This is a genomic window from Paenibacillus sp. sgz302114, from assembly GCF_056120345.1.
On record NZ_JBVYOI010000005.1, the window covers coordinates 1 to 230,686 of the forward strand.

At 51.5% G+C, this 230,686-nt stretch carries 191 protein-coding genes, 1 rRNA gene, 1 pseudogene and 1 riboswitch (1 of these 194 cut by a window edge); of the genes and pseudogenes, 148 read left to right on the forward strand and 45 right to left on the reverse strand.

Features of this window, described 5'->3' with window-relative positions:
• Positions 1–139, forward strand: a 23S ribosomal RNA gene (locus tag AC0LWF_RS14520); the annotation flags it as partial.
• 533 nt (positions 140–672) lie between these two features.
• Here the strand turns inward: AC0LWF_RS14520 and AC0LWF_RS14525 are convergent.
• Positions 673–913 (reverse strand): annotated as a pseudogene (locus AC0LWF_RS14525) (class I SAM-dependent methyltransferase); the annotation flags it as partial.
• A gap of 244 nt (positions 914–1,157) precedes the next feature.
• Between AC0LWF_RS14525 and AC0LWF_RS14530 the strand changes: the two are divergent.
• Positions 1,158–2,600, forward strand: a complete 1,443-nt coding sequence (locus tag AC0LWF_RS14530) for a hypothetical protein (protein WP_474652261.1) — start codon at positions 1,158–1,160, stop codon at positions 2,598–2,600.
• A complete protein-coding gene (locus AC0LWF_RS14535; RefSeq protein WP_474652622.1) occupies positions 2,588–3,631 on the forward strand; it encodes a Gfo/Idh/MocA family oxidoreductase in 1,044 nt (347 codons plus the stop codon). The genes AC0LWF_RS14530 and AC0LWF_RS14535 overlap by 13 nt, the downstream gene beginning before the upstream one ends.
• A 68-nt stretch (positions 3,632–3,699) precedes the next feature.
• Here the strand turns inward: AC0LWF_RS14535 and AC0LWF_RS14540 are convergent, their stop codons facing one another.
• Positions 3,700–5,955 carry a helix-turn-helix domain-containing protein gene (locus tag AC0LWF_RS14540; protein ID WP_474652262.1) on the reverse strand — a complete coding sequence of 752 codons (2,256 nt, stop codon included), beginning with the start codon at positions 5,953–5,955 and terminating at the stop codon, positions 3,700–3,702.
• Between the two features lie 185 nt (positions 5,956–6,140).
• On the opposite strand from AC0LWF_RS14540, the gene AC0LWF_RS14545 reads away from it, so the two are divergent.
• From AC0LWF_RS14545 to AC0LWF_RS14620, 16 genes are all read left to right on the forward strand, one after another.
• Entirely contained in the window at positions 6,141–7,736 is a 1,596-nt protein-coding gene (locus AC0LWF_RS14545) for an extracellular solute-binding protein (protein ID WP_474652263.1), read from the forward strand.
• Between the two features lie 213 nt (positions 7,737–7,949).
• A complete protein-coding gene (locus AC0LWF_RS14550) occupies positions 7,950–8,849 on the forward strand; it encodes a sugar phosphate isomerase family (RefSeq protein WP_474652264.1) in 900 nt (299 codons plus the stop codon).
• Positions 8,846–9,982 carry a carbohydrate kinase family protein gene (locus AC0LWF_RS14555; RefSeq protein ID WP_474652265.1) on the forward strand — a complete coding sequence of 379 codons (1,137 nt, stop codon included), beginning with the start codon at positions 8,846–8,848 and terminating at the stop codon, positions 9,980–9,982. Before AC0LWF_RS14550 ends, AC0LWF_RS14555 begins: the two co-directional genes overlap by 4 nt.
• Positions 9,972–10,286 (forward strand): hypothetical protein, encoded by a 315-nt coding sequence (locus AC0LWF_RS14560; protein ID WP_474652266.1) that lies wholly within the window; start codon positions 9,972–9,974, stop codon positions 10,284–10,286. Before AC0LWF_RS14555 ends, AC0LWF_RS14560 begins: the two co-directional genes overlap by 11 nt.
• Positions 10,287–11,150, forward strand: coding sequence for a hypothetical protein (locus tag AC0LWF_RS14565; protein WP_474652267.1), 864 nt, complete (start codon positions 10,287–10,289; stop codon positions 11,148–11,150). It abuts the gene before it with no gap.
• A gap of 16 nt (positions 11,151–11,166) precedes the next feature.
• Positions 11,167–14,991, forward strand: a complete 3,825-nt coding sequence (locus AC0LWF_RS14570; RefSeq protein WP_474652268.1) for a beta-galactosidase — start codon at positions 11,167–11,169, stop codon at positions 14,989–14,991.
• A 44-nt stretch (positions 14,992–15,035) separates the two neighbouring features.
• Positions 15,036–17,057, forward strand: a complete 2,022-nt coding sequence (locus AC0LWF_RS14575; RefSeq protein ID WP_474652269.1) for a family 20 glycosylhydrolase — start codon at positions 15,036–15,038, stop codon at positions 17,055–17,057.
• A 200-nt stretch (positions 17,058–17,257) separates the two neighbouring features.
• Complete coding sequence (locus tag AC0LWF_RS14580; protein ID WP_474652270.1) at positions 17,258–18,700, forward strand: hypothetical protein; 1,443 nt, start codon at positions 17,258–17,260, stop codon at positions 18,698–18,700.
• A 181-nt stretch (positions 18,701–18,881) separates the two neighbouring features.
• The gene (locus AC0LWF_RS14585) at positions 18,882–21,014 is read left to right on the forward strand and encodes a right-handed parallel beta-helix repeat-containing protein (protein WP_474652271.1); all 2,133 of its coding nucleotides are present in this window, start codon (positions 18,882–18,884) and stop codon (positions 21,012–21,014) included.
• Positions 21,015–21,086: 72 nt separating this feature from the next.
• Positions 21,087–22,238: a Gfo/Idh/MocA family protein gene (locus AC0LWF_RS14590; protein ID WP_474652272.1), complete on the forward strand. Its 1,152-nt coding sequence runs from the start codon at positions 21,087–21,089 to the stop codon at positions 22,236–22,238.
• Between the two features lie 12 nt (positions 22,239–22,250).
• Positions 22,251–23,426 (forward strand): dihydrodipicolinate synthase family protein, encoded by a 1,176-nt coding sequence (locus AC0LWF_RS14595; RefSeq protein WP_474652273.1) that lies wholly within the window; start codon positions 22,251–22,253, stop codon positions 23,424–23,426.
• 18 nt (positions 23,427–23,444) lie between these two features.
• Complete coding sequence (locus AC0LWF_RS14600) at positions 23,445–24,269, forward strand: sugar phosphate isomerase/epimerase family protein (RefSeq protein WP_474652274.1); 825 nt, start codon at positions 23,445–23,447, stop codon at positions 24,267–24,269.
• A 73-nt stretch (positions 24,270–24,342) separates the two neighbouring features.
• The gene (locus tag AC0LWF_RS14605; RefSeq protein ID WP_474652275.1) at positions 24,343–25,140 is read left to right on the forward strand and encodes a creatininase family protein; all 798 of its coding nucleotides are present in this window, start codon (positions 24,343–24,345) and stop codon (positions 25,138–25,140) included.
• A gap of 28 nt (positions 25,141–25,168) precedes the next feature.
• Positions 25,169–26,353 carry an N-acetylglucosamine-6-phosphate deacetylase gene (gene nagA, locus AC0LWF_RS14610; RefSeq protein ID WP_474652276.1) on the forward strand — a complete coding sequence of 395 codons (1,185 nt, stop codon included), beginning with the start codon at positions 25,169–25,171 and terminating at the stop codon, positions 26,351–26,353.
• Positions 26,346–27,404 (forward strand): ROK family protein, encoded by a 1,059-nt coding sequence (locus AC0LWF_RS14615; RefSeq protein WP_474652277.1) that lies wholly within the window; start codon positions 26,346–26,348, stop codon positions 27,402–27,404. The genes nagA and AC0LWF_RS14615 overlap by 8 nt, the downstream gene beginning before the upstream one ends.
• Positions 27,346–28,380: a zinc-dependent alcohol dehydrogenase gene (locus AC0LWF_RS14620; protein ID WP_474652278.1), complete on the forward strand. Its 1,035-nt coding sequence runs from the start codon at positions 27,346–27,348 to the stop codon at positions 28,378–28,380. Before AC0LWF_RS14615 ends, AC0LWF_RS14620 begins: the two co-directional genes overlap by 59 nt.
• A 234-nt stretch (positions 28,381–28,614) precedes the next feature.
• Here the strand turns inward: AC0LWF_RS14620 and AC0LWF_RS14625 are convergent, their stop codons facing one another.
• Genes AC0LWF_RS14625 through AC0LWF_RS14635 form a run of 3 tightly spaced genes read right to left on the reverse strand, consistent with a single transcriptional unit; the run spans position 28,615 to position 32,432 of the window.
• Positions 28,615–29,571, reverse strand: coding sequence for a 1-phosphofructokinase family hexose kinase (locus AC0LWF_RS14625; RefSeq protein WP_474652279.1), 957 nt, complete (start codon positions 29,569–29,571; stop codon positions 28,615–28,617).
• A 23-nt stretch (positions 29,572–29,594) separates the two neighbouring features.
• Positions 29,595–30,554 carry a carbohydrate kinase family protein gene (locus AC0LWF_RS14630; protein ID WP_474652280.1) on the reverse strand — a complete coding sequence of 320 codons (960 nt, stop codon included), beginning with the start codon at positions 30,552–30,554 and terminating at the stop codon, positions 29,595–29,597.
• Between the two features lie 60 nt (positions 30,555–30,614).
• Positions 30,615–32,432, reverse strand: a complete 1,818-nt coding sequence (locus tag AC0LWF_RS14635; RefSeq protein ID WP_474652281.1) for a DUF4091 domain-containing protein — start codon at positions 32,430–32,432, stop codon at positions 30,615–30,617.
• A gap of 195 nt (positions 32,433–32,627) precedes the next feature.
• Here AC0LWF_RS14635 and AC0LWF_RS14640 point away from each other — a divergent pair, with 195 nt between their 5' ends.
• From AC0LWF_RS14640 to AC0LWF_RS14655, 4 genes are all read left to right on the forward strand, one after another.
• On the forward strand, positions 32,628–33,464 hold the full coding sequence (locus tag AC0LWF_RS14640; protein ID WP_474652282.1) for a sugar phosphate isomerase/epimerase family protein: 837 nt from the start codon (positions 32,628–32,630) through the stop codon (positions 33,462–33,464).
• A gap of 18 nt (positions 33,465–33,482) precedes the next feature.
• Complete coding sequence (locus tag AC0LWF_RS14645; RefSeq protein WP_474652283.1) at positions 33,483–34,454, forward strand: ABC transporter permease; 972 nt, start codon at positions 33,483–33,485, stop codon at positions 34,452–34,454.
• 22 nt (positions 34,455–34,476) lie between these two features.
• A complete protein-coding gene (locus AC0LWF_RS14650; RefSeq protein ID WP_090576630.1) occupies positions 34,477–35,364 on the forward strand; it encodes a carbohydrate ABC transporter permease in 888 nt (295 codons plus the stop codon).
• Between the two features lie 66 nt (positions 35,365–35,430).
• Positions 35,431–37,095 carry an extracellular solute-binding protein gene (locus tag AC0LWF_RS14655; RefSeq protein ID WP_474652284.1) on the forward strand — a complete coding sequence of 555 codons (1,665 nt, stop codon included), beginning with the start codon at positions 35,431–35,433 and terminating at the stop codon, positions 37,093–37,095.
• A 48-nt stretch (positions 37,096–37,143) separates the two neighbouring features.
• Here AC0LWF_RS14655 and AC0LWF_RS14660 read toward each other — a convergent pair whose 3' ends face one another.
• Positions 37,144–37,866 carry an HAD family hydrolase gene (locus AC0LWF_RS14660; protein ID WP_474652285.1) on the reverse strand — a complete coding sequence of 241 codons (723 nt, stop codon included), beginning with the start codon at positions 37,864–37,866 and terminating at the stop codon, positions 37,144–37,146.
• 64 nt (positions 37,867–37,930) lie between these two features.
• Here AC0LWF_RS14660 and AC0LWF_RS14665 point away from each other — a divergent pair, with 64 nt between their 5' ends.
• Complete coding sequence (locus AC0LWF_RS14665; protein WP_474652286.1) at positions 37,931–40,012, forward strand: alpha/beta hydrolase family protein; 2,082 nt, start codon at positions 37,931–37,933, stop codon at positions 40,010–40,012.
• Between the two features lie 469 nt (positions 40,013–40,481).
• Here the strand turns inward: AC0LWF_RS14665 and AC0LWF_RS14670 are convergent, their stop codons facing one another.
• Positions 40,482–42,731 (reverse strand): helix-turn-helix domain-containing protein, encoded by a 2,250-nt coding sequence (locus AC0LWF_RS14670; RefSeq protein ID WP_474652287.1) that lies wholly within the window; start codon positions 42,729–42,731, stop codon positions 40,482–40,484.
• A 198-nt stretch (positions 42,732–42,929) separates the two neighbouring features.
• On the opposite strand from AC0LWF_RS14670, the gene AC0LWF_RS14675 reads away from it, so the two are divergent.
• The 7 genes from AC0LWF_RS14675 (at position 42,930) to AC0LWF_RS14705 (ending at position 50,707) form a co-directional block, all read left to right on the forward strand.
• The gene (locus AC0LWF_RS14675) at positions 42,930–44,108 is read left to right on the forward strand and encodes a GNAT family N-acetyltransferase (RefSeq protein ID WP_474652288.1); all 1,179 of its coding nucleotides are present in this window, start codon (positions 42,930–42,932) and stop codon (positions 44,106–44,108) included.
• Positions 44,057–45,373 carry a Gfo/Idh/MocA family protein gene (locus tag AC0LWF_RS14680; protein WP_474652289.1) on the forward strand — a complete coding sequence of 439 codons (1,317 nt, stop codon included), beginning with the start codon at positions 44,057–44,059 and terminating at the stop codon, positions 45,371–45,373. Before AC0LWF_RS14675 ends, AC0LWF_RS14680 begins: the two co-directional genes overlap by 52 nt.
• Positions 45,374–45,390: 17 nt before the next feature.
• The gene (locus AC0LWF_RS14685; RefSeq protein WP_474652290.1) at positions 45,391–46,134 is read left to right on the forward strand and encodes a glucosamine-6-phosphate deaminase; all 744 of its coding nucleotides are present in this window, start codon (positions 45,391–45,393) and stop codon (positions 46,132–46,134) included.
• Position 46,135: 1 nt separating this feature from the next.
• Positions 46,136–47,533, forward strand: a complete 1,398-nt coding sequence (locus tag AC0LWF_RS14690) for an N-acetylglucosamine-6-phosphate deacetylase (protein ID WP_474652291.1) — start codon at positions 46,136–46,138, stop codon at positions 47,531–47,533.
• Positions 47,534–47,634: 101 nt separating this feature from the next.
• Complete coding sequence (locus tag AC0LWF_RS14695; RefSeq protein ID WP_474652292.1) at positions 47,635–48,513, forward strand: sugar phosphate isomerase/epimerase family protein; 879 nt, start codon at positions 47,635–47,637, stop codon at positions 48,511–48,513.
• Positions 48,514–48,520: 7 nt separating this feature from the next.
• Positions 48,521–49,576: a Gfo/Idh/MocA family protein gene (locus tag AC0LWF_RS14700; protein WP_474652293.1), complete on the forward strand. Its 1,056-nt coding sequence runs from the start codon at positions 48,521–48,523 to the stop codon at positions 49,574–49,576.
• Positions 49,577–49,603: 27 nt separating this feature from the next.
• On the forward strand, positions 49,604–50,707 hold the full coding sequence (locus tag AC0LWF_RS14705) for a Gfo/Idh/MocA family protein (RefSeq protein WP_474652294.1): 1,104 nt from the start codon (positions 49,604–49,606) through the stop codon (positions 50,705–50,707).
• A gap of 369 nt (positions 50,708–51,076) precedes the next feature.
• Here AC0LWF_RS14705 and AC0LWF_RS14710 read toward each other — a convergent pair whose 3' ends face one another.
• Entirely contained in the window at positions 51,077–52,129 is a 1,053-nt protein-coding gene (locus AC0LWF_RS14710) for a LacI family DNA-binding transcriptional regulator (protein ID WP_474652295.1), read from the reverse strand.
• A 191-nt stretch (positions 52,130–52,320) separates the two neighbouring features.
• Here AC0LWF_RS14710 and rpiB point away from each other — a divergent pair, with 191 nt between their 5' ends.
• Both rpiB and AC0LWF_RS14720 read left to right on the forward strand, forming a co-directional pair.
• Positions 52,321–52,785 (forward strand): ribose 5-phosphate isomerase B, encoded by a 465-nt coding sequence (gene rpiB, locus AC0LWF_RS14715; protein ID WP_474652296.1) that lies wholly within the window; start codon positions 52,321–52,323, stop codon positions 52,783–52,785.
• A gap of 45 nt (positions 52,786–52,830) precedes the next feature.
• The gene (locus AC0LWF_RS14720) at positions 52,831–53,310 is read left to right on the forward strand and encodes a helix-turn-helix transcriptional regulator (protein WP_474652297.1); all 480 of its coding nucleotides are present in this window, start codon (positions 52,831–52,833) and stop codon (positions 53,308–53,310) included.
• Positions 53,311–53,337: 27 nt separating this feature from the next.
• On the opposite strand, the gene AC0LWF_RS14725 is transcribed toward AC0LWF_RS14720, so the two are convergent.
• Positions 53,338–54,276, reverse strand: a complete 939-nt coding sequence (locus tag AC0LWF_RS14725) for a nucleoside hydrolase (protein ID WP_474652298.1) — start codon at positions 54,274–54,276, stop codon at positions 53,338–53,340.
• Between the two features lie 168 nt (positions 54,277–54,444).
• Between AC0LWF_RS14725 and AC0LWF_RS14730 the strand changes: the two genes are divergently transcribed.
• The 4 genes from AC0LWF_RS14730 (at position 54,445) to yunB (ending at position 60,213) form a co-directional block, all read left to right on the forward strand.
• Positions 54,445–55,512, forward strand: coding sequence for an ADP-ribosylglycohydrolase family protein (locus AC0LWF_RS14730; RefSeq protein ID WP_474652299.1), 1,068 nt, complete (start codon positions 54,445–54,447; stop codon positions 55,510–55,512).
• Positions 55,513–55,574: 62 nt separating this feature from the next.
• Complete coding sequence (locus AC0LWF_RS14735) at positions 55,575–56,630, forward strand: ADP-ribosylglycohydrolase family protein (protein ID WP_474652300.1); 1,056 nt, start codon at positions 55,575–55,577, stop codon at positions 56,628–56,630.
• Positions 56,631–56,984: 354 nt separating this feature from the next.
• Positions 56,985–59,264 carry an ATP-dependent helicase gene (locus AC0LWF_RS14740; RefSeq protein WP_474652301.1) on the forward strand — a complete coding sequence of 760 codons (2,280 nt, stop codon included), beginning with the start codon at positions 56,985–56,987 and terminating at the stop codon, positions 59,262–59,264.
• 76 nt (positions 59,265–59,340) lie between these two features.
• Positions 59,341–60,213: a sporulation protein YunB gene (gene yunB, locus AC0LWF_RS14745; protein ID WP_474652302.1), complete on the forward strand. Its 873-nt coding sequence runs from the start codon at positions 59,341–59,343 to the stop codon at positions 60,211–60,213.
• Positions 60,214–60,276: 63 nt separating this feature from the next.
• On the opposite strand, the gene AC0LWF_RS14750 is transcribed toward yunB, so the two are convergent.
• Positions 60,277–61,389: a M23 family metallopeptidase gene (locus tag AC0LWF_RS14750; protein ID WP_474652303.1), complete on the reverse strand. Its 1,113-nt coding sequence runs from the start codon at positions 61,387–61,389 to the stop codon at positions 60,277–60,279.
• 150 nt (positions 61,390–61,539) lie between these two features.
• Between AC0LWF_RS14750 and lipA the strand changes: the two genes are divergently transcribed.
• The 3 genes from lipA (at position 61,540) to AC0LWF_RS14765 (ending at position 63,795) form a co-directional block, all read left to right on the forward strand.
• On the forward strand, positions 61,540–62,442 hold the full coding sequence (lipA, locus tag AC0LWF_RS14755) for a lipoyl synthase (protein ID WP_474652304.1): 903 nt from the start codon (positions 61,540–61,542) through the stop codon (positions 62,440–62,442).
• 19 nt (positions 62,443–62,461) lie between these two features.
• A complete protein-coding gene (locus AC0LWF_RS14760; protein ID WP_474652305.1) occupies positions 62,462–63,394 on the forward strand; it encodes a YutD family protein in 933 nt (310 codons plus the stop codon).
• A gap of 230 nt (positions 63,395–63,624) precedes the next feature.
• A complete protein-coding gene (locus AC0LWF_RS14765; protein WP_474652306.1) occupies positions 63,625–63,795 on the forward strand; it encodes a hypothetical protein in 171 nt (56 codons plus the stop codon).
• Positions 63,796–63,818: 23 nt separating this feature from the next.
• Here the strand turns inward: AC0LWF_RS14765 and AC0LWF_RS14770 are convergent, their stop codons facing one another.
• The 3 genes from AC0LWF_RS14770 to ylbJ form a co-directional block, all read right to left on the reverse strand.
• Positions 63,819–65,558, reverse strand: a complete 1,740-nt coding sequence (locus AC0LWF_RS14770) for an ABC transporter ATP-binding protein (RefSeq protein WP_474652307.1) — start codon at positions 65,556–65,558, stop codon at positions 63,819–63,821.
• On the reverse strand, positions 65,559–66,356 hold the full coding sequence (locus AC0LWF_RS14775) for an NAD kinase (protein WP_474652308.1): 798 nt from the start codon (positions 66,354–66,356) through the stop codon (positions 65,559–65,561).
• Between the two features lie 123 nt (positions 66,357–66,479).
• Complete coding sequence (gene ylbJ, locus AC0LWF_RS14780; protein ID WP_474652623.1) at positions 66,480–67,553, reverse strand: sporulation integral membrane protein YlbJ; 1,074 nt, start codon at positions 67,551–67,553, stop codon at positions 66,480–66,482.
• A 691-nt stretch (positions 67,554–68,244) separates the two neighbouring features.
• Here ylbJ and AC0LWF_RS14785 point away from each other — a divergent pair.
• Together AC0LWF_RS14785 and AC0LWF_RS14790 are read left to right on the forward strand one after the other, a co-directional pair.
• Complete coding sequence (locus AC0LWF_RS14785; RefSeq protein ID WP_474652309.1) at positions 68,245–68,622, forward strand: globin domain-containing protein; 378 nt, start codon at positions 68,245–68,247, stop codon at positions 68,620–68,622.
• A gap of 61 nt (positions 68,623–68,683) precedes the next feature.
• Positions 68,684–69,382 (forward strand): DUF2225 domain-containing protein, encoded by a 699-nt coding sequence (locus tag AC0LWF_RS14790; protein ID WP_474652310.1) that lies wholly within the window; start codon positions 68,684–68,686, stop codon positions 69,380–69,382.
• A 56-nt stretch (positions 69,383–69,438) separates the two neighbouring features.
• On the opposite strand, the gene AC0LWF_RS14795 is transcribed toward AC0LWF_RS14790, so the two are convergent.
• Together AC0LWF_RS14795 and AC0LWF_RS14800 are read right to left on the reverse strand one after the other, a co-directional pair.
• A complete protein-coding gene (locus AC0LWF_RS14795; RefSeq protein ID WP_474652311.1) occupies positions 69,439–69,675 on the reverse strand; it encodes a hypothetical protein in 237 nt (78 codons plus the stop codon).
• Complete coding sequence (locus tag AC0LWF_RS14800; RefSeq protein ID WP_474652312.1) at positions 69,672–69,842, reverse strand: YycC family protein; 171 nt, start codon at positions 69,840–69,842, stop codon at positions 69,672–69,674. Before AC0LWF_RS14800 ends, AC0LWF_RS14795 begins: the two co-directional genes overlap by 4 nt.
• A 167-nt stretch (positions 69,843–70,009) precedes the next feature.
• Between AC0LWF_RS14800 and AC0LWF_RS14805 the strand changes: the two genes are divergently transcribed.
• Positions 70,010–71,821 (forward strand): M3 family oligoendopeptidase, encoded by a 1,812-nt coding sequence (locus AC0LWF_RS14805; protein ID WP_474652313.1) that lies wholly within the window; start codon positions 70,010–70,012, stop codon positions 71,819–71,821.
• 161 nt (positions 71,822–71,982) lie between these two features.
• Positions 71,983–72,471, forward strand: coding sequence for a nucleoside-diphosphate kinase (gene ndk, locus AC0LWF_RS14810; RefSeq protein WP_474652624.1), 489 nt, complete (start codon positions 71,983–71,985; stop codon positions 72,469–72,471).
• 91 nt (positions 72,472–72,562) lie between these two features.
• On the opposite strand, the gene AC0LWF_RS14815 is transcribed toward ndk, so the two are convergent.
• Complete coding sequence (locus tag AC0LWF_RS14815) at positions 72,563–73,195, reverse strand: nitroreductase family protein (RefSeq protein ID WP_474652314.1); 633 nt, start codon at positions 73,193–73,195, stop codon at positions 72,563–72,565.
• A gap of 314 nt (positions 73,196–73,509) precedes the next feature.
• Between AC0LWF_RS14815 and AC0LWF_RS14820 the strand changes: the two genes are divergently transcribed.
• The 14 genes from AC0LWF_RS14820 (at position 73,510) to AC0LWF_RS14885 (ending at position 90,132) form a co-directional block, all read left to right on the forward strand.
• Positions 73,510–74,661, forward strand: a complete 1,152-nt coding sequence (locus AC0LWF_RS14820; protein WP_474652315.1) for a hypothetical protein — start codon at positions 73,510–73,512, stop codon at positions 74,659–74,661.
• Positions 74,609–75,847 carry a TadA family conjugal transfer-associated ATPase gene (locus AC0LWF_RS14825; RefSeq protein WP_474652316.1) on the forward strand — a complete coding sequence of 413 codons (1,239 nt, stop codon included), beginning with the start codon at positions 74,609–74,611 and terminating at the stop codon, positions 75,845–75,847. The genes AC0LWF_RS14820 and AC0LWF_RS14825 overlap by 53 nt, the downstream gene beginning before the upstream one ends.
• Positions 75,848–75,861: 14 nt before the next feature.
• Complete coding sequence (locus AC0LWF_RS14830; RefSeq protein ID WP_474652317.1) at positions 75,862–76,698, forward strand: type II secretion system F family protein; 837 nt, start codon at positions 75,862–75,864, stop codon at positions 76,696–76,698.
• A gap of 26 nt (positions 76,699–76,724) precedes the next feature.
• Positions 76,725–77,597: a type II secretion system F family protein gene (locus AC0LWF_RS14835; protein ID WP_474652318.1), complete on the forward strand. Its 873-nt coding sequence runs from the start codon at positions 76,725–76,727 to the stop codon at positions 77,595–77,597.
• Between the two features lie 24 nt (positions 77,598–77,621).
• A complete protein-coding gene (locus tag AC0LWF_RS14840; protein ID WP_474652319.1) occupies positions 77,622–77,810 on the forward strand; it encodes a Flp1 family type IVb pilin in 189 nt (62 codons plus the stop codon).
• 61 nt (positions 77,811–77,871) lie between these two features.
• Positions 77,872–78,501 (forward strand): hypothetical protein, encoded by a 630-nt coding sequence (locus tag AC0LWF_RS14845; protein ID WP_474652320.1) that lies wholly within the window; start codon positions 77,872–77,874, stop codon positions 78,499–78,501.
• Between the two features lie 32 nt (positions 78,502–78,533).
• On the forward strand, positions 78,534–80,732 hold the full coding sequence (locus AC0LWF_RS14850; protein WP_474652321.1) for a hypothetical protein: 2,199 nt from the start codon (positions 78,534–78,536) through the stop codon (positions 80,730–80,732).
• Positions 80,695–81,708, forward strand: coding sequence for a TadE/TadG family type IV pilus assembly protein (locus AC0LWF_RS14855; protein WP_474652322.1), 1,014 nt, complete (start codon positions 80,695–80,697; stop codon positions 81,706–81,708). The genes AC0LWF_RS14850 and AC0LWF_RS14855 overlap by 38 nt, the downstream gene beginning before the upstream one ends.
• An 18-nt stretch (positions 81,709–81,726) precedes the next feature.
• Positions 81,727–82,212 carry an A24 family peptidase gene (locus AC0LWF_RS14860; RefSeq protein ID WP_474652323.1) on the forward strand — a complete coding sequence of 162 codons (486 nt, stop codon included), beginning with the start codon at positions 81,727–81,729 and terminating at the stop codon, positions 82,210–82,212.
• Between the two features lie 27 nt (positions 82,213–82,239).
• Positions 82,240–83,856: a DUF6382 and FHA domain-containing protein gene (locus tag AC0LWF_RS14865; RefSeq protein WP_474652625.1), complete on the forward strand. Its 1,617-nt coding sequence runs from the start codon at positions 82,240–82,242 to the stop codon at positions 83,854–83,856.
• A gap of 133 nt (positions 83,857–83,989) precedes the next feature.
• On the forward strand, positions 83,990–86,194 hold the full coding sequence (locus AC0LWF_RS14870; RefSeq protein WP_474652324.1) for a helix-turn-helix domain-containing protein: 2,205 nt from the start codon (positions 83,990–83,992) through the stop codon (positions 86,192–86,194).
• 251 nt (positions 86,195–86,445) lie between these two features.
• Positions 86,446–87,426: an ABC transporter permease gene (locus tag AC0LWF_RS14875; RefSeq protein WP_474652325.1), complete on the forward strand. Its 981-nt coding sequence runs from the start codon at positions 86,446–86,448 to the stop codon at positions 87,424–87,426.
• Positions 87,427–87,438: 12 nt separating this feature from the next.
• On the forward strand, positions 87,439–88,338 hold the full coding sequence (locus AC0LWF_RS14880; protein WP_474652326.1) for a carbohydrate ABC transporter permease: 900 nt from the start codon (positions 87,439–87,441) through the stop codon (positions 88,336–88,338).
• 114 nt (positions 88,339–88,452) lie between these two features.
• Entirely contained in the window at positions 88,453–90,132 is a 1,680-nt protein-coding gene (locus AC0LWF_RS14885) for an extracellular solute-binding protein (RefSeq protein WP_474652626.1), read from the forward strand.
• Positions 90,133–90,212: 80 nt separating this feature from the next.
• Here AC0LWF_RS14885 and AC0LWF_RS14890 read toward each other — a convergent pair whose 3' ends face one another.
• A complete protein-coding gene (locus AC0LWF_RS14890) occupies positions 90,213–91,118 on the reverse strand; it encodes a TIGR01777 family oxidoreductase (RefSeq protein WP_474652327.1) in 906 nt (301 codons plus the stop codon).
• 70 nt (positions 91,119–91,188) lie between these two features.
• Positions 91,189–91,620 (reverse strand): DUF2621 family protein, encoded by a 432-nt coding sequence (locus AC0LWF_RS14895; protein WP_474652328.1) that lies wholly within the window; start codon positions 91,618–91,620, stop codon positions 91,189–91,191.
• A gap of 322 nt (positions 91,621–91,942) precedes the next feature.
• On the opposite strand from AC0LWF_RS14895, the gene AC0LWF_RS14900 reads away from it, so the two are divergent.
• The 4 genes from AC0LWF_RS14900 (at position 91,943) to ppnP (ending at position 96,740) form a co-directional block, all read left to right on the forward strand.
• Positions 91,943–93,070 (forward strand): deoxyribonuclease IV, encoded by a 1,128-nt coding sequence (locus AC0LWF_RS14900; protein WP_474652329.1) that lies wholly within the window; start codon positions 91,943–91,945, stop codon positions 93,068–93,070.
• Between the two features lie 49 nt (positions 93,071–93,119).
• Positions 93,120–94,019 (forward strand): formyltetrahydrofolate deformylase, encoded by a 900-nt coding sequence (purU, locus tag AC0LWF_RS14905; RefSeq protein ID WP_474652330.1) that lies wholly within the window; start codon positions 93,120–93,122, stop codon positions 94,017–94,019.
• A gap of 234 nt (positions 94,020–94,253) precedes the next feature.
• Positions 94,254–96,269 (forward strand): transketolase, encoded by a 2,016-nt coding sequence (gene tkt / locus AC0LWF_RS14910; protein WP_474652331.1) that lies wholly within the window; start codon positions 94,254–94,256, stop codon positions 96,267–96,269.
• A 153-nt stretch (positions 96,270–96,422) separates the two neighbouring features.
• Complete coding sequence (gene ppnP, locus AC0LWF_RS14915; RefSeq protein WP_090576498.1) at positions 96,423–96,740, forward strand: pyrimidine/purine nucleoside phosphorylase; 318 nt, start codon at positions 96,423–96,425, stop codon at positions 96,738–96,740.
• A 75-nt stretch (positions 96,741–96,815) separates the two neighbouring features.
• On the opposite strand, the gene AC0LWF_RS14920 is transcribed toward ppnP, so the two are convergent.
• Positions 96,816–98,138, reverse strand: a complete 1,323-nt coding sequence (locus tag AC0LWF_RS14920) for an NAD(P)-binding domain-containing protein (RefSeq protein WP_474652332.1) — start codon at positions 98,136–98,138, stop codon at positions 96,816–96,818.
• A 144-nt stretch (positions 98,139–98,282) separates the two neighbouring features.
• On the opposite strand from AC0LWF_RS14920, the gene AC0LWF_RS14925 reads away from it, so the two are divergent.
• The 6 genes from AC0LWF_RS14925 to AC0LWF_RS14950 all read left to right on the forward strand — a co-directional run bounded on the left by AC0LWF_RS14925 (position 98,283) and on the right by AC0LWF_RS14950 (position 104,300).
• On the forward strand, positions 98,283–99,632 hold the full coding sequence (locus AC0LWF_RS14925) for a glucose-6-phosphate isomerase (RefSeq protein WP_474652333.1): 1,350 nt from the start codon (positions 98,283–98,285) through the stop codon (positions 99,630–99,632).
• A gap of 9 nt (positions 99,633–99,641) precedes the next feature.
• Complete coding sequence (locus AC0LWF_RS14930) at positions 99,642–100,274, forward strand: YigZ family protein (protein ID WP_474652334.1); 633 nt, start codon at positions 99,642–99,644, stop codon at positions 100,272–100,274.
• Positions 100,275–100,497: 223 nt separating this feature from the next.
• Positions 100,498–101,301 (forward strand): sulfate ABC transporter permease subunit CysT, encoded by an 804-nt coding sequence (cysT, locus tag AC0LWF_RS14935; protein WP_474652627.1) that lies wholly within the window; start codon positions 100,498–100,500, stop codon positions 101,299–101,301.
• A complete protein-coding gene (locus tag AC0LWF_RS14940) occupies positions 101,298–102,095 on the forward strand; it encodes a sulfate ABC transporter permease subunit (RefSeq protein WP_474652335.1) in 798 nt (265 codons plus the stop codon). Before cysT ends, AC0LWF_RS14940 begins: the two co-directional genes overlap by 4 nt.
• A 3-nt stretch (positions 102,096–102,098) precedes the next feature.
• Positions 102,099–103,163: a sulfate/molybdate ABC transporter ATP-binding protein gene (locus AC0LWF_RS14945; RefSeq protein WP_474652336.1), complete on the forward strand. Its 1,065-nt coding sequence runs from the start codon at positions 102,099–102,101 to the stop codon at positions 103,161–103,163.
• Between the two features lie 78 nt (positions 103,164–103,241).
• Entirely contained in the window at positions 103,242–104,300 is a 1,059-nt protein-coding gene (locus tag AC0LWF_RS14950) for a sulfate ABC transporter substrate-binding protein (protein ID WP_474652337.1), read from the forward strand.
• Between the two features lie 1,084 nt (positions 104,301–105,384).
• On the opposite strand, the gene AC0LWF_RS14955 is transcribed toward AC0LWF_RS14950, so the two are convergent.
• Positions 105,385–106,527, reverse strand: coding sequence for a stalk domain-containing protein (locus AC0LWF_RS14955; protein ID WP_474652338.1), 1,143 nt, complete (start codon positions 106,525–106,527; stop codon positions 105,385–105,387).
• Between the two features lie 231 nt (positions 106,528–106,758).
• On the opposite strand from AC0LWF_RS14955, the gene AC0LWF_RS14960 reads away from it, so the two are divergent.
• Positions 106,759–107,865, forward strand: coding sequence for a YeiH family protein (locus tag AC0LWF_RS14960; protein WP_474652339.1), 1,107 nt, complete (start codon positions 106,759–106,761; stop codon positions 107,863–107,865).
• A gap of 44 nt (positions 107,866–107,909) precedes the next feature.
• Here AC0LWF_RS14960 and AC0LWF_RS14965 read toward each other — a convergent pair whose 3' ends face one another.
• Both AC0LWF_RS14965 and AC0LWF_RS14970 read right to left on the reverse strand, forming a co-directional pair.
• Positions 107,910–108,716, reverse strand: coding sequence for a Cof-type HAD-IIB family hydrolase (locus AC0LWF_RS14965; RefSeq protein WP_474652340.1), 807 nt, complete (start codon positions 108,714–108,716; stop codon positions 107,910–107,912).
• A gap of 41 nt (positions 108,717–108,757) precedes the next feature.
• The gene (locus AC0LWF_RS14970; protein WP_474652341.1) at positions 108,758–109,669 is read right to left on the reverse strand and encodes a helix-turn-helix transcriptional regulator; all 912 of its coding nucleotides are present in this window, start codon (positions 109,667–109,669) and stop codon (positions 108,758–108,760) included.
• Positions 109,670–109,763: 94 nt separating this feature from the next.
• Here AC0LWF_RS14970 and AC0LWF_RS14975 point away from each other — a divergent pair, with 94 nt between their 5' ends.
• The 3 genes from AC0LWF_RS14975 to AC0LWF_RS14985 all read left to right on the forward strand — a co-directional run bounded on the left by AC0LWF_RS14975 (position 109,764) and on the right by AC0LWF_RS14985 (position 113,849).
• Positions 109,764–110,702: an aldo/keto reductase gene (locus tag AC0LWF_RS14975; protein ID WP_474652342.1), complete on the forward strand. Its 939-nt coding sequence runs from the start codon at positions 109,764–109,766 to the stop codon at positions 110,700–110,702.
• A gap of 135 nt (positions 110,703–110,837) precedes the next feature.
• Positions 110,838–112,262 (forward strand): S41 family peptidase, encoded by a 1,425-nt coding sequence (locus AC0LWF_RS14980; protein WP_474652343.1) that lies wholly within the window; start codon positions 110,838–110,840, stop codon positions 112,260–112,262.
• A gap of 87 nt (positions 112,263–112,349) precedes the next feature.
• On the forward strand, positions 112,350–113,849 hold the full coding sequence (locus AC0LWF_RS14985; protein WP_474652344.1) for an IMP dehydrogenase: 1,500 nt from the start codon (positions 112,350–112,352) through the stop codon (positions 113,847–113,849).
• A 66-nt stretch (positions 113,850–113,915) separates the two neighbouring features.
• On the opposite strand, the gene AC0LWF_RS14990 is transcribed toward AC0LWF_RS14985, so the two are convergent.
• From AC0LWF_RS14990 to AC0LWF_RS15010, 5 genes are all read right to left on the reverse strand, one after another.
• Positions 113,916–114,251, reverse strand: a complete 336-nt coding sequence (locus tag AC0LWF_RS14990; protein WP_474652345.1) for an antibiotic biosynthesis monooxygenase family protein — start codon at positions 114,249–114,251, stop codon at positions 113,916–113,918.
• 28 nt (positions 114,252–114,279) lie between these two features.
• Positions 114,280–114,894, reverse strand: a complete 615-nt coding sequence (locus AC0LWF_RS14995) for a DUF2087 domain-containing protein (RefSeq protein ID WP_474652628.1) — start codon at positions 114,892–114,894, stop codon at positions 114,280–114,282.
• Positions 114,895–115,711: 817 nt separating this feature from the next.
• Positions 115,712–116,698, reverse strand: coding sequence for a helix-turn-helix transcriptional regulator (locus tag AC0LWF_RS15000; protein WP_474652346.1), 987 nt, complete (start codon positions 116,696–116,698; stop codon positions 115,712–115,714).
• Between the two features lie 18 nt (positions 116,699–116,716).
• Positions 116,717–117,877: an RluA family pseudouridine synthase gene (locus AC0LWF_RS15005; RefSeq protein ID WP_474652347.1), complete on the reverse strand. Its 1,161-nt coding sequence runs from the start codon at positions 117,875–117,877 to the stop codon at positions 116,717–116,719.
• A 362-nt stretch (positions 117,878–118,239) separates the two neighbouring features.
• Positions 118,240–119,073 carry a phytanoyl-CoA dioxygenase family protein gene (locus AC0LWF_RS15010; RefSeq protein ID WP_090576442.1) on the reverse strand — a complete coding sequence of 278 codons (834 nt, stop codon included), beginning with the start codon at positions 119,071–119,073 and terminating at the stop codon, positions 118,240–118,242.
• Positions 119,074–119,294: 221 nt separating this feature from the next.
• Here AC0LWF_RS15010 and AC0LWF_RS15015 point away from each other — a divergent pair, with 221 nt between their 5' ends.
• From AC0LWF_RS15015 to AC0LWF_RS15040, 6 genes are all read left to right on the forward strand, one after another.
• Entirely contained in the window at positions 119,295–120,188 is an 894-nt protein-coding gene (locus tag AC0LWF_RS15015) for an AraC family transcriptional regulator (RefSeq protein WP_474652348.1), read from the forward strand.
• Positions 120,189–120,302: 114 nt separating this feature from the next.
• Positions 120,303–121,862, forward strand: a complete 1,560-nt coding sequence (locus tag AC0LWF_RS15020; protein ID WP_474652349.1) for a stalk domain-containing protein — start codon at positions 120,303–120,305, stop codon at positions 121,860–121,862.
• Positions 121,863–121,977: 115 nt separating this feature from the next.
• On the forward strand, positions 121,978–123,795 hold the full coding sequence (locus AC0LWF_RS15025; protein ID WP_474652350.1) for a B12-binding domain-containing radical SAM protein: 1,818 nt from the start codon (positions 121,978–121,980) through the stop codon (positions 123,793–123,795).
• A gap of 70 nt (positions 123,796–123,865) precedes the next feature.
• On the forward strand, positions 123,866–124,861 hold the full coding sequence (mgrA, locus tag AC0LWF_RS15030; protein ID WP_474652351.1) for an L-glyceraldehyde 3-phosphate reductase: 996 nt from the start codon (positions 123,866–123,868) through the stop codon (positions 124,859–124,861).
• Between the two features lie 215 nt (positions 124,862–125,076).
• The gene (locus AC0LWF_RS15035) at positions 125,077–126,081 is read left to right on the forward strand and encodes a phosphotransferase (RefSeq protein WP_474652352.1); all 1,005 of its coding nucleotides are present in this window, start codon (positions 125,077–125,079) and stop codon (positions 126,079–126,081) included.
• 49 nt (positions 126,082–126,130) lie between these two features.
• A complete protein-coding gene (locus AC0LWF_RS15040) occupies positions 126,131–126,853 on the forward strand; it encodes a DsbA family oxidoreductase (protein WP_474652629.1) in 723 nt (240 codons plus the stop codon).
• A 216-nt stretch (positions 126,854–127,069) separates the two neighbouring features.
• Here AC0LWF_RS15040 and AC0LWF_RS15045 read toward each other — a convergent pair whose 3' ends face one another.
• Genes AC0LWF_RS15045 through AC0LWF_RS15055 form a run of 3 tightly spaced genes read right to left on the reverse strand, consistent with a single transcriptional unit; the run spans position 127,070 to position 128,567 of the window.
• Positions 127,070–127,441 carry an EamA family transporter gene (locus AC0LWF_RS15045; RefSeq protein ID WP_090576423.1) on the reverse strand — a complete coding sequence of 124 codons (372 nt, stop codon included), beginning with the start codon at positions 127,439–127,441 and terminating at the stop codon, positions 127,070–127,072.
• A complete protein-coding gene (locus AC0LWF_RS15050) occupies positions 127,438–127,800 on the reverse strand; it encodes a DUF2304 domain-containing protein (RefSeq protein WP_474652353.1) in 363 nt (120 codons plus the stop codon). The genes AC0LWF_RS15045 and AC0LWF_RS15050 overlap by 4 nt, the downstream gene beginning before the upstream one ends.
• A 59-nt stretch (positions 127,801–127,859) precedes the next feature.
• Positions 127,860–128,567, reverse strand: coding sequence for a glycosyltransferase family 2 protein (locus AC0LWF_RS15055; RefSeq protein ID WP_474652354.1), 708 nt, complete (start codon positions 128,565–128,567; stop codon positions 127,860–127,862).
• A 271-nt stretch (positions 128,568–128,838) separates the two neighbouring features.
• Here AC0LWF_RS15055 and AC0LWF_RS15060 point away from each other — a divergent pair, with 271 nt between their 5' ends.
• The 12 genes from AC0LWF_RS15060 (at position 128,839) to AC0LWF_RS15115 (ending at position 144,942) form a co-directional block, all read left to right on the forward strand.
• Positions 128,839–130,080, forward strand: coding sequence for a glycosyltransferase family 39 protein (locus AC0LWF_RS15060; RefSeq protein WP_474652355.1), 1,242 nt, complete (start codon positions 128,839–128,841; stop codon positions 130,078–130,080).
• Between the two features lie 110 nt (positions 130,081–130,190).
• Positions 130,191–131,267: a hypothetical protein gene (locus tag AC0LWF_RS15065; protein ID WP_474652356.1), complete on the forward strand. Its 1,077-nt coding sequence runs from the start codon at positions 130,191–130,193 to the stop codon at positions 131,265–131,267.
• A 3-nt stretch (positions 131,268–131,270) separates the two neighbouring features.
• Positions 131,271–132,137, forward strand: a complete 867-nt coding sequence (locus AC0LWF_RS15070; RefSeq protein WP_474652357.1) for a DUF8832 domain-containing protein — start codon at positions 131,271–131,273, stop codon at positions 132,135–132,137.
• Positions 132,138–132,251: 114 nt separating this feature from the next.
• A complete protein-coding gene (locus tag AC0LWF_RS15075; protein WP_474652358.1) occupies positions 132,252–133,190 on the forward strand; it encodes an ArsR/SmtB family transcription factor in 939 nt (312 codons plus the stop codon).
• A gap of 284 nt (positions 133,191–133,474) precedes the next feature.
• The gene (locus tag AC0LWF_RS15080) at positions 133,475–134,887 is read left to right on the forward strand and encodes an ABC transporter substrate-binding protein (protein ID WP_474652359.1); all 1,413 of its coding nucleotides are present in this window, start codon (positions 133,475–133,477) and stop codon (positions 134,885–134,887) included.
• A 75-nt stretch (positions 134,888–134,962) separates the two neighbouring features.
• Entirely contained in the window at positions 134,963–135,838 is an 876-nt protein-coding gene (locus tag AC0LWF_RS15085; protein ID WP_474652360.1) for a carbohydrate ABC transporter permease, read from the forward strand.
• Between the two features lie 12 nt (positions 135,839–135,850).
• The gene (locus tag AC0LWF_RS15090; RefSeq protein WP_474652361.1) at positions 135,851–136,717 is read left to right on the forward strand and encodes a carbohydrate ABC transporter permease; all 867 of its coding nucleotides are present in this window, start codon (positions 135,851–135,853) and stop codon (positions 136,715–136,717) included.
• 15 nt (positions 136,718–136,732) lie between these two features.
• Entirely contained in the window at positions 136,733–137,692 is a 960-nt protein-coding gene (locus AC0LWF_RS15095) for a glycoside hydrolase family 43 protein (protein ID WP_474652362.1), read from the forward strand.
• A gap of 8 nt (positions 137,693–137,700) precedes the next feature.
• The gene (locus tag AC0LWF_RS15100; RefSeq protein ID WP_474652363.1) at positions 137,701–138,783 is read left to right on the forward strand and encodes a glycoside hydrolase family 43 protein; all 1,083 of its coding nucleotides are present in this window, start codon (positions 137,701–137,703) and stop codon (positions 138,781–138,783) included.
• Positions 138,784–138,802: 19 nt separating this feature from the next.
• Positions 138,803–140,806: an AbfB domain-containing protein gene (locus tag AC0LWF_RS15105; RefSeq protein ID WP_474652364.1), complete on the forward strand. Its 2,004-nt coding sequence runs from the start codon at positions 138,803–138,805 to the stop codon at positions 140,804–140,806.
• A 131-nt stretch (positions 140,807–140,937) separates the two neighbouring features.
• Positions 140,938–142,341 carry a glycoside hydrolase family 32 protein gene (locus tag AC0LWF_RS15110; protein ID WP_474652365.1) on the forward strand — a complete coding sequence of 468 codons (1,404 nt, stop codon included), beginning with the start codon at positions 140,938–140,940 and terminating at the stop codon, positions 142,339–142,341.
• 15 nt (positions 142,342–142,356) lie between these two features.
• The gene (locus AC0LWF_RS15115) at positions 142,357–144,942 is read left to right on the forward strand and encodes an alpha-L-rhamnosidase-related protein (RefSeq protein ID WP_474652366.1); all 2,586 of its coding nucleotides are present in this window, start codon (positions 142,357–142,359) and stop codon (positions 144,940–144,942) included.
• Between the two features lie 358 nt (positions 144,943–145,300).
• Here the strand turns inward: AC0LWF_RS15115 and AC0LWF_RS15120 are convergent, their stop codons facing one another.
• From AC0LWF_RS15120 to mnmL, 4 genes are read right to left on the reverse strand one after another with little or no spacing between them, the layout of a single operon-like run.
• On the reverse strand, positions 145,301–146,266 hold the full coding sequence (locus tag AC0LWF_RS15120) for a type I phosphomannose isomerase catalytic subunit (RefSeq protein ID WP_474652367.1): 966 nt from the start codon (positions 146,264–146,266) through the stop codon (positions 145,301–145,303).
• Between the two features lie 35 nt (positions 146,267–146,301).
• Positions 146,302–146,697, reverse strand: coding sequence for a VOC family protein (locus AC0LWF_RS15125; protein ID WP_474652368.1), 396 nt, complete (start codon positions 146,695–146,697; stop codon positions 146,302–146,304).
• A gap of 29 nt (positions 146,698–146,726) precedes the next feature.
• The gene (locus AC0LWF_RS15130; RefSeq protein ID WP_474652369.1) at positions 146,727–147,398 is read right to left on the reverse strand and encodes a tRNA (mnm(5)s(2)U34)-methyltransferase; all 672 of its coding nucleotides are present in this window, start codon (positions 147,396–147,398) and stop codon (positions 146,727–146,729) included.
• A gap of 1 nt (position 147,399) precedes the next feature.
• Positions 147,400–148,368 (reverse strand): tRNA modification radical SAM protein MnmL/YtqA, encoded by a 969-nt coding sequence (gene mnmL, locus AC0LWF_RS15135; RefSeq protein WP_474652370.1) that lies wholly within the window; start codon positions 148,366–148,368, stop codon positions 147,400–147,402.
• 284 nt (positions 148,369–148,652) lie between these two features.
• On the opposite strand from mnmL, the gene AC0LWF_RS15140 reads away from it, so the two are divergent.
• Positions 148,653–148,838 carry a hypothetical protein gene (locus AC0LWF_RS15140; RefSeq protein WP_126019101.1) on the forward strand — a complete coding sequence of 62 codons (186 nt, stop codon included), beginning with the start codon at positions 148,653–148,655 and terminating at the stop codon, positions 148,836–148,838.
• Between the two features lie 162 nt (positions 148,839–149,000).
• Entirely contained in the window at positions 149,001–149,783 is a 783-nt protein-coding gene (gene trmB, locus AC0LWF_RS15145; RefSeq protein WP_474652371.1) for a tRNA (guanosine(46)-N7)-methyltransferase TrmB, read from the forward strand.
• Here the strand turns inward: trmB and AC0LWF_RS15150 are convergent.
• Positions 149,702–150,259: a phosphatase PAP2 family protein gene (locus AC0LWF_RS15150; RefSeq protein WP_474652372.1), complete on the reverse strand. Its 558-nt coding sequence runs from the start codon at positions 150,257–150,259 to the stop codon at positions 149,702–149,704. The genes trmB and AC0LWF_RS15150 overlap by 82 nt on opposite strands.
• A 220-nt stretch (positions 150,260–150,479) precedes the next feature.
• Here AC0LWF_RS15150 and AC0LWF_RS15155 point away from each other — a divergent pair, with 220 nt between their 5' ends.
• The 6 genes from AC0LWF_RS15155 (at position 150,480) to AC0LWF_RS15180 (ending at position 155,318) form a co-directional block, all read left to right on the forward strand.
• Positions 150,480–151,661, forward strand: a complete 1,182-nt coding sequence (locus AC0LWF_RS15155; RefSeq protein WP_474652373.1) for a glycosyltransferase family 4 protein — start codon at positions 150,480–150,482, stop codon at positions 151,659–151,661.
• A gap of 324 nt (positions 151,662–151,985) precedes the next feature.
• The gene (locus AC0LWF_RS15160; RefSeq protein ID WP_474652374.1) at positions 151,986–153,224 is read left to right on the forward strand and encodes a glycosyltransferase family 2 protein; all 1,239 of its coding nucleotides are present in this window, start codon (positions 151,986–151,988) and stop codon (positions 153,222–153,224) included.
• A 240-nt stretch (positions 153,225–153,464) separates the two neighbouring features.
• Positions 153,465–154,016, forward strand: coding sequence for a translation initiation factor IF-3 (gene infC / locus AC0LWF_RS15165; RefSeq protein ID WP_474652630.1), 552 nt, complete (start codon positions 153,465–153,467; stop codon positions 154,014–154,016).
• Between the two features lie 28 nt (positions 154,017–154,044).
• A complete protein-coding gene (gene rpmI / locus AC0LWF_RS15170; RefSeq protein WP_090576365.1) occupies positions 154,045–154,248 on the forward strand; it encodes a 50S ribosomal protein L35 in 204 nt (67 codons plus the stop codon).
• 47 nt (positions 154,249–154,295) lie between these two features.
• The gene (gene rplT, locus AC0LWF_RS15175; protein WP_112880164.1) at positions 154,296–154,655 is read left to right on the forward strand and encodes a 50S ribosomal protein L20; all 360 of its coding nucleotides are present in this window, start codon (positions 154,296–154,298) and stop codon (positions 154,653–154,655) included.
• Between the two features lie 237 nt (positions 154,656–154,892).
• The gene (locus AC0LWF_RS15180; RefSeq protein WP_474652375.1) at positions 154,893–155,318 is read left to right on the forward strand and encodes a hypothetical protein; all 426 of its coding nucleotides are present in this window, start codon (positions 154,893–154,895) and stop codon (positions 155,316–155,318) included.
• Here AC0LWF_RS15180 and AC0LWF_RS15185 read toward each other — a convergent pair.
• Entirely contained in the window at positions 155,315–155,761 is a 447-nt protein-coding gene (locus AC0LWF_RS15185; protein ID WP_474652376.1) for a GNAT family N-acetyltransferase, read from the reverse strand. The genes AC0LWF_RS15180 and AC0LWF_RS15185 overlap by 4 nt on opposite strands.
• Before the next feature lie 592 nt (positions 155,762–156,353).
• On the opposite strand from AC0LWF_RS15185, the gene ilvB reads away from it, so the two are divergent.
• The 19 genes from ilvB (at position 156,354) to AC0LWF_RS15280 (ending at position 177,783) form a co-directional block, all read left to right on the forward strand.
• A complete protein-coding gene (ilvB, locus tag AC0LWF_RS15190; RefSeq protein ID WP_474652377.1) occupies positions 156,354–158,099 on the forward strand; it encodes a biosynthetic-type acetolactate synthase large subunit in 1,746 nt (581 codons plus the stop codon).
• Entirely contained in the window at positions 158,096–158,581 is a 486-nt protein-coding gene (gene ilvN, locus AC0LWF_RS15195; RefSeq protein ID WP_090576348.1) for an acetolactate synthase small subunit, read from the forward strand. Before ilvB ends, ilvN begins: the two co-directional genes overlap by 4 nt.
• 219 nt (positions 158,582–158,800) lie before the next feature.
• The gene (gene ilvC / locus AC0LWF_RS15200) at positions 158,801–159,793 is read left to right on the forward strand and encodes a ketol-acid reductoisomerase (protein ID WP_126019080.1); all 993 of its coding nucleotides are present in this window, start codon (positions 158,801–158,803) and stop codon (positions 159,791–159,793) included.
• 117 nt (positions 159,794–159,910) lie between these two features.
• Positions 159,911–161,455, forward strand: a complete 1,545-nt coding sequence (locus tag AC0LWF_RS15205) for a 2-isopropylmalate synthase (RefSeq protein WP_474652378.1) — start codon at positions 159,911–159,913, stop codon at positions 161,453–161,455.
• Positions 161,456–161,576: 121 nt separating this feature from the next.
• On the forward strand, positions 161,577–162,953 hold the full coding sequence (locus AC0LWF_RS15210; RefSeq protein WP_474652379.1) for a sensor histidine kinase: 1,377 nt from the start codon (positions 161,577–161,579) through the stop codon (positions 162,951–162,953).
• Positions 162,940–163,605: a response regulator gene (locus AC0LWF_RS15215; RefSeq protein WP_474652380.1), complete on the forward strand. Its 666-nt coding sequence runs from the start codon at positions 162,940–162,942 to the stop codon at positions 163,603–163,605. Before AC0LWF_RS15210 ends, AC0LWF_RS15215 begins: the two co-directional genes overlap by 14 nt.
• A 156-nt stretch (positions 163,606–163,761) precedes the next feature.
• Entirely contained in the window at positions 163,762–164,841 is a 1,080-nt protein-coding gene (gene leuB, locus AC0LWF_RS15220; protein WP_474652381.1) for a 3-isopropylmalate dehydrogenase, read from the forward strand.
• Positions 164,842–165,000: 159 nt separating this feature from the next.
• On the forward strand, positions 165,001–165,426 hold the full coding sequence (locus AC0LWF_RS15225; RefSeq protein WP_474652382.1) for a hypothetical protein: 426 nt from the start codon (positions 165,001–165,003) through the stop codon (positions 165,424–165,426).
• A 98-nt stretch (positions 165,427–165,524) separates the two neighbouring features.
• Entirely contained in the window at positions 165,525–166,346 is an 822-nt protein-coding gene (gene sigI / locus AC0LWF_RS15230; RefSeq protein WP_474652383.1) for an RNA polymerase sigma factor SigI, read from the forward strand.
• Positions 166,343–167,971, forward strand: a complete 1,629-nt coding sequence (locus AC0LWF_RS15235) for an anti-sigma factor domain-containing protein (protein WP_474652384.1) — start codon at positions 166,343–166,345, stop codon at positions 167,969–167,971. The genes sigI and AC0LWF_RS15235 overlap by 4 nt, the downstream gene beginning before the upstream one ends.
• A gap of 214 nt (positions 167,972–168,185) precedes the next feature.
• Positions 168,186–168,584 (forward strand): ATP-binding protein, encoded by a 399-nt coding sequence (locus tag AC0LWF_RS15240; RefSeq protein ID WP_474652385.1) that lies wholly within the window; start codon positions 168,186–168,188, stop codon positions 168,582–168,584.
• Positions 168,585–168,596: 12 nt separating this feature from the next.
• Positions 168,597–169,970, forward strand: a complete 1,374-nt coding sequence (locus AC0LWF_RS15245; protein ID WP_474652631.1) for an ATP-binding protein — start codon at positions 168,597–168,599, stop codon at positions 169,968–169,970.
• 140 nt (positions 169,971–170,110) lie between these two features.
• On the forward strand, positions 170,111–171,682 hold the full coding sequence (locus AC0LWF_RS15250; protein WP_474652386.1) for a leucyl aminopeptidase: 1,572 nt from the start codon (positions 170,111–170,113) through the stop codon (positions 171,680–171,682).
• 58 nt (positions 171,683–171,740) lie between these two features.
• The gene (locus AC0LWF_RS15255; protein ID WP_474652387.1) at positions 171,741–173,042 is read left to right on the forward strand and encodes an MFS transporter; all 1,302 of its coding nucleotides are present in this window, start codon (positions 171,741–171,743) and stop codon (positions 173,040–173,042) included.
• Positions 173,043–173,068: 26 nt separating this feature from the next.
• The gene (locus AC0LWF_RS15260; protein WP_474652388.1) at positions 173,069–173,557 is read left to right on the forward strand and encodes a cysteine hydrolase family protein; all 489 of its coding nucleotides are present in this window, start codon (positions 173,069–173,071) and stop codon (positions 173,555–173,557) included.
• A 57-nt stretch (positions 173,558–173,614) separates the two neighbouring features.
• Entirely contained in the window at positions 173,615–174,226 is a 612-nt protein-coding gene (locus AC0LWF_RS15265; RefSeq protein ID WP_474652389.1) for a sulfite oxidase-like oxidoreductase, read from the forward strand.
• A gap of 445 nt (positions 174,227–174,671) precedes the next feature.
• Positions 174,672–176,036: an ABC transporter substrate-binding protein gene (locus tag AC0LWF_RS15270; RefSeq protein WP_474652390.1), complete on the forward strand. Its 1,365-nt coding sequence runs from the start codon at positions 174,672–174,674 to the stop codon at positions 176,034–176,036.
• 143 nt (positions 176,037–176,179) lie between these two features.
• Positions 176,180–176,938, forward strand: a complete 759-nt coding sequence (locus tag AC0LWF_RS15275; protein ID WP_474652391.1) for a carbohydrate ABC transporter permease — start codon at positions 176,180–176,182, stop codon at positions 176,936–176,938.
• 17 nt (positions 176,939–176,955) lie between these two features.
• Positions 176,956–177,783, forward strand: coding sequence for a carbohydrate ABC transporter permease (locus tag AC0LWF_RS15280; RefSeq protein ID WP_474652392.1), 828 nt, complete (start codon positions 176,956–176,958; stop codon positions 177,781–177,783).
• Positions 177,784–177,786: 3 nt separating this feature from the next.
• Here the strand turns inward: AC0LWF_RS15280 and AC0LWF_RS15285 are convergent, their stop codons facing one another.
• On the reverse strand, positions 177,787–178,662 hold the full coding sequence (locus tag AC0LWF_RS15285; protein WP_474652393.1) for a helix-turn-helix domain-containing protein: 876 nt from the start codon (positions 178,660–178,662) through the stop codon (positions 177,787–177,789).
• A gap of 197 nt (positions 178,663–178,859) precedes the next feature.
• Between AC0LWF_RS15285 and AC0LWF_RS15290 the strand changes: the two genes are divergently transcribed.
• A complete protein-coding gene (locus AC0LWF_RS15290) occupies positions 178,860–179,360 on the forward strand; it encodes a hypothetical protein (RefSeq protein WP_474652394.1) in 501 nt (166 codons plus the stop codon).
• On the forward strand, positions 179,260–179,883 hold the full coding sequence (locus AC0LWF_RS15295) for a hypothetical protein (protein ID WP_474652395.1): 624 nt from the start codon (positions 179,260–179,262) through the stop codon (positions 179,881–179,883). The genes AC0LWF_RS15290 and AC0LWF_RS15295 overlap by 101 nt, the downstream gene beginning before the upstream one ends.
• 300 nt (positions 179,884–180,183) lie before the next feature.
• On the opposite strand, the gene AC0LWF_RS15300 is transcribed toward AC0LWF_RS15295, so the two are convergent.
• Entirely contained in the window at positions 180,184–181,170 is a 987-nt protein-coding gene (locus tag AC0LWF_RS15300; RefSeq protein ID WP_474652396.1) for a LacI family DNA-binding transcriptional regulator, read from the reverse strand.
• A gap of 391 nt (positions 181,171–181,561) precedes the next feature.
• On the opposite strand from AC0LWF_RS15300, the gene AC0LWF_RS15305 reads away from it, so the two are divergent.
• From AC0LWF_RS15305 to AC0LWF_RS15335, 7 genes are all read left to right on the forward strand, one after another.
• Positions 181,562–182,866, forward strand: a complete 1,305-nt coding sequence (locus AC0LWF_RS15305; protein ID WP_474652397.1) for an ABC transporter substrate-binding protein — start codon at positions 181,562–181,564, stop codon at positions 182,864–182,866.
• 112 nt (positions 182,867–182,978) lie between these two features.
• On the forward strand, positions 182,979–183,869 hold the full coding sequence (locus AC0LWF_RS15310) for a carbohydrate ABC transporter permease (protein WP_474652398.1): 891 nt from the start codon (positions 182,979–182,981) through the stop codon (positions 183,867–183,869).
• Positions 183,870–183,908: 39 nt separating this feature from the next.
• Positions 183,909–184,799, forward strand: a complete 891-nt coding sequence (locus AC0LWF_RS15315; protein WP_474652399.1) for a carbohydrate ABC transporter permease — start codon at positions 183,909–183,911, stop codon at positions 184,797–184,799.
• Between the two features lie 37 nt (positions 184,800–184,836).
• On the forward strand, positions 184,837–187,449 hold the full coding sequence (locus tag AC0LWF_RS15320) for a GH116 family glycosyl-hydrolase (RefSeq protein ID WP_474652632.1): 2,613 nt from the start codon (positions 184,837–184,839) through the stop codon (positions 187,447–187,449).
• Positions 187,450–187,499: 50 nt separating this feature from the next.
• A complete protein-coding gene (locus AC0LWF_RS15325) occupies positions 187,500–189,965 on the forward strand; it encodes a GH116 family glycosyl-hydrolase (RefSeq protein ID WP_474652400.1) in 2,466 nt (821 codons plus the stop codon).
• Between the two features lie 19 nt (positions 189,966–189,984).
• The gene (locus tag AC0LWF_RS15330; RefSeq protein ID WP_474652401.1) at positions 189,985–190,812 is read left to right on the forward strand and encodes a nucleotidyltransferase domain-containing protein; all 828 of its coding nucleotides are present in this window, start codon (positions 189,985–189,987) and stop codon (positions 190,810–190,812) included.
• Between the two features lie 98 nt (positions 190,813–190,910).
• Positions 190,911–191,462 carry a GrpB family protein gene (locus tag AC0LWF_RS15335; protein ID WP_474652402.1) on the forward strand — a complete coding sequence of 184 codons (552 nt, stop codon included), beginning with the start codon at positions 190,911–190,913 and terminating at the stop codon, positions 191,460–191,462.
• A gap of 23 nt (positions 191,463–191,485) precedes the next feature.
• On the opposite strand, the gene AC0LWF_RS15340 is transcribed toward AC0LWF_RS15335, so the two are convergent.
• Positions 191,486–192,304: an AraC family transcriptional regulator gene (locus AC0LWF_RS15340; protein WP_474652403.1), complete on the reverse strand. Its 819-nt coding sequence runs from the start codon at positions 192,302–192,304 to the stop codon at positions 191,486–191,488.
• A gap of 184 nt (positions 192,305–192,488) precedes the next feature.
• Between AC0LWF_RS15340 and AC0LWF_RS15345 the strand changes: the two genes are divergently transcribed.
• The 16 genes from AC0LWF_RS15345 (at position 192,489) to AC0LWF_RS15420 (ending at position 210,104) form a co-directional block, all read left to right on the forward strand.
• Entirely contained in the window at positions 192,489–193,265 is a 777-nt protein-coding gene (locus tag AC0LWF_RS15345) for a phytanoyl-CoA dioxygenase family protein (protein ID WP_474652404.1), read from the forward strand.
• A 24-nt stretch (positions 193,266–193,289) separates the two neighbouring features.
• Entirely contained in the window at positions 193,290–194,579 is a 1,290-nt protein-coding gene (locus AC0LWF_RS15350; protein WP_474652633.1) for a Gfo/Idh/MocA family protein, read from the forward strand.
• Between the two features lie 33 nt (positions 194,580–194,612).
• Positions 194,613–194,742: riboswitch (SAM riboswitch) on the forward strand.
• Between the two features lie 112 nt (positions 194,743–194,854).
• The gene (locus AC0LWF_RS15355; RefSeq protein ID WP_474652405.1) at positions 194,855–195,298 is read left to right on the forward strand and encodes a hypothetical protein; all 444 of its coding nucleotides are present in this window, start codon (positions 194,855–194,857) and stop codon (positions 195,296–195,298) included.
• A gap of 212 nt (positions 195,299–195,510) precedes the next feature.
• On the forward strand, positions 195,511–196,110 hold the full coding sequence (locus AC0LWF_RS15360; RefSeq protein ID WP_474652406.1) for a glycerol-3-phosphate responsive antiterminator: 600 nt from the start codon (positions 195,511–195,513) through the stop codon (positions 196,108–196,110).
• Positions 196,111–196,233: 123 nt separating this feature from the next.
• Positions 196,234–197,070, forward strand: a complete 837-nt coding sequence (locus AC0LWF_RS15365; protein WP_474652407.1) for an HAD-IIA family hydrolase — start codon at positions 196,234–196,236, stop codon at positions 197,068–197,070.
• 26 nt (positions 197,071–197,096) lie between these two features.
• A complete protein-coding gene (locus AC0LWF_RS15370; RefSeq protein ID WP_474652408.1) occupies positions 197,097–197,807 on the forward strand; it encodes a 2-phosphosulfolactate phosphatase in 711 nt (236 codons plus the stop codon).
• Positions 197,804–199,123: an alkaline phosphatase family protein gene (locus tag AC0LWF_RS15375; protein ID WP_474652409.1), complete on the forward strand. Its 1,320-nt coding sequence runs from the start codon at positions 197,804–197,806 to the stop codon at positions 199,121–199,123. Before AC0LWF_RS15370 ends, AC0LWF_RS15375 begins: the two co-directional genes overlap by 4 nt.
• A gap of 289 nt (positions 199,124–199,412) precedes the next feature.
• The gene (locus AC0LWF_RS15380) at positions 199,413–200,393 is read left to right on the forward strand and encodes a BadF/BadG/BcrA/BcrD ATPase family protein (protein WP_474652410.1); all 981 of its coding nucleotides are present in this window, start codon (positions 199,413–199,415) and stop codon (positions 200,391–200,393) included.
• Between the two features lies 1 nt (position 200,394).
• Complete coding sequence (locus tag AC0LWF_RS15385) at positions 200,395–201,132, forward strand: sugar isomerase domain-containing protein (RefSeq protein WP_474652411.1); 738 nt, start codon at positions 200,395–200,397, stop codon at positions 201,130–201,132.
• The gene (locus AC0LWF_RS15390; RefSeq protein ID WP_474652412.1) at positions 201,129–202,778 is read left to right on the forward strand and encodes a protein O-GlcNAcase; all 1,650 of its coding nucleotides are present in this window, start codon (positions 201,129–201,131) and stop codon (positions 202,776–202,778) included. The genes AC0LWF_RS15385 and AC0LWF_RS15390 overlap by 4 nt, the downstream gene beginning before the upstream one ends.
• A gap of 23 nt (positions 202,779–202,801) precedes the next feature.
• Complete coding sequence (locus AC0LWF_RS15395) at positions 202,802–204,133, forward strand: ABC transporter substrate-binding protein (protein WP_474652413.1); 1,332 nt, start codon at positions 202,802–202,804, stop codon at positions 204,131–204,133.
• A gap of 75 nt (positions 204,134–204,208) precedes the next feature.
• Positions 204,209–205,081 (forward strand): carbohydrate ABC transporter permease, encoded by an 873-nt coding sequence (locus AC0LWF_RS15400; RefSeq protein WP_474652414.1) that lies wholly within the window; start codon positions 204,209–204,211, stop codon positions 205,079–205,081.
• Between the two features lie 32 nt (positions 205,082–205,113).
• Entirely contained in the window at positions 205,114–205,971 is an 858-nt protein-coding gene (locus AC0LWF_RS15405; protein ID WP_474652415.1) for a carbohydrate ABC transporter permease, read from the forward strand.
• Between the two features lie 93 nt (positions 205,972–206,064).
• Positions 206,065–207,279 carry a Gfo/Idh/MocA family protein gene (locus tag AC0LWF_RS15410; RefSeq protein WP_474652416.1) on the forward strand — a complete coding sequence of 405 codons (1,215 nt, stop codon included), beginning with the start codon at positions 206,065–206,067 and terminating at the stop codon, positions 207,277–207,279.
• Positions 207,280–207,290: 11 nt separating this feature from the next.
• The gene (locus AC0LWF_RS15415) at positions 207,291–208,658 is read left to right on the forward strand and encodes a GNAT family N-acetyltransferase (protein WP_474652417.1); all 1,368 of its coding nucleotides are present in this window, start codon (positions 207,291–207,293) and stop codon (positions 208,656–208,658) included.
• A gap of 36 nt (positions 208,659–208,694) precedes the next feature.
• Positions 208,695–210,104, forward strand: coding sequence for a sugar phosphate nucleotidyltransferase (locus AC0LWF_RS15420; RefSeq protein ID WP_474652418.1), 1,410 nt, complete (start codon positions 208,695–208,697; stop codon positions 210,102–210,104).
• A 206-nt stretch (positions 210,105–210,310) separates the two neighbouring features.
• On the opposite strand, the gene AC0LWF_RS15425 is transcribed toward AC0LWF_RS15420, so the two are convergent.
• From AC0LWF_RS15425 to AC0LWF_RS15435, 3 genes are all read right to left on the reverse strand, one after another.
• Entirely contained in the window at positions 210,311–215,020 is a 4,710-nt protein-coding gene (locus AC0LWF_RS15425) for an S-layer homology domain-containing protein (RefSeq protein WP_474652419.1), read from the reverse strand.
• Positions 215,021–215,347: 327 nt separating this feature from the next.
• Positions 215,348–217,144: a sensor histidine kinase gene (locus AC0LWF_RS15430; protein WP_474652420.1), complete on the reverse strand. Its 1,797-nt coding sequence runs from the start codon at positions 217,142–217,144 to the stop codon at positions 215,348–215,350.
• Entirely contained in the window at positions 217,137–217,874 is a 738-nt protein-coding gene (locus AC0LWF_RS15435) for a response regulator transcription factor (RefSeq protein WP_474652421.1), read from the reverse strand. Before AC0LWF_RS15435 ends, AC0LWF_RS15430 begins: the two co-directional genes overlap by 8 nt.
• A gap of 235 nt (positions 217,875–218,109) precedes the next feature.
• Here AC0LWF_RS15435 and AC0LWF_RS15440 point away from each other — a divergent pair, with 235 nt between their 5' ends.
• Entirely contained in the window at positions 218,110–219,453 is a 1,344-nt protein-coding gene (locus AC0LWF_RS15440; protein ID WP_474652422.1) for an ABC transporter substrate-binding protein, read from the forward strand.
• Between the two features lie 94 nt (positions 219,454–219,547).
• Here the strand turns inward: AC0LWF_RS15440 and AC0LWF_RS15445 are convergent, their stop codons facing one another.
• Positions 219,548–222,184 carry a GH92 family glycosyl hydrolase gene (locus tag AC0LWF_RS15445; protein WP_474652423.1) on the reverse strand — a complete coding sequence of 879 codons (2,637 nt, stop codon included), beginning with the start codon at positions 222,182–222,184 and terminating at the stop codon, positions 219,548–219,550.
• Between the two features lie 181 nt (positions 222,185–222,365).
• On the opposite strand from AC0LWF_RS15445, the gene AC0LWF_RS15450 reads away from it, so the two are divergent.
• The gene (locus AC0LWF_RS15450) at positions 222,366–222,911 is read left to right on the forward strand and encodes a hypothetical protein (protein WP_474652424.1); all 546 of its coding nucleotides are present in this window, start codon (positions 222,366–222,368) and stop codon (positions 222,909–222,911) included.
• A gap of 90 nt (positions 222,912–223,001) precedes the next feature.
• Here AC0LWF_RS15450 and AC0LWF_RS15455 read toward each other — a convergent pair whose 3' ends face one another.
• Positions 223,002–223,736 (reverse strand): YheC/YheD family protein, encoded by a 735-nt coding sequence (locus AC0LWF_RS15455; protein WP_474652425.1) that lies wholly within the window; start codon positions 223,734–223,736, stop codon positions 223,002–223,004.
• Between the two features lie 964 nt (positions 223,737–224,700).
• Between AC0LWF_RS15455 and AC0LWF_RS15460 the strand changes: the two genes are divergently transcribed.
• From AC0LWF_RS15460 to AC0LWF_RS15475, 4 genes are all read left to right on the forward strand, one after another.
• Positions 224,701–225,786, forward strand: coding sequence for a helix-turn-helix transcriptional regulator (locus AC0LWF_RS15460; RefSeq protein WP_474652426.1), 1,086 nt, complete (start codon positions 224,701–224,703; stop codon positions 225,784–225,786).
• A 33-nt stretch (positions 225,787–225,819) separates the two neighbouring features.
• Positions 225,820–226,599: an aldo/keto reductase gene (locus AC0LWF_RS15465; protein ID WP_474652427.1), complete on the forward strand. Its 780-nt coding sequence runs from the start codon at positions 225,820–225,822 to the stop codon at positions 226,597–226,599.
• 101 nt (positions 226,600–226,700) lie between these two features.
• On the forward strand, positions 226,701–227,681 hold the full coding sequence (locus AC0LWF_RS15470) for a copper amine oxidase N-terminal domain-containing protein (protein ID WP_474652428.1): 981 nt from the start codon (positions 226,701–226,703) through the stop codon (positions 227,679–227,681).
• Positions 227,678–228,547: an MBL fold metallo-hydrolase gene (locus AC0LWF_RS15475; RefSeq protein WP_474652429.1), complete on the forward strand. Its 870-nt coding sequence runs from the start codon at positions 227,678–227,680 to the stop codon at positions 228,545–228,547. The genes AC0LWF_RS15470 and AC0LWF_RS15475 overlap by 4 nt, the downstream gene beginning before the upstream one ends.
• Before the next feature lie 51 nt (positions 228,548–228,598).
• On the opposite strand, the gene AC0LWF_RS15480 is transcribed toward AC0LWF_RS15475, so the two are convergent.
• On the reverse strand, positions 228,599–230,686 hold the 3' portion of the coding sequence (locus AC0LWF_RS15480) for a glycoside hydrolase family 2 protein (RefSeq protein ID WP_474652430.1). It continues 225 nt past the right edge of the window; the window shows 2,088 of its 2,313 coding nt (coding positions 226–2,313); its start codon lies beyond the right edge, outside the window; its stop codon occupies positions 228,599–228,601.

Sequence of the window (230,686 nt, forward strand, 5' to 3'; positions counted from 1 at the left end):
ATCTAAGCGTGAAGCCCCCCTCAAGATGAGATTTCCCAGTATGTAAGACCCCTGAAAGACGATCAGGTTGATAGGTTCGAGGTGGAAGCGCGGCAACGTGTGCAGCTGACGAATACTAATCGGTCGAGGGCTTATCCTAAATAAGTTAAAATCAGCCAAGGTGAAACATTGAAGCCGAGTAATTTGGCGCAAGATGTTTCATGCCGGAGAATTCTAAGCGCTACATAAGGTGAAACTTATGAATCTTAGAATTTAAGCAAGAAACCTTCGCAAAGGTTCGTATCCAGTTTTCAAGGCGTAATGCGAAACCTTCAGAAACCACTTAACGTGGAATCTGGAGGTTTTTTTGTGCAGTTTACTTTACTGCATGTAATTAATTTCAACAATATGGGACAAGGAGATAACGATCATTCTGTTGTCTTTTAACTTGAAATGAAGATACGCGTCGTCCGTATCGTAATAAGCAATAATGGTCCCTTTCATACTGACAGCTGGGCTAAAGTCCCCATATCGATAGTATATCTCGCAATTCTTGTCCTGTTCTATTATGAAAGGATTCATTGGTTCCACCTACCTTCAACCGAGAATGGCCAAATGAAATAGTTTATGCAACGAATATGATTTTATGTCAATGAACTGAGGGTTAAGGTATTTTCTAGGATGAGATAGGCACTATAGTTTTCTTGCCTTGATTACAAAGGTTAGAGGAAGCATTTTTTCTTTTTTTTGCAAAATCGCTGTTATCGTCACGTGATTGCATAATTTCGTCATCAGATTGCTCAACCACTTTTGAGAACAAGTTCACATAGGTTGATAGTTTACGGTCCGATAATGTTAGCGCACCTACATCAAGCGGTACCGAATACCAAGATTCATCGAAATAACACTTTTTAAAAGCAAGCATATTGTTCTCTATAGAAGCTGTTAGTTGTATAAACAGAGTTCTTGTCCATGTCGATGCCCTCCCCCAATGTATGTATTCCACGTCTATTTTTCTAGTTTAAGAGGTATGGCGTATTCAATGTCATTCTTTTTGTTTTCCAACACGATTCATGCAAATCGATAAAATGATGAATAAGCTTAAATACCGATCATAGCTTTTCGAGCGCCCATCTTCTAAGGTGAAGGTAAACTTTCGCTTAAGGAGTGATGAGGCGGTGCAAACCGAAATCAATGTGGGGCGCCTCTATCAAGGTCCCTTTCAAATCGAGCAGGACAACGGTTGGTACACGATCTACATGACGACGCCATCGCAGGAGCCTGTCCGCAATCCGGGTATGGGACTGATCGCGTACGCTTGGGAAGAGAACGGCCCATCGCTGAAAGCAAAGCATGGCGAGGAGACACTGGAGGAGCATGTGGAAAAGCTCGCTTCGCTTCCTTTCGTCGATGTCCTCTATATTCGCTGCGATTGGCGGGATGTGCAGACGCAGGCAGGCGAGCTTGAGCTGCATCCGATTTGGGACATTACGTTGAATGCGGCTAAGCGTCATGGTCTGCGGGTGGCATTCCGTATCCAGCTGTCGAGCCCGAATATTCAGCCGGATCGGCTTGCTATGCCCGACTATTTGCTTGATGAGGTGCCGCTTGTCAATATCGGCCGGTTCAAGAACCAAGAATTCGATTACTTCGAGCCGCGCTACGACCATCCAGCATTCCAGGCTGCTTTCGCCGACTTGAACGAGCTGCTCGCCGCTCGCTTCGATGGTGACCCGCTCATCGAATTCGTTGATCTGATGATGTACGGCTTCTGGGGAGAGGGGCATACGAATGATCTGCCGAACCCGTTCCCGAACTATGCAATTGCCGAGCATACGTTCATGGCTATGACGAGACAGCAGATCGAGCGCTGGAAGCATACACCTCTTGCGGTCAATACGCAGCCGGATATTAGCCGGACGGGCAATCGAACGGTGAGAGAGTATGCAATGAACGAAGGCTGCTGGGTGCGGACGGACAGCATCATCCTCGATGAGCCGGAGCAGATCGAAGTGATTGCGAATCGGGCGCCGAATACGGCTGCGATAATCGAGGACGGCTATTACCGCCATTTCCGGCTGGAGAAGCTGATCTTCGATAGCGCGAACGTTGGTGTTATCGCGAATTCGATGCTGCATGCGCTCGATATTAGCGGGAACTACTGGGGCTTGTGGACAGAAGCCGAGGCGATTGCGGCGTACAATGAACGATACCCAGAGGGTATTCATACGCTTCATCGCCGGCTTGGCTACAGGCTGCGTCCGGCTTGGATCTGGCAGCGCAAGCGGCATGGAACCGATGAGCTCGTGTTCGCGATGATCAACGACGGTTCCGCTGGCGTCCCTGGGATGCTGTGGCTGGAAGCAAGAGGGCAAGATGGCGGGAAGCTGCGCGGCAAGCTTGCTCCCGGCAGTCCGATCCCAGGCAAAGTGGGCCTCGTGTCGATGACGCTGCCGCCAGATTGGCGGGGGCAGGCGATTCAGCTTGCGATCCAGCTGGAAATAAGGCCAGGCGTGATGAAGCCGCTGAATTGGGCTTGCGCGCAAGCGATTAATGATGACGGCACGCTGACCATACAGCTGAAGTCGCATGAGGATCAGGATTGGCGGTGCGGCGTCTGATGAGCGGGATCGATTACAGAATCGAAGACAGTATCGAAGAAAGTATCAGAGTGGGTGTCATCGGCTGCGGCTGGCACTCAAGGGCGGCGCATGGCCCCAGCTTGAAGCAATATAAGGCGGTGCACCCCGAGCTTCAGCTCGCAGCCTGCTGTGACGTTGACGCAGAAGCGGCAGAGGATTACCGCGCTGACTTTGGCTTCGAACGCACCTACACCAGCTTTGAAGCAATGCTCGCACAGGAGCAGCTGGATGCGGTCTGGGTCCTCGTCCCTGAGCAGCTGACAACAGCTGTCTCGCTCAAGGTCATGGATACAGGGGCAGCATTGCTGCTTGAGAAACCGCCTGGCGTAAATACGGCGGAGGTCATTCAGCTATACGAACAAGCGAAGCTGAAAGACATCAAGCATCGGGTAGCGTTCAATCGGAGGCATGTCCCTCTCGTACTCAAGCTGATGAATAAGCTTCAAGAGCAGGCTGCTCAGGGGAAGCCTATCTACAGCCTGGCGTATGACATGATTCGGGTGAAGCGAAAGGATGCCGACTTCTCTACGACAGCGATCCACGCAATTGATGCGGCAAGATGGATTGCAGGCGCAGATTACGAGAGTCTGCGCTTCCGCTACGACGATCTGTCCACATTAAGCGAAGGGCTCGTGAACATTGCAGCAGAAGGCACATTCCGCAGCGGCATCCGGGTACAACTCAATTGCTACCCCCATTCAGGGATGGCGCGAGAGCTGGTAACGGTGAGAGGAGAGGGCTTCACCTACGAGCTGCATATGCCGCTTATGGAGAACGCCGGCAGCTTCACAGGACTGATCTGCTCGGAGCAGGGACGAAACGAGACGATCGCAGCAGAAGAAGATTGGCAGCTTGCGTTCGGTTTTTACGATGAGAATGCCTCGTTCCTGGACGCACTTCGCGCTGGAGGAAGCAATCTGCTCAGGCTCGAGGGCGATCTTCGCTCTTCCATCCAATCGGTCGAAATTATGGATGCGATTCGAGGACGCGCTGAAGCTTATTATGGCTAGCAACTAATTATCGCAGCAGCAGAAGAGCCGCATGATCCACCGGTGATCCCAGGAACTTGCGGCTCTTCTTAGCTTTCAATGACATATTGCTGCTTACGGAATTCACTCGGCGTAACGCCGCTAATCTTTTTGAACATCCGATTGAATGAATTTATATTCTGGTAGCCGACCTGCAAGGCGACATCTTGAATGCGCAAATCTGCTGCCCGCAGGAGCGACTTGGCAAGCTCGATCCGGTAGTTGTTGATATAGTCGATAAAGTTCGTGCCCGTCTTCATTTTGAAGTAGGTCGACAAGTAGCTGGCTGAGATGCCGAGCTTATCCGAAAGAATATCAAGCGTAATGTCGTGCTGATAATGCTGCTCCGTATAGCTCATCACGAATGCGATAATATTGTCCTTCTCCGCCTTCTTCTCGTGAATGCGGGCGATCACATACAGCAGAAGCGAGGTTAAGTAGGTTTGCAGCTCTTCTATTGTGCAGCAGCATCTAAGTTTGCCGAGGGAAGTAAGGCATCCCTTATATCCCTGCAAATCTAGCTGCATGGAAGAGACCATCTTCGCAGCCAACTGAACGATACTCTCAGCAAAATCGTAACATTGGTTCGCTGTCGCCCCCTTCTTATCCAGCAACCCGAGAACTTTAGTAATGAGGCGAAGAACTCCTTCCTCGTTGCCTGCCGCTAGATTCGCTTGCAGCTCCTGTTCCTGCAATCCACTCATTACAGCTTGATAATCCGGCGGGACATCACCAGCCGTCAAGATTTGGGTGGAACAGCCGAGCTTACGGTATTCCATAATCGCCTGCACTTGCTCATAGGCGCGTGTTAATTCAGCGGAGCTTCGGTATAAGCTGCCAACCCCGATCGTCATAGACCAATAGCGCTGGTCGAGGTCGAAGACCGCCTTTAAGCTAGCAAGGAACGAAGGTGACTCTTCCTGCAATTCATCGCCGATAACGAGTGACAGAATGAGGTCATGCTCAAGCTGTACCGTCTGCGTCTCCACATGCTCCTTCAAGTGAGTGTCCAAATACTCTCGGACGAAGAGGGAAGCCTTTCCCTCATCGGCATCAATCTCCCGGAAGAAACGCGGTGTGAATTGCAACCGGAACAGCAGCAGCCGGTATGGACCTTGAATATGGAAGTCGTAAAATTCCTGATCCTTTACGTTGATGTTCTTGAGTTTGTTCAGGAAGGAGTAGTAGCGAAGCAGCGAGTTTTTGCGGGCGTCGGCGTGATCGATCGTATTGCTTGTCTCCACGAGATGACGGACTTGGTCGTGAATATATTTGAATTCATGAATGCTGCTATCCGCATGGGACGGCGCATTCAGCTGCTGGATGGATTGCATAATGCTTTTGACCGGATTATGGAATCGTTTGGTGAAGAACCAGGCAGCACAGACGCTGACTGCGGCGAACAGAAGGAGCAGAGAAAGCAGAACGGTGTTAATTCGGCTAATCTGCGCAGAAATGAGATTGTTCGGGACGATCTTCATATATTGAATGCCGGTAACAGAGCCTTTCTTGCTGAAATAATAAATGCCGTCCTTTTTCACATTGCTGGTAGCGATTGCTGAGGGTGAAAATGGCAACGATTGCATTTTATCGCTGACGTTATCCGCCGAGAGCTGCAAGCCGCTTTTATCGAACATGAGGAACGGATCTTCGGGAGAATCTTGGAACTCCTTCAGCATGAGGTCCACATCAAGCATGACGATGACTTGGTAATCCGGGAAGAATGCATTGCGGATGACAACGGGCATATATCGACCTTTGGCGGACATCCCGCTTCCGGTTTTCTCATTGAAGTCGGAGGCTGGCAGGATGCTAAGGCCGCCGCTGCCGCTGAATTGCTTCGACCAGAAGGCTGGCGAGTATTCATTGCTCTGATAGAATTTGGAGAATAGCTCGTCCGCACGAACGCCGCGATCACCGGAAATAACAAAATGGCTCTTCTTGAGATAGATCAGAATATTCTGTACCGCAATCTCTTTATGGCTGAGATAGCCGTTAATGGTTCGCATTAAGGCTCGTGCATTCAAATAATCAATGGTGGGACGGTTCAGCGTCTCCAGCTTCTCATCGAGCAGCAGATCCAGACCGATATTGCGGATTTGGTTAAAATGATTCTCGTATTTGTCGCTTGTCTTGTTCATGCTTAATGTATTGTATTTGATCACTTCGTCGGTCGCGTGGTTGGTAATAAAGGTGAAGGAGAAGAAAAAGAAGGCGATGAGCGGCACGAGAATGGCTAGAAAGCTAAGCAGCAGCTGCAGAAACAGGGAGCCCGAGACTCGCCTGAGGCGCTCAGTTTTGGCCATTGTTTTCCTCCGTTTCATCTGGAATACATGAGGTGAATCAATCGTAGCACCAGCCTACCATTTTAGCAAGATAGAAGAAATGTATATGTAAAAAGGTTTTTTTATCAATTGTTGCTAGTTTACGAGAGGTGTCTATACGATAATAGAGTCAAACGCCAGCAGCTGCGAAAGGAGAGTGTGCCACCATGATGAGATGGGCTTCATACCTGCTTGCGGCCTCCATGCTCGCATCCGTTGCGGCTTGCAGCGGTAATAATGCAACTGATCTGCCTAATGCTAGCCATGCAAGCATTAGCGAAAATGAATCCACAGCTTCTGATGCGGTGCCGCGAATCTCCTATATGGACGGCATGTGGGACGCCCAGATTCCTGCGCCGGACGGTGCTGCCGTGCAAGCGATAGATATGAAATTCGGCATCGATTTCAAGCCGCAGTTCTACTATATGCAGGAATATCCAGACAAGCTCGCGGTTACGATGGCAAGCGGGGAGCTGCCGGATATGATCGGTTTGGAAAATCCGGACAGTCGCTTCATCAAATGGGCGAGACAGGGCGCTTTTCTCAAGCTGAATGATCTGATTGCGCATTACCCCACATTGTCCAAAATTCCTCAAAGTGCTTGGAATTCAGTCTCCGTTGATGGGAGCATCTACGCCATTCCGCGCTGGTTCACGAAGAAGTACGGCAAGCGACCGGTTATTCGCAAGGATTGGCTGGACAACCTCGGTCTCAAGATGCCGACCAACTATAAAGAGCTGCTGGATGTGCTTATTGCCTTCACCAAAGATGATCCCGACCGGAACGGCAAGGAGGATACGATTGGCCTTGGCATGTCTTCAGCCGGGACGGGTCTCTTGTATGGGGCTGCTATGGGCGTAGGCTATGACTCGTCCGCGTGGTATTACCGCAACAGCGCGGGTCAGCTTATTCCGGGCACTATTGCGGCAAGCAACAAGGAGCAGGTGCAGTTTCTGGCACAGCTGTACAAGGCTGGAGGGATAGCCAAGGACTGGGCGGTATCGAAAATGAGCGATGTTCGCGATGCGTTCTTTACCGGTCAGATTGGCATGTACTTCGAGCAGCCCTATGATTTTAACGAGAAACGGTTCGCAGGATTAAGACAGCTTCAGCCTTCCGCTGAGCTTACCGTTATTCCGCCATTCGTGCAGGATGACGGGCAGAGCGGTTATCTCTCCAGCGGCAAAGGCATCTACCAAATGATTACGCTGAATGCGGCGCTTTCGCAGAATCCGAAGAAAGCAGACCTCATTCTTGGTATGCTGGACTATATGAGCACATGGATTCCTTGGGAGGATCGGGGGCCGGGCAATGCTGATTTCGACTGGCAGTACGGCGGCGTTGGCAAAGGCTATGAAATGAAGGACGGTATTGCGGTCGAGAAGGCGGATGCGCAGAACTCGCGCCCCAAAAACTATTTGATCGGCCGATACTGGGCGCCAAACGACGAAGCGCTGCAGCCGCAGAACGCGGTTACCGATCCGCTGGCGAAGCAGTTTGTAGCAGATGCCGTGGAGACGCTGGAGCATGTGAAAATGTATAAAAATCCGGTGGATGATATAGAATCGCCATTACGAAATGAGAAGGAGTCGGAGCTTGAGGAAGCTTTTACCGATCATGTGACGCGGATGATTATCGGCGAGGAGTCGCTTACGAATTGGGACGCCGCTGTTGATGAGTATTTGCAAGACGGAGGGCAGGGGATCATTGATGAGGTGAATGCGCTGCTGAAGAAGAACGGGATTGAGCCGGGCTGGGAGTAGGGTCGGGCAGCAGTAATAAACGGTCGAGTTCGTTGGTGCATCTAGCACCGCGAGCTCGGCTTTTTTTGTTGGTCGATTTTCTCAGTGCTTCATCATTTTTCACCTGATGCAACAAATCGTGGAGGAAGTCAAAGAACTGCCGATGTTCACCTTGGGATTGTTCTTCTAAGCTAGGATGGAGGCGGTTAGCGTTGCGTAAGGAGGATGAGGACGATGGGGCAAATTGAAGCAAAAGAATTGTATGAATGGTGCAAAGTGCCGGCATCCGAGCTGAGTGCCCACCCGGAGAGACGGATTCCGCTGCGGATCGTGATCGATTCTGCGGCGATGGGCATGTGCATGGCGAGGGAATTCGCCGACGATATCAAGCTAGCGAATGAGGAAGCTCGGCCGTTTCGCGCAATTGTGCCATGCGGACCGAAGGCGTGGTATGAGCCGTTCGTTCGCATCGTGAATGACGAGCGGATCTCCCTTTCTCGCATGACCGTGTTTCATATGGATGAGTGTCTCGATTGGCAAGGCAGAGAGCTACATCCGGGTGATCCCTACAATTTCAGAGCTTTTATGGAAAAGCATTTTTATGGCGGTATTGATCCTGAGCTTGCGGTTCCCGAGGAACAGCGGTATTTTCCGGTGCCATCGGCTATTGAGCGGATTAAGGATGAGATTGCCGCAGCCCCGATTGATCTGACGCTTGGCGGCTGGGGGCAGGACGGGCACCTCGCTTACAATCAGGCGCGTCGGAATCCCTACAGCGCGATTACGGTAGAGCAGCTGCGCAGCTCGGAGACTCGTGTGCAGGATAACAATGCCGATACGATCATCGCGCTTGCGCAGCGTACATACGGAGGCGCGTATCAGTTCGTGCCGCCGATGTCGATCACGCTTGGAATGAAGGAATGCCTGTCGGCACGCAAGGTGCGAATATATAGCGATACCGGCGCATGGAAACAGACCGCGCTGCGGGTGGCGCTGTTCGCGGAGGCAACAGCGGAGTATCCGATGACGCTGCTGCAATCGCATCCCGACGCTCTCATTACGGCAACGGTGGAGACAGCAACGCATCCGATCTCCGAGCATCCGGAGTGGGCGTTCAATGGGGTGAATGAATGAAAAACATAAACATGAACGCGAATGTACTAAGGCCAGCGAATGGAGCTGCGTACAAATACACGAGACTGATTGGAACAGGCGGGATTGGCTCCGGCATGCTGTTTCAGCTGAAAGATGAGCATACGCTCGGCAGAAATGAAAGCAGGCTAGGCGAGCTGACGGATAGCCGGGATTACTGCAAGCTGCATATCATTTGCCATTATCCGGCTGTGCTGCTTGGGGACGGCGGCCTCTCGGTGTATCCAATCGGCAAGGTTGGCAAAGACGCCGAAGGCTTCGCGCTGATTGCGCAGCTGGAAGATACGGGCATGTCCATTGCCCACGTGGATATAGCGGAAGCTGCGCGGACGCTGTTCAGCGTTTGCTTCCAATATCCCGATCTGTCCGGCGGCAATATCACGACGTCGAACAGCGCGAGCGGGCTGGTGACGGCGCTTGATATCGGGCGCGCCTTGCAGGAGCTGCCGCCAGGAGAAGGCGAGTTGGTGCTGGCAGCGCCGGAAGTGCCGATTGAAGCGCGTATTGCGCTTCTTGCCGAAGGCCGCGCGAGGGGCAGCTTCACTATTGCTTCGGTGCTTGCTGCCGAGGCAGATGCATTCAGGCTGCTTGGCGGCTACGGGCTGACCGACTTGCTCGCGGTCAACCGGGAAGAGGCGTGCCGCATCGCCGGATTGGAAGAAGCTTGCGAGGACGGCGGCACAATTGCCGAGCGCTGCTACAACGTCTTGAAGGCGGAGCAACCGGCGATTCGGCTCATCATGACGGACGGCGCGGATGGCTGTTACAGCTGCGAAGGCGATTGCATCGTCCATACACCTTCGCTGCTGGTCGCGGCCGTCAGCACCGCTGGTGCGGGAGATGCTTTGCTGGGCGGCGTTATTAGCGGATTGTGCTGCGGGCTTCCATTCTTAAAGGATCACTCCGCTGACGCTACCTTCGGCGAGACGCCGCTCTCAAGCGCAGTTGAGCTTGGCGTGCTGCTTGCCGCGCTCTCTGTCGCCTCACCGCATTCGATTCACCCGGATGCGGATGTGAGGCTGCTCGGGAGGTTCGCGAGCGAGAACGACCTCGCGCTTGGCAACGCATTTCGCCGTGTACTGCAAATGGAGGAGGAGAGCGAAGATGGCGTATAAATTACGGCTCGTCCAGCGGTTTCATGCCGCTAGCCGGGCGGAATTTCTGGAGCTGGAGCAGCGGTTCGCAATGCTGGAGCGGGAGATCGCCGCATTCCCGAAGGGCAGAAGGTACATGCCTTACAGCGGCAGGGAGGCGATGAACACGCTCATCTGGGAATGCGAGTTCGACTCGCTCGAAGCGGCGCAGCAGGCTGTCGCTTTCCTCGAACAGGATGCGAGGCATGAGGAGCTGGCTCGCTTGCAGCTGCCGCATTTCCAAGATTCATACACGGAAATTTACAAGCTGCTGGAGGAATCGTGAATGATGAGCAGCCAGCCAATGCCAATGCCAATGCCAATGTCAGTTGAAGAGGTCATACCCGAGCGAAATATTGTTGTGATCTCCCCGCACTATGATGATTTCCTGTTCTTCCTGGGCGGCTATGTCCTAGAGCTTGCAGGGCAGGGGCTGCTGCATACGAAGAGCTTCCGCATCGTGAACGTCTTCTCGCGCAGCAACTACTTGGCGCATACGGGAAGCGGAAATTTTGACGCGAGTCTGGATCGGCAGAAGCTCGCAACGGGTAAACGGCTGCTGGAGGATCTCGGCTGCATCGACGAGCTGCTCGGCTGCTGCAATTACGGTTACGAGCTGCTTGGCGAGAATGAATGCTTCACACGGGGCAAACAGCTGACAGACAGCGAGATGGAATTTCCGCATGGCATGTATGCGGATTTCACCGAGCAGGATCATGAGATCTTCGCACGGATGGTTGCCCGAACGAAGGAGTGGGCAATGCTCCCCGATACGGCTATTGTGTTTCCGTTGGCATTCAAGGAGCATATCGACCATTTCATCGTGCGCGAGGCTGCGGCCCGGGTTGCCGAAGAATTGGGCAGAGAGGCGCGGGCGACGGTTTATTTTCAAGAGGATAAGCCATATGGGGGCATTGCGACGGACGAGGAACTAGCGCGGATCGACGAGTGGGTCGGCAGCCATCCGCTTGAACGGCGAATCTATCGCCATCACCCGGAGGCGGTTGTTCAGCTGGCGTTCAAGCATTATGTCAGCCAGGTGGACGATGTGTATCGCGTCGGCGTAATGAACAGGTCGCATGCGCTGCGCAGCCAGTACGGAACGGCATTCCCATGCGATCAGTTGTACCGCTACCGCTGCGGAAATTGAAGGAGGCGTAATAAGGATGAAATACCAATACGACATTAGGTATGACACCAGTGTTGGCGAAGCATTTCCTGACCGGTTGCTGCCGTTCGCAGGCGGCGGAAGCAAGCTGAAGCTATTCCTCGTGCCAAGCGTCAAGTATGGGCGTGAAATCGTGGAGTTCATCCGCCGCACGGGCGTGCAGTATGAGACGGTGACCATTGACCGGGCTTGGGATCTTAACAAATGGGGATTTGGCGACTTCTATGACATCCGCGCGTCGGTGGACGACCAGCACATCATGTACGACAACCTAGAAAAGGCGCTCACGAGCGATGAACACTACGATGTGCTCGTCATTCCGGGAGTGAACGGCTGGGCGCATTTCACGGCTGCGACGAGAGCCGCTATCGTGCGCAGAGTGGAGAACGGAGCGGGACTTGTGCTCATTCGACCCTTCCATGGGCTGGACAAACCGAAGTCGCCCGAGCTTGAAGCGCTGTCGCCGCTGGTCAATCAGTTCGAGGAAGGGTTCGCCGTCGACAATAACGCAGGCGAAGGTTATCCGAAGGTTAGATTCGACCTGCTGCGCTCGGATAAGTGGGAGACGGCGAAGCCTCACTATGTGACAAGAGGTATCCCGCTTGAGCTGCTGCCTTGCGAAGAGCTGGCTTATTATCCTTATCAGGCAGCCGAAGGGGCAGAGGTGCTGATCGCCACGCAGGCTGGTGAGCCGATTGCCGCCGCTCGGGATTATGGACGCGGCAGAGTTGTCGCTTTCGGCTATTTCCCGCGCGATATACTGCCGCAGCATAGGGACTACACGGGGAAAGAGTCGACGTTCGACGCTGTTATTGATCGGTGGCAAGGCGTGCGGAGCAGCTGCACGTTTGCTTTTCTGGAATCGTTCTATGAGCTTGTGTTTCGCAGCGTGACGTGGGCTGCGCGGCGAGAGCCTAATTGTACGCTGGAGCAGCCGAAGCGAACGGAGCAGGGCTGGCATATTCGCACGTCGGGAGACGTAACATCGGATGAGATCCGCTATACGATTAAGAACGGCTATGACGACTTAGTGGATGTGGGCATATGCGAAAGCGGCGGCTTGCTTGAGCTGGCCGCTGGGAAGCCTGGGCTGGCAGCAGGCGGAGATTTCCGCGTCGAGCTGAGTGCATATGGGACGAAGGGGGAGTTGCTAGACTTCGCCACATACGGCTTCTCGGAACCGCTCGCAGCAAGCATTAGCGAAGCGACGGTCAGCCATCAAACGGCGGCAAGCGGTGAACTCATCGAATCGAGCTTTCAATTGAAAGGCGGACCGGGCTGCCTGACGGTTCAGGTGGTCGACGATTACGGCCAAGTGCTGCAGCAATCGGAGCATGAATTCAGCAGCGACGGCGGTGGCGGGGCCGAAGGCGCAGAAGTGCAAGTGCATGCCGCCCCATATCGGGCGGCATCCTCCAAATCGATGCACATCACCGTGCATGCCGATGTGTATGTCGGCGGCAATCGCATCCAGAGATGGAGCTCCGCTCCAATTGTCATAACGCCGGAGCAGCGCCGCATTGATAATTTCGAAGTATTCACCGCACCGCAAAACCGCGGGCATGGCGATTTTCTCCATCTAGTAGGCGAGCGTTTCCGCGAGCTTGGCATTACGGGGCTCTATCCCGGCAGCGCGAAGACGCTGACGATGTCAGGAGCGGAAGGTCTCGGCATCTACTGGTATCACAGAGCGCCATACGTAGAGCGCAAAGAAAATTACTATCGGACGAAGGACAAACAATACCTTGTACGAGTGCCTTGCTTGAATGACCCTGAGTTCTGGGAGGGGATGGAGCGCAAGATTACGAGCAAGGTGTCGGCGTTTAAACATTTTGGCCCGATTGCCTACTTCGCCAATGACGAAGGCTCGCTAACCTGCTACACCGACGAGCTGGATCTGTGCTTCTGCCCACACTGCATGAGGGAAATGCGGGAATGGTTGAAGCAGGAGTACGGTGGTACGAGCGGCCTTGCGGCGTTGAACCATTCCTGGAACACTTCTTTCAAGATATGGGAAGACGTCTTGCCGTACACGCGGGAGGAAGCGAAGGCAAAAGCAAGCTATGCGCCTTGGGCGGACCATCGCCGATTCATGGAGCATACCTTTGTGGAAGCGTACCGCCGTATTGCAGGTATCGTCCGAAGCGTGGATGATGACGGCGTTATTCGGATGTCTGGCTGCCAGGCATCGACGGCTTACTCCGGCTACGATTATTACCGGCTTCATCAGCATGTGGGCTATTTTGAAGCCTACGGGGTCGGCAATCAGTACGAGTTCCATCGTTCCTTCGCCAAACCCGGAACGATCATCGGCGGCTGGTTCGGCTACGGCGTTGATGGCGTGACCGCGAGCCACAGTGTTTGGCATGCGCTCTATCACGGGCTTACGCTGTGCAACCTGTTCTGGGAGTACAGCTTGATTAATCCTGATTATACGTTTAGCGCAAGTGCGCGGGACTTCAGCGTTCCATTCAAGGAAATTCGCGAAGAGGGCATTGGCAAGCTGCTGCTCCACGCTTCGCAGCGCGACCATTGCGGCATTGCCGTCCATTATTCCATGGCATCCGTTCGCGGAGCAACGATTGTATCGGACAAAACGCGCTTCGAGAAAAATCGCCAAGGGTGGATTCATCTGCTGGAGGATTGCGGTTACCAATACGTGTTTCTCGCTTCGCAGCAGATCGAAGCAGGAGAGCTGCTGGAGCGGGGCTTCAAGCTGCTGGTTCTGCCTTACTCGATTGCGCTCAGCGCGGAAGAAACGGAAGCCATCACGAGGTTTGTTCAGGAAGGCGGCGTCGTCATCGGCGACTTCCAGACCGCCTTGATGGACCGGCATAGCGCCTTGCTCATGCAAGGACAGCTCGATCCGCTGTTTGGAATCGAGCGACTATCGCTGGAAGCGGAGCCGTTCTATATCAACAATGAGTTCGTGCCGAACGCGGACTTCCCGCATTTCAAGCTGAACGGCGAGATACAAGGTGCAAGGTTCGCCGAAATCGGTATCCGTTCTGCGGACGGTCATCCTGCGTTTCGCGATGACTTTATGAGGAAGGTCAGCGCTGTTCATGTTCGAACAGTAGGCGCAGGCAAGACGGTATATTTGAACATCGCGATGACCGACTACGCGGAGCTGCGTGACAAAGGTACGGATGGAGACTCCATACGCTCATTGCTGCGAGAGCTCATCGGCTTGTCGGCTGCCGCGAAGCCGGCCGAGCTGCTGGAGTCTGCCAGCGGAAAGCCAGTCCACGCCGGATACGAGAGCTTCTACTATCGCAGCGGCAGCGCGGCATACGTTGCGGTCATTCGGGGCATGTCCGGCAAGCGGGCGCTCGGTCATGACGGTCTTGCCGTCGGCGCCGGGAAGAAGCAGCATGGAGAGGCGGAGCAGCTGCGATTCGCCTTCACGAAGCAGGCGCATGTGTACGATATCCGCGAGCAGCGCTACGTGGGGCTGACCGATACGGCGGAATTCGAGCTCGCAGAAGGAGATACCAAGTTGTTCGCGCTGCTGCCATGCCGCGTTAGCGATATCAGCTTGTCGTCTCCGATCAGGGAATGGAAACGCGGAGATACGATAAGCCTCAGCATCGGCTTGATAACCGACGAGCCGCAGCCGCAATTCGCAAGCGTCATCCGCTTCCAGCTGACGGACCCGAAAGGCAAGCGGCAATGGCTGTATGACGAGAATCTTGCGCTATCAGGCAATCAGGCGACCCATGAACTCATCATTCCATTCAATGCGCAGACAGGGAAGTGGACCGTTACAGCAAAAGATGCAGCGACGGGAATATCTGCAAGGCTCGAAGTGATAATCGCATAATCAATTCAGGCTCAGGCTCACTCGAAAACGGGAGGAATGCTTCAATGGACGATTTTTTAACGGCACATGCAGCTTGGCAGCAGACAGGAGGCTGGCTGACGAAGGATACGGCTCTCAATTGCGATATTTCATTCATTAGAGGCATCGTGGCAGAGGCCGCTGTGGCACAGTCCCCTGAAGGTGAAACGGCATACCGGGAAGTCGTATTCCGCCTCGGCGTACCGGATTCAATCCGCCAGCTTATCCGCGAGCAGCTAGGGTGCGAGTACACGGAGCAAGAAGAAGGGTATGTCATCCATGCGGAAGGCGTCGCGATTACGGTTTATGCCGAGCAGGAGAGAGGCTTCATGTACGGGGCTGTGACACTAGCGAAGCAGGCTGATCGCAGACAAGGCTTCGTGCCCTCAGGCTTGCTCTATAATGAGCCGACCGTTCCGGTAAGGGGCTTGAAGGTTTATTTGCCGACGGAGGAAGATATCCCTTACTTCAAGCGGTTCGTCGATATGTTGGTCTACTTCAAATACAACACAATCGTCATCGAAGTCGGCGGCGCGATGGAATACAAGAAGCATCCCGAGATAAACGAGGGCTGGGTGCGTTACTGCGAGGAGATGTACGAATACAGCGGCAAGACGATCGTTATCCAAGAGCAAACCTTCAACTGGTACAAAAATTCCATCCATGCCGAGAACGGCGGCGGCCGATATCTGTCGCAGCAGCAGGTTCGGGAGCTGGTGGAATACTGCAAGCAGCGCTATCTGGACGTTATTCCAGAGGTGCCAAGCCACAGCCATTGCGATTACTTGCTCATCAATCATCCTGAGATTAGGGAGCGCCATAACGATCCGTACCCGGATACGTATTGCCCGTCCGACGAGCGTTCCTATGAGCTGCTGTTTGATGTATTCGATGAAGTGCTTGATGTTTTCCAACCACGCACGGTCCATATCGGACATGATGAGCTGTACTCCATTGGGCTATGCGACAAATGCAAAGGCATGCCAGCGGAGCAGCTGTACGCCGATGATATTAACCGCATTTATGCCTATTTGCAGGAGCGAAGCGTGCAAACGATGCTCTGGAGCGAGAAGCTGCTGAACGCGATTACCTCTGATGGCAAAACATACGGCGGAGCGGAACGCCGCATGGTCGACTATTACACAGGAGCCGATTTTGGCGAGACGATTCCTGCAACGTACAATGCAATCGACCTCGTGCCGCGAGATATGCTGATGATGCATTGGTATTGGGGCGTGGAGCGGCATTTTGAACAGCAATATTTCGAGCGGGGCATGCCGGTTGTCTATGGTAACTTCGACGGGCCGTCCTTCGCCGATTGGAGCACGAGACTTCGCCAAAAGCCGCTCGGCGGCATTATCTCGAACTGGAGCGCGCTAAAGGAAGCGAACCTGCAGCGCAATGGCGTGCTTTTCTCCATGGCATACTCGTCCTATCTGTTCTGGCGGGATATCTACGATGACACGATGCATGAAGAGACAGCGAGTCTCGCATTCGAAGAGCTATATCGATACCGCTACAGGGAAGCGCTGCGCCAAGCCAACACCGCTACGGGTACCGCGTATATCGAGGTCGTGCACACAACCGATCATATTCGCGAATACCACCAGTTCATTGACGGCATCTATCTGGATAACGAGGAATATCGAATCGGTGAATATGTGCTGGAGTACGAGGACGGCTCGAAGGCCAGCGTACCGATCACATATGGCTTCAACATCTCGAATAAGGATCGGTTCTGGAACCGGAAGCTGACAAGAGGAACAATCCATACGGCAGCACAGTATGAGATAGATCCAATCTTGAACGAAGCTGCGTTCACGTCTCTGCCAATGCAGCTAGGGGATGAAACCTGCTACAAGTGGCTAATTGAGAACCCGCATCCAGAACGGATGGTAGCCGCAATGAGGCTGCTTGTCGATGGGCCGGTCGGCGGCAACATTTGGGTCAAGGAGATGAAGCTCGTTCCAGACCGTGCGGCCTTGGCGAACGCGAAGCCGAAGGAGCAGATTCGGATTATGGGAGAGGCGAATTTGGCATCGAATTAGTCTGTTTGTTAGAAAGCATGAAAACTGTGAGAGACATAAAAAACCGACGATTGGTTTCTCGTCGGTTTTTTTCTATAGTGGGGTCAATCTAGAGCGGCCGGAGGTGATTCGTTAGGAGGCTTGCATCATGACGTGCGCACCGCTAAAGGGGCGGATATAGCCATGGTGGCGAAGAAAAGGCTAACTAAGGAGGATGAAAAATGCGTAGACAAACGGTTTATGTAGTATTGGCTATGCTGCTTGTACTGGGATTGATTAGCTTCACGCCAAGCGCGGACAAAGCGTATGCAGCAACGCTCTACGAGGTCGGACCTGGCAAGGCATACACCAATATCGGCGATGTACCGTGGGAATCGCTGAACGCTGGCGACCAGGTGAAGATTTATTGGCGCTCCACGCCGTATAAGGAGAAGATCGTCATCTCCCGCATGGGAACAGTGACAGCTCCGATCACGGTCACTGGCGTTCCGAATGCGAGCGGCGTAAGGCCGGTCATCGACGGCAACGGCGCAACGACCCGTGCTGCGCTGGACTTCTGGAACGACAACCGTTCCGTCATTAAGATCGGCGGGGCACGCTTCGCGGGCAGTGCGTCAGATCCGTCCACAGGCAATTTGCCGAAGTACATCACGATTGAGAATTTGGAGATTCGCGGCGCGAAGCTGGGCTACTCCTACACGAACAATGCCGGCACGACGGTAAGCTACTTGAAGGCGGCTTCCCCAATCTTCGTAGAGTACGGCGAGAACTTAACGTTCCGCAACAATATCATTACCGACGGCGGTAACGGCTTGTTCGTTGCAAGCTCGGATGCCGGCGCTTCGCGGAACATTCTCGTTGAAGGCAACTACATTTACGGCAACGGCAACAGCGCCAGCGTTTATGAACATAACATCTACACCGCAGCGATCGGCATCACCTTCCAGTACAACAGACTTGGCGACCTGTGCAGCGGCTGTACGGGCAACAACCTCAAGGACCGCTCATCGGGCACGGTTATCCGGTACAACTGGGTTGAAGGCGGCAATCGCCAGCTCGATCTTGTTGAAGGCGACGATACGACGCTAATTAGCGGTGACGCCAACTATCACAAAACTTTTGTATACGGCAATGTCCTCATTAAGCCAAACGATACGCGCAACCCGCAATTCGTCCACTACGGCGGCGACAACGGCACAACCTCCCTCTATCGCAAAGGAACGCTCTACTTGTACAACAACACCTTTATTTCAAACCGGACCGATAACGCGACTATGATGCGGCTGTCGACGAGCAGCGAGACGGCGGATGTGCGCAACAATGTGTTCTATAAGAGCGTCTCGACTTCTTCGCTTCGCATTATCGACCAGACGGGCACGGCGAATCTGTATAACAACTGGATCAACACCGGCTATGTGAACATTGCAGCAGGCTCCGGCGGCACAGTGACCCACTCCGGCACAATTACCGGCACAGCACCTGGCTTCACTAACTTCTCTACGCTCGACTTGCGTCCGACAACAGGTTCTGCGCTTATCAATGCAGGTACCTCGCTGGCTGCTGGCGCAAGCTCCTATCCGGTAAACATGGAATATGTGAAGCATCAATCATCCGTCGCTCGCGCAGTACACAGCACATTAGATATCGGCGCATTCGAGAATTAACGATTCACATAGGAGAAGAGCCGCACTCTTCGGTTCTTCTCTTATTTTCCGATTCCGGTCCATTTTTTCACAAGTCGAAGAAGAATGAAGGATTGCAAAAGGCTACCGTAGCCGCGAGCATGTCGCTGCTGTACCGTTAGTCTTAAGGCAGACCTTCGATGAATGGGAGGTTCGGGCGAAGATGATCCAAGCACATAGACCGATGAAATCGATTAGATCGAAACAAGCAATCCTCATTCTTATTATGCTTACGATGCTGCTCTCGCTGCTTGCGGCCAGCAGTGTACAGCAGGCCAGTGGCGCTGCCGCGCAATTCAAGCTGAAAGCATTGTTCAATGTCGACACCGAGAGCGGTACATACGAAGCGGGTGGGGCTCATACCTTCACGTTCGACGTGGATTTGAAGGACGGGTTCCAATCGGTCGACATTCCAGTGTCTCTCTTGAAGACGTTAGATGGCGGCAAGCTGAGCAGCATTGCTCTGGTGCCTGCGGAGGCAGCGTTGAACGAGGACGGCGAGATTGTGAACGGATGGCCGGAATCGAAGGATGCGCTCTATGTGGACAAAATGAGCATCGGTAGCATTAAGCTGTTCACGAATGAGGCGGAGCGGCCGTTCCAATTCCTTAATTTTGCAAGCGAGGACGATCTGTACTACACCTACACCATTAACGGGAATGTTGCCAAGAAGTGCGGGGTGTCCGATTCCACATGTATCGCGTATTCTGTGGCCGGCAGTGCAGGTGCATCATGGATGGTCTTTAGCGATCCGATTGATCTGGCGGGCATGGCTGACAAGGACAAGCTGAAGTTCCAGCTCGACCTTAGCAGCGTGAGCTATGACAATTGGGTGCCGGCGACTTCGAAGAAGCAGCCGGGCGTGAATGAAGCGCCGCCTGCTACGGTGGAGATTGGACCGGGCAAGACGTACGAGAACATTAATGATTTTGCCTGGGAAACGTTGAAAGCCGGAGATGTCGTGTACATCTACTATCGTCCTGAGCCTTACAGGGAAAAAATCGGGATATTCGCAGAAGGCACGAAGGAGCAGCCGATTATCATCCACGGCGTTCCGGGACCAGGCGGCGAGCTGCCTAAGATTGACGGCAGCGGAGCGGTGACGCGAGCGCTCAATCCGCTTCCGAATGCAAGCCGTTCGCTTGTACGCATTGGCAAAGACAGCAAGAAGGCGGCGTATGTGACGTTTGAAAATTTTGAAGTGCTGAATGCGCATGCCTCGAAGAAATATGTGAACGCGAGCGGCGTGGGGGCCAGCTATGCAGTCAATGCGGCGGGCGTCTGGATCGATAACGGCGACCATGTGACATTGCGAAACAATACGATTCATGCAAACGGAAACGGCATATTCGGGACATCCTCGATGTATGTATGGGAAGGAGCGCTCATCGACTACACGTCGAAGGATTTGCTCATTCAAGGCAATTCCATCTACGGCAACGGCAACGCAGGTCGTATGTTCGAGCATAACAGCTACATCGCCGCGATCGGCACGGTGTATGAGAACAACCATTATGGCGATTTGCTCGCTGGCTCGCAGGGCTACGGCTTGAAGGATCGCGGCGCAGGCACCGTCGTCCGGTATAACTGGATTGAAGGCGGCCGCAGGCAAATTGCGTTGGATGACGCAGAGGATACGCCGCGCATCGTGTTCGACCCCGCATACAACAGCTCGTTCGTATACGGCAATTTGCTGATTGAGCGTGACCATCTGTTCGATACTTGGGGAGACGACGAAATTATTAACTTCGGCGGCGATAATGTGACGGTTCCAGATCGGCACGGAACGCTGAATTTCTGGAACAACACGGTCGTGACGTACCGACAGCAGCGCGTGTATGGACAAGACGGCGTGCCAGGTCTGAAGGATCCGGGACGCACCGAGCGAACCGTGCTCTTCTATGCGCCGGGCAAGCATGTGGATGCGCGCAATAACGTGTTCCACCATGCCGGCGCGAATCCGGCGCCGCTGGTCGTTACCGATGATGACGGTACGATTGAGCTGCGGAACAACTGGTTTACCGCTGGCTATTACTATGATTTCAATGAGCCTGACCGTGCTCCCGCGAAGAACATTGGAACGTTGACCGGCACAGATCCGGGCTTCATTGATACGACCCTTGGCGTTCAAAATTATAAGTTGAAAGCCGATTCCGCGTTGATCAATGCGGGAGCGGGATTGAACGGCTCATTTGGCGAGCTGCTTCAGAAGCAGTACGTGCTGCATCAGCAAAGCGAGAAGCGGCCGGAGCAAGGAAAGGCCGATATTGGCGCGTTCGAGTATGTGAAGAAGTAGATGGGCATGTCGCCGCTGGCTGGGACGGATTGAGGCTGGCGGCGACATCTAAACATAAGGAGGCTATGTAAGATGACCGTACATACGCTTGGCATTATTATGAATGGCGTGACTGGGCGGATGGGCACGAACCAGCATCTGATCCGCTCGATTCTAGCGATCCGTCAGCAGGGGGGCATTGCGCTTCCGAACGGTGACAGCATTATGCCCGATCCGATCCTTGTAGGCAGGCAGGCGAATAAGCTGCAAGCATTGGCGGAGAAGCATGGTGTTGCAAAGTGGAGCACCGATCTGGATGCTTGCTTGGCGGACCCGAACAATACGATTTATTTTGATTCGCAAACCACCCTTCGGCGGGCGGAGAGCTTGAAGCAAGCAATCGCGGCAGGCAAACATATTTATTGCGAGAAGCCGACTGCCGACAGCTTAAAGGAGTCGCTTGCGCTTGCGAAGCTGGCTCGCGAAGCCGGCGTAAAGAATGGCGTCGTGCAGGATAAGCTGTTTCTGCCTGGATTGATCAAGCTGAAACGTTTGGCGGACTCGGGTTACTTCGGCCGGATTCTGTCCGTGCGCATGGAATTCGGCTACTGGGTGTTCGAAGGGGATTGGCAAGCGGCCCAGCGGCCTTCGTGGAATTACCGCAAACAGGATGGCGGTGGCATCATTGTGGACATGTTCGCGCATTGGCGCTATGTGCTGGATAATCTGTTCGGTGAAGTGAAAGCGGTCTCTTGCCTTGGCGCTACGCATATTCCTGAGCGTGTCGACGAGCAAGGCGAGCGCTACTCCTGCACAGCGGACGATGCGGCTTACGCGACATTCCAGCTCGAAGGAGGCATTATCGTCCAAGCGAATTCCTCCTGGGCGGTGCGTGTCGATCGGGATGATCTGCTAACGATTCAAGTAGACGGCACTGAAGGCAGCGCTGTTGCGGGTTTGCGCGGTTGCAAAGCACAGCACCGCGTCAACACGCCGAAGCCAGTGTGGAATCCTGACATTCCGAATCCTTTTACGTTCACGGAGCAATGGCAGGAAGTCCCGGATAATCAGCTGTTCGAGAACGGCTTTAAGGTACAGTGGGAGCTGTTCTTGAAGCATGTCGTTACAGGATCGCCTTTCCCATGGGATCTGCTTGAAGGTGCAAAAGGAACGCAGATGGCGGAGCTTGGACTGCAATCTTGGGCAGAGCGGCGCTGGGTCGATGTTCCTGTGCTTGAGCTGTAGGAGGTGGACGCGATGATGAGCCAAGTGAATAAGCTGAGGCTGCCTACCGCCGGAGGGGGATTGGCTGACTATACGCTGAGCGGGAGAGCGCCGATTGCAGCTCCCGCCGTTCCGCTGAGAGGGCGCATCGCTTTCTCTGCGGCGCATGTTGTTTGTGATCCGCTTGCTTCTGCGGAGCCGCTGCTCGGCGCTGCTGTTGACTGGCAGGCGACGATGGCGTACCGGCATCATCTATGGTCGCTCGGACTTGCCGTCGCAGAAGCGATGGATACCGCACAGCGCGGGATGGGGCTCGATTGGGTGCGCGCCAAGGAGCTAATCGGCTTGTCGCTGAAGGAGGCCGCATCTGTAGGAGGGCGCATCGCTTGCGGAGCGGGAACCGATCAGTTGGTACCGGGGCCGCAGGTGACCATCGAGCAAGTTATTCGCGCTTACGAGGAGCAGTGCGAATATATCGAGGGCCGCGGCGGGCAAGTCATTCTGATGGCGAGCCGCGCTTTGGCTGCAGCCGCGAAATCGCCGGAGGATTACGAGCGAGTGTATGGGACGATTCTGCGCCAAGTATCGCGGCCGGTCATTCTGCACTGGCTCGGCGATATGTTCGATCCCGCTCTAGCCGGTTATTGGGGCTCAAGCGATACCGCTACGGGGATGTCAGTATGTCTCCGCATTATCGAGGCGAATCGGGATAAAGTCGATGGCATCAAGATTTCTCTCCTCGATGCGGACAAAGAAGTGCAGATGCGCCGCAAGCTTCCGCGCGGCGTGCGAATGTATACGGGCGATGACTTCAATTATCCCGATCTGATTTTCGGCGATGAATACGGCTACAGCGATGCGCTGCTCGGTATCTTCGACGCAATTGCTCCTGTTGCTGCTGCGGCGATTCACGCTCTTGATGAAGGCGACGTGGCGGGGTATCAAGCTTTGTTCGCGCCGACCGTCCCGTTGTCTCGGCATATTTTTCAGCGTCCAACCTATGCGTATAAGACGGGTATCGTATTCATGGCTTATCTCAACGGGCACCAAAATCACTTCCGCATGCTTGGCGCAGCCGAAGGAGCGCGGTCCATCGTGCATCTATCCGAGCTGTTTCAGCTGGCAGATCGGGCTGGACTGCTTGTTCAGCCGGAGCTTGCGGCGCGCCGGATGAAGCGGGTGCTGGCACTCGCAGGCATTGAACAATAAGAGGGGGTGAGGGTTCACATGCAGCAGCTAACAGACCTTAGCAGGCTCAGCTTGAACCAGATTACGACGGATCGGCTGTCTCTGCCCGAAGCGGTGGAGGCTTGCCTTCGCGCAGATGTCCCATGGATTGCGCTGTGGCGTCACAAGCTGGCGCAAATGCCGAGCTTGGCTGGAGCGAGGCGGTTGATCCGCGATTCCGGTTTGCGCGTATCGAGCTTATGCCGAGGCGGCATGTTCCCGGCGGCGACGCCCGGGGAGCGGCGGCAGCGGATGGACGATAACCGCCGCGCAGTGGAGGAAGCGGCGGAGCTCGGCACGGATGTGCTTGTCCTCGTCTGCGGTCCGCCCGCAGGCAAAGACATTGCCGAAGCGCGGCTTATGGTGGATGAAGGCATCGCCGAGCTTGTTCCGTTCGCGGAGTCGCACGGCATCCGGCTCGGCATCGAGCCGCTTCATCCGATGTATGCGGCGGAGCGCTCGGTCATTAACCTTCTCTCGCAGGCGAATGATATCGCGGAGCGGTACCGGCCAGAGCAGGTCGGGGTTGTCGTTGATGTATTCCACGTCTGGTGGGACCCTTCTCTATATGAACAAATTGCTAGAGCTGCCGGAAGAATTGTCGGCTACCATGTGTCGGACTGGATCGTCCCGACGCCTGATCTCTTGATGGGACGCGGCATGATGGGGGATGGCGTCATCGAGCTGCGGCGTATCCGGAAAGCTGTCGAGGCGGCTGGTTATGCGGGCCCGATTGAAGTGGAGATTTTCAACAAGGCGATATGGGAGCTAAGCGGCGAGGAGTCGCTTGAACGGATTAAGAGTAGGTACATGGAGCATGTTTAGCTTTGGATAGAGGCAAATGCTAGGAAGGTTAACGCCAAAGGTAAACACTTGAGTAACGATGGAGGGAACGGCGATGAGGAAGCATTACGATGCAGCTAAGGTGAAGAGTGAGGTTCCGCTTGAACCGATACCTGCGGAGGTGCGTGCGCTCTACTTGCGACCGGGCGAGCTGCTGGCGATTCAGGAGCAGTTCCCGGTTGCGTACCAGCCGGTTGGCACGCTGGAGTGGCATGGCCGGCATAACCCGCTCGGCGTCGATTCTTTGAAGGCCGAGCAGCTATGCTTGGCAGCGGCGAAGCAGACCGGCGGCGTCGTGATGCCTGCGATACATTTTGCAGCGGATGCTTATTGGGATGCGGGCTTCGGCATCGGTTACGGCATGGACGCGACGGCAGGCTACGCGCTTCCAGGCTCGTTCTATTCCATCGATACGCAGCTGTTCGCAGCGCTGCTCGAGAACGTTTGTCGCAATTACTTGAGCCGGGGTTTCCGGCTTGTCGTGCTGATCTCCGGGCACAATCCGTCCATCCAGCAGAATATCATCGACGAAGTATGCTATCGCTGCAAACGTGATGACGGCGGGGAGCCGGTCTGCTTCTCCATGGATTATTTGCTGATGGGGCAAGGCGATCCGCTTCGCGCCAGCGATCACGCCGCAGCAATCGAGACGAGCATGATGCTGTATCTGCATGGCGATAGAGTCAACATGGCAGCGAATGAGGGGCATGACCGCGAGCATCTTGGCGTTGGCGGCGAACGGCCGTATTCGGCGGCTACCGCTGCGGAAGGCGAGCTTCGTTACGAGCGCCAGGTCGCCGGGCTCGTTCGGTTCGCTCAAGAGCGTTATGCGAGGCTGCTGAATTTCGAATAAGCGACTCATGAGGGAGATGGAGTGAGCGATGACGATGGCGAGTGCAAAGGCAGCATGTTACGCAAACGCAGCGATCTATACGCCGGAAGGGATCATTGAAGGCGGTCGGCTTTTGGTTGATGAGAACGGCCGAATTGCGGCAGTTGGCGGCGCGGAGCTGACGGTTCCCGCTGATGTGCCAACCCATGATGCAAGCGGGCAGCTGCTCGTGCCCGGCTTCATCGACGTCCATATTCACGGCGGCAACGGCTTTAGCGTGATGGCTGGGGATCGGGAGCACTTGGATGGCATCAGCCGATTTCATGCGAAGCATGGCACGACATCGTTTCTTGCAACGACGACTACGGCTCCGCTAGAGCGGATTTTGCATGCGCTTGATGCTGCGTCTTCGGTTGCTCTTGGCGGCGGGCTCGGCGGAGCGCAGCTGATTGGCATTCACCTCGAAGGGCCGTATCTCGATGTGCTGCGGCGCGGGGCGCAAAGCGTTGACGATATCCGAAAGCCATCGGTGCAGGAGATTGAGCTGATTATAGAGGCAGCGCGGCAGCAGATTCGATTGGTGACTCTAGCTCCTGAAGTGAGCGGAGGTATGGAGGCTGTCCGTCAGCTGGCGGGACTCGGAATCACGGTGTCTGCTGGACATTCCAACGCTACTTATGAGCAGGTTCGCGAGGCGGTGCGCGCAGGACTACGGCATACGACGCATCATTTTAACGGAATGAGCCCGCTTCATCATCGGGAGCCAGGACTCGCTGGCGCCGGTCTGACACTGAATGAGCTGACCTGTGAGCTGATCTGTGACGGCATTCATGTTCATCCGGCGGTGGTGAAGCTGTTGTTTGATGTTAAAGGGCCGAGCAAAGTGTGCATGATTACCGACGCGGTAACCTGTGCCGGACTTCCGGATGGAGAATACGGCAATGTGACGATGCATGACGGTCAAATCTATCTGAAAGACGGTTCCAGCCTTGCAGGCAGCGCGCTCACCATGGGTCAAGCGCTTCGAAATGCGATTTCTTTTACTGGTCTATCGCTTGCGCAGGTGCTGCCGTCGTTTACACTTGTGCCCGCTAGACAAATCGGGGTATCCGCTGCCAAAGGATCGCTTGAAGCTGGAAAAGATGCGGATTTTGTGCTGCTGGATGCCGATCTGAATGTACAGCAGACCGTCGTTCGCGGCACAACCGTCTATCGGAGGGATTCGGATGAGTGAGCTGCTACCCGCGTTTAAGCAAGCTTATGTCGGAGTCGATATTGGCGGTACGAATACGGTAATCGGTATCTTTGACCGTTCGCGGCGGTTGCTTGGCAAACGCTCTGTGCCGACTCTATTGCCGCATCTGCCGGAGAAGACGGATCATCCGGCGGTCTTCTTCGACCTGCTGCAAGCGGAGATCGAGCGGCTTGCCAAGGAGGTTGATTGCAAGGATGGTCTTGCGCTTTGCGGCATGGGGGTGCCCGGCCGGGTAGATCCGGTTCGCGGCAGGGCGGAGGCAGCCTCGAATATGGGATGGTTCGGCGTACCTTTCGCGGAGCAGATGAGCAGCAGGCTTGGCGTCCCCGTTCACATCGACAATGATGTACGGATCTACGGACTTGGTGAAGTGCTGGCAGGTGCGGGGCGAGGCTACCGGAATGTGCTGTGCTTGACCGTCGGCACGGGAATTGCGGCAGCTACCTTTGTGGATGGGCGGATTGTGCGGGGCGGGGATTATTTTGCCGGGGAGATTGGGCATGATCCGGTTGCTGGGGAATCGGCGTTATGTGTGTGCGGCGAGCGCGGCTGTGTGGAAAGTATCGTGTCGGCGACCGGAATTTCGAGGCTAGCTGCTGAAGCGGTAGCTTCGCTTGGGGAAGGCGGAACGTCGCTCGGTTTGCTAGGGCGCAGGCCGAGTGCATTTGATGTTTATCAGGCGGCCAGCGCGGGAGACGGTGCTTCGCGGGAGATTTTTCGTCATGTTGGGGAAGTGCTTGCTTCAAAGCTGCTGACAGCCGTATGCCTGCTTAATCCGGATGCGGTTATTATTGGCGGCGGCGTTGCGGAGGCCGGTGAGCTCTTGCTCGGTCCGGTCCGGGAGAAAATCAACAGCCGGTACGTGAATTCGAAAAAGCCGGTTGTGCTGAGGGCGGCGCTCGGCGACTCAGCGGGGTTAATTGGCGCGGTTGCGTATGCAGCCCAGTGCGAGAAGGAGGTGGATTGGGGAGATGACGATGCGTCGTATAACGAAACTGCGGTTTCCCGGTCCTTATTCGGTTCACTATGAAGAGAGCGGGTGGCCTGAGCCGTCGCAATTGGGCGAGCGTGACGTTCTGGTTGAGACGCAGTACAGCTTGATCAGTCCGGGAACTGAGCTGGCCTTATATACGGGCACGCATATTGATTTGCCGAATCCGTCCAACCGGTTCGCGAAGTTCCCGTTCCATCCGGGGTACTCGACGGTAGGTGAAGTGGTGGAAGCGGGAGCGGGCAGCGGGTTTACGCGCGGCGACCTTGTCTTCACGGCGGGGCATCATGCGAGCCATGAGGTACTTGAGGCTGCAGATGATTTGGTTGTCCGGCTGCCAGACGGCTTGAGGCCGGAGCTTGCGCTGTTCGGACGAATCGCCGAAATTTCGATGACGTCGGTGCTCTTATCCCGTGTGAAGCAGGGCGATTATGTCGCCGTCCTCGGCATGGGGCTCGTCGGCAACTTAGCCGCACAGTTGTTCGCGCAGCGCGGCGCCATTCCAATCGGCATCGACGTCGTGCCGGAGCGGCTGGAGCTGGCCAAGCAGACAGGCGTTACGCATGTTGTGCTCTCTGGCGGCGATGGTGGGACGGCGGCGCTTCGGGAAGATGTTCATCGCATCGCGGGCGGTAAAGACCCGGACATTGTTGTTGAAGCGAGCGGCGTGCCGGAGCTGGTTATTACGGCGCTGGAGCTGTGTCGGCAGCTCGGTCAAGCGATCCTGCTCGGTTCGACGCGAGGACTCGTGACGCTGAACGTGTACGAGCTCATTCATCGCAAAGGCGTCAGCATGACCGGGGCGCATGCTTCGCTGAAGGGAGTCGAAGGACTGCCGACCTCGGGCGAGCTTTACCAGGAGGTGCTCGGGATGATTCAGAGCGGTGCGCTCTGCGTCGAGCCGTTCATTACGCACCGACTGCCGAGCTCGGAAGCGAAGCGGGCGTATGAGCTGCTGCTTCACCATAAGAACCGCGCGTGCGGCGTGATTTTGGATTGGCAAGTGCGGGAGTAGGTATAAGAGCAGGAGCAGGAGCGGGAGCGGGAGGAGGAGCAGGAATAGAGGGAGGGGATCCTTGCAGGATCCTCTTTATTGATTTCGGCGGATCTCGCCGAATGAAGTCCAGCAGAGTTACATTCCCATTATTCGCCGGATTTCCGCCGAAGAGGTCCATTAGACCAGCTAAAGCCCAAAGACTGCAAACGAAACAAAAGGACAGCCACATTGCCGGTTGTCCTTTTAACAAAACTAAAGTTCGGTCACGACGACACATGACGCCATCGCCTCCGCCGCTTCCCGGTTCACTTCGCCGGTGCCCGGGGACATCGCGTTGACGGTGCCCGCGGCGACCGCGCAGCGCAGCGCATCCGGGACGTCCAGACCGCGCGAGCATGCGACGGTCCAACCGGCGACAAAGGAGTCGCCGCTGCCAACTGCGTTGACGGCGTCTACTGCCGGGGGGACCGCGAGCCACAAGCTGCCGTTCGGCTTAGCCGCGAGGCAGCCATCACGCCCCAATGACACAAGCAACGTCTGCACGCCATAGCTGCCAAGCTCTGCTGCCGCTCGCCGCACTGCCGCATAATCGTGCGGGTCTGCGCCGCACCACTGCCGAAACTCCTCCTCATTTGGCTTCATCGTATGCGGACCGCTTGCAGCACCGAGCTTCAGCGGCTGGCCGCTCGTGTCCAGCACGACAAATGCCCCAGCTTCGCGCGCCTTAGCAACAAGCTGCGCGTAGAAGTCATTGCCAAGCCCGCGAGGCAAGCTGCCGGACAGCGTCAGCCATCGCCCTGGCACACAAAGCTTCTGCCACAATACAAGGAACTGTTCCTTCTCCGCAGCCGAGATTTCCGGTCCTGGCTCAAGCACTTCGGTGGAACTGCCGTCAGTCTCGTCAATCATATTGAGACAGATCCGGCTCTCCTGCGCAATCGGCACCATCTGATGAGGAAGGCTGATCGAATCGAGCTTCCCTCTAATCCAATCCCCGTTGCTGCCGCCAGCAAAACCGACGGCAAGCACATCTGCGCCGAGCGACTGCGCCACTCGAGCCACATTCAACCCTTTGCCTCCAGCGGTTGCATCGACGTGAACGGCGCGGTTGACCGCGCCAAGCTGTAATCCCGGAATAATCAGCCGCTTATCAATAGCAGTGTTCAATGAAACGCAGACGACCATCCCGTCCGATGCTCTCCCACTCATGTCACTCCTATCACTCGCGCCACTCATGCCAGCCGCCGCCCCTCCGGCCAAAACCGCGCCAACGCATCCAAAGTCACCGTGCCAGCCCCGCCGATGGCAAGCGTCGAGAGCGCGCCGCAAGCGTTGGCGTATTCAAGCGCCTCGCGATCCGGCTCGCCTCGCAGCTTCGCAGCGATGAAGCCGGCGTTGAACGAGTCGCCGGCCCCGGTCGTATCGACCGGAACCACCGTGAACGGCTCCCCGTACTCAACTCGCCCATCCGCGAAGATACCAACCGCCCCAGCGCTGCCGCATTTCACAACCACCGCTCCGCGTTCCGCTGGCAGCCGCCCCGGCAGCTCATCAACGGCTCCCACCTCAAACACCTGCAGCGCTTCCTTCTCGCTCGGAATGAACCAATCCGTGTACGCGAGCAGAGCCGTTAGCCGTTCCCGATCCCAATTCTCCGCCGGGTCCCAGCCGGCATCGAACGATGTAGTCAACCCGCAAGCCTTCGCCAGCTGGAACACTTCGAGCCAATGCGGCCGCATTGCGTCTTGCAGGAAGTAAGAGCCGAAATGCACATGCGACGCCTCCCTGAACAGCTCCATCGGAATCACCGCAGGTGTGACCGCACCAATCGAGCCCATATAGGTAAGCAGCGAGCGGTCACTTCCATCGGTCAGCGATAGCGTAACGCCAGTACGTACCGAGCAATCCACCGCAACATGAGTGACATCGACGCCTAACCGCGCTAGCTCCTTCAGGCAGAAGTGCCCGAACTCGTCATCCCCGACGATGGAGACGAAAACTACATCAAGCCCGAGTCCGGCTAAGCCCGCCGCCGCAATCGCGGAAGACGAGCCGAGAGCAAGTCGGAAATCCCGGACGAGCTTCTCGCGGTTCGGCTCCGGCGCGATGTTCGAATCTGCAAAAATCAAATCGACATTCAACTCTCCGATGACGATCACCTTGCTGCCAGATTGCGCTGAATTCGACATCATGTTTACCGCAGCCTCCGTTTCCGTGTCAAAGTTCCGATACTCCATCTATACGATCGCGATTTATTGGCGGTCCCCAGCATTTACCGAAACCGCTGCAATCAGCTCCGCCGCACGTCTCCGGTACTCATCCCACTTGCTGCCGCAGGATGACCAAGACGCTTCCCCTCCTACGACCGTTTCGTGCATGCCGCTAGGCACCGTTTCGCGAGCAATCGCGTCCGCCTCCGCGGCAAAACCGCGCTGTGCCGCCAACCACAAATACTCATAATCCTGGATGCCGCGCCGCAAATTTTTCATCCGGATCGAGCTGATTGGTCCGTCAACCCCGCGATCCTGCTCGCGGAAGAACGGCTCCCGGCCGGGATAGAACAAGAGACCGTCGCCGTTGCCGAAGTGAACGCCGTCGTCGCCGTAATAGGCAGCTTCATCCTTCGCGACATACATGAACGTAACCGCGTAGCTATAAACATTCTGGTTCCAGCGTCCCCGAGGACCTTGATGGTTGTGCCGCCAATGCGTGCCGTGCCAGACGAAGTACCCTTCAATGGCATAACGATACCGCAGCCACGAGTTCACACGCATATCGACCGCTTCCGCTTCCAATATCAACGAACCGTGATAAGGTCGGTATCCGTTATAGAACCACAGCTTGTCACTGCTCGCCCGGCAATACGCCATAGATTCCGGATCGATCTTATGCGCGCACCAGATATCGATCGCATCCTCGATCTCCGGCGTATAGCGCCGCGTCGTTAGCAACGGCAGCCGTTTTCCAGCGCCGGCCGAATGATGCACAATTGCGGCCTGCTCGTCAATCCATTCATATTTTGCCGGGAGCGGCTCGTCGATCAGATAGCAGAAGTAGGAACCCGGCCACTTCAGCGCCTCGAAGTACTCGACCCACTTGTCCGCTTCGCGCTGCATCTCCTCCGGTTCGGTTCCGAGCACTTTAGCGCCATACATGCCGATTGGAAACACGCCTTCACCGACATGCTCACCCGGTCCTTCATAGCCGTTCTCCTTCGTAAAGAAGGAGCCGTTCAAGTAAGGCGCATACTGCTCCAGCGCCTCGGCATTGAACTTCCGGCCGTGAACATCGGAGCCGACGAGATCGAAACGATGGCGATGCGCCATCCGGCGAAACCGATCCCGAATGTCAGGAACCTCAGGGTAGTACTCCGACACGTCGTTCGCGTAGACGAAAGTGACCGAGTGATTCTCGTCCGGCAGCGCAAAATCATAAAGCTGCAGTTCAACCGGCACTACCTGCACCACCGCCCCCTCATCACCATCTCGAACTGTAACCGTCCCCCGATAAATGCCCTCCTTCAGCGCGGCATCTCGCGGAATATAAATATCGATCCAGAACCCTTGATTGGCCCGAGCCGCTACTCGAACAGGTTGACCGCCAAGACGAGGCTTCGCATTGGCAGGAATAAGCGCATCCGGTATCCAGCCGGATCGGTGGAGTGGAGGCGCGGACTCTGCATAGAACCATTGAGGCGCCGTGCTGAGATCGGGAGAGACGTATAAGTAATGCTGCGTAAACACCTCAATCCGCAAGCCGACATTACATGCCCCGTCTCCGCTAAAGGCTGCGTCATTTTCAATGCGGCAATTCTCATGCTCGTCATGGACAAGCCCGGACATCTCCACATAGAGCGAGCTTGCTTCCGCATCTCCAGCCTCGACGATGACTTGGAACGCGACCGTCTCGTTCCTTGCACCGAACAGCCGAATGGTGCTGCCATCCCAGATGCTGTTTTCCATTTTATTCGGATTCGCCAGATCTTCCTTCAGTATCTTCTCGCCATCATTCACAGCCCAAACCGCCAGCGCCAATCGGATCATCTCCTTTGATTTAACCGCTACTGCCATTGTGCGCCTTCGCGAGGCAAAGTGAAATTGTAGCAATTACGTATGGTTCACGAATTTACCGTACAGGTATGGTCAGTTTTTTCAGTTCTTCACGAATTTAACGGACAGCGATAAATAGATGAACGAGTGAAAAATGGTCCAATTTCATTCTCTTACCGTATCCAGTACATTTGAATCAGCAAGAGGCAAGGGGCGATGGCAAGAGTGAAAATGGAGGCGAGCCTGATGAAAGTAGCATTTTCCACACTGGCATGCCCGACCTGGAGCTGGGAGCAGATTTTGCGAGAAGCTTCCGCACTTGGGTATGACGGCATCGAAATACGCGGCATTGAAAATGAGATGATGGTTCACCGGTGTACACCGTTTCTGCAACAGAACATCGAAAAGTCCATGCAGCAGCTGAAGGAGCACGGTCTCGAAATTATTAGTCTCGATACCTCCTGCGTCTTCCACGATCTCGCGAAGTTTGAAGCTTCTATTGAGGAAGGGAAGGCAGCGGTCGACCTCGCGGTAAAGCTCGGCGTTCCTTATATTCGGGTGTTCGGGGATGCGATTCCGGCCGAGATCGCTCGCGAAGAGACGATTGCGCAGGTGGCACGGGGCATACAAGCGGTAAGCCGCTATGCCGAAGATACCGGCGTCACCGTCCTAATGGAGACGCATGGCGATTTCTCCGATTCCCGCGCTTTGCTTGCTGTAATTGAGCAGACCCGCAGCAGAGCATTCGGCGTCCTCTGGGACATAAACAATCCATATAAGTACGGAGAAGGCGAGCCGCTTGAACTAACCTATGAAAGATTAGGACGCTATATTAAGCACACGCATATCAAGGACACTCGCGGTGCGGACATGCATGGACAGACTACGCTGTGCGGTGAAGGCGACGTGCCGATTAAGGAATGTATTCAACTGCTAGCTGATAGAGGTTATGAAGGCTGGCTATCCTTCGAGTGGGAGAAACGCTGGATTCCTTCAATAGAAGAACCGGAAATCGCGCTGTCGCATTTTATTCGCTTTATCCAGAGTCTATAGGCAAAGGAGGGGAGCTGTATGGCTGTCACAACACCAACATCGATGGAAGCCAGCAAGACGGTTAACGTCAAGACGAAAGCGCCGACCAGATCGCTTGCCGCACGATTATACCGGGAGCGATACGGATTTCTGCTTCTGCTTCCGGGCCTTGTGTTCTTCATCTGGTTCCGCTACGTCCCGATGCTTGGCAACATTATCGCTTTCGAGGATTACAGCCCGTTCAGAGGCTTCTTGCACAGTGACTGGGTAGGGTTTAAGCATTTTGCCCGCATCTTCGAGGATGCGGAAGTCATTAGAGTCATCGGGAACACGCTATGGCTCTCCTTGCTGCAAATCGCTTTTGCATTCCCCATACCAATTATTCTCGCGCTTATGCTCAATGAAGTGAAAAATCAGCGAGTGAAGCGGCTCATTCAATCCGTCGTCTATTTGCCTCATTTTCTCTCTTGGGTCGTGGTCATCGGTATTGTGACGATTTTCCTGAAGACGGAGGGGATCGTTAACAAAGGGCTGAGCCTTGCCTTCGGGATGGAATCCATTCAGTTTCTTCAGCAGCCGGGCTGGTTCATGCCGCTCATTGTGCTCGAAGTGATCTGGAAGGAAGCGGGCTGGGGAACGATCATCTTCCTTGCGGCGCTTGCTGGTGTTAATCCGACCCTCTATGAAGCAGCGATTGTGGACGGTGCGAGCCGCTGGCGCCAAATGTGGCATATTACTCTCCCTGCCATTCGGGGCACCATTATTATTCTATTGATTCTACGGCTTGGCAGCGTGCTTGATTCCGGCTTTACGCAAATCTTCCTCATGCTGAACCCGTTCACGATGGACGTCGGCAATGTGCTCGACACCTTCGTATATTTCAAAGGGATCCAGCAGTCGGACTTCAGCTTCGGAACGGCTGTCGGCTTGTTCAAAGGACTTGTCGGCTTGGTGCTCATCGCCTCGGTGAACCGGTTTGCAAAGAAGTTCGGCGAAGAAGGCGTATTCTAATCAGGGAGGAGCTAAGCGAGCTATGCCGATAAAACGCACTGTATCGGATCGGATCACCGACGCAATCAACCTGTTTCTGCTCGTGCTGCTGTCGCTTGTGATGCTGTTTCCGTTCTATTACATTACCGCGGTCTCCTTCTCTTCCTATGAAGAGTTCGTGAATACCGACTTTCTCCTGTTCCCGAAGGTTTGGGTGCTCGACGCATACCGGTTCATCTTCGACTCGAAGGAGTTTATTCGCTCCATCGGCGTCACCGTATTCATTACCGTTGTCGGCTCGATCGTGAGCCTGCTGCTTACTTCCACCATGGCCTTCGCGCTCATTCGCAAGCTGTGGGGACAGCGATTCTATCTCTTCCTCGTCTTGTTCACCTTCATCTTCGGCGCTGGCATGATTCCAACCTATCTGATCGTCAAAGCAACGGGCCTCATCGATTCCTACTGGTCGCTCATCATTCCGGATGCGATCAGCGCCTTCAACTTAATCGTCATGCGGCAGTTCTTCCTGAGCATTCCCGAAGAGCTGCACGAAGCAGCCGTTATCGACGGCGCGAATGATCTGCAAATCTACACGCGAATCATTCTTCCGCTCTCCAAGCCTGCGCTTGCCGCTTTCGGCCTCTTCTATGCGGTCGGGCAGTGGAACACGTATTTCACAGCCATTCTCTATTTGAATGATCCGTCAAAATGGACGGTGCAGGTTATTTTGCGGCAAATCGTCATTCTCGACGATACGACCAATACCCTTGCCAGCGCCGCTCGCGAAGCTGCGAGAAGCGCACATTTGCCTCCACCGGAGACGATCGGCATGGCTGCTATTATTTTGGCGACAATTCCAATTCTGATTGTGTATCCGTTTCTGCAAAAACATTTTGCCAAGGGGGTGATGCTGGGATCGGTAAAGGGTTAAAAAGCAGCATTGTAATCGCGTCCAGATTCGGCAACCATTAGGGTGGACAATAGGGAGGGGCTAAACATGAAAACGAAGCAAATCGTTACACTGTTCGCAGCGCTAAGTCTCGTAACAGGGCTTGCCGGCTGCGGGGGCTCAAACAACAATTCCGAGAACAATACTGCAAGCACGAACTCTACGGCGACGACCGACTCCAGCAACACGGCTACGAATCAGACAGATACGAAAACAAATACGACTTCGAATACGAAGACAGATAATGAAGCGGCAACGACGACAGACAAGAAGCTCGAAATTTCCAGCATTCAAGGCACATGGGCAAGTCCACTTCCAGACCCGAACGGCAATGGCGCGAAAATGATCAATGAAAAGTTTAACGTTGATCTGAAATCGCAGTTCGTGCCGTATGACGAATATGCGAATAAGCTTCCAGTCGTTATGGCGGCCGGCGATTTGCCGGATATGATCGGCATGGAAGGCGTCGATGCCAACTTCGTGAAGTGGGCGAAGCAAGGCGCGTTCCTCCCGCTGAACGACTACATCGACAAGTATGATGCAATCAAGAACATTCCGAAGAGCGTATGGGATGCGGTCACGGTTGACGGCAAAATCTACGCCATTCCGAACTACTTCCCTGCCAAATACGGCAAGAAGCCGATCATCCGCAAAGACTGGCTCGACAATCTCGGCTTAACGATGCCGACGACCTACGACGAGCTGAAGAAGGTAGCGATCGCCTTCGCGAAGGACGATCCGGACAAGAACGGCAAGAACGATACGCTTGGTCTTGGCCTAGCGAAGTCAATCGTGTATGGCGCATGGATGGGAGCGGAGTGGGACAGCGGCTGGTATAACAAGAATGACAAGGGCCAGCTCATTCCGGGCAATATCTCCGAAGGCTTCAAGAAGCAGGTTACACTGCTGCGCGACTTGTACAAAGAAGGTGCTGTCAGCAAAGACTGGGCGGTTACGAAGTCGGCGGACGCTCGCAAAGATTTCTTCGCTGGCAAGATCGGCATCTACTACGAGCAGCCGTATGATATTTCCGAAACGCGCTTCAAGCAGCTGAAAGAAACGAATCCAACGGCGGAGCTCGCAGTCATTCCTCCGTTCGTGCAGGACGACGGACAGCAAGGCTTCACAGGCCTGCCGGGCTATTATGAGTTGCACAGCTTGAACGCGAATTTGAAGGATGATCCGGACAAAATCAATCGTGTTCTGGAAATGATCAACTACTTCATGACGTTCGTTCCAGTCGATCAACGCAACGATCAAAATCCGGAGTTTGACTGGCAAAATGGCGGCGTAGGCAAAGGTTATACGATGGAGAACGGCGTTGCGATCGATATCGACGGCGCGTTCAGCGAAATGCCTCAAACGTACCTGGGTATTCGTTACTGGGCGCCTACGGATGAAGATACACAGCCGGCAATGGTGCTTCAGGATCCGTTCACGAAAGGCTTCGTACAGTCGGCGGTCGATCTGCTGAAGAACACGAAGACGTATCTGGATCCGGTTAACCGTGTTCACTCCGACTTGCTGTATGCGAAAGTATCCGAGCTCGACCAGACGGTTGCTGAGCACACGACCAAGATGATCGTTGGTCAGGAATCAATCGAGGATTGGGATAAGATGGTCCAAGAGTACCTGAGCAAAGGCGGCCAGGATATTATCGACCAGGTTAATCAGCTGCTGGATCAAGATGGTATCGAGGGTGAATGGAAATAGGGAGTAAGGAGGGGGAGAGAGGCGAATGCGACTCTCTCCTTCTTTATCTTATAACCTCTGCGGTAGCAGGATCGCACGCAGCTCTTCTAATTCGCTAATAACCGCTAGAGGCAGCGGGGCTTCGGGGAGTTGCTTGTTTTTGCGATTCAACCAAATCGCGTTCAATCCTTGGCTGATTGGACCTGCGATATCATTCATCCATGAGTCACCGACGACGAGCACCTGATCCGGCGATAAAGATGTCGCCTCGAGCACATGCTGATAGATCCGTGGACTAGGTTTCTCGTGGCCAATTGCTCCGGATATGAAAACATACTCTGGCGGTATGACGTCAATGAGCTCGATTGCATGCAGCTTGGCAAGCTGCCAATCTTTGCTTCCATTTGTCAGAATCCCTAGTTGATAGTGGCTGCTAAGCTCAGTGATGAGCTGGATCGTTCCCGCATCTGGTTTCATATTCTTCTTACTCATGGATTGGTATAGGCTCTCAAAGCTGGATGCCAGCTCTTCATCCGCAATTCTCCCAAGTTGCTCCATGGAACGGATGAAACGCGCTGTGCGGTATTCGTCTAACGTCATTTGGCCGCTGTCCAGTTTCTCAACCATTGCTTGATTAACCTGTTCGAAGACATCGTATAATTCGTTCACATTCATCTCTTTAGTGAAAAAATGATGGCTGAAAACTTCCTTCACACTAATTTCCCAATAGTCGTCAAAATGTAATAGAGTATCATCCAAGTCGAATAGAATGAGCTTGAGATTGCTGAGCATCAAGTTGTTCTCCCTTCCATTTCCATTCTCGTTACTAGTTTATATCAAGACGAAAGGAGATTCTATGCGCAATTACTCCTTGCAAGAAGAACAAGCGAATCGGAGAAGGGAACTGTCCTATATCGAGGATTACCCCGATATCGAACGGTTTCACCAGCATCCATTCCGGAGGTTCTTGGATAAGCGGAATGCGGAATATTTGGTCAAGCGTAAGACGGCGCTTCGTCAGGTGAATGATAAGGCGTCGGCGCTGGCTTATCAAGCGCAGGCTCGCGAGGCATTTCGGGCGTCGGTTGGCCCGCTGCCGGCTGGAAGTGCGAGCGCTTATGTGACGGGGGCTTTGGACTTTGGAAGCTATTTGATCGATAAGGTATGCATCGAGACGATGCCGGGTATCTATGCGACCGGGAGCTTCTATTATCCGAAGGAACGCAGCGGGGGCGATGAATTGCTGCCAGCGCTGCTCTTGCTGTGCGGACACTCGAATGATGGCAAGGCGCATGTGACGTATGTTTCGTTCTGCGTCGAAGCGGTGATGAAAGGCTTCTGCGTGCTGACGTTTGACCCGGTTGGACAGGGAGAGCGTAGAGTAAGGGAAGTGGTGGACGGAGAGAGCAGAAAAGTCGGTGTAGGCAGCGAAGGTAATGAAGGAAGTGGAGGCGGAGAAGGCAGCGAAGGCAATGTAGCTTGGCTGGACCCGGTAGCGGCGCACTGCTTCCTCGACCAGAAGCTGAGTCTGCTTGGCGAGCATCTCGGTGCTTATATGATGCAGGACAACATTGCTGCGCTAACGTATTTGCTGGCAAGACCTGAGGTAGACGCTGCGCGCGTCGGAGTGACCGGCAATTCCGGCGGGGGCACGATGTCGGCTTATATGGGCGCATATGACGACCGGATAAAAGCGGTTGCGCCATGCTGCTATATTACCGGGCTGCGGTCGATGCTGTACCGACTTATGGCGCAGGATGCGGAGCAGTGCTTGCCCGGCTTCATGGCTCGCGGGCTCGATCACAGCGATCTGGTGACGGCGGCTGCTCCGAAGCCTTATCATATCGGCGCTGCGATGTTTGATTTCTTCCCAATTGACGGCGTGCGCGATGCATTCATTGAAGCGAAGAAGCTGTACCGGCTGCTTGACGCGGAAGAGCAATTGGAGCTTCATGTGGTCATGAAAGGGCATGGCTTCTGGAAGGAAATGCGGGAGCAGGTGCTGCTGTTCTTCTGCCGTACGTTTGGGGTTGAATGGGACTCGGGAGAGGCGGTAGATTATGATCGTCTGCCTTCGGAGTCAGAGCTGCGGTGCTTCTCGGCAGATGACGGCGATGCAGCTGGTTCGTTGCTTGAAGTAGTTCGGGAGAGAGTACGGAGCTTGTCTGCAAAGCAGCAGCAGCAGCAGCAGCCGGAGCAGAACGGTGCAGAGGTAAAGGAGCAGTTGTTAGGACTGCTGCAGTTAGGGCATGACGGCGAGCGGAACTACTCGGCGCTAGAGCCGGACAGGAATGGCGGCATTTCGTTCGAATCCGAGGACGGCATGATCATTACGGGGGTCTTTCACCGCTGGAGCTCGTCTGAAGCTGACGTTTCGAGGCGGATTTGGCTTGCCATTGGCGGCATGAAGGAAGCAGAGCTTGAACGGGCGAGAAGCTCCGGCTATGATGCTGTGCTCATCATTCACCCGCGTGGAACTGGGCCGGCAGCAATGGAGCCGGGCTGCACGTTCGGCATGTTTGAGCCGGTGCTGGCGAGCGGCTATAATGCCAGGCTGCTCGGCCAGTCGCTGCAAGGCATGCGAGTGACGGATGCGCTCGCCGCCATCGGCTCTTTGAAGCAGACGCCCGGCTGCGAACGGGCGGAAGTGACATTGTACGGGCAGGAGGAGCATGCCCTCACTGCCCTCTACGCCGCCGTGCTAAGCAGCGGCAGCAGCATACACAGCCTGCGTGTTGACGGGCTGCTTGCCAGCTTCCGAGCGTTCGCGGAAGCTGATCAGCACACGTTCGATGCAGGCATCATCGTCCCAGGGCTGCTGCTTGCCTTCGACATTCCCGATTTGCTCCAGACGCTGCAAGCCGAGCTCAGAGTCGTCGCCGTCGAGAGCTGGCTCGATCCGATGAAGAGACCGGTTGACCCGATTGGAGGGTCATAACAACAAAGCGGCGAAATCGACGTATTCGTCAATTTCGCCGCTGAACCGCTAGCGCGCAAGATAGGGCAAACAATTTATTGTCCGCTCGTATGATGTCCGGCTGCTCTTGCCTAGCGTGCATCCGCGATAATCTGTTCGCTCAATCGCTAGCTGGAATTACACGTTCTATCCAGTTGCCCACTTCGAGCTAACGAATCGTATAGCGCTTATTTAACCGATTTCGGCTCGTTTTATCGGCTAACGAACTGGAGTCACGCTATTGCCCCCAATATGCCACCAAAATGGCGCAAATTCGCGGAATAACGTGACCTGAGTTCGTTAGAATATCAAACCCGCCAAATGTGCTCGAATAACGCCTCCTGAGTTCGTTAGAGGGAGAGCCCACGCCGGGAGAGAGCTCTTAATAGCTCGCTCCGCCAGCTGCACTGCCTAGCACCGCCAGCCGCCCGGCAACCGCCAGCCGCTAGCGTCAAGCCCGCTCCACCTTGCGGAATTCGCTCGGCGTCACGCCTGTAAACTTCTTAAACATCCGATTAAACGAATTAATATTCTGGTAGCCGACTCGGGCGGCGGCGTCTCCGATTTTGACGTCGGAACGGGATAGCAGCTCCTTCGCCCGGCTTACCCGGATCAAATTCACGTAGTCGACGAAGTATGTACCCGTCTTTTCTCTGAAATACGTCGACAGATAGCTGCGTGTAATGTTCAGCTTGTCGGCCATCATATCGAGCGTAATGTCGTGGGCATAGTGCTGCTCCAGATAATCGAACACGAAGCTCGTTATATGATCCTTCTTCTCTTTCTTGCTCTTGATCAGTTCCGTCAGACGCGGCAGCCATTCTTCGAACACGAGCTCCAATTCCTCGAACGTATGGCAGTGCGCGAGGCGGGTTTGCATCGTTTGCAGCAGTTCGGTATCAAGCTGGCTAACGATGAACGCACGTTTGGCTCGGTCTACAATGCAGCTCACAAAGCTCCGCACCTCATGATCGCCTGCTTCTTTCTTCCGCAATGCCGCAAGCTCCCGTTTCACGAACTGAACGATCTGCCCTTCATTGCCGCTGGCCAGGCTCGCATTCAGCTCTTCTTCCTGCGCATGCATCAAATAATAATTTGCCAGTTTGGAATCCGCGGACTCCCATAACACTTGGTTAGCGCTGCCAAATTTGCGGTGCTGCAGCAGCGATTTCACTTGCTCGAACGACACCTTGAAGTCTGCCTGCTGCTCATAGCGAGTGCTTACCGCCATCGTCGAGAAGCAATACGCTTGGTCAAGCTCGAGCACATTTTTGAACCCTTCGAGCGTTTCATCCAAATTCAGTTCAGCGTCGCCGGAGTAAATGACAGACAGCAGCTGATCGCTCTCGAGCTGGAGGGTGAGCGAATCTGGATACTTCTCCGTTAAGATTTTATCAAGATACGCCCTAATGAATAAGGTTGCGCGCTCCTCGTCATCGGATATTTCCTCGAGCAGCTGCGGCCGGAAAGTCAGCTTGAACAACACAACCCGGTACGGTTGGTTGCTCTTGATCAAATCCTTCAGATAGCTCGCATTGTTGCGAATGTTCCTCAGTTGATTGATATAGGCAAAATGGCGCAGCAGTGAGTTCTTCTCTTCGAGGTTCTGAGTGATATCGAAATTGGAATCGAGCAGATGGCGAACCTTATCTTGAATGATGGCGAATTCCTTAATGCTGCTATGCTTCTGCCAAGGGAAGCCGGTCGTTAGCTGCTGAATCGCTTGTACGAGCTGCTTGACCGGACGGTTAAACTGCAGGCTGAACAGGAAGGCGGCCAGTATGCTGATGACAACTGCGAGCGCGAGCAGCAGGACAAAGTTAATATTCCATTTCATCTGCGAGATGGTGTCGTCCGGAATGACGTTGACGTAGGTGAGCCTGCTCGTCTCGCCCTTCTTATAGAAATAATAATTGTTCCCGTGTTTCACAAAGCTGGAGCTGCGATCAAAGGCAGGGAATGTCCCGTCCGCGCCGCCGCTCGAGAAGTAAGGCCGCTGCACATCATCCAAGATATAGAAATCGTTCGTGATGGATTGGTGGAACGCTTGGTACATCTTTCGGGCATCCGCGAGAGCGATGATGAGGACGGAAGGATTCGTTTGGTTTTTGATGACGATTGGAATGAGCTGAGTGCTTACTTTTTTGTTCAAATATTCATACTCGGAAAAGGTAGAAGCGGGCAGTATTCGGGTGACATAGAGATTATCGAATTGTGATTTCCAGAACTCGTAGGAGTAGTCTTTGCTGTTGTAATAGCGCTGGAACATGACGTCTGCGTCGGCGCCTCGGGATTTCTCAATGGTGACGTTGCTCTTCTGGAAGTAGATGATCATATTCTCGAGGTAAAGCGATTGATTGGAGAGGTACATTTGGAGTTCATCAATAAGCTTGCTGCCTGCCGCGTAATCGAAGTTCGGCTTGTCGAGCGCAGCGATCTTGTCGTTCATTGAGAAGGAGAGGATGGAATTTTCGATGAGGCTGATTTTGCCTTCGTAGCTGTCGATCGTATTTTTCAAGTTGAGGTTGTTGTAGGTAATGACTTCTTCTTTGATGTGGCCTCGATAGAAGAAGACGGAATACAGAATGAAAGAGACAAGCAGCGTCACAATTGTGATGTAGCTGATCAGGAGCCAGATGAAGAGGGAAGGTGACTTAATACGGGCAATCGGGAACGCAAGCAGCGATGCAATTCGATTCATGAAAACAACCCTTTCATCTTGGTATGTTTTCAAGCCTGTTTACATTAAGTTTATAGAATAGCGGGCATCAGAACAATGGTCTTATTTTCATAACTTCACTGTTTTTTTGGGTAATGCAAATAAAATGAACCATATCAAATACTGCGTGTATCAGGCACAGCGGCGATTCGCTATAGTGGAGTCATAAGGGGGAGTCACATGATTAGAACGATCAGGCAAGAGGAAATACGGCAATCGCTCGAACTAACTCAGGCAGCCTTCGCTATCCGTTTCTCCGAGAGTGACATTGAGCAGCGTCTTCCCAAGTTGAAAATGGAGCAATATCTCGGCTATTACGTCGACGGGCTTCTCGCTGCGCAGCTGGAAATTCTGCCGCTTGCCATCTACGTGCAAGGGGAGGAAGTCGCAATGGGCGGCATCGCCACTGTGTCTTCTTACCCGGAGCTGCGCAGGCAGGGCATGGTGGGCAAGTTGCTCGTCAGAAGTCTTGCGGAGATGCGAGAGAGCGGGCAGGCCGTTTCCATGCTGAACCCATTCGCGTACGGATTCTACCGCAAGTATGGCTGGGAATATTTTTCCGTGCAGAGCTTGTACACGCTTGAGGTTAGCGCCGCGCCGAAATATCCAGCTGCGCCTGGTGCCGTGAAGCGCCTTCGGGCGGAGGGCTGGATAGAGGCAGGCGCAGTCTACGACAAGTATGCCAAAAGGTATAACGGGATGCTGCGGCGGGACGAGGATTGGTGGCTGAACCATGTTTTTCGGCGCAAGCTGGGCAGCTTGGCGGTTTATTATGCGGCGGGCAGCGGCGAGCCGACAGGGTATATGCTGTATGACATCAAGGACCGGCATATGAATATGCATGAACTTGTCTACCTCGATCAGGAAAGCCGGAACGGCTTGTGGCAGTTCATACGGAACCACGACTCGATCATTTCAAGGCTGAAGTTTACGGCTCCTGCCGATGAACCGTTTCTGTTCGGGATGGCTGAGCCTAAGCTTCAGCATGAGCTGCATTCGAATTTCATGTTCCGTATCGTCGATGTGGCGGCATTCGTGAAGCAGTACCGGTTTGCAGAGGCTGCCTCAGGAAGCGTGCTGCATGTGAATCTTGCAGACGAGCATGCCGAGTGGAATAACGGCTTGTGGGAAATTACAGTCGGCGCGGATGGGAGAGCGGAAGCTGCACTTCTTGCGGGGGAAGCGAGTGCCGGCGGGGCGATCAGTTGCAGCATCCAAACCTTAGGGGCGATCTTGATCGGATGCCGGCGGCCTTCGCAGCTTGCGGATCACGGGCATCTCGAAGGATCGGCGGAGGCAGCAGCAGCTTGGGAGCAGGCAATACCGCGGCGGATATCGTATATGACGGACTTTTTCTAGAGGGGAAGGGGCCGGAAGTGAAAAAGTATGCTTTTGTAGGCGCGGGCAATCGGGGCACTTATATGTATGCGGTGCCGATGAGCCGGGATTATGCGGATACGGCAACAATCGTCGGCGTGTTCGATACGAATGCGAAGCGGGCGGCATTGCTGCAGGCGAGAATCGGCGGAGATGTTCCGGTCTATGAGGATTATGCGGTGATGCTGGATCAGGCGAAGCCCGATGTCGTTATCGTGACGTCAATTGATAGCACGCATCACACGTATATCGTGGCGGCGCTGCTCGCTGGCTGCGACGTCATTACGGAGAAGCCGCTGACGATTGATGAGGACAAGTGCGAGCGAATTCTGGAGGCGGAGCGCCTAACAGGCAAACAGGTGACGGTGACGTTCAACTTGCGGTACATGCCTTTTATGGGGCGGTTGAAGGAACTGGCTGGCGAGAAGATGCTTGGCCACATTACGCATGTGCATTTCGAATGGTTTCTGGATACGAAGCACGGCGCGGATTATTTTCGGAGATGGCATCGACAGAAGCAGAATTCCGGCGGATTGCTCGTCCATAAGTCAACGCACCACTTCGACATTGTGAATTGGGTGCTGGGGGATGAGCCGGTTGAAGTGCAGGCTTTCGGTGCGACGAGGTTTTATGGACCGACTCGGCGAGAGAGAGGCGTTCGCTGTAGCGGTTGTGAGCATGCGTCGAGCTGTGAGTTTTACATCGACATCAGGAAAGGGAATTACCGGCTGCTCTATTCGGATTGCGAGGATGTGGATCAGTACTACCGCGACGCATGCGTGTTTGCGGATGAAATCGACATTGAGGATACCGTTAGCTTGACCGCCCGCTATGCTAGAGGAGCAATGATGAGCTATTCCTTGACGGCTTATGCTCCGTACGAAGGCTTCCGCATGGTGATAACAGGCACTGCCGGACGGTTGGAAGCGGTGTATACGGAAAGTGATGTCGGAGGTATGAGTGCTGGTACGGAATCGGACTCGGGGAAGGGCACGGACACGGGAAAAATGATTAGGTTGTTCGGTCGGCATGGGCTGGTTGTTGATGCTCCGCTGGCGGAAGAGAGCGGCGGACATGGAGGGGGCGACGAGCGGTTGCTTCGTGCGCTGCTTATCGGCGGCGAGGATGATGGTGGCAGGCAGGCGACGAGCCGGGATGGAGCGCTGTCATGCGCAATCGGCTTTGCGGCGAATCGATCGATTCGGGAAGGGCGGCCGGTCCGTATAGCCGAGCTGATAAAACTTTGATGAGGCGGGGGATTGGTGTGGACGTTCAAGTACTGGAAAATGCACAGCTGCTAGGAGAGCAAGCGGCGGCGCACGCAGCGTCGGTTCTGCAAGAGGCGATTAATCGCCAAGGAAAAGCGAGGCTGCTGCTGTCTACGGGCTCGTCCCAGTTTGAATTCTTCAAAGCTTTTGTTGGCCAGAAGCTGGAATGGAGCAAGGTTGAGATGTTTCATCTTGATGAATATGCAGGCATTCAGCCCGATCATCCTGCCAGCTTTCAGGCGTATTTGCTCGAACGGTTCATTCGGCAGGTGGAGCTCGGTAAGTACCATCTTGTCGACGGCACAGGCGATCCCCGTGCGACGATTGCTCAGTTAAATGAAGCGATTCGCGAAGCGCCGATTGACCTTGCCATGATTGGCATCGGGGAGAATGCTCATATTGCGTTCAATGATCCTCCGGCTGATTTTGATACAGAAGAGCCGTACATTGTGGTGGAGCTGGATGACGCCTGCAAAAGGCAACAGGTCGGAGAAGGCTGGTTCGCCGGTCTGGAGGATGTGCCGACGCATGCGATTACGATGAGCGTAAGGCAGATTCTGAAAAGCAAGGTGATACTCTCCTGCGTGCCCCATGCGGTGAAAGCGGAGGCGATAAGGCTGACGTTGTCGAGCGAAATTGCGCCGAATGTACCGTCGACGATGCTGCGCACGCATCCGAACTGGACGCTATATCTGGACCGTGCCTCTGCTGCGCGTACGGAATTGGCGGCTTTAGAGTAACATGCGGAGACGATGGACGGGAAGGCGCTATGACACCGGCGAGCTGGTACATATAGATGCGGAAGACGGAGTCATTGTAGCTGTAGTTGCGGCTGAGGTGGCAGAGAGGGAGCGAGTGGGGACGGGCGCGGGAGCGTTTGAGGAAGAGAGCGAAGGAAAGAGCGAGTGTGAGGGTGCGGGCGAGGGGATAGGCAAAGGCATAGGTGAGAGTCAGAGCCAGAGCCAGAGCCAAAGCCAGAGCCAAAGCCAAAGCCAAAGCCAGAGCCAAAGCCAAAGCCAGAGCCAGAGCCAAAGCCAAAGCCAAAGCCAAAGCGACAGCTTCTGCTGGATCTCTCCGGGCTGGATCGATCTGCAGGTGAACGGCTTCGCCGGCTATGATCTGAACGGCGAGGCGACTACGCCGGAGGATGTACTCGGCGTGGCGAACGCGTTGTCCGCCCTCGGCGTGACGAGCTTCTGCCCGACCGTCATTACGGGCAGCGCGGAGCGGATTCGCCAAGCGGTGCATGCGATTCATGCCGCTTGCGAGCATGATGAATGGCTTGGCGAGGCGATCCCGGGTATCCATCTGGAAGGGCCGTATCTATCGGCCGAAGATGGACCGCGCGGTGCGCATGACAAGGCGCATATTCGTGAGCCGGAATGGGCCGAATTCGCCGCTTGGCAGGAGGCGGCAGGCGGGCGGATCGCGCTGTGTACCATCGCGCCGGAGAAGGAGGGCGCAATGCCGTTCATCCGGCAGCTCCGTGATGCTGGCGTTCGTGTTAGCATCGGCCACACGATGGCGGTGGCGGAAGAGCTGGGGGATGCGGTGGCAGCCGGGGCAACGATGTCCACGCATCTTGGCAATGGGGCGCATCCGGTGCTGTCGCGGCATCCGAACTATATTTGGGAGCAGCTGGCGGACGATGGGCTGACGGCGATGTTTATCGCCGATGGACATCATCTTGGCGCAGCTGCACTGAAAGCGATGATCCGGGCGAAGCAGGGGCGGTTCATCCTCGTGAGCGACAGCGTCAAGTTCGGCGGCATGCCCCCGGGCCGCTATGACAGCGAGATCGGGCAGCAGGTGGAGCTGCTGCCGAGCGGAAGGCTGCAGACGGCAGCCGATCCGCGCATCTTGGCGGGCTCCGCGCAGCCTTTGGTGTGCGGCATCGAGAATGCGATGAAGCTCGCTGGCGTTAGCTTGGCGGAGGCGATCGACGCGGTGACGAAGCGTCCTGCGGAAGCGATGGGATGGCAGGAGCTCGGTCGTCTGGAGCCGGGAGCGAGGGCGAACTTGACGCTTTTTCGCATGGTGGAGGAAGACGGTGGCGTGAGCGGGAGTGGACATGGGAACGGACGGATTCAGGTTAAGCAGACGGTCGTAGGCGGCCGGACGGTTTGGCAAGATGGGTAGGCTTTGTGGTAGAAGTTAGTTGGTGGTGGATTAACGCCCAAGAGTGAGAAAGAGAGTACTCAGGAATCTACATTCTCACATTGGCTGAGAGGAGCTGAATTGTGGAACGAATAATCGATAGATTAGGCGTTATTACGGATGAGGTCTCACCCGACATCATCACTGCGCTGGATTTTGCGGCGGCGAATGGACTGAAGCATATCGAGCTGCGCAGTGTAGACAATCGCAATGTGCTCGCGCTTAGCGATGAGGAAGCGGACACCATTCGTACGGAGGCGCAGAGCCGCGGACTGTTCATCTCTTGTATCGCTTCTCCTGTATTCAAGTGCGCGCTTGATGCATCACGGCAGGTTGCCGAGGGGGACCGGTTTAATCAAGCGGAACGGTCCGTCACTGAGCATTTTGCCATGCTGCAGCGGGCGATGGAGCTTGGGAAACGGCTCGGCACGAACCGGATCCGAATCTTCTCGTTCTGGCGGGAGGAGGAGCCGATTGCACGGTTCGAGTCGGAGATCGTCAGCCATCTGACGCGCGCCGCCAAGCTGGCGGAAGAACGCGGTATGCTGCTTATGCTGGAAAATGAACCATCCTGTAATGGCGGCTTTGCCATAGAGGTTGCCCGTCTCTCCTCTGCCGTGCAGTCCCCCGCGCTTCGCGTATTGTGGGATCCGGGCAATGAGCAGTACGGTAGCAGGCCGAGCTTCCCGGAAGGCTATGCAGCGGTTCGCGAGTTAATTGCGCATGTGCATCTCAAAGACGTTGTGCTCGATGCAGAGGGGAAGCCGCGAGCGGTTCCGATTGGAGCGGGCCTTGTACCGTATGAAGCGCATTTTCAAGCTCTTCGGGAGGATGGCTACAACGGCTTGTTTACGATAGAAACGCACTATATCCCGGATGGCGGCACCGCTTTGGAAGGAACGGCGATGTCTCTGAAAGGTTTGAATAAGCTGCTTGAGCGGCTGCAATCCGAAGTTAGGTGAACGCACCATGAGCGTGAGCGGAGGTGCTGGTTTGCGGCGATTTGGGATCATTGGCTGCGGCACGATTGCGGATTTTCACATCGCTGCGATTCAGGGGCTGGACGGCGCTATGCTGTCCGTCGTATCTAGTCGTGACGGGGTGAAGGCGCAAGCTATTGCCGAACATGAAGGCTGCGCTTGGACGGCGGATTACAAGGAGCTATTACAGCGGGATGACGTCGATATCGTCTGCATCACCAGCTCCAGCGGCAGCCACTATCGTATCGGCAGCGATGCGCTTGAAGCAGGCAAGCATGTAGTGGTTGAGAAGCCGCTGGCAATGCGGGCTGCGGAAGCGGAGGAGCTGTGCCGCCTGGCGGAAGAGCGTGGACTAACGCTGTCCGTCATCTCGCAGCGAAGGTTCGAGCCGCTTCACCGCGAAGTGAAGCGCATCGTGGCGGAGGGGCGGATCGGAAAGCTGCTGCTCGCCGAGGTGGAGGTTCCATTTTACAGAACGCAGCAGTACTATGACAGCGCTCCATGGCGAGGAACGATTGCCGAGGACGGCGGGGCGCTCATGAATCAAGGGATTCATTCGGTTGACCTGCTGCTCTGGCTCGCAGGTGAGGTGCGTACCGTGTATGGTCGGACCGTCATTCAAACTCACGAGATGGAAGCGGAGGATCTTGGCGTTGTTATCGTTCAGTTTAAGAGCGGGGCGCTTGGGACACTAATGGCTTCCACGAGTATCACCCCTGGATTCCCGGCGGCAATCCGCTTATATGGTTCGGAAGGAACAATTAAGCTGTCAGGTTCCAGCATTGAACATTGGTCGGTTCCGGGCTGCGAGGCCCCACCGGTATTCGCTGAGTCTCCTGCCTATGGAGGTGTCTCGGATCCGCGCAGCATCAGCCACCTCTATCATCAGCTGCAGCTAGCGAATGTTATTGAATCTATCAAATCCGGCTGTCAGCCTGCCGTAACCGGCGGTGATGGATTTCGAGCAATTCAACTGATTGAGGCGGTCTACGAGAGTTCGGCTTCGGGCAAAGAAATCCGCATTGAACCGCGTTTCATCCTATAACGGGTACGAGAAGGAGAATGAGAGTGTATGAGCCAAAACATTCTTAAAGTCGGGATTATCGGACAAGGCAGAAGCGGGCGCGATATTCATGGGGCGAATCTGGCTAAGCTGCCGGAGTATTTTCAAATCGTGGCGGTAGCTGACTCGCTCCCCGAGCGTCAACAGCTTGCGGAAAAAGAGTTCGGCTGCAAAGCATACGGAACTTGGCAGGAGATGATCGCTGCCGAGCCACTCGATCTCGTCGTTAATGCTTCTCCGAGCCATCAGCATGTGCCGATTTCCTTGGAGCTGCTGAACCGCGGTTTCCACGTGCTATGCGAGAAGCCGCTTGCCCGCACATCAGCGGAAGTTGACCAGCTGATCGAGGCATCGGAGCGCAGCGGCAAGCTGCTGGCTGTCTTCCAGCAATCCCGCTATATGCCTGCTTATGTGCGCATTCGCGAGGTCATTGCGAGCGGTGTGCTTGGGCGCATTGTGCAGCTGGATTTTACGAGCAGCCGGTTTACGCGCAGATGGGATTGGCAGACGCTTCAAAGCAACAATGGCGGCAGCCTGCTCAATCTCGGTTCGCATGTGCTCGATCAGGCGCTGCAGCTGTTCGGCAACGATATGATGCCGGAGGTGAAATGCATCATGGACCGGGCGAACACATTCGGCGATGCGGAGGACTATGTGAAGCTGGTGCTGCAGGGGGAAGGTCGCCCGACGGTCGATGTGGAAGTGTCCTCCTGTAGTGTGTTCCCGGGCGAGCAGTTCGTCATTCAAGGAACGAACGGCGGCTTGCGCGGCAACAATGAGCGGCTGGAGTGGAGGTACTTCAAGCCGGAGGAAGCACCGGAGCAGCAGCTCACCACGGTGCCGCTTGTCGATAAGAACGGTCTGCCGTCTTACTGCCGCGAGACGCTCACATGGCATTCGGAGAGCTGGAAGCTCGCGCTTGAAGATGGCAAAGATGAGTATGGCTATATGGCGGAGCAGCTTTATCACATGCTGCGCCGCGCAATTCTAGACGGTGCCCCGCTCGAAATAACGCCGCAACAGGTACGCCAGCAGCTCACCGTTATCGAAGAGTGCCGTCGCCAAAATCCGCAAATTTATGCTCCGCAAAGCTCTGCTCCTGTTCGGGGCTAACGTGTGATTTGATGCAAAAAAGCACTCACTCGCAGGCTTGCGGTGGGTGCTTGGTGTCTTCGAAAGAGTATCCCGCAGGGATCTACATTGGTGGAAAAGTAGCAAATCCGGCGAAAGTGTATCCCGTATGGATCTACATTGGTGGAAGAGGTGTACCCAATACCCCACATATGCGGGAAACTAGTTGAAAAGGTGAAAGAAGGGTACTGGGTACTCTACATTCTCCGAAATCAACCCAAACGAGCGCAAGAAGCTGGTTAGCTGGACTACATTCTCCGAAATCCACACAAACGAGCACATGAAGCTGGTTACATCAGCAAAAGTGTATCCCCCAGGGTCCCATATTCACGGGAAGCCACCGATCATTCCTCACTTTTCCCTGCGAGAGGTACTATTCCGGATCACAAGCTCCGGCTTCTTCGGCGTCTCGTGAAGCACTGGCAACCCTTCGATTCGCTGAAGCAGAATGTCGACGATTCGGCCGCTTGACCATGCGATATCGAAGCTGACGCTCGTTAAATTTGGGCGCAGCTTACGGTGGAATTCCGCTGGACCGAATCCGATGACCGACAGATCCTGCGGAACGCGGTAGCCGTAATCGTAGAAATAATTGAGCGCGGCAACCGTTGTCGTCTCATTAGAGATCATCAGCGCCGTCGGCTTCTGCGATTGCAGGAGCGTGTGGATCGCGTCGTAGCTCTCTTCCATTTGGCCTGGGACACGGACAATGTAACTGTCTTGGAACGGAATGCCGTATTCCTCGAACGCCTTCTTCACGCCGGCAATGCGGTCGCTGTTGAAGGAGATCACATTGCCGTTAATGCTGCCCACGATGAACCGGATGTCGGTATGGTTCAGATCAAGCAAATAGTTGGCCGCGATATATCCAGCTTCTATATCGTCGTAGGAGGCATAGTAGTGATCTTCGGGGTTATTCGAATACTTCATATTAAACACATAAGGAATGCCCGCCTCTTCCAGCATCGAAGCAAGCGTCTCGCTCCCGGATGGGCTCAAAATAATAAATCCATCGGCGACCTGACTCTTAATTACATCAAAAAAGGAGTCGGAATCCGCGCTGGCTGATGTAATGATCAGAAGGTTGTAGCCCTCGGCATGTGCTTTCTCCGTCAGCGCTTTGAAGAGCGACTGGAAGCCTGCATTATAAATCAGCTCGCTAATATGCTGTGCACTCACGACAAGTCCGAGGATGCCGCTCTTGCCGGACTTGAACATACGCGCCTTTCGGCTTGGCACATAGCCGAGACTCTGGACGGCATCAAGGACCCGCTGCCGGGTCATCGGCTTGACGAGGCTTGAGCCATTCATTACCCGTGATACGGTGGAGGGCGTCACTTTCGCTCGTTCTGCGACGTCATGTATGGTTGGTTTCTTAATTGCAATTTCCTCCTCGATCGTCATGGCTCATCTATGTAAACGATACCATCTATCAACGATTTTAAAGAATCTTCGTGCAAAATGCTAGCGAGACCGTGCGTAAATTTCAGCTGGAACGGGTTGACAGCCTCAAACGGCTACGCTATGATCGGCTTAAAATGGCAACGTTGCCATTTTTGCATGAACAATTCATTTTCCTTGGGAGGGTTACGCCTATGAAAATTTCTCTTGGCTGCGATCATGCCGGGTTTCAGCTGAAAGCGGCGGTTGCAGAACACCTGAATTCGCTCGGCTGCGAGGTAATTGACCATGGTTGCCATAGCGCGGATGCTGTGGATTTTCCGGATATTGCCCGGCTAGTCTGCCAGTCTGTCCTGAAAGGCGAGGCGGCGCGAGGCATTATGGTGTGCGGAACCGGCGTCGGCGCGAGTATTGCAGCTAACAAGATTCCCGGCATTCGCGCGGCAGTATGCCACGATTATCATTCGGCGCATCAGAGCGTAGAGCATGACGATGTGAACATCATGTGCATCGGAGCGCAGATCGTTGGAGCTTGGCTTGCCAAAGATCTGATTACATCGTTCGTAAAGGCTACTTTCAGCACCGAAGAGCAGTTCCGTAGGAGAGTCGAGAAGCTTGCCGTGCTGGAGCGCGAAGCAGCGCAATACATGAAGTCCTAACGCGCAATCGATCACGATTTACTTGCGAGGAGGCACTGAAACGAGATGCAGATTTTACCCAAATCTATAGACCCAGCCGCTGCAGATCAGAAGGAGCTGGAGGCGCTGCGCAATTCGATCATGTATAGCGTCGTGGAGCGAATGCTCCATAAGCAAGAAGGCTCGATTACGATGTTCTACCAATCTGCACTAGCAACACATATTGTCGAAGAAGCGCTCGCTTATATTGATGTGCATTTCGGGAAGGATTTTGGCCTCGCGCAGGTGACGGATGAGATGCACTGCTCGTCGACCTATCTGAATCGGCTGCTGAAGCAGCATACGGGCCATACCTTCTACAGCCTCCTTACTCAGAAGCGGATTGAGCGTTCGAAGCAGCTGCTGATGATGGACAGCCAGACGGTGCTTGCGATCAGCGGCGAGGTTGGTTATACCAACGTTCACAGCTTCATTCGCGCCTTCAAAAGAAGCGTCGGCGTTACGCCTGGTCAATACCGGGAGAGCAGCATGACCGCCTGTCTCTAATCGCAAGCAGGTGGTCAGGGTCCGATACTAGTATGGCTTGGACAGCTTCTCGAACAAATCTATATAAACATGGGTGCGGTCTATGTCGATCGCTTCTTTGTAGAAATGACGATGATCATCTAAGGAGTAAGTGAAGTTCGGATTAAGAATCGGCGTTCGCCGCACGACCGAAGGCACCCATTCTTCATTCAGCAGCCAGGCAATCGCTGACACATCCCACAGCACTTTGGACCAGCCAGGACGATTGCGGCCGAACCGTTCAAATCTACCGTGGAACAAATCGCTGAAGTAGGTGCCAAGCTTGTTGCGATCACGCAAGCAGGCGTCAATCTCATAGGTCGATGTAAGCAGCTGCGAGGCTACGCTATGGCAAGGCAGGATGACGAGCGGAACGCCGCTGTCGTAAATAATTCGCGATGCGTGGTAATCCTGTGAGACGTTGAAAATATCCTGTGTCGGCCACCAATAGGAGTTCGGCCCAAGCCAGACGACGACGATCTTCTGAATAATTTCGGGGCATTTGGCGATAGCGGAGGCTACATTCGTAATCGCTCCGATTGCGACGACATAGAGTGGTTCCTCATCACCGCTTAATGCAAGCTCTATCATTCGGTCGACAGCTTCACTTGGAACAGGCTCATCCGCGCTGTCCATGAATTGAGCGGATCCCCGGTATACCGGCGGAGCTTGATCGAGCTCCATCAGCTTGTAGATATTGAAGATCTCATTATAGCTTTTCTCCATACCTTCACCTGGGCTTGTCGAGTTCCAGTTGAAGAACGGCGCGGCCGTCACGGCTAGCACCTGAAGCTTCTCCGGCGACAGCAAGGCGTACGCAAGCGCAAACTGATCGTCCACTTCATTGAATGCATCCGTATCCAAAATCATTCTAATTTTGCCCGCAGGATGGACCAGCCGTTTCAACATCATTGCGTCATCCAGACGATACTTCGCATAATCAACCATCGTATCCGTTACACCCTTTCATCTATTCATTCGTAGATTCACACGCTACCCGAATTCATTATAGGCGAGCTATAAACGCCTCGAATATGTTCAACTTTCAAAGTCGGTTTGATTATTGCACCGCTTTCGTTTCTAGCAGACAACCTATTAAGAGGAGCGATCAAGCTAATGAGTGAGCAAGTCACCTTGTTTGACAAGTTTTATGGCTGTATTGCCGGGGTACATATCGGTTCTGCCATGGGCGCACCGGTAGAGGGCTGGGATTTCGAGCGCATTGACGCTGAGTATGGCATTTTGGAAGAGTTGCTGCCTTATGAGCATTTTCACAATGGTTGGGTGCGTGAAGCAGGTACGACCGAGGATGGCGTTGAGCGCCAGAAGCTGATGATCTCTGCCATTATGGAGAAGCAGGACCGTGTAACGGCAGAGGATGTTCGGAAAATGTGGATATCGGGCATTAAGCCTGAATCGGCTGGCATGATCTCCGAGCCGTTCGAAGCGGTGCTGCTGGCGATGGCGAAGAGCGGCATTCCGGCCCGGGACATCGGCAAATATTGCGATTATGCGGGGCTGAACAGCTTCTCCCGTTCCTGCCATCCAATCGGCCTTATTAATGCCGGTGACATCTTTGGCGCTATCGACGATGTGAACGAAGTCGGACAGCTGTATCAGACGATGAACGGACGCGGGCTGAAGTGGGCTATGGTGACCGCAGTTGCCATCGCTTCCGGCACGAAGCCTGGCGCGACGCTCGATAGCGTGCTCGGCGCAATCTATGACCATTGCGATCCGGATGTTGTTGTCAACGAGCTAGACCGCGAGTTGAAGCGGACGGCGTGTATTACGGATTATCGAGAGTTCAGAAGAGCGCTCTATGAATCGTATAACATTAGAGGCATTCCTTATGAGGTCAGCTATGCGAATGAAGTTGTGACGAAAGCGGTATGCATCTTCAATTGGACAAAAGGGAATGTCAGAGACGCGATGGTTGCTGCAGTGAATATGGGTCGCGACACGGACTGCGTAACAGCAGTTGCAGCTGGCATATCCGGAGCGCTGACTGGGATCTCGACTGTTCCTGAAGCTTGGATCAAACAGACCGACTATGCGACAACCTTGCATGTGGTGACGAACTCACAACGGACGATCAAGGAGCATGCTGACGGCTTGTATAAAGCCTATAACACTAGACTGACGCGGCTGAAAGCTTATTCCAATCTGATGGGCGCATTATAAAAGCACGCGAGCGCGAGTGTGTGCGTGTGCGATAAATAGATAAAACCGGGAGCGTGCGAGAAATGAGTGGAAGAGTCAGCTTGAAGGATAAATTTTACGGCTGTATTGCCGGCGCGCAGATCGGCGCGGCGATGGGAGCTCCCGTGCAGGGCTGGAGCTGGCAGGAGATTGCGAGCAAGTATGATGTGCTGGATAAGCTGTTGCCTTATGAGCGTGTCTGGTCACGGCCGGCGGGAACGACGGAGAGCGGCATCGAACGTCAGAAGCTCCTAATTACGGCAATCTGTGAGCGGCAGGACCGCGTTACGGCAGAAGATGTGCGAGCGATATGGAATGCCGACCTGCTTCGAAGCAATGCCGAGAAGGTCATGGAGCCTTTCGACATCGGTTTGCTTGCGCTTGCGAATAACGGCTTGCCTGCGCGTGATTTGGGCAAATATTGCGATTATGCGGGACTGAACAGCTTCGCGGGTTTTTGCCATCCGGTAGGCCTCATTAATGCCGGCGACGTGAAGAACGCGGTACGCGATGCGTTCGAGCTCGGGCAGCTCTATCAAGCTTCGCGAAGCTACGGAGTGAAGTGGTCCGGGGTTACGGCGGCTGCCATTGCTGCCGCAACGAAGCCGGATGCGACAATTGACAGTGTCATTCATGATCTGTATGAGCACTGCAATTACACCGATGTCGGCATGCAGATCGACGGCTACAAGTACGGTTATCTGCGTGATAATGTACTCGAGGAGCTGGATAAAGGCTTGCGTCTAGTTGACGGCTGTACGGATTTCCAGCAATTGCGGGAAGCGTTCGACCGGATGTATCATGGGTGTGGCGTGCCGTACGGCAATAGCTTTGCGAATGAAGTGGTGACCAAAGCAATTTGCATCGTGAAGCTAGTTAATGGCAGTGTCTACGACGCGCTTATCGCAGGGGTCAATATGGGCAGAGACACTGCGAGTGTAACGGCGCTCGCTGCGGGGATCGCAGGTGCTTTGAGCGGTGGAGCATCGTTGCCGGAAGAGCTTGTAACGCAGCTGAATCAAGCTGCGAGCTTGAACAAATTCAGCTGCAGCAATAAGTCGATTGCTGCTCAAGCTGATGGCTTGCACGAGGCGTTCTAGTCGCGGTTGCAGCGGATAAACGGCTTCGTTTCAGAGATGATAGGCTAGCTGCTGGGATAATAGTGGAAGGGCGGACCGTGCGGGTCCGCTCTTTTTTTTGTCGCTCTATAAGCCTTTATTACTGAACGATTGCATATATTTGTTGCGATCTTCGCGAAACTCTTCTGTATATTGCCCCGCAGAACCGTTACGAGAAACTAGGCAAAAAATAACTTAAAATAACTATTGCAGCAGGCGGCGCTCACAAGCGATACTAGTATCATCGTAAAAAATGGGAACGTAGATTCCCTCTTTCTCTCGAGGAAGAAGAGGAATCTCAATCGTTTAATGGAAGAATGGATGGGTTAGATCGTAATGACGAAAGCGACGACAACGAATTTTTTTGAGCGGAAGAAGGCCGAGCTTGGTGTCCAACTGAATGAGATTCAGCGGCAGGCGGTGCTCCATACCGAAGGCGCATTACTGCTGCTCGCATCGCCGGGCTCAGGTAAGACGACGACAATTATTATGCGGATTGGCTACTTGATTGAGGTGAAAGGCGTTCATCCGAGCCGAATCAAGGCAGTTACGTTCAGCAAGGCGTCCGCGCAGGATATGAAGGAGCGGTTCAGCCGGTTCTTCCCGGACCATCCTGCGGGCAGCGTCGATTTCTCGACGATACACAGTCTCGCATTCGAATTGATGCGGGAATTTTTGCGGCGGAATCGGATTACTTTTCAAATTATTGAAGGTTCGGTCGAGGCTGAGAGTGAAAGCGAAGGTTTCGATGAAGATAACCCGCCATTGCATAAGAAGCTGATTCTGCGCGATATCTATAAGCGAATCCACAACGACAACATCACGGAAGAGCAGATGGAGGAGCTAACGACCTACATCAGCTATATTAAGAACAAGCTGATTCCCGAAGAACAGTGGTCATCCGTGAACTGTGATGTCAAGGAAGCGGCTCTTATTATGAAGGAATATGAAGCGTTCAAGCGTTCGCGCAGCGACAAGCTGCTGATTGATTACGACGATATGCTCGTTATCGGCAACCGTGCGCTCGCAGAGAGCAATGAGCTGCTGTGGAAATATCAGAATAAGTACGACTACGTGCTGACGGATGAAAGCCAAGATACGTCGATGGTTCAGCATGCGATTATCGAGAAGCTCGTTAAGCGGCATGGCTGCCTGTGCGTCGTCGCGGATGACGATCAGAGCATCTATACGTGGCGGGCGGCAGAGCCGCAGTATTTGCTTGATTTCAAGAACGTGTACCCGGATGCGGCGATTCTAAAGATGGAGCAGAATTACCGGTCCTCGAAGAACATCGTAGCAATTGCGAACCAGTTCATTAAACGCAACAAGAATCGTTATGACAAGAACATGTTCACCCGCAACAGCAGCAGCAGACCGATTCGGATCAAGAGCCTTGCCGATTACAAACAGCAGGCCAAGTATGTGGCGGAGAAGGTTTCGCGGATTGAAGAGCTGCGCGAGGTGGCGCTGCTGTACCGGAACAATTCGTCCTCGATAACGCTAATGAATGAGTTCGATCGCCGCGGTATTCCATTCTATATGAAGGACGGCGACAACCGTTTCTTTTCTCACTGGATATTGGAGGATATTCTCGGTTTCATGCGGATGGCGTATACGGATAAAAGGCCGGAGCTGCTGGAAAAAATTCATACGAAGATGAGCGGCTATATTTCAAAAACCCAGATGGCGGCGCTGCTCCGCATTCAGAATAATGAGTCGGTATTCGATAACCTCATCAACCATGTACCGGTGCAGGATTACCAGCCGAAGCAGCTGCTGGAATGCAAGGAAACGTTCCAGACGTTGAAGGAGATGCAGCCGCGCCAAGCCATTCGGACGATTCGGAACAAGCTTGGCTATGAACGGGCGCTGGATCGGATGTGCGAACGGCTCGGATTTCGCAAGGAGAGTTTGGTCGGGATTTTGAACACGCTTGAGGATATTGCGGACGGTTTGGAGTCGCTGGAGGATTTTGCGAAGAGATTGAAGTACTTGGAAGCGGTCATGAAAGCGTCGAAGAAGAACAAGAATGCCAATGCCGTCACTTTCTCGACGCTGCACAGCGCGAAGGGGCTAGAGTTCGAGCGGGTGTACATCATTGACCTCATCGAAGGCATCATTCCATCGAGCGAAGATATGAAGAAGGTCGAAGGGGAAGTGTCCGAGCAGATGGAGGAGGCTGTGCGGCTCTTCTATGTTGGCATGACGCGGGCGAAGCAGCAGCTGGAGCTGATCGCATATGGAAAACGTGACGGCGAAGAAGTGAAAGAGTCTGAATTCGTTGCCGCCGTTCGTTATATCCAGGATCCGAGTGCTGAGCCGCCGGTGAAGCAGCATTCTTCAGGCGTTACAACATCGCAGCGCAAGCCGACTGGCTCAGCAGCTTCAGGCAGCGTAACGATTAGCAAGCCAGAGGAGGCTTTCGTTCCGGCGAACCCGAATGCGCTCAAGAGCTTTAAAGGAATAGCGCCTGGCACACAGCTGAAGCATCGCGTATTCGGCAGCGGTGAGCTCATTGCGATTGATGCCGAATCGGTCGATATCCGCTTTACGACCGGCGTGCGCAAGCTTGCAATCAGCGCTTGCTTGCAGCTAGGTTTAATCGAGGTGAACTAGCTTTCTTCTTTTTTGCCTGTTATCCGCATAAGCTTGGAAGGGGACAGCGGACAACTGGTGAGAAGGAGGCGCCCATATGCGCAGATGGGGAAGAAGGGGATGGCGAAGCAGCGGACGCCGGCGCCGATCAGGAAGCAGCGGCAAGAAGATGAGCCGCCGCAAGCTCGTTCTTATTTTGCTGATCATCTTCGGGCTGTTCTTCTTCCAGATGTTTATTTTCGTCGAACGGAATTTACAAGGTCCGCTCATGGCTGTTGCCAAGGTCCGCGTCAAGCAGGTCGCGACACAGGCGATCAATAAGGCGATTACAGAGCAGGTTGCGCATCAATCGTCCGTTGATAAGCTCATTGAGTGGAAGACGAATGCGAGCGGGAAAGTGTCGGGCTTTATGCTGAATTACTCCGAGCACATGCGCATTACGTCCGAAACGATTGATACGGTGCAGACGAAACTGGACCAGATGGGCGACATTCCAGAGAAAATCCCGCTCGGCCAAGCGCTCGGCAGTGCCATTATCGCTTCGTTCGGTCCACGTATCCCGGTCAAATTCGAACCAATCGGTGCTGTGAAGGTCGATCTCGATACGAAGCAAAAGGATGCCGGAATTAATATGATCTTGGTCGAGGTGTATATGCATATCGTTGCGGAGGTATCGATTATTATTCCATTCGATACGCAGCCGGAGCTGGTGGATACGGAAATTCCGATCTCGTACCTGCTCGTCGTTGGCGATGTGCCGATGTACTATTATGATAACAAAGGCAATCCGGTCGGCGATTCCGCACCGAATGCGCCGAATATCTCGCTACCGATGCAAGATGGCAAGAACGGCGTCACCACGACGTCACCAGCAGATAGCGGTACTGGGGCAGACGGATCGGAGCCTGCTTCGTCGTCGAACACGAATATGAATTCAAATGCGAATGCGAGTACGAATACCGGAGAATGACCAGCAGCAAAAAAAGAGCGCTCAGCCTAATGCCTATAGCAGGCCTTGACGAGCGCTCTTTTTTTATGATTTGCGTTTGCGCATTCTGCGACGTTCATCGTTCTCCCATTGTCGGAGCGACGGATAAGGATCGAACGACCACTCGACTAAACCGCGGTCACGGTAGATCCCGTAATGCAGATGCGGCGGGAATTTACCGCTTGTTCCAGGACGTCCATAGCCTGAGCTTCCGACCCAACCGACAACTTGGCCGGGCTTAACGGCGCCGCCCACGAATATCGCCTTGTCATAGCCAGACAGATGCGCATAATAATGATAGTAATTATTGAGATCTCGTATACCAAGCCGCCAGCCTCCATAAGGATTCCAGCCTTTAATCTCAATAATGCCGTAGCAGGTGCTGCGTACAGGAACGCCATGGCCTGCAAAAATATCGGTTCCCTCATGAATACGGTATCCACCCCAACTGCGGCGCGTTCCCCATGTTCCTCTGTAGGAATAGTTATCGCCGATTGGCAGCGGGAATGCATGCTCGAACAGGTTTAGTGTCCCGAAGTTCTGATAGAGGCGGGCAAACTGGCGAATGCGCTGGACCGCTCTCGTATTGTGATAATACTGCCATAATCCGATTGAAAAATCGTCCTCTTCCGTACCGAATCGCATCAAATGATTGGCGACGGAATACAGTAAGTCAGTGTCGTTCGTGCGCACCGCGAGCCCATCGCCGTCTCCATCCTCGCCCAGCCCGCTGAACCAGCGGATCGACATGGGCGATTGGTCGTTGACGTCGGGATTCAGCTCCCCTGCCCATTCGGACTCAGATACGAACACGCTGATGTATTGTCCCAGCTGCTGGCGTGTCTTGGGCCGTGCCTTCGTTATCGTCCGTTCGTACTGGTCGATCGCGGCAAGACGATACCAGGGGATCCGAGTGACGACGCTGATTTCATCATAGAGGATGCGCCTTTTTGCGAAAGATTCGTCTTTGGCATCGGTTTTGTTGGCGCTTGCTCTCATGGCTGTTTGGACTTCCCGAGCTGGGGGAGTTCCCGAAGCGGCGGAAGCGGTATGTTCTTGGACTTGGCCGAAGAACTGCAGGTTAATAACTAGAACGACTGTTATTAAGGATAAACACAAGGATCTCAGAAGTATCGGCCTCCAAGTGCCAACCGGCATGCGGCGGATTAGCGCCTCCGGTTGAATGATCAAATTGGGTGCAATTGGTTCAAGTAATGCTCTTCTGATATGATCTGCAAATCATTGGTTTTTATCCGAAACGTGCTATAATAAGACGCAGAGATTACAGAAAGCAGGTTAACTCCCGTTATGAAGAACGAGAAAGAACGAGTACCTAAGCCGGATTGGCTTCGTATAAGATTGACGACTGACGGCAATTATGCCGAAATTAAAGAGATGATGCGCACGAAGACACTGCATACAGTGTGTGAGGAAGCGCGTTGTCCGAATATTTATGAATGCTGGGCGAACCGTACAGCAACCTTCATGATCCTTGGCGATATTTGCACTCGTGCTTGCCGCTTCTGCGCGGTGAAGACGGGCTTGCCTACAGAGCTTGATCTGCAGGAGCCGGAACGTGTAGCCGAAGCTGCGGAACAGATGGGGCTAAGACATTGCGTCGTAACGTCGGTTGCCCGCGATGATCTGAAGGACGGCGGCGCGATGATCTTCGTAGAAACGATCAAAGCGATCCGTAAGCGGCTTCCGCTCTGCAGCGTAGAAGTGCTAATCCCTGACTTTATGGGCAATTGGGATGCGCTGCAAGCAGTGATGGATGCGAATCCGGACATTTTGAACCATAATATCGAAACGGTCGCCCGCTTATCGAATCGCGTTCGGGCAAAAGCGAAATATGCTCGTTCGATGGAGCTGCTGAAGCGCGCGAAAGAAATGAAACCGGACATTCCGACGAAGTCGAGCATTATGCTTGGCGTTGGCGAGGAATGGGATGAAATTTTGCAGGCGATGGACGATTTGCGTGCTGTGGACTGCAACATTTTGACGCTTGGCCAGTATTTGCAGCCTTCGAAGAACCATCTGCCGATCGCACGCTATGTGCACCCGGATGAGTTCGCGAAGCTGAAAGAAGAGGGCCTGAAACGCGGCTTCAGCCACGTGGAATCAGCGCCGCTCGTTCGCAGCTCGTATCATGCGCATGAGCAGGTTCAATCCGCATCGGCAACGGAAGCCAAATTATCGGCAACCCTTTAAGAAGGAGGGAGAAGCAGACTTGATCCATATCGGCGGCAGAACCTACGAATTAATTCATGAAAATAGAAATGGCTGGAATTTTGAAGCGTTTCGAGAACGATTCAGTGAAGTGCTGGAACGGTACGATTACGTAATTGGTGATTGGGGATATAATCAGCTGCGGCTCAAAGGGTTTTTCCGTGACAACCATCCGAAGGTGACGCGCGAAAGCGCGATCTCCTCGATGGTCGATTATATTAATGAGTACTGCAATTTCGGTTGCGCTTACTTTGTACTGGAGAAGCAGCCAGGCGGCTCTAAGTCCGGTGAAGACGGCGAGTTGAACGACGATCATGACGGCGAAGATTTCGAACTGGTCGAAGGCGCGCTGGATGCTTATGTGTCCGCTTCACGCGCTGTGGCAGCTACTGCGCAATCGAGCGAAGCGCCTGCGAGCGAGCATCAGCAGGTGAAGTTCATGCCGCGCGCTGAGCGCGATCTGCGCCGTGAGCAGCAGCGCAACAGCCACCGCAAGGACGCCGCGAAGGATCCCGAGAAGGAAGGCGGACGCGAGGGACGCAAGCCGTTCGGCGGCAAGGACCGCGGCGGCGATCACGGCGGCCGTTCCGGCCGGAACCAGCAGCAGGATCGTGGCGAGAAGCAGGAGCGTGGCGAGAAGCAGGATCGCGGCGAACGTGGCGAGCGTAATCAAGAGCAACGCGGTGAGCGTGGAGAGCGCAATCAAGAGCAGCGGGGCGAGCGTAATCAAGAGCAACGCGGTGAGCGGAACGCTGAGCGCGGTGGCGGTGGCAATCGTTCGGATCGTCCGGAACGGAACCGCAACAAGCGGCAGCATTTCAACAACAACAAAGCGCCGGTGGCCGCTGCTTCAGAGCAGTCTAACCACGCGCCGCGCGAACGCGGCAATAAAGAGCACAAAGAGCATAAGGACCATGCTCCCAAGCAATCTTAAATATAACGCCGACTCATCTTACGATGAGCCGGCGTTTTTTGTTGTTGCTGGTCGTGGCGCTGAGAGCATCTAGGTAGGGCCATATTGGGCAGCGGAATTGAGAGATCATATTGGATCTCTCAGTCGACTTTCGGCGCGATTCTGATGCTGAGAGATCGTAATTGATCTCTCAGCGCCAAACTTGGCAATCGAGCATTTTACAATTTCGCTGAGAGAGGAAAAAGCCGCTAATGGAGCAGAAGACGGGAGGATCGGTGAGTTCGAGGGTTTGGAGGTTGAAGGGTTTGGAGGTTGAAGGGTTTGAAGGGGGGGAGGTTAAAGGGTTTGGAGGTTCGAAGGTTGAAGGGTTTGGAGGTTGGAGTGTTGCTGAATTGAAGGTTGGCACTGCACAAAAAAACTGAGAGCGACACTTCGCTCTCAGCTCCTATAAGTACTGCACGTTATAAAGTCGTGCATACGATCCATCCTTCGCCATGAGCTCATCATGCTTGCCCTGCTCCACGATTTCGCCATGCGAGACGACGACGATGAGGTCGGCATGGGTGATGGTGGAGAGGCGATGCGCAACGATGAGCGTCGTGCGGTTCTGCGCCAGCTCGGCGAGCGACTCCTGAATCGCATGCTCGGATTCGAGATCGAGCGCCGAGGTCGCCTCATCAAGCACGAGTATCGCCGGGTCCTTCAGGAACACACGGGAGATCGCGATCCGCTGCTTTTGGCCGCCGGATAGCTTCACGCCCCGCTCGCCGATCTCGGTGTCGTAGCCGCTCTGCAGCGACATGATAAAGTCGTGTGCACTCGCTTTTTTCGCAGCCTCAACAATTTGCTCGATAGAAGCATCGGGGTTGCCAAGCATAATATTTTCGCGGACCGATCCGCTGAATAGAATATTGTCCTGCATCACCATCCCGATATGAGAACGCAGACTCTCCTGCGTCACATCGCGAATGGATCTGCCATCAATCGTGATGTCGCCCTCCTGCGTATCGTAGAAGCGGGCTAGCAAGCTGACGAGCGAGGACTTGCCGCCGCCGCTCATGCCGACAAGCGCGACCGTATGGCCTTGCGGGATCTCCAAGTTAATGCCCCGCAGCACCCATTCGCTGTCACTGCTGTATCGGAACGACACATTTTGAAACCGGATGTCACCTTTCACAGCTCTCAGCGCCATTGCATTCGGCGAATCGCTGATTTCCGGCTGCTCACCAAGCAGCTCCATCACACGTTCCAGCGAAGCGGACGCTTGCGTCAGCTCCGTCGAAGAGTTGACGAGTCGGCGCAGAGGCGCATAGAGCCGGTCCAAGTAGCCGTAGAAAGCGACGAATTCGCCAAGCGTCAGCGACTTCTGCACGACAAGGTAGCCGCCGCAGGCAAGCACGAGCAATGGCGCGATCTCCGTTAACGTATTAATAATCGACTGTGTGAGCGCATTCCAGCGAGTCAGCGCAAAGGCACGCTCCAGAAATGTCTGATTCCGCTTGCCGAACTGCTGCTGCTCGTAGCGCTCCAGCGTGAAGCTTTTTACAACTGGTATTCCGTTCACATGCTCGTTCAGATAACCTTGCATCTCAGCCATCGCTTGCGAGCGCGAGCGGGAATAGCCGCGCAGCCGCTTATACAGCTTCTTGACCGCATAGCCGTAGAAAGGCAGAATGGCGATCGATACGAAGGTCAGCAGCACGTTCATGTTAAACATAATAATGAGCGCCAGCACCAGCGTAAACATATCTAGCCAGATGTTCATCAGTCCCGTTTCGACGAGCGATTTGGTCTGTTCGGCGTCGTTCATCATTCTGGAGATGATCTCGCCGGATTTGCGGTTCTGGTAGAAGCGAAGCGACAGATGCTGGAGATGACCGTACAGCTTGTTCCGCAAGTCAAAAAGCACGCGGCTCGTTGTAAGCTGCGCGAAATATTGACGGTAATATTCGATAGGATAGCGGACGACGACGAAGAGAAGAAAGGCAAGCCCGATCGCCTTCATCAGCTTGGATGTCTTCACATCGACAGGCAAGTCAGCCAGCAGCACGTCGTCGATGACATGTTTAATAAAGAGCGGCAGCGTCAGCGGGATCGCAAATTTGATGATGCCAATGATCAATGTCACCAGAATGAGCCATTTGTACGGCGCGACGATCCGCAAATAAGCGCGATAATGATTCATCTATTTCACATCATAGCCAAGAAACGCTTCGCGCACCCGATTCCAGAATGTGAACGGCCGATAGCGGGCAAAGCTCACTTTCCGCGTCGCGACGCTGCACCGGATGGAACGAATATCGTTTCGAGTAATGGTGAGCTGATCGATCGTCAGCTGCAAGCGCTGGTCTTTGCGCGGAATAATATCGCAGTGATGATGCTGCGGCAGCACGAGAGACGAGCCCAGCGTCCGATAGACGCGATTGTTGATCGACGCGATCTCGGCAATCTGCAGCGATTCAATGGACGGATGAATAACGGCGCCGCCTAAGCTTTTGTTATAAGCGGTACTGCCTGATGGCGTGGACACCACGATGCCGTCACCTCGGAACATCTCGAACAGTTCGTCATTCACATCGATCTGTGCGACAAGCATATTGTTGACGCCTTTGAGCGTGAATTCATTCAAACAAGTATAAGTCGAACGTCCCTCGTCCGTCTCAAGCTCGATCTGCGCCAGCGGATAGCGGACAATACGCGGCTCGCATTCGGCCATCATTCGGACAAGCTCCTCGATTTCATCAGCCTTCCAATCGGCGAAGAAGCCGAGATGGCCAGTGTGGATACCAATAAAGGCAACATCATGAATCCGATCTGCATACGTGTGAAAAGCTTTCAGAAGCGTACCGTCGCCACCGATGGAGATTATGGTATCCGGCATTTCATCGTTGCGCGCAAGTCCACGTGCAGCTGCAAGCTCATGGAAACGATCGACAAGCTCCTTCGACAGCTTATCGCCTCTGTCAATGATGACATAGTTCAAACAAACAAGCCCCTTCCGCTCGGGTAGTATTTTTCTTAAGAGTTAATGTAGCTTGTTCCGCCCGAGGACGAATACAGCCGTTTACACTTTGAATCATAGCGGAAAATGATGCCGAATACAACGTTAGACGGCAGGCCCGAGCCAGTCCCAGAGCACATAGATGAGCCCGGTTGCAATGCAGCCGTGAAGGAATCTGGCGATGATAAAAGGTTTGTAGCGCAGGTCTGTGCGGCTAAGCAAGCTGGCAATCTGCGCATGGACGGAGAGGCCGGCCCACGATAGCACGAAGGAGGCAATCGCCGCTTGATGCAGCAGTCCGCTGCTCGTTGCCGTGCCAGCCGAGCGAGCGCCAAGCGTCACCTCGAACAGACCGTTGACGACTGCATCGGATAGTGCAGGAGGCACGCTGATCAAACCAAGCAGCCCACGTACACCTGTAGCGAGCATCTCGATTCCTCCGGCTTGCCGGAGCAGCTCCATTATGACGGAGAAGACGACGACGAGGCCGCCGACGACGATCATGAGCCGCAGCGCTGCTTGCACGGCGTCCTGCAGCAGGGTGCCGAGTGAACGCCCGTCCATCATGCGGGCGGTATGCATCGCCCGAATCGCTTCGGCGAGGCGGCTCTTGCGCCTGCCGCTGCGCTCTTCCGGTTTAGCCTGCGGCGTCGCTGGCGCTTTCCGATCATGAAACCGCATAAGCAGGCCGATGATGAGGCCGCCTCCGTAATGCGCCGCCGCGAGTACCGGTGCGAGCGCGACGTTATGAAAGAAGCCGACCGAGACGGCGCCGATCAAGAAGATCGGATCCGACGTCGTGGTGAAAGCGACGAGGCGTTCGCCTTCCGCGCGATTGATGAGCTTCTGCTCCCAGAGCTGAGCCGTTAGCCTTGCCCCGACGGGGTAGCCTGAGGCATATCCCATCGTAACGACGAAGCCGCCGATGCCGGGAATGCGGAAGAGCGGCCGCATGAGGGGGTCGAGCATTTTGCCGAAGAAATGGACAATGCCAAGCCCAAGGAGCAGCTCCGAGATGACGAAGAAGGGGAAGAGGGCAGGGAACAGCACCTCCCACCAGATAGAAAGCCCGCGAATGGAGGCTCCAAGCGCTTCGCTAGGAAAGCCGATCATGAGCAGCGTCAGGATGATGGCTGACCACGCCGGTATGACCGCAGGTCGCAATAAATAACGAACGATATGCAAACGTAAGTCCCTCCCCATGAGCGAACAAACAGCTCTATTACTGCTATATGTAGGAAGTGGGACAATCATCACTCTTCGTATTGAAAGGCAGGGAAAGCGCCAGATATTGCCCTTATATTACAGCTGTATTACATTTCGAAAACGCTTGCAAAATTGATGTTATTTTGTTGGACGGTATGATACAATTGTCTCACGTCAATAGAACTTGGAGTGATGACAATGAGTATTATTGCAGGCATTCTCGTCTGTGCATTCGTTTATGTCATCCGCGAGTCACTGGTGGCTCCTGGAGAAGAGGATTACGAAAGCTAAACAACTTGCCGCCATCTATTCGAAACATTACTTACACTACAATGCCCTCTTTATGAAGAGGGCATTTTTTTGCACTCTACATATAGGTAAGAAGACTCAGTTGATTAATGGTTATATTGTCACGTTCACCGATTGTCTTATATTTCTCGCTGCCTCTTATTTCATGAAGCGGCTTCCATCGAGAGGCTTGCGCTAACGATTGAACAGCCAGGCAGGAGACAACGGATGTTACAACCTTTTCGGATGTAAAAGTTCATTAGGTAGCTTTTTTTATTTTCCACCCGAAAGCGTAGTTTTAATCCGCATTGCTTTCATGCTAAAATATCTACAGGAACCAATACAAAAGACCTAAAAATTAAGGCGGTTTATGACGATGAATAACTATAGCACTATATATGAGGCTGTCGGAGGGGCTAGGGGCATCGAAGGCATCGTACAGGCCTTTTATCCTAAAGTACAGCAGCACCCGCTGCTGGCACCACTTTTTCCGGCAGATATTATACCCGTGATGGAGAAGCAAACGAAGTTTCTGACGCAATTCTTTGGAGGGCCTTCCTTGTATTCCGATGAATACGGGCATCCGATGATGCGGGGGAGACATTTGCCTTTCCCAATCACCCCTGAACGGGCTGAGGCATGGCTTGGCTGTATGCGCGAAGCGCTCCGTGAGACGGACTTGCCCGAGGCGCTGCAAGAGCTTGTTATCGACCGGTTATCTGGACCTGCGCATCACTTTGTTAATCAACCGTAGACTTAAGGTGCGATTTAGTCGCTACTTAAACCAAACACAAATTTGAGGGAGACGTGAGTATATGGAGCCGCTCTATTTAACATCTATTACATGCATTTGCTGTGAGACGACCTATAAGACATCACGCGTGCGCCCAAGCTTTAAGAAACCGTCGAATCGAGATACGGATTTCTGCTCGCATTACAAAACAGATTTTAATCCTGACTATTATGTCGTTCGCGTCTGTCCTCGTTGCGGCTTCGCTTCTACAGAGAATGGTGCAGAGCGTATGACGGATGTACAAAAGAAGGAATATTACGATACATTCGGCAGCCGCTGGATCCATCGCGATTACGGAGGCAACCGCACGAAGGAGCAGGCGCTGGAATGCTATAAGCTTGCGCTCCTCTGCTGCGGAATCATTAAGGAGAAGGATCGGGTCGTTGCAGGCCTACTTCATCATATTGCTTGGCTGTACCGTTACGAAGGGCTTCAGGAACAGGAGCAGCGTTTCCTGCGGTTTGCGCTTGAAGCTTACATAACCGTCTTCGAGACAGAAGGCGGATCGCTTAACAACGCGAAGCTGATGTATCTGATCGGAGAGCTGCATCGCCGGGTTGGCGAGCCTCGTAAAGCGGTCCAATGGTTCTCGCGAGTCGTGAATGACAAGCGGATTACAGATGCTTCTATGATCCGGGCAAGCCGTGACCAGTGGCAAATGCTGCGCGAGAATAACAATAACGAGCTGTTTGAAGATGAACCAGCTGCAATGAATGCATAAATGAAGAAAGCCGCTCAGGGCGTATGCCCGGGCGGCTTTACTTATTATGCTTCGCGTTATGCTTCGCGCAGATTCGTATCGGTAAGCAGGTAATCCTGGTCCGCATCGACAACCGTCACGCGGCTATGGCAGCAAGGAAACACAAGCAGCTTCTTACGGCCGGAACGAATATGGTCAAGCTCCTTCGGTCGCAGCGGCAGCAGGACGTTATCCTTGTGACAGAACGGGCAGGAAGAGACATATACGTCTTTCATAATGATATCATAAGGCCATGCACGCTCGAACGGGATCACTTATTGGTGTCTCCTTTGGGCTCATCAGCTGCATTTTTATTAGCAAGCTCAGCAATCTTTTGCAGCAAAATATGTTTCGGCATATGCATCAGATGCTCCAGCGGTACACCAAGCTCCTTAGAAAGCTTGATCGCCGTTTCCGGAGACAGCTGTAATGGTTGCGTCATCGTCGTTCCACTCCTTATCTCTAGTATTGGCACTGCTTGCATAAGCAGGGCTTCATGCTTCATAGTATGGGTAATGTATGAGTAGGGGACAATCCTCAAACGGTTATACTTTCAGTTATACACTGACACTGCTAATTTCGCAAATAACGATAACGAGGTGGAAAATAATGGAAACAGCATATCCGCAAGCGTGGGATTTGGAAGTGTTGTATGCAGGCGGCTCGCATTCAGGGGCATTCTTGCAGGAATTAAGCGGCATCGAAGCTGATATTGAGGGGCTGTCGCAGCAACTGACGGAGGCGAAGTCAGAAGGTGCGGGAGCTCCTTCTGTGGAACAGCTGAATAAATGGACGGCTGCCGTGCAGTCCATTCTACTGCGAATTCGCCAGTCGGATTCTTTCGTAAGCTGCTTGCAGGCTCAGCAAATGAAGGATGCGGCTGCGAATGCTCTTGGTGATCGGGTGAAGACGCTGTCGGCGAAGTTCAATGGCGCGCTGACTGCTTTTGACGAGCAACTGCTGAACGCCGATGATGCTGCTTGGACAAGCTGGCTTCAAACATCGGAGTCTGTTGCTCCTGTTGCTTTCGTATTGAATGAGCGGCGTGAAGCGGCGAAGGAGAAGCTGCCTCCAAGCCAGGAGGCTCTTGCTGCGGAGCTTGCGGTCGACGGTTACCATGGCTGGGGCGATTTCTACAATACAATCGTCTCCCGAGTCCGGTTCGAGGTGACGGAGGACGATGGCTCGGGCAATGAAGTGAAGAAGCAGCTGTCCGCAGGTCAGATGAGCAACCGTCTCTCCAACAGTAAACGCGCAGTGCGTGAGGCAGCGTTCGAGGAGTGGGAGCGCGAATGGAATGAGCAGGGCGACTTGTGTGCGGATACGATCAACCGCATCTCGGGCTTCCGTCTGAAGTTATATGAGAAGCGGGGCTGGGGCTCTGTGCTGAAGGAGCCGCTCGCGATTAACCGGATGAGCGAAGCGACGCTCAGCGCGATGTGGGTAGCCGTAACCGAGGGCAAGCCGAAGCTGGTCAAATACTTGGAGCGCAAGGCGGAGCTACTCGGACTGAAGCAGCTTGACTGGCATGACGTAGGCGCACCGCTCGGTTCTTCGCATAAGGTTGTGCCTTACGATGATGCCGCACAAATTATTCTGGAACAATTCCGCGCGTTCAGTCCTGATCTGGCGGATTTCTCCGAGAAGGCATTCCGCGAAGGTTGGATCGAAGCGGAGGATCGTCCCGGCAAAAGGCCTGGAGGCTTCTGCACGGCTTTCCCGAAGAGCGGGCAGACGCGTATTTTCATGACCTATTCAGGTACGGCTTCCAATGTCTCAACGCTGGCGCATGAGCTGGGGCATGCATATCATCAGCATGTCATGAATGATCTGCCGCCGCTGGCGCAGGAGTATGCGATGAACGTGGCGGAGACGGCTTCGACTTTCGCGGAGATGATTGTGTCTGACTCTACGCTCAAGGCTGCGACAGACCGTAGCGAGAAGCTCGCGCTGCTCGACGATAAAATCCATAGCGCTGTTTCGTTCTTCATGGACATCCACTGCCGCTTCTTGTTCGAGACGCGGTTCTACGAGCGCAGGGGGCAAGGAATCGTCACGCATGAAGAGCTAAGCAAGCTGATGGAGGATGCGCAGGAGGAGGCGTTCAGCGGCGTGCTCGGCAAGAAGCACCCGCATTTCTGGGCGTCGAAGCTGCATTTTTATCTAACGGATGTGCCGCTCTATAACTTCCCTTACACGTTCGGATATTTATTCAGCTGTGGCATCTATGCAGTGGCGAAGAAGGAAGGCAGTTCGTTCGCGGACCGTTATGTAGCGTTGCTTCGTGATACAGGGCTTATGACCGTAGAAGATCTGGCGCAGAAACACCTCGGCGTAAGGCTGGATGAGCCCGGCTTTTGGCGTGAAGCAGTTGGGCTGGCTTTGGAGGACGTTGATACGTTCCTCGAGTTGACGAGCTAACCGTATTGTAGGAAGCAGCAAGAATAAGAATAGAATCCCCTGAAAAGTGAAATACTGGCATATAGAAGGAACGGTGCGGCCTGTGTTATAAAGCAGGTGAATGCGCCGTTTTTCTGTCAGCAAGCTTACGTTTTCGAGAAAGGGGATTACAGAACGTGCAAGTGGAACAGACATTTGTAATGGTGAAGCCAGACGGCGTGAAGCGGGGATTAATCGGACCGATCATTACGCGGTTTGAGCAGAAAGGATTTACACTAGCAGCTATTCAGCTGCGGTCGATTGACCGGGCTCTCGCGGAGCGGCACTATGGAGAACTGAAATCGAAGCCGTTCTTCGGTGAGTTGGTCAATTACTTAACATCCGGGCCAGTCTGCGCGATGATATGGCAAGGGGAACATGCGATAGAGAATGCGCGCTCCATCATTGGCAAGACGAATCCGGCGGAAGCAGCGCCTGGCACGATTCGCGGTGATTTTGCCCTCGATATTGCCGGCAATATTGTACATGGCTCGGATTCCCCGGCAAGTGCAGAGCGGGAGATCGGATTATTCTTCGGCAGTGCTGGTGATGATAAGGCAACGACGGTTCTGGATCCGGTACATCTGGTTACTGGGACGGACCTAGAGCATGGCGAACGAACGATTCATTGATAGTATGCCCAAAAATGATGAAAGCCCTCGCGATTCTCATTGCTGAGAACGGAGGGCTTTCGCTGTTGTATGATAAAGAAAAATGTTTAGATTAGAACGTTTCGTTGATAACGAGCTTGTCGAGCGGAAGGCGTGCAGTTGGACGTCCTGGTGCTGCTGCTTCGCCGATTGCGATCATCATAACCGGGATGAAGCGCTCAGGGACGTTCAGTGCTTCTACGAGCTTCGCTTTATCGAAGCCGCCCATTGCGACTGTGTCGTAGCCTTTTGCTTTCGCAGCAAGCATCAATTGCATAGCAGCAAGACCTGCGTTCTTGTTCGCTTCGTCACGAGCTACTTGTTCGAAAGAGTACGCGCCTTCGATTTGGTTCACCATGTTGTCGCGGATTTCTTGCGAAATGTGGCCAGCTGCCAGCATGCCGTCAAAGATTTCGCGGCCAGTAATATTCGCTTGCAGGTCGCCAAGAACGACTACGACTGCGGAAGCGTCAGAAACTTGCTGTTGTCCATAAGCAATTGGAAGAACCAGGTCCTTCTGAGCTTGCTCTTGAACGACGAGGAAACGCCATTGTTGCAGGTTCCAAGACGATGGCGCCGCAGCAGCCAGCTCCAAAATTTCGTTCAATGTTTCTTGCGGAATAACGACATCTCTCTTGTATTGGCGAACCGAGTGGCGCTCGCGAATTACGGTTTCAGTTGAAACCACTGTTTTTGTTTGTGTCATTGTATATCTCCCTCTCCTTGGTGTTGGTTTAATTGTAAAAATAAGTAACTAACTTACTTTTTGGTTTATCACTTACCTTAGTATAGTTCACTTACAAAAGATAAGCAACTTATTTATTTGTGAACTTTTATGGAAAAGCAGCTAAAAACTAGCTCAAAAAACATTTGACGATGCGACAGCTTCTGTGGTAAATTATGGTCAATTATTAAATAGGACTGCTTACGGAAGCACCGTAACTGCGCAGATGATCTGCGTCGTTATGGTGCTTTTTTTGCGTCCATTTCATTCTTGATGCAAGCCGAAGGAGTGTGGAAATGATCAATATGAACAAGAGAAGCCTCATTCTTGCTGCCGTAGATACGGATTATACCGAGCGGCTCGCGGACTATATTCGCCATTCGTCTTTCGGGGAGAGCTGGCAGCTGACTGTGTTTACGAATCCGGCAGCTTTGCTTAGATTTATCCGCGAGGGATACGTTGTAGATTTACTCGCTGCTGATGTAGAACTGTTAGGGGAGCTTGACGGCTTGACGGATGGGCTGCCGATTGCTGCGCTTGTGGATGGAGGCGGCGCTCGGGCGTCGGGATACGCACATGAAATTGTGAGGATCCAACCGTTGCCGCAGCTGCTGCAAGCTCTAACTGCTGCTTTCGCAGCTTATGGCGGTTTGGCTTGTCAGAGTCGGAGCAGTGCCTTGGACGGAGAGAGAGTCGCTGTCGTTGCAGTGTACTCTTCTTCCGGTGGTATCGGGAAGACGACTCTCGCCTTGCAGCTCTGCCAGCAGGCTGTCATCTCGGGAGCGCGTGTCTTCTATCTGAACCTTGAGCAGTGGAACTCGTGGGTGCTGGGGGAGGGAAGTGAGGGCAGCGAGGATATGGCGCAGCTGCTCTATTTGGTTCAAACCGAGCCAGAGCGCGCTGTCACTCAGCTTATTGCGCTGCGAAAGCGGCATGTGGCGTTAGGTGTTGACTATATTGAACCATGCGGGAATGCTGATGAACGGCTCTCACTTACAGCCGAGCATGTAATGAAGCTGATTGAGACGATTAAGGTGACTGGCGATTATGACATGGTAGTCGCTGATTTGGATAGCAGGATGGACTCCATGCATGTTGGCGTGTTTGAAGCTAGTCAGCATGTGATATGGCTAGTCTCGCGGCACCCGGTCAGCATACGGAAAATGGAGCTGGCGAAGGAATATGCCAAGCAGAAATACGGAGATGCATTCCGTCAGCTGAAACATAACGTTCACATCGTGCAGGTTGGGAGCGGAGGCGAGCTTCCTTATGTACTAGAGCTGGCTGAAGGCTATGGCGAGGGCTGGCTGGGGTTAGGAGCTGGTACATCGGCGTATCGAGGGGCGGTTGAAGCACTGATGGTACGGCTCGGGATTTCAGGAGGAGGAGAGCGCCGTGGACGAAGCGACAGTACTGCAGCTAAAGGAGCAAATACGCGGCCAGCTTGAGCTTGGCAGTGCAATGACGGATGAGGCATTCAGGAGCCGGATCGAACGGACGGTGTTCCAGTGGTGCCGGGATCATCCGATGGCGGCAGCGGAGAAAGCGGTGCTCGTTCACCGATTATTTCATGCTTTTCGTGGATTGGATTTGCTTCAACCGCTAATGGATGACCCTTCGATCACGGAAATTATGATCAACGGTCACGAGGAGCTGTTCGTGGAGCGGGATGGTCAGCTCAGCCGGCTGCCTTCGGCATTCGAGAGCAAGGAGCGGCTGGAAGATCTCATTCAAACAGTCGTCGCAGCTGTAAACCGCGTCGTGAATGAATCTTCGCCAATCGTTGATGCGCGGCTGAAGGATGGCTCACGGGTACATATCGTGCTGCCGCCGATTGCGCTGAAAGGGCCGACAATGACAATTCGTAAATTTCCCGAGAAGCCGCTGCTGATGGATGATCTGGTTGCGCGAGAAGCTCTGTCGGTGGAATCAGCTGTTCTGCTTGAGGCGCTGGTTAAGGCTAAATACAACATCTTTATAAGCGGTGGAACAGGCTCAGGCAAAACGACCTTTCTTAACGCATTATCGCAGTTTATCCCTGCGGATGAACGAATCGTAACGATTGAGGATGCGGCAGAGCTGCAAATCCGCTCGGTGCCCAATCTCGTCTCTTTGGAAACACGGAACGCGAATACGGAAGGGAAAGGGGCGATCTCAATGAGAGAACTCATTCGAGCGTCTCTTCGGATGCGACCGAACCGGATTATCGTAGGCGAGGTACGGGGAGGGGAGTGCGTCGACATGCTGCAAGCGATGAACACTGGTCATGATGGCAGCTTATCCACCGGCCATAGTAATAGCGCGAGGGATATGACGGCTCGTTTGGAGACAATGGCACTGAGCGGCGCAGACCTGCCAATTGGAGTCATTCGGAAACAGATCAGCTCGGCTATTGATATTATTGTCCATCTGGCAAGGCTGCGTGACCGTTCACGGAGAGTGACTGAGATATGCGAGGTAACCGGTGTAGCTGGCGGCGAGGTCATGATTGAGCCGATCTACTTGTTCGTTGAAGAGGATGAAATCGAGGGACGAGTAATTGGCGAGCTGAGACGAACTGCTCATCGGTTGCAGCGGAGCTGGAAGCTACGGATGGCGGGGCTGGGGATGGTAGCGGAGCGTGAGGGGGCTTGAAGAGAGCGCTCCAGATGCAGGACCGATGGAACGGTTGGTTGCATTGGCTAGGCTGGCCGGGGGATTCGGTGAATGAGCAAAGCTCGAGGGCAGCAGGCGGAAACGGTAAGCTGCCGCATTATGATCAGTATCATTTGACAAGGCGTGAATTTCATATCGCGGCATGCACCGGCTGCTTGATTGTATTTATAGCAGCGTACTTGTTCTATCATTCGATGATTGCTGCTGCCGCGCTTGCAGTAGCGGGCATTATTGCTCCGCGTTCTCACCGCCAATCGTTGCTTGCTCGGCGAAGACTGCGGTTGTCACTGCAATTTAAAGAAGCGCTATATTCTATCGCTTCCTCACTGGCTGCCGGCAGATCTGTCGAGAATGCTTTCGTCACGGCGCTTACGGACCTGAGGCTGTTATACCCGAACCCGCAAACCGACATTCTTATCGAATTCGAAATTATTGAAGCGCGAATGGCATTCGGCGAGTCGCTTGAGCAGGCTTTGCTTGATTTCAGCAAGCGGGCTTGCATGGACGATATTACGCAATTCGCCGATGTGTTTGCGACATGCAAACGGTCTGGAGGAGATTTGGTTGAAGTGATTCGCCGAACTTCGCAGACGATCGGGGAGAAGCTGGACATTCAGCAGGATATTGCCGTTATGATCGCACAGAAGCGATTCGAATCTCGCATTATGATGGCTGTTCCTTTCGTGTTTCTTGCTTTCATGAGCTTTGCAGCTCCTGATTATATGGCTCCGTTGTATGGCGGGATAGGCTATGTTCTGCTCACAGCGGCACTTCTGCTGCTTGGTCTGTGCTACGCACTCATGATTAAAATAATGAATATTCGCATGTAACAAAGCTTCAGTCTGAGGAGGCCAGGATGGTCCTATCAATCGTAATCGGCAGTGTGCTCTCAGTGGCATGGCTAGCGGCTGTAATTTACTGTGAACGGCAAGGTCATAGAGGCGCAGTTCGGGGCGGGCGTTCCAAAGTTCCGATCGACCGCTTGATTAGAGTTCCGTTCCAATTCATGCTGCAACGGTCGGGTATTCTGGACCGGATGGGACCGCTCACGGCAAGTCTACATAGCAAGCTGTTTATCCTAAATGGCGGCAGCTGGTCCGTCCATTCAACGAATAGCTACATCGCTGGAGTGGCAGCTGCCGGTTACGGCGCAGTTTGTGGAGCGGCTTGGCTGAGCGCTCTGAGCGGTGAGCAAGCGCTGCTGTATATCGGGCTGCTGCTCGGGATCGTCATTCCCGCCGCGAAGTGGAGAGATGCCTCGGGAAAAGTCGAGAAGCGCAGACAGGACATGTTGCTGCTGCTGCCAGAGGTGATGAATAAGCTCATGTTGTTGATTGGAGCAGGTGAGAACATTCAGCGGGCACTTCTGCGCTGTGCGGAACGAGGAGATGAGAAGGCGAATCAACCGCTGCTCGTTGAACTGCGCAAGGTGAATGAAGCGGTGCGTAACGGTGAATCATTCGCAGCAGCGCTGGAGCTGCTCAGCAGGCGATGTGCGGTGCAGGAAGTGTCGTTGTTTACGACGACACTACTGCTCAATTACAAGCGTGGCGGAGATAAACTCGCACTCTCCTTGAAGGAGCTGTCGTACTCCATTTGGGAGAAACGCAAAGCGGTGGCAAGAGTTCGCGGGGAAGAAGCATCGTCGAAGCTGGTTTTCCCATTGGTCGGTATTTTCTTTATTCTGATGGCGCTCGTCGCATCGCCGGCGATTCTATTAATAAGGTAATTCATAAGGAGAAGGAGTGACTGCATGATGAACAATGTAGGCCGAGCAATACAACGATTTTGGAAGGAAGAAGAGGGGATTGGCACGTTAGAGATCGTGCTGATAATTGCGGTCATTATTATTTTGGCGCTGCTGTTTAAGGATTGGATTATAGAATTAATGAAGAGCTTGATGGGCGATGCGGATGATAAAGCGAACGAGATCTTCAATTAGGACGTGTGCTTGGCGGGAGCTTCTAAAGAGGGAGGATGGCGGCTTTACACTGGAGGCGAGCATGGTCTTTCCTGCGATTTTTATAGCGCTTCTTGCGTTGCTGCTGCTCAGCATGTACACCTATCAGCATGTCGTCCTTTACAAGAATGCTTCGCTTGCCGCAGAACGGACGGCTTTTCGCTTTGATAACAGCTACCGAGATGCAGGGAGCGGGATGGGAGCGACAGGTCAATATGACGGATTGTACTGGCGGATGGCAGAGAATGGCGCATTGCAATCGCTGTTTAACAGCGGCGGAAGCGGGGCGAGTGAAGGGGATGAAGTGACTGTGCAGATCGGTCCGTCTGTGAAGCCATCTCGAAATGAGGATTATTCAATCCCGCTAACGGAGCGCAAGCTTAAGTCTGGAGCTGGATACGTGAAGGAGCCTCTTGCTGGTGAAATCTCGGTTAGCGGGTTACTGGAGAAGGAAATCGTTGTGAAGCTTCGTCATCCTATGACCATTCCGATACTGGATCTATTGAAAGGGAGCTCAGAGCCTCAAACGGCGAGCAGTGCGGCTGTTGTGGACCCGATAGAGCTTATCAGAAATGTCGATTTGGTTCGGTATTATGCCGATCGATTTGACGGTTCTGAACATGAAGGCGAGAAAGAACAGGCGAGACAGATTCTAGGTGAGCGCGGTCGGTAAATAACCGATTGAACGAAGCATACAGGAGGGCGGTGGCAGCATTGAAATTGAGCGGTTACTTGGTTGCTCGCTTCTGGAGACGGGCAGATGGCGCAGTTAGCCTTTATTTGATAGTCTCGACTGCTGCGATGATGCTGCTCACTTCCTTGCTTATTGATTTTGCGAGAATCGCTGCTTTTGGGAGGCAGAGCGAGCTTGCTGCACAGTCAGGTATTCGTTCCGCATTGTCCGCCTATGATGCTGGGTTGTATGAACAATATGGCTTATTCGGAACTGGTGGATCTGATCGGGGGGAGCTATTCGATCATGCTGTAGAGCATAATTGGACGGCGGAGACAGCAGGCAGCTTCAGATTGCTGGATATGAAGACGGAAGCATCACATGTGGACAGCTATGAAGTGCTTGGCAATCATGCGGTATTTAAACGGCAGGTGCTGGAGGAGATGAAATACAAGGCACCGATCGACTTTACGCTTGAGATCGCATCGAAGTTTGCTCCGATTGCTGGTGCGATGAAAGAAGCATCAAACTCAGTAGAGCTGTTAGAGCAGGTTCAGCAGCTATATGAGGAGAGGGAGAAGCAGCTTGATGATGTGCTTGCCTTACAGAAACAAGCCGCAGCCGCAGCTTCGGAGCGGTTGCCGACTCTGATCTCATCCACGGGGCCATCCATTGTGAACGGCTACGGGATTTACGTGAGCTGGAGGAACGAGGATGCATCGCTGGAGGAGGGTGAGGAACCATCTCACCAAGCGGAGATAGCTGCTTATGTAAACTATGCCGTGGCTGACTCGACCTCTATTGCATCAAGCGGCAGCAAGGCGCTTAGCCGTCATCGCGAGTATGAGCAGCAAGCACAGGCAGCGCTGCTAATGGCGAAGCAGGATAACGCTTCGATACAGGCGGCGGCTGACAGGCTCAGTGAATCGCAAGCAAGCGGTGGATATGACCGAATACACCTGAATGAGATCGCAGGCCGCGAGTCGACTTCAATGACTTCAGCAGATTTGACTAATCTGCAGCAGACAAGATGTGCTGTCTTGGAACTGGTGCTTGAAGAGGATTGGTTCGAAGCTTATGCGGGGGAACTGGAGAAGCAAACAAGAGCTATACAGCGTGTGAGCGACCAAGCGGCGACATTCAAAGCTGCAGTTAGCTCAGCGCTTGCAGGGCAAGGTTCTTCGTCGTCCATGCAACTAGCACTCCAAAGCTTGCAGCGAGCCTATAAAGATTATGAGCAGCTTTATGGAGCGACAGGCTCGATCATCCAGTCAAGGGAGTCGGAGCGCAAGAAGCGCCAAGCGAGCGACAGGGAGCGGAAAGCAAATGAGGCGGCTTCGAGCAGCAAGCTTGGTGAAGTCAAAGGGCTTCTGGAGCGAATGAAGTCTGCTCCCGAACAAGAGGCAAACAGCAGAGCGTTCCAACAAGTGAAGAAGCGGATGGAAGCCAACTTGAAGTTTAATCAAGCTGCTGCGCAGTCTGAAGTACCAAGCAGTGGGTCGCTTGGAGAGGAAGCCGGCGAGACGGTGAGGCAGTCGATGAGCGCGGTGGGGACGATCTATAGCGGCATGGCAAATCTGCTAGAGGATGTCCGTGATCCGCTCTACATCAACGAGTATGTGGCACATCGGTTCCAAGCCTTTGATCCTAAGCAGATCGCATTGAGTGGTGGTCAGCAGGGGAGATTCTCCCAGGCGCTAACACTGGGAAATCAGGAAGTGGAATATATACTTTATGGTTTTCATGAGCCGGCCTCCAATGTAGCGGCTGCTTACGGCGAACTGTTTGCATTAAGGCTTGCCGTGCGAACGATGGAGGGCTTCATCGAATGCCGTGCTCTTGGACATCCGCTGCTTGTATTCTCCGCTGCGGTTCTGTATGGCATCGAAAAAGCGATGGCAGACATGGCTGCTCTTAGCGAGAAAGGAAGCATCCCGTTGTCCAAATACGCTCCGGCAGAGCTTAGCTATTTGGATTATTTGCGGCTATTTCTCATCCTACATGGCGTCAGCGAGGCACGAATTGCAAGAATTATTGCTGTTATTGAACAGAACACAGACACCGACCTGTCGCGGGTTTCTACGGGATTGACTGGCGAGCTTACGGCATCGGTGAATCTCTGGTTTTTGCCGGGGCTGATGAAGAGCTTCACGGTGAGCGGTATTTTGAACGGAAAGGTGAAAGGGAATCGCTATGAAACGACCCGCACAATCGGTTGGTCCTATGGATAAGCGGCTGAGGTGTGAGAGCGGGAGTATAACGCTGGAAGCCTCGCTGATTATGCCGATTGTGCTTATGGTGTTCATTTTCCTCATCTGCTTCATACGGCTCAGTATGGTACAGATGGCGCTTCATGGCGCCGTTTCACAAACGGCGAGAGAAGCCGCGGCGAACATTCGCCCTGTGGAGCTCGCCATGGAGAAGTTTGTTTCAAGCGATGATGCCGAGGGAGAAGTCGAAGCAGAAGCAGAAGCAGAAGCAGAAGCAGAAGAGGAGAGCTCACAATCTTCGACTCTGGCGGAGCTTCCTGGAATAAGTATGGTTGCAGACAAGTTGGAGAGCTGGCTTCCGCCGCCATCCGGACCGCTTCTTGCGGCTGCGCTGCGCGGAGATTGGAAGCCGGTCCAAGATGCAGCTGCAACAGAGATTGGCCGCTCGATCGTCGAGCCACTGTTGATCCGAGCGGCGGATACGGCAGTGCTCAAACCGGAGCGGCTGCATCTCAGCAAGCTGTCACTGCCGGACTTAAAGAGCAAGCAGGACGCCTACATGCTAATCGAAGCTTCCTACAATTTCAAATTGGGATTTCCATTCACCAAGAAAGCAATCGTGCTCAAGGAGCGGGCGGAGGAGCGGGTATGGGTCAGCGATCGGACTCCGTCTTTATCTGGCAATGCTGGCACCGCGGGACTTGCGGATCCAATCCAAATCGTACTCATTGAGCCAACTCCTGCCCGGCCAGGCAATAAAGCAAGAGTTGTAGTAGAGACGACACCAGGCAGAAGCCTGTCCATCGAAGTGCTCTATAAAAGCGGCAGAAGCGTTGCGAAGCATCTGGGAAATACGATTGCGAGCAACGATGGTATGGCGGAGTGGACTTGGCTTGTTTCGGGCAACACGACACCTGGTGTATGGGAAATCGTTGTTACTTCCAGCGACGGTGGCAAAGCAGCAAGACATTTTGTCGTAGAGAAGAAGACAGATTGAGGAATAGAGGGATGGAGCATGGGAGGCGTACTTGTAAGCACGATGGTTGTTCTGCTCGTTGCCGCTGCTTTCGTAAACGATATAAGGTCGATGCGCATTCCAAATGGATTGACCGCTTCGTTCTTTGGAGCAGGTGTGCTGTATCACTTGATCGCCGAAGGGCTCGCTGGAGCTGGCTATTCCCTTGTTGGCGGGCTGGCAGGTATGCTGCCGCTGCTCGTCTTATATGCGCTGCGCGGAATCGGCGCTGGGGACGTGAAGTTTTTTGCAGCTCTAGGAGCGGTAATTGGCGCGGTGGATGTTCTTTATGTCCTGATGAATTCCATTCTATACGGCGGATTGCTCGGCGCGTTGATGCTTGCTTTCAACAAGACGCCAGGGAGAAAGTTGATGTCAGGCATCGTATCCGTGCTCGTTACGAGCAAGACAGAAGGAACGCGGTTTCCATTCATGATCGCGGTCGTGCCTGGTGTAATAACGGCATGGTATTTCATACCGGCTTAGCAATGATAGGAGGGACAAGCAGTGCTGATGGATGAGTTAAAGATTGATTTTGCTATGAAACGCGGCAATGAATTGATTGTTGATCTCGAATCTGGAATAACGAGAGAGCGGCTCGACCAGCTGGAAATTCAAATGCTGCAGAGTCAGCGAGTTCCAATGCTGCTTCCAGTGGAGTGGATGGATATGGATGGTCAAATTACATTCAGATTTCTATTCGCAGGTAAAAGATTATTACTGCATCGGCTTCAGACGCAGCAATTAACTATGCAGCAATTCTATACGCTGCTGCTCGCTATTGTAGAAACGCTCGACGACTGCCGGCATTACATGCTAAGAGCGGACAATTTCCTGTTGCATGAGCAATACATCTTTATTGGCGACAGCTGGGAAAACATTTCACTTGTGTACGTGCCGCTGCGAGGCGAGCGAATGGTCTCATCGGCAGGGGAAGCTGTACTTGCGATGGCCGTTCGTTTTGTCAGCGTTATTGATCTGCCTGACGGAGCGGGACTTCAGCGCGTGTTCCAGCATTTGCGGGATGAATATGTTTCGTGGTCAAGCCTGAGGCAGACGCTGTTATCGCTGCTTGGCGACGGTTATCGGGCTCAGAGAACCGGAGAGCGAGAGGCGATTGAATTTGAGCCGGTTCACGTGCAGGAGCATCACACTGATGAAGAAGCAGAACGGCGTGAGACTCTCCGTCATCGAACGGCCAACCATGCGAGAGCATCGCGAGCCCCAATGGCAGAAGAGCTTGAGCACGAGCTGCCGATGGCTGATCTGCTACCGGGGTCTGAGATAGAAGAAGCGTCCGTCACGCGAACAAAGTGGATTATTGGAGCGATCTTCGTGCTCGTGAATGGCTTGATTTGGCGCTATCTGTATATGGCGGCACCATCTCGTACAAGTCTGCTCATGAGCTGCGGATTGAGTGTACTGGCGATTGCTATTCTGCTAGTCTTTCGTCAAAAGAAGAACAGTCAAGCAACGGACCATGAAGCAGGCTGGACCCAGCAGGGTACATGGGTGGAGGAAGACAGCTTCACGCCGGACTCTCGGCTTCTCGGCAAGCTGACATCTAAATCGTCGCCAATACAGAAACAAAAAACGCCAGCACTGCGGCATTTGGCTAATATGGAAGAGTCAGCAGTAACAGGCGGCGAAGCTCAGCTATTATCTAAGCGATTGTCTTTCACTAAGCAGGCACTTGAGCTGGAGGATAACGTCGCTAATCAACCGGTTTATCAGCAACCAGCATCTCGTGATGCAACAGTGTTGCTCGGCTCTGGGCAAGGTACTCAAGGTACTGAAGTGGGAGCAGCAAGAGCTGATAACAGTTCGTCATGGCTTGAACGCCAATCAGCTGAAGGGGCGGAGCGGATTAAGCTTGCGCAGCTGCATTTTATTATCGGAAGATTGGCAGAAGGCGTCCAATATGCAGACTCCTCGTATGGTATTTCGAGAGCGCATCTTGAGCTTATCAATAGCAAAGGGAGCTGGTCTGCCAAGGATATGGGCTCCCGCAACGGCAGTACGTTAAATGGGAATACGATGATCCCGTACAAACCATACGAGCTGAGCGACAATGATTTGATTCAGCTTGCAGGCGAGAAGGGCCCAAAATATATTTTTCGAGCAGGGTGATACAATTACTGCCAATAGTTGCATGGACGGTGATTACAGCTGCGAGTATAATGAAATGTAATGAATGCGGTTACATTTTGATTGTCACTCACCATGAATACGCGCAAACTTCCTTTAAAGGAATGATGCTATTTTGAACCGTACATGGCTGCGAAGGATGATATGGTCCTACTTGCCAATCTTCTTTATCATGTTCTCCTTCCTCTTCTTCGTCTTCTTCCAGACGCTCGTTGAGCAAAATAACCGCAATACGAAAGAAGCAAATAAGGTCTTTGCAAGCCAGCTGCTCCAAACGGTCGATGTCAGCTTAAAGTCGCTGGACACGATGATGATTCGTGAACTGGTATCCAGCAATCTGCTAAGCGATTTCTTCCTGGCAAACGGCAATGATAACGTGTTTCTAAACTATCAGGTCGTCAATCGAATGCAGAAAATGCAGCATGAGATGTCGATCATTGATTCCTACTATTTGGTGCGCTACAAAGACGGCATCGTCTTCAGCGGGAAGACAACAAAGATGGATGATTTCGAAGACATCGCGTTCATTCGCAGTCAACAGCTCAGCAAGGAAAGCCATACCTCTACGTGGAGCTCGATTCGTCCATATCATGAACTGGTCGCTCAGAAGCCGAAGAGTGTCATTAGTCTCGTTCACCGCGTTTCGGTTGGCAGCGGCGCGGACGGACTTATTGTTGTGAATGTCAGCACGGCATCGCTTCGCGCGATGATTAAAGAGATGTACAACCCGGAGCAAGCGTTCGTTCAGTTGTATGATCGCAGTAAGCAGCAACTTTTCACGCAAGATGAAGCGAGTGCATCAGGTAAGGTTCTGGCGAGTCAGACGTCTCCATATTCTGGCTGGACGGTTGAGAGCGGTGTTGTGAATGGCAAGGTAGTCGCCTTGATTTCGCATTTATCGAGTATATGGCTCGTGCTGGGATTCATTATTTTCTTAGCTGGCAGTGTCTTCATTGTGTATATTACTCGCAAAAACTATAAGCCGATCGAAGAGCTCGTTTTTCGGATTCAAGATCAATTTGGATCGGGAAAGCCGACGCTGGGAAGGCTGGCGGTGGATGAGTTTACGTTCATCGAAACGGCTATCAACAACTTTGCCGAGCAGACCAAGCTGTTTCGAAAAGAAGCAGAAGCTTCGGCTATCAGCAAGCGAAAGACTCTCTTCATGGAATTGCTGCAGTTCGAGAGAGGCGTGCAGGCGGAAGCTCTTGATCGAGCGGCGCTGCCCCAGCACGATAAGCAGCTGGTATTCGTAATCGAAATTGATCAACCGGAGCAAGTATTCAATCAGTATAAGAGCCGCGACCAGTCTTTATTCAAATTCGTAATCAGCAGCGCAACCCATGAATTGTTCACGCAGCACGGCATTCCGATCTGGCTAGAGTGGACATCCACGCTGCAAATGACAGGCATATTGTTTTTGCCGGATTCCTCGAAAGACGAGGCAGAAGTCATATGCGAACGTATTACCACGTGGATCCATCAGCATTTAGCCTTCACGGTATCAATCGGTCTTGGGGAGACTGCTGCAGCTGCTCAGCTGGCGGGAGTGTCCAATAAACAAGCATTGGAGGCGCTGACTTTCAAGGCAGCCCTTGGCCACAACCGGGTCATCCACTACAGCGACACGCAGCAGGTGGCGACGGTGAAAGCAACCAATACGCATCTGCAGTCGATCCACCGGCTTATCCAGCATTTTCGCCTTCACGAAGAGAACTGGCGGGAGAGCTTCGACGCCATGTTTAGCGGTATGCGAAGCTGCTGCTTGCCGAAGAGTGAGATTGCCGAGCTATGCCGTTATTTTGTCGCACATATGGATCTTCAGCTGTCACAGGCTTCTAAGGATTATTATGATGTTTGGATGTCGGAAGCCTCGGTATCCTTACGCCAAATCATAGATGAGTTCGATACGCTAGACGAGCTGCAAAGTCTCTGCTACGCGACGTTGCAATTGTATGCCGAACAGATGGGGCAATTGTACAGTGGGCGCATGCATCATCAGCTCTTGCAGGAAATTAGAGGCTATATCGGTCGACACTTCTCTAATCCAGAGCTATCACTTGATTATCTGGCAGACAAATTCGGCATAAGCGCCAAATATATCAGTCAGCTGTATAAAGAAGAATTTGGCGAAAATTTTCTTGATTACTTATCGCAGCTGCGGATCTCAGAAGCGAAGAAGCGGCTGCTCGAGCAACCGGATTCGATTCAGGAAGTCGGCGAGCATGTCGGCTATGCGAATGCGGCAACGTTTAGACGCGTCTTTCGCAAGGTTGAAGGCATATCACCCGTCGACTTCCGTAAACGTCATGCGATGTAATGAACGTAAGGATCGTACCTCAAGCAGATTAATCGCTGCTTGGAGGCGGTCTTTTTTTTTGTTTACAGGTTAATTGGAAAGTTGAGCGCTTCGTGGAAAGTTGAGCGATAGACGTCGGAATGCCAGTAATGACGCGGCTTTAGAAAATTGAACTTCAGCTGGATTTATGGTTGTTGCCCGCCGTGTCCTACGTCCATTATCGTTGAAAGCAATCGAGGTCAAAACTTCAAATAAGGGATGTGAGTGAAAGCATGTCTTCAACTTCATCGATAGGAGTAGTCGAAAGGGAGAAATCGGAAGCCCGCGTCAGTGGCAGCTTGCTCCTGCTGAAGGATCGGGGCAGACGCATCAAGCGGCATTGGCAGCTCTATCTGCTCGTTCTTCTCCCGCTTGCGTATTTGGTTATTTTCAAATATATCCCGATGTACGGAGCTCAAATCGCCTTTCGGGAATTCAGCCCGGTACGAGGCATCCTTGGAAGCGAATGGGTCGGTTTAGCTAATTTCAACACGTTCTTTAAGTCGCCGAATTTTTGGATGCTGATTAAGAACACGCTTATCATTAGTACTTACTCGCTGCTCATCGGATTTCCAGCACCGATTATTTTGGCACTTGCGCTCAACGAGGTGCGGAGCATGCGCTTCAAAAGGTTCGTTCAAATGGTTACGTTCGCGCCATACTTCATTTCGACGATTGTCATGGTATCCATGATCATTCTGTTCCTATCTCCCAGACTCGGCTTTATCGATCATATCCTGAGCGCATTTGGCATGGAAGCCATTAACTTCATGGGCGTTCCGAGCTACTTTAGCAGCATCTTCGTGTGGTCGAATATATGGCAAGGCATCGGTTATGGCGCGGTCATCTATTTGGCTGCTCTGTCCGGCATTAATACCGATTTATATGAAGCAGCTAGGGTAGACGGGGCTTCACGCATCCAGAAGGTATGGCATATCGATATTCCCGGCATCATGCCTGCTGCGACGATTTTGCTCATCCTGAACGTTGGACAGATCATGAACGTCGGCTTTGAAAAGATATATTTGATGCAAAATCCGCTTAACACAAGCACTTCGGAGGTTATCTCGACCTACGTGTATAAGATCGGTCTGCTTGGCGCGAACTTCAGCTTTTCTGCTGCAGTCGATTTATTCAATTCGGTCATCAATCTCATTCTGCTGCTCAGCGTCAATTATTTTGCTAGGCGCGTGTCGGAAAGCAGCTTATGGTAGGGGGCGTATAGGGTGGCGCGTACAAACGCAATTCGAGAATCGTTTGGAGATAAGCTGTTTTTGATAGTGGTCTATGCTTTCTTGTCGATTATCCTGCTTGCTGTGCTGTATCCGTTAATCTATATTCTGAGCTCATCCTTTAGCTCGCCTCAAGCGGTAATCAGCGGAAGAGTGTGGCTATTGCCGGTGGACTTTAGCTTAGCTGGCTACAAGGCGATCTTCTCTAACCCGCAAATCATGACGGGGTACGGCAATTCGCTCTTCTATACGGTGTTCGGGGTCATGATCAACGTATGCTTGACCATTATGCTAGCCTACCCGATCTCCAAATCTACCTTCTATGGCCGACATATCATCATGGTCATCCTAGTCATTACGATGATGTTCAGCGGCGGTCTAATTCCATACTATTTGACGGTGAAAAATCTTGGCATTTTGGATACGAGATGGGCCATGCTGCTCCCAGGCGCAATGGCGGTCTGGCAGGTCATTATCGCCCGTACCTTCTTTCAGTCCAGCATTCCGAAGGAGCTAGGGGAAGCCGCGGAGCTCGACGGTTGCACGGACATTGGCTTCTTATGGCGGGTCGTCTTGCCGTTGTCGAAACCGATTCTGGCCGTATTGGTGCTCATGTATGCGGTCGGGCATTGGAATGCCTACTTTGAAGCACTTATTTTCTTGAAGTCACAGGGGCTGTTCCCGCTTCAAATCGTACTGCGTAACATTCTCATTCTTAATTCCATTGACTCCAGCATGATGGTGGACGCCAACAAAATGGCCGCGATGCAAGGTCTGCGTGATTTGCTTAAATTCTCGCTTATCGTAGTTGCTACAGTGCCGATACTCGCAATCTATCCTTTTGTTCAGAAATATTTTGTACAAGGCATTCTGATCGGTTCTCTGAAAGGATAAGCAAGCTTACTCGATTATGGAGGTGAGGAAAGCTCAATTACCTATAACGGATCATGTGCGAGAAGGATGAAGCGTGTTAAGATGAATATCATTGAGGAGGCGTCTGCTTTGAAGATGACAAAAAGTTCGAAAATGCTAGCTTTACTAGTCATGATCGCTTTACTCATCACTGCAACAGCATGCGGAAGCAATGGCGACAATGAAAGCAATACTAGCAATAGCGGCAATACGGGATCAAACAATGGTTCGGGTAATAAGGTAGATACCGGTAAGACCGTCACGCTAAATACATTCATCAGCGTTTCTCCTAAGATCGAGGACATTACTACGAATGAAGTAACGAAGTTTACGGAGAACAAGCTTAATATCAAGTTCAAGTTTGATGCAACGCCAAGCGCCAATGCAGCGGATAAGAAGAAGCTGATTCTGGCGAGCGGTGATTATCCGGCAGTCTTTCTCTCGGGTGACTTCACGCAGGCGGAGCAGATCGACTACGGCAAACAGGGCATTCTAAGACCGCTCAACGATCTAATCGACAAGTATGGCGATGAAATCAAGCGTGCGTTCACGGAGGATAAGGATCTGAAGGATGCGATTACGGCGCCGGACGGCAACATTTATTCTCTTCCGCATATTAATGACTGCTTCCACTGCTGGTATTCGCAGAAGCTATGGATTAACAAGACGTGGCTGGATAAGCTGGGTCTCAAAATGCCGACGACGACGGATGAATATTTCGAAGTGCTGAAAGCATTCAAGACACAGGATCCGAACGGAAACGGCAAAGCAGATGAAATTCCGCTGACCGGCGCATTTAATACGTGGCATGCGATTCCTTCCAATTTCTTAATGAACGGCTTTATATATGATAATGACGAAGACTTCTTCTACTTGAAGGACGGCAAAGTGCAGCTGTCGGCTAATCAGCCGGAGTGGCGCGACGGTCTGACTTACATTAACAAGCTCTTCAGCGAGGGCTTGATCGATAAAGAAGCATTCACGCAAAATATCGACCAAATGGCGCAAGTGGGCAACAAAGAAGGCGACAATATCGTCGGCAGCGTAACGGCTGGTCATATTGGCATGGCCTTCAGCTTGGCAGACGGGCAGACTCGCCATAAGGATTATGTAACAGTACCGCCGCTTAAAGGTCCGGGCGGAGTCGCATATTCCGGCTATTATAAAGCTTACGGTAACGGGCAGTTCGCCATCACGAATAAGGCTTCGGAGGAAGAAGCCATTGCAGCGATCAAAATGGCCGATTACATGTATTCCGAAGAGTATGCCGTCATGAACGAATATGGACTGGAAGGGAACTACTGGGAGAAGGCACCGGAGGGCGAGAAGGATGTTCACGGCAACCCGGCAAAATATAGCCTGAAGCCAAAATATTGGGACTCGACGGAGACGACGTTCAACGATACTTGGGATCAAATGGGCATTACAAGACGGACGCGCGCGATTCGTGAATCTTGGACGGCTCCAGCTGATATGTTCTCCCAACAAGGTTATGAGTTCCGACTCTTCACCGAAACGGCGAATAATTACGAGAACAAGCAGCCGGAAGAGACGTTCCCGCTTACCATCTTCATGGATGAGAACGACGCGAAGGAAACGATTATGCTGCGTACTCAGATCAATGAATATGTTCGCTCCAATATGGCGCAGTTCGTTACAGGCTCCAAGAAGCTGAACGATGCGGAATGGGACAGTTACGTGAAGGGCTTTGATGGCTTGAATCTGACACACTATCTGGACATCTATCAAAAAGCATACGACAGTAAGAAGAAGTAATGAGATAACAACAGCAACAGCCATGCGACAAGGAGAAAGCAACTTATCTCCCTGCTACATGGCTGTTCTTTTGCTTCGAATTAATGTCTTCTAAACAACTGCTCAAAGGCTATCTCGACGGTGGGATAGTCAAAGACGAAGCCATTATCCTGTGCTTTGCGCGGCACAGCTCGTGTGCCTTCCAGCAGCAGCATAGATAGCTCGCCAAGCGCAGCTTTCAGCGGGAATGCGGGAACGGGGAACCAGTGCGGTTTGCCTGCCGCTTTACCGATGGCGCGGCCGAAAGCGTCATTCATGAGCGGCTCTGGAGAGCAAGCATTGACGGGTCCAGTCATATCATCATTATCGAGGCAGAATAGAATGAGGCGAGTCATGTCTACCTCATGAATCCAAGGGACCCACTGCTTGCCGCTGCCCATACGGCCGCCGATGCCAAGCCGGTAAGGAAGCGCCATCTTGGGGAAGGCGCCGCCTTCCATGCCGAGCACAAGTCCGATTCGCAGCTTAACGAGCCGCTCCACTGGAATAAGGTCCGCTGCGGCTTCCCATTTCTCGACAACCGAGGCAAGAAAATCTGCGATGCGTGCCGGGCTCGACTCATCGGCTGCAGCCTCGTCAGGCGCGCTGTTGCCGTAGATGGAGATGCCTGATGCGTTCACGACGACGCGAGGCTTAACATCAACTGCAGCGACGAATTTCTCGATTGCTTTTGCTGCATCGAGCCTCGACTGCAGGATGGCGTGCTTGCCCTCCTTGGTCCATCTGCGACTGATCGACTCGCCTGCCAAATTCACGATGGCATCGACACCTTCGAGCTTCTTAGGGTTGTCTGCAAGCTCTTTCCAGCTCATGTGATGCAGTCCTGGCTTAGCTGACTGGTTGCTGCTCGACCGAGATATGATCCAGACTTCATCGCCCCTTTCAAGAAGCGCCTTCACTACATGACTTCCTACATAACCAGTACCGCCTGTCACAGCAATCTTCATCCGTGTTCTCCTCCTTTGTTTCCACGCAAATAAGCCGCTATGTACAGCAAAAGCCGCCAAGCTGGCGGCTTTATTTATTGAGCAAATGCCGATACGGAGTATAGTCGATCTGTTCCTTCTCAAGGAACGTAATCAAGCTGCGGTAATCCCGTTTCGGTGTTGCTCGAATATATCCTTCAATGCAATGGCTGCGCGACACTTCGTTCGACCCGCCTTCAACTGCTACCTGTGCGATCTTCGCTGCGATAGAATGTCTTGCAATGTCGCGGAACGCGCTTGGAACCGGAGAAACAAGCTGGTCCAAGAAGCTCTTCGCGTCATCTGTCCACATGCCGCGGCTGCGCTCCACCCAATAGTTCTGCCAATCGAGCTTGGACTTACCGTCGCGCATCGGCAGCACTTTAAGAAATTTACGGAACATGAAATAACCGCCGATGGACATAAAGCCAATCATGACGAATGCCCAGAACATAATAAAATACATAAACCAATTCGGTGCCATCTGCTGTCTTCACCTCTGACCGCTACAATAAAATCGCTTTAATTATAAGCTAATTCTTCCCGCGCCCGCAACAAGGGGGCATTTCTTAAACCTAGATTTATTTGAATATTCCTTGTAAAATAGGAAGGACAAGCATTTATGATTCATATAGAATATATAAGTTTCACTCTTATCCATTTCTATATGATCGCCGCAAAGAACCGTTTTGCCTTCATAAGGACGGCAAATTCCGTTTTTGCTTGCGAGATTCATTGTTTTAATGCATGTGATTTTTGCTGAAACTGATAGAGAAGCAAAAAACACTAAAGGAGCGGACTAGTCCATGTTAAAAATCGGTTCACACGTTTCATTTTCTGATAAAGGCTTGCTAACTGCAACGAACGAGGCTGTTTCCTATGGCTCAAACACTTTCATGATTTATACGGGAGCTCCGCAGAATACGCGCCGCAAACCGATTGAAGATTTATATATTCCAGACGGCAAGGTGGCAATGGGCGAGGCAGGCATCGACGAAATCGTCGTTCATGCCCCTTACATTGTTAATCTCGGTTCGTATAAAGACGACACGTTTGAACTGGCGGTTCGCTTCCTGCAAGAGGAAATTCGCCGCACAGACGCGATTGGCGTACGGAATATCGTGCTTCACCCAGGTGCTTACACAGACAAAGACGCTGAGTACGGCATCGCTCGTATCGCGGAAGGTCTGAACGAAGTGCTGAACGGCACGAAAGAGACGAACGTCAACATTGCCCTCGAGACGATGGCGGGCAAAGGCACGGAGATCGGACGCAGCTTCGATGAGATCGCAGCGATCATTGATAAAGTAAGCGCCAATGAGCGCCTTACCGTATGTATGGACACATGCCATATGCATGATGCCGGCTATGATCTCGTCGATGATCTCGACGGCGTGCTGAAGCAGTTCGACAGCATCGTTGGCCTTGACCGTGTAGCCGTCGTCCACGTGAACGACAGCAAGAACCCGCGCGGCGCTGGGAAAGACCGCCATGCACCAATCGGCGCCGGCTGGATCGGTCATGATGCCATCCGTAATATCGTTCATCATGAAGCGCTCAAGGGTCGTCCGTTTATTCTGGAGACGCCTTGGATCGGCCAGAACGACAAGACGCAGCGTCCTATGTACGAAGCGGAAATCGCTTTGCTTCGCGGCGATGCACATACGCGCTTTGGCGGCGAGTTCATGGAGGACGTGGAGCGTCTGCACCACTTCTTCAACAAACAGGACATCAGCCACCGCGACTACGTGCTTGCGGTATGGGACGTGCTGAAGAACGATGCGAAAGCGAAGAAGGCAGATCCTCGCGAGCCGATGGATCGTCTCTATGAACTTGTTGCTGAGCACCGCGTTCTGCCGGAGATTTCTGAAGAAGGAATCAATCAGCGTATTACGGCATGGTTTGCGGGCAAAACATTGCTCGTTAATGCATAAAACAAGCGCACCACCACTTATTCGTCGATGGAAGGAAGACTAACTCTCTATGCAAAATATTCATCAGCCTGGGCAATCCGCACAGCGGCCGGATAAGCGCCATCGTGCGAGAATGCTCATCTCCTGCCCCGACCGTCCGGGAATTGTAGCGGCCGTATCCCATTTCCTTTATGAGCATGGCGCTAACATTGTACAATCCGATCAGTATTCGATGGATCCTGGCGGCGGCATGTTCTTCATCCGTTTTGAATTTGATCTGAACGATCTCGACAAAGAGCTGCCTGTGCTGCAAGAGGACTTTGCGCGCGTAGCAGACCGCTTCGAGATGAAGTGGCTTACGTTCCGCGCAAGCCGCAAGAAGCGCCTTGCCATCTTTGTTTCCAAAGAAGATCACTGCCTGCTGGAGCTGCTCTGGCAGTGGCAGGCAGGTGATCTGGACGCAGAGATTGCGATGGTCATCAGCAACCATGCGGACATGCAGCGCCTTGTCGAGTCATTCGGCATTCCGTTCCATCACATTCCGGTAACGCCTGACACGAAGGCGATCGCGGAGAAGCAGCAGCTTGAAGTTGTATCGGACAAAGCAGATTTGATCGTACTCGCGCGTTATATGCAAATTATTTCGCCGAAGTTCATCGAACAATTCCCGAACCGAATTATTAACATCCATCATTCCTTCTTGCCAGCCTTCGTCGGCGGCAAACCGTATGCGCAAGCGTACAACCGCGGTGTCAAAATCATCGGAGCGACAGCTCACTACGTTACGGAAGAGCTCGACGGCGGCCCGATTATCGAGCAGGACGTACAGCGTGTCAGCCACCGCGACGATGTTGATAACCTGAAGCGGATTGGCCGGACAATTGAACGTGTCGTGCTTGCCCGTGCGGTCAAATGGCATGTGGAAGACCGGCTGCTCGTTCATCAGAACAAGACGGTTGTTTTCAACTAGCATATAGATAATACGGCGTGTCTGCCCGGAGTTGTCCGGCGGGCACGCTATTTTTAATACAGCCAGCTTGATATTGTCGAATTTTAGTACGCTTGCCATTCAAGGATGGAAAAGCCGCATTGGTAATGGTACAATGTTTCAAAGCAAGTAGGGGCTAAACAGCCTATTTTAAAGAGATATTGACATCAAAAGTTATGGAAGCAAGCTTATTCGGATTTAGGAGGAGTTTACGTAATGACAGTTACACAGAAGTCCATCGACCAGCTTTCCATCGACACGATCCGCACGCTTGCGATTGATTCGATCGAGAAAGCCAATTCCGGACACCCGGGCATGCCAATGGGTGCTGCGCCGATGGGGTACCAATTGTTTGCGAAAACAATGAAGCACAATCCGTCCAACCCAACATGGATCAACCGCGACCGTTTCGTTCTATCGGCAGGTCATGGTTCCATGCTGCTGTACAGCCTGCTTCACTTGTCGGGATATGATCTTCCAATCGAAGAGCTGCAAAACTTCCGTCAATGGGGCTCCAAAACACCGGGTCACCCGGAGTTCGGCCACACAGCTGGTGTAGATGCAACGACTGGTCCGCTTGGACAAGGTATTGCAATGGCTGTCGGTATGGCTATGGCTGAAGCTCAGCTTGGCGCGACGTACAATAAACAAGATCTGAACGTGATTGATCACTATACATTTGCGATTTGCGGCGACGGCGACTTGATGGAAGGCGTAGCAAGCGAAGCAGCTTCCCTTGCAGCTCACTTGAAGCTCGGCAAGCTGGTCGTGCTTTATGATTCCAACGACATCTCGCTCGACGGCGAGCTGAGCCTGTCGTTCTCCGAGAACGTACAAGGCCGCTTCGAAGCATACGGCTGGCAAGTGCTGCGCGTAGAAGACGGCAACGATGTGAACGCGCTTGGCCAAGCAGTAGCTGCTGCTCAAGCAGATCTAAGCAGACCGACATTGATTGAAGTGAAAACGACAATCGGCTACGGCAGCCCGAACAAAGGCGGCAAAGGCGGTCACCTTGGTACGCACGGCAGCCCGCTCGGCGCTGACGAAACTGTACTGACGAAGGAATTCTACGGCTGGGAGCACGGGGCATTCACCGTTCCGGCAGAAGTGCGTTCGCACTTTGCAGGGGTGAAAGAGAGCGGCGAGAAAGCAAATGGAGCATGGGATGCACTGTTCGCTTCTTACAAAGCGGCATACCCAGAGCTTGCAGCTCAATTCGAAACGGCAATCAGCGGCAACCTGCCTGAGGGCTGGGACGCGGATCTGCCTGCATACGCACCAACAGACAAAGCGCTGTCGACGCGTGTTGCTTCCGGTAACGCACTGAACGGTCTTGCGAAGAACATTCCGAACCTGATCGGCGGTTCCGCTGACCTTGAGAGCTCCACAATGACTCACCTGAAAGGCTTGCCAGTGTTCAAGCCAGGCAGCTACGAAGGCCGCAATATCTACTTCGGCGTTCGTGAGTTCGCAATGGCTGCAGCAATTAACGGCATGAGCCTGCATGGCGGAGTTAAAGTATATGGCGCAACGTTCTTCGTATTCACAGACTACCTGCGTCCAGCAGTTCGTTTGTCGGCGCTGATGAAGCAGCCGGTCGTATACGTGCTGACGCATGACAGTATCGCTGTCGGCGAAGACGGTCCAACGCATGAGCCGATCGAACAGCTTGCATCCCTGCGTATCATCCCGCAATTGACGGTTCTTCGTCCTGCGGATGCGAACGAAACTTCGGCAGCATGGGCATATGCATTAGCTGATGCGGATCAGCCGGTAGCGCTCGTTCTGACACGTCAAAACCTGCCAATCCTTGAAGGTACGGCTGAGCAAGCACGCGCCGGCATTGCGAAAGGTGCATATGTAGTCTCCGAAGCTGCGAATGGCACGCCGCAAGCACAGCTGATCGCGACTGGCTCCGAAGTACAGCTTGCAGTAGCAGCGCAGAAGGCACTTGCAGCAGAAGGCATCAACGTACGTGTCATCAGCATGCCGAGCTTCGACCTGTTTGAGCGTCAATCCAAAGAATACAAAGATTCGGTTATTCTTCCGGATGTGAAAGCGCGTCTTGCAATCGAAATGGCTTCGCCATTCGGTTGGGAGCGTTATGTTGGCGATCAAGGCGCTGTTCTTGGCATCAATACGTTCGGCGCATCTGCTAAAGGCGACCGTGTCATTGCAGAATACGGCTTCACAGTCGAGAACGTAGTAAGCAAAGTCAAAGGCCTGCTGTAAGAGCTAGACTCGCGCAGCGCCCGGAACCTGTTTCTTCGATTAACAGTGCGGGGTTTTCGCAAGGCAAGCTGCTTCAAGATTCATGATGCAGCTGCTGCAAGCCCCGCTTTTTTTCCACCTAATACCTAATACCTGCTAAGGAGCGAATAACGAATGTCCCAATACGCTAACGTAACAGTAGTCAAGAAAGCAAACGTTTATTTCGATGGTAAGGTAACAAGCCGTACAGTGCTGTTTGAGGATGGAACGAAGAAGACACTCGGCATTATGATGCCGGGTGAATATGAATTCGGTACAGATGTGAAAGAAATCATGGAGATTCTTGCAGGGGATCTGAAAGTATTGCTTCCAGGCGAATCCGAGTGGATCAGCATTTCGGGCGAAGGTGAGTTTACAGTTCCGGCGAACGCGAAGTTCAAGCTTCAAGTAGCGACTGTGACAGACTACGCTTGCTCTTATATTCAGGAATAATACGTATCTAGAAATAAAGAAGGCTGCTCCGCATCATCGCGGGCAGCCTTTTTGCATGCTTGCATTCTTGTTAGATTAGTCAGCAATAATGTGCTGCTTATTGATATAAGCCTCCAGCTGCAGGCGCTGGTACGGAGCAAGTCCAGCAAGCAGACAGCCGTAACGGAACCGGCTTGCCGTCGTTTCGATGCGGATAATGCGCCCGATCATCGGAGGCAGCTCGGAATCTTGCGGGTAATGGACGACCACGAACATGTCCAGCTCAAGCGGAGCCGTTGTCGACAACTGGATGCCATTGTCCGAGATGTCGCAGAGCGTGCTGTCGATGAGCTGACCGGAGAAAGCACCTTCCTGCTCCCATTGGTAAACGGACAGCTTGAGCGGCACATTCAGCGTCAAGCGCTCGCTGCGTCTGCGGTTCGCACCTGCTGCATCTTCAGCCTGTGCCTCTAATACTGCCGCCGTCTGCTCAGTCGCGGAAGCTGCTGCTACCGTATCCTCCACATCGCTGTGGTTCGTAATCCGTCTATTAATCCATTGCTCGTAGTTGTGAGCGAGCGCCGACAGGTCGAGGTCGGCGAGTCCCATCGCATCGCCCATTTGGTAAAGGCTCTTCACCGTTTCGAGAATTGGCGTCGGCGTCTTCAGCTCATCCGAGAGCGTAGATGCAAGGCGCAGGTCTTTCAGCATTAGGCCAAGCGAGAACTGTACGCTGAAATCGCGGTCAAGCAGCTTCGGAGCTTTCAGGTCCGCCATCTTGCTAGCAGCGCCGCCTGCTTGAACGAGCTCCAGGAAGTTCTTCGCGTCGATATCGCCGCTTGCAGCGATTGCCATGCCCTCGAGGAGCGCCGCCACGTTAGCGCCGACAATCGTATTGTGCGCAAGCTTCGCAATCGAGCCGTTGCCGCCTGGACCCATCGGAATGACTTTGCGGCCCATTGTCTCGAGCACATCCTGCACTTTATGAATGACCTCGATATCGCCGCCGACCATGAAGACGAGCGATCCGCTCTCAGCCGCAGGCTTGCTGCCTGTAACCGGAGCATCAAGGAAATCGCCGAACTTAGCTGTAATATCGCGGTGCAGCTGACGGGAGAGCGCAGGCGAAATCGTGCTGCTATCGATAACGATCGCGCCAGGCGCGAGCGAGCCAAGCAGGCCGTTCTCGCCATAATACACTTCACGAATCGAATCGTCGTTGCTGATCATCGTAACGATCACTTCCGACACACGCGCTACGGCAGCTGGCGTTGCCGCTTCGTCTGCGCCAAGTTCAAGGAGCTTGTCCGCTTTGCCGGGCGTACGGTTGTATACAGTAACAGAGTAGCCTTTACGAATTAAGTTAGCAGCCATTGGCTCGCCCATAACGCCGAGACCTATAAAGCCGATTTTGAACATCAAATTCATCTCCTTGGAACCGGAATTTAGCTGTTTTCATTTTATCATAAAATAGAGACGTGTTGTATGGAGCGAACGCAATCCCTTGTTTTTACCTAGCAAATCCTTTATCCTAATGCTAACGAAAAAGGAGGTTTTACCGGAATGAGTAAAGCAGTTCAGTTTGATTACAGCAAAGCGCTGACTTTTATCGGACAGCATGAAATTGACAATTTGGCGGCGCAGGTACGCACTGCACATGATCAGCTTCACAATGGAACAGGTGCAGGCTCAGACTACTTAGGCTGGATTGACTTGCCGAATAGCTACGATAAAGAAGAGTTCTCCCGCATTCAGAAAGCGGCTGCGAAGATCCAGTCGGATTCCGAGGTGCTGATTGTTATCGGCATCGGCGGCTCCTACCTTGGCGCACGCGCTGCTATCGAGATGTTATCGCACTCTTTCTATAACTTGCTCCCAGGCGAGCAGCGCAAGACGCCTCAAGTGCTCTTCGCGGGTAACAATATCAGCTCTACATATGTAACGCATCTGCTTCAATTGCTTGAAGGCCGCGACTGGTCGATCAACGTGATCTCGAAGTCCGGTACAACAACAGAGCCGGCGATCGCGTTCCGCGTATTCCGTGCAGCGCTTGAAGAGAAGTACGGCAAGGCTGAAGCGCGCAAACGGATCTATGCAACGACTGACCGTGAGAAAGGCGCACTGAAGAAGCTTGCATCAGAGGAAGGCTACGAGTCTTTCATTATCCCTGACGATGTAGGCGGCCGTTACTCTGTACTGACAGCGGTTGGCTTGCTGCCAATTGCAGCAGCTGGCATCAACATTGAAGAGATGATGCAGGGCGCAGCAGACGCATCGCAAGCATACAGCAACCCAGAGCTTTCGGAGAACGAAGCTTACCAATATGCTGCAGCGCGTAACGCACTGTACCGCAAAGGCAAAACGACTGAAATTCTCGTAAACTACGAGCCTGCGCTTCACTTCGTATCGGAGTGGTGGAAGCAGCTGTACGGCGAGAGCGAAGGCAAAGACTACAAAGGAATTTTCCCGGCGGCTGTAGATTTCTCGACGGATCTGCACTCCATGGGCCAATTCATTCAAGAAGGCAACCGGAACATCTTCGAAACGGTTATTCAAGTGAACAATGTCGCTGAACAAATTACAATCGCGCATGACGAGAGTGATTTGGACGGGCTGAACTTCCTAACCGGCAAGACGATGGACTTCGTTAATAAGAAAGCGTTCGAAGGTACGCTGCTTGCGCATACAGACGGCCAAGTGCCTAACTTTGTCGTGAACATTGCAGACATGAAGCCGTACACATTCGGCTACCTCGTGTACTTCTTCGAGATCGCATGCGGCATCAGCGGCTACCTGCTTGGCGTGAATCCGTTCGACCAACCGGGCGTTGAAGCGTATAAGAAGAACATGTTTGCGCTGCTTGGCAAGCCTGGCTATGAGAAAGAAAAGGCTGAGCTCGAAGCTCGGTTATAATCGGCTGTCATGCTAGCTAAGTTTAAGACGTTCCGCCAGCAGGCGAGCGGCGAAATTATTATTAAGAAATCCCGGTTCATCGGCTATGGCAAGCCGGTCACGTCGGAAGCGGAAGCGATCGCCTTCATCGAGGAGCTGAAGAAGCAGCACTGGAATGCGAATCATAATTGCTCGGCGTACGTCATTGGCGAGCGGGACGAGATCCAGAAGCAGTCGGATGACGGCGAGCCAAGCGGCACGGCGGGCAAACCGATTCTCGAAGTGATCAAGCACCATGGTCTCAAAAATGTCGTCATCGTCGTAACCCGTTATTTTGGCGGAATTATGCTTGGTGCTGGCGGTCTTATCCGTGCGTACACGGACGGTGCGGTATCGGCCATTGAAGCAGCGGAGACGATCACCAATGTGCTGCACCGGGAGGTCATTGTCGATGTTGACTATACGTGGTATGGCAAGCTCGAGAACGAGTTCCATGCCCGCGGCGTGCGCATCGGCGGGACGGACTTTACGGACCGTGTCATCATTACTTGCTTGCCGGAAGTCGCGGATGCAGAGCGGTTCAGCAATTGGATCACCGATTTGACGCAAGGACAAGCCAAGCTGACGATCGGCGAGGACAACTATTATATCGAGGGCGAGTAGTCCTCGCAATCAGAAACTCCCTAGCGATGATGCTCTAGGGAGTTTCTTTTGCTAGGGAAGCCGCAGCTGATCACAATAATAACAATTGACTAGATCCGCTTCTGTCTGCTACATTTAATACCAAGTAGTTTGATGGGGATTAAAAGTGATTCAAGATTTATGAAAAACGTATCCGCGATTCCTCAAGGAAAGCGTCAGGAGGTAAGTCAGCTTGAATATCATAATGAGCAACCGCTGGTGGAGCTTCGGTTTTCGCAGCACCATTATGCTCTATTTCGTGCTTTTGATCGTACTGCCGATTATTGGGATTTATTCGCAATCGCTTCACTTGGGCTGGACGCCTTTCTGGGAAAGCATTATAGACCCGCTTGCATGGAAAGCGGTGCTGCTTACGATCAAATTGTCTGTCATCGCTGCACTTATTAATGTTGTTCTCGGAACGATGATAGGCTGGGTGCTCATTCGCTACCGATTCCCCGGACGCCGCATCTTGAACAGCCTTGTTGATTTGCCTTTTGCGCTGCCGACCGCAGTCGGCGGCTTGATGATATTGCTGCTGCTAGGGCCGAATAGCTTCGTTGGCAATCTAGCAGATAAGCTCGGATTTGAAATTGTGTTTCATGAGCCGGCGATTATTATCGCCATGGTGTTCGTCACATTCCCCTTCGTCATCCGCGGCGTGCAGCCACTGCTCGAAGAGCTGGATAAATCGGAGGAAGAGGCGTCCTATACGCTAGGCGCTTCGAGGGCAAGAACGTTCTTTCAGGTGATTTTCCCATCTATGCTGCCTGGCATTATTAGCGGCGCAATGCTGGCATTCTCTCGCGCGCTTGCCGAATTCGGCGCTGTCGTGCTCGTTGCGGGCAACATACCAGGCAAGACGCTCATCGCTTCGGTTTATATTTTCGGAGAGATTGAGAGCGATAACGCGCAAGGAGCAGCAGCTGTGTCCGTCCTGCTGCTGACGCTGTCCTTCCTCATACTAGGCGCAGTCAACTATGTGCAGTCGAGGAGGCATGGCAAATGAGAAGGCTGTGGATCACGCTAACTTATGCGGTATTTCTCGTTCTACTGATAGTGCCGCTTGGAAAGATTTTTACCGGCTCATGGGGAGATGGCTGGAGCGGCTTCGCAGATGCGCTTACCCGTCCGGAATCGCTGCATGCGCTTATGATGACCGGCATGATCGTCGTAGTCGTCACCTTGCTCAATACGCTGTTCGGCGTTATGTTAGCGCTCTATCTCGTTCGCGGGACCTGGCTCGGCAGGCGTCTTAAAGCTTTTATGAACAGCATCGTCGATCTGCCGTTCGCGGTATCTCCTGTTATCGGCGGTTTGATGATTGTGCTTATGCTCGGACCGAGCTCGGTGCTTGGTACGTTCTTCGAGGATATCGGATTTAAAGTGGTGTATGCGCTGCCAGGGATGATTCTTGCGACATTGTTCGTTACATTCCCTCTCATGGTGCGCGAAGTAATGCCGGTGCTGCAGGAGATTGGGGCTCAGCAGGAAGAGGCGGCCTCGACGCTCGGCGCGTACTCGTGGTACACGTTCTGGAAAGTAACATGGCCGTCTATCCGTTGGGGCGTCATCTATGGCGTCGTGCTTACGGTTGCGAGATCGCTTGGGGAGTTCGGCGCTGTGCTCGTCGTCTCCGGCAATATTATGAATAAGACGCAGACGGCGACAACGCTCGTCTATCAGGATGTAGAGAATTTCAATGTAGCGGCGGCGAGCAGCGTAGCGCTTGTGCTTGCGGCTTTCTCCGTCGGACTGCTGCTGCTTATGGAATGGGCCAAGAAGAGAAAGGAAGTGCATTAAGCGATGCATATCGAGGTGCGCGGTTTAAATAAACAGTTCGGTGATTTTCATGCGGTTCGCGATGTCAGCTTCGACATTGCCAAAGGACAATTGATCGGCCTACTGGGCCCAAGCGGCGGCGGCAAAACGTCGATTCTCCGCATGCTGGCGGGTCTCGAGTCGCCGACTTCCGGCGATATTGTGTTTCACGGCAAGCGAGTGAATGATCTGCCTCCTCAGGAGCGCGGGATCGGATTTGTTTTTCAGAACTACGCGTTGTTCAAGCATATGACGGTCTACGACAACGTTGCATTCGGACTAAAGGTGAAGAAGGCAGCGAAGGATGTTATTCGTGAGCGAGTCATGTCATTGCTGGAGCTTACGGGGCTAAAAGGCTTCGAGCATCGTTATCCGCACCAGCTCTCTGGCGGACAACGGCAGCGGGTTGCTTTTGCAAGGGCGCTTGCTCCTCAGCCTCAACTGTTGCTGCTTGATGAGCCTTTTGCTGCGATTGATGCGAAGATCCGTACGGAGCTGCGCACTTGGCTGAAAGAAATGATCGAGCGTCTCGGCATTACGTCGATCTTCGTTACGCATGACCAAGACGAAGCGATTGAAGTAGCTGACGAAATTATGATCATTAACAAAGGGCGCCTGGAGCAGAAGGGTACGCCTTGGGATATTTATAAGAGCCCGCAAACTCAGTTCGTGGCGAGCTTCATCGGCGAGTCGACGATTGTGGATCAGGTGGAGCTGCTCAAGGGCTTCGAGGAAGCGGCCAATTGGCCGGGAACAAAAGCGCTTATTCGTCCGGAATATATTGAGATCGGCAAGCGCCACGAGTTCCGTCTCCCTTCGGCAACGGTTCCGGGGACAGTGAAACATCTTCACTTCCGCGGAAGTGAATGGATGGTTGAAGTGGTGGTCGGCGACATTAAGCTGATTACTTATCGTTCCCTGGAGAAGGATGTTTTGCAGCCGGGAGAAGAGATCAACGTACTCATCCACCGTGCATACCTCTTCAACGACGATGACACGTGGATTATGGAGAACAAGCTGAAAGAAGACCCAATGCCGATGCATATCTAATTGCGGCCACAGCCGACTTGATACTTGATAGAAAGCGTTGTGTAAACGATGAAACCTACCCTAACAAAAGGATGGCGCATGGCTGGATTGGCACTTGTCTCAATTGCGCTGCTGCTGACGGCTGCTTGCGGTAATAGTGGTGAGGCCAAGCCGGCAAGCGGCGGAGATGGTACTGCTGCTGCTGCTGCTGTGAAAAAAGGCGATGTCACGCTCGTTATCGGCGCTTATTCGGTCGCGAGAGATGCATTCAGCAAGCTGCTGCCGCAATTTGCGAAGGAATGGAAAGCGAAGACGGGGCAGACGGTTACTTTCCAAGAGTCGTATGAAGCGTCAGGTACGCAGGCACGCGCCATAGCCGGCGGATTCGAAGCGGATATTGCCGCTCTCGCGATGGAGAGCGATATTGATAAAATTGCAAAAGCAGGCTTTATTACGAGCGATTGGCGCTCCGCCCCTAATCGCGGCATGATTACGCGCTCGATTGCAGTCATGGGTACGCGCGAGGGCAATCCGAAGGGCATTCATGACTGGGATGATTTGACCCGCAAAGGCGTGAAGGTGCTTTACCCGAACCCGAAAACATCCGGGGGAGCGCAGTGGGACATTAATGCGATGTACGGCGCGGGGCTGAAGGAGTCTGAAGCGAAGACGGGGAAGAAGGATCCGGCGTATGCGAAAGATTTCCTGAAGCGGATCCACAAGAACGTGGAATCGCTGGACAAAAGCGGCCGTGCCTCGATGGCGGCCTTCGAGTACGGAGTTGGCGATGTCATAGTGACGTATGAGAACGAGCTGCGTTCTCGTATCAAGAGCGGCGTGCCTTATGAGATTGTTGTGCCGAAGTCAACGATTCTCATTGAGAATCCAGCGGCGATTGTCGATAAGAACGTCGACAAGCACGGCACGCGCAAAGTGGCGGAGGCGTTCCTGAGCTATATGTTCACTCCGGAAGCACAACAGGTGTTCGCCGATTACGGCTTCCGTCCGATCGATCCGGCTGTGATGGAGAAGATGAAGGACAGCTATAAAGTACCTGAGGATCTGTTCGATATTAGCTACCTTGGCGGGTGGGATGAAGTTCGCAAAAACCTTTATTCGCCGAAAGGTGTATGGTACCAGGTGCTTGCGGGGATATAGAAGATGGAGTTAGTAAGGTAAGGCATGGTAGGGGCAGGGCAGGGGGGAACCCTTCCCTGTTTTTTTTTTTTTGGATCCATTACGGCGGCCATGGTATTGAAGCAAATACTTTGGACCAATTGGCTGCGACTTTCGGCGTGACGAATGAGTCTTTCGCATGGCTTGTGTACGGTATAGGGTCTCTTCCGGCGATCCACAAACGAGTTCGATAGTTGTCCGAGCGCCAAGCTGCCAACAAACCCCCAGTCTCAGAACCCTCCCGTCCACTGCGCCAATAGCGGATTTTTCCTCTCTCAGCGCCGCGATCACGTTATTTTCTTTAAATTTTTGCTCGGAGAGAGGTTTTTCCCTCTCTCAGCGCGGAATCGCGCGCGAAAAGTAGTCTGCGCGTATCTGAGAGAGCATATACGTGCTCTCGGAGGCAAAATCGTGCAAAAATGAAGCTGAGAGATCATATACGTTCTCTTAGTGCGTAATCGCGCACGAAAGTAGTCTGCGCGGAGCTGAGAGAGCAAATACGATCTCTCGGAGGCAAAATCACGTGAAAATGAAGCTGAGAGAACAAATACGTTCTCTCAGCGCGGAATCGCGCGCGAAAAGTAGTCTGCGCGTATCTGAGAGAGCATATACGTGCTCTCGGAGGCAAAATCACGTGAAAATGAAGCTGAGAGAACAAATACGTTCTCTCGGAGGCAAAATCGCGCGAAAATGAAGCTGAGAGATCATATACGTTCTCTCAGCGCGTAATCGCGCGCGAAAAGTAGTCTGCGCGTATCTGAGAGAGCATATACGTGCTCTCAGCATGGATTCGCGCAGAAAAAGAAGCTGAGAGAACAAATACGTTCTCTCAGTGCGTAATCGCGCGCGAAAAGCGGATTGCGCGGAGCTGAGAGAGCAAATACGATCTCTCGGAGGCGAAATCGCGAGAAAATGAAGCTGAGAGATCATATACGTTCTCTTAGTGCGTAATCGCGCGCGAAAAGCAGTCTGCGCGTATCTGAGAGAGCATATACGTGCTCTCAGAGGCAAAATCGCGCGAAAATGGAGCTGAGAGAACAAATACGTTCTCTCAGCTTCTTTTTTCTTACTTCGCGGCCTCCGCAATCGTAACCGATTCCTGGCCATAAGCCACTTGCGCCTTCAGCACTTGCGAGAAGAACGTGAGCGGCACATAGATCGACTTGTCGTTCACAACCGGCGCGGTGCCGAGCGTGAATGGAGCCATCCGAGCGTAGGTGTAACGGTCTTTGCCGACCTGGAGCGATGTCCACTGTGCGCCTTTTGTAAGCTCCACGCTTTGCGTCTTCGCATTCCAGCCAATTGTGTAGCCAAGCTGCACGGCAATCGGGCGAAGCGACGCCATAGCGACGCCTTGCTTGTTCACATACAGCTTCGCAGCAGCGGCCTTCGTACCATTGACAACGACAGGGAGTGATGCCAGATTGCTTGGCGCTGGGATGTTCACAGCTACCTCAGGCATGCCGACTGCATATGGCGCGATCTCGTACTGCTGAAAGATGAAATAAACCTTATTGTCCTTCACGTAGAAGGCTTGATTATCTGAAATGCCTTTGAACGAATCAGCGAAAATATAGTCTGGATTGGCTGTAATTTCAGCCTTAACTGTTTTATTGATGATTGCTTTATAGTTGCTGCCGAACAGATCCTTCAGCTTGAGCTGGGAAGCGGTTGCCGCGTTGCGTACGTTATAGGTTTGAGCAATTGTAGCGCCGTGAGCACCGCCAGTGAACGTATATGTGAGCACTTTGAATGACAGAATATTGCCCGCTGCCTCGCTGCCGTCCGAGATGAGTTCAAAGCTTACATAAACGGAGTATGGGCGGAATTCGTAGTCTCCTTGCGCCGCAGCGGCGTCATCCTTCGCTTGCTTATGAAGCTCATTCGCAACGGCCATCGCGCGAGCAGTAATATTAGCATTTAGCGCTTGCTGGTATTTTGCATCCTTCATACCGCTAATGAGCGGCAGATGAAGCTCATAATCAAAGACCTCGTCCTTAAAGGTCAGCTTATTCTCCTGAATCTTTACGGCGCCTGAAGCAGGAAGCTGAGCGCTGATCGGTACCGCTGTGACGGTGCCGGTATTGGTCGTTGCAGTTGGTGGGGCTTCATCCGCAAAGGCCAGCGGGGCAGAAACGGCGATGACGAGTGTGCCAAGTGCGCCGAGTGTAAGTTGTTTTAGTGGATGTTTAAAGCGATTGCCGAACATAAGGATCCCTCCGCGTTGTAGGTGTTTACTCTATCATTATAGACGGTTGTTCAACGAGTAAAGTTACAAAAAGGTAACGGGCATCCGCTGCTCACAAGGCTGCGATTAATGAATAACGATAACATAACAATTGTTTATTTATTTTATCATTATGATTGATTTCTCTTATAAGGCAGCGCCACGTATAATGGGAACCATCTTATTCGATCGTCCAGGAGGTGGCAATCCGCTATGGCAGCAATCCAACATACGAATACCGTGAAGCCGCTTGCCTCCGTGCAAGTACATCAAGCACCGTCCGTATCCGCGCTCCAGCAGAGACTGCCCGGTATCGGTTTTACCTTTCTCATTGCCGCAGCAGGGTTCGGCATCTCACGCTTGCCCGGTTTCCACTACGCTGGGCAGATGGCCTGTGCCATTATGCTGGCCGTTCTATACCGGCACTTCTGCGGATATCCGCAGGACACTCTGCGATCCGGTATCACCTTCTCAGGCAAAAGCTTGCTTCGACTCGCTATCATCCTCTATGGGTTGAAATTGAATATTGCGCAGGTATTCCAAGAAGGGCTCGGCCTTCTCGGGCGCGATGCACTGGCTGCGGTCTTCGCGATTGGCTGCACGCTGCTGCTGGCGAAATGGCTCAAGGCCGACATGAAGCTGTCGCTGCTGCTTGGCATCGGCACTGGCATCTGCGGTGCGGCTGCGATTGCCGCCGTATCGCCGATTCTCCAGGCCAAGGAAGAAGAGACCGCGCTCAGCGCAGGGCTAATCGCCCTCATCGGCACGATCTTCGCAGTCGGCTACACGCTGCTGCGGCCAATTCTCGGACTCACTGGGCTGCAATACGGCGTCTGGTCTGGGACCAGCCTGCACGAAATTGCCCATGTCGCGCTGGCAGCAGCGCCGGCGGGGCAAGATGCGCTGGCGCTCGCACTGCTCGCGAAGCTAGGGCGCGTCTTCCTGCTCGTGCCGCTGTGCCTAGTGCTTGTAGCAGTCATGAAGCGCATTCGCAGCGCACGTGCACAAGGCAATAGGCAAGCTGATGCCGCTGGTGCCCAACCAATCGCAATGCCGTGGTTTCTGCTCGGCTTCATGCTCATGAGCCTGCTCGGCAGCAGCGGTTCCGGCCAAGCAATTCTGCAATCCTCGCCTGCTCTGACGAATGGGCTGACGATGTTAACCACATTTTTGCTCACGATGGCGATGGTCGCTCTTGGGCTAAACGTGAACCTGCGGGGAGATGGCCAGCGAGCATCGGTGGTGAAGCCGTTAATCGCAATGCTCGTGACATCGCTGCTGCTCACCTTATGGACATACTTCACCGTTGCGTCATCCTAATCAAAAAGAGCTGCGCCCGCAGGCACAGCTCTCTCCATTACAACTTATACCGTCTCCGGCTGCAAAATAAACTTCTCAATGACATGGCGTACGCCTTCTTCATTGTTTGTTTTCGTAATATACTGCGCGATGTCTTTCAGCTTCTGAACCGCATTGCCCATCGCCACGCCGAGTCCAGCTACCTCGATCATTTCGTGATCGTTCCAGGAATCGCCGATCGCAATGACTTCGTCCATCGTGCAGCCGATGTGCTGCGCCATGAACGAAATCGCATGGCCCTTGGTGCCTTCCTTATGCGTCACTTCGAGGAAGTGCGGCTTAGATTTAGTAATATGCGTGTTCGCGCCAATCAGATCTCTCAAGTCAGCAGCCACTTCGTCGAGGCGAGCAGGGTCGTCGATCATGAGCATTTTGGCAGTCGGACGCTTGATTAGCGATTTGAAATCCGGCTCAACGACGAACGGGAGGTTCGCCAGCTTCGAGTAGTCTCTCGCGTGCTGGTTGTCTTCTCTAACATAAATGATATCGTCGGTATACAGCTGGAGATGGACGTTGTTCTCCTCGCAATAGTTCATCAGCAGCTCCGCCGCATCCTGCGGCACGTAACGCTCGTAGAGCACTTGCTCGTCAAGCAAGGTTTTGACGCTAGAGCCTTGATACGTGATGATCGGAACGTTCAATTCGATCTGATTGGCAATCTTCCGCGCGGAAGGGAACATGCGGCCGGTTGCCAGCGTGACGAAAACGCCTCTCTCCATCGCAGCGATTAGCGCTTCCTTCGTTCCCGGCGTTACCGTACATTCATCCGTCAGCAAGGTGTCGTCAATATCGATAGCAATCAATTTATACATAAGTTCTCCTACTCCTTTATCTCTCTATTTCGTGCCTATTTTCATTGATTGTAGCCCAAATCGGGGGTATGAACAAGCGACTGCATATAAAATTGCTGGCGGTAAGCGGTCGGCGTCATATTCTCGCTTTCCTGAAAACGCTTATTGAAATAGCTGTGGTGCATGTAGCCGGACAATCGCGCAATCTCCTGTACGCTTAAGCTTTGCCGTTCGACGAGCAACTGCTTCGCGCGCTGAATGCGGCACATAGTCACGAACTCCAGAGGCGTTTGGCCTGCCGCGCGGCGAAACCATCGGCAGAAGGCATATCGGTTCGTTCCCGCACGAGCCGCCCATTCGTCGAGATCGAACGGTTCGGTGGCCGCCGCTTGCAGTTCTGGCAGCAGCTTCAGCATACGTTCAATGGCGGATGCGCCAGCGCCCGGTGCGGAAACCGGCTCAGCCTGCTCGATGAACTCGGCGATAATGCCGTACATCAGCATTGAGATACGGCTCGGATGAAGCATTTTATGCTGGTCCATCTCTAGAAGCAGCTCGTCGATCAGACTCTCCAGCACGGAGGATGAGCGTATTCGCCAGCCGATCGAGCGGTGGAAGCCTCGCTCGGTCAGATCGGCGAGGATGCCGCTGCCGTAGAAATGGATCCATTTGAAGTCCCACGGACGTTCTTTATCGGCGTAATACACTTGTTTATCGCCCGGGAAATATAGAAAGGCATCGCCGGCCGTAAGCTCGTAGCGCTGCTGTTCCAGCTCGACATAGCCGACGCCTGCTGTTACGAGATGCAGATTGAATTCCTGCAGCATACCTGCGGCGCGGCGCACCTCATGGCCCTGATAATGCCGGTAGTAGCCGGCGGACTCGGGAAAGCAGTAGAACCGATTATTCCGCTGAAGCGGAAGCGTCAAATGCTGCAGCTGGACCATTGGCGTAATCTCTCCCTGTAGAATCAATATCGTTGTATCCCTATGCAATATATTTCGATTTTTAAAAGCAAAATCCTCTACTATAATGAGCAATATAACGATATGAAGGAGTGCAGAACCGATGAAACGAATTGCCGTAGCAGGCATCGAACAGGGCGTTACCCAGTTGGTGCATGGCTCTATGATGCTGGATAAGAATCGGATGGACTACTCTTCCGGACTGCTTGACGCTTTTATCGCAGTCGGAGGCAACGCGATCGATACGGGACATATTTACGGCGAAAGCTCCGCTCGCGCGATTGGACTATGGATGGAAGCGCGTGGCAATCGCAGCGATATCGTCATCATCGGCAAAGGAGCGCATCCGTACGAGCAATCGCGGATGACGAAAACATGCATTGAAAGCGATTTAGTCGAATCGCTCGATCGGCTCATGACGGATTATATGGATATGTACATGCTTCATCGCGACGATCCGAACGTTAATGTCGGCTATATTTTGGAAGGGCTGAACGAACAGATCGCCGCAGGGCGCTGCCGTTCGATTGGCGCATCCAACTGGAGCGTCGCACGGATTCAGGAAGCCAATGCTTACGCGGCGAAGCATGGCATGACGGGCTTCGCATGCAGCAGCCCGAACCTGGCGCTGGCAAGGCCGAACGAAGCGCGCTGGGCTGGCTGCGTATCGACGACTGCCGAGGACGAAGCTTGGCATGAGAAATCGCAGCTGCCGATTTTCTCCTGGTCATCGCAATCCGGCGGCTTCTTCACGAACCGTTATTCCCCGGAGAACCGTGAGGATGCAGAAATGGTTCGTGTCAATTACAGCGAGGAGAACTGGGAGCGTAAACGCAGAGCGTCGGTGCTGGCCGAGAAGTACGGCGTAACCGCGAATCATATTGCGCTCGCTTATGTGCTGAATCAGCCGTTCCCGGTCGCTGCGATCGTCGGACCGCAGCAGCCGTCCGAGCTGGAAGACAGTCTCAAAGCTTTGCCTGTCATCCTCTCGGATGCGGAACGCGCTTGGCTCAATCTTCAGACGGAGACTATCGCACTCTAGAAGAAGTCAATAACTAAACTTTAATGAAAGGCGTTCCGGCTACACGGGCGCCTTTTTCCTTTGGTACATGAACTTGCGACGGTTGCCTGAATGCGATAGAGTGAGTTACAGGTTCATTTTGGAAGAGGTGTTGGCATGAGTGTTTATGGTGAGCAAGCAGTTAAGCAGCGCCGGAGGATAACGTTAGCCATCGTTCTCGTTATCGCAGTTACGGCAGGGTTTGCAGGAGGAAGAATCAGTATGCTGATTCAGTATCCCGTGATGAAAGAGGCGGCGTTTAAGAACTTATCTTACGCGTACAACGAAATTATGAGTCAATACTTGAACGGCGCAGAAGCGAAGTCGCTTGTAGACGGCGCGGCCGAAGGGATGGTCGCCTCGCTCGGTGATCCGTATTCCGTCTATATGACCGGCGAGAAGGGCGAGCAGTTCGTTCAGTCGTATGAGGATCATTTTGTCGGAATCGGCGTGGAAATTCGTGAAGAAGACGGCGAGTTTATTATTGATAAAATCATTAAAGGAACGCCAGCGGACAAGTCCCAGCTGAAAGCTGGCGATACGTTCGTTACCATTGAGGGCAAGCGGACGAGCGGGATCGAGCTTGCCGGTCTGAAGGCTCTGCTGCAAGGTGAAGAGGGCACGAAGGTGAAGGTCTCCGTCCGACGGGAAGGGACGAACGGGACAATCGATATGACGATACCTCGCGGCGCTGTTCCGATGCTGACCGTAGCTTACGAGATGAAGCAAGGCGGTATTGGCGAGATTACGATCAGCCGTTTCGCAGAGAAGACGGCGGAGGAGTTCGCAGCGGCGATCGAAGCGCTGCAGAAGAAAGGCATGAAGTCGCTGCTGCTTGATCTGCGCGGCAACCCGGGCGGTCTGCTTGATCCGACGATTACAATTGCGAACCGGTTTGTGCCGAAAGGGCAAACAATCGTTCAAGTCGTCTATAAAGACGAGAAGCATGTCATTACCCATACCTCAAGCCAGAAAGAACCGTGGAAGCTGCCGATTGCCATTCTCGTCGATGCACACACGGCAAGCTCCGCAGAGGTGCTGACGGCAGCGCTCAAAGAGGATGCAGGCGCGCAGGTGGTTGGCGAGAAGACTTTTGGCAAAGGCATAGTTCAGAACTTCCGCCAGTTGAAGGATGGCTCCGTGCTGAAGCTAACCGAAGCGCAGTGGCGTACGCCTAAGGGGAGCTGGATTCATAAAAAGGGCATCGATCCAACGGCCTTGGTGGCCGCTCCGGATTATACGATGCTTCCGAGACTGCCGGTTGGCCTCAAGCTGAAAGCCGGCGATTACGGAGATCAAGTGGTAACCGTGCAAAAGATGCTCCAAGTGCTCAGCTACAATGTTGGCACGAGCATTGGTATTTTTAACGCAGATACTGAGAATGCAGTGCGCGCGTTCCAATCGAATGAGAAGCTAGCTGTGACCGGCGTAGTGAACGATAGGACGGCTTACCATATGGTTAGCCGGCTCTCGGATAAATTTAACGTGGATGATCCGCAACGGAACAAAGCGATAACGCTCTTGAATACGGCAATGAAGTAAAAGTAGAAAAAGGTGCATTGCTTGTTTTTATACGCTGTGATATGCTTGTAAAAATTTATCAACGTGAATCGATCGGAGGCGTATGTTTTGGCACACTATTACATGGAACCATCCCGCACCTTTAGTGAATTTCTGCTGGTGCCGAATTTAACGACGAAGGCGTGCAATCCTTCCAACGTCACGCTTAAAACCCCGATTGTCAAATTCAAGAAAGGCGAGAAGCCGGCGTATTCGCTCAATATCCCGTTCTCATCGGCAGTCATGCAGGCCGTATCTGATGATCGGATGGCGGTTGCGCTCGCGCGCAGCGGCGGTATTTCGTTCATCTTCGGCTCCCAGAGTGTAGAGGGCCAAGCGGCAATGGTGCGCAAGGCGAAGAGCTATAAGGCAGGTTTCGTTGTCAGCCGCTCGAACTTGACGCCAAGCCATACGCTAAGTGACGTGCTGGAGCTTAAGGAACGGACAGGCCACTCGACTGTAGCCATTACAAGCGACGGTACAGCGAATGGCAAGCTGCTCGGCATCGTCACAGGCCGTGACTACCGGCTCAGCCGGGATTCGCTCTCGAAGCTGGTAAGTGATTTCATGACGCCGTTCGAGAAGCTCATTTATGGGAAGTCCGGCATTACGCTGTCGGAAGCAAATGACCTCATCTGGGATCATAAGCTGAATTGTCTGCCTGTTGTGGATGCAGCGAATAACCTCGATTATCTCGTATTCCGCAAAGACTATGACGAGCACAAAGAGAATCCGTCTGAGCTGCTCGATTCCAACAAGAGCTACGTCGTTGGCGCGGGTATTAACACGAAGGACTATGAAGAGCGCGTACCGGCGCTTGTTGCGGCAGGAGCAGACGTGCTTGTCATTGATTCTTCGGACGGCTATTCGGAGTGGCAGCAGAGTACGATTCAATATGTGAAATCGAACTTTGATGTGAAGATCGGCGCAGGTAACGTCGTTGACCGCGAAGGCTTCCTTTATCTGGTCGAGGCAGGCGCGGACTTCATCAAAGTAGGCATCGGCGGCGGCTCAATCTGTATTACGCGGGAACAGAAGGGTATCGGCCGCGGACAAGCATCGGCGCTTATCGAAGTTGCGGCTGCGCGTGACGAATACTTCGAACAGACGGGCATTTACGTTCCAATTTGTTCGGACGGCGGTATCGTTCACGATTACCACATCACGCTTGCGCTGGCAATGGGCGCGGACTTCGTTATGATGGGCAGATATTTCGCGCGGTTCGACGAGAGCCCGACGCGGAAGCTGAAGGTGGGCAACAATTTCGTGAAAGAGTTCTGGGGCGAAGGCTCGAACCGTGCGCGAAATTGGGAGCGGTATGACACTGGCGGCAAGGCGGGTCTGATGTTCGAGGAAGGCGTAGACTCCTACGTGCCATACGCGGGAAGCCTGCAAGAGAACCTCGGCAAGACGATCCACAAGATCAAATCGACGATGTGCAACTGCGGCTCGCTGACAATTGCGGAGCTGCAGAAGAATGCCCGCATCACGCTTGTATCGGCGACAAGCATCGTTGAAGGCGGCGCTCATGACGTTATCTTGAAGGAAAACAGCGTTACGAACGAGTAACATATCAAAAAGGGCTGCCCCGATCGGGTTCGAGAGAATCCGGATTGTGGGGCGGCCCTTGTTTGTTTAGAGAAAGTATTGCCGTTCCACGCGGCTAATTCGCACGCCGTATGCCGCATACCAGTCCGTCTGTCCTTTGCGCTGAGCACCGAGATGGAGCGGATTCTCTTTCCAGCTCTTGATCGCTTCGAGTGAATCCCAGTAAGAGACGGTGATGCCGACGCCGCTGCTATCCCGCGCGCTCTCCACGCCGAGGAAGCCCGGTTGACCGCTGGCAAGCTCAACCATGCGATCCGCCATCGCGCCGTAGCCGTTATCGCCATCTGTACGCTCAGAGGTGAAAATGACGGCATAGTAAGGTGGTTCAGGTGTTTTTGCAATACTCGAGGTCGAATGGCTCATTGTGATCGGTGCCTCCATTTCATTTGGCTTAAGATAATGTCTCCCAGCGTTCCCACATTTCAAGCGGATTCCGTTCATAGACCTCTTGTTCACGATACAAGTAAGCGTGCATGATGAATTCCCGGCGAATCGTCGCGAAGTCGGCATGGTACTGCTGAATGAACGCGTTCAGTTCTTTCTCCGTATATTTGCGGCCTTCCTGCAGCTGCTCCGCAAGATGCTCCAGCACGATTCTTTTCTTCTTCAACTGCGCCGGAATATGCTTCAGCTTGCCGTCTGCCGTCATAAAATTGCGCAGGACGGACTGCTTCAGCCGCTCGTTCTTCTCATCCATCGTTTCTAGCTCCTTTGCTTCGGTCGTATTTTCGCTTGGCTTCGCCAGAATAGACTGGAGAGAGCCTTCATATTGCTTCAAAAAATAGCGGTCCAGCGAGAAATAGATCGCGTTCTTGTCGCGCCGTTCATGAATTAAGCTGACAGCACGCAGCTTGGCGGCGTGATGGGTAATCGTAGCGGGAGAGAGGCAGAGCTTCTCTGCTAATGTTTGCCCGGTCAGCTCGCCCTCCGACAGCAGAATCAAAATCCGAACTCGGGTGGGATCAGCCAGTGCCTTGTGGTAATTGACAATTTTGTCGAGCTGCATCATAGCAGAGACCTGCCTTTCATCTCGTTAATCGGACTATAATTTAATGTTTATCTAATTAGATGATAATCAAATTCAGTTCTCGTGTCAAACCCAAAAAAACCGGAGCCTGGGCACCGGTTCTTCTCTATACAGGGCATAGGGCGGAATGATTTATTCAGAGAGAAGGGAGGTGAATGAGTCTCAGAGTCGTAAGTAACAGCGTAATGCTGTGGTCGGCTAGATAAGTGGTGGTGATGGGGAAGAAGAAACAGATCGGGGGCATCGGTGCTTGCAAGAAAACAGTATAATAGGGATCCCGCTTGTCTAAGACAACCGAAATCCCTATCGATACTCACTATTACTATTCAATTGTAACCTGCACTCCATTCACTTCAAACAACTGCCGTTGCTTTACATTTTCGTATTTGTTGTTACCTTACATTTTCGGGTGTTGCTTTGCATTATCGCGATGTAACCTAGCGATCCGAATATATCCGTCGTCTTTGTCCTTAATCATGATCCCGCATGTCCCAGAATCACTAAACCGGATACTCCTTTCCGAATTAATAGGGGACATACTTCGCTAACCTATTTCAATGGACTATCCCCTCTCTGTTAGAACTGGTTTAAGCTGGTTGATCATTAGAGCCCCTCGCTCGTTTGCCGGTTTCCTTGGTTTCCCTCAGTTTGAGTAGCGAGTGCGTCTTGTTTGATCTGACCTTAGTGTACAGGCAATTCGCCTATTAAGTAAATATTCAGAAAAATCAAAATATAGTGAAAACGAGAAGGTTTTACCTTGTTTTCTCTCGTTTTCTCACGCTTCTTTACAATTTCTTCATTTATCGAAATTTGTCGGATCTTGATAATAAACGAGCAGTTTTGTCATTAGCTCGATCAGATGCTCGCGGAGCATTGGCGGCTCCTGTACTTGAATGCGCATACCGTAGCCGAGCAGATGGTGGGGGATATAAGTTAGCAGCGATTTCTCATCCATCATAAAATGTGCCTCATCACTCATGCGCTCAATCAAAGAATCATTGAACAGCCAATGCTCTGTCAGTGCTTCCAATGCGCGCGGGTGTCCTTTAATGACAACACGTACGAGCGGCTCGTCGCTTGTCAGCCATGGCTTCATGTTCTGCCTGAGGTAGTCGCGTGCCGAGAAGTCGACAGGGCGCTCGTAGCGATCATCCGACCCGGTGATTGTCTGAATGCGGTCAACTCGAAAGCTGCGGAGGTCTTCGCGGAGATGGCAGAAGGCAATCATGTACCATTTGCCCCGCCAGTGGATGAGACCGTATGGATTAATGCGGCGCTGCTCAACATCCATACCGAAGCCTTTCTGGTAGGCAATGAGCTGTGTACTGCAGCTTGCGACGGCTTGTTCCAGCTGCTTTAGGAGAGGTTCGATGCTGATGCTTGTGTGTGCTTCTGCGTTTATGACCTCAAAGCCGGATAGATGTCGGTCGAGCTCGCTGCGCTGTTCCTCATTCGTGTAGCGTTTCAGCTTCGTTATGGCTCGCTTGAGCACATCCGTGTAGGGATAACCCGCTTCCTCCGCGAAAAGCGCAGCTTGAACGAGCGCTTTCTGCTCATCGAGGTCGAAGAAAAGCGGGGATTCCTTAAAGTGCTCAAGCAGGCTGTAGCCGCCGTTATGTCCCGCATCGGCGACTATCGGAACGCCGCTCGCGCACAGCGCATCAATGTAGCGATATACGGTGCGGATGTGCATTTCGAGCGCTTCAGCCAGCTGCTTGGCGGTCATGCGTTTATTCGTTTTGAGCAGCCATAGAATGGCCAGCATGTTGTCTGCTTTGGACATGCCCAAGCTGCCTCCTTGTTATTTTCGAGTAAAGCCTTCTTTGAAGGGCTGGAAGAACGCACGCGGAATGTCAGACTCGAAGCGGACCAGCTTGCCGGTTGTCGGATGCACGAATGCAAGCACACGGGCATGCAGGCCAAGGCGGTTCAGCGCTTTGGATCGGGAGCTGTACTTCTTGTCGCCGACGATCGGATGACCGATGTCTTCCATATGCACGCGGATTTGATTCTTTCGTCCGGTTTCGAGAGACACCTCAAGCAGTGAAAAATGGCTGTTTTGCTCCAATACCTTATAATGCGTGACAGCGTGCTGGGCGTCAGGCTGGTTCGAAGTGGAGTACATTTTGAGCGTCTTGCTTTCTTTGAGGTAAGAGGAGATCGTGTCTTCTTGCTTCCTTACTTTACCCTCGACGAGCGCAATGTAGGTGCGTTCCTTGACCGTATCTTGCCATGTCGTCTGCAGCTGCTGCTGTACGCTCTCGCTCTTGGCGAACATCATGACACCTGAAGTATCACGGTCTAGACGGTGAACGACGAAGATACGTCCACTTGGATTGCTGGCACGAACGTGTGCCGTCAGCTGCCGATAGGCGGTGAGCTCGGGCTCCTGATCGGTAGCGATGGACAAGAGGCCGGCTTCTTTAATGACGACGATGACATCGGCATCCTCATAGAGGATCGTGAGACCGATGAGCGGTGGAGTCTCAATAATACGCTCCTTCGACACCGTCACTGTTTGCCCCGGCTGCAGCAAGTAATTGTACACTTTCTGCGGTGTGCCGCTCACGGCAATCTGCCCGCGGCTCAGCATCGCTTTGATTGCGTTGCGTCCTTCGCCCTTCACCTCTTGCAGCAGGAAGGTGAGCAGCTCCATCTGCTCCTGCACTTCATAGCTTTTGCTTGGCGCTGACGCTGCCGGTCGTTGGGTTGGAGCAGGGCGTCGTGCAGACTTGGCGTTGCCTTGCGGCTGAGCTGCGGCTGGTCGCCGGTTGCCCGGACCTGCGGCCGCGGATTTGCCGTATTGACGGGGCGCTTGCGCGGCTGTCCGCTGCGTTTGCCCTTGCGCGCGTCCGCTGCTTTGCTGCGGCTGTGCCGGCGCTGCAGGCACACTCCGCGAAGCGCTTCCCGCACGTGGGGACTGCTGCTGTTTCGGCGGTCTTGCTGAATGTTTCTTATTCATCTATCTACGCTCCTAGTACGATCCGAATTGGTTATCGCATCTACTATACCGAAAGAAGCGATTGCGCACAAATGGCGGGGGCTAAAAACCGCGGAAAATCGCCCGAGAGAGCCTATATGATCTCTCAGCGTCGAAAGAGAAAGACTAACTGGCTTGTGTGGTGGCGCTCATTTTACAATTTCGCTGAGAGAGGATAAAGCCTCTTTCAATGTATGAAATGATGGGAATGGTGATCCGAGAGAGGAAATAGCCTCTATTGGCGCAGGAGACTGGGAGAGGTGGTAGCTGAGAGTCGGGAAGACAGGTACTAGACAAAACAAAAAGCCGCGCATTCCGCGCGGCTCTGAGCACAATCCAACAACCTATACCTGAACCCCTTGCTTCCGGTACACCTCTGGAAAATGATCGCCAACGAGCAGCTCGCCCGGCTTAACGTTGACATACGAGAGCATGACGTGCTCGCCGATCGGCTCGTAGCGAGTGTGGCCCGGCATGTAGTGAACAGCGATGGCGCGGCGCTTCATCTCGGAGCGGTTGTGCGGGCTGCCGTGCCAAGTCAGGCAGTGGTGGTAGCCCACTTGGCCTTTTTTGATCTCGAACGGCACAGCTTCCACGTTCGCGTTGTTCGGCAGCATTTCCGGCTGCTTGTGGAACGGCTTGAACTCCTTCGTGCTGGACAGGTAGCGCTGGTGGTTGCCCCACTTATGGCTGCCGGGCACCATCCACATGCAGCCGTTCTCGATGACGGCATCATCAAGCGCGACCCATGCGCTGACGAGGTCGGCAGGCTGGATGATCGGCCACAGAGGGTGATCCTGATGCCATGCCGTTGGTCCGCCAGTAATCGGCGGTTTATATTGAATTTGATCATGCCAGATGCGCAGCGAGTTGGAATGGCACAGCTGAGCCACTTCTTCGCAGATAGTCGGATGTCCTGCATGCTGCAGGAACCGGTCGCTGGCTAGCCATATATTAACGATTTGGACGACTTTCGCGCTTGCGACCATTTTCATATTGTCATAAGGGGAATCAGAGCCCAGCATATTATGGTTCAGCACAGGCTTCTTCACTGTTTCACCGTTCATTACTTTATCGAGCTCTTCGCGAAGCTCCTCGACTTCGGCGTCGCTCAGTACGACATCACCTTTTAAAAAACCGTTGTTTTCAAACTCTGCAATTTGTGCTTGACTTAGCATAGAAACCATTCCCCCTATAATTAAGTAGATTGCTTGCGAATTGCGTATTGCCCATTGCGTTTTAACGTGTTATCGTTTGTACCTTGCCTTATGCCTTCAACTCCATGTGCTAAGCATAACGTAGATTGTAAGCGGTGTATTTACAGATACGAAACAGGGCTTTGCACTTTTCAAATATCCTGCTTTTTCAAATATCCTGCTAATTGAGGTGGTTCAGCCGTATGCCCCAAGAGCCTCCGTATCCATATCCAGATATCGTGCTAGGCGCCATGGATGACCTGCAGCCGACAGTGAATTTTGCGAGCCATGCGGAAGTGCCTGCCGCTGAGCAGTGGGGGCCGCGCATCATTCCGGACTACCAGTTGTTCTGCTTATTATCCGGCGAGGCCGAAGTGCGCATCGGTCAAGAGCAATACACGCTTCATGCTGGAGATAGCGCGCTGTATGGACCGCATTGTCCGCACAAAATCACAGTCAAGAGCGATGCGGTTTTCATCGGCATTCATTTTGCCTACATCCAGGAGTCGCTGGCGTCAGTTCACCCTGCTTATTCAATAGAAGCATGCAGCGAGGAAGCGCTTCAAGCGAGCACCCGCGCTAGCTACAAGCTTGAGATCGATAACAATGAACGGCTAGAGCTGCCGCCTTTCTTCACGCTGCCCGGTCTCGAGCCGATTCTCATGCGCATCGTCAACGAATATTTGAACGAACAGCCCGGCTTCAGGGTTGTCCTTCGCGCACTCATGACGGAGCTGCTCGCTGCCATTGTCCGCAACCAGCTGACGAAGCGCCCAAGGTCGCTGGAGCAGAGCAAGATTGATCCCGCCTTGTCGGCGATCAACAAACAGCCAGAGAAGAACTGGACCGTGAATGAGCTCGCAGCGCTGTGCGGCTATCACGTGATCTATTTCTCATCGCTTTTTCGAAAATGCACCGGCGAAAGTCCGAAGCAGTATCTCATCTCCGAACGCATCCGCAAAGCCAAATATTACTTGCTGAGCGGCGAGAAGATGGAAGTGATCGCAGAACGCCTCGGCTATGCCAGCGTTCATTACTTTTCGCGTAATTTCAAAGAAGAAACAGGTCTGACTCCTACCGAATTTAAGCAGCAGTAGAGCCCTTTTTCTATTATTTTCTTCACATGCATTTCATAGACAAAGAAGATTGCGAGTGTTACGATTACGAGAGAGAGATGTAAGATTTGGGAGATTATTGGAGGAACCTACAGCGTGAAATGGACAAATAAATGGAAGAGCAACCTATTGCTATCCGTAATATCCGCAGGTCTTATTCTATCACCGTTTATCGGGGCATCTGGCACGGCTTCAGCTGCAACTGCAACGACTAAAGCAACGACTGCGGTCGCAAAAGCTCAATCGACTACATATACAGTCGTCCTGGACGGCAAGAAGCTCGCCCTTAACCCGGCAGCTCAACAGATCAATGGGACAACGTTTGTCCCGATGCGTTCGGTTTTTGGCAGCCTTCAGGCAAGCGTGACATGGGAAGCAACGACGAAGACGATCTTCATTGTGAAAGGTCGTACGACGATCTCTCTACAGCTAGGTTCGAAGAAAGCAGTGCAGAACGGGAAGACGATCACGCTTGCACAGGCTCCGCAGCAGATCGGTGGCGCCACAATGGTCCCGCTTCGTTTCGTAGCGGAGGCGCTTGGTGCAGACGTTCAGCTGGCAGCAAACCGTTCCATTCGTATTACTTCGATTGAAGCGATTACGAAGAAAGCGCAGGAAGCTGCCGAGCAGAAGGAGCAGGAGAAAGCGCCTGTCGTTCTGACAACGAAGCAGATCGTCGCGAAGAATGACAGCAAAGTCGTCATGATTAATACCGATATTGCCCAAGGCAGCGGCGTGGTTGTCGGTGAGAACGAGATCCTCACGAATTACCACGTGATGCAAGGCGCATCGGAAGGCAGTATTACTACATTGAATGGCAAAGATATAGATATTCAGGGCCTTGTTGGCTACGACAAAGTTTCCGATTTAGCTATTATTCAAACAAAGACGCCGATTGGCATTGCTCCAGTTGAGATCGGCTTCTCCGCTTATAAAGGCGACCATGTCGTCGCAATCGGCAGCCCGCTTGGCTTTCAAAATACGGTGTCGGACGGTGTGATCAGCAACATCATCTTTGACTCGGCACAGCTCTACCAGATCAGTGCGCCGATCGACCACGGCAGCTCGGGTGGCGGCTTGTTCAACGATTATGGACAGCTGATCGGCATCACATCGTCCGGTATTGATGCGACGCAAGCGGATCTGAACTTTGCAATCTCATCGCTGAACATTCAGATGCTGCTGTATGATTTGGAAGACAGCCCACCGGCAAAGATCGAGTTTCTGCCGCAGGAGCTGCCCGCTTCGCTTGCAGGCGCTTCGACCGACAAGATTCGCGAGCTGATGGAGGATCAATTCTCTGCTATCCAGACGTCGCAAGGCACGACAGAGCTGAAGCAGTTCGACGTGAAGCGCGATGCGGAAGGCTGGCTCGTTATTAATTCGGTTATTGAGCCTAGCTTCTATATGGTATATGGTGATGAATCGAGTCAGGATTTCCGCCTCTGGGCGATTAATACCGGCTATGAGCTTCGCCGTATGCTTCCGGATGATAAAATCCAGCTGACGGTCTACTACGACCAAGTGTTCAGCTTCGAGCCGCGCGGCTTTGCTGCAGGCGAAGTTACGAATGAGGGCAACGGCAAGTGGCGAGTGCGTTTCCCGGTTATTGAGTTCCAAGGCAAAGAGAAAGTGTTCGTGAAAGTACGCGCGTAAAGACGGAAGAGTAGCTGATTCCCACGTGGGAACGGAGCTGCTCTTCTTTTTTGCCATCAAGTTCGTTACAATATAGGAATGGTTTCTATCTAAGATTGGTGAAGGAATGACGAATATGAAAGTCGTATTGGCGACGCTTAACGCTAAATTTATTCATACCTCGCTTGCTTTGCGCTGCTTGAAGGCGTACAGCGAGAAAGATTTTGATATCGATATTGCAGAATATACGATCAAGGATCCAGCGATGAACATCGTCGCGGATTTGTATGCGAGAAATGCCGATGTGGTCGGCTTCTCCTGTTACATCTGGAACATTGAAGAGACGATCACGGTCATCGACATGCTCCGCAAAATAAAGCCAGGCATCAAAATCGTGCTCGGCGGTCCAGAAGTGAGCTACGACACGCCGTTCTGGCTGGAGCGGCTGCCGCAGGTCGATTATATCGTCGTCGGCGAAGGGGAAGAGACGTTCCACCATCTGCTGACAGAGCTGTCCAGCACATGCAAGTTCCATCTCGTCTTTGGGCTTGCGTACCGCAAGGAGCATCAGGACGGACGAATCGAGATCATAGTGAATCCGCCGCGTCCGAAGCTGGATCTGGCGACATTGCCGTCACCGCATCGGTTCGCGGAGGATGTGCCGCGTCTCGCTAGCCGTGTCGTCTACTTCGAGACGAGCCGAGGCTGCCCGTTCAGCTGCCAGTTCTGTCTCTCCAGCATCGAGGTTGGCGTCCGTTATTTCGATATGGAGCGGACGAAGTCGGATATTCTCTACTTAATTGATGCCGGTGCGAAGCTGATTAAGTTCGTGGACCGGACGTTTAATATTAAGCGTGACTACGCGCTTGAGATCTTCCAGTTCCTTATCGAGAATCATCGCGGCTGCGTATTCCAGTTCGAGATTACGGCGGACATTATGCGCCCAGAGGTGCTGGATTATTTGGCAGAGCATGCGCCTCCTGGCATCTTCCGATTCGAGATTGGCGTGCAATCGACCAATGACTTGACGAACGAAGCGGTGCAACGCCGCCAGAACTTCACGAAGCTGACGCGTACCGTTATGAAGGTCAAGGAGAGCGGCAAGATCGATCAGCATCTGGACTTAATCGCGGGTCTTCCGCATGAGAATTACGACTCCTTCCGCAAGACGTTCAATGACGTGTTCGAGCTTCGCCCTGAAGAGCTGCAGCTTGGCTTTTTGAAGATGCTTCGCGGCACAGGGATGCGTTTGGATGCGGAGAAGCACGGCTATATCTATATGGACCGCGCGCCTTACGAAATTCTTGGCAATGACATCATGCCGTTCTCGGACATCGTGCGCATCAAGCGAGTCGAGGACGTGCTGGAGAAATACTGGAATGCGCACAGGATGGACCATGCGCTGCTCTACCTTGTGGAGCGGGCATTCCCTTCGGCGTTCGATTTCTTCCAGCAGTTCGGCGACTTCTGGGAAGGGCGCGGCTGGCAAAAGATCGGTCATCAGCTGGAGGATCTGTTCTCGCGGCTGTGGTCGTTCCTATCCGAAGAGCATAACCGTATACAAGCCGCAGAAGATGGCAAAGAGTGGACACTCGACGTCGTGCTTGGACTCATGAAGCTCGATTACTTCCTTCAGCATAATTACAAGCCGCGCAAGGTGTGGTGGGACTTCACGATGGACAAGCAGGTACTCGGCAGCTGGATGCAGCGCCTCGCCGAGCGTCCGCAGGATGTATCGGAGCAGTTCGCAGCGCTTGGCCTGACCGAGAAGGAGCTGCAAAAGCATGCGGTTATTGAGCAGCTGCCGTTCAATCTGAAGAAGTACCTCGCAGAAGGCGTAGTGTCGACGGAGGAAGAGACGCTGCTTATCGTCATTTACAGCGGCGGCGGCAAAAGCGATGTGCGAGCGGCACAATTTTATACGCTCCCTCTCATTCCGGCAAGACAAGCTTGAGCAGCCTTGTAAATTGTTGTAAGCTTTAATAGGTTTCCTACAAGTACACTCAATAGAGGAGCGATAGTAGATGGTATATGCGGCAAATAATGAACGTTACGGGTCGATGAAATACAATCGTGTTGGGCGTTCCGGCCTGAAGCTTCCGGCCATTTCCCTAGGACTGTGGCATAATTTCGGCGGCGTGGATACGTATGAGAACGGTCGCGCGATGCTGACGCGGGCTTTCGACCTTGGCATTACGCATTTTGACCTGGCGAACAATTACGGCCCTCCAGCAGGCTCGGCAGAAGAAATGTTCGGCCGGATCATGCAGACGGACTTTAAACCATACCGCGACGAGATGATCATCTCCTCGAAAGCAGGTTATTACATGTGGCCGGGGCCATACGGCGAGTGGGGCTCGCGCAAGTACCTGATCGCAAGCCTTGAGCAAAGCTTGAAACGGATGAACCTCGAGTACGTTGATATTTTCTATTCGCACCGTCCAGACCCGGAGACGCCGCTTGAAGAAACGATGGGCGCGCTCGACCATATGGTTCGCTCCGGCAAGGCGCTCTATGTCGGTATCTCCAGCTACAGCGCTGAGCAATCGGCGGAAGCGATCAAGATAATGAAGCAGCTTGGCACGCCGCTGCTGATTCACCAGCCGAGCTACAACATGTTCGATCGCTGGATCGAGAACGGCCTGCAGGATGTGCTGGAAGAGAACGGCGTAGGCAGCATCGCTTTCTGTCCGCTGGCACAAGGGCTTCTGACGAACAAATATTTGACAGGCAGCATTCCGACGGATTCGCGTGCAGCAAGCAAAACCGGCTTCCTGCAAGAGAGCGCGGTTAACGCTCAGCGAGTGGCGCAGCTGAACAAGCTGAACGCGATTGCGGCAGAACGCGGTCAATCGCTGGCGCAGATGGCGCTTGCATGGGTGCTACGCGGCGGACGCGTGACATCCGCGTTGATCGGCGCAAGCCGTGTCAGCCAGATCGAAGACAACGTGGCGGCGCTGAACAATCTGTCGTTCACAAGCGAAGAGCTAGCAAGCATCGAAGACATCATTCGCGCATAATAAAGAAGCCTTGGAGGGATTGGTCCTCCAAGGCTTTTGTTTTGTTGTATGGGTATGTATCGCTTACGAAACAAGGGCGCCAAAACGTATGGCTAAAAATACAAAGAACTCACTCAACATCATAACATCCGGTTTCGAAACAGTCTATATTTCGTGCGGGTTTTTCGGTATGTTTGTTCTTGCGAGGGAGCAACTAACAAAGGAGTTGTGATGGCATGCAGGAGAGGGAAAGCTGGGACTGCAAGGTTCAGCTGGACGATCTGACAAGTGAGCTGCGGCAGGCGTTTGGAAACGATTATTCGGTGGCAGAAGCTACGAATATGCATGGTGGCGCCCAGAAGATCGTCTATCGCGTACGAACGTCGAATGGGTTTACGCTGATGCTCTATATTTGGGACATCACGAACAATTATTTTCAAGAGGAGATCGAAGAAGCGAGGGCAGAGGGGAATGAGGGGCAGCGCTTTTTTGATGTAGAGCTCTTCCTCCGTAATAATCGCTTCATGCGCGAGCATGGCATAAGGACACCTGCGATCTATGCGATGAACAGATCGCGAGAGCGGTATCCGTTCGATTACGCTTTGGTGGAGTATGTCGGTGGCGGTGATTTACAGCCCTATATGGAGCATCCATCTACAGCGATTCGGGACAAAGTATTCGGCGGCTGCCGAGATCTGCTTGGCAAGCTGCATCAGATTCGCCACACGAGCTGGGGGCAGCTTACGCTCGATGGGAAGCCGGACAGGTGCCGGGCTGCCGACTGCGAAGACGGCATCCATGACAATGCGAAGCGGAATCTCGCATCTCTCACGCAGGAAGCGAAGCTGTCTCAGCAGCAGCAGGGGAAGCTGGACGAGCTGCTCGCCAAAATCCGCGAAAGCATTGTCCCTCGTACCGAATACCGCTTTATCCATAGCGAGCTTGGACCAGATCACATTTTACTGAATGAGCAGCTTGATCCTTATTTGATCGACATCGAAGGGGCGGAGTTTTTCGATCTGGAGCACGAGCACAGCTTCCTGCAATTCCGATTCGCGAACTATGAACACTACTTGGCACGAACGGATCTCGATGAGGTCAGGATGCGGTTCTACAAGCTATGCCTTCATATCTCCTGCGCGGATGGTGGACTGAAGCTGCTGCAGCGCGGATTCCCGAACAGAGCGCTGGCGCACGATATCATGTCTTCCAACCTCTCTCAAACATTGTCTTACCTCTAGGCGAGGTCTATAATGGAGATACAAGAGAGAAGGAGTGAGCTGAAACGTGATGAAAGTTGAAATTTGGTCGGACATTATGTGTCCGTTCTGCTATATTGGCAAACGCCGCTTTGAAGCGGGCCTAGCACAATTTGCCCATCAAGATGAGGTTGAAGTTGTATACCGCAGCTTCCAGCTTGACCCGAATGCTTCGAAGGACCCGGATCACGATGTGTACGGCCTTGTCGCGAGCAAATACGGCGTTAGCCGCGAACAATCCATCCAGATGCACGCGGGTCTTGTGCAGCAGGCGGCGGAGCTTGGCCTCGAGTACAACTTCGAGCACGCCATTCCGGCGAATTCGTTCGATGCGCATCGTCTCATTCATTTTGGGGCGGCGCATGGCAAACGGACGGAAGTGGCGGAGCTGCTGTTCAAGGCTTACTTTACCGATTCGAAGCATATTGCGAAGATGGAGACGCTGAAGGGCATCGCGGCTGATGCCGGTCTTGATCCAGAAGCGCTTGAAGCGGCGCTGAACAGCGGTGCTTACAAGCAGGAAGTGCTTGCAGAGTGTGCGGAAGCAAATCAGCTAGGCGCGAACGGCGTGCCGTTCTTCGTCGTTAATCGTAAATATGCCGTGTCCGGCGCGCAGCAAAGCGATGTGTTCCTCGACGTGCTGAACAAGAGCTGGGAGGAAGAGAAGCCGCTTATTATTCTCGATCCTTCGTCGTCAGGCAAGGATGGTCAAGTGTGCACGGATGATGCTTGCGGCATCGGCGAAGCTGAGTAATGTGGAAAGAGATTAAGTGCAAATATCCACTTAGGCCTGGCTTAATCCCGAGTAATCGTCCATTCAGCCGAAAATAAATGGTTTTTCGCACTTATTAGCGTGCATTCAGAGAAATCGCCCTCACTAAGTGGATATTTCCATTTATTGAGGCTTTCGTTGGAACCACGACCTGCCAGTCATAGCAAAAGCACGGCAATATGCCGTGCTTTTTTCATTTTAAGCATATTTTCCAGACAGACCAATACATGCGACTCCTGCCAGAATGAGCAGGCAGCCGACGATCTTCAGAGCCGACAGAGACTCCCCGAAGAAGTAGTACGCTCCGAAGATCGAGATGATGTATGCGAGGCTTTGAATGGGATAAGCAAGGCTGAGGTCAACGCGGGATACGATGAACAGCCAGAGCACCGTCGCGCAGCCATAGATAAACAAACCGCCGATGATGTAAGGGGAGAAGAGCAGTTCGAGAATGGTACGAATCGACTCGAACGGTTTCTCGCGCTGCATCAGCCCGTATTTCCATAAGAATTGCCCGGTTACGAGCATAAGCGTGTTCGCCAGAATGAGCAGGAAGGAAGACGAGTTCATATGGAGTCACGTCCTTCCACAGACTTCTGCAGCTCGAGCAGCTTCTTCTCCAAGACGGCGAATTCCTGCGTGAGCCTCTTCATCTTCTCCGATTGATTCGATAAGCTCATCGTCTGTCTCACTAAGAGCGCCAGGATGAAAATAATCGTAACGAGGAAGACGAAGGTCGGCATGTACCCAATGCCCAGCCATAGTGCGAACCTGTTGAGCAGCGGGATGCAAGCCGCAGAGAGTACGCCGGCGATGGCAGTGATGAGCCATAGGAAGGCGTAGCGATCCTTCAATTTATGCGTCACCGTGAACGAGATGGTGAGGCCGAGGAAAAATAGCGTAATCAGGATGGCGACAAGCTGATTCATAGATTAGGGAACCTTTTCCTTTCCGTGCGATTCGTATGTATCGTTTTACTTTCTTTCGATTAAGAGAAGCTCTTGCGAATAACCGAGAACATCGTAACCTTCATCATATAGTAGATCGACTTGGACCAGTTAATGGAGGACGAGCCGCCTTGGCGATTTCGCATCTCGACGCTAATTTCTTTCAATTTGAACCCACGCTTGGATAGGCTGACGAGCACTTCAACCTCCGGGTAATCGGTCGGGTACGTACGCGAGAACAGCTCAATCGCTTTACGCCCGACGATGCGAAAGCCGCTAGTTGGATCATAGACGCGAACGCCTGTCAGCAGGCGAATGAGCCAGTAGAAGTATAGAATGCCGGCGCGGCGGGAGAAGCTGCCCCGATAGCTGCTGTGCTCGACGAATCGCGAGCCGATGACCATGTCATAGCCGCTAGACTGGATTTCTTCCACGAGCTTCGCAATGTCGGCAGGACGGTGCTGGCCGTCGGCATCGAGCTGAATCGCATATTTATAGCCGTTCTGGTCGGCATAGCGGTAGCCGCTTTGCATCGAACCGCCGATTCCAAGGTTGACGGCATGCCGGAGCGAGGGGAAGCCTTCCTCACGAATAATATCTGGCGTACGGTCCTTGGAGCCGTCGTCGATGATAATAAAGTCATACGGCGTATGCCGTTGCAGCTCTTGGACTGTCTTCGCTAGCGTATCTTCCTCGTTGTAAGCTGGAATAATGACTAGAATATCACTGCTGCGGTGCTGGAAACTCATAACGTATACCTTCCTTCTTCCTAGCTATCTAGCAGTTAAGCTAGCTTTCATGCATCAGGGTTGCACTTAACATTAGTGAATTTATAAGTTTCACTTTTACAAATTTTTATAATCTCTCCGCGAAACGTAAGCTTTTGCCGAAAGGACGGCGTCAGCCGTTTGCACTTATCCAAATCTTATATAGTATAATAGAAATCGTCGCTTTAATAAAATACCAGTAAATTGGAAAGGGAGTTTTACGGTGTTTTCCTTAACTAACGAGTCATCACGCATGCGAAAGTTTGTATGGATCATGATGGCCGTCGTTTTCCTCGTTCATGTGACCGTCGTGCTGACGCTTGGCGATCACTTCCTGCTCGGCTCCTACGATAAGCGTAACAATGACGATGTCAAATACGTCTATGCTGCGAAGGTGCTGCTGGAGCATCATACGCTGGTTTATAACAGCGGCATGAATCCGACCAACTATATCATGCCTGTGATACCCGTCGTGCTAAGCGGCTTCATGTCGTTTCTAGATCGCGATGCGGCCGTCATGGGTTTCCGCCTGCTGCAATGTCTCATGCAGACCGTGTCGCTGTATCTCATCTTTGCCATCGCTCGCGAGCTGCTTGGCAGGCGCGTCGCAGTTGTTGCCGTTATTCTCGACGCCATCTACGTGCCGAACTTGTTCGCATCAGGTGCGATTCTAACAGAATCGACGTTTAAGCTGCTCTTTTTGTTGCTGATTTGCAGCATCATTCACGCGGTTAAGCGCAAGACGGCGGGCGCTTATGCGATAGCTGGCGTCATGCTCGGCATCGCCTGCTACGTGAAGCCGCAATGTGCGCTGCTGCCCATCTGCTTCCTAGTCATCTGGCTTGTGCAGCGTTACAGCCTGAAGGATATGGTGAAGTATACGGCGATTATCGGCGTATGCAGCATGCTGATGCTGACCCCTTGGTGGATTCGCAATTACTCGGCGTTCCATGAGTTTATTCCTTTTACCAAATCAACTGGCAATCCGATGCTGCTAGGTGCATTGATCGAACGTGCCATGCCGCCAAAAGGGTTCTTCGAGCAATATCCGGAGTACAAGGAGAAGCTGTTCACTGGCAGCGACAGCTCCGAGAAGCTCGCTGCGCAGCGGATCATCAAGTACGGCTTCACGCATGAGCCGGTCGATTATGCATACTGGTTTACGGTAGGCAAATCGATTCAGCTATTCGAGAATCCGTTCTACTCGAAGCCGGTTCCAGGCTTGCCGAGGCCGGCAATCAACGTGGTGCACTGGATTTATGTGCTGCTCGGCTTCAGTGGCATCGTCGTGCTGGGTCTTCAGCGACGCTACAAGTACGTGCTGCCTCTCCTGCTCCCGTTTCTCTATTATTGGTTCATACATCTACCATTTATTACCTTCGGACGCTACGGTTATCCGCTCGTCTGTCTATTAACCATATTTGGCGCTGTCACAATCGTCGCTTTGCTCGAGCGAAGAGGCGTTTGGAAGCAGCGGGAACAAGCCGCCGGTTAACGACCGCGCGGCTTTTTTTCATAAGGCAGTAGTTGAGAAGCGAGTTGGCATAGTACAATGGAGTGTAAGCGCTAACAGGATATGATGCACCTTAATTAGGAGGGACTTTGATGAATGCTTCTGCTGCACCGGTAGCTGTATCAACCGCGTCACGAACAGTCAGAGTGACGACGGGCAAGGATTACTTGACGATTCTATTTGGGATGTGGCTCATCGGCGGTATATTCGTGGATGGGTTTGCTCACAATCACGGGGTTGTGGAGACGTTCTTCACGCCGTGGCATGCCATTCTGTATTCCGGCTTCATGGCATCGGCGCTGTGGATGGCTTGGCTGCTGTATCGCTCGAAGCAAGCGACAGGGGCTCCCTGGGTGAAAGCGGCTCCCGTTGGCTATGGCCTAGGTTTGGTCGGCGTCGCTATTTTCCTACTGGGCGGACTATTCGATATGTATTGGCATATTGTGTTTGGCATTGAGAAGAATCTCGCAGCCTTGCTCAGTCCATCGCATCTGATGCTGCTGATCGGCGGCGTGCTTATCGCATCGAGCCCGTATCGTGCAGGATGGCATAATGAGCGGATGATAAAGCCCGGCTGGGGCGAGTTCGCACCTGCGTTTCTGTCGCTAGTTATTACGACTGGAGCGGTCGGCTTCTTCCTTATGTATGCGTGGATGTTCCGCTATAATTTGCCATCTGCTTCTACTGTTGATTGGTATTTAAGCAGCTTCGGATCAGGGATGATCGTCGAGAACAACGAGGTGCGAGGGGTCTGTTATATCCTCGTCAATACGCTAGTATATATGGTGCCGGTCTTTCTGTTCATGAAACGCTGGACGCTGCCAATTGGCGTCATGACAGCACACTTTACGTTAATTACGGCGCTGATGAACGTACTGGACGGATTTGAGAACTACCAGTCGATTATTATCGCATTCGGAGCGGGCCTGCTCGGCGATGTTTGCTATCGTGTGCTGAAGGCTGATAAGCCTGACCGCGAATGGGCGAGAAGAATCGTCGGCGCTGTGCTGCCGATTGCACTATGGAGCTTCTACTTCGCATGGATGCATATAACGGACGGAATCGGCTGGGAGACAGAGCTGTGGACAGGCGCAATCGTTGAAGCGACGCTGCTGTCACTTGGCGTGCAGCTGCTGGCAGCTCCGCGTCCCTCGGTCAAAGGATCGTAGACGATGGTGATGCTGCGAAAACTAGTTTCTACGGCGGCGACTATGCTGCTCATCGTTCTTGCTTTAAGCAGCTGCGCAGGCAAGCCGATGACCAATGTCGAGATACACCCCCCTTCCAAGGGACTCATCCATTACTTGCAGCAGGATCAGATGGCGAATGTATCGGATCATGGCTATCGAGCGCCGGTTGATACGACAAGTGCCCGCAAGCTGCAAAGCAATGAGGAAGCCTCCATCGAGCTGCAGGTGCTGGACCCTTCCGGGCAGCCGGTTCAACATTTCAAAGAAGATATGACGAAGCTGATGCATCTGATCGTGGTCAGCAGTGATCTATCGACCTTTCAGCATATTCATCCCGATTACGTCGGCAATGGGTGGTTTCATGCGAAGGTGAATTTTCCGCATGGGGGACAATTCCTGCTCATCTCGGAATTTATGCCGGACAGCGCAGGCTTGACCGTATTTAAACAGTGGGTGACGGTAGATGGGGAGAAGGCTGCTTCGAAGAAGCTTGAGCCGGATAAGCAGCTAACGCAAACCGTTGATGGGCTGCAAATCACCTTATCTGCAATGCCGGATGCAGCAGAAGTGCGTGCAGGTGATATGGCGATGCTGAACTTCACGCTGAAGGACGCTGCCACAGGCAAGTTCATTCAACTTGAACCCTATCTCGGCACTGCGGGGCATTGCGTCATTCTCGACGAGAAGGCGAAGCAGTATCTGCACGTCCATGCTACGACGGATATGAGCTCCGCTTCGAACGTCATGTTCCATACACAATTCCCGAAGGCAGGTATCTATAAGCTGTGGGGTCAATTTCAATACAAAGGGAAAGTGATCGTTGCACCGTTCGTTATTGAGGTGAAATAACGCCATGCAGGTTGGAGATGGCGTTGATGAGCTCCAGCACTATACAAAAGCGTAACTTCCAATTAAAATATATATTATAGAATATAAATTATATTATAAAGGGAGGTGCTTTTGATGCTGGAGTTGTCCATCGACGCACCGGACGAGCTGGTGAAGGTCACACATGCCCTATCCTCACATACAAGATTGAAGATTATTAAGCTTCTGCTGGCTCATAACAACATGAATATTAATGAAATCGGCGAGAAGCTGGGAATCCCGGTATCAACGGTTGGCGTTAATATAAAGGTGCTGGAAGAGGCCGGTCTCATCCTAACGGAGATACTGCCTGCAAGCCGAGGCGCGATGAAAGTGTGCAAGCGGAATTTCGATGACGTAAGACTGATTCTGAATCCGATTAAAGGCTATAAGAACAAGACGCAGCTGTATGAGATCGAGATGCCGATCGGTCATTTTGTCGATGTAGATGTGCAGCCGACTTGCGGCATAGCCAATTCGCAATCGATGATTATTACGGAGGACGATCCGTCGAGCTTCTATATTCCAGAATGCAAAACAGCTGAGATTATATGGCTGCGGCAAGGCTGGCTCGAATACCGCTTCCCTCGGTCGATGCCGCGGAACATTGATCTGAGAGCAATTGAGTTCTCGCTGGAGCTCTGCTCAGAAGCTCCGAATTTCAATAATGATTGGCCATCGGATATTACGGTATGGATTAATAACGTGGAGGTCGGTACGTGGACTTCGCCTGGCGATTTCGGTGACCGCAGAGGCAAGAATAATCCCGAATGGTGGCATGACAGCAGCACGCAATATGGACTCTTGAAGACGTTCCGCGTGGACCAGCACCGAAGCACGGTGGACAATACGAGGATATCCAACATCACGCTGCAGGATCTGCAGCTGGACAAGCTCCCGTATATTCGCTTCAAAGTCGGTGTGAAACCGGACGCCGTTAATAAAGGCGGGATGAATTTATTCGGACGTGGATTCGGCAATTACGAGCAAGATATCATCATGAAAGTGCATTATGAGTCGCTCGCAGAAGAGTAAAACATAATAGTTATTATAAAAGGCGCAATAGCGCTTTTTATTTTGTTTTATAAAATAATATTTATGTTTGAAAGCGTTGACAAGAGATGGGAACGAACATATAATTTGATTTGCAACATGAATATTGTTTATTAAAAGAAGGTTTTGGTCATATGGCAAGGGGTTCCCGAGATTGTTAGCCTACTTTGGAGGTGAGAAGCGCAAGTTTCTTCGCAATTGGCAGGATGATCCGATATTTAAAACAAGAAGTTGGTTTTAAATTAACGACAAAGGGGCTAAAAAGAATGAATCAATGGACGAAACGGGTTGGAGCCTTAGCGGCAATGACGGTATTAATCGGCAGTACGGTGGCATGCGGAAGCAGCGACAACAGTGGGAATAACAATACCGCTAATACTAGTAACACATCGACTGCAACGGATAATACGGCATCGGACTCATCCAATACGAATAACAGTGCAAATACGAGCGCAAACCAGCCGGCTGCTGAGCCTGTAAAGATTCGTTTTGCTGGCTGGGGAGATCCTTCCGAGAAGGAAGTGTTCACGAAGCTGCTCAAGAGCTTTGAAGAGAAGAATCCGAACATTAAAGTTGAATATCTACATATCCCGGACGATTACGTCGGCAAGATGAATACGATCCTGGCTGGCGGCGACGCTCCTGACGTCTTCTACGTGCCAGACGGCGACTTCGGCAGATGGGTTAGCCAAGATTTGCTTCTGCCGATCGACGAGTACATGAGCACAAGCAACATCGATACTGCCGACATGTGGGAGTCCTCGCTTCTTCGTTACCGTTATGACGGTGCTGTAACTGGCAAAGGTAATCTGTACGCGCTGCCGAAGGATATCGGCCCGACGGTCCTCTATTATAATAAAGATCTTTTTACAAAGATGGGCGTTCCATTCCCAAGCGCGGAGAACCCTATGACATTCGACGAGCTCCTCGACACGGCGCAGAAGTTGACTGTTAAGAATGGCGATAAAGTAACCCAATACGGTATGGGCCCGATCTGGTGGGAAGGCTTCGTGTTTGGCAACGGCGGCCAGTTCCTCAGCGAAGATAAAAAAGAATTTTTGCTGAATAGCAAGGAAGCTTCGGATGCGCTGCAGTTTGCGGTTGATCTCGCGCACAAACATAACGTGGTACCGGATAGCAGAGCGCTGAAAGCAATGAATGACGGTCAAATGTTCGAAACAGGCAAGCTGGCGATGATGATTCAAGGCCGCTGGATGGTGCCGACTTATCGTAAGCTGAAGTTCGATTGGGACGTTGCGCCACTTCCAGCGAATGGCAAATGGGCAGGCTGGAGCGGTTCTGTAGGTCTAGGTGTTTACAGTAAGACGAAGCAGAAGGATGCAGCCTACAAGCTTGTTGAGTTCTTGGGCGGACCGGAAGGACAGAAGGAACAATCGCTGATGGGCTTTGCAATTCCGAGCTTCAAGTCGATGGCGAATACTGATGTGTTCCTGCAGCCTGGTCAGAAGCCTGAGCACGCAGAAGTGTTCATCAAGGCGGCACAGAACGAAGTTCCAGGTCCATGGACGAACCTGCCGAATGCCAAATGGTGGGATATGCTGAACCAAAACCTTGGACCAATGTGGGAAGGGAAGCGTCCGGCAGCGGATCTCCTGAATGAGCTGAAACCGAAGATTGATGCGGCGATCAAGGAAGGTAATCCGGCGATCTTTAAGTAAAATGATGCAAAAGAGCGTAAGGGGGAGCTCGGCTAGAGCTCCTACTATGCTCTTGAGGTAAGGAGGAGGGTAGATTTGAGCAACAAACGGAAAATGTATTTGTGGGCCTATGCCTTCATCTCTGCCCCTATATTGGGCTTTCTGCTGTTTGCCATGATTCCGATCTGTTTCTCGGTCTATGTCAGCTTTACGAAGTACAGCGGCTACCATGCTCCTGAGCTGACTGGTGCGGACAACTATGCCCGGCTGCTCGCTCGCGATCCGCTCTTCTGGAAGACGCTCAAGAACACCTTGTACTCTGCGCTCTCCATTCCCTTCGGGATGATACTGTCGCTTACGATTGCAATCGCGCTGAATCAGAAGATTGCAGGCATCCGGTTGTTCCGGACCGCTTTCTTCCTGCCAACCATTAGTTCTGTTGTTGCGATGACATTACTGTGGAAGTGGATCTTCAATGCTGATTATGGCCTCCTCAATATCTTCCTCGGCTGGTTCGGCATCACTGGACCTGCATGGCTCAGCAGTGAGGATTGGGCGATGCCGGCGATGATTCTGCAAGGGATATGGTCGGGCCTTGGATTTAATATGGTACTGTACTTGGCGGCGCTTCAAGGAGTTCCGCGAAGCTTGTACGAAGCGGCGGAGATCGATGGCGCGAATGCATGGCAGCGATTCGTAAAAGTGACTATTCCGTGTATTTCGCCTACGACGCTATACATTCTGATTACGTCGATTATCGGAGCGATGCAGGATTTCCCAAGATTCCAAATTATGACCGAAGGCGGACCCAATTACTCGACGACCACGATTGTGTATTACCTATTCCAGAACGCGTTCCGCTACATGGAGATGGGCTATGCATCAGCTATGGCGTGGATGCTCGGCCTCTTGCTGATGGCCATTACGCTTCTTAACTTCTGGTTGTCTCGCCGCTGGGTGCATTACGAATAGGAGGTAAGTTCAATGTCCGATGTTGCAATCGGCGTCAGATCTTCAAAGAAGCGTGCTGCCGAGCAAATGCGGAAAGCTGTTGCTTACCTGTTTTTGCTTGCGGGCTCAGTGGTCATGGCTGTTCCTTTTCTATGGATGCTGTCAACTTCTCTCAAAGAAGAAGGCGCTGTGTTTGAACTGCCGCCGAAGTGGATTCCAACACATATCGAATGGAGCAATTATTCGTTTGTCCTAGGAGAAGCCAATCTCTTGCATGGCTTTATGAATACACTTATTATCGTCATTCCGACGACCTTAATCGGTTTATTTACGAGTGCACTGGCAGCATATGCGTTTGCTAGAATTCAATTTCCGGCTCGTAACACCTTGTTTGTTATGCTGCTTGCGACGATGATGATTCCCGGAGTTGTCACGATGATTCCGACCTTTATTTTGTACAAAAACGTAGGATGGGTGGATAGCTGGCTGCCTCTCATGGTTCCGGGAATGTTCGGCGCGGCTGCGGCGGTGTTCTTCCTCCGCCAATTCTTTATGTCAATTCCTTCTGAGCTTGAAGATGCAGCGATGATGGATGGGCTGAATCCGATTCAAATTTTTATCAAAATCATACTGCCTTTATCGAAGCCTGCTCTGATGGCGCAAGGGATATTCGGGTTCTTAGGCGGCTACAACGATTTTCTTGGACCGTTGATCTACATTAACACTCCGGAGAAATTTACACTTCAGCTCGTACTCGCATCCTTTCAGGGGATGTATACGTCGAATTGGACTTATATTATGGCAGGTTCGATACTCGCATTGATTCCAACGGCGCTGCTGTTCTTCTTTGCACAGCGTTATTTCGTTGAAGGTGTCACTTTGACGGGAATGAAAGGATAGTCAGGAGGGACTAAATTGACACTTACGACGAATAAAACTTTTCGCAATCCGATTATGGAAAGCGGAGCAGATCCGTGGATGTATCGGCATACCGACGGCTGCTACTACTATATGGTGACATGCGGCGATCGGCTGGATTTGTACAGGTCCACAACTATGAGCGGGGTTGCCGGAGCACCGAAGACGACGGTTTGGCTGCCGCCGCAAGAAGGTGCGGGCTGCTGTGACTTATGGGCGCCTGAAATTCATTTCATCGGGGAGAAGTGGTACATCTACTTCACGGCGAGTGACGGAAGCGGGGATGCCGGCCGCAAAATCTATGTGCTCGAGAATGAAAACGACGATCCGACGCTGGGAGAGTGGACCGAGAAAGGCGCGATCAAGACAGCGCTGCCGGGACTTGACGGTACGGTGCTCCAGCATGACGGCAAGCTGTATTTCATGTATGCCGGATATGGCAACTATCCAGATTACGGCTCCGCTATCTATGCGGTTGCAATGGACAATCCATGGACTGTTGCCGGTGCCGAGGTGCTGCTGACGAAACCGGAATACGACTGGGAAAAGCAAGGCGGAATGGCGATTAATGAAGGCCCATGCTTCCTTATCCGTTACGGGAAAGTATTCATGATCTACTCGGCCAGCACGACTTGGTCGGATGATTACGGTTTAGGAATGCTGACGTCGGATGCGGACAGCGACCTTCTTGATCCGGCTTCATGGACGAAGAGCGATCATCCTGTATTCGTCAAATGTGTGGAGAATGGCGTGTATGCACCTGGGCATAACAGCTTCACAGTATCGCCGGACGGCACCGAAGACTGGATCGTCTATCATGCGATTCCGACGTCTGAGGGAGGCATGGAGAACCGTCAGCCGCGGATGCAGAAGTTTAGTTGGACGGCGCAAGGGGAACCGGATTTCGGCAAGCCGGTATCGACGGAGACCGATTGTCCCGTACCAGCCGGTGAATGATTGTGAGCTTGCCAAATGCGTTTTGTAAAAGAAAGAGTACGGTAATTGCCGTTCTCGTGCTTATCCTGGCCGCGTTGTCTTACGCGGCTTGTTTCTTTATTAGTACCGATAAAGGACGGCCGGTCGTGAAGACGGCGTTCACGAATCCCGTCTACAATCATGACGCGCCGGACCCTACAGTCATTAAAGCGGAGGACGGTTATTATTACGCGATTACTACGCAAAGCCAGTATGACGGGAATCTCGTACCGCTGCCGATTCTCCAGTCGAAGGATCTCGTGCATTGGGAGATGAAGGGTACCGTATTCACAATCGATGAAGTGCCGTCTTGGGCGACATTCGATTACATGTGGGCGCCTCATCTGACCTATCACAAAGGGAAGTACTACGTGTACTATTCGACCAAAGTGAATGACGGCGACCCGTTCAAAGGGATGGGCATTGGCGTAGCGGTCGCGGATAACCCGCTTGGACCCTATAAAGATCAAGGCGGTCCGGTTGTCTGGGGCACAGGGTTTGAGAAGATTGACCCGTTCGTGCTGGATGTTGAGGATGGCGAGCGGTACTTGTATTGGGGCTCTGATAAACAGCCGATCTATGCTGCCCAGCTGTCCGAGGACGGACTGAGCGTAGTCGGGGAAGAGAAGGCCGTTATTTACCCCGGGGCGCAAAGCAGAGAAGGCTACGATGCACTAGTCGAAGGACCATGGGTTGTGAAGCGAAACGACTACTATTACATGTTCTACTCCGGCGATTATTGCTGCCAAGATAACAGTGGCCAAGACGCCCATTATGCAGTAATGGCTGCGCGGAGCAAGTCGTGGGCTGGCCCGTTTGAGCCGTTCCCGGACAATCCGGTGCTCGAGAAGAATGACACATTCCTCGCGCCGGGCCATAACGCTGTCATTCAAGATGAGGCAGGAACCGATTGGATGCTGTACCATGCCTACAATCTCAAAGATATTTCCTCTTCAGGGCGCGTGATGATGCTTGATAGGATCGAATGGAAGGACGGATGGCCGGTCATCGCAGGCGGCATGGGGCCAAGCCCGGCGCTGCAGCAGGACGGGCCGGTGACGAATAAACCATAATGCCTTAGGAGGAACAGTAATGAACAAGAGGAAACGATTCTTTCTGGTATCGCTTGCGCTTCTGTTACTGCTTCAATTGTTTGCCATTGCACCTGCGAATGCAGCCGCTTCCGGTTCGGTCGTTTATAGCAATTCTGCGGAGCCTGAGCCTTATTACGCAAGAGCGGCGAAATTGGGCAATGGCAATATCCTGGCTACCTTTACGAGAAAATTCCCTGTCAATACGAGCTGGGTGGGCATGCAGCCGTTCAACTTCTATCAGAGCGCGGACAACGGCAAGAGCTGGTCGTATCTCTCTCAGATCGACCCGAACAGCTACGGCTTGAACCGCGATCAGCAAGCGATGACGACGCTGTATGTGCTGCCGCAGCAGCTTGGCAGCTATCCGGCTGGCACGTTGCTCTTCGCATCGAGCGATTGGGGCGCTAGCGCGACCTACACGATTCATATTTGGCGCAGTACTGACAATGGCGCGACATGGCAATTGCACAGCAATTTGGCTGCGCAAGGCGGCTCCGGCACGCATCATACATGGGAGCCGGAGTTCGCTGTCTCAAGCGATGGTCGTCTGATCTGCTACTATTCCGATGAGCGGCAAGCGGGTTACAACCAGGCCATTGCGCGCGAAATTTCATCGGACGGCGGCGTGACGTGGGGCAACTACAGCATCATCATCGGCGATAGCTCGAACTCTGGCGCAAGGCCAGGCATGCCTCGCGTCGTTCGCCATAAGAACGGCACTTATTATATGTTCTATGAATATTTTGGAGCGCCGCCAGAAGCAGCGGTTCGGTTCAAAACATCCTCAGATGGCATCAACTGGGGAACGCCATCTGGACTTGGGGCTGTTGTTGGCTCCGGTATTTACCGCGCCTCCCAAGCTCCGGAAGTCGCATATGTGGACGACGGCACGACGAATGGCAGATTCTATGCGCGCGGCATGACCGACGTTGTGCCTGATCATAACAAAATGTTCACGAGTTCGGATAACGGCGCCACTTGGCAGCTGATTGATGCGCCGCTCGCTGTGGTGGGCAGCAATCAGAACACGCCTGCCGCTTGGAGCGGAACGCTGCTCCCGCTTGCGAATAACATGCTTCTTGAAATCAATACCGTCAAAGCCGGCAGCATAAACGAAATTCGTTCTAATGTGGCGCAAATGAACGGCGGCTCGTCGATTGTCTCCGGTGCGACATACAAATTCGTCAATCAGAACAACGGGCTCGTCATTGATAACGCAGGCGGAGGCTCTCCTGCGGGAACTCGTCTGATCGAGTATAACGACCTCGGCGCGAATACCCAATGGTTCAAGGTAGATTATCAGAGCAACGGCTTCTTCCGCGTGATGAACCTAAATAACAGTCTCGTTTGGGATGATCCGAACGGCGCGACGACACCGGGCACACAAATCAACCAATGGACGGACAACTTCCTCGATACGCAGCGCTGGAAGTTCACGTACTCGGGCAGCGGAAGCTTCTATACCATCATGAATGAACACAGCGGTCTGATGGTTGATAACGCTGGAGGCGGAGCGCCTGCGGGAACGAAGATTATCCAATATACGGCGAACGGTCTGGATACGCAGCGTTGGAAAGCCGTCCGTGTCGATACCGAAACGCCGATTAATCAGTTCGAGACCTACAACTTCCCAGGCAGCTTCATTCGCCATGAGAGCGGCAGAGGTAAGACGAATGGAAGCCAGTATATCGCGGACGCGCAATGGAAGATCGTGCCGGGGTTGGCGGATTCTACAGCAATATCCATCGAATCCGTCAACTTCCCAGGCCGCTTCTTGCGTCATAAGAATGGCGAAGTGTGGATGGATGTGAACGACGGCACGACGCTCTTCAAGAACGACGCAACGTGGAGGCTTCGCACTGGCTTCGCGAATGGACTCGCAGCGTCGTTCGAATCGTATAACATTGCGGGACAATATATAAGACATATGAACGGACTGTTGTACATTTCTTCCATTACGACGAGTGCGGATCAGCAAGACGCAACGTTCTTTGTCAAATAGTTCTGAGTAGTGCCATGCTGGGCCTCCTGATTGGGAGGCTCTACTTTTTTTATTAGATCGAAGGTATGGCGGAGGACTTCCGCGAACTATGTAAACGAAGCAAACGAAAGTGAACATAAGGAGAGATAACAATGGATCGTTACAAACCGAAGTATCACTTTACACCGCCTCGCAATTGGATGAACGACCCGAACGGGCCTTTTCAGCTGAACGGCGAATATCATTTGTTTTACCAGCATAACCCTGATGCGCCAGAGTGGGGCCAGATTCATTGGGGTCACGCGAAGAGTCTCGATTTGGTGAACTGGGAGCAGCTGCCGATTGCGCTGGCGCCTTCCCGCGATCTCGGAGAGCAGCACTGCTACTCGGGCTGCGCGGTTGTCGATGGACAAGATGTCCGCTTGTTCTATACGAGCATTGGCGAAGGGGAGCGAAATGCGACTAGCGGTGCGCAGCAGTGGACTGTTAAGCGTGACAGCGAAGATTTGCTCTCGTGGCATAAGCCGGAGTTCAACCCTGTGCTCACCAATGAACTTCACGGTGATCTGCAATTTACGGAGTGGCGCGATCCGTACGTTTGGAAAGAGCAGGACGGATGGAAAATGCTCACTGGCGGCATTCATGAGAATAAAGGCGTTGCGCTCATCTATCGCTCCGACAATTTGGAAGAGTGGAGCTTCGAGCGGATTTACTATAAAGGCGAAGAGGGGATTTTTGAATGTCCGCACATTTTCCGTTTCGGAGATAAAGCGGTTCTGTTCTATTCCCCAAGCGCACCCGTGCAATATGTGACTGGCCCGTGGAGCGCTGAAGGACTGACGGAAGTGGAAGGACGCGGAACCGTTGATACTGGCGGATGGGATGGTTATTACGCATCGACGGGCTTCGTTGACGAAGCGGGCCGCCGCATTCTGCTCGGCTGGATGCCGGAGTGCAGGGGAGAAGACTTCCCGCTGCGGCTGGACTGGAACGGGGCGCTGGCGCTGCCGCGGGTTGTCGACCTGAAGCCGTCTGGCCGTATTTCGATGAAACCGGTTCCAGAGCTGGTGTCGCTGCGGGGCGAGCATGTTGCTTTTGCGGATGTGCGAATTGGTGAGGGACAGCCATTCGATACGGGTATATCCTCGACTACCTTCGAAGGTGCGTTTGAAATCAAGAAGCCAGCTGCTGATGCTCCTCAAGTGTTTACAATCTCTGTTCTGGCTTCGCCTGACGGTCGGGAGCATACAGATGTGCGGATTGATTTTGCGGCAGGGACGATTACGTTGGACCGTTCTAACTCGAGCTTGTTCAGCGGAGTACGCAAAGCCGATATGGTATCCGAGCTGAACCTGCAAGAAGGAGAGGAATCGGTGCAGCTGCGTCTGTTCGTCGATCAGTCTGTTGTTGAGCTGTTCGCAGGCGATGAAATCTGTATGACCGCGCGCGTCTATCCTTCCTTGGAAGCTAGCAATCGCATTCATCTGCAATCCAGCGGGGAAGTCGATATCGCAAGCTTGGAGATTTGGGAGATGCGAGCAGCGAACATCAGCTAGACATAGGAGGCCGTGATGGAAACAGCGGAACCAGTAGCTTTGCGCGGACCACAGTTTCATTTTGCAGCGGGGGCTCAAGGCGGGATTGGCGAACTGATCGATTTCTATTATGAGGATAAGCAGGGCCTGTGGTGCTTCGAATACAGCTATGCGGATGGGTCAGGAGCGGGAGCTGCGGTTAGCCGGGATCTCGTTCATTGGCATGAGGCATCTGTGCAGACGATGCGGGAGCGGGCTGGGGGTAAGGATAAACTGGCTTCTCCTTGTCTCGTCGAGCTGCCGATTGTGAACAACCCTAATCTGACAAAATGGCTCCGGCTTCACGAGAATGACACCTACGATATCGGGGAGTGGGACGGCGAGTCTTTCTTTACAGATGGCGAGCCTGCTGCCTTGTGGCATGACGTGGATTCGGGACGGCTGGCTTGTGGGAAGGGGCGCTTCATCCTTGCGGGGCTTGGTCTTGCGAGCAGCGGCCGGCTGCTCGTGCTTGCGGAGCTGAGTCTGCGAAGGACGGCGCAGGGCAGCGTCCAGCTTCATGCTGCGCCTGTTGGCGAACTGCACAACCTGCGTGTATGGCAGCGTGAATGGACGGTCGCTGATCTGAACGAACAGCAACCATTCAACGAAAGCTTGCAGTTTCGCATCGCTCCTGGCGAATGGCCGGATATTCGCATTATGCCTGCGGAGGATGGCGAGCCGGATGCGATTAAGTCCGATCTGCTGGACGTTCAGCTGGATATTAACGCGGCAGCTCAAAGCTATTTGCTCGAGATCGAGCTCTATGGGGTCAAGATTGTTGTGGAGATGAGCGAGAGTGCAGCAACTATTAGCTGCAATGGGACGGCGACAACGTTGGCGAAGCGCGAAGTCAGCCTCAAGCTGCGCTTGTTGCTGGACCAAGCTTTCATGGATATATTCGCAGGCGACGGCGAGGCGGTCCTGTCCATTCCGATAGCGCCAGACTACGAGCAGCAGCGGGATCTCAAGCTGCATTGTCAGAGCGGAACGATACCATCGGTAGCGGTAGATGTGTATGGCCTGCGCAGCACAGAGCCGAGTCCGCCCGAGCGCCTGCTCATCGAAACGGCTCATCCGGCAGAGGACCATGTTATCTATCAATCGGAGAGCTATTCAGTCTACAGCCATCGTGTTGAAGACACCGTTTATGGCGAGCCGCCTGCATACGTGCCTGACCGCAATACCATTCTATCGCCGACCCGTGCCGTCGAAGAGTTCGCGTGGCGCAAGAACTGGGCGAATGATATGACTCGCGTCATTGATCGCGGCAACGTTTGGCATCCGCAGGCTGAGATTGCGATGCTGCCGGATCTCCGCACTGGCCATGCGACGATAGATGCTGCATACCGTCTCGCAGCGGACGTCTTCTATCGGTGCGGCTCACCAGAATTTGCCCGGCCGGGCGAGGAAGGGATGTGGACCGCGGGACAATTCCAAGGTCCGGGGGAAGGCTTCGGTGTCTGGGTGCGGGATACGACGCATATCGCAATACGCTCTGGGAATCTGCTGGACCCGGCAGGAGCTAGGGCATCGCTGCTCTTCACGACGAAGGATGGCTTCGACAATGGCGTGGACGGAACGGCGATGCCGATCGTCGGCATATGGGACTACTATTTGGCGACTGGCGATCTCACTCTCGTTCAGCAAACATGGCCGAATCTGAAGAATCGGATTGCGAAGCTGGAAGAGGGCTTCGATCTAGAGCAAGGCTTGGTCCCGGCTGATCAGTCGACCTCCAATGATGCGTTTCCTGAACCCGAGGCTGGCGGATTCTGCTTGGCGACGGAAACCTATTTCATGGAATCGTTCCGTGCGATGTCGCGCATGGGTGTTCTCATGGGGGAGCCGGAAGAACAGGCAAGGAGCTGGGCGGAGATCGGTGAACGCCTGCTTCAGGGTATTCAGCACCAATATTGGAACGAAGAAGCAGGCTATTTCACCAGCGGGCCGATCGGCAGCGAGAGCTATCGTGAAGGCTACTGGGAATCCGCCGGACAGGAGATGGCGATGTGGCCTAGGTACGGCATCGCCACGCCGGAGCAGCGTCAGCGTATCTTGAATCGGCTGCCAGAGGTGGCGATGAACGAGTTCGGTGTGAACGTCTTCCCTTATCGTGAGGAGACGAATCACTTCGCGGGTGCGGCTTGGGTCGTCTGGACGAGTGGGATGGCTGCGGCTGCGGGGCGTGAGGGGAGACTTGATCTGCTCATGACGCTCATTGCGCAGCAAGTCCGCAATAGTGTAATGACGAAGACGTTCTATGAGGTCATTGAATATAAAACGGGCAAGGCGTGGCGTTGGCCTGGTCAGCTCTGGCATGCCGCTGGCTTCATCTCTTACTTCTATTTTGGAGTCCTTGGAATTGAGTATGACGAACAGGGAATGACGATGAAGCCTGCCGTTCCAGAGACGCTTCGCGATCTCCGGCTAGACAATTTGCGCTATCGGGAGGCTGTGCTCGATATTGCCGTACATGGCTTCGGAACGAAATTCCGGATGACATGCGATGGCGAACAGCTTGATGTCGTTCCGACTAGCTTGAAAGGCAAGCATTTTATTGAATTGTGGTCTGTGGAGTAAAGAAGGACCCCTTCGCATGAATGCGAAGGGGTTCTGTTTTTAAGATGCAATGCCCCTGCCCCGCGCTACCCTCCGCCAACTTTGCGCTAACGAATCGTATAGCGCTTATTTCGCCAATATCGGCTGGTTAAAACGACTAACGAACTGGGGGCACGCCTATTGCTCCGATTCAGCCACTAAAATGGCTCAAATGCGCGGAATAACGTTACTTGAGTTCGTTAGAGGGCCGTATAGCTGGGTGTGCATCGGCTACACATCCAAATCACGAAGGCTTCATTCATGCGAACTGGGGTTTTCTAACTTTAAGTTAAAGCCCCCTCCGCTATTAACGCGAAGAGGGCTCTACTATGTTCACGTATTAAGGCGTTACGCTGCGAAGCACGGTCATATGACCGTCCAGCTCATAGCCGCCGAGGCTGGCAGGAAGCAGGAAGCATTCGCCTGCTTTGACGTCTTGCTTGCCTCCGTCCCAGCTAAGTTGGCCAGTTCCTTCGGCAATAACCAGAATGACGAAGGATTCCGGAGTCGTAGATAGCTTCCACGGTGCGCGAACGACACCTTTATCTACAACGAAGTACGGGGATTCTGCGATGCACAGCCATTCATTGTCGCCGATTGCATCGGTCTTCATGCGGCTTGCGCCCGCGCCTTCATATGCCGTTACGTTGAGAGAATCTTCAACGTGAAGCTCGCGGAGCTTGCCGTCGAGTCCCGGACGGTTATAGTCGAACACGCGGTAAGTGGTGTCGGAGTTCTGCTGAATTTCAGCGACAACAACGCCAGCGCACAGCGCGTGAACCGTTCCGGCTGGTATGTAGAACGCATCGCCGGCTTCGACGGAAACCTCTTGCAGGCAGTCCATCACGCGGCCTTCTTCGATTGCGGAAGCGAGCGCAGCGCGGTCAACGCCATCTTTTAACCCATAGATGATCTTGGCTCCTGGTTCGGCAGCGAGAATGTACCACATTTCGGTTTTGCCAAGCTCGCCCTTCGGCAGCCCTTCGTACGAATCCGTCGGATGCACTTGGATCGACAGATCGTCATTGCAATCCAGCAGCTTGATAAGCAGCGGGAAGCGGCCTTCCTCGGCGTAGCCTTTCGTGCCGAAGTACTCTCGTCCGAATTGCTCGCGAATCTCGTCCAGTCCTAGCCCGGCGAGTGCGCCGTTCATTACTTTCGTTGTGCCGTTCGGGTGGTCGCCGATCATCCAGCCTTCCCCGATTGCGCCGTCCGGCAGCTCTAGGCCGAATTGCTCCAGCGCGCGGCCTCCCCAAATTCGTTCCTTCATCTCAGCTTTAAATTGCAGCGGATAAACTTGCGTCACAGTATATCTCTCCCCACTTCGTAGTTGCCGATATCTTAGGCTTTGCTTGCAGGCTGGAACATTTCAAGGTATTCGCGGTCCGGGCCGTAGAAGAAGAAGTAGCGCGCGCCGTTAGGCAGCGTCGTAATCTCGGTTTCTTTGAGCGGAACGCCAAGGCCTTTGATTCGTTCCAATTCTGCTTCCACATCATCCACTGTAAAAGCAAGATGGTGCGTGCGGCCTTCTTCGGAGAGCTCGCCAGGGTAGCCTTCGATCAGCTCAACTTCGGACTCTTGGCCGTCCGCGCCTGCGAGGAAGCCAAGACGAATAACGCCATTGTTGTGCGTCAGCGTGTACAGATACTTGAGTCCAACCACTTCCGTATAGAATTTAATCGAATCTTCCAAATTGCTAACCATAACGCCAACATGCTCCAATTTACGAACTGCCATGAATAAAGACCTCCTTGGGATAATGGTTTTTACCGCTTCTCAATCGCTAACAAATAAGGTGCTTCTGCTTTCTGCGCCATCCGGTACAGTACGGCCTGCGCAAGGTGCTGCGGCAGCTCGGAAGCGAAGCGGGTAACCGCATCCGCTTCTTCGGCACCGCCAGGATGACCGGGGTAGAGTACGACAGTCAGGATGCCGCCTTTGCGCAGCAGGGTGATCGCGGCAACAAGCGCGGCAATCGTCGCATCTGTTGTTGTGATGATGCTCTGATCAGCTCCAGGCAAGTACCCAAGGTTGAACATAACCGCAGCGACTTTGCCATGAGCATCAGCCGCAACATGCTTGTCCATCTCGGCATGGCTGGCATGCACCAGCTGCAGCTTCGCCATGCGATCCGATTCACGGTTTGGCTCCCGGTTTGCCTCGCGGTTTGCCTCGGGGTTTGCCTCATGATCCGCTTCACGGTCAGCCGTCGGCACATCCGCCTCAGTCTTGCTGTCACCTGACAGTCGCTGCCGCGTACGCTCAAGCGCCTCCGCTTGAATATCGAAGGCGTAGACAGTGCCGCGAGGCCCGACAAGCTCGCATAGAAACTGCGTATCGACGCCGTTGCCGCATGTGGCGTCAATGACGGTATCGCCGCTCGATGCGCGCTCCTTCACCAGCTTATGCGCCATGCTAAGCACGCTGAGAAAGCCCATCTTACTGCGCCTCCCACAACCGGCCTTGCCATGTCTCGCGCCGAGCCAGCTCATGGTCGATGCTGTTAAGCACTTCCCATTTCTTCAGGCTCCACATCGGGCCGATAAGCAGATCACGCGGCGCATCGCCGGTAAGCCTATGCACAATCATCTCCGGCGGCATCAGCTCCAGCGTATCGACGATCAGCTTCACATACTCGTCCTGATCGAGGAACCGGAGCAAGCCTGCTTCGTACTGCTTCACCATCGGCGTCTTGCGCATGAGATGGAGCAGGTGGATCTTGATGCCCTGTACATCCATCGCAGCAACCGCTTTGCCTGTATCCAGCATCATTTCATGCGTCTCTTGCGGCAAGCCATAGATAATATGCGCGCATACTCGAATGCCGCGGGCACGAAGCCGCTTGACGGCATCCTCGTAGCAGGCGGTATCATGCGCACGGTTGATGAGCTCCGACGTCGATTCGTGAATCGTCTGCAGGCCCATCTCTATCCACAAATATGTGCGCTCGTTCAGCTCAGCCAAGTAATCGACGACATCATCCGGCAGGCAATCCGGCCGAGTTGCAATCGACAGGCCGACTACGCCGGGCTGAACGAGAATGGCTTCATAATATTCCCGCAGCTCCTCTACAGGCGCATACGTATTCGTATAAGCCTGGAAATAGCCGATATATTGCGCTTCCGGCCATTTCTGATGCTGCAGGTCTCGTATGGTATTAAACTGGGTCACCAGATCATCCCGCCGACTTCCGGCGAAATCGCCTGAGCCGCGCGCGCTGCAGAACGTGCAGCCGCCTTTTGCGATTGAGCCGTCGCGGTTTGGACAGGTGAACCCGGCATCTAGCATCACTTTAAACACTTTACCGCCGAATTGCTCTCGCATTTCGTAATTCCATGTATGAAACCGTTTGTCGTTCCATAGCCTAGGCGTAGCGGTAACGGCAGTAGTTTCGGTATGAACCTTCATCTTAGTAGCTCCTCTTGCTTGTAGTTCGCGAAATTGACTAAGTACAATCATAACGAAATTCCGAGCAAAACGCCATCTTTAAGGTCTGGACAAGCTGGAAGAAAGGGCGGAAAAAACGCAGATTTATTTGTGAAAAGGGCTTGCTATACCTAACATGAAGTGTTATATTAAAAGAGCGACAGATCAACAAAAACGACAAAATTCAAGCCCTCTTCATAACACTTTTCATGTAAGGTTTATATCTGGAAATTCGTTTTTGAAAAAACCAGTTGAGGTGATGAGGAATGAATAATCAAGTGAAGATCCCTAATGGCGATGAGAAGGTAACTGTTGAACTAACGAGAAAAGAGCTCATGTCGCTTGCCGGCATCCGTTTCTACGATAACCATAAAGTTGAAGTTTCCGCACGTAAGAAGCTGCATGACCTGCTGGAGTCGCAAGAAGGCACTGCACGGCAGCTGTTGAATTAATCCGATATAATTTGAAGCCGAGCGGCGTCCATGGCGCCCTCGGCTTTTTTGTTTTTTCTAGACGATGGCAGGGGCGTACTTTACAAGCAGCACGGAATTCGGGCACAATAAGGACTAGTTAACGCGGTAATTTGCGATCAATACGTGGAGGAATCAATTCATATGCGTCTTAGAGGAAGAAAAGGAATTTTGGAAAGTTTGGAAGCACAGCCGGAGCTTGTCGTTCTGGATGCAGCACCGCATAAGGGCCGCTGGAAGGAATTTTTCGGCAACGACAATCCCATTTATATCGAGCTTGGTATGGGGAAGGGTCGCTTCATCAGCGACATGAGCGTGCGCAATCCGCATATTAACTTTATCGGCGTCGACATGTACGATGAGCTTATCCGCCGCGCCAGCGACAAAGCAAGATTAGCATGGGAAGATAAAGGCGTGGACAGCCCGCCGAACCTTGCGCTGCTGCGAGCGAACATTGAAGGCATTGAGAACATGTTCGCACCAGGCGAAATTCAGCGTATTCACTTGAACTTCAGCGATCCATGGCCGAAGGCTAAGCATGCTCGCAGAAGACTCACGCATCCTCGCTTCGTGGCCAAATATATGGAGATTCTAAACGAGTACGGGGAGATTCATTTTAAGACAGACTCGCAGTCGCTGTTTGAATTCTCGCTGAACAGCTTTGCGGATATGGAGCTTCATATGCGTAACATCGCGCTTCACCTTCACAAAGAAACGCTGCGTGATGACCTCGTGCTGACCGAATATGAATCGAAGTTCGTGGAGCGTGGCAACAACATTCACCGCGTCGAAGTCGTTATCGGCGAGAAAGCCATTGCGGCACATAAAGAAGCGAAGCTCGCTGCTCAGAAGATTGACCAAGAAGCAGATATTAATAATGAAGTAGACGAGCCAAGTATAGCGCCGACAGCGACGTCGGAAGGATAATGCAGCCCGAGATACATGCGCGACCAGCCTACGGAAACGCCTAACAGAATGGCGACCGGCAGCAGAAGCGGAAGCAGCGCTGCATCAACTAGCAGCCATGGCATAAGCCAAGCAAATATAGCCGTTGTGTGACCCGATGGAAAAGAGGAGTCGCATAGCGGCTTTTTGCATGCATTGATGCTTGCGAGCGCTTGGTAGGGGCGCAGCCGGCTAAATTTGCGTTTGACGATTGCGACGGGAATGTGGCTGATTGCGGTAGCGGCGAGGCATTGCCAGCCCGCAGTGCTCCAGGAGCCTGATCCAAGCAGGGCGATCAGCAAAGCAGTCGCGAGCGTAAACGAAGCTCCGCCTATGTGCGTGATCGTACCGAGCCATCTGCTTAACCATACGTTTAGTCCTCGATGCGACGGCCTGCGGTTTGCCCACATTAATAAGCGCTGATCATGTGTAAGGACCCAGAACATCATATTGACCATTCCTTTTCCCTCCCAAGTTGTAATCGGCCCCTCGTCATCCAACGGTTTGGTACCAGTGTAACGGGCAATTGTTTGCGCCATATCAACGGTTTAATAAGCGATTATGAATTCTTAACGATCCCTTCATGAACAATTGATATGGCGGTAATACACCCTCCATATACTGGTAGTATAAGCTGGCTGCGCAAATCGCGGCATAAGCAATTGGAGGCGATTGGATATGCGTCTTGCCTTGTTTACGGACACTTATGCACCCGATGTCAACGGAGTGGCTCGAACACTTGAGAAGTGGGAACATTTCCTAAGGAAGCGCGATATTCCTTGCCTTGTATTTGCCCCGAATCCAGCCGCTGCCGCCCAGCGGGAGTCTTCGCCGTTCGTGGAGCGTTTCATGAGCATGCCCTTCGTCCTCTATCCGGAATGCCGCCTAGCGCTACCGAATCCCATTCATATGCGCCGTGCGCTGGAACAGTTCCAGCCGACCTTGATCCACGTCGCAACGCCGTTCAACATGGGCCTTTGCGGCGTTCACTATGCCCGAAAACACAATATTCCGCTCGTTGCTTCATATCATACACATTTTGACCGTTATTTGGCGTTTTACAATATCCATTGGATGGTTAAGATGTTATGGAGGTACCTTGAATGGTTCCATCAGGACTGCAGGCGCATCTTCGTGCCTTCCGCCTCGACTTTGCATGGTCTTGCAGAGCGCGGCTGGGATGAGGAGCGTCTCACCGTATGGACGCGCGGCATCGAAACGAAGCATTTTCATCCGAACGTTGATCGTGCTGCACTGCTTGCGGAGCAAGAGATTGCAGAGAATCAGTTTGTCGTTCTCTATGTTGGCAGAATGGCCCCGGAGAAAAATGTGGATACAGCCGTAGCTGCTTTCGCAAAGTTCCAGAGCGAAGTGAGTAAAGATGCCGTTTTTGCGCTGGCTGGGGACGGTCCGCAGATGCAGCAGCTGAAGCAGCAGGCGGCGCGCGAGGGTATTAACACGCGGTTTCTCGGCTTTACAAGCATGCCGAAGCTTCAGCAGTGGTATGCAGCAGCAGATGTACTGCTGTTCCCATCGCCAACGGAGACGTTCGGCAACGTCGTGCTCGAGGCAATGGCATGCGGTACACCGGTCATCTGTGCAGACAGCGGCGGTGTCGTCGATACGGTCAATCATGAGTGGAACGGACTGCTCTGCGAGCCGGGTAATGCCGATGCGTTCTGCGAGGCGCTTGAGAGAATCTATCTGGATGAGGAACTGAGAAAAAGGCTGGTCGCAAGAGGTCTGGCACACAGCATGAGACAGTCTTGGGAGGGCATATTCGAAGAATTGCTATCGAGTATGGAACAGGCGGCGCAGCAGCCGGCTGTGAGTTCATCAATTCGTCACATTGGCAGGTGACATGGGCGAAACTTTACTGCTTTCAACAACGTTTATTGAGAGTGAGTGCCTTCGATTAATCGTAAATGTATGAAATACGGGTGAAACGGCAGTAAACAGGCTTTACCTTCCGTTAAAATCCCAATGCAAGCGCTTTTCTCCGATTTCTTGGCGTTTGGAAGGCAATTTCTACTTTTGACAAACAGACGAATTGTGTGGAGAATCATTAAGGTTGCGATATAAATATAAAAATACAAGACGCAGCCGCAGTCACCATGAATAAAGAACGTATAAAGAAACTAGAGAGAAGATAAAAATGGGGTCTCAAGGGGGCAGTACAAGTTAATGTTCAACACGATTATTATTATGTTTCAAGTCTTTTTGGCGTTTGTCGGCGTGTATCAGTTTGTTATTTCCTTGTTCGGTATTGTAAGGAAACGGAAGGAAACGAAGCATGATCCGCAGAAGTCGTTCGCGGTTCTCGTTGCAGCTCACAATGAAGCTCAAGTGGTTGGGGCGCTGATCGAGAATTTGAAGAACCTCGACTACCCGAAAGAGCTTTACGATATCTTTGTTATTTGCGATAACTGCACGGATAATACGGCAGACATTGCACGCAGCATGGGCGTCCATGCGATGGAGCGCAAAAATCCGCATCTGCGCGGTAAAGGCCACGCCATTGAATGGATGCTGAAGGAATTATGGGCGATGCCTCGCCAATACGACGGCATTGTCATGTTTGACGCAGATAACCTGGTCGGCAACGACTTCCTGACGCATATGAACAACGACCTGTGCGAAGGCCGCAAGGTCATCCAAGGTTACTTGGACACGAAGAACCCTACAGATTCATGGGTTACCGCTTCGTATGCGATCACCTACTGGTACTGCAACAGACTGTGGCAGTTGTCCCGCAGAAACTTGAACATGGCGAACTACCTCGGCGGTACGGGCATGTGCTTCGAATCCGAACTGCTTAAGGAAATGGGCTGGGGCGCGACGAGCCTTGTCGAGGACTTGGAGTTCTCGATGCGCTGCGTGAAGCGCGGCATTCATCCTGTTCTGAATTACGATGCGAAAGTATATGATGAGAAGCCGCTAAGCTTCAAGGCTTCGTCCAGACAGCGTCTGCGCTGGATGCAAGGCCATTTCACTGTAGCTCGCAGCTATTTCTTCCCGCTGCTATGGGCGAGTATTAAAGAACGCAGCTTCGTGAAGTTCGACGCGGCTCTGTACTCGATCTCGGTTTACAATACGTTCCTTGGATTTATCGTAACCGCTATGCTCTGGATGGATAACATCATTCCGGCAGACAATATATTTACATCGATTTATTATTACGCGCCATTCTGGCTTGCGCCGATGGCGATCTTCCTGGCGGCGGTTATGTTCCCGCTCGTTATGGCACTTGAAGGCATCAAGTCCGGAAAAATGTATGCGCACCTGTTCTCCATGGTGTTCTTCCAGCTTTCGTGGCTGCCGATCACATGCTACGCATTCTTCACGCAGAACAACAAGCAATGGAGCCATACGCAGCATACGCGCGTGCTTCGATTGGATGAAGTGCAGAGCAAGCAAGTTTAGTCAAAGGGTTGACTACAGTTGTTGCATCATGATATAGTATTTCAGTAACATCTCTTGAACACTTCATAAGATGTGTACGCACAAGCAGAAGCACCCGCTTCTCACCTACTCGGCTAATGGCTGAATGGTATGCGATCGATGATTGTAACTGGCAGCAACATTACGTTGCTTTTGAGAGCCTACGATCTTGGTTAATGGAATGCGGGTCCTATGCGGATCCGCATTTTTTGTTTTTGCTTGATGCTTTGCTTGATTCATAATTTTTGGAGGTGGCAGGTTATTAGCAGGGAACATCAAATCAACGATGAAATTCGGGCCAGAGAAGTGCGCGTCGTCGGTGCAGAAGGCGAGCAGCTTGGTATTAAGCCTTTCCGCGAGGCACTGCAATTGGCAATCGATTTGAACATGGACCTGGTGAACGTTGCACCGACAGCGAAACCGCCGGTGTGCAGAGTCATGGACTATGGCAAATTCCGTTATGAGCAGCAAAAGAAAGATAAAGAAGCTCGCAAGAATCAGAAAATTGTAGACACGAAGGAAGTTTGGTTCCGTGCTAACATTGACGAGAACGACTACCAAACGAAATTCCGGAATGTCGTAAAGTTTCTGGGTGAAGGCGATAAAGTGAAATGTTCTGTTCGTTTCCGCGGACGTGAAATTACACATGCATCCGTCGGTCAGAAGATTCTGGATCGGCTTGCGGCAGAAGTTGCTGATTTGTGCGTTATGGAGCGTGTACCGAAGCTTGAGGGCCGCAGCATGATCATGATTCTAGCACCGAAAGCGACTTAATAATCAATCATTGAGGAGGATCATCCAAATGCCTAAAATGAAAACTCACAGCAGTCTTAAAGACCGCTTCAAAATCACAGGTACTGGTAAAGTAATTCGTTACAAAGCGTACAAGAATCACCTTCTTTCCGGCAAATCGTCCCGTCAGAAGCGTGTATTGAACACTCAACCAAACCTGGCTAAAGGCGATTTCAAACGTCTGCAACAAGGCCTTGCAAACATCAAAGGTTAATTAGATCGATCTAATATCGTATAAATATACTCGGGAGGTTTCTACTCATGGCAAGAGTTAAAGGCGGATTCGTCCGCGCACGTCGTCGTAAAAGAATTTTGAAGCTGGCAAAAGGTTATTTCGGTTCAAAGCATCGCCTGTTTAAAACAGCAAAAGAGCAAGTAATGAAATCCTTGCTTTACGCATACCGTGACCGTCGTCAACACAAACGTGACATCCGCAAACTGTGGATCGTTCGTATCAATGCTGCAGCTCGCCAAAACGGCCTGTCCTACAGCAAATTCATGTACGGTTTGAAGCTTGCGGGCGTTGAAGTAAACCGCAAAATGCTTGCTGACCTTGCAGTGAACGACATCAACTCGTTCAACACTTTTGCAAGCCTTGCAAAACAAAAAGTAAACGCGTAGGCCTACCGCTTACACGTTTCATGATAGAGAGCGCCTTTCTGCTACGCAGAGGGGCGCTCTTTTTTGTTTGTCGTATTGGTTTGTTGTCATAGGGACAACGGTACAAGCGCGAAGAGCTGCTAGCGAATAGAGTATAGGACAACGACATTTACACTCTCGAGACAGATGACAGTAATGGTCAATTGCCGTAGAAGGTCATTGCAGCATGGTAGTCTAAATGTTGAGAGGAGGGATATTATGCAACGTCAACGTCAACGTGTTACGCAGCAGCAATTGCAGCAGCTCGTCGGTAAAACGATCTACGCAGTACGCAAAGACGGCTCTGTCGTAACAGGCAAGCTCGTTCATGCTCACAATAGCAAGCTTCTGATCAGCCCGCTCGATGCTGATAAGAAAGCAGGGACAAGGGCGATCATCCCACTCGTTCTGTTCGATCTGCTCGTTATCGGCTTATTCGCAGGCGGCGGTTGGGGCGGTGGCTGGGGAGGCGGCTGGGGAGGCGGCTGCGGCGGCGGCTGCGGCGGCGGTTACCCTGGAGGAGGGTTTCCAGGCGGCTCAGGCGGATTCCCAGGAGGTTACCCAGGCGGGATAGGCGGTATTGGACCAGGACCCGGTTATGATGGCTCGCAATTTGGCGGCTATAACAATACGCCTTTCTATTAATCCAGGCGCTTGAACATTTCGTAACAGCGAAGATCAGGATAAGCTCGAACAGTCTGAAAGCCCAGCCGCGAATAGAGCCGCTGGGCTCTTGGATTTGAGTAATCGACGAACAAGGTAGCTGAGCTGCAGCCTGCTTTGCGTGCATGTACTTCGGCATTGTTCAATAGCCCTGTACCGAGCTGTCTGCCTCGGTGCTGTGGATGAACGACGAGCATATCGAGCAGCAGCCGGTCGCCGCGTATATAGAAATGGATGAAGCCTTGCGGCAAGCTGGACTTTGATCGGGAACTGACAAGTGTCACGCCATCGCTAAGCCGCCGGGGCAGCTCGCGTATCGTTTGTGCGTCCCGTGGAGAGGCTGTGTGTGAGAGCGGTATGAGTTCGCACTTAATGAGACGGATGATCTCATCGTCATCTATACGAGCGCGTCTGGCTCGAATCATGGGTCGGGAACCTTCTTTCTGGCCTTTAGGATTGTATATTCTATGCGGATGGTGTAAGCCTCGCGATTAGGTGGGATATGCGGGTACATAACTTTTTCAAAGAAGTAGAAGCTAAGTTTTGAAATATCAGAAAGTAATAAATTTTTGTTCACTGTTTTGCTTGACGAATGGTACCCAGACGCATATAATAAGCGATAAGCTAATAATTGAACGGCTATGAAGAGGACGAAGTGTTAAGGGCTCTTTTGCTCCAGAGAGCGTTCGGAATTGCTGAAACCGACGCCAAAACCCCTTTCCAACGAGCTCACCTCGGAGCTGTTTCCCTGAAAAGGATCGCGATGCGAACCGCATTAGGGGAAATCGTAAGGCACACGTTAATGTGCCAAGGTAGAACGAACTCTCGTTCTAACCTTATGAGGTTATGCGCTGTGAGGCGTATAACATATTTGGGTGGTACCACGGAAGCTAAACCTTTCGTCCCTAGGCGATATGCTCGCTCTAGGAACGAAAGGTTTTTTTGTTTTTATAAACTTAAGCTTTTGCCGTCAGAAGTCGGCGACAGCCGTTTACACTTGGAAGGGAGGACGACTTAATGGACGCTCAACATGCAACGTTAAGGTCAAAAGAAGAAATTAAAGAAAACCTGAAGAAACCGGAGGTCATTTCCGGCTCAGAAATTTTGCTTCGCAGCTTGGTGCTGGAGGATGTGGAGTGCGTCTTCGGTTACCCAGGCGGCGCAGTATTGTACATCTACGATGCCATGCACGGATTCTCGGACTTCCACCATCTGCTGACCCGTCACGAGCAAGGCGCCATTCATGCGGCCGACGGCTATGCGCGGGCTAGCGGTAAAGTTGGCGTATGTATAGCAACATCGGGACCGGGAGCTACAAACCTTGTCACAGGGATCGCGACTGCGTTTATGGACTCGGTACCGCTTGTCGTCATTACCGGCAACGTTGCGACTACGCTGATCGGAACGGATGCATTCCAAGAAGCAGACATTACAGGCATCACGATGCCGATTACGAAACATAGCTATCTGGTACGCAAGGCAGCTGATTTGCCGCGCATCATTCACGAGGCGTTCCATATCGCGAACACTGGCCGTAAAGGTCCAGTACTTATTGATATCCCGAAGGACGTTTCGGCTGAGCTCGCTCTGTTCGAGCCATCGACTGAAATTAATATTCGCGGCTACAGCCCGACAGTAACGCCGAATAAGCTGCAAATTGACAAGATGATCAAGGCAATCGCAGAAGCAGAGCGCCCGATCGTATTGGCAGGCGGCGGCGTTGTATACTCCGGAGGCCATGAAGAATTGTACGAATTTATTAAAAAGTCCGGCATTCCGGTAACGACGACATTGCTCGGACTTGGCGCTTTCCCAAGCGGCGAAGACCTGTGGCTCGGCATGCCGGGTATGCACGGCACGTACACATCGAACACAGCCATTCAAGATGCTGACCTTCTGATCAACATTGGCGCACGTTTCGATGACCGCGTAACGGGTAAGCTATCCGGCTTCGCTCCGAAGGCGAAGATCGTACACGTTGATATCGATCCGGCTGAGATTGGCAAGAACGTACCGACAGACATTCCGATTGTCGGCGATGTGAAGACAGTCCTTCAGCTTGCGAACAAAGAAGTGCAGTACGCGGCGAAAGCTGATGCATGGCGTGCTAAGCTGGCAGCCTCCAAAGCGGAGAAGCCGTACAGCTACACGGATTCCGATGAAGAACTGAAGCCGCAATGGGTTATCGAAATGCTGTACGAAGAGTCGAAAGGCGAAGCGATCGTAACGACTGACGTTGGCCAGCACCAAATGTGGGCAGCGCAGTACTACAAGTTCAAGCAGCCGCGCTCATGGGTAACATCCGGCGGCCTTGGTACAATGGGCTTCGGCTTCCCTTCGGCAATCGGTGCTCAGATGGCGAACCCGGAACGTCTCGTTATCTCGATTAACGGCGATGGCGGTATGCAGATGTGCGCGCAAGAGCTTGCGATCTGTGCCATCAACAAAATTCCGGTTAAAGTCGTTATCATTAACAACCAAGTGCTCGGCATGGTTCGCCAATGGCAGGAACTGATCTACGATAACCGTTACAGCCATATCGACCTTTCGGGCAGCCCGGATTTCGTGAAATTGGCTGAAGCTTACGGCGTTCGCGGCTTCCGCGCTTCGAACAAGGAAGATGCTCGCGCTGTATGGCAAGAAGCAATGAATCATGATGGCCCGGCAGTTGTGGAGTTCGTCGTACGCAAGCACGAGAACGTGTATCCGATGGTTACACAAGGCTCCACAATTGATCAAATGTTAATGGGGGATGCGGAATGAAGAGACATACGATAGCAGTACTCGTAAACGACCAGCCAGGCGTCCTCCAACGCGTATCCGGATTGTTCGGACGCCGCGGCTTCAATATTGAGAGCATCACCGTCGGGACAAGCGAGGAAGCCGGCTTGTCCCGGATGGTCATCGTCACAACCGGCGATGACAACACTTTGGAGCAAGTAATAAAGCAGCTGTACAAGCTCATCGACGTTATTAAAGTCGTTGATCTTAGCGCGAATCCGATGGTTGGCCGCGAGCTTGCGCTCATTAAAGTAACGGCTGATCCGACAGCACGCCCAGAGATTCTCGGTGTGGTAGAGACGTTCCGCGCAGCAGTTGTCGATATTGGCACGACTTCGCTGATGGTACAAGTCGTTGGCGATTCCGAGAAGATTGATGCGATGATCGAGCTGCTGAAGCCTTACGGCATTCGCGAGCTTTCTCGCACGGGCGTTACGGCTATGATCCGTGGTAACGCTAGATAACAAGTTCATAGGATAACAGTCAAAGTTAGCAATTCATCAGGCAGCAGGTTATAACAAGAGGGTTCACACCGCTTTTGAGCGGGGGTTAGAGTGAGGGAATGACTCAGGAGCAGGAGCAGATGCAGATGCAGATGCTGTTCGCGCATGAGATTGTCCGCCGCCGCAATCCCTTCTGTAACACCCGCTCAAAAGGGTTAAATTAAAGGAGGCTTCATTTACATGGCAGTTACATTGTACTATGAAAAAGATGCAGACCAAAGCGTTCTGCAAAGCAAAACAATCGCAGTTATCGGTTACGGTAGTCAAGGTCACGCTCAAGCACAAAACTTGCGTGACAGCGGTCTGAAAGTTATCATCGGCCTTCGCCCTGGTAAATCCGCAGAAAAAGCGAAGAACGACGGTTTCGAAGTTCTCGCAGTTAGCGAAGCTGTTAAGCTTGCTGATGTTGTTCAAATCTTGATGCCTGACGAAACACAAGCACGTGTGTACAAAGAAGAAATCGAGCCAAACCTGAAGCAAGGCGCAGCTCTAATGTTCTCCCACGGCTTCAACGTTCACTTTGGTCAAATCAAACCTCGTAAAGATACAGACGTATTGCTCGTAGCTCCTAAGTCCCCGGGCCACATGGTTCGTCGTACTTACGTTGAAGGCTTCGGCGTTCCTGGTCTGATCGCAATCGAGCAAGATGCTACTGGCAACGCGAAAGCAATCGGTCTTGCATATGCAAAAGGTATCGGCTGTACTCGTGCAGGCGTTATCGAAACTTCGTTCAAAGAAGAAACAGAAACAGACTTGTTCGGTGAGCAAGCAGTTCTTTGCGGCGGTGCTACTGCACTCGTTAAAGCAGGTTTCGAAACTTTGGTTGAAGCCGGCTACGCTCCAGAAATGGCATACTTCGAGTGTCTGCATGAGCTGAAGCTCATCGTTGACCTGATGTATGAAGGCGGTCTTGCTACAATGCGCGACTCCATCTCGAACACAGCTGAATATGGTGACTATGTAACTGGTCCTCGTATCGTTACAGACGAGACGAAGAAAGCGATGAAAGCCGTTCTGACTGATATTCAACAAGGTAAATTCGCTCGCGACTTCATCTTGGAGAACCAATCGAACAATGCATTCATGACAGCAACTCGTCGTAACGAAGCTGCTCACCCAATCGAAGTGGTTGGCGGTCAACTTCGTGAATTGATGCACTGGATCAAGAAATAATTCGGAAATAATTGGAAGTATAATACCCGGATAAGCGCCCCGGTCCCTGCGTCTCCCCTTGGAGACGTCAGGGCCGTTTCGCTATCTTCGGAACTCTTGAGTCTCGAGGTGCAGCTAATGCGTAAAATATATATTTTCGATACGACGCTTCGTGACGGTGAGCAATCTCCTGGTGTAAACCTGAATACGAAGGAAAAGCTTGAGATCGCTTACCAGCTGGAGAAGCTGGGCGTTGACCGGATCGAAGCCGGCTTCCCGGCCGCTTCCCCAGGCGATCTGGCAGCGGTGAACGCCGTTGCCCGTGCGGTCAAGAATGCCTCTGTCATCGGCCTGGCGCGTTCCCGCGAGCAGGACATCGATGCAGTAGTTGAAGCACTAAAGGGCGCGCAGGATCCTTGCCTGCATCTGTTCCTCGCGACCAGCCCAATCCACCGCAAGCACAAGCTGCGCATGGAGAAGGATCAAGTGCTGGAAACAGCGGAGCGTGCGATCCGGTATGCGAAGCAATATTTTAGCAAAATCGAATTTTCGGCGGAGGATGCAGGCCGTACTGAGCTTGACTTCTTATGCCAAGTAACGGATATGGCGATTCGCGCAGGTGCGACGGTCGTTAATATTCCGGATACAGTCGGTTATATGAACCCGTCCGAATACGGTCATATCTTCAAGACGCTCAAGGAGCAGGTGCCAGGCATCGAGAAGATCCAGCTAAGCGCGCACTGTCATGACGATCTCGGCATGGCGACAGCGAATGCGCTAGCTGCGATTCTGAACGGCGCCGACCAGATCGAAGGTACGATCAACGGCATCGGCGAGCGTGCTGGCAATACCGCGATCGAGGAAGTGGCGATGGCGCTTGCGACACGCGCAGACTTCTTCGGTGCGACAACGACGCTGAGCCTGGAAGAAATTGCCAAGACAAGCCGTCTTGTCAGCAAGCTGACAGGCATGGTCGTTCCGGGCAACAAGGCAATTGTCGGCGCTAACGCGTTCGCACATGAGTCCGGTATCCATCAGGACGGCATGCTGAAAGAGAAGACGACGTATGAGATCATTTCTCCAGAGACAATCGGTCTTCGCGATTCAAAGCTCGTGCTTGGCAAGCACTCCGGCCGTGCGGCTTTCCGTGAGAAGCTGATCGATCTTGGCTATGAGCTGGACGAAGAAGCAGTGAACACTGCATTCGCGAAGTTCAAGGACCTCGCAGACAAGAAGAAGAACGTCATGGACGAGGACATCCGTGCAATGCTCGAAGAGAAGCTGACGGACACGCCGGAAGTGTATTCGCTTGAGACGATTGAAGTCAGCTATGGCAACAAATCGGTTCCTAGCGCTACGATCCGCGTTCGTACGGCGGAAGGCGAAGTAAAAGAGCAGACAGCAGAAGGCAACGGCTCTGTTGATGCGATTTACAACGCTATCGACGGCTTGACGGCGGAGAATGTCGAGCTCGAGGACTACTCCATCAAGTCCGTCTCACATGGTAAAGATGCGCTTGGCGAAGTGCATGTTGTGCTGAAGCAAGATGATGTATCCGCACAAGGCCGCGGTCTGAGCACGGATATTCTCGAAGCAAGCGCTCGTGCTTACATCGACGCATTGAACCGGTTAATTGAGAAACGGAAGTCTCCGGGCCGCCGTGACAAAATGAGCCTGATCTAGTTTAATAAACCGCTTCGCTCGTCCCTCTAGGGATAGCCGGAGCGGTTTTTTTGCGCTATAGCAGGGTGCGGGGAGCATGGTATAATAATGAAAAATCGTTAACCGGGGGACAACGAGTCAGATGCTATTCGTATGGATCGTACTATGGATCTCTTCGGCGCTGCTTATCGCGGCCAATCGCCGGAATGCCGCCGGACGATGGCTTAGCTTCGTCTCCTTCTGCGGCGGGATGGGGGCGCTCGCATCCGTGCTTGAAGGCTGGATCGTCTCCCTAGTTGCAAGCGGCGGCATCGACTCCGCGGGCGAGCATATGCTGCGCATTATTCAGCGCTGCTGTTCATGGACGAGCTACTACGGCTTGCCGTACGGGTTCCTATGCTTCGGTTCATCGTACAATGCGGAGCTATTGCCGGAACGGCTGTCACGGCGCATGCCGCTGCTTGCTCTGCTGCTTCCGCTCGCGATGCTTGCGCTGCCGATTGCGGAAGACTATCCCGTACACTATAACCTGCTCGCGATATGGGCGGTTCCATACTTCGTGCTTGGCGGCGCACTGCTTCTAGCGAAGAAGCATGTTCATCCCGCGGAACGCAGAGCGCATGGAATTCTGCTCGTGGCAGTGATGCCCGCTATCCTTGCGGCTGTTACGATGAATTATGTGCTGCCGCTGCTGGGACTCTACCGGATGTGGCGGTACAATGTTTATCCGATTGGCTTCGCATTCGTCATCTTCATCGTTGCGCTGTTCAATGTCGGCTTTCTCGGTGTACAGCTGCTCATTGAGCGTCGCCAGCTGAACTACTCGCTGCGGGCGATTACGAGCGGGACGGCGATGCTGAACCATGCGATCAAGAACGATATCGGCAAGATGAAGCTGTTCACGGACAAAATAAAGCGAGAAGCTGGTGCCAACGTTGAGCTGCAAGCGGACATTAACGTCATCAGCGCAGCCGCGTTGCATGTTGAAGCGATGATCCGCAGCGTGCATGAACGAACGCAGGAGCTGCAATTGCAGCTGCAGACAGTGAGCTTGGCGCCGCTTGTGCAGGAGCAGATCGTAGCAATAGAGCAGCAAGCGGCTGCGAAAGGAATCTCGATCACAACACAATATGACGACAATGCGGTTGCGATAGCGGATGCTGCGCAAACGTCCGAAGCGATCCATAATGTGCTGCAGAACGCCATTGACGCGATGCCCGGCGGCGGTCAGTTGAAAGCTGCTGTTATCGCCGGCAAACGTGGAAGCACAATTGAAATTACAGATACAGGCATCGGAATCGAGAAGTCGCAGCTGCGCAAGGTCATTGAGCCGTTCTTCACGACGAAGAGCGGCAAGACGATGAACTTTGGGCTTGGGCTTGCCTACTGCTATCAGCTGATGCATAGGCAGGGCGGCGAGCTGCGGATAAGCAGCGAAGCGGGAGCGGGCACGATTGTGCGGTTCCATTTTCGGGCGGTAGGAAAGAAGGGGGCAAAGAGCTGCGATGGCACACAATGAGGAGTCTCCAATTCGTATCATGCTTATAGAGGATGATCCGGACTGGCGCAGAGGACTGGCTGCTTATCTGAACGGCCAGCCGGATATGCAAGTGATAGGCGAAGCCGATAACGCGGAAGCCGCGCTTGCTATTGCGCCGTCATCAGGAGCGGACATCATTCTGCTCGACATCATGCTCGCTGATAGCCCGGATGGACTGCGGCTTGCTTCCGAGCTGTCCGGCAGCGGCGCACAGATCATTATGCTGACGTCGATGGAGGATCGCGCATTCGTCGTGGAGGCGTTCCGCGCCGGCGCCGTGAATTACTTGGTGAAGTCGGATTTCACCGCGATTCCAGATGCAGTGCGAAGTGCAGCGGCAGACCGCTCCTCGATCGACAGCTCTGCAGCTCGCCTGATGCTAGAGGAATTCCGCCGTCTGAAGAAGCTTGAACGCGAATATGAGACCGATAAGTTTAAGCGGCTGCTGACGCCGTCGGAGGTGCAGCTGCTGAAGATGATTCACGAGGGCAACAGCCAATCGCAAATCGCGGAGAAGTCTTTTCTGTCGCTGCGTACGGTGAAGAACCACGTAAACAATATTTTGCGCAAGATTGGCGGGAAGAGCAGTAAAGATGCTGCACAGCGTGCGAAGGACAACGAGCTGTTCTAACAAGGACGCTCCGTCACCTTTATATGCTCAGCCTATAAAAGTCATAGCTATTATATCTTTGTCATACCAAGGCTTATTATGGTACAACTAAGGAAGACTGAGAATCATAATCAGAGGGTGCAAGCTGGCCCTGAATAAAAGGAGTGTCTTTCGACTATGGCAGACGTTAAAAAAATTGCAGTTATCGCCGGTGACGGTATCGGACCAGAGGTTGTTGGCGAAGCGCTGAAAGTATTGAAGAAAACGGAAGAGCTGTACGGCTACCAATTCGAAACGACCCACGGCCTGTTCGGCGGTATCGCTATCGATGAGAAAGGCACGCCGCTTCCGCAAGAAACGCTTGATATTTGTAAAGCTGCTGACGCTGTTCTGCTCGGCGCTGTAGGCGGACCGAAATGGGATAACAATTCGAAGGAGCTTCGTCCGGAGACGGGCCTTCTCGGAATTCGTAAAGCGCTTGGCTTGTTCTCGAACATTCGCCCTGCGAACGTATTCGACTGCTTGAAGGAAGCTTCCACGCTGAAGCCGGAAGTGCTTGAAGGCACTGACCTGATCGTTGTGCGCGAGCTGACTGGCGGCATCTACTTCGGCGAGAAGTTCCGCCGTCAAGGTGAACACGGTGAAGAAGCGGTAGATACTTGCGTATATAACGTCGTTGAAATTGAGCGCATCGTGCGCCAAGGCTTCGAAATTGCGCGCACACGCCGCAAGAAGCTGGCATCGGTTGATAAAGCGAACGTGCTTGAAACTTCCCGCCTGTGGCGCGAAGTCGTAAACCGGATCGCTCCAGAATATCCGGATGTTGAACTTGAGCACGTGCTCGTTGACAACTGCGCAATGCAGCTGCTCCGCCGTCCTTCAAGCTTCGACGTTATCGTAACGGAGAACATGTTCGGCGACATTATCAGTGACGAAGCAGCAATGCTGACAGGCTCGATCGGTATGTTGTCCTCCGCATCGCTTGGCGAAGGCGCCTTCGGGTTGTACGAGCCGGTACACGGTTCCGCGCCTGATATCGCTGGCCAAGGCATCTCGAACCCGATCGCAACGATTCTGTCGGTTGCTCTTATGTTCCGCCTCACTTTCGGCTACCACGAAGCAGCGCAAGCAATCGAAGATGCAGTTAAATCGGTACTTGACGCTGGTCACCGTACAGGCGACATCGCAGTGGATAAGAGCAAAGCGATTGGCACAAGTGAAATGGGCGATCTGATCGTTGCAGCAATCAAGAAGTAATTTTATATTTAATTAGATCCCGGAGCCGTTACAGGCTCCGGGTTTTTCTATACACTGGAAACAAACGTAAAGCAGGAATTTTGATTTCGAGGAGCGAATAAGTTATACAAAGTTTCAGATCATTTCAAGAAGGGTAATGTACTAAGGAGGGTGACAGGAATGAGCTTTTGCTGTGGAGCTAGCATGATCGGCACGAACGGAACGCTGAAGCATTTTCGCACGCATATTCATAATGTTCCTATTCTTTTTTGCCCCGTTTGTCACCGTGTTGAGATTCATCACATGATTGAGAATGAATATGAAATTTTGGCTGAATATGCCCATGGCGACGGCGCATCTGAAGTCGACTTTATTGAATATGTCGAGCAGGAAGATCAGGAATTGTTCGAGAACTGCGTGAATAACGAGAACGAAGATCCGATGGATGTTGTGACGAACCAAATTGATATGGCGCTGGACCTGCTTTGTTTTGCGAAACAAATCGGAGATGAGAGTTGGGAAGCTGACTTGAAACGCCGGCTCAGCGTATTGAACGGGCGGCGCAATAAGCTGATGCAGCGCAGAACCTCTGAAGGGTATTGTTGATGGATGAAACCGCCTCCTGAAGAAGGAGGCTTTTTTATTATGTCTACCCCCTCAATCAAAATAGACAACACGAAAAATGTAATTGTGAGGTGGAGCGGTTGCTACTGGTACTGTTCAAACGAATTTTCGGCGGTAAGCATGAGAAGACGGCAGTCACCGAAAGCCTACATATTGCTCCAGAGGAAGTTGTGGAGCAAATCAGGCGCGGAGAAGCTTCGCGCAGTGACTTTATCGCGGCATACAAGCCGTATATCGCGAAGGTGACGAGCCGATTTTGCAAGAGATATATCGATCCTGAGCGGGCAGATGAGTTCAGCATTGCACTTGTCGCCTTCAACGAAGCGATCGAGCAATTCAAAGGTCAGGCAGGAAAATCGTTCCTCGGCTTTGCCGAAACGGTCATTCGGCGTAGGCTTATTGACTATATCCGAAAAGAACAAAGGCATCAGAGTACAGTTCCATACAGCGCTTTCGATCAAGATGACGAAGAGGAAATGACGGTTAATCCGATTGAGACGAAAGAAGCGCTTCATCGTTACTCGATCACCCAGGAAACAGAAGCGCGCCGCATGGAAATAGCAGAATACGATGCAAGGCTGAAGCAATTCGATATCTCTTTCATGGAGCTATCAGAACTATCTCCCAAGCATAGCGATTCGAGGCTGCTGCTTATATCGATCAGCCGGCTGCTCGCATCCGATCCGCAGCTGTACGATGTGCTAGAGACGAAGCAGAAGCTGCCGATCAAGGAGCTGTGCGAGATGGCCAGCGTGTCCAGGAAGACGATTGAACGCAATCGAAAGTATATCATCGCACTTGCGTTATTACATAACGGGGATTTTCCGTATTTGCAGCAATACATAGCGCCGCAAGATCAGGCAATGCCGGAAGAGGCCGAAGCAAGGGGGGTGAGAGCATGAGTCGTGGTATTGTGATGGAAACAAGCGCGAATTTTGTCGTCGTTCTAATGCCTGACGGACAGTTTCGCAAAGTAAGAACAACGCGTAAGCCCCAAGTAGGTGAAGAGTTTGCTTTTACTGAGCAGAGGCGTATGCAAAATCCCCGTAAGCTATATAGCGCTAGCGCGGGTGCCGCGGCAATCTTGCTCCTCCTCTTTGTCCCGTTCCTTGTGAACTATTGGGGCAATCAGCATCCGGTTGTCGCGTACTTAACGATGGACGTCAATCCGAGCATCGAGCTTGGCGTGACGAAGGATGAGAAGGTCGAGGAATTGCGGGCGATCAACGATGACGGCGCGGATGTCACGGACGGCCTAGAGTATAAGGGGCTGTCGCTTGAGGAAGTGACCGAGGCGATTATGGATCGCATTAGTGCCGGACCGTATCTGAACAGCGGCGAAGGCGATGTCATTATTACGAGCGTTCTGGTCGATGACAAGAAAGCGCCGGCTGACTATGAGAACGAGGTTACGACGCATATGGACGCAGCTGTTCATAAGTCGCTTGAAAAGACTGAGAAGGGACGCAGCTTGAAGGTAGCCGTAACGAAGATCTCTGCTCCGCCTGAGGTGCGAGATGTTGCGAAGAATGACGGCCTGTCAGCAGGCAAGATGGCGTTCTACTTAATGGCGAAGAAGAAGGGCTACAACATTTCGATTCACCAGCTGAAGACGGAGTCGATCCATCAAGCCGCGAAGTCGATGGGCGGTGTGGCGGCAGTTGTGAATGATGATGCTCCATCGAAGGAGACGGAAGCTGCGAAGAAGCCTGCTGCCGAGGCCGGTGACGATAAGAGCGCGAAGGATTCGAATAAGCCAGCTAAGACTAGCGGCAAACTTGATACATCCAAAACTTCTGGTACTACCGATGCTGATCGAACGGCTGGAGCTGCTTCGAAAGCAGACAAAGAAAAGCAGTGGGAAGCGCAGAAGGAGCAGCTGAAGGAGCTTGTGAAAAAGGAGCAAGAGAAGCGCCAGAAACGCGAGGAAGCGAAGGCTGCTGCGAATAAAGCGGGCGGTAATAACAGCGACAAGGGCAGCGGCAAATATGGCAAAGACCGGGATGACCGCCGCGGCGATGACTGGCGCGATAATCGCAAGAATGATGATAAGAAGGAAGATGGCGGCGAGCAGGCGACTTCCGGTGGTCATTCGGAGAAGAAAGACGATCATCAAGGCGATAGCGGCAAGAAGCAAGAACAAGAGAATAAAGCGCATGAAGGCGGCCAGGAAGATGCAAAAAACACTTCCAATGGTCGCCCTAGTGGCGTTCAAGGCAAGGATTCAAAGCCATCCAGCTCGGGTAAAAATAGTGAAAATAATTGGAATAGAAGCCAAGGTAAGGATAGCAAAGACAGCAAAGGCAGCAGTAGCGGCAAAGGATCCAGTAAGGACAAGGACAGCCAGCAGCAGAGCCAAAGCCAGACGCAAGGGCAGAACGAAGACCGTAATGAAAAAGACAATGGCAGCGATAAAGGTAGTGCAGATAAGAGCGGCGAAAGTAGCAGCGGCAAGGACGATGACAAGAACAGTCAGAGCAGCCGTGGCGATAAAGAAGATCGCAATCATAGCAGTGGCCGAGGATAGAAGGACAATGACCGCAAGGGACGGGACTAACGTCACCGCAGGAAAGGCGCAGGCACTTATTGCCCGCGCCTTTCGCCCTATCACGTCGTCGAGTCAATTCGACAGTATCTTCGGTTGACAGAAATTGCCTATGGTCTCTATGATTATTGTAAGCCATCTCAGACTCGGAACCTGCATGTACAAAGCATTAAGAGGGTGGAGGAGAGAATTGAACGTGGAAATGATGCATATAAGGGAGAAGTCAGACGTTATCTATGCCCGGGAAAGAGGTCGGGATACCGCGAGATCGGTCGGCTTTAATCTTGTCGATCAGACGATTATTGCATACACAATTTCCGAACTTGCGCTCAAGCTCATTTCTTTCGCAGAGAAGGGTCATGTGACCATTCGACAGCTTTGTTATAGCAAAGGTGAACAAGCCAGTGGTATTGAAGTCAGATTATTCGATCATTTTCGCGGGCCTAGTCGGATTCAGCAGCAGTGGTTAGATAAGCTGGATGCAGATCTGGAGCTGACCCATGATCAGCTTCGCGGGACGATGATCACGTTTCGGAAGTGGATTCATTCGGAGGTACGCTACAGCTCACCGAACTGCGCGGCAGGAGAGGAGTAACACATGCAGGCCATGCAAGCCATTCGAAAACGCTACTTCCCGGCGCTCGCAGAATATATGAGAAGCGGAAGTGAAGCCTCCTTGTTTGAGGCGACTGAAATTGGCAAGTTACTCCAAGATATCCACCCGGAAGACATCATCGCGATTCATGAAGAATCCATGCAGAAGCTTGTGGCCAATATGGACTCGGATGAGGCGCTCAGCTTATACAGCCGTTCTTTTATCTTTCTGATTGAGCTCATGGTTGCTTTCCGTTTCCGCTTGCAGCCGGAGCAGACACCCGATCAGAGGTTTAGCGATATGCGCGATATGCTGCTTAGCTCGCATCGTTCCTTTCGTATGGTCAAAAATAAATATGAAAACGTACTCCAGCATATGGACAGCGGCATCGCGATCTTTGACAGCGATGGCATTCTCTCTTTCGTCAATGTGCAGATGGCCAAACTTCTCGACATTCCACGCAAGACGCTGATCGGTTGCAATATTATCGACATGCTATGGCATAGTCAGCTGAACCGCAGCACGAAGCGGATTATTTTGCGAGTATTTAAGGAAGTGCATTTGCGTCGCAGCCGCTACCTGGAGTTTCAGGACGTGAACGGCCGCTTCCTGCTCGTAACCGTCACCTACGGGGATCAGCTGGACGGCGATTATCTGATCAGCGTGAAGGACGTTACGGAATATAAGCAGATTGAGCAGACCGCTTATCAGAATGACAAGCTCGCGATGCTTGGGAAGATCGCGGCGGCAATTGCACATGAGATTCGCAACCCCCTCACATCGATTCGCGGGTTTATCCAGCTGCTCAAGCCACATCTTGCACAGCTCGGCAAAGATGAGTACTCGCGCATCATCCTCACGGAAATTGACCGTGCCAACGATATTATCTATGAATTTCTCAATTCTTCGAAGCCTTCCGCGCCGATGAAGCAGAAGGTGCCGATCCATTCGCTGCTGAAGGAGGTCATCCTGCTCTCAGATAGCGAGGCGTTGCTTAAAGGCTGCCAGATTCATCTGGAATCATATGATGAGGAGCTTGCTATCTCCATTGACGTGAAGCAGGTGAAGCAGGTTATCTTGAATATGGTCCGCAATGCGATCGAGGCCATCGGCGAGCTTGAAAGCGAGCGCAGCGGGCGTATCGACATCGTCACGCGCCGCGACGGGCGTGATGCGGAGATAACAATCCGTGACAATGGCAAAGGCATGGATACGACGACGAAGTCGAAGCTGTTCGATCCGTTCTTCACGACGAAGGCGTCGGGCACTGGACTCGGTTTGTCGGTCAGCTACCGGATCGTCCGAAATCATGGCGGCAAAATCCGCGTTTCGAGCAATCCGGGCGAAGGGACGGAGTTCAATATTTATTTGCCATTAGCGGAGTAAACGATTAGAATCGGGTATGAACCTTGGCTTATGGATAAATGGGCCAAATTGGCTGCAAAGAAATCGGGGAAACCCGGTTTTTTTGTGTTGTCAACGGACAGGAATTCGTAGATGATGGAAATGAAGGAGCGAATGTGAAAATGAGTGTTCAATTCATATATGCGAGCGGGCCGGCAGCCTCCAGTGCTGCTGATGTTACAGTCGTATTCGTAACGAAGGATGAACTGAAATTGCCGGGGGCAGCCGGGCAGAAATGGGCGCACCCGCAGCTGGATGAGGCGCTGCGCCAGCATGCCGTGAAGGAGCTGTTCAGAGGAGAGCCGAAGGAAACGCTCGTCATGCCGACGCTTGGCTTGCTTCCGGAGTCGCATATCCTCTTCGTCGGGATCTCGGCGAAGGAGAAGATGACGACGGATAGCCTGCGCGATGCGGCGGCGGTCGCTGCGAAGGCGGCAACACGCCTTAAGGCAGCAGCGGTGAAGCAGCTGCTTCCGGCGGCAGTGCTTGGCGGTGGTGGCGCTGGTGTTGGCGCAGGCACAGGCACAGGCGCTTCGGCGTTCACGGTCAGCCAAGCGGCGCAAGCGATAACGGAAGGCTATGCGCTCGGACTGTTCGTGCGCAAGACTGCGAAGAAAGCAGATGCGAAGCGGCAGTCGACCGTGGCAACGGTCACATTCACTCCGGTCCAGCCGCTGAAGGCTGCGGGGGCCAAGGATGTGGAGGCGCAGTGGAAAGCCGGCATGCAGCGCGGCGTCGTCTTCGCGGAGTCTGTCATCTATGCGCGCGACATAACGAATTTACCGGGCAACAATCTGACGCCGCAGAAGCTTGCAGAGGAAGCGGAAGCTTTGGCGCAGAAGTACAATCTCGACTATGAGATATTCGATGAGGTTGCCGCTGCGGAGGAAGGCATGGGCGGGCTGCTCGGCGTAGGGCAGGGCAGCATCCATCCGCCGCGAATGGTCGTCATTCATTATGAAGGCGCGCCAGGCGATGACGAGAAATGGGGCTTAATCGGTAAAGGCATCACATTCGATACCGGCGGTATATGCATTAAGCCGAAGCTTGGCATGGAAGAGATGATCTCGGACATGGGCGGTGCGGCGACAGTGCTTGGCGTCGTGCGGATTCTTGGCGAGCTTCGTCCGGCAATGAATGCGGTCATTGTCATCCCGACCGCGGAGAATATGCCGTCGGATCGAGCGTTTAAGCCAGGCGACGTGCTGACAATGATGAACGGCACGACGGTTGAGATTGTGAACACGGACGCGGAAGGCCGCCTCGTGCTGGCCGATGGTCTTACGACGGCGCTTCGCCGCGGCGCGACGAAGCTGATCGATGTCGCGACGCTGACTGGCGCTGTGCTGGTGGCGCTCGGCGATGTCGCCACAGGTTCGGTGACGAACGACGAGCCGCTCCACCAGCAGATCATCGCAGCTTCGCAGCTAACAGGCGAGCGGATCTGGCCGCTGCCAGCCTTCCCTGAATTCCGCAGACAGCTCGACAGCGATGCGGCGGACATGAAGAACGGAGGAAGCCGCTACGGCGCCGCGAGCATTGCCGGCTTGTTCATCGGGGCGTTCACGGAGGAGAAACCGTGGGTCCATCTCGATGTTGCCGGAACCGCATGGCTGGAGCGGGATAAGGTATGGGAAGTGAAAGGCGCTACAGGCGTTATGGTTCGTACGCTAGGTGAATTGTTTACGCAATAAGGCTGCTTGCTTGGCAGTGCATGACATCAGGAGTAACGGGGCGGAGGAGTTTACGTTCATGTCATTTTGGAATCATATCATCTCGGTGTTTAAGCGCAAAGAGCTGTCCGAGCAGCGCCGTGGGCTGCTTACTTCCATTAGGGAAGGGATCCCGGCGGTCATTGTCGCCAATTTGCTTGGCGGTCCGATTCTGACCATCTATATTGTCTATCTAGGCGGGACGGCTTCGGATGTCGGGCTCGTTATGGCTATTCCTGCACTGGCGAATCTGGTGCAGCTCGTTGCTGCTTTCTACATGCAGAGGTTTACAAACCGACGGCTGCTGCTCACGATCTTCGGTTCTCTTCACCGGATATTGTGGGTGGCAACCGGATTGATTCCATTTCTCGTGCCCGAAGAGCTGCGCGTGGGCGTCTTTATCGCCTTGTTCTTCATGTCGTTCATCTCGGCTTCGGCCAGCAGCGTCTTCTGGACGTCGCTTGTCGCTGACATGGTGCCGCCGCAAGTACGGGGCAGATATTTCGGCATTCGCAACACGATTCACTGGGCGGTAGGCAGCATCGTGCTGCTCGTTGGCGGTCAAATTCTGGAGCGTCTAAACGATCAGACAGGCTTCATTCTTCTGTATGCGATTAGTGCAATCTGTGCGATATGGAACGGGATGGAGCTGTGGCGCTACCCGAATCCGCCGTTTCAGAAGTCGGAGGCATCAAGCTCTGCCGCGCTTTTCCTGAAGCCGCTCAAGGATCGGGGATTCATGAAAGCGACGGTATTCATAGCCATTTACATTTTGCTGCAAAATATGGCGATTCCGTTATTTTCCTACGTCATGCTGGAAACACTGCACATTAGCAAATGGATGATCACGGTCATTACCACCGTGCAGATGGTTGTGACGATGTTCAGCTACTATTTTTGGGGGAACCTCAACACGAAATATGATGCGCGGACGCTGCTGCTCTGGGCACTCCCGATTATTGCTGCCTCCTGCGTACTGTGGGCGGGTATCGAGATTATTCCGGTTATTATCGTGCTGCTGCTCGTGAATATTGTACTCGGCTTCGGACTTGGCGGTTATAATTTGCTCGTGTTCAACTTTATTATTGGAGATACACCGAAATCAGATCGGCCGATGTATGTGGCGCTATTCGCAGCTCTGACCGGTGTTACCGGATTTATTGGACCGCTTGTCGGCGGTTGGATTTACAAACAGATTGAAGATAGTCCATACTGGCTGCAGAGCTACGGTATATCCCTATTCGTCGGCGTGGCGCTGCTCGCGCTGGCGCTTGCAATTGGACCGCTCGTACTGCGTGTGGAGCATAATGGATATGTAGAAGAAGAGCAGCTGGAAGGATGACCATTTTGAGGGGAGCGTTCTAAGTTATGAAGATCGGTTTTCTTATTATTGACATGCAGCCCGTCCATTTACAGGAAGCAGACAAGAAGGTCATTGACAGAGCCTGCGAATATAGTAATTATGTTGCGGGGATGCTTCGCTCGAAGGATCATGTCATCATTCATATTCAAGATATTGAAGGGATGGACGAGTCGAATCAGGATGCATTCCAGACGATTCCGGAAATTCCGATTCAGGAGAAAGACCTTGTTGTGACCAAAACGTATTCTAATTCGTTCTGGAACACCGAGCTTGAGGGGATTTTGCGCGAGAGGAACGTTGAGCTGTTGATTATTGCCGGCAACGCTGCGGAGCACTGCGTGCTGTTCACCTATAACGGAGCGAGCGAACGCGGGTTCAAGCCAGTCATTCTGCAGAACGGTATCGTCAGCTCGCATAGCGAGGCTATCACGGCAACGTATCGGGACCGCAATGTAATCTCTCATCCGGTTATTTCGTATTTAGTGAAACAATAAGCGAGGCAGTCGTATACTTGCGCGGCGCAGCTCACAGCGCTGGAAGGAGAAACGAAGATGTTGTTTGGGCCAGATGCACGCAATGACGGTGGAAATACTGGTGACGGAGTCCGTGTTCCGCCGGGGCAGCGGGTGACGGCAGGATTCCCTGTTCTGCATCATGGGGAGGTGCCGTATTACCGAAATATGGGGCTATGGCATTTGCGCTTGTTCGGTCTTGTTGAGGAGGAAGCTGAAATCTCCTACAAGGAGTTCATGCAGCTGCCGCGCCAGCAATTCGGCAACGATATTCACTGCGTCACGACGTGGTCGAAGCTCGATAACGTCTGGGAAGGCGTAGCGGTGGCGACCATTATGGAGCGGGTGAAGCTAAAGCCGGAGGCGAAGTTCGTCATGCTGCACGCCGAGCACGGCTGGTCGACGAACCTGCCGCTCGAAGACTTCTTGCGTGACACGTCGTTCCTCGCGATCAAGCATAATGGGGAGATCCTATCGCCGGAGCACGGCTATCCGGTTCGTATGGTCGTGCCGCATCTCTACTTCTGGAAGAGCGCCAAGTGGCTGCGCGGCATCGAGTTTATGGAGAAGGATAAGGCAGGGTTCTGGGAGCGGAATGGGTACCATATGTACGGGGATCCGTGGGCGGAAGAGCGCTACGATTTTGATTGAAAAAAGACCAATAAGAGTTGAACTTCCAGTCGTCACGTAACAGTGTACTCGTTTGCCAGGTCAACAAATACCTTAATTACATTAGCATTGATGGTCATATGCTTAAAGACTTCAGTAATGAAGTTCTTCTTGGCTGCTTCATCATCAAACTGAAACTATAAGGCATGAATTTGCTTAAGTTGCTGTATGACTTCAATTGGAGTCATGCGGCTTTTTTATTTTCACCCATTTTTTCCAGTTCCAACTTAATAAAAGCTACACGTTGGTCATCGGCTTCAGTGATGCCACTGTCCGCGAAGAATACTGCAAACGCAAGCGCAAGTGATCAAATGGTCAGAATGTACAACTTCTTAAGCATCTATGACATGGCAGCTCTTCTGTTGTTTATTTACAATTTAAGTTGCAAGTATTTTGAATTTAGTAATTTATGGGGGGTCAAGGATCAGTGAAAAAGGCAAGTATGTTGGTATTGTCAGCAGCACTCGTCTTGTTGCCAGCCTGTACATCGACCGAAGGGAATAATTCATCCAAGAATAACAGCGGTCAGCAAGCCAATGAGAATAATAAGGAAGCGGGTACAGCGGGGAATGAAGCCTCTGCAAGCAAGGTAAAGGAACTAACTCTTTTTACTGCCGACACCAACGAGGCGCTCCAGCATGAACTGTACAAACCATTCGAAGAGAAGCATGGGGTCAAAATTAAAATCATTGCGGTTGATAGTAAAAAATATGTCGAAAACTTCATGGCTGCCCACAATGCGAAGCAACCGATCGATGTTGTTGGATTAAACGGCCAGGATGTACGCTTTTTTGCATCAACCGGCATTATTAAAGATGTGACGGACCAAGTCTCGTATGCAGATCGATTCTATCAGTCGGCATTGGCTCCATATCAGTTAAATGGAAAGACCTATGCCATTCCTACCGGTTCCATGGGTACAAGCGGGCTTTACTATAACAAGAAAATATTTGAACAAAACGGGTTGGAACCTCCTAAGACATACGATGATTTGCTCAAAATTTCTGAAAAACTGAAATCGAAGGGAATCAGTGCAATCGGTTTTGGTGGGGCAACAACATATATGTGGCCAATGTGGTTCTTCCAGACGTTCGCCCAAACCAGCGGCAACCAATCGGTCGAACGGACGATAGCGACACTTCGCGGCGAAGCTAAATTTACCGATTCAGACTACGTCGCTGCTATGGAGACGCTGCAAAAATTCGGAAAAGACGGATTGTTCCAGCCAGGCGTAAACGGTGTAGACAGCGCCGGAGGAGTCGCCGTATTCAGCACCGGGAAGTCGGCTATGTTCTATGGCGGCTCTTGGGAATACGGTAACTTTCTGAAGACGGAGAAAGAAAATTCGGATTCGTTCCAAATGGGAATCGTTCCATTCCCTTTGTTCAGCTCAAATGCCGATAAGCCGCAGCAAACAGGTGGCAGCGGACTCGCTCTGGGCATCTATTCGGGGATTGCACCGGAGAAGGAAGAGTTGGCGCTCGAACTGATCGATTATATTTCATCGGATGAAGTTAATAAGCAAGAGTTAGAGAAGACTAACGGTTTGTTCTCTGTCAACAAAAATGTGACGAGCGAGGATACACATCCAGTCGTGAAGGCTTTAACCGAGACCCATCTGCCGCAAACGGTAACCTTCCTGGATTGGTACTGGCCGCCAGAAGTAACGAAGGGATTCCAGGACAATATCCAGGCTGTAGTCGGCGGGCAGAAGGAACCGACCCAAGCACTTAAAGAAATTCAGGGAATATATGACAAGCTTGTCGCAGGCGGATACAAGTTCGATAAATAGGTTGTAAAGGGTGTTGTTATATGCCAACAAAGCTGCGTGGGTTCAGGAGTGGGATCTTTCCGATCCTTCTCCTGCTCCCTGCACTCTTGCTATTCAGCATTTTCACTTTATATCCGGTGATAAACGGGTTCTTTTTTAGTTTCATGAAATGGGACGGTTTCACAACCGGAACGTGGATCGGGTTTAATAATTATGAACAGGCTGTCAAGGATCCAATGTTTTGGCAAGCGTTATCCCATAATGTGATCTACGCTATAACAACCGTCGCAGGAAAAACGGTTATTGGACTACTTTTAGCGATTCTGGTCAACCAGAAATTAAAAGGGTTAACTTTTTACAGAACGGTTATCTTCATTCCAGTTGTCCTTTCGTTTGTAGCCGTTGGACTGCTCTGGTCCTGGATATACAACCCCATATTCGGCTTGTTAAACAATTTCTTAAGCTTGTTTGGTTCCAAACAAATGGTGGCATGGCTTGGCGAAGCTCATCTTGCACTGGGATCCTTGATTACGGTCGATATATGGAAGTGGTCCGGTTACCATATGATCTTGTTCCTAGCGGGTTTGCAGGGCATCTCTAGGGATATGTACGAAGCGGCTGAAGTGGATGGGGCGTCCAAGCTTCAAGTGTTTCTGCGTATTACGATTCCGTTGCTCATTCCTGTAATTATCATCAATACGACGATTGCCTTTATGGGAGGCTTTAACGTGTTCGACCTGGTGTACGCGATGACGGTCGGAGGACCATATCATGCCACTGAAGTCGTTATGACGTATGCCTATGGCATGGCGTTTCAATTCCACCAACTGGGGTACGGAGCAGCCATATCCTACTTGCTGTTTGCGGTCATCATGCTCTTCACACTGCTGCAATTTTATCTGATGAAGAAAGGAACTCATTAACCAGGAGGTGAATCGAATTGAGACGTATCACGCCGTCGCTGGCATCCCACGGAATACTGATCGCATTTACGCTTCTTTCCGGGTATCCGCTTCTATGGATGTTGTTCGGTTCACTGAAAAGTCAGGGCGAGTTTTACACGAACCTATGGTTTTTTCCTAAAAAGTGGGAGTGGAATAATTATTCCGGTGCCTGGAGAACTGCCAAGCTCGGCATAACTTATTCCAATAGCATCATCGTGACCGGAGTCACGCTGCTGCTTATCTTGCTGATCGCCTACTTGTCTGCATACGCGCTTGCACGCTTTGAATTTATTGGAAGCCGTTTCATTATGGTGTTATTTTTGTCTACGCTCATGATTCCTAGCCAGGTGACAATTATACCGCTCTATCAGGTAGAACTGACGCTTGGGATTTACAATACGTATTGGGGATTGATTCTTCCCTATGTAACCGGCGGGTTGCCGTTTGCCATCTTCTTAATGTCGTCCTTTATTCGGGCAATCCCCCGCGAGCTTGACGAATCGGCTGGAATGGATGGCTGTAGTCGACTAGGGATATTGTGGAAAATTATTTTTCCGTTGACGAGACCTGCCATGGCAACGCTAATCATTCTTACGTTCATTGGGGTTTGGAATGAATTCTTCCTTGCGCTGGTTATGATTCAAGACCCGCTGAAGCGCACCTTGCCGGTTGGGATGATGTACTTTAATCAAATATTCGGTATGGCCGATTTTACGCAAATTTTCGCGGCCATGGCTATCGTTATGATCCCCATCATCGTTGTGTATGTAGTGTTCCAAAAGTATTTCGTTTCAGGTCTAACCCAAGGCGCGTTAAAAATGTAGCGGTTACGTTTCCCGTAACTGCTGTCGATAAAGACTCGGACATATGCCGATGCACTTTTTGAATGTTTTGCTGAAATGCTCGACAGAGTCGAAGCCGATTTGTTCGGAAATGTCGGAGATGGTGCTGTAGCCGAATAATAGGAACTTGGCGTGCTCGATCTTGAGCTGGAGGAAGTATTTTGCGGGAGAGACACCATTAATATGCCGAAAGGTCCGTCGGAAATGACTAGGGCTCATGCATGCCCTCTTCGCAAAGACTTCAGTCCTGTACGTTTCCGATATATGGCGCTTCATAAATTCCAGGGTGTCCTGAATCATCTCATAATTGTTGGTGGTTCCGGGTTTCGATTCGTTTCCGCCTGAGAAACGATCTTTCAGTGTGCGAAACATTTCGATAAATAGCTGCGAAAATAAATGCTCGATCATCATTGTGCTATGCTCCCGGCAATCATTCATCTCCTTGACGATGCGGGATACGATCGGCTCTATAGGATAGAAGTGACTCAGTACGATCCGTCTCTGGAGGGAAAGAAAGGCGTTGGCGTATTCTAGCTCCCACGGCCCATGTGACTGCAAACTATCGATGTTAAACCGGGCATAGAATAGCTTCATCGGGTCGTTCGGGTTTGAAAACTGGGCGTGCGGTTCGCCCGGTTTGGCGATGTAGAGAGTACCGGGCTCCAAGTGGATATTGTCGCCGGACGAGAATATATTGACGCCAGAGCCATGTACGACATAATGCAGCTCGAAGAGATCATGATGTCTGTGCGAGTCGATTTTCCATGTAGGATTTTCGGCAACGAAACCGAAGTTGGTTAATCTTACATGACGGTTGTTAAGCGAAACAAGCCGATTAAATACGAATTCAGTTACAGACATGTTTGATTTCCCCTTTCATGTTCATGATCACCGCGAAACGAAAGCTTTTGCGGCTAGAGGGTGATATCAGTCGTATAAGCTTGACAAATTATATTTTAAGGTGTTTCGGAGCGGAAACAATGTTCGTTCTTGGGGGATAAGCTATTAATTCTTGCGGCGAGGCAAGCTCTACCTGATGGATGAAGGGGGTCTTCCAAGTGGCTAATACAGCCAGCATTTGTGAGACGTTTCATAGGGGTGAAGGCATATTCCGCTTAACACCGGTGTTCGTTCCGCGTCGATTCGCACAAGCAGGCAAGCGGCTTAGGCTGCATCCGGACGATTATTACGCACTTGGTGCCAGAAGAGGCTCAATCAAAGAGCGATGGTTTTCCTCGGTCATCCCGGCTATGAACGGACCGCTCGCTCCTGTGGACGAAGGAATGAGCTACGTTGCAGTCAATGACGATGCGAGTAATCGATTCTTGCTTCGCGATGCGGTGCAGGAGCTTGGCGCCGCACTTATCGGCCAGGAGCTGATGGAGCGGTTCGGAACGTGGCCGATGTACTCGAAATTTTTCGATTACGAAACACCGCTGTTTCATCACCTGCACTTAAATGATGCGACTGCTATCGAGAGCATATCGGATCGAGCTTGGAACCGGCTGGTATACACCGCCGGGCGTTGTTCATGCGCCGGGATCGTACTTGACCTATGAGCCGCAATGGAACAGCGATGTGAACTCGGTTCACGAGAATGTCGTGCGGGGCGAAGTATATCCGTATGAGTTCCTCGTTGAGAACTGCCCGGAAGATCGACAGCACGACATTGACTATATCATGAGCTTGATGGATTGGGAGAAGAACATCGATCCGCATTATAAGAAGAATTATTACCGTCCGCCAATCGTGTGCAGCGGCTCCGATGAGAGGCATACGGAAAAATGGATTACTTACGGCAACGAGTATTTCGGAGCGAAGGAACTCACGGTTATGCCAGGGCAAACCGTCGTGATCCAGGATCCTGTTGCCTACGGAACGATCCTGATCCAAGGGCATGGCACGTTTGGTGTCCATGATACAGAAGCCGCTGTCATGCTGCGGTTCGGACAGATGAGCGGTGACGAGTTCTTTGTGAGTGAACAAGCGGCATCACAAGGCGTGACGATTACGAATCGAAGCAAGTGGGAGCCAATGGTGTTTCTGAAGCACTTTGGGCCGAACCATCCTGATATGCCATAGCGTCATGGAGCAACTGGGGTTTGGTATGGGGACGTAAGTTGTATAGTAATCCCAACAATCGTTGCTTTGTATCCACCACGGGGATCCGTGGAATGAAGAGAGATATGATTTTGACTAAAAAAGACCGACTTGGAGTTGAACTCCCAGTCGGCTGCTTTAAGTCGATCTGAAACCCTATATCGTGAATCTATTAAGATGCTGTATGACTTCGACTGGAGTCATGCAGCTCTTTTATTTTCACCCAAAGGTTGTCCAGTTCCGACTTAACATGTTAGCACTCGAACTTTCTCTCTGAAGTGTTTAAAGCGAATCTCCTTCTACGATGGAGTAAGTAACGTTCGTGCGAAGCGGGATGTCGTCTCCCTTGATGTTTACAATTAATAGCTCAGCTGCTTTTCTGCCGATTTCCTCCACTTGAAAATCAATAGTTGTCAGAGCGGGGTCGACGAATCGGAGAACGTCGATATTGTCAAAGCCCATAATGCCGGCCTGATCGGGCACCTTAACCTGATGAGCCTTGAGATGCCGGGAAACTTCAAGGGCATAAATATCGCTGCTGCACAGGATTGCGGTTTTTTCCGATGATCGGGTCACTAGCTGAAGGACGTTGGAGAGGTAGGAACGATCTGAGACGATATCATATTGAAGCTCAGGCATCATGCTGCACATTTCGAGAAATCCTTTGTAGCGCTGCTCCGGGACATAGATATTACTGGTTCCTTTAAACCGCAGCGGGGGAATGACATAAATAATGCGACGGTAGCCTTTATCGGCGATATGTCTGACGGCGGCTTTCGTTGCCTGCTTATCATCGATCCAGACATAAGGAAGTTTGGCGGAGATCCGGTTGCCGATCGAAACAATAGGAATGCCTGCTTTTAACAGAAGGGCTTCGAATTTCGAGCCCATATTGACGGCAGATATGGCAATACCATCAACCTTGCGATTAAGAAGATTGTGAATATACTCGATTTCCAGCTCCTGATCCTTGTTCGTAAGCACAAGATAGGTCAGATAGCCGTGTTTCCTCGCTTCCGCTTCAAAAGAATGGAACAGCTGAGAGAAGATTTGATTGTGAATATCGAATAAGACGATTCCAAGTGTTTTCGTCTCGCCCTTAACAAGGCTCTGAGCCAAAAAATGCGGCCGATAGCCCAAATCATCGGCGACTTTCAAGATTTTGTCTCGTGTTGCAGCACTAATTCCTGGTCGGTTGTTAAGCGCGCGATCAACCGTACCTCGGGTGACTCCACATATTTCTGCGATCTGTTTGCTAGTTACTTGCATGCAAAAGCGACCCCCGGTATGGATCTAATAGACTGCTAAGATGATCGTATTATAAATCGGATAAATGGTCAACGTGCATGTGAACGATATATGAAAATGGAAGATATTACGAGATGTTGAGAGAGAAACTGTCGAAAAGCGCCGTCGAAAAGAAAACGTTTACAATGAAGTGCACGGTTGTTACAATAAAATCGTTCACGTGCACGGTGAAGCGCTGCTGATATCAGCAAAGCAAATGAGACAAGGGTCATTTTTTTTTTGAAGTTTTCCGTTCACGTGAACGGAAAAAGCCATCAAGACGAAGCATGCATAAGGTGGGTCTTACTCGTGTATCAACTGGAATGTTGAAGAGGGATCGCAATCATTATGAATTCGAGGATGGTGTTTGATCGTGAAAAAGACTTTAATGCTTGTCTTTACTCTGATTTTATGCTTTTCATTAGCTGCATGCGGCTCCAACTCCTCTAACTCCTCTAACAGCAGCAGCGGCTCCAAGACAGTCACCAAAGGCTCTAACGACGAAAAGGCGGAATTAACGCTCGTTTGGGGGAAAGGCGACGCTTCCGATGAGCAGCTGAAAACCATTTTGACCGAGTTTAATAAACTATACCCGAACATAAAAGTAAAACGAATTGAAATCCCAAGCAATTCCTGGGGTGACTACTTCAACAAAATCCAAACGATGATTGCCGCAGGCAACCCGCCGGATGTCATCCGTATTGCGATCGAGGGCGTTCAAATGTTCGCCAAGCAGGATTTGCTGCTCCCGTTCGACGATTACATGAATGTTGAGCCTGATGCGATGGACAACTATAACGATCTGCATCCGAAGCTGCAAGCTCCATTTGTTGTGGATGGTAAAACATACGGCTTCACTTGGGACTGGAACAACGTTGTCATGCACTTTAATACCAAAATGCTGAAGGATGCAGGGCTGTCGCTTCCGGACAAAAATTGGACGAAGGACGACTTCCTGTCTTATGCGCAGAAGCTGACAACGGATAAGGATGGCAAGAAAACGTATGGCTTTGCCATTCCGAACTATTACTTCGGCGCATCGGCTTGGTTGTTCAATAACGAAGCGAGCGTGCTTGATGACAAGATGACGACAAGCAAGCTCGACGATCCGAATGCGATTGAAATGATGCAATTCTTCCAGGATCTTATCTACAAGTATAAGGTAGCTCCAGCACCTAATCCGAAGGATGACGCGACCCAAATGCTGATGAACGGCCAAGTCGCTATGATGTCCGCAGGTAAATGGCCATTCTCTACCTATGCGAAGAACAATTTCAAGGACATCGACGTTCAATATTTGCCGACCTTCAAAACGAACAAAGTTATATTCGGCGTAGGCGCATTCCCGGCTCTGAAGACGACGAAGTATCCAGATGCTGCTTACAAGCTGTCTGCATTCCTCGGAGGCACTTTCTCTCAAAAAACAACATTGTCGGATGCTTCGATTCCGACCCGTATATCGGTGATGTCGGAAGTGCTTCCTAAGACGCCAGCGACGAACTGGAAGATCTATGCCGACAGCGCAGATATCTCCAAAGCGGTGGAAGCGCCAATGCAGTATGCCGACATCGAGTCCATCTTCAGCCGTTACATGGGTCTCATTCTTGCGAATCAGATGGATGCCGCTTCGGCGATGAAGAAAGCCAAGGAAGAGATCGATAAAGCACTCAAGAAATAGCTTGCGAAATGTGCAACATGCTGCAGCGAGCCCTCGTGCCCGCTGCAGCTTGCATTCTCATACGGCAAGGACGGCATAGTCGTTACTGCCTGTCTGGAGGAGGTATCCTATAGTGATATCGAAGAAATGGAAAGATACGATCACCGGCTATCTGTTCCTGGCGCCGGCCCTAGCGCTCTTCCTCTTGTTTATAGCCGAGCCTGTGGTTGCATCAATCATCCTCAGCTTTACCAAATACAACGTCATTACGCCCTCCAAGTTCATCGGGCTCGACAATTTCAGGGACTTCTTTGACGATGACAGGCTTGGCACGGTGTACTGGAATACGCTCAAGTTCGTGCTTATTCTTACACCGCTTCATGTCATATTGGGCTTGCTGCTTGCGCTCGCCGTGCAGCGAAAGATCGCTACGGGGTTGAAGTACTTCTACCGAACGGTCTTTTACTTCCCGGTGCTAGCAACTTCCGCTGCTGTTGCGGTGGCATGGTCCTTTATGTTCAACAAGGAGTTTGGGGTGCTCAATTACTTTCTAAGCTTATTCCATATCGAAGGGATCCCGTGGATGCAATCGCCAAGCTGGGTGTTTCTGGCCGTTGCGATTTATAGCTTCTGGAAGTTTATCGGCAATGCGTTTCTATACTACTTTATCGGACTTCAGAACATACCGGAGACGCTTTATGAAGCCGCCGAAATCGATGGGGCGAACAAGGTTCAGCGTTTTTTTGCCATTACGCTTCCCATGCTCTCTCCGATGCTGTTCTTTATTCTTGTCACCACGTTAATCGGAACGACGCAAATTTTCGACGAGCCGTACCTGATTACAGGAGGCGGACCAGGCGACGCTTCTCGTTCGGTCAACATGTATATTTACGAAGTCGCTTTTCAGCGACACGAGATGGGCTATGCTTCTACGGTATCCATTAGTCTGTTCCTGGCGATCCTATCGATCACCGTTCTTCAATTTGCACTCGGCAAAAAGTGGGTATCGTATGATCAAGAATAGTGACGTATTAGGCGTTGCTCCTATGGAGGTGTCGCGATCATGAGCAGTGATGTTCAACTTGCCAGCGTTTACAAGGAGGAGAAGAAGGAAATCCGCATCGGCGTACGGCGCAGAAGCGCTGGAAGCTACATTCTGGATACCTCTCTTCTATTGCTTTCCTTTCTGATGCTCTCGCCGTTTCTATGGATTATTTCCACCTCGCTTAGACTGCCGAAGGATTCGTTCTCATTGCCGCCTGCGATTTTTCCTACTGACTTTAATTTCAATAACTATGCGGAAGTGTTCAACCGTGTTCCGTTTGCGGATTTCATAGGCAATAGTCTCAAAATCTCGCTGCTCATCGTCATCGGTCATATCTTTATATCGAGCATGGCCGCTTTTGCCTTCTCTCGCATCTCGTTTCCGGGCAGAAATCTCATCTTCATTATTTTCCTAGCCGGCCTCATGATTCCCGGTCAGGTGACCATTATCCCGCAGTTCATCCTAATCTCCAGGCTCGGGCTCATCGATACGCACTGGGCGCTTATATTGCCGGCATTAATTAATCCGCTTGGCATCTTCATGATTCGTCAGATGATGATGACGGTATCCAAGGCTTATGACGAAGCTGCTTATATGGACGGGGCAAGCCGAATGTGGGTGTTTCTGAAGGTCATTCTTCCCATGGTTTTCCCGGCGATCGCCGTTACGTCGGTCATGACGTTTATCGCGAACTGGAATGACTTCTTTAGACCGCTTATTTTCTTGAATACGTTTGAGAAAATGACGCTTCCGCTCGGGATGACCGTGCTAACCGGTACATTCGGTTCAGGCAATTTATCGGCGATTCTTGCGGGTGTAACGCTGTCGCTTGTCGTTCCGCTGCTCTTTTATATTTTCGGTCAGAAATATCTTGTCGAAGGCATTACTGCCGGCGGGCTGAAACTGTAGGCTAATCGATCGATTACAGGGAGGAATTCGTTTGAACGTGCAGCTGCTTAATGAACTATACAAAATGGATAAAGACTTTACGTATAAAGGAAGCAAGACGAACCAAATCTCATTCCCGCTTGGCGGGATCGGCTCCGGAAGCATCGGACTTGCTGGCAATGGCCGGCTTATCGATTGGGAAATCTTCAATCGTCCGAACAAGAACAGCTATAACGGCTTCAGTTTCTTTGCCATAAAAGCCGAGCATAACGGTGAAGTGAGAGTCGCGAAGGTGCTTAACGGGGACCTGCACCCGCAATATTCGGGTACGGGGAAGGGGCGTTTTACGGGCTTTGGCTTCGGCGTCGAACGGGAAAGCCTTGCTGGATTCCCCCATTTCAAAGGAACAGAGTTTAAAGGAGAGTACCCATTCGGCGAAATCACCTTTATCGATGATTCAGTGCCGCTCGATGTGAAGCTTACAGCTTTCAATCCGCTCATTCCGCTCAATGATAAGGACTCCTCCATTCCTGCCGCTATATTTACATACAAAGTAACGAATACATCGAATGAACAGCTTGATATTAGTCTTGTTGGCAATCTATCGAACCCGTTTACGAAGAAGCCCCGCAATGAGTTCAGCGATTACGGCGCTTATAAAGGCATTAAGCTGCACTCCACCCATTACAAGCCGGAGGACCGGGAGTTCGGCGATTTGACGCTAAGTACAGATGCCGAGGATGTCAGCTATCAGACCTACTGGTACCGCGGAGATTGGTTCGATAATCTGACGGTATTCTGGAAGGAGTTCGCCGCACCTGGCAAATTTAAAGAGCGCAACTACAATCAACTCGGCGACCAGGCGAAGGTCTCTGCCCATAACGTGAAGGATGTCTGTTTGCTTAGCGCGCACCAATCGCTCGCGCCAGGCGAGAGCGGCGAGTTTCGTTTCATTATTTCGTGGAGCTTCCCGAATTACGTGAATTTCTGGAATCCCGGCACCCATGCAGACGGTACGCCGTGCGATCCGCCAAGCTGGAAGAACTATTACGCTACGTTATTCGAAGACTCGGTACAGTCTGCCGCTTATGTGTGGCAGGAGTTTGATAGACTCTACCGTGAATCGCTGTTGTTCAAGGAGACGCTATTTTCTTCGACGCTCCCGGATTATGTCGTAGATGCGGTAGCCAGCAATATTTCGATTCTGAAATCGCCAACCTGCTTAAGACTGACCGACGGCACTCTATATGGATTTGAAGGCGTGCACGCGGAAGAAGGAAGCTGCGAAGGCACTTGCACGCATGTATGGAACTATGAGCAGGTTACGCCGTTCCTCTTCCCATCGCTGGCCCGTTCGATGATTGACGTGAGATATAAAGCGGCGATGTATGAGAATGGGAAGGTTGCTTTTCGTCTGATGCTTCCGGTCGAGCGCACGATTAAGGATGTATCCGATTGCGCCGGGTCGCATCGCGCGGCAGCCGACGGGCAGATGGGCACGATCATGAGGGTTTACCGCGAGTGGAAAATCTCAGGCGATAGCGAGTGGCTGAAGTCGATTTGGCCTAAAGTGAAAACCTCGCTTGAATACGCCTGGAATCCATCCAATACGGACTGGTGGGACCAAGACTGCGATGGCGTGATGGAGGGCGTGCAGCATCACACGCTTGACGTCGAAATTTATGGGCCGAATTCATATGTGAGCGGACTCTATCAAGGCGCTCTGCGCTGTGCTTCCGAAATGGCCGAAGCGCTGGGCGATGATGCGGGCCAGAAATATATGGCGCTCTACGAGAATGGACGAAAGTGGGTAGATGAGCATCTGTTTAATGGCGAGTTCTATCATCAGCTCGTCAATCTGCAGGATCAGCGTTTCCCGATCGATGAGGAGCTCGGAGAAATCAAATACCAAATCGGCGAAGGCTGTCATATCGACCAAGTGCTCGGACAATGGCATGCGCATATCGTGGGACTTGGCTATATGTATGATCAAGCTAAGGTGAAGAAGGCGTTGGAATCCATTTATCAATATAACTTTATCGAGACGATTCGCGATTATCCAAACGCCTGCAGAATCTATTCGCTTAATGACGAGCAGGGTATCCTGATCTCTTCTTGGCCGAAGGGCAATAGCCCGAAGGTGCCGGTTCCTTATGCGGATGAGATGATGCATGGCTTCGAATATCAAGCGGCATGCCATATGATCTATGAAGGCATGCTGGACGAGGGGCTGCGAGCGGTCAAAGCGATCCGCGACCGTTATGACGGAGAGCGGAGAAACCCGTGGAACGAGCTGGAATGCGGCAGCAATTACGTCAGATCGATGGCTTCCTATTCGTTACTGCTTGCGCTATGCGGCTTTGAATACGACTCGCTGCAAGGGCATATCGGCTTCAGTCCGAAGTTAAACGCCGAGAAGTTCAGCAGCTTCTGGTCGCTAAATCAGGGCTGGGGCAATTTCGAGCATGCGAACGGGTCGATCCGATTGGAAGTGAACTATGGACAGCTGCAGCTGAACAGCTTCAGCAGCGATCTTCTCCAAGGCAAGAAATCGTACGAAGTGTTCGTCAATGGCGATCCGATCCCGGCATCGCGCAGCGGCAATGTGATCCGCTTCAATGAAGGGCAGTCGCTAGCATCCGGCAGCGTGCTCGCCATCGTGCTGCATTAATAGAAGGATAAGCTTAGGCTTGCGACAAATCCATGAAGGAGTGAAGTGTGATGGTTAATGCTTCTCAAACGCTCGCATCGCAATCCTCTCGAACAACCGTTTACCCGGCGGAGGCGACAGAGGCCGCTTTCCTGCTAGGCGGGATCGGTACCGGCAATATCTCCATTGGGAGCAGAGGAGAGTTTAGAGATTGGGAGATTTTTAACAGGCCAGGCAAAGGCGTGCATATGCCGAATACGTACTTCGCGATTTGGGCGAAGACGGAGAGCGGCAGCCCGGTTGCGAAGGTGCTTGAAGCACGCTTGCCGCAGCCGCATAGTCTCTCGCACGGCTATCATCCGATAACAGGAGCCGGTCTTCCACGGATGAAGGGGTCCTCCCTTCGCGGCGAATATCCGATCATGCAGGTCGATTTCGAAGATGACGCTTTGCCGGTACAGGTGTCCTTGGAGGCCTTCACGCCGTTCATTCCGCTGCAAGTGGATGATTCAAGCATTCCAGGCGCTTATTTAACATACCGGGTAACGAATACATCCGATGAACCGGTAGACGTTACGATTGCCGGATCCATTCTCAATCCGATTGGCGGGCTGGAGTACGACAAGTTCGGCAATTTGAACATGAAGAACGCCGGGGACAATTTCAACGAGTTCCGCCAGGAGGGAGATTGCTCGGGTCTTGTTCTCGGGACGAACAAGTTCGCTGCGGATGACCTCCAGTACGGTACGCTTGCCCTCATGACGACGAATCCGCATGTTACCTGCAAGCGAACTTGGCTCCGCGGCGCATGGTATGATTTCTTGCAGGAATTTTGGGACGATTTCGCGGAGGACGGCAGGCTGAATGATCTCGGATACGATACGCCTTCGGAGAGCGGGCGTACGGTTACCGGCTCGATCGGCGCTTACGAGACGCTGGCCCCCGGAGAGACCAAAGCGTTCGCGTTTGTACTCGCATGGCATTTCCCTAACCGGATCAACGGCTGGAATGCGCATATTTGCGTAAAGGAAGAGGGCAGACAGACGACGCAGAATTATTATGCGGGTCAGTTTGACAGCGCATGGGCCGCCGCATCCCATCTTGTAGCGGAGCGAGCGCGGCTTGAGAGTGGTACCAAAGCGTTCCATCAAGCGCTGTTCGGAAGCACGCTCCCCGTTCCGGTGCTTGAAGCCCTGTCGGGCAATATGACGGTGCTGAGAAGCACGACTTGCTTCCGGCTAATCGATGGACGGTTCTATGGCTATGAGGGCTGCTTTGACGACGCCGGCAGCTGTGACGGAACATGCACGCATGTGTGGAACTATGCGCAGACGGTTGCTTTCCTCTTCCCGGAGCTCGAGCGGAATATGAGGCGGACGGAGTTTCTGACTGAAGTGAACGAGAACGGGAAAATGAATTTCCGTGCGTTCCAAATGTTCGATGCGCAGTGGAGCTGGAACGGACAGCCGGCGCCTGCTGCGGCCGACGGTCAGATGGGAACGATCATGCGTGCGTATAGGGAATGGAAGCTAAGCGGCGATGACGATTTTCTTCGGGAGCTGTGGCCTTCCATCAAGAAGACGCTGGACTATGGGCCGGAGCATTGGGATACGGACGGAGACCTTGTATTCGACGGCATCCAGCATAACACCTATGACATCGAGTTCTATGGACCGAATCCGCTGACAGGCATCTTCTTCCTTGGCGCGCTTCGCGCGGCTTCCGAAATGGCGGCTTATTTGGGCGAGGACGAGACGGCAGCTCAATATTCGGACGCATTCGAGAAGAGCTCGAAACGGCTGGATGAGCTGACGTGGGACGGCGAGTACTACGTGCAGCGATTGGATGACGTGAATGCGCATAAGTATCAGCATGGCATTGGTTGTCTGTCCGATCAGCTGCTCGGGCAGCAGCTGGCTCATCTGTACGGACTTGGCTACTTGCTGCCTAAGGAGCGGGTACAAAGCGCGATTCACGCGGTTTTCAAGTATAACTTTAAAACGGATTTCAACGATCACGTCAACTGCCAACGAACCTATACCCTGAACGATGAACAGGGCTTGGTGCTGTGTTCTTGGCCGAATGGCGGCCGTCCGAAGCTTCCTTTCGTCTACTCGGACGAGGTTTGGACAGGAATCGAATACCATGTAGCCACTCATCTCATTTATGAAGGCTTTATTGAAGAGGGGCTTCAGCTTGTAAAGGCGGTGCGGGACCGTCATGACGGCTACCGCCGCAGCCCTTGGAACGAAGTGGAGTGCGGTCATCATTATGCAAGATCGATGTCGAGCTGGGGATTGCTGATTGCGCTGAGCGGCTTTGAATTTGATATGAGCTATGGCGTCATTAAGTTTGCTCCTGTCGTCAATCAAGCCGAATATACCAGCTTCTGGAGCACGGGGCGTGCTTGGGGAACCTATAGCCAGAAGCTGAATGAGCTTACAGGCGAATATGATATCAACGTCGACGTGCTTGCTGGCGATGCCTCGAATATTAGAGTATTGGCTTGCGGCAAGGAATTAATTATTAACGGTTAGAGGTGAGCTTCTGGACACCATGCAGCTTCTTGAAGAAATCGTAAGCCGGCTTCGCTCCGTTCCAGGCATCGAGGGCATCGTCTTAGGCGGTTCGCGCGCTCGGGGAACGCATACCGAGAGCTCGGATATCGATATCGGGATCTATTACGCCCCTGATCATCCAGTGGACACGAATGCATTGGCTGCGGTCGCGGCCGAGCTTGATGATCTCGGTAGAAGCGACATCATCACGCCGATTGGCGAGTGGGGGCCGTGGATTAACGGCGGAGGGTGGCTGAAGATCCGGTCACTGCCTGTTGATTTGCTATATCGGGATTTGGAGCAGGTCAAGACAGTTGTGGAGGACTGCCTGCAAGGGCGCCTGTCCGTTCATTATCAGCCAGGCCATCCGCATGCCTTCTGCAGCGCGATCTATATGGGGGAGGCGGCGATATGCAAGCCGTTATGGGATCCGAATGGACGTGTTCAAGCGTTGAAGGCATTATGCGCGACATACCCTGATGCACTGCGTGATGCGTTCATTGCCAAGTTCATGTGGGAAGCGGATTTCTCGGCCGGTAACGCATGTAAAGGGATTAGCCGAAGCGATGTCTCCTATGTGGCCGGTCATGTGTTTCGCGCCGTGAGCTGCTTAACCCAAGTGTTGTTTGCGATAAACCGGACGTACCTTCTGAATGAGAAAGGAGCGGTGGCTGCATGCGCCGCTTTCCTTTCTACGCCTGAGGGCTTCGAGGAAAGAGTTCGCCGCTGCTATGCGCTGCTATCGCAAGTAAGCAGCCTGGAAGCGGCAGTCGATGAGCTTCAAGCCTTGATCAGCGATACGGAGAGCTTGATCAGCCGCCGCTGATGTTATAAATACGAAGAAAGCCGCTGTTTACACTGTGCCACTAGGCTTGGTGGGAACGGCGGCTTTTTGAATACTTGGTTGGAAGGGGCTGATGCGGGGTGACTAAAGAACAGAACAAGGCCGAAGAAACCGAAGTTAGAGTAGTGCCGTTTGACCCCAATTGGTTCGTTTTATTTACTGAAGAAGCACACAAATTAAGAAGTGCAATTTCTGATATCGTTATTTCTATTGAACACTTCGGCAGCACTTCCGTACATGGGCTGGATGCTAAGCCTATTGTCGATATCCTGGTAGGGACACAATCTGCTGTTAGTCTGAAGGACGTTCATATTGAAGCTCTTGCGCTGTTAAACTATGAATTTTTAGGAGAAGACGGACGAAGGCCTGGTCGATTTTTCTTCCGAAAAAGAGGGGGAAATAACTTTAATGCAAGCTTTGTACCATTTGATGGCGACTTGTGGAGAGATAATTTAGTATTGCGTGATTATTTGCGTACACATCCCGAAGAAGTTTGTCGCTATGCTGCAACTAAGAAAGCTGCGGCACAAGCATCACCCAATAGCTTATTGGGATATCAGAACCATAAGCGCACTTTTGTCGAGGGAATGAAAGAACGCGCGCGAGTGTGGCACAATAATTCTGGTCAATAGATGCCAGCTATTATATGAAGATACTAATTCAACCGTGAATATGTTTGACGATAGGATCGAGGTGAAACGCCGTAATGCTTCTTAAACGTTTTTGAAAAATGGAATTCATCGTAAAAATGAAGCGTAGCTGCAATTTCTTTTACAGATAAATTAGTCGATTCCAATGAAGCTTTGGCAGATGCAAGCTTGAGTTCCAGCATGTATTGGGCAGGGGACTTTCCGGTCATCTCACGAAACTGCGAGAAGAATGCGGTACGAGATAAGCCGCTGTTGTTCGTAATGTAATCTTCACTCCGGAACGGCCCGCCAATGTTGCGATGCATTTGAAACAGGACTCTTCTCATTTCGGGATTGCTAGTCATTATTGTTGTCTGTTCTCCGGCAAATATAAGCAACAGCTCTTGAAGAGCAAGATTGGCAGCGTAATCGTAACCAATAGATTGAATAATGAGGGTATCAATGAGGCGTTCGCATAATCGAATGGCCTCATTTATTTTGGTGGTTGCAATTCGTTGTAGGGTGGGAAGGCCTAAGTGATGGATCATATCAAGCTGGTCAAAATGAAGAAAATAAAACTTCCAGTCATCTTCCGCACATTCATACGAGCAGGGAGTAGCCGCTTTTACAAATAGTAGTGTTCCAGCTGTAAGCTCAATTGTTCCATCCCCTTGTACGAATTTACCTTTTCCTTCTAAGGTAATGAATAACCCAGGTGTGGATAGTCCTTGAGATTGAACGACTTGATAAGCGTTATTCGCCTGTACCTTCCAGATTGACTTGAATTGACATGGTGGCGGGGACGATAACACCGTTAACTGATAAGGGATATTCATATATGTCATCCTATTTTCAAACCCCTTTAATAGATTTGTCTCATGTTTTTGTACGATTATACATGTATTATTTACAGATTTCCATGGTGCTGGAGGTCGGATGATCTTAAAATGAGGCTAATCGGTTTGGAAAGGGGCAAGGAGAATGCAAGTTAAGGTGGGCAGTAGAGAGTTAGAGCTCGGAGGGCCTCATTTGACGGAGTTAAGGAGCTCCAATGATCTTCTTCATGATGTAGAAGCGCTTCGTAAGCGGTTGCAAGAAGACGGGTATTTGTTGTTGCGCGACTTTCATAACCGGGAAGATGTCATGCGTGCTCGCACGAGCATTTTGGAAAAAATGAACCGGATGGGAAAGCTGGAGCGAGACACGCTTCTTGAAGAAGGCATCATGGCCGATGGAAGCAAATCGATATTCATGGGTGGTACGAATGAAGACTTGCCTGAATTGCTCCATGTGCTGAACGGTGAACATGTGATGCGCTTTTTTGACAGACTGCTCGGCGAACAATCGATGACCTACCACTACAAGTGGCTGCGGGCCGTTGGCAAAGGCGATTTCACGGGCGCGCACTACGATATCATCTACATGGGCAGAGGAACTCATAATCTCTATACCGTCTGGTCCCCAATTGGAGATATTAATTATGCGATGGGAGGGCTTGCGATTTGCCTGAACTCTCATAACTTTGAAGATTTGAAGAGCACCTATGGAAAGAAAGACTCTGATCGCGATGGTGTCGGCCATTATACGGACGATCCTCTCGTCATTACGGAGAAATTCGGTGGGAAATGGGCGACGACCGAGTTCCGCGCCGGTGATGTACTTATATTCGGCATGTATCTGATGCACTGTTCGCTCGAGAATACGACTAACCATTATCGGTTGAGCGTTGACACTAGATATCAATCTGCTAGTGATAAAGTAGATGAGCGATGGATAGGCAAGAAGCCAAAGGGTCATTTTGCATAAATAAATACATTGGAGGAGAATAACATCACACAACTTACAGCTGTTTTAATCGGAGCAGGCGCTCGCGGAGTAGGCGCGTACGCTCAATTCGCTCTAGACTACCCTTATGAATTGAAATTCGTTGCGGTAGCCGAACCGGATCAGTATCGCCGTGAGAAGTTTGCACAGGATTATGAGATCCCGGCGGATCAATGCTATGAATCCTGGGAGCAGCTTCTAGAAGAGGATCAACTAGCAGACATTGCGCTTATCTGTACAATGGATAAGATGCATTATGAGCCAACTCTCAAGGCATTGAATAAGAAGTATCACGTACTGCTGGAGAAGCCGATGTCTCCGGACCCGCGAGAGTGCCTGGAGATGGAGCAAGCCGCACGAGATAATAACAGACTGCTCTCGATTTGCCACGTGCTGCGCTATACGCCATTCTGGCGTACTATTAAGCAGCTGCTGCAGGAAGGCCGCATCGGTGAGATCGCCTCCATCCAATTAAATGAAAATGTAGGCTACTGGCACATCGCACACAGCTTTGTGCGTGGCAATTGGAACAACTCGAACACGACAAGTCCGATGATTTTATCGAAATCATGTCACGATATGGATGTCTTGTCCTGGTTAATGGATCAGCCCTGCGTACGCGTAAACTCTTATGGCTCACTCATGCATTTCAATCTTGCGAATGCACCAGAAGGTTCCAGCGAACGTTGTCTCGATTGCAAGGTGGAATCAACTTGTCCATATTCAGCGCCGCGGTTCTATTTAAGCAAGGAGTATATGGGTTGGGCGCGCCACTTCACGCCTGAGCTAACGAAAGAAAATATTGTGAGAGGCTTGCGTGAAACCAATTATGGCCGTTGCGTTTATCGCAGCGATAATAACGTCGTAGACCACCAAGTGGTTGGCATGGAATTCGCGAACGGCGCGACCGCGATGTTTAGCATGTGCGGCTTTACATTTGATCAAGAACGCAGAATTCAAATCATGGGCACGCGAGGCGAGCTGCGCGGAGATGACAATACGATCACTTTGTATGATTTTCTAACGCACCAGAAAACCGAAATTACAATTCCGACACAAACAAGCGGTCATGGCGGTGGGGATGCCGGTATCGTCCGCAGCTTCTTAAACGATGTCCGGAACTACAGCTGTCAAGAGACATTGACATCGGCCTCGGCATCTGTGCGCAGTCATTTGATGGCATTCGCGGCGGAAGTGTCTCGTTTGGAGGGCGGCAAATCTATTGAACTGGAAGCTTTCGCGAGAGAATTATTACAGCGCGATGCGACGAAAGGGGTCGACTTACAGCTTCAGTAGGTGTATTATTGAAATAATTGAATATATGTAACTTTCTTATCAAGAGCAGGTGGAGGGACTAGCCCGATGAAACCCGGCAACCGACAAACCTTTGTTATACAAAGGAATGCACGGTGCTAATTCTTGCGGAAACGCTTTGCAAAGCGAATCTGGCAGATAAGAGTGAGGATATGACTGCGAATGAATGCTAATGACCTTTCTCTTACTTACAGAGAAGGTCATTTTTTTTGTTTTCATGTATGGAATTAACTTCGAAATGGGAGGAAAAGGACAATATGGCGATTATGATTCCTAACAAAGGTTCGGTTAATTTACAGAACTGCAGGATTACCCGGATAGAATGTTTCCGATTTGATCATAAGTTTAGAGAAAAGTTGCAGCTTCGAGAAGAGACGGATATTTCCGGATTAATTGCGATTTCCACAAATACGGGAGTAGTTGGTTTCAGGGAATTTGTGATTTCATCTAAAAGCCTAACGGGAGATTTGACGATGTGGGCAACACTTTTTCAGCGAATAAAAGGTTTGTCCTTGGTTGAAAGCATCAGCTACCCTCAATTAAAGCAAGACACATGGGGTCATGTTAGAGTGGAATTAATTGAATCGGTATTAATGGATATAATCGGAAAAATCAGCCTGGGCTTAAATGATAAAGAGTTTCGAGGAGCTTGGGATCGTGAATACTTATTTAATCATGCGCAAGAATACGTTTCTTTTTAAAACGGCAGTTTTGATAAGTTGCCTCTCATTGCTTTAATTGGTATTCCATTATTCGGTATAGGAGCTTACAAATAATCAAGCCACGATCCTGAAAAATTAATTGCACTTATGAAGCGGATGTAAAATCGGCGATTTCAAATCCGGCATGGATTGACAAGATTCAATTCCTAAGATAGGATTTGGGTGAAATCCTAATAGAAGAGGGCATAGCCATGCAACTATTACATAAGGTTGGAAGAAACCCCATTATAGCGGCTGTCCGAAGACCGGAAGAGCTTGCGGATGCTTTGAGTAGCCCAGTCGATAATGTTTTTTTTATGGGTGGCACCGTAACCGAGCTTGTACAGTCCGTTCGTTTGACGAAGGAGGCAGGCAAGGGAGCCTTTATTCACCTTGATTTGATTAAGGGTTTGTCTAGTACAGACCGTGAGAGCTTAGAATGGATTGCAAAGTATGCGGAAGCGGATGGTGTTATTTCTCCCAAGAGCCACATCATCAAGGAAGCGAAGCGATTCGGATTGTATGGTATTCTTCACCTGTTCATCATTGATACAGCTTCGCTCGAGAATGGTCTGAAGCTATGCCGGCAGATCGATCCTGACGGAATTGAATTGATGCCAGGCGTTATTGATAAAGTAATCCGCACGTTCTCGGAATCGCTGAATGATAAATTGATTATCGCCAGCGGTCTCATTCAAACCTGCGAAGAAGTGAATGCAGCTCTGGACGCAGGGGCGACTTCTTTGTCGGTAAGCAATAAAGAGCTTTGGAATATTACGTTCGACCAATTAAACGAATCCAGTTTACTATAAATTGATGTTCATCTGTTGGAGTGATGACGAAGAGAAAGCTCCCAACAATGAGGCCATGTCCTTACATGTGTCTTTTTGTTGGGAGCTTTTTGATTTTTATTCGATTAAGGAGGTGAGAATTGGATGGGCGTAAGTTTTACGAAGGGAAGCGAGCTGTTTGATCAGGTAAAGGCATTTTTTTTCGATCTGGATGGCTGCGTTTATTTTACGGAAACGCTGGCATCACGCGCTGACATTTTAGTAGAGAGGCTTAAGCAGGAAGGAAAGAAGGTTGGTTTTATTACCAACAATTCGCGGCTTAGAGCTCATGAAGTTAAGGTAAAGCTTCACAATCTGGGCTTAGATATTCCCTCTGAGCATATATTTACGGCTACCGACTATACGGGGCTCTACTTGAAGACGAAGTACGGCAATAAGCGCGTGAAATCCGTTGGCAGTGTTGGGCTGAGTGCCGCGTTAGCAGCAGCTGGACATGATCTGCTGCCACTCGATGCTGAGGAGCAGGCCGATATTGTCGTGGTTGGGCGGGATATTACGTTCTCCTACGCAACGTTGGAGAGAATTGCCAAAGAATTGGACCGCGGAGCTCTTCTTATTGGAGCTAACGCCGATGGCTGCCACCCTGGCAGCAGAGGGGAGCGAATACCGGAAACGGGCGCTCTGATTGCCGCGATCGAAGCGGTATCGGGCGGGAAAGCGGAGTATGTAGGGAAGCCTGAACCGCATTTGTTTCTTTACGGCATGCAAGCATTCGGCTGTAGCGAACGGGAAAGCGTGATGATCGGAGACAATTATGATACCGATATTACCGGTGGGAAACATGCAGGCATGCATACGGTATGGATCAGATCAGAGTATGCCAATACGGCTAGCCTTGCTAATCGTGCTTCTAATGACTGGCCGAAGGCGGATTATGTATATGCCACAATCGGGGAACTGTTGGATGGCCTTAATCTATAAAAATACAGAAAGGGCGTAGAGACCGCATGGATATTCAAATTCTTCACTATGTTGAAGGAGCAAGACAAGCACGTGGTTTGACCGTCATAATCGACGTGTTCCGGGCCTTTTCGGTAGCCTGCTACGTGACAGCGGGCGGAGTTCAGAACCTGCTGCCGGTCGGGAGCATGGATACTGCCTACCAGCTGAAGCAGGAGCATCCGGATTACATTCTGATTGGAGAGCGCGGGGGAGTGATTCAACCAGGCTTTGATTACGGAAACTCGCCGTTCTCCATTCAAGATGTCGACTTCAATGGCCGGACGGTCGTACATACGACTAGCGCGGGAACGCAAGGTATCGTCAACGCCGTGAATGCCGACGAGATTATTACGGGCAGCTTTGTCAACGCACAGGCCATTATTGACTACATTCGTTTGCGGAATCCGCAGCAGGTTTCTCTGGTCTGCATGGGATGGGGGGCTGTGGAAGAGGCCGACGAGGACATCTTGTTTGCGCAATATGTAAAGAACGAATTGGAAGGCAAGCCGAACGACTTCCAAGCGCTTGTCCATTATCTGCAGTTCGAGAGCAGAACAGGTAAATTTCTCGATACGGCAGATGCTTCCGCACCGCCGGAGGACTTTGACTTGTGCTTAAGTCTGAATCGGTTTCCTTTCGTGCTAAAGGCAGAGCCATATGGAGATTCATTGATCAGACTGAGCAAGCAAGGAGTTGTCGAAGGAGTGATCCTATGAGCCGGCGTGTACTCGTCATTGGAACAGACGGACTGCGTCCAGATCATGTGGATTTGATGCGGATGCCGACTTATGCAGCGCTGATCCAGCGAGGGACGTTATTGAATGCCTTCCAGGCTGCCTACCCAACAGAAACACGTGTCAGCATGACTACCTTGACTACAGGTGTGCTGCCTGGCCGCCACGGGGTCATCAGCAATCTGATGGTGGTGCCCGGCTTCGGCGACGACGGGTACCTCCAGACAGGCGACGACGGGGATCTGTTGGCCTATAAAGAGGCGATGCTAGAGCCATTCATTCTGGCTCCGACATTGGGAGACCGGCTGCATGCGCAGGGGTTAAAGCTAGCTGTATCTGCGTCAAGCTCCCCTGGAGCTTCGCTTCTATGGAACTTGAACCATCCGGAGCAAGTGATCAATCCATCATCGACCTATGGAATCGAACAGCTTCGGCAGCTGCATATCAAGCTCGGAGAAGTATGCCCGGAGGAGTCGCACGTGAAGCGGGAACGTGCTCTATGGGCGACGCGGGCGTTAACGGAGGTTCATTTGAAGAACCCCGAGAATCAAGCTATGGTTCTGTGGCTGTCCGAGCCGGACGCCAGCCAACACGACTATGGGCTCGGCTCGCCGGAAAGCCTAGAGGCATTGGAACTTATCGATGCATGTGTAGCAGAGGTGCTTAGAGCAATAGAACGGGAAGGGTTGACGGATGAGCTGGACCTATTCCTGATCAGCGACCACGGCCACTCGACGATTCAAGCTCAGGGCTCGCTGCAGGAGCATGTGCGAAAAGGCTGCGAGGAATTAGGCTTGGCGCAGCAATTCGCTGCAGCGGGCCATTATGTGTATGCCGCTCCCGATGGGACGGAGGAACCTTCGCTGCAGGATACAGCCGCGCTCATTGCTTGGCTGCAAGCGAAGTCGTGGTGCGAGCAGGTGTATGTAAGCTCTCCCGAATATAGGGATCTTCCCGGTGTGCTGCCGCTGGAGCTGCTGCTCGGACCGATTACGCATCGCCGCGCTCCTCTCTTCGCAATTCAGCCGGTATGGTCACACCAGCCGAATGAATACGGCGTGCCGGGGACGACGATGGCACTGACCTCCTCTACGTCCCTTCGCGCAAGCCATGGGACGAACAGCCCCTACGACCGGCATGCTTTCTGCCTCGCCGTCGGGAACAGCTTTCACCAGGGTGCTGTATCGGACATCCCTAGTGGCATCGTGGATATCGCCCCGACAGTTTGCTGGCTGATCGGCCTCCAAGAGGAGAGGAGCTTCGACGGCCGAGTGTTGCGGGAAGCGCTGCGCGATTAAAACAACAGATGATGGATTTGTTCTAGGGCTGTATGGCTTCTTACGGAGTCGTACGGCTCTTTTTATTAGCTGTCACTTGGACTTTACCGTGATTGAAACAGAAGAGATGACATAATTACCAAATTAAGATTGACTATGTCAAAAGGTGATAGATTTCCGTGATGCAGATGCGCATACAAAGATAGGATTTACCATCCTCCCTCAGTACCCCGTCACTTCAACCTGTTCTAAACTGAAGTCGTAACATATGATGCGTAAAGTTACCGGTTTTTTATAGGGGTGTAGTTGCATGTTAAGACAAGAAGTTTTTCTAGGCATTGACGGTGGTGGCACCCATTCGACCGCGATCGCAGTTGATAGGGAGGGAAATGTCTTAGCAAAGGTAATTGGCGAATCGATTAATTATTATGCTTTAGGGATGCAGCGAGCACGCCATCATCTTACGCAAATCATTGAACAGATCATGGAACAAATAAAAATTGATTTTTTTGATAGCGTTTACATCGGAAGCTCAGCGCTCAGCCAGGAAGCGTCACCTTCCATGATCGATGAGTTCACCGGAGGCATCATTAAGAGTAGAAGCGTTTATATGCATAGCGACTCCTATATTGCTTTGCTAGCTATGACGCTCGGCAGACCGGGAATTCTGATCATCAGCGGAACCGGATCGATGGGAATGGCAAAGGGATACACGGATGAACTCCTGACTATTGGGGGATGGGGACATTTACTCGGAGATTATGGAAGCGCCTATCATATCGCAATTGAGGGCATTCAAGCAGCTGTTCTAGCCGAGGATCGAATGGCGAAAGCCACGACATTACAGGAAGCGCTTAAAGGATATTACGCTGTAGGAGATCTTCAGGATCTTATTGATAAATTTTATAATCCTCCAGTAGAAAAGCACATTATTGCCGGTTTTGCTTCCGAGGTTGCGAAATGCGCCGAACAAGGAGATGAAGCTGCTCTGAAGCTAGTGAAGCAGGCCGCTCGCGATCTTGCGGCTCATGCGATCGAGCTTGAGAAACGATTGAACATCCGAGGCGTGCCCATTGGCGCGAGCGGAAGCGTATTTAGAAAAAACAGCACGATTTTCGAAGAATTCAAAGGTCTACTCAAGCGGCATTGTCCGCTATCTACGGTTCAGTTGATCGATTGCCCTCCGGAGTTTGGCGCAATCTTCGCTTGTTTTCACAAAGGGAACATCGTACTTGCGCCATCGATTCAAGAGCGCATGAAATTAACCTACGAAATGCTGAAGGAGGAGTAGAATGAACGCGGGTTTGCATTATATAGACGGCATATTAGAGCTTATCGGAACGTTGAAAGCAAAGGAACAAGACAATCTGAGTCAGGCTGCGAAGCTGATTGCCGATGCGATTGAGTCAGGTCGAACGTTACATGCGTTCGGAACGGGGCATTCCCATATGCTCGCAGAGGAATTGTTCTATCGGGCAGGCGGTCTTGCAAGCGTAAATCCGATATTGGAGGAAGGCTTGATGCTGCACCGAAATGCGGTGCAAAGCACGGATCTGGAGCGGTTGGAAGGGTTAGCTGCAGTGATCTTCAAGCAGCAAGCTGCGTGCTCTGGTGATGTCATCATCATTGCATCGAACTCAGGCAGAAACGCCGTCAATATTGAAATGGCACTAGAAGCCAAGGCTAGCGGCTTAAAGGTCATCGTCATTACGAGCCTCAAGCATGCTGAGGCAGCGTCGTCAAGGCACAGCAGCGGCAAGCGACTACATGAAGTAAGCGATGTCGTCATTGATAACCACGGCTGTATCGGTGATGCCTCGGTTAACATTCCGGGTTTGGGCATCAAAGTAGCTCCAACCTCTACGGTATCAGGAGCATTAATCGTGAATGCGATCGTCGCGGAAGTCGTCAATATCTTGTTGCAGCGCGAAGTAACGCCGGATTTATTCGCCAGCAGCAATATGGACAATGGGGATGAGCATAATCGTCGTCTCATCGATAAGTTTAAAGGAGTGATTCGGAGCTTATGACCACATATCCTTCCATCTCTTCAGTAGGAGAGAACGGCTCGGTAATTCGGGGCTGGTGTGACAGTAACGGGTTTTCGTATCTCGGAGATCAAGGAGGTGAAATTCATATTGCAGCCTCTCATTCAACGGATGCTAGATTTACCTATATCGAGGAAACAAATACGGTATCGGATGAGATTTATCAGTTGGAGGTATCAGGCGAGCCGCCACATTGCGAAGTGAAAATCACGTATTCGAGCGACCGTGGCTTAAGATTCGCTTTGAATGCGCTCGGTCAGATGAACAAGCGAGGAGAATGGCGGCAAGGCGCTAAGTACGATTACCCGCTGTTTGCTATCAGAGGCATCATCGAAGGATTCTATGGGCAACCCTGGAGTCAGGAGCAGCGGCTAAGCATGCTTCGCTTCATTGCTTCGAACAATATGAATACCTACGTGTACGGCCCGAAAGACGACGAGTATCATCGCGAGCGCTGGCAGGAGCTTTACGATAAAGAATCCTACGAAAGACTAGGTGCCGTTTTTTACGAGGCTGCTGCGCTAGGGCTCGACTTTTATTATTCCATTGCTCCAGGGCTCTCCATGCGTTATTCAAGCGAGGAACAATTTGCGTCGCTCGTCCGCAAGGTAAGTCAAATCCATGAGCTCGGCGTGAAGCACTTCTGTCTACTGCTCGATGACATTCCAGAGCATCTTCAACATCAAGAGGATATTGGGCGATTCAGCGATTTAGTTGAAGCACACGTTCAATTGGTCAATCGATTCTATGCGGAAATTATGAAGTGGGATGCTGGAATTCGCCTCGTTGTCTGCCCTACGCAATATTGGGGTAAGGGCAATGAACGTTATATTTCGCAGCTGGGAAGCCGGATACATCCAAGCATCGATCTCTTCTGGACAGGCCGCAATATCTGCTCCCCTGAAATTACGATTAGCGAAGCTGCCGTATTTACGCAAAGCACCCATCGCAAACCGCTTTATTGGGACAACTATCCGGTAAACGATGTGGAAATGACCGATGAGATGCATATCGGCCCGTACAGAGAAAGAGATCGTCATTTGTACCGATTCTCTCGCGGGGTTATCGCTAACGGGATGGAGTATGCCGAAAGCTCCAAAATTTCTTATGCCACGATCGCATCTTACTTATGGAACCCCGAGCAATACGATCCGGAAGAGAGCTGGCGCGATGCGCTGAGGGAGGTGGTCGGCTTTACGGATTTCGAGTACATGCTCCAATTCGCGGACAATGTAAGATACTCCTGTCTGTATCTCACAGACTCGCCGATGCTTGCCGCTGAATTGACTCGATTTAATTTTGCGTATTTTTATGGGGATCGGAAACTAGCAATCGATGAATTAGAGAGATTCGTAACGAAAATGAGCTTCGCTGCACATGCACTATTATCTGGAAATATGGAGAATCAAGATTTGCAGAAGGAGCTGCATCGCTGGCTTGTTAAATATTCGGCTGGCTGCGCGCTGCTGCAAGATTGCATCGACTATATTCGAAGTCAACATGCAGATGATTTTGTGAAAGTTCGCGATAATAACAAACGGTATCGCAGTGATCTGACATACGTTTTTGCCGATGTACTCTTTTCATTCTTGAACAAAGTGCTTGACCACTACTATACGACGAAATAACAAATTGAGAGGATGATTTACACATGAAAAAAGCAATCATTGGACTTGCAGTCGCTACTACGCTTACAGCACTTACCGGCTGTTCCGGAAATTCAAACTCAGAGAATGCAGCCGACGCAAAGAATACCGGCAATGCAGCTAATACAGCAAACACAGCCAATGCGGACAGCAATGAAAAGTTTACGATCCGTCTAGCCGACGGCTCTCCAGGCGATGAAGTTCTTAAAGTATGGAATCAAGTGAAAGACATGTATGAGAAGCAGCACCCGAACGTCACGGTAGAATTTGTGCTTCAGGATCCACAGCTGTATCAAACGATGGGGCTGCCAAGCCTGCTGAATGGTGAAAATGCACCGGATATCTATTTTGAATGGGCAGGCGACAGGCTTAAAACGAGAGTGCATGATGGATTTGCAGCAGATTTGACCGAGGCATTGGAGCAAGATGGACTCAAAGGCAAGTTTGCGGAAGGTAACTTCGTAGGCATGGTGTACGACGGGAAGAAATACATGGTTCCAACTGACGCTCAAGTAACGAATGTCATTTGGTATAACAAAAAAATGTTTAACGACCTGTCGCTGCAGCCTCCTAAAACGTGGGACGAGTTCATGGCTGTTTGCGCGAAACTTAAAGCTGCCAACATCACTCCGATTACTACGGGTAACAAGGATTTGTGGACCGCTGGCAACTGGAACGCGCATATGATCTCCAGAGTCGTTGGTGAACAAGCTTATGCTGATGCAATGGAATTGAAGGCGCCGTTCAACACGCCGGAATTTGCTAAGGCTATGAGCTACGCGAAGCAAATTTGGGACAATCAATACATTAACGATAGCGTCAATGGTATCAACGACGACGAGGGCGCGGCGTTATTCTATAACGAGAAAGCTGCCATGTATCCTTCAGGTGGATGGTTCGTATCCGGAGCGATCGATCACGCGCCAGATATGGAATACGATTACTTCAACGTGCCAACGATCGCTGGCGCTAAAGGTGATCAAGAAAGCGTGATCGGCGTTCTGCAAGGCTACGTCGTTAACAAGAATTCCAAACATATTCAAGCCGCTGTTGATTATTTGAAACTGCTCGAATCGCCTGAAGTCGTTACGATGCTGAGCAAGGCTGGCTCATCGATGATTGCACCGGGATCGGAACCAGAAACGAACCCGATGAATCTGAAGCTGAGAAGCATGATGAATGATGCGAAAACAGTCGTGTCACCTCCCGATACGGGTTATAACCTAGAGGTTGCCGATGCGCTTAATTCGGCTACAGCAGAAGTGCTTGGCGGAGTAAGTACACCAGAAGAAGCATTGAAGAAGTTGGATGAAAAAATTGCCCCGCTGAAAAAATAAGATTTCGCCCAATAAGTCGGCGTCTATGACGTAACCGCCGACTTATTCATTAATGAATAAGGAGGTCTGAAAGTAGTGCGCAAATTTCGCATAGCACCCTATCTTTTTACAGCACCGGCAGTACTTTTATTCTCGTTTACGATCCTCCTTCCGATTGTGATGACGCTCATCTTCAGTTTTTATGATTGGAACGGTTTCGGTGCAATGAAATTCAACGGTATTGATAATTATATTCGGGCTTTTCAAGATCATATTTATCTTCTCTCTTATTGGCATATCTTCATCTATATCATATTGACTATCTTTCTGGAAGTCGTAGCAGGACTTCTGCTGGCAGGGCTTATTACGGTGAATTTACGAGGTACGGGAATATTCCGAGTCGCTTTCTTTACGCCTGTTATGCTGCCGATGCTGGTTACCTCCTTCATGTGGAGATTTGTATATAATTCGGATTTCGGTTTATTGAACGCCGTATTGAAATTTGTTGGTTTGGAAAATTTGTCAAGAGTATGGTTAGGCGACCCGCACACAGCGTTGTACGCGCTCTCCATCGTGTCTGGTTGGACCTATGCCGGATTTTACATGACCATCTTCTATGCGGGTATTCAACGTATTCCCAAGGATATTTATGAATCGGCCTACTTAGATGGTGCGACGGAGAAAGACATTTTCTTCAAAATTAAAGTTCCGATGATTAAAAACTTAGTGGAAGTCGCCCTTACGTTATGTATACTTGGAGCTTTCCAAGGGTTTGATCTGTTCTATGTCATGACAAATGGCGGTCCGTATAATGCTACTGAAATTGTAACCACATATTTGGTCAAAGTTGTATTTACCAATGCAAACATCGGCTACGGTTCCGCACTGGCCGTTATTATGACTCTGGTGGTCGTCGGTATCGGGTTATTATTGAACTTGTTAAAGCGTAATGAAACACTGGAGTATTAGATGCAGTCGATGGAATGAAAGAGGTGCTCAACATGGCAAGTGCTAGTTCATACGAAGCGCACAAAAGCGGCAGTCATATCGGTTTTCGATTGGTTTATTATGTATTCATGAGCTTGTTCTCGCTGATTTATTTTTATCCGATGATTTGGATGTTGTTTTCTTCTTTTCGCGTAAATAGAGATATATTCAATAAGCCATTCTCCCTGCCTACCCATATCGACTTCCATAACTGGACGGAAGCTTGGAAAATCGGCGGCATGAACATTTACGTGAAGAACAGCTTAATCGTAACTTCGCTTACGGTTACGTTTATCTTGCTCTTTGCAAGCTTAGCATCATTTGCATTTAGCAAGTTAAGCTTCAAGGGAAGCAAAACAATGCTGCTGATGTTTGTGTTTGGTTTATTCATGCCTTTGCAGTCCTTCTTTATTGCGCAAAACTATCTTTTTGAACACATGCATATTAAGAATACGTATTGGGCGCTTATTTTACCTTATGTCGGGATGGGACTTCCGCTTGCGATCTTCCTGCTTAAGGCGTATCTCGATTCCCTTCCTAAGGAAATGATGGAAGCGGCGAGAATTGACGGCTGCGGAGAGCTGCGAATGTTCTGGAGTGTCATTCTGCCATTGCTCATTCCAAGCTTGGCAACCGTTGCGATTTTCTCCTCGCTGAATTCATGGAACGAGCTGCTGCTTGCATTGCTCTACGTGCAAAGCGACACGCTCAAGACGATACCTGTAGGATTGCTCGCATTCTCGAGTAAGCATGTGACGGATTATAAGCTGTTATTCTCAGCGCTTACGATCATCACGATTCCAATGATCATGATCTATGTATTCTTCCACAAACATATTGTAAGCGGATTGACGGAAGGCTCTTTGAAATAAGAGATCCGTTCAAACGGGCGTTAGCTAGAGCTTCCTACAACATGATTTCATGCGGTAGGAAGCCTTGCTATTATAACGGGAGGTTATTCATTTATGAGTACTCGAGCGGTGAAGTTGGCTGTTGTGGGTGGAAATCGAGGGACGAGCTTCAATCGATCCCTTGCTGTGCTGGCAGACAAAGTCCAATTGGCGGCCATTTGTGATTTGAATGAAGAAGTATTGAAGACGTGGAAAGAACAATATCCTGACATTCAGACGTATCATAATTATGACGAAATGCTGCAGAATCCTTCCATTGATGCGGTCCTTATCGCAAGTCCCATGCTCCTGCATGCGAGGCAAGCGATTGCTGCTTTGAAAGCGGGCAAGCATGTGCTGAGCGAAGTGATTGCGGCGCATACGCTTGAAGACGCTTATGAGCTGGTTGAAACGGTGGAGAAAACCGGTCTTGTCTATATGATGGCTGAGAATTATTGTTATACACGGTCCAATTTGGCAGTTAAGCATATGGCGCAGAAGGGGATGTTCGGTGAAATTACGTATATGGAAGGCGCCTACATCCATGAACTGCGACATATTCTTCACAACCCGAATGGCGCATTGAATTGGCGCGGGAAGCTTCATAAAGAGTATAACGGAATGAACTATCCCACTCACTCGCTTGGCCCCGTTGCGCAATGGATTGGGCTAAACGGCGATGAGCTGGAGAGCATGGCTACCTTCGTTTCCAAATCCCGCGCGCTCAGAAACTTTTGCGACGAGTATTTCGGACAGGATCACCCTGGGGCACAGGATGGTTTCTGGCAACAAGGCGATTCTGCGGTTACGGTTCTGCGGACCAAACAAAACGTACTTATTAATCTGCGTGTAGATTGGTCGTCGCCAAGACCTCATAATACAAAGCATTATGTTCTTCAGGGAACGGAAGGGGCGTATCAGTCTGGGCGCTATCAAGAAGAAGAGGACTTGATTTGGTTAAGAGACCGGTCGCCTTCCAGCGCCGATCAATGGCTTGAGAGCGGAGAGCTGCAAACCGCATGGCGGCCGCTAAGCAGCTATCAGCCGGAGTATGATCATCCACTTTGGACAAAGTGGGCGGAACAAGCTTCACAGGCAAGACATGGAGGCGGAGACTTCTTTGTGCTTGAAGAATTTGTTTCGGTTATATTGGGCGAACGGGAGCCGTCTATGGATGTTTACGACGCGGTGACCTGGAGCTCCGTATTTCCGTTATCGATGCAATCCGTCGCTGAGAATGGGAAGGTCATGACCTTCCCGAAATTTAACAAGCGCAGCACTGGCCAATAGGAGGAGCGACGATGAACCAAGAGAGATTGCTGCCGCAATTCGTGATGGAAAGAGAAGATTTGGCGGATTTGCCGGAGCTAGAGCTATCCCCTGGATACGAGCTTCGCTATTATCAGCCAGGTGATGACAAGCATTGGGAGCAGATTGTGGAATCAGCTTTTGGCTGGGGGAGAGAGTTTCAGAAGGCGATCGTGAGCAACCCCTTCTTTAAGCCGGAGCGGGTGCTCTTTATCTGTTATAAAGATACGCCGGTTGCGACCGCTTGTGCTTGGCATGCAGAGAAGTTTGGCGAGCATTGCGGGTATGTGCATATGGTAGGCGTTCACCCCGAGCATTCCGGCAAAGGGCTAGGTTATTCCGTAAGTCTTGCTGTCCTGCAGCAGATGAGAAGCGAAGGGTTCGAGAGAGCGGTATTGGAAACGGATGATTTTCGCCTATCCGCGATCAAGATCTATTTAAGGCTGGGCTTTAAGCCTACATATATTCATGACAATCATGCAGGCAGATGGGAGCAAGTGTATCGGAAATTGAACCCATTCCATGTGCAAAGTCACACTAGGCCAGGCAGCGCTAAGCCGAATGAAGATGCATTGGCGGTGAATCACTTCAGTCAGGTTTATGGGGTGATTGACGGTGTATCCTCGATGCTGGGATACAAAGATGATCAGGGCCGGACAGGCGGCTATATCGCTGCCCAATTGCTTGCCTCGGCATTGCATGCACAAGACGCCAACTTGGATTTGAGAGAAGCGGTTCTTACTGCGAACCGGAAGTTAAGAGAGAATATGACTGAAGCCAATGTTGATTTGACGTGCAAATGGAAGATGTGGGGCGCTGTATTTGCCGTTGTGCGCATTCATGAGAAGCATATTGAATATGTGCAAAGCGGAGACTGCATGCTGTTCATTCAATATACCGATAACAGCTTGCGCGTACTGACGCGCAATCAAGTGGTTTACTTTGACCAATTGACTCTGAATAAGAAGAAAGAGCTTACGGAATCAGGATTATCAAAGGAGCAAGTGAATGAAGCGCTGTTCCCTTTAAGCATAGCAAACCGTAATCGAGCCAATACGCTAGAAGGCTATTCGGTTATGAACGGAGAGCCGGAGCTGGAGCATTCTATGGAATACGGGCGTACCTCTAGAGCAAACGTGAGTAAAATTTATGCGGTATCGGACGGGATGTTCCATCTCATCGAGCATAACGACGATCCGAATAAATGGGAGACCATGATTCAGGATATGAACGCACAGGGAATTGAAGCGTATTCCGACCAATTGTGCCGCATCGAGAGTCAGGATCCACTTTGCACACATTATGCTAGACACAAAATATCGGATGATAAATCAGCTGTAATCGTAGATTTCAAATTATAATCGACAATTTCAGGAGCGAAGGGAGCAAGTGATTGTATGAAAACAGCGGTTATTCTGGCAGCCGGACTCGGCACTAAGATGTGGCCATTTGCAGAAATTCGGCCGAAGGCGATGATTCCTGTTGGTACCAAGCCGATTATTGCGCATCAGGTGGAGTCGCTGCAGGAGCTTGGTTTTACGAAGATTATTATTGTCGGCGGAAAGCTGAATGGGCAGATTTGCAATTATTTCCGCGAGAACGGGCTCCGTTCGGGCGCAAGGCACGGCGTGGAAATTATCGTATTGGCCGACGAGAAGGCGCAAGGCGCGGCGCTTTCGCTTGCTGCTGCGCGCACAGCAGTAGGCAGTGATAAGGATTTCCTGGTGCTGTACGGAGATACGCTTGTTGACCGAGCAGACCTGGGGCAGTTGATTGCTTCATTTGATCGGCGGTCGGAGCGTGAGCTTGCAGCCGCGCTTGTTAATCCGTTGCAGGAAGAATCCCCTTCGGATTGGATTTGCTGCAAGCTTGAGGACGGCTTAATCAAGCATATTGCAGGACATCCGCGCGGTGATTACACCCATCGATTCGGCGCATTCGCCTTCAGTAATGAATTCTGGTCCTATGCAAGCAGCAACTCCGGCTTATTTACAAGCGTGCAGGTGGGGATGATGCCGCCTCTGGAGGCGCATCTTGAGATGTCGCTGCTCGATTGTATGAATGACGGCTATGCGGTTCGGGCGGTTGAGACGACAGGCGACTTTATCGATTTGGACAAGCCGTGGCATATACTGCTCGCCAATGAGCTTGTTGCGCGCAGCTCGTGCGCGAAGCTAACGGGTCATGTCCTGGCCGAGGGAGCGTCCATCGACCCAAGCGCATCCATCGATGGCTTTGTGCAGCTTGGCGCTGGCAGCCGAATCGGCCGTAATGTCATTATTGAAGGCAACATCATTGTCGGAGACCGAACGATCATTGAGAATGGCGCGATTCTGAAGGGCAACCATGTCATTGGCGATGATACGTACATTGGCAACTACTGTTTTCTATCTGAAGGCACCACTGTCGGTGATCACTGCGTAATCAATCACTGCGCGGAGCTTGAGGGCGTTATTTTTGATACCGTTTATTTGTACCACTACATGGAGTTCTACGGCGTTATCGGTACGTCTACGGATCTTGGAGCAGCTACTGTATGCGGAACGCTGCGGTTTGATGACGGCAGAACGTCGCATCGGATCAAATGGCGCAAGGAGACACCAAGCGAGCACAGCAATGCCATCTACTTAGGCGACTTCGTTCGCACGGGCGTCAATGCGATTCTCATGCCTGGCGTAAAGGTCGGCGTGTACAGTGTCGTTGGTTCGGGCGTCATCCTGGAGGAGGATGTACCTAATCGTTCCTTGCTGTATGTGAAACAGGATCTTGTCCGCAAGGAGTGGGGGCCGTCGAAGTACGGCTGGTAGACGAGGGGTTTGCTTATACGCAAAACAAAACAAAGGGGATAATCAGCATGTACATGCTGATTATCCCCTTTGTTTTGGCCAATGTCATTGTACTCCTGTTTAGGAAGCTACGGTACTGCTCGCGAGCAAATAAAATAAGCGTGGTTCCCTCAGGAACCACGCTTATTTAGTAGGGTCATACTTGATAATGCAGGATTAACATTTCATTAAGGAGTAGGCATGACTACTGGACATACAAACGTCATGATGTGGCTATCTTCTTCAAATCTTGCACCCAGGTCATCGTATGCGTCAGGATCATTGTCTGGGTCAGCATTTACTGTTGTATCCGAATAAGCAACAGTTGCAATGATATTGAATGGTTCATCAGTGATATAAGTGATATTACCATCAGCATCAACAGTACCAGCATTAGTATTTGAGGAAGTATAGATTACACTTACAAATGGATTACCTTCTGTGTTGAGATCTAATTTATTCATTTCTGTAGTCAGCCAAGCGGGATAAGCAAAGTTACTTACATCAACAGCAGCAGGTGATGTCGCATCTGTGTCAGCATTAGGATCAACGACATTGATTGTATATGTTAGTGTCGCCGGAGTTCTAAAGAATCCATCGATAACGTATGCAGTAACTGTCACTTCTCCTGGTTTCAGACCAGTCACATATGCGCCAGAATGCTCGTTTGCTATGCTGATTCCGGTAGAATCAACATTTCCGACTTCGCCATGAACAGCCAAAGCTCTCAGGTCAATAACTTGGTACTTATCTGGATCAGCATGGATTGGAGCTGGAAGTCCATCTACATATCCTGCTTGGTCCCAAGCATCCGTCAGCCAAGAAACGTTCTTGATATAGCCTGTAGTAATAGCATCAAGCTTCACAGAATCGCCGACATTAATGGTAAAGGAGTGCTCGGCTTCATTGTATTGACCATTAGGGTTATGAGCAATGACGCTTGATGCACTAGGATAATCAATGCTCTCTGTTCCTTTGTTGACAGGAGCAGTAACAGCTTTTCCAAGAGCAGCTACATGAGCAGCATCTGTTGGATTCATCGACAACCAATAAGGCATTGAAATAACGGTTGAGGATTCCATAGTTCTTGAGAAAGTACTGTCAATTGTTCTTCTATCCATCGTACCGAAGATATTCGTGTTGTACTTCGACATCATCACTTCATCACGTGGAATAAGCTGGTCAACCATGCCATCAGGTATAACATGCGTGATGTCGTTTCTGTTTGCAGAGAGAACATCCCAGTTAATGAAGTTGTTCGGGATACGTGTCATTTGCCAAGTAGCACCTGCAAGATCTACAGTTGGGTGTCCGATGTTAACGCCTTTGTTTTTCAATGCGCCAAGAGATGCTGCATAGAAAGTAGTCATGAATGGATTTTTCTGTCTCTTCTCGTGATACCACCACTGATTCATACCGGATAAAATGTCTCCAGCATGAGCAGCATCAGTATGGGCAGTTAACGTATAGTAGGCAAGAGCAGCTTCTTCTTCGTCAGAATAGTTCAAGTAAGACTCGTAAGAAGTACCGTTCCCACCCATTCCATCTCCGTTATGAGCAGAGATACCGAAGTATCTTGAGAGGTATTGCAGGCTCATATCAAGCAGCGAAGTTGAGAAAGGCGTATTCGGATATCTGGTTTCAAAATCGTTATGAGCCGTTGGAGCTTCGGATGGAGTATCGCCGTTCATAACTTTTAGTTCGTTTGCATAATCAAGCGGTTTCGTAATCGTTACATCTTGAGCAGTAAGTGCAGCTCGTTCAGCTTCCGTATAGTCGCCCATGTCTTTGACAACCGCAAGCATTTGCAGCGCAAGAGTCGCATTAAGAGGACCATCTTCATAGTCGTTTCTGCCCCATGCATTCGACACGCCCTCAAGGAACTCAGGGTTCATATTCGCCCATTTCGTAGGAACGGACGGATAATTCAATCCATTACCTTTTGTAGCTGGGTCAACATTGTTGAAACGAGACTCTACAGGATTCTCGCCCGTTACACTAACTTGATAGTAATTGTTCAAGATAACCGCATTCGAATGGTTAATCATGTCATTCTTGATAAGCGCAGCAAGCTCAGGGTCGCTGTTTTTGAATGTTTTATAAGCGAGATCAAGCGCAAAGTAATGACCTACCAGCTCATCTGTGGATGTTGTCGCTTTGTAATAAACATTAGTGCTATCCAGGTTTTCTTCAGTTTCTCCGCCATTCAGTTTGGCATAAACTTGAACAAGTCTGGACGGAACAGGAACCGTGTCATAAGCTTTCAACATACCGGTTGGAGACGAATATTTGACCGTAGTTCCATTGATATCCTGAGTTGTTCCTGCGTTCTTCTGCAACCAAGCGGAGTTTACACCTGGACCCCTGTCAGGTAGACTCGCGCTGTTGTTCTTACCATCTACTTTGTAGGTTCTAGAGAAGAAACCGGAGGAAGCGGGCTTATTGCCTGCAGCTTCTAACGTATAGTTGCCAGTAACTGCGTCAATATAGACAGGTTTTCCTTCATCATCCGGAGTTACATTATTGCCCAATAAAGCGTAGATGGATGGGTCGTTTACATTGTTCTTGGAAGGCACTTTCAGCTGTGTGCCAGAGATATAGCCAAGCGTAACGATGGATTCAATCGCGCGAGTTGCAGAAGCTTTCGCATCTATTGTTCTCGCGTCACTACTACCATACGTTTTCTTCATGTAGTTGTATCTCCAGATTTCACCGGAAGCATACATTGTCGTCCAGAGACCATCATTGTCTGTCTCATCAAGATAAGTTTCGACACCTTTATCCGCGTTCATAATGGCCTTAAACATATCTTCTTGAGACATGAATTGTACAGTACCAGACTGGAAGCCGAATCGATCTGCAAAGTTTCTGGAGATCTCTTCTTGAACCAAGGATTTAGCCATCAGCGACATTGGCTTGCGGACAATGTGTGTTGCATTGCCTGCGGAACCTAGAATCCAAAGTCCATTATTGCCGTCAGGCATAATGTTTGTAATGATTTCTTCTGCGTTGAATACTCCAGTGGCTGGTTTATTCTTGAAATTCGTGTAATTGTATGGAGCAGCTGAACCGCCAGTTTGAGGAATGTATCTTCCACCTTGAAGGTACTGAATTTGGTCAGCAGAAGCTAAGTTAGGATCATATAGCGTAACAGCATCAGCGACGATGCCAGTCGATACAGGCGTATAGTCCTTATCTAGTGCCACTTTATCCCACGATTTAATCGAAGTGTCTTTAGATACCAGCCACTTCACGCCGTTACCGCCATCAACATAACCTACATAGTTGGCAGACGGGAAGTTTTTGCCTTCTGGAGCAGTCGGGATATTAGTAGTGCTCCATTCTGTTGAAGATAGATCAGCAGGGATATGAGCATCAAGAGCATTGTAATAGTAAACAATTTTTTCCAGGTTAGTCGCTAGTTTTGGATCGTTTTTCACAGTAACGGTAACAGATACAGATTCACCATCTTGTGTACCTGTAATAGTAGCTGTTCCCGCTGTAACACCTAGCACTTTACCAGCATAGTTGCCAGTGCTGTTACCGATGGTATCCACGTAAGCCACATAAGGATCAGAAGTCGTCCATTGGATAGGCTCATTTACATTCAATCCTGTTGGCTGCAAACGAGTGATTTCTGTAGTCTGCATCTTGACCGTAGTTCCAGTTGAAACAGCTGGAACCGTTGAACTTGTGTCATTCGTAACGCCGCCACCAGTACCACCGGTATTGCCAGTATCACCAGTATTGCCAGTACCACCAGCGTTGCCAGTGTCACCAGTATTACCTGTGTTACCGCCAGTAGGAGTTGTACTGTCTACCGTTTTACCTGCAACTATCGAAGTAACACCAGGCGTAACCGTAACATGAGCTGGTTGTTGAGCTACTGTAACGCCAGCTGATTTGATATTAGCTGTTTGGATACTGCCAGTACCTGTTATATTTGCAGCCGTGTTTAGCGTGAGCGCGTTAAATGAAGAATCAGCATCCAGGTTGATCGTTGTTGTATGTCGCGCATCCGCTACATTCGTTGTACCGCTAATCGTGGACCCAATCAGGTTTACCGCGTCAGCGGATACAAGGCTGAGATCGCCAGTGATTTTTGTATGATCAAAAACAACAGGAGCAGCATTAGTATCAGTCACATACACATCACCAGTGATCGTATGATCTTTAATAATCGCACCAGGGAACGCGATAGTCACATTTCCTTGAATGTTAGACGGAAGTTTATCCAGATCTTCTTGTGTTCTAACCAGCGTTCCCATAACGCGATCCGTCATCACGAACGATTCAGCACGAGTAATATTTGCTTGAGGATCAAACTCACCATTGCCTCTTCCGGCCAGGAATCCTTTGGAAGCAAGTGCAGCAACAGCGTCTGTTGCCCAGCTTGCGATCTCGGAGGAGTCAGAGAAGTTCGTGTTCGTTGACCCGGTAACGACTTGGAAGCCTCTTGAAATCAGTGTAGCCGCTTCTTGACGGGTAATGGGTGCTTTAGGATTCGCATTATTGTTCGCGTCGCCGTTTAGCAATCCGGCCGCAGAAGCTTTCTGAAGCTCCTCATAATACCAATCGCCAGGACTCGCGTCAGTAAACGTCTTTGCACCTTCAGTGCTTTGAAGATTGAATACGCGATTCAGGATCGTAATAAATTCGGCGCGCGTGATATCTTCGTTTGGATTCAGATGACCATTCGCATCGCCTTGCAATAAGCCGGTAGATGACCATTTCTGCAACTCTTTCGCTGCCCAGTGCGTAGAGACATCTTCTTTCGGTGCTCCGTTCGTAGCCACATTCGGAGCAGGACTCGCAGCAAATGCCGTGCTTGATAATAGCATGCTGCCAATAGCGATTGAAGAAATAACTTTAGAAGCTTTTCTTGTTTTTCTCGACATTCTTAATTGCTCCTTTTGTTGGTGTATGGTCTTTCATTCTGCAATTGAAGCGTTTACAATTTTGAAGCTCTTAGTGAAAGGACGCCCCCTTATCTTCAATAAATCTTGGTCCTAAGCTTCATTATGAGCAACTCTTGAAGTCGTTTATAGTGAGTTCATTTCACAAAATCAATCATTAACTGGCGCCTTATTTATAGAAATAATTGCAGATTGTCATTATCAATCATTATTTGTTTGCAACAATCATTTCTGTGTCATTAATATGTACGCTGCTAGGCATAGCAAAGGGCAGCCGGTAAACCGGCTGCCCTTTGCATGAGCTTATATCTAACAATTTTCAAGTGTATCTTCCGGCTGCTGTTTCACAGGGAAGTTCAGACTAATAGAGGTTCCCCAGTTCTTCTTGCTGCGAATTGAAATGCCGTATTGTTCACCATAAGTGATCTTGAGCCGTTTATGCGTGTTAAGCAGTCCGATATGCCGGCCGCCTTCGATCTCGGAAGTCATCTTTGCTATAACCTCCTGACGCTGCGCTTTCTCCATCCCTACACCGGTATCCGTTAAGGTCAGTCTAATGTGATCGCCTACCAATTCTGCCTTAATCCGAATTGATATTTTACCGCTTTTCATCCGAACGCCGTGATAGATACTGTTCTCAATAATCGGCTGCAAAATCAGCTTCATCACATTACGGTCAGCGACTGCTTCGTCGATTTGCCAGATGACATCGAATTTCTCTTTGTACCGGATATTCTGAATGTCCACATAACGCATGGTGTACTTCATCTCTTCATGCAGCGGCACGAAAGGGACGGAGCTGTCTAACGAATACCTTAGCACGCCGGAGAGGTTCTCAATCATTTCATTGGCCTCGTTGGGCTTTCCTGTATAGCTTGCAACCTTCCAGTAGATGGTTTCCAGCGTATTATATAAGAAATGCGGATTGAGCTGGGAATGAAGCGCAATATACTCCATCACCTGCAGCTTATATTTTCGCTCGGATAGCTGTACAGTCAGGAACTCGTTCTCGACAAATTTTTTCACGATATTCTCGGTAATATAGCCGTAAATATCGTCCTTCGCTCCGGGAACAACCTGTGGCAGAGGCATGCCGCGTTCAGCTGCATGAAGAATGGACACGACCGTATGAATCGTCTGGTACTTCTTCTTGGACAAGGAATAAGCAAGAAACAGTCCAATTAAAGTGGAAATAAACAGCAGTAATCCAGTCAGCATTCGCAGCTTGGAAGGAAGGGAGTATAGGGCTGCTTTGGGAACGATCGATACGAACTTCCACCCCAATTGAGAGGATGATAGCATATCGACCATATAGGTGCGGCTGTCGAGCTTCATTTCCTCGGAGAGCATGTCTTTATTGGTAAAACCATTTTCCTTGAATATCTGCATGTAATTTAAATCCGAATTTTTGGCAATGGTATGGTTATGTTCATCCATCAGAAGAATGCTCTGACTGTTAATTGCGGGCAGATCACGCAGAAGTGATTCAATATACTCGGCTTTCACGTTCATAACGACAACGCCGCCGCCGCTTGCTATATTCAGTCTGTGGTAGATCGAGATGACTCGATTCTCGCCTTCCGGGACCCGCCTTTTCACAATTCGGTTCTCCGTCCACACTCGCTCGTCGGAATGATTCTTGTACAGCTCGTACCATTCACGGTCATAAAACTTGTCCACCGTATTGAGGCCGGTTACCGAAGATAAGAACCGCTTGTCATCGTTATCGAAATAAATATAGACGGAGTAGATGAAGGGGTTCGCATAAACGGTTGAATCGACGAAATTGCGGATAACCTTAAGCAGATCGAAGTTGTTGTCTGTGATCCGTCCTGTTTTCAAAATATCCTTCATCGTGACGACAAGTCCTGGATTTGCCGAGAAGTTCGTGCTAAGAGAGTCCATCTCGCGGAACGAAAGCTCGATATAGGATTTGGTCTGAGACAAGAGCGCTTTATTATTGGTATCAATTTGATCTTGAATATAGTTCTTAATTAGAAAAGTGGATAGAGATCCCAAGATTAGCAGCGGGATCAGCATCGGAATGAATAAGGTAATCAAATGGCGAAGCATGGAACGATGGACGGTTTTGAGTTTATTAAACATGGTTGCGGTAGTCCCTTGGGCTTTTGCCGAAGACTCGTTTAAAGGAGCGGGTGAAATTATGCGGATTCGTATAGCCCAGCATTTCACTGATCTCATAGGTTTTATAGATTGGGTTCGCGAGAAGCTCGGCAGCCTTCTGCATCTTGACTTGAATCACATAGTCCATGAAGGTTATACCGGTTTGTTGTCTGAACAGCTTGCTCGTATAGGAGTGGTTCAAATGCACATGGGCAGAAGCGCTTTCAAGCGTCACATTTGTATAATTCGCATCAATAAACTTTTTTATAGCTGAAATATAGCGGTTTTCTTGTTTCGAATCGGCCTCTTCAGAACGCTGTTCGGATTTGCTGCGTTCTTTGTCTAATTCAGCCTTTAAGCTTTGAAACACTTCAACCAGCTCTTTATATACAGTTGGTTTCACAAGATAATTCTTAACACTGTACGTCATGGCTTGCTTAGCATACTGAAAATCCATATATCCGCTGAGGAAAACCAATTTGATCGATGACTCATTGTCATGCAGCTCCTTGGCGAGCTCAAGCCCGGACATTAACGGCATCATTATGTCGCTTAGAATGACATCTACCTGCTTTTCTTTCAGTAGTTCCAAGGCTTGAAGTCCGTTTTCCGCTTCACATACAACCTCATAGCCAATCTCATTCCATGGAAAATAATTTTTCAAGCCGTTACGAATTTCTACTTCGTCATCGACAATCATTAAATTGTACATTGCGATGCCCCCTAATACTTCTAGATGCATGTGAAACTTGCTGACAGTATACAACATATCCAGTGTTATAAATAGAAACAAATGTCGGAAAAAACGCAAAATGAATGAATGATGACAACTAAGGATAGAAATGCCAATACAATGATAGGAATTGCCAACCTTACTTAGTGGTAAGTCGCTTCAAGTTGTACTAATATGAATGAATGCATATCAAATAAGGTGAAGTGATACAAGGATGAATAAGTTATGGACGATCCCGATCGCAATCACGTTGCTTGCGGGCAGTATAGCCGGATGCTCAGGTATGAATAATGCTGCCAACACAGAGAATCATACTGCTAAAGAGAATGCTGAAGAAGGAAAACCGAACGGAAATCCAGAACAAGTAACACTTCGTTTCTCATGGTGGGGTGGCGCTGAGCGTCATCAAGCTACGCTTAACGTAATCGATCTCTATATGAAGAAACATCCGAATGTCACGATTGAAGGCGAATACAGCGGTTATACGGGCTACTACCAGAAGCTGCTCACGCAGCTATCCTCGAATATAGCGCCGGATATTATCCAGATCGACCAGCCCTGGATTGCCGAATTGACCAGCCATTCCGACGTATTTGTAGATTTGCGCGGCAAGGTAGATCTCTCAGGCTTCGATCAGACATTCCTTGATGATTTCTCTGTCGTTAATGATAAATTGCAAGCGTTACCAACGGGATTGAATGGCGATATCACCATCTACAACAAGGATGCGATGAGTAAAGCCGGAATCCAAGTCGATGAGCAGCTCGATTGGGACAAGCTGATCGCTTATGGAGAGAAGCTGAAGCTTGCTAAACCATCGGCTTACATTTTGAACTCAGGCCTATATAACCTCTCCGATATTTTAAGAAAATATATGGTTCAGCATACGGGCCAACGATGGATCAAGCAGGATTACACGCTTGGCTTTACGAAGAAGGATGCAGTCGATGCGTTTAACTTTCTGCTCAGAATGGAAAAAAGCCACGTGCTTCAACCGTTTGAAGATATTTTGCCATACGATGAAGAGCCATCGCATAATCCGAAGTGGGCAAATGGACAGCTAATGGCATATCTTGACCAAGCGAGCGAACTGGAGAATTACCAAAGCCAGACGAAAGGTGCTCTTGATGTGGTTCAATCTCCAATTCTTGCAGGCACAACGGACACGGGCGTTGTTATGCGTCCTTCGCAGCTGATTGCAGTCAATGCAGCTTCAAGGCAGCAGGAGACGGCACTGGATTTCTTGAACTTCTTCTATCATGATCCGGAAGCGATCAAGCTGCTTGGTACAGTTCGCGGCGTGCCTGCAACTGCTGATGCCAGAACGCTGCTAGTGAATGCGAAATTGATGAATCCGCTTGTGGCCAAAGGCATCGAGATCGCGAAAGCGACGAAGGGTTCGAAGGAGAATTACATCGAAACGAGCTATGAAGTTTACAACATCACGACTCACATTATAAAGAAGGTCGGCTTCAAGAAAGTAACGCCTGAACAAGCAGCTAATGAGCTGATACAGCGACTTACGGAGCAGCTTGCTGAGCTGAAGAAAGCGGTTTAACTGACGTGACAGTATAGCGGCATGTTTAAGAGCCATCCCTTGCGGGATGGCTCTTTCATTGCTATCGATTTATTCGGTTGGCTTGAAAGGCCGCTTACCCGAGTAACTCAATTTCTGCGATTTGCAAGGAGTCAGCTCCATGGTTTTGCAGCACATTCAAACGGTAGAAGGTGAATGCCCCAGCCTGATTCACGGAGAATGCCCGTGTATGCTGTCTCCAGGTGAAAGCTTCATCCGTTCTCGCATCCAGTACGGTCCAGTTGGTTCCATCGCCCGAAGCAAGGAGCTCCCAGCTCTTCGGATCCTGTTGCTGATCATCATTAGCTGAGGTGATGGTGTACATCTGCACAGCTCCTGCTTCCTTCAGCTCATATTGAATCCAGCCTTTCGATTGGGAAGTCTGCCATTTCGTCGAAGAATTGTTGACGAATGCCTGCGCCGCTTCGTTGCCAGCTGCTTCATTCTCTCCGCTTGCCGTAACCTTGCCTCCGTTAGCCAGGTCTTGCAACGGCTGCGGCGGCAGCTCGCCTGTCGTCAGCGAAGGAGGCACATCGTCTTCCCCTGAGCCCCAGCTTGATGGAGATGGACCCATATCGAACTCTAGAACCGCTCCATTTGCAAGATCCTGGTGCAAGAAGTAGTTCTTCGAATAGTCTTGTCCATTCAACTTCAAGCCCTGTACATAGATGTTCTTGTCATTCACGTTCGGAGCATCGATGACAATAGACTTGCCATTCTCCAAATGTATCGTCATCTTCTTGAAATAAGGCGCGCCGATCGCATATTCAGGACGTCCTACGCTTACAGGATAAAAGCCCATCGCAGCAAACAGATACCATGCGGACATTTCTCCGTTATCTTCATCGCCCTGATAGCCGTTGCCTGTCCCAACTCCGGAATCATATAGACGAGTCACAATATCGCGAGCACGCTCTTGAGTCTTCCACGGTGTACCCGCATAGTTGTACATGTAGATGGTATGATGAACAGGCTGATTCGAATGTCCGTACTGTCCTCGATCGATATCGTAAGCCTCAACCATCTCATGAATGACGCGGAAGTAACCACCTTCTTCAAAATCTCTAGGCGCATTGAAGACATCGTCGATTTTGCCCGACAGGCCTTCTCTTCCGCCATACAGATTGGCAAGTCCTTGTCCGTCATGCGGCACAGCTACGCAATAGTGCCAAGCATTCCCCTCCGTGTATTCAAAGCCCCAGCGAATCGAGCTGAACTCTTCATCAGAGGTGCGCCAAGTGCCATCCTCATTCTTGCCGCGGAAGAAGCCAACAGATGGGGAGAAGATGTGTACATAATTCAATGCCCGGTTATAGAAGTATTTGGCGTCATCTTCTTTGCCAAGCGCTGATGCCAGCTGAGCCACACCAAAGTCGTTCAGATAACTTTCAAGCGACCAGGAGGTCGATTCACCTACTTGATCCTGCGGGGTATAACCCAAGAACACCGAGCGATCCATTCCTTTGCGTCCTTTGGAGGAATCGCTGCTGTAGGTTGCTGCATTCCTAATCATCGAATCATAGGCAGCTTCCACATCAAAGCCGGTAATACCCTTCAAATATGCATCCGCAAAAATAATTTCGGAATTGGTTCCCACCATGCAATCTACGCAGCCCGGAGCGGACCATCTAGCCATCCAGCCCCCGTCCTTATAGCCCTTAAGGAAGCCCTCCGCCAGCTCTCCGGCTTTATCGGGCGTCAGCAGCGCATACATAGGCCAAGTTGTTCGGTATGTGTCCCAGAAGCCGTTGTTCACATAAATTTTGCCTTCCTGGATGGGGTTGCCCTTCACATAAGGCGTTGCATATTTCGGAGTGCCTTCAACATTCTCGTAAGCAGAGTTTGGATAAATAAACAGACGGTATAGGTTGGAATAAAGTGTGATCAACTGATCCTTGGAGGCGCCTTCAACATCGATCTTACTCAAGATCGCATCCCAAGCATCCTGCCCAGCCAGCTTCACTTGCTCGAAAGAGCTGCTGCCGATTTCCGTAAGCAGATTCGCCTTGGCTTGTTCAACGCTGATAAAGGATGTAGCAATCTTCATGATCACTTGACGATCTTGATTCGTTTCAAATTCAACCCAAGAAGTGAGGTCACGGTAACCTTCGACTTTACCCCCGCGTACAAAAGGCTGGCTGAACTCTGCATATACGTACATTCTAGGCACCAGACTCAAGAATCCATCCGGGTAATCGACATGTCCTGTAACGACACCATTTCCTTCATCCCATGCAATCGAGGCATCCAGATTGTCAAACGTATCGAACAGCAAATAGGAACGATCCGTTGGGAAGCTAAAACGAACACAGGCCGCATGGTCGGTCGGAGCCAGCTCTGTTTGGATGCCGTTATCAAACTTCACGCTGTATACGTGCGCCTTGGCTGTTTCGTTCGCGTGATCGAATGATGCTCCTCTGGCGTCTCGATCCACCGTGACTTGATCGGACATTGGCATGAACTGGAACGTTTGGCGATCGCCAATCCATGGGCTTGGCATATGGCTGATCGTAAACGCCTGAATGCTGCTGCTGCTGTACTGGTATATCCATCTTTGCTCGCTCGCGTTAGTCATAGGTGACCAGAAATTGAAGCCAAACGGAACGCCTGTGGCAGGAAACGTATTCCCTTTCGAATACGACGGATCCGAGTTGCTCCCTCTGAGTGTATTGACGTATTCTGAAACTCTTGTAGCTGCAGACTTTTGAATCATGAAATGCACTCCCCCTATGGATAGCGATCAATGGATTGAAATCGCTTACACTATTATACTAGATCTAGAGCAGTTTCATAAACAGAATATTGTCTATTAATTATGAAACGGTCATAGATTCGTCTACTGAATCATACCTATGAAACAATGGATAGTTTCATAGTCTAAGGAGGTGGATGAAGTGACCTATGAGCCTGTTTTTACAGTGGAAGAAGTCGCGATTATGTTAAATAAAGAGAAGCGCATCATTTACCAGTGGCTAGCAACGGGCACTTTGCAAGGGAAGCGCAAGAGCAAAGGAAGAAAAGGCAGGTGGGAGATCCCTGCTTCGACCGTAAAACCTTTCATCCCCGGCAGGTTAAGTGAACACGAGAAGGCTGTTTTGGACATTTCAGCTCAACTTCTTGAGTGGAGAGAGCGGCCAGATAACATATCCAGCATGGCTCAATTGGATGACTTATTACTTCACTTCCTCAGTCTCCAAGATGAACATTATACAAACGATGAAGAAGTAGAGGAGGAGAGAAAGGATCGGTGCCGAAACGCCGGTATCGCGATAAGTGATTGCATCGGGTGGGATAAGCTAGCCTTGTATCAATTAATAAGCAAGAATCGGAAAGGATTAGTAAGCGATGCGACATTAGATGAAATATTAATTTCGAACGAGTGGGTAGCAGCATATGAATACCTGACGAACGAAATCGTTTTTGTGAGGGAAGTGGAATAGTCTCTAGTACAACGATAGGATTTCGACTATGCTAAAAGAAAGAGAAGGACGCGAGCGATGCGTCCTTCTCTTCATTTATACTTCATAATCCTAATGTGTCAAATACCATTGAATTCTTCGGTACATCGCAGCATCATCCAACAGTAAGAAGGGAAGAAGCTCCGGCTTATAATTGCCTTCAATAATCCAAATTCGCTGCTTCTTATCGATGCCGATATCGAAGCCAACCTGCCTAAGATCGGGGTACCGCCGTCCAAGACGCTTGGCAGCGAATACTGCAATACGCTTGGCTTTGACGAGCAAGCTCGGGTAGTTGATGCGGGCTTCCTTCATGGCCATGCTCACTGGAATAATGCGGCTCGACACATTCGTGATCAGATACCCTTTCGCGGCCACCTTCGCGTACGAGCCTGTTACTCGCCAAGGGGATGAGGCTCCTTTTCTTCGCTGTACCATGATTCGGAGATCGAATGGTTTGTCTTGAATTTGAGCTAAACGGAGCCGTTTCTGCACGATGTAACGGCTCGACCGTGTTATGGGACCGAGCTTGCTGAACAGCTGCCGGACACCTACTACAGTAATGATTTTCTTCTCGCGATGAATACGATAAGATTTGACACTATTGGTTGTGGAAATAAAACGGATATGGTGGCCGAATCGCCCGTCTCGCGGCTTCAGCACGACGCTCTGATAGCGATGCAACATCTCCGATAACGTTGACGGTCTGTCTAACAGCCGTGTTTGTGGCAGCCTGCCAGCAAGGAAAGACGATTCCTTTAGAATGCGGTACTGCAGCCATTTGTCCCTAACAATCGACTTCGCCACTGGCATTCACCTCGCTCTTCGCAGCTCGTTGTTCTTTAGTTTATTCCGCACATGCCAGCTTGGATATCGCCGCCCAAACTTTCTATTTCCTATCCACATATATAGTAGATGAGAGGCAAGGAGATAGAGTGTGAGACAACGGAGGGACAAAAACATGGGATTAAGATGCGAAATCGTGCATGATCCGATCACTTTGGGAAATGGTGACTCAGTAACCCTTACTTACAAGCAGCTTGGACTAGACGTGTATGGTGTTATATTAAAAGTTACCTATGATCCATTTTATGTTGTCGCGACTAAAAGTTTTGACAATATCTCTGTGAGGATCATCGGAGACTTCATCAAGCATGGCAGCACAACCGTCGTCGTTTTGGCACAAGATCGATCGCATGGGAGAGTTATGATCTGTATTCCTATCATTGAGAAAAAAACTTGAGATGATTGAATAAAAGCCGTCACTGCGCTCACTCCTTGAGTGTCAGTACGCTCGTTGCCGGTGACAAGATTACAGTCTACGATTCCGTAGGCACGAAGTCGCTCGGTACGGCGACAGTGCACTGCGGATACCGTTGAGGTGACTGGCCTTGCGGTTGGCGATAAAATTACGGTCTACAGCGCAGCTACTGGTGGCAGCGTGCTATCCGCAATGACTGTGTCGGCCGGAAAAAACTCGGTTAAAATGTCGATTGCTCAATTAGGGACGACCGCAGGAAGCGTCTACGTTTCGCTTACCTCCCAAAGTCAGCCCGAAGGTGCTCGTAAAGAAGTGAGTTACCCGGCAGAAAAGTAATCGTGCTGATCGTCAAAATCGGTATAATATCCGCGTCTCTGCAAAGCAACGCCGAAGGGCACCCAAACTGGGTGCCCTTCGTTTGCTCTAGAAGGCTATAATTATAAATAAACACAACTTATATCAAAAAAACGATATTCATTTCTTTTATAATACATGTAGGAGGAGGTGCTTATGATCAATACGATGCAGGAGATGGTTGACTGGATTGAGAATCATCTCTTTGAAGACTTTTCATTAGAAAGCTTAGGTAACGATATGGGGTATTCTCCATATTACTGTTCCTTCAAGTTTCATCAACTGACTGGAATCACCATAAAAAGATATATGTCACTCAGAAAAATATATCTTGCTTCCATCGAACTAAAAGAATCCAATCAAAAAACGATTGATATCGCATTTAAATATGGATTTTTATCGCAAGAAGCTTTTTCAAGAGCATTTAAAGGGACATTCGGTATCAGTCCTAGCGTCTTTAGAAAAACACCGCAACCTTTGCAGACGTATATGAAATTTATTATCAATAGTAGAAAGGACGGTTTCTCGATGGACATTTCACAGAAATTAAAGATTGGAGCTTTGCAAAATATTCTCCACGATCAATTTGATCAACAAATATTGAATATCTTAAATGGACAAATGATGTATGAACAATTTTATAATCATCAGCTAATGGAGAAAAGCGATTATGTCCCCTTTAATGAAGCGATGTGTTCAAATGATACGACTTGTTCGATCTTCAGCGATGAATTTATTAGAATGAGAGCTGCCGGACATCAGGTGTCTGTACAAGATTATGAGCGGATTACCGTGACTCCATTAAGACCTCTGTTTGACAACAAGTACAAATGTATTGTTCTTTGGTTTGGTGATGATATGTTCTGCCAAATGAATTTGCTGACCGTATTGGCATATCTAGAACAAGTGGGATATGAAGGAAAAGTGTATTTTCATATGGTAAAAGAAATGACTTATGACGTGGAAGAAACGAACATCCTGCTAGGAGGCTATAAAGAAATTTATGATCAGGTTTTAGTCCATCATCGTTTGCCTGAAGCGAAACTAATGCCTGTGATGTACCAAGGAATTAGCTTGTATTTAGAATACTTAAAGGAAGATAATGAGATCACAGCATTTATACGAAAGCATTTAGGTATGCCTCAGGATGAATTATTGCATCAATTATTTAATCTATTTCCTCACTATGGACTAGGAGATACGCAATACATAGCAATGATTCAAGCCATAAACGAAGCTTAAAAACAATCTATCTTGACGGGGGATAAGTGAAGTATGCCGAATATATCCAAACTTGGACTCGGAGGACACTCGTTCATTGAGGAGCTGGGCAATGACCCGCTCGCATCATTCGAAGAGCAGTGTGCGATTGTCAGCGAGTGTCTCGACAACGGGATTCAGCTAATCGATACGACCTATTATCAGGAAAGGGTGTCGCTCGGGAACGTTTTGCGTGCTTTAGGCAGACGTAAAGAAGCAGAAATTATGGCATGGAATTTCTTCAATCTGCCGGGTCAGTCCGATAAGCTGGTCGGTTTTAGCTGCTATGAGCCCCATCATATCGATGAGATGCTGAAAGAGCTGCAAACGGATATTATTGATGTTCTTGTTATCCATACGCATGACGATGAACGGAAGCTTCTACAGGAGATGGAGCTTGCGAAGCGATGGGTGGGGCAAGGGAAAGTGGGAACAGTCGGGCTTGGCATGGTCGAGCCTTCGCATCTTAGTAGCCTTCCTGCAGATCATCCCGTTACGCATATTCTTGCTCCTTACAATATTGCACATCAACGGACCAAGGAAACGTTTGTCCTCGCAAAGGAGATGGGACTGACAACGGTTGCGTTGTCCCCATTCGTTCGAGGTTGGAAGCTTGACGAAATCGACTCTGATCGAGCTGCGGATCTGCTGCTGAGGTGGGTGTCCGAGCAGCAAATAATCGACCGGGTCATCGTTTCTATGAGGAAAACAGAGTGGGTCCACTCGAATCTGCAGGCTGCTCGGCGGGGAGCTTTAACTGAGGAAGAGAACAAGCTGATAAATGAATGGATATAGGAAACGCCCGCTTAATTAGCGGGCGTTTCCTATATGTCTAGTGTCTTCTATAGCATCCTAGTTTATGGTAACATCACTCTATTACTGTAATGGAGGGTCCCATGCGAAAGTTAATCGTTTTACTTATGAGTTTTGCTTTATTATTTACAGCTAGTATCTCTGATGTTTCGGCTGCTGAGAGAACGTACAAAGTGTTTGTTCATGGCAAGCTATCTACTTCGAACGCAGTATCGGAAGGCGGAAGTATGCTCGTTCCATTCAAGACGGTGTTGACTTCCCTCGGTTATAGCATCAGTTACGATGCTGCGACTAAGATGATTTCTGCTAGCAAGAAGGGCACGAAGATATCTTTCACTGAAGGCTCAAAGAGAGCATTCGTGAATGGAGTGAAGACTGCGCTGCCACTCGCTCCTAAGAAAATATCTGGAACGGTCTATGTGGTTTTGAAGTTTCTAGTTACTTCATCAGGAGAGAAGATGACCGTTGATCCAATCACCAAAAACATCATTGTTGGCAACGAAGCCATTCCTGCTGAACTCAACACCGTGCCTAAAGTAGTTAGCACTGTGAAAGTTAAGTTTCGCGATGTTAAATGGGGCATGACCAAGGCGCAAGTGAAGAAGGCGGAGAAAGCGAAATACATAGACGGCGATAGCAGTATTCTCTTTTACGAAACGACTGTCTCTGGTATGAAAGCTAGTCTCGGATATCGGTTTACGAATGGTAAGCTGACAAGTGCTCTTTACTTGTTTGACGTAGATCACGCCAATTCCAATATGTTTATAAACGACTATGACAATCTCAAGTCATCGCTGACGAAGAAATATGGTTCTCCAGAGAACAGCAATGATGTCTATTATTTCAGCGATCTTTATAAGGATGAGCCTAGAAGCGATCTAGGTGTGGCGATAGCCGTTGAAAATGTTTCGTTCAGCAATAATTGGTTGCTTGCGGACACGGAGATCAATCTCATTCTGTACGGAAATAATTATAGCTGCCATCTTGCATTAAATTATTCCAGTCTTGCGCATAAAGCTGAAGTTCAGCAAGCGGAAGACAACAAGGACGCGCAGGGATTATGATATTCTTAGGCACCGGCGCTGCCGAAGGACTTCCATGCTACTACTGTCGCTGTGATTACTGCAATGAAGTCAGAAAGCGGAGGGGCAAAGACATTCGCACAAGATCGTCCTTCCGCATTGACGGGAAGCATCAGATTGACTTTAGCCCGGATATTTTTGCTCAGATGAATACGCTGGGGCTGGATGTGTTTGATCTGGAGCATCTGCTGATTACGCATACGCACGAAGACCATTTCGATCTTGCGGAAATTATCGTCAAGGATTGCGCGGTTGATCCGCTCCCGAGGCCGCTGAACATCTATTTAAGCAAGCCTGCGCTCGCATGGGCTGAACGGTTAATGGATGGCTATGCAACACATCTATCCGAAGTGCAAAGATCGGAGCTAAAGAGCCGATACGTCTTGGTACCGCTTGAATACTACGAAACGTATTCGATTGGAGAGTTGCTCGTCACACCGGTAAAAGGAAGCCATCGTGCTTTCGGTGAAGGGGAGCTGGCCAACAATTATTTGATCGTCATGCAGAATGGGAAGAGAATGTTGTATGCATGCGATACCGGCTGGTACAGTGAGGAAACTTGGGGCTTCGTAGAGGGTAAGAAGCTCGACATGCTCATCATGGAGTGTACGTTTGGCGGCAGGCAAGACCGAGGAATGCACGTGGAAGGCCATCTCGACATTCCGAATTTCCTCCTTATGCTGGAACGCATGCAAGCCATCGGACTTATTGACGGACAAACGCCCATTTATGCGACGCATATTAATCACAAGCATCATTTGCTGCATGATGACATGCAAGTGGTATTCGATCAGAGCGGCTTCAACGTTCAGGTCGCCTATGACGGACTGCAAATTAGTGAAGTCTGAGCATATCAGTCAGTTAAGCAGAAAAGCACCCCGATGGGGTGCTTTTCTATTTCAGAGATAACATTGTTCGCTGGAGAACGCTCCTGGTAATGCTTCGATCGTCTTAAGCCATTTCTTATACTGATTCAAATCAAAAGGAACAAGTCCCGAAATATAGTGATTGGCACCTTCAATTGAATTGTAGTTCCACTTCAATAGATAGAGTCTCTTTTTTCCTTCCATCGTTTTGATGGAGCCTGCTTCCACATTTTCGTTCGCATTCATCATCACTTGACCTTGCAGCAGAACCTCGCCTGTATCTCCATCCTCGACATGATACGTGACGAGCCCGGTTTCAAGACTATCATTGCCAAGAATAACTTTATGATGCCAGTTCTCGATTTCAGACATCATCAAACATACAGGAGCCTGTACTCTCTTAAGGTAATGGAAAGCGAGTTTTTTGTTGAAGTAATAATCGACGACGGCATCGGAGAATTGCGGCCAGCAATCTAAGGCATTCCACCAAATGACTCCGGTCCGGCGCCACTTGCGAAGACGTACCATCTCCACGAAGAACTTTTTGGCTTCAGCTTGGGAGATTTGGGATGCCAATGCGAATTCCTCAAGTGAGCCAGGTACATGTCCGAATAAAATTTCAACTTGATTAGCCATCAGCTCGTTGCGATTATAATAGCGTTTCTCGAATGTGATCGTCTCTGTATTATGTGTATCCCACTCATCATTGTTCTGGTAAGGCCACAATTGATCAGGCGAGATGAACTTCTTGATGGAAGATACAGCAGGGCAGCCATGATAACCGATTTCACTAATAAAATGAGCGGTCGTATGTTTATAGAAGTCACCCTTGAAATAATCCCGAGGTCCCCAGTTGTGCTGCTCCGGAACGTTTAAATCGCCGATGAGATGATCCGGTATATAAGGTGATGAATGCAGATAATGCCTAAACGGGTCATGGCTTCCTACAACGCTCGGCAGCACATCTCGCGAGATTCGGTTATAACGCGAATGCGGTAGATCGTAACCTTTATGATAGTACAATTGGTCAATCTCGTTATCTCCTGCCCATAGCAGAATGGAAGGATGGTTACGCATTTTTTTGACGATGCTTAATGCTTCCTTGCGGATCATATCGGCAAACTCATCGTTCTGGGGATAAATCGCGCAAGCCATCGCAAAGTCCTGCCAAACCATCATCCCTCTTCGATCACATAGATCAAAGAACGCGTGGTCCTCATAAACGTTGCCGCCCCAGCACCGAACGATGTTACAGCCCAAATCCTCAAGTAAATCATGCGCTTGCTGCACTCGCTCTTTATCCCGGCTGTGCAGAGCATCGAGCGGCACCCAGTTCGTACCTTTGGCGAATATCGGAATGCCGTTCGCTGTGATTTGGAATTCCCCGGCATCGCCAGGCTCGAATGCAGCCTTTAATTCGAGGACTCTAATGCCAATGTTCTCTGTTCTGATATCGACCGGCTGTCCTTTATACAGCAATACAAACGTAACCTCGTATAAATTCGCTTCACCATATCCCTTGGGCCACCACAGCTTCGGGTTCGGGACTTCAATGGTAAATCCGTCCGATACGAACTTTGTATTTGCCTCGTGTTCGAAGCGATGCTCCCCGCATACCCCTTCGATTCGGATCGAAAAATCATTCAGAAAGGTTTGGTCGGTCGTAAATCGATAGCGAACGGCAAGCTGAGCGATGTTCCCGTGTAAACGTTGCGTCGCGTAATACACTTCCGTCAGGCGCGTCTTCGATCTCGCCTCAATCTCAATATCTCTCCATATTCCCGCTGAAAGTAAGCGGGGAGCAATATCCCAGCCGAAGGAATGCGGCGGCTTACGGAGCCAGACCAGTTCATCGTGACGCTCGGACATGCACAGGTTAACGGGAAACTCTTTGTCCCTGATCTTGTTTATGGCCGATTCGATCCGGATGGCAATATGGTTGGCTTCACCGAAGCGAACGTAGCGTGTAATATCGCACTCATGCGCAATCATCATGTTATCCGTCGTTCCCGCTAATTCGCCATTGATCCATATCGTCCCGAATGTATCCAGCCCGTGCAGCTTGAGCACGAGGTCTTGTCCCAGGAAATCGTCTTGGATTTGAAACTCTCTCTCGAACCA

Bases quoted from the DNA above. Each gene is read 5' to 3' on its own strand.
- AC0LWF_RS15040 (WP_474652629.1), top strand. From the start codon at position 126,131: ATGAAAGTTGAAATTTGGTCGGACATTATGTGTCCGTTCTGCTATATT.
- AC0LWF_RS15375 (WP_474652409.1), top strand. From the start codon at position 197,804: ATGAGCCGGCGTGTACTCGTCATTGGAACAGACGGACTGCGTCCAGAT.
- AC0LWF_RS14720 (WP_474652297.1), top strand. From the start codon at position 52,831: ATGCAGATTTTACCCAAATCTATAGACCCAGCCGCTGCAGATCAGAAG.
- AC0LWF_RS15055 (WP_474652354.1), bottom strand. From the start codon at position 128,567: ATGAGTTTCCAGCACCGCAGCAGTGATATTCTAGTCATTATTCCAGCT.
- AC0LWF_RS15210 (WP_474652379.1), top strand. From the start codon at position 161,577: ATGCTATTCGTATGGATCGTACTATGGATCTCTTCGGCGCTGCTTATC.
- AC0LWF_RS15105 (WP_474652364.1), top strand. From the start codon at position 138,803: ATGAACAAGAGGAAACGATTCTTTCTGGTATCGCTTGCGCTTCTGTTA.
- AC0LWF_RS14660 (WP_474652285.1), bottom strand. From the start codon at position 37,866: ATGCTCAGCAATCTCAAGCTCATTCTATTCGACTTGGATGATACTCTA.
- AC0LWF_RS14690 (WP_474652291.1), top strand. From the start codon at position 46,136: ATGCGGAGACGATGGACGGGAAGGCGCTATGACACCGGCGAGCTGGTA.
- ilvC (WP_126019080.1), top strand. From the start codon at position 158,801: ATGGCAGTTACATTGTACTATGAAAAAGATGCAGACCAAAGCGTTCTG.
- AC0LWF_RS14975 (WP_474652342.1), top strand. From the start codon at position 109,764: ATGAAACGAATTGCCGTAGCAGGCATCGAACAGGGCGTTACCCAGTTG.
- AC0LWF_RS14955 (WP_474652338.1), bottom strand. From the start codon at position 106,527: ATGTTCGGCAATCGCTTTAAACATCCACTAAAACAACTTACACTCGGC.
- AC0LWF_RS15155 (WP_474652373.1), top strand. From the start codon at position 150,480: ATGCGTCTTGCCTTGTTTACGGACACTTATGCACCCGATGTCAACGGA.
- AC0LWF_RS14900 (WP_474652329.1), top strand. From the start codon at position 91,943: ATGTTAAAAATCGGTTCACACGTTTCATTTTCTGATAAAGGCTTGCTA.
- AC0LWF_RS14845 (WP_474652320.1), top strand. From the start codon at position 77,872: ATGGTCTTTCCTGCGATTTTTATAGCGCTTCTTGCGTTGCTGCTGCTC.
- AC0LWF_RS14830 (WP_474652317.1), top strand. From the start codon at position 75,862: ATGCAGGACCGATGGAACGGTTGGTTGCATTGGCTAGGCTGGCCGGGG.
- AC0LWF_RS15430 (WP_474652420.1), bottom strand. From the start codon at position 217,144: ATGTTTAATAAACTCAAAACCGTCCATCGTTCCATGCTTCGCCATTTG.
- AC0LWF_RS15445 (WP_474652423.1), bottom strand. From the start codon at position 222,184: ATGATTCAAAAGTCTGCAGCTACAAGAGTTTCAGAATACGTCAATACA.
- AC0LWF_RS15475 (WP_474652429.1), top strand. From the start codon at position 227,678: ATGATATTCTTAGGCACCGGCGCTGCCGAAGGACTTCCATGCTACTAC.
- rpmI (WP_090576365.1), top strand. From the start codon at position 154,045: ATGCCTAAAATGAAAACTCACAGCAGTCTTAAAGACCGCTTCAAAATC.
- AC0LWF_RS14725 (WP_474652298.1), bottom strand. From the start codon at position 54,276: ATGGTTGATTATGCGAAGTATCGTCTGGATGACGCAATGATGTTGAAA.
- mnmL (WP_474652370.1), bottom strand. From the start codon at position 148,368: ATGAAGGTTCATACCGAAACTACTGCCGTTACCGCTACGCCTAGGCTA.
- AC0LWF_RS15465 (WP_474652427.1), top strand. From the start codon at position 225,820: ATGCCGAATATATCCAAACTTGGACTCGGAGGACACTCGTTCATTGAG.
- yunB (WP_474652302.1), top strand. From the start codon at position 59,341: ATGCGCAGATGGGGAAGAAGGGGATGGCGAAGCAGCGGACGCCGGCGC.
- AC0LWF_RS15125 (WP_474652368.1), bottom strand. From the start codon at position 146,697: ATGGCAGTTCGTAAATTGGAGCATGTTGGCGTTATGGTTAGCAATTTG.
- AC0LWF_RS15470 (WP_474652428.1), top strand. From the start codon at position 226,701: ATGCGAAAGTTAATCGTTTTACTTATGAGTTTTGCTTTATTATTTACA.
- AC0LWF_RS15245 (WP_474652631.1), top strand. From the start codon at position 168,597: ATGCAAGCCATTCGAAAACGCTACTTCCCGGCGCTCGCAGAATATATG.
- AC0LWF_RS14625 (WP_474652279.1), bottom strand. From the start codon at position 29,571: ATGAGTGGGAGAGCATCGGACGGGATGGTCGTCTGCGTTTCATTGAAC.
- AC0LWF_RS14785 (WP_474652309.1), top strand. From the start codon at position 68,245: ATGAATAACTATAGCACTATATATGAGGCTGTCGGAGGGGCTAGGGGC.
- rplT (WP_112880164.1), top strand. From the start codon at position 154,296: ATGGCAAGAGTTAAAGGCGGATTCGTCCGCGCACGTCGTCGTAAAAGA.
- AC0LWF_RS14930 (WP_474652334.1), top strand. From the start codon at position 99,642: ATGCTAGCTAAGTTTAAGACGTTCCGCCAGCAGGCGAGCGGCGAAATT.
- AC0LWF_RS14600 (WP_474652274.1), top strand. From the start codon at position 23,445: ATGCAGCAGCTAACAGACCTTAGCAGGCTCAGCTTGAACCAGATTACG.
- AC0LWF_RS15140 (WP_126019101.1), top strand. From the start codon at position 148,653: ATGAATAATCAAGTGAAGATCCCTAATGGCGATGAGAAGGTAACTGTT.
- AC0LWF_RS14860 (WP_474652323.1), top strand. From the start codon at position 81,727: ATGGGAGGCGTACTTGTAAGCACGATGGTTGTTCTGCTCGTTGCCGCT.
- AC0LWF_RS15365 (WP_474652407.1), top strand. From the start codon at position 196,234: ATGGGCGTAAGTTTTACGAAGGGAAGCGAGCTGTTTGATCAGGTAAAG.
- AC0LWF_RS14710 (WP_474652295.1), bottom strand. From the start codon at position 52,129: ATGACGATCGAGGAGGAAATTGCAATTAAGAAACCAACCATACATGAC.
- AC0LWF_RS15420 (WP_474652418.1), top strand. From the start codon at position 208,695: ATGAAAACAGCGGTTATTCTGGCAGCCGGACTCGGCACTAAGATGTGG.
- AC0LWF_RS14770 (WP_474652307.1), bottom strand. From the start codon at position 65,558: ATGAATCATTATCGCGCTTATTTGCGGATCGTCGCGCCGTACAAATGG.
- AC0LWF_RS15035 (WP_474652352.1), top strand. From the start codon at position 125,077: ATGCAGGAGAGGGAAAGCTGGGACTGCAAGGTTCAGCTGGACGATCTG.
- AC0LWF_RS15070 (WP_474652357.1), top strand. From the start codon at position 131,271: ATGGTGATGCTGCGAAAACTAGTTTCTACGGCGGCGACTATGCTGCTC.
- AC0LWF_RS15435 (WP_474652421.1), bottom strand. From the start codon at position 217,874: ATGTACAATTTAATGATTGTCGATGACGAAGTAGAAATTCGTAACGGC.
- AC0LWF_RS15250 (WP_474652386.1), top strand. From the start codon at position 170,111: ATGAGTGTTCAATTCATATATGCGAGCGGGCCGGCAGCCTCCAGTGCT.
- AC0LWF_RS14675 (WP_474652288.1), top strand. From the start codon at position 42,930: ATGATTAGAACGATCAGGCAAGAGGAAATACGGCAATCGCTCGAACTA.
- AC0LWF_RS14950 (WP_474652337.1), top strand. From the start codon at position 103,242: ATGGCTGGATTGGCACTTGTCTCAATTGCGCTGCTGCTGACGGCTGCT.
- AC0LWF_RS14635 (WP_474652281.1), bottom strand. From the start codon at position 32,432: ATGGCAGTAGCGGTTAAATCAAAGGAGATGATCCGATTGGCGCTGGCG.
- AC0LWF_RS14580 (WP_474652270.1), top strand. From the start codon at position 17,258: ATGCGTAGACAAACGGTTTATGTAGTATTGGCTATGCTGCTTGTACTG.
- AC0LWF_RS14655 (WP_474652284.1), top strand. From the start codon at position 35,431: ATGAAAACGAAGCAAATCGTTACACTGTTCGCAGCGCTAAGTCTCGTA.
- AC0LWF_RS15235 (WP_474652384.1), top strand. From the start codon at position 166,343: ATGAGTCGTGGTATTGTGATGGAAACAAGCGCGAATTTTGTCGTCGTT.
- AC0LWF_RS14925 (WP_474652333.1), top strand. From the start codon at position 98,283: ATGAGTAAAGCAGTTCAGTTTGATTACAGCAAAGCGCTGACTTTTATC.
- AC0LWF_RS14890 (WP_474652327.1), bottom strand. From the start codon at position 91,118: ATGAAGATTGCTGTGACAGGCGGTACTGGTTATGTAGGAAGTCATGTA.
- mgrA (WP_474652351.1), top strand. From the start codon at position 123,866: ATGGTATATGCGGCAAATAATGAACGTTACGGGTCGATGAAATACAAT.
- AC0LWF_RS14865 (WP_474652625.1), top strand. From the start codon at position 82,240: ATGGATGAGTTAAAGATTGATTTTGCTATGAAACGCGGCAATGAATTG.
- AC0LWF_RS15285 (WP_474652393.1), bottom strand. From the start codon at position 178,662: ATGTCTGTAACTGAATTCGTATTTAATCGGCTTGTTTCGCTTAACAAC.
- AC0LWF_RS14835 (WP_474652318.1), top strand. From the start codon at position 76,725: ATGGTCCTATCAATCGTAATCGGCAGTGTGCTCTCAGTGGCATGGCTA.
- AC0LWF_RS15440 (WP_474652422.1), top strand. From the start codon at position 218,110: ATGAATAAGTTATGGACGATCCCGATCGCAATCACGTTGCTTGCGGGC.
- AC0LWF_RS15380 (WP_474652410.1), top strand. From the start codon at position 199,413: ATGTTAAGACAAGAAGTTTTTCTAGGCATTGACGGTGGTGGCACCCAT.
- AC0LWF_RS15000 (WP_474652346.1), bottom strand. From the start codon at position 116,698: ATGTCCAAAGCAGACAACATGCTGGCCATTCTATGGCTGCTCAAAACG.
- AC0LWF_RS15065 (WP_474652356.1), top strand. From the start codon at position 130,191: ATGAATGCTTCTGCTGCACCGGTAGCTGTATCAACCGCGTCACGAACA.
- AC0LWF_RS14740 (WP_474652301.1), top strand. From the start codon at position 56,985: ATGACGAAAGCGACGACAACGAATTTTTTTGAGCGGAAGAAGGCCGAG.
- AC0LWF_RS14885 (WP_474652626.1), top strand. From the start codon at position 88,453: ATGACAAAAAGTTCGAAAATGCTAGCTTTACTAGTCATGATCGCTTTA.
- AC0LWF_RS14790 (WP_474652310.1), top strand. From the start codon at position 68,684: ATGGAGCCGCTCTATTTAACATCTATTACATGCATTTGCTGTGAGACG.
- AC0LWF_RS15115 (WP_474652366.1), top strand. From the start codon at position 142,357: ATGGAAACAGCGGAACCAGTAGCTTTGCGCGGACCACAGTTTCATTTT.
- AC0LWF_RS15265 (WP_474652389.1), top strand. From the start codon at position 173,615: ATGTTGTTTGGGCCAGATGCACGCAATGACGGTGGAAATACTGGTGAC.
- AC0LWF_RS14995 (WP_474652628.1), bottom strand. From the start codon at position 114,894: ATGCAGCTCGACAAAATTGTCAATTACCACAAGGCACTGGCTGATCCC.
- AC0LWF_RS14590 (WP_474652272.1), top strand. From the start codon at position 21,087: ATGACCGTACATACGCTTGGCATTATTATGAATGGCGTGACTGGGCGG.
- AC0LWF_RS15010 (WP_090576442.1), bottom strand. From the start codon at position 119,073: ATGCTAAGTCAAGCACAAATTGCAGAGTTTGAAAACAACGGTTTTTTA.
- AC0LWF_RS14565 (WP_474652267.1), top strand. From the start codon at position 10,287: ATGATGAGCAGCCAGCCAATGCCAATGCCAATGCCAATGTCAGTTGAA.
- infC (WP_474652630.1), top strand. From the start codon at position 153,465: ATGCTTTGCTTGATTCATAATTTTTGGAGGTGGCAGGTTATTAGCAGG.
- AC0LWF_RS14575 (WP_474652269.1), top strand. From the start codon at position 15,036: ATGGACGATTTTTTAACGGCACATGCAGCTTGGCAGCAGACAGGAGGC.
- AC0LWF_RS15460 (WP_474652426.1), top strand. From the start codon at position 224,701: ATGATCAATACGATGCAGGAGATGGTTGACTGGATTGAGAATCATCTC.
- AC0LWF_RS15315 (WP_474652399.1), top strand. From the start codon at position 183,909: ATGAGCAGTGATGTTCAACTTGCCAGCGTTTACAAGGAGGAGAAGAAG.
- AC0LWF_RS14670 (WP_474652287.1), bottom strand. From the start codon at position 42,731: ATGAATCGAATTGCATCGCTGCTTGCGTTCCCGATTGCCCGTATTAAG.
- AC0LWF_RS14615 (WP_474652277.1), top strand. From the start codon at position 26,346: ATGAGTGAGCTGCTACCCGCGTTTAAGCAAGCTTATGTCGGAGTCGAT.
- AC0LWF_RS15225 (WP_474652382.1), top strand. From the start codon at position 165,001: ATGAGCTTTTGCTGTGGAGCTAGCATGATCGGCACGAACGGAACGCTG.
- AC0LWF_RS14960 (WP_474652339.1), top strand. From the start codon at position 106,759: ATGGCAGCAATCCAACATACGAATACCGTGAAGCCGCTTGCCTCCGTG.
- AC0LWF_RS15405 (WP_474652415.1), top strand. From the start codon at position 205,114: ATGGCAAGTGCTAGTTCATACGAAGCGCACAAAAGCGGCAGTCATATC.
- AC0LWF_RS15395 (WP_474652413.1), top strand. From the start codon at position 202,802: ATGAAAAAAGCAATCATTGGACTTGCAGTCGCTACTACGCTTACAGCA.
- AC0LWF_RS15075 (WP_474652358.1), top strand. From the start codon at position 132,252: ATGCTGGAGTTGTCCATCGACGCACCGGACGAGCTGGTGAAGGTCACA.
- AC0LWF_RS14750 (WP_474652303.1), bottom strand. From the start codon at position 61,389: ATGCCGGTTGGCACTTGGAGGCCGATACTTCTGAGATCCTTGTGTTTA.
- AC0LWF_RS14540 (WP_474652262.1), bottom strand. From the start codon at position 5,955: ATGGCCAAAACTGAGCGCCTCAGGCGAGTCTCGGGCTCCCTGTTTCTG.
- AC0LWF_RS15150 (WP_474652372.1), bottom strand. From the start codon at position 150,259: ATGGTCAATATGATGTTCTGGGTCCTTACACATGATCAGCGCTTATTA.
- AC0LWF_RS14735 (WP_474652300.1), top strand. From the start codon at position 55,575: ATGAGTGGAAGAGTCAGCTTGAAGGATAAATTTTACGGCTGTATTGCC.
- AC0LWF_RS14990 (WP_474652345.1), bottom strand. From the start codon at position 114,251: ATGAGCCATTCGACCTCGAGTATTGCAAAAACACCTGAACCACCTTAC.
- AC0LWF_RS14595 (WP_474652273.1), top strand. From the start codon at position 22,251: ATGATGAGCCAAGTGAATAAGCTGAGGCTGCCTACCGCCGGAGGGGGA.
- AC0LWF_RS14545 (WP_474652263.1), top strand. From the start codon at position 6,141: ATGATGAGATGGGCTTCATACCTGCTTGCGGCCTCCATGCTCGCATCC.
- AC0LWF_RS14805 (WP_474652313.1), top strand. From the start codon at position 70,010: ATGGAAACAGCATATCCGCAAGCGTGGGATTTGGAAGTGTTGTATGCA.
- AC0LWF_RS15025 (WP_474652350.1), top strand. From the start codon at position 121,978: ATGAAAGTCGTATTGGCGACGCTTAACGCTAAATTTATTCATACCTCG.
- AC0LWF_RS15410 (WP_474652416.1), top strand. From the start codon at position 206,065: ATGAGTACTCGAGCGGTGAAGTTGGCTGTTGTGGGTGGAAATCGAGGG.
- AC0LWF_RS15325 (WP_474652400.1), top strand. From the start codon at position 187,500: ATGGTTAATGCTTCTCAAACGCTCGCATCGCAATCCTCTCGAACAACC.
- AC0LWF_RS15390 (WP_474652412.1), top strand. From the start codon at position 201,129: ATGACCACATATCCTTCCATCTCTTCAGTAGGAGAGAACGGCTCGGTA.
- AC0LWF_RS14650 (WP_090576630.1), top strand. From the start codon at position 34,477: ATGCCGATAAAACGCACTGTATCGGATCGGATCACCGACGCAATCAAC.
- AC0LWF_RS15415 (WP_474652417.1), top strand. From the start codon at position 207,291: ATGAACCAAGAGAGATTGCTGCCGCAATTCGTGATGGAAAGAGAAGAT.
- AC0LWF_RS14665 (WP_474652286.1), top strand. From the start codon at position 37,931: ATGCGCAATTACTCCTTGCAAGAAGAACAAGCGAATCGGAGAAGGGAA.
- AC0LWF_RS14840 (WP_474652319.1), top strand. From the start codon at position 77,622: ATGATGAACAATGTAGGCCGAGCAATACAACGATTTTGGAAGGAAGAA.
- AC0LWF_RS14645 (WP_474652283.1), top strand. From the start codon at position 33,483: ATGGCTGTCACAACACCAACATCGATGGAAGCCAGCAAGACGGTTAAC.
- AC0LWF_RS14630 (WP_474652280.1), bottom strand. From the start codon at position 30,554: ATGATGTCGAATTCAGCGCAATCTGGCAGCAAGGTGATCGTCATCGGA.
- AC0LWF_RS14585 (WP_474652271.1), top strand. From the start codon at position 18,882: ATGATCCAAGCACATAGACCGATGAAATCGATTAGATCGAAACAAGCA.
- AC0LWF_RS14815 (WP_474652314.1), bottom strand. From the start codon at position 73,195: ATGACACAAACAAAAACAGTGGTTTCAACTGAAACCGTAATTCGCGAG.
- AC0LWF_RS15080 (WP_474652359.1), top strand. From the start codon at position 133,475: ATGAATCAATGGACGAAACGGGTTGGAGCCTTAGCGGCAATGACGGTA.
- cysT (WP_474652627.1), top strand. From the start codon at position 100,498: ATGAGCAACCGCTGGTGGAGCTTCGGTTTTCGCAGCACCATTATGCTC.
- AC0LWF_RS14920 (WP_474652332.1), bottom strand. From the start codon at position 98,138: ATGTTCAAAATCGGCTTTATAGGTCTCGGCGTTATGGGCGAGCCAATG.
- ilvN (WP_090576348.1), top strand. From the start codon at position 158,096: ATGAAGAGACATACGATAGCAGTACTCGTAAACGACCAGCCAGGCGTC.
- AC0LWF_RS15360 (WP_474652406.1), top strand. From the start codon at position 195,511: ATGCAACTATTACATAAGGTTGGAAGAAACCCCATTATAGCGGCTGTC.
- tkt (WP_474652331.1), top strand. From the start codon at position 94,254: ATGACAGTTACACAGAAGTCCATCGACCAGCTTTCCATCGACACGATC.
- AC0LWF_RS15300 (WP_474652396.1), bottom strand. From the start codon at position 181,170: ATGCAAGTAACTAGCAAACAGATCGCAGAAATATGTGGAGTCACCCGA.
- AC0LWF_RS15275 (WP_474652391.1), top strand. From the start codon at position 176,180: ATGAAATGGGACGGTTTCACAACCGGAACGTGGATCGGGTTTAATAAT.
- AC0LWF_RS14605 (WP_474652275.1), top strand. From the start codon at position 24,343: ATGAGGAAGCATTACGATGCAGCTAAGGTGAAGAGTGAGGTTCCGCTT.
- AC0LWF_RS14895 (WP_474652328.1), bottom strand. From the start codon at position 91,620: ATGGCACCGAATTGGTTTATGTATTTTATTATGTTCTGGGCATTCGTC.
- AC0LWF_RS14620 (WP_474652278.1), top strand. From the start codon at position 27,346: ATGACGATGCGTCGTATAACGAAACTGCGGTTTCCCGGTCCTTATTCG.
- AC0LWF_RS15180 (WP_474652375.1), top strand. From the start codon at position 154,893: ATGCAACGTCAACGTCAACGTGTTACGCAGCAGCAATTGCAGCAGCTC.
- trmB (WP_474652371.1), top strand. From the start codon at position 149,001: ATGCGTCTTAGAGGAAGAAAAGGAATTTTGGAAAGTTTGGAAGCACAG.
- AC0LWF_RS15160 (WP_474652374.1), top strand. From the start codon at position 151,986: ATGTTCAACACGATTATTATTATGTTTCAAGTCTTTTTGGCGTTTGTC.
- AC0LWF_RS14730 (WP_474652299.1), top strand. From the start codon at position 54,445: ATGAGTGAGCAAGTCACCTTGTTTGACAAGTTTTATGGCTGTATTGCC.
- AC0LWF_RS15425 (WP_474652419.1), bottom strand. From the start codon at position 215,020: ATGTCGAGAAAAACAAGAAAAGCTTCTAAAGTTATTTCTTCAATCGCT.
- ppnP (WP_090576498.1), top strand. From the start codon at position 96,423: ATGTCCCAATACGCTAACGTAACAGTAGTCAAGAAAGCAAACGTTTAT.
- AC0LWF_RS14550 (WP_474652264.1), top strand. From the start codon at position 7,950: ATGGGGCAAATTGAAGCAAAAGAATTGTATGAATGGTGCAAAGTGCCG.
- AC0LWF_RS15130 (WP_474652369.1), bottom strand. From the start codon at position 147,398: ATGGGCTTTCTCAGCGTGCTTAGCATGGCGCATAAGCTGGTGAAGGAG.
- AC0LWF_RS14820 (WP_474652315.1), top strand. From the start codon at position 73,510: ATGATCAATATGAACAAGAGAAGCCTCATTCTTGCTGCCGTAGATACG.
- AC0LWF_RS15355 (WP_474652405.1), top strand. From the start codon at position 194,855: ATGGCGATTATGATTCCTAACAAAGGTTCGGTTAATTTACAGAACTGC.
- AC0LWF_RS15045 (WP_090576423.1), bottom strand. From the start codon at position 127,441: ATGAACTCGTCTTCCTTCCTGCTCATTCTGGCGAACACGCTTATGCTC.
- AC0LWF_RS14800 (WP_474652312.1), bottom strand. From the start codon at position 69,842: ATGACGCAACCATTACAGCTGTCTCCGGAAACGGCGATCAAGCTTTCT.
- AC0LWF_RS14945 (WP_474652336.1), top strand. From the start codon at position 102,099: ATGCATATCGAGGTGCGCGGTTTAAATAAACAGTTCGGTGATTTTCAT.
- AC0LWF_RS15205 (WP_474652378.1), top strand. From the start codon at position 159,911: ATGCGTAAAATATATATTTTCGATACGACGCTTCGTGACGGTGAGCAA.
- AC0LWF_RS15370 (WP_474652408.1), top strand. From the start codon at position 197,097: ATGGATATTCAAATTCTTCACTATGTTGAAGGAGCAAGACAAGCACGT.
- AC0LWF_RS15060 (WP_474652355.1), top strand. From the start codon at position 128,839: ATGCGAAAGTTTGTATGGATCATGATGGCCGTCGTTTTCCTCGTTCAT.
- AC0LWF_RS15385 (WP_474652411.1), top strand. From the start codon at position 200,395: ATGAACGCGGGTTTGCATTATATAGACGGCATATTAGAGCTTATCGGA.
- AC0LWF_RS15215 (WP_474652380.1), top strand. From the start codon at position 162,940: ATGGCACACAATGAGGAGTCTCCAATTCGTATCATGCTTATAGAGGAT.
- rpiB (WP_474652296.1), top strand. From the start codon at position 52,321: ATGAAAATTTCTCTTGGCTGCGATCATGCCGGGTTTCAGCTGAAAGCG.
- AC0LWF_RS14705 (WP_474652294.1), top strand. From the start codon at position 49,604: ATGAGCCAAAACATTCTTAAAGTCGGGATTATCGGACAAGGCAGAAGC.
- AC0LWF_RS14980 (WP_474652343.1), top strand. From the start codon at position 110,838: ATGAGTGTTTATGGTGAGCAAGCAGTTAAGCAGCGCCGGAGGATAACG.
- AC0LWF_RS15295 (WP_474652395.1), top strand. From the start codon at position 179,260: ATGATGCGACTGCTATCGAGAGCATATCGGATCGAGCTTGGAACCGGC.
- AC0LWF_RS14640 (WP_474652282.1), top strand. From the start codon at position 32,628: ATGGCAAGAGTGAAAATGGAGGCGAGCCTGATGAAAGTAGCATTTTCC.
- AC0LWF_RS14875 (WP_474652325.1), top strand. From the start codon at position 86,446: ATGTCTTCAACTTCATCGATAGGAGTAGTCGAAAGGGAGAAATCGGAA.
- AC0LWF_RS15340 (WP_474652403.1), bottom strand. From the start codon at position 192,304: ATGACATATATGAATATCCCTTATCAGTTAACGGTGTTATCGTCCCCG.
- AC0LWF_RS14700 (WP_474652293.1), top strand. From the start codon at position 48,521: ATGAGCGTGAGCGGAGGTGCTGGTTTGCGGCGATTTGGGATCATTGGC.
- AC0LWF_RS15260 (WP_474652388.1), top strand. From the start codon at position 173,069: ATGAAGATCGGTTTTCTTATTATTGACATGCAGCCCGTCCATTTACAG.
- AC0LWF_RS14940 (WP_474652335.1), top strand. From the start codon at position 101,298: ATGAGAAGGCTGTGGATCACGCTAACTTATGCGGTATTTCTCGTTCTA.
- purU (WP_474652330.1), top strand. From the start codon at position 93,120: ATGCAAAATATTCATCAGCCTGGGCAATCCGCACAGCGGCCGGATAAG.
- AC0LWF_RS15110 (WP_474652365.1), top strand. From the start codon at position 140,938: ATGGATCGTTACAAACCGAAGTATCACTTTACACCGCCTCGCAATTGG.
- AC0LWF_RS14560 (WP_474652266.1), top strand. From the start codon at position 9,972: ATGGCGTATAAATTACGGCTCGTCCAGCGGTTTCATGCCGCTAGCCGG.
- leuB (WP_474652381.1), top strand. From the start codon at position 163,762: ATGGCAGACGTTAAAAAAATTGCAGTTATCGCCGGTGACGGTATCGGA.
- AC0LWF_RS14765 (WP_474652306.1), top strand. From the start codon at position 63,625: ATGGAGCAGAAGACGGGAGGATCGGTGAGTTCGAGGGTTTGGAGGTTG.
- AC0LWF_RS14555 (WP_474652265.1), top strand. From the start codon at position 8,846: ATGAAAAACATAAACATGAACGCGAATGTACTAAGGCCAGCGAATGGA.
- AC0LWF_RS14855 (WP_474652322.1), top strand. From the start codon at position 80,695: ATGAAACGACCCGCACAATCGGTTGGTCCTATGGATAAGCGGCTGAGG.
- AC0LWF_RS15330 (WP_474652401.1), top strand. From the start codon at position 189,985: ATGCAGCTTCTTGAAGAAATCGTAAGCCGGCTTCGCTCCGTTCCAGGC.
- AC0LWF_RS15050 (WP_474652353.1), bottom strand. From the start codon at position 127,800: ATGAATCAGCTTGTCGCCATCCTGATTACGCTATTTTTCCTCGGCCTC.
- AC0LWF_RS15015 (WP_474652348.1), top strand. From the start codon at position 119,295: ATGCCCCAAGAGCCTCCGTATCCATATCCAGATATCGTGCTAGGCGCC.
- AC0LWF_RS15090 (WP_474652361.1), top strand. From the start codon at position 135,851: ATGTCCGATGTTGCAATCGGCGTCAGATCTTCAAAGAAGCGTGCTGCC.
- AC0LWF_RS15185 (WP_474652376.1), bottom strand. From the start codon at position 155,761: ATGATTCGAGCCAGACGCGCTCGTATAGATGACGATGAGATCATCCGT.
- AC0LWF_RS14965 (WP_474652340.1), bottom strand. From the start codon at position 108,716: ATGTATAAATTGATTGCTATCGATATTGACGACACCTTGCTGACGGAT.
- AC0LWF_RS15005 (WP_474652347.1), bottom strand. From the start codon at position 117,877: ATGAATAAGAAACATTCAGCAAGACCGCCGAAACAGCAGCAGTCCCCA.
- AC0LWF_RS15255 (WP_474652387.1), top strand. From the start codon at position 171,741: ATGTCATTTTGGAATCATATCATCTCGGTGTTTAAGCGCAAAGAGCTG.
- lipA (WP_474652304.1), top strand. From the start codon at position 61,540: ATGAAGAACGAGAAAGAACGAGTACCTAAGCCGGATTGGCTTCGTATA.
- ilvB (WP_474652377.1), top strand. From the start codon at position 156,354: ATGGACGCTCAACATGCAACGTTAAGGTCAAAAGAAGAAATTAAAGAA.
- AC0LWF_RS14570 (WP_474652268.1), top strand. From the start codon at position 11,167: ATGAAATACCAATACGACATTAGGTATGACACCAGTGTTGGCGAAGCA.
- nagA (WP_474652276.1), top strand. From the start codon at position 25,169: ATGACGATGGCGAGTGCAAAGGCAGCATGTTACGCAAACGCAGCGATC.